Source organism: Christiangramia sp. 3-2217-3z (assembly GCF_051195275.1).
Taxonomy (GTDB): domain Bacteria; phylum Bacteroidota; class Bacteroidia; order Flavobacteriales; family Flavobacteriaceae; genus Christiangramia; species Christiangramia marina.
Map to the genome: position 1 here is coordinate 115,343 of NZ_JBNJLI010000003.1, position 230,686 is coordinate 346,028.

At 39.7% G+C, this 230,686-nt stretch carries 213 protein-coding genes, 2 tRNA genes and 1 pseudogene (2 of these 216 cut by a window edge); 85 read left to right on the forward strand and 131 right to left on the reverse strand.

Features of this window, described 5'->3' with window-relative positions; translation table 11 throughout:
* Nucleotides 1–9, forward strand: the end of a protein-coding gene (locus tag ACSHZO_RS06395) for a zinc-dependent alcohol dehydrogenase (protein WP_298246721.1). The gene continues 1,143 nt to the left of window position 1, outside the view; only the last 9 of its 1,152 coding nucleotides appear in the window; its start codon lies beyond the left edge, outside the window; the stop codon is at nt 7–9.
* 37 nt (nt 10–46) lie between these two features.
* Nucleotides 47–565 (forward strand): hypothetical protein, encoded by a 519-nt coding sequence (locus ACSHZO_RS06400; RefSeq protein ID WP_298246722.1) that lies wholly within the window; start codon nt 47–49, stop codon nt 563–565.
* 814 nt (nt 566–1,379) lie between these two features.
* On the opposite strand, the gene ACSHZO_RS06405 is transcribed toward ACSHZO_RS06400, so the two are convergent.
* From ACSHZO_RS06405 to ACSHZO_RS06435, 7 genes and pseudogenes are all read right to left on the reverse strand, one after another.
* Entirely contained in the window at nt 1,380–2,285 is a 906-nt protein-coding gene (locus ACSHZO_RS06405; protein ID WP_298331885.1) for a site-specific integrase, read from the reverse strand.
* A gap of 99 nt (nt 2,286–2,384) precedes the next feature.
* Nucleotides 2,385–2,549 (reverse strand): annotated as a pseudogene (locus ACSHZO_RS06410) (Arm DNA-binding domain-containing protein); the annotation flags it as partial.
* Nucleotides 2,550–2,861: 312 nt separating this feature from the next.
* Nucleotides 2,862–2,935, reverse strand: a tRNA-Asp gene (locus tag ACSHZO_RS06415).
* A gap of 86 nt (nt 2,936–3,021) precedes the next feature.
* Nucleotides 3,022–3,951, reverse strand: coding sequence for a DUF58 domain-containing protein (locus ACSHZO_RS06420; protein WP_298246724.1), 930 nt, complete (start codon nt 3,949–3,951; stop codon nt 3,022–3,024).
* 79 nt (nt 3,952–4,030) lie between these two features.
* Nucleotides 4,031–4,348, reverse strand: coding sequence for a thioredoxin (trxA, locus tag ACSHZO_RS06425; RefSeq protein ID WP_026914648.1), 318 nt, complete (start codon nt 4,346–4,348; stop codon nt 4,031–4,033).
* Nucleotides 4,349–4,554: 206 nt separating this feature from the next.
* A complete protein-coding gene (gene dnaE, locus ACSHZO_RS06430) occupies nt 4,555–8,940 on the reverse strand; it encodes a DNA polymerase III subunit alpha (RefSeq protein WP_298246725.1) in 4,386 nt (1,461 codons plus the stop codon).
* A 268-nt stretch (nt 8,941–9,208) separates the two neighbouring features.
* Complete coding sequence (locus ACSHZO_RS06435; protein WP_295178735.1) at nt 9,209–9,655, reverse strand: ferritin-like domain-containing protein; 447 nt, start codon at nt 9,653–9,655, stop codon at nt 9,209–9,211.
* Nucleotides 9,656–9,916: 261 nt separating this feature from the next.
* Here ACSHZO_RS06435 and ACSHZO_RS06440 point away from each other — a divergent pair, with 261 nt between their 5' ends.
* Both ACSHZO_RS06440 and rimM read left to right on the forward strand, forming a co-directional pair.
* Nucleotides 9,917–10,513 carry a 30S ribosomal protein S16 gene (locus tag ACSHZO_RS06440; RefSeq protein WP_295178626.1) on the forward strand — a complete coding sequence of 199 codons (597 nt, stop codon included), beginning with the start codon at nt 9,917–9,919 and terminating at the stop codon, nt 10,511–10,513.
* Nucleotides 10,514–10,524: 11 nt separating this feature from the next.
* Nucleotides 10,525–11,052 carry a ribosome maturation factor RimM gene (gene rimM, locus ACSHZO_RS06445; RefSeq protein WP_295178628.1) on the forward strand — a complete coding sequence of 176 codons (528 nt, stop codon included), beginning with the start codon at nt 10,525–10,527 and terminating at the stop codon, nt 11,050–11,052.
* Here rimM and ald read toward each other — a convergent pair.
* The 3 genes from ald to ACSHZO_RS06460 form a co-directional block, all read right to left on the reverse strand.
* Nucleotides 11,049–12,149, reverse strand: a complete 1,101-nt coding sequence (gene ald / locus ACSHZO_RS06450) for an alanine dehydrogenase (RefSeq protein ID WP_298246726.1) — start codon at nt 12,147–12,149, stop codon at nt 11,049–11,051. The genes rimM and ald overlap by 4 nt on opposite strands.
* Before the next feature lie 102 nt (nt 12,150–12,251).
* Nucleotides 12,252–15,065: a leucine--tRNA ligase gene (gene leuS, locus ACSHZO_RS06455; RefSeq protein WP_298246727.1), complete on the reverse strand. Its 2,814-nt coding sequence runs from the start codon at nt 15,063–15,065 to the stop codon at nt 12,252–12,254.
* A gap of 143 nt (nt 15,066–15,208) precedes the next feature.
* Complete coding sequence (locus ACSHZO_RS06460) at nt 15,209–16,138, reverse strand: ketopantoate reductase family protein (RefSeq protein WP_298246728.1); 930 nt, start codon at nt 16,136–16,138, stop codon at nt 15,209–15,211.
* Nucleotides 16,139–16,305: 167 nt separating this feature from the next.
* Between ACSHZO_RS06460 and ACSHZO_RS06465 the strand changes: the two genes are divergently transcribed.
* Genes ACSHZO_RS06465 through ACSHZO_RS06490 form a run of 6 tightly spaced genes read left to right on the forward strand, consistent with a single transcriptional unit; the run spans nt 16,306 to nt 20,290 of the window.
* On the forward strand, nt 16,306–17,184 hold the full coding sequence (locus tag ACSHZO_RS06465; protein WP_298246729.1) for a cell division protein FtsX: 879 nt from the start codon (nt 16,306–16,308) through the stop codon (nt 17,182–17,184).
* A gap of 3 nt (nt 17,185–17,187) precedes the next feature.
* Nucleotides 17,188–17,451, forward strand: a complete 264-nt coding sequence (locus tag ACSHZO_RS06470) for a DUF3098 domain-containing protein (protein ID WP_026914657.1) — start codon at nt 17,188–17,190, stop codon at nt 17,449–17,451.
* A gap of 6 nt (nt 17,452–17,457) precedes the next feature.
* Nucleotides 17,458–18,252, forward strand: coding sequence for an undecaprenyl-diphosphate phosphatase (locus ACSHZO_RS06475; RefSeq protein ID WP_295178639.1), 795 nt, complete (start codon nt 17,458–17,460; stop codon nt 18,250–18,252).
* On the forward strand, nt 18,242–18,958 hold the full coding sequence (gene truB, locus ACSHZO_RS06480) for a tRNA pseudouridine(55) synthase TruB (protein WP_298246730.1): 717 nt from the start codon (nt 18,242–18,244) through the stop codon (nt 18,956–18,958). The genes ACSHZO_RS06475 and truB overlap by 11 nt, the downstream gene beginning before the upstream one ends.
* Nucleotides 18,959–18,979: 21 nt before the next feature.
* Nucleotides 18,980–19,693, forward strand: a complete 714-nt coding sequence (locus ACSHZO_RS06485; RefSeq protein ID WP_298246731.1) for a hypothetical protein — start codon at nt 18,980–18,982, stop codon at nt 19,691–19,693.
* A 3-nt stretch (nt 19,694–19,696) separates the two neighbouring features.
* Nucleotides 19,697–20,290, forward strand: a complete 594-nt coding sequence (locus ACSHZO_RS06490; RefSeq protein WP_298246732.1) for a DNA-3-methyladenine glycosylase I — start codon at nt 19,697–19,699, stop codon at nt 20,288–20,290.
* 13 nt (nt 20,291–20,303) lie between these two features.
* On the opposite strand, the gene aat is transcribed toward ACSHZO_RS06490, so the two are convergent.
* The 3 genes from aat to ACSHZO_RS06505 all read right to left on the reverse strand — a co-directional run bounded on the left by aat (nt 20,304) and on the right by ACSHZO_RS06505 (nt 22,272).
* Nucleotides 20,304–20,942: a leucyl/phenylalanyl-tRNA--protein transferase gene (gene aat, locus ACSHZO_RS06495; protein WP_298246733.1), complete on the reverse strand. Its 639-nt coding sequence runs from the start codon at nt 20,940–20,942 to the stop codon at nt 20,304–20,306.
* Between the two features lie 78 nt (nt 20,943–21,020).
* Nucleotides 21,021–21,392: a DUF3127 domain-containing protein gene (locus tag ACSHZO_RS06500; protein ID WP_295178663.1), complete on the reverse strand. Its 372-nt coding sequence runs from the start codon at nt 21,390–21,392 to the stop codon at nt 21,021–21,023.
* Nucleotides 21,393–21,399: 7 nt separating this feature from the next.
* Complete coding sequence (locus ACSHZO_RS06505; RefSeq protein ID WP_298246734.1) at nt 21,400–22,272, reverse strand: flavin reductase family protein; 873 nt, start codon at nt 22,270–22,272, stop codon at nt 21,400–21,402.
* A 112-nt stretch (nt 22,273–22,384) separates the two neighbouring features.
* On the opposite strand from ACSHZO_RS06505, the gene ACSHZO_RS06510 reads away from it, so the two are divergent.
* On the forward strand, nt 22,385–23,533 hold the full coding sequence (locus ACSHZO_RS06510; RefSeq protein ID WP_298246735.1) for a sensor histidine kinase: 1,149 nt from the start codon (nt 22,385–22,387) through the stop codon (nt 23,531–23,533).
* On the opposite strand, the gene ACSHZO_RS06515 is transcribed toward ACSHZO_RS06510, so the two are convergent.
* The 3 genes from ACSHZO_RS06515 to greA form a co-directional block, all read right to left on the reverse strand.
* Nucleotides 23,530–23,943: an acyl-CoA thioesterase gene (locus tag ACSHZO_RS06515; RefSeq protein WP_298246736.1), complete on the reverse strand. Its 414-nt coding sequence runs from the start codon at nt 23,941–23,943 to the stop codon at nt 23,530–23,532. The genes ACSHZO_RS06510 and ACSHZO_RS06515 overlap by 4 nt on opposite strands.
* On the reverse strand, nt 23,940–24,335 hold the full coding sequence (locus ACSHZO_RS06520) for an HIT family protein (protein WP_295178679.1): 396 nt from the start codon (nt 24,333–24,335) through the stop codon (nt 23,940–23,942). The genes ACSHZO_RS06515 and ACSHZO_RS06520 overlap by 4 nt, the downstream gene beginning before the upstream one ends.
* Before the next feature lie 101 nt (nt 24,336–24,436).
* Entirely contained in the window at nt 24,437–24,913 is a 477-nt protein-coding gene (gene greA / locus ACSHZO_RS06525; protein ID WP_298246737.1) for a transcription elongation factor GreA, read from the reverse strand.
* 249 nt (nt 24,914–25,162) lie between these two features.
* On the opposite strand from greA, the gene ACSHZO_RS06530 reads away from it, so the two are divergent.
* The gene (locus ACSHZO_RS06530) at nt 25,163–25,591 is read left to right on the forward strand and encodes a hypothetical protein (RefSeq protein ID WP_298246738.1); all 429 of its coding nucleotides are present in this window, start codon (nt 25,163–25,165) and stop codon (nt 25,589–25,591) included.
* 66 nt (nt 25,592–25,657) lie between these two features.
* Here ACSHZO_RS06530 and ACSHZO_RS06535 read toward each other — a convergent pair whose 3' ends face one another.
* Nucleotides 25,658–28,039, reverse strand: a complete 2,382-nt coding sequence (locus tag ACSHZO_RS06535) for a TonB-dependent receptor (RefSeq protein WP_298246739.1) — start codon at nt 28,037–28,039, stop codon at nt 25,658–25,660.
* 279 nt (nt 28,040–28,318) lie between these two features.
* Between ACSHZO_RS06535 and ACSHZO_RS06540 the strand changes: the two genes are divergently transcribed.
* Entirely contained in the window at nt 28,319–30,754 is a 2,436-nt protein-coding gene (locus ACSHZO_RS06540; protein WP_298246740.1) for an ATP-binding response regulator, read from the forward strand.
* Here the strand turns inward: ACSHZO_RS06540 and ACSHZO_RS06545 are convergent.
* The 9 genes from ACSHZO_RS06545 to ACSHZO_RS06585 form a co-directional block, all read right to left on the reverse strand.
* Entirely contained in the window at nt 30,744–32,102 is a 1,359-nt protein-coding gene (locus ACSHZO_RS06545; protein ID WP_298246741.1) for a sigma-54-dependent transcriptional regulator, read from the reverse strand. The two genes, ACSHZO_RS06540 and ACSHZO_RS06545, sit on opposite strands and share 11 nt — an antisense overlap.
* A 303-nt stretch (nt 32,103–32,405) precedes the next feature.
* Nucleotides 32,406–32,744 carry a hypothetical protein gene (locus tag ACSHZO_RS06550; protein ID WP_298246742.1) on the reverse strand — a complete coding sequence of 113 codons (339 nt, stop codon included), beginning with the start codon at nt 32,742–32,744 and terminating at the stop codon, nt 32,406–32,408.
* 456 nt (nt 32,745–33,200) lie between these two features.
* Entirely contained in the window at nt 33,201–33,602 is a 402-nt protein-coding gene (gene arfB / locus ACSHZO_RS06555; RefSeq protein ID WP_298246743.1) for an alternative ribosome rescue aminoacyl-tRNA hydrolase ArfB, read from the reverse strand.
* Nucleotides 33,602–35,140, reverse strand: a complete 1,539-nt coding sequence (locus ACSHZO_RS06560; RefSeq protein WP_298246744.1) for a DUF4301 family protein — start codon at nt 35,138–35,140, stop codon at nt 33,602–33,604. The genes arfB and ACSHZO_RS06560 overlap by 1 nt, the downstream gene beginning before the upstream one ends.
* Nucleotides 35,137–35,709 (reverse strand): ATP-binding protein, encoded by a 573-nt coding sequence (locus tag ACSHZO_RS06565; RefSeq protein WP_295178704.1) that lies wholly within the window; start codon nt 35,707–35,709, stop codon nt 35,137–35,139. Before ACSHZO_RS06565 ends, ACSHZO_RS06560 begins: the two co-directional genes overlap by 4 nt.
* Nucleotides 35,670–36,302, reverse strand: coding sequence for a nicotinamide riboside transporter PnuC (pnuC, locus tag ACSHZO_RS06570; protein WP_295178707.1), 633 nt, complete (start codon nt 36,300–36,302; stop codon nt 35,670–35,672). Before pnuC ends, ACSHZO_RS06565 begins: the two co-directional genes overlap by 40 nt.
* On the reverse strand, nt 36,286–36,546 hold the full coding sequence (locus ACSHZO_RS06575; RefSeq protein ID WP_298246745.1) for a YkoF family thiamine/hydroxymethylpyrimidine-binding protein: 261 nt from the start codon (nt 36,544–36,546) through the stop codon (nt 36,286–36,288). Before ACSHZO_RS06575 ends, pnuC begins: the two co-directional genes overlap by 17 nt.
* Nucleotides 36,547–36,872: 326 nt before the next feature.
* A complete protein-coding gene (locus tag ACSHZO_RS06580) occupies nt 36,873–37,574 on the reverse strand; it encodes a geranylgeranylglyceryl/heptaprenylglyceryl phosphate synthase (protein WP_298246746.1) in 702 nt (233 codons plus the stop codon).
* On the reverse strand, nt 37,571–38,221 hold the full coding sequence (locus tag ACSHZO_RS06585) for a 4'-phosphopantetheinyl transferase family protein (protein ID WP_298246747.1): 651 nt from the start codon (nt 38,219–38,221) through the stop codon (nt 37,571–37,573). The genes ACSHZO_RS06580 and ACSHZO_RS06585 overlap by 4 nt, the downstream gene beginning before the upstream one ends.
* A 63-nt stretch (nt 38,222–38,284) precedes the next feature.
* On the opposite strand from ACSHZO_RS06585, the gene ahcY reads away from it, so the two are divergent.
* Both ahcY and ACSHZO_RS06595 read left to right on the forward strand, forming a co-directional pair.
* A complete protein-coding gene (ahcY, locus tag ACSHZO_RS06590; RefSeq protein WP_298246748.1) occupies nt 38,285–39,601 on the forward strand; it encodes an adenosylhomocysteinase in 1,317 nt (438 codons plus the stop codon).
* 197 nt (nt 39,602–39,798) lie between these two features.
* Nucleotides 39,799–40,818 (forward strand): hypothetical protein, encoded by a 1,020-nt coding sequence (locus tag ACSHZO_RS06595; protein WP_298246749.1) that lies wholly within the window; start codon nt 39,799–39,801, stop codon nt 40,816–40,818.
* A 69-nt stretch (nt 40,819–40,887) separates the two neighbouring features.
* On the opposite strand, the gene ACSHZO_RS06600 is transcribed toward ACSHZO_RS06595, so the two are convergent.
* Both ACSHZO_RS06600 and ACSHZO_RS06605 read right to left on the reverse strand, forming a co-directional pair.
* The gene (locus tag ACSHZO_RS06600) at nt 40,888–41,295 is read right to left on the reverse strand and encodes a hypothetical protein (protein ID WP_298246750.1); all 408 of its coding nucleotides are present in this window, start codon (nt 41,293–41,295) and stop codon (nt 40,888–40,890) included.
* Between the two features lie 114 nt (nt 41,296–41,409).
* The gene (locus ACSHZO_RS06605; protein WP_298246751.1) at nt 41,410–41,643 is read right to left on the reverse strand and encodes a hypothetical protein; all 234 of its coding nucleotides are present in this window, start codon (nt 41,641–41,643) and stop codon (nt 41,410–41,412) included.
* A gap of 366 nt (nt 41,644–42,009) precedes the next feature.
* Between ACSHZO_RS06605 and dinB the strand changes: the two genes are divergently transcribed.
* Together dinB and ACSHZO_RS06615 are read left to right on the forward strand one after the other, a co-directional pair.
* The gene (gene dinB / locus ACSHZO_RS06610) at nt 42,010–43,230 is read left to right on the forward strand and encodes a DNA polymerase IV (protein WP_298246978.1); all 1,221 of its coding nucleotides are present in this window, start codon (nt 42,010–42,012) and stop codon (nt 43,228–43,230) included.
* A 34-nt stretch (nt 43,231–43,264) separates the two neighbouring features.
* Nucleotides 43,265–46,246 carry a DNA polymerase III subunit alpha gene (locus tag ACSHZO_RS06615; RefSeq protein WP_298246752.1) on the forward strand — a complete coding sequence of 994 codons (2,982 nt, stop codon included), beginning with the start codon at nt 43,265–43,267 and terminating at the stop codon, nt 46,244–46,246.
* A 101-nt stretch (nt 46,247–46,347) separates the two neighbouring features.
* Here the strand turns inward: ACSHZO_RS06615 and ACSHZO_RS06620 are convergent, their stop codons facing one another.
* Nucleotides 46,348–47,934: an NAD(P)/FAD-dependent oxidoreductase gene (locus ACSHZO_RS06620; protein ID WP_298246753.1), complete on the reverse strand. Its 1,587-nt coding sequence runs from the start codon at nt 47,932–47,934 to the stop codon at nt 46,348–46,350.
* A 107-nt stretch (nt 47,935–48,041) separates the two neighbouring features.
* Between ACSHZO_RS06620 and ACSHZO_RS06625 the strand changes: the two genes are divergently transcribed.
* Nucleotides 48,042–48,476 (forward strand): retropepsin-like aspartic protease, encoded by a 435-nt coding sequence (locus ACSHZO_RS06625; RefSeq protein WP_295181692.1) that lies wholly within the window; start codon nt 48,042–48,044, stop codon nt 48,474–48,476.
* A gap of 239 nt (nt 48,477–48,715) precedes the next feature.
* On the opposite strand, the gene odhB is transcribed toward ACSHZO_RS06625, so the two are convergent.
* The 3 genes from odhB to ACSHZO_RS06640 all read right to left on the reverse strand — a co-directional run bounded on the left by odhB (nt 48,716) and on the right by ACSHZO_RS06640 (nt 53,990).
* On the reverse strand, nt 48,716–50,008 hold the full coding sequence (odhB, locus tag ACSHZO_RS06630) for a 2-oxoglutarate dehydrogenase complex dihydrolipoyllysine-residue succinyltransferase (protein WP_298246754.1): 1,293 nt from the start codon (nt 50,006–50,008) through the stop codon (nt 48,716–48,718).
* 48 nt (nt 50,009–50,056) lie between these two features.
* A complete protein-coding gene (locus tag ACSHZO_RS06635) occupies nt 50,057–52,828 on the reverse strand; it encodes a 2-oxoglutarate dehydrogenase E1 component (protein WP_298246755.1) in 2,772 nt (923 codons plus the stop codon).
* A 187-nt stretch (nt 52,829–53,015) separates the two neighbouring features.
* A complete protein-coding gene (locus tag ACSHZO_RS06640) occupies nt 53,016–53,990 on the reverse strand; it encodes a polyprenyl synthetase family protein (RefSeq protein ID WP_298246756.1) in 975 nt (324 codons plus the stop codon).
* 57 nt (nt 53,991–54,047) lie between these two features.
* On the opposite strand from ACSHZO_RS06640, the gene ACSHZO_RS06645 reads away from it, so the two are divergent.
* The 4 genes from ACSHZO_RS06645 to ACSHZO_RS06660 are packed head-to-tail and all read left to right on the forward strand — an operon-like array spanning nt 54,048 to nt 60,871.
* Complete coding sequence (locus ACSHZO_RS06645) at nt 54,048–54,734, forward strand: TetR/AcrR family transcriptional regulator (RefSeq protein ID WP_366877921.1); 687 nt, start codon at nt 54,048–54,050, stop codon at nt 54,732–54,734.
* On the forward strand, nt 54,724–56,157 hold the full coding sequence (locus ACSHZO_RS06650; RefSeq protein WP_298246757.1) for a TolC family protein: 1,434 nt from the start codon (nt 54,724–54,726) through the stop codon (nt 56,155–56,157). The genes ACSHZO_RS06645 and ACSHZO_RS06650 overlap by 11 nt, the downstream gene beginning before the upstream one ends.
* 31 nt (nt 56,158–56,188) lie before the next feature.
* The gene (locus ACSHZO_RS06655) at nt 56,189–57,355 is read left to right on the forward strand and encodes an efflux RND transporter periplasmic adaptor subunit (RefSeq protein ID WP_298246758.1); all 1,167 of its coding nucleotides are present in this window, start codon (nt 56,189–56,191) and stop codon (nt 57,353–57,355) included.
* A 6-nt stretch (nt 57,356–57,361) separates the two neighbouring features.
* On the forward strand, nt 57,362–60,871 hold the full coding sequence (locus ACSHZO_RS06660; protein ID WP_298246759.1) for an efflux RND transporter permease subunit: 3,510 nt from the start codon (nt 57,362–57,364) through the stop codon (nt 60,869–60,871).
* A 69-nt stretch (nt 60,872–60,940) separates the two neighbouring features.
* Here the strand turns inward: ACSHZO_RS06660 and ACSHZO_RS06665 are convergent, their stop codons facing one another.
* Nucleotides 60,941–61,306, reverse strand: a complete 366-nt coding sequence (locus tag ACSHZO_RS06665; RefSeq protein WP_295178986.1) for a toxin-antitoxin system YwqK family antitoxin — start codon at nt 61,304–61,306, stop codon at nt 60,941–60,943.
* A 229-nt stretch (nt 61,307–61,535) separates the two neighbouring features.
* Here ACSHZO_RS06665 and aspS point away from each other — a divergent pair, with 229 nt between their 5' ends.
* The 4 genes from aspS (at nt 61,536) to ACSHZO_RS06685 (ending at nt 65,660) form a co-directional block, all read left to right on the forward strand.
* Nucleotides 61,536–63,284 carry an aspartate--tRNA ligase gene (aspS, locus tag ACSHZO_RS06670; RefSeq protein ID WP_298246760.1) on the forward strand — a complete coding sequence of 583 codons (1,749 nt, stop codon included), beginning with the start codon at nt 61,536–61,538 and terminating at the stop codon, nt 63,282–63,284.
* Between the two features lie 56 nt (nt 63,285–63,340).
* Nucleotides 63,341–65,131 (forward strand): chloride channel protein, encoded by a 1,791-nt coding sequence (locus ACSHZO_RS06675; protein WP_295178984.1) that lies wholly within the window; start codon nt 63,341–63,343, stop codon nt 65,129–65,131.
* 1 nt (nt 65,132) lies between these two features.
* Entirely contained in the window at nt 65,133–65,378 is a 246-nt protein-coding gene (locus tag ACSHZO_RS06680) for a hypothetical protein (RefSeq protein WP_298246761.1), read from the forward strand.
* Nucleotides 65,379–65,465: 87 nt separating this feature from the next.
* Nucleotides 65,466–65,660 (forward strand): cold-shock protein, encoded by a 195-nt coding sequence (locus tag ACSHZO_RS06685; RefSeq protein WP_141876598.1) that lies wholly within the window; start codon nt 65,466–65,468, stop codon nt 65,658–65,660.
* 48 nt (nt 65,661–65,708) lie between these two features.
* Here ACSHZO_RS06685 and ACSHZO_RS06690 read toward each other — a convergent pair whose 3' ends face one another.
* Nucleotides 65,709–66,668 carry an NAD-dependent epimerase/dehydratase family protein gene (locus ACSHZO_RS06690; protein ID WP_298246762.1) on the reverse strand — a complete coding sequence of 320 codons (960 nt, stop codon included), beginning with the start codon at nt 66,666–66,668 and terminating at the stop codon, nt 65,709–65,711.
* Nucleotides 66,669–66,818: 150 nt separating this feature from the next.
* Here ACSHZO_RS06690 and ACSHZO_RS06695 point away from each other — a divergent pair, with 150 nt between their 5' ends.
* The 3 genes from ACSHZO_RS06695 to ACSHZO_RS06705 all read left to right on the forward strand — a co-directional run bounded on the left by ACSHZO_RS06695 (nt 66,819) and on the right by ACSHZO_RS06705 (nt 70,162).
* On the forward strand, nt 66,819–67,397 hold the full coding sequence (locus ACSHZO_RS06695) for a hypothetical protein (protein ID WP_298246763.1): 579 nt from the start codon (nt 66,819–66,821) through the stop codon (nt 67,395–67,397).
* A gap of 16 nt (nt 67,398–67,413) precedes the next feature.
* Entirely contained in the window at nt 67,414–67,944 is a 531-nt protein-coding gene (locus ACSHZO_RS06700) for a nuclear transport factor 2 family protein (protein WP_298246764.1), read from the forward strand.
* A gap of 145 nt (nt 67,945–68,089) precedes the next feature.
* A complete protein-coding gene (locus ACSHZO_RS06705) occupies nt 68,090–70,162 on the forward strand; it encodes a M13 family metallopeptidase (protein ID WP_298246765.1) in 2,073 nt (690 codons plus the stop codon).
* Nucleotides 70,163–70,242: 80 nt separating this feature from the next.
* Here ACSHZO_RS06705 and ACSHZO_RS06710 read toward each other — a convergent pair whose 3' ends face one another.
* Nucleotides 70,243–70,602: a YraN family protein gene (locus ACSHZO_RS06710; protein ID WP_298246766.1), complete on the reverse strand. Its 360-nt coding sequence runs from the start codon at nt 70,600–70,602 to the stop codon at nt 70,243–70,245.
* An 8-nt stretch (nt 70,603–70,610) separates the two neighbouring features.
* Nucleotides 70,611–71,192, reverse strand: a complete 582-nt coding sequence (locus ACSHZO_RS06715) for a hypothetical protein (protein ID WP_298246767.1) — start codon at nt 71,190–71,192, stop codon at nt 70,611–70,613.
* A 122-nt stretch (nt 71,193–71,314) separates the two neighbouring features.
* Here ACSHZO_RS06715 and metG point away from each other — a divergent pair, with 122 nt between their 5' ends.
* Together metG and ACSHZO_RS06725 are read left to right on the forward strand one after the other, a co-directional pair.
* Nucleotides 71,315–73,390 (forward strand): methionine--tRNA ligase, encoded by a 2,076-nt coding sequence (metG, locus tag ACSHZO_RS06720; protein ID WP_298246768.1) that lies wholly within the window; start codon nt 71,315–71,317, stop codon nt 73,388–73,390.
* A gap of 39 nt (nt 73,391–73,429) precedes the next feature.
* Entirely contained in the window at nt 73,430–74,332 is a 903-nt protein-coding gene (locus tag ACSHZO_RS06725) for a histone deacetylase family protein (protein WP_298246769.1), read from the forward strand.
* Between the two features lie 10 nt (nt 74,333–74,342).
* Here ACSHZO_RS06725 and ACSHZO_RS06730 read toward each other — a convergent pair whose 3' ends face one another.
* Nucleotides 74,343–74,675, reverse strand: coding sequence for a single-stranded DNA-binding protein (locus ACSHZO_RS06730; RefSeq protein ID WP_141876589.1), 333 nt, complete (start codon nt 74,673–74,675; stop codon nt 74,343–74,345).
* Nucleotides 74,676–74,824: 149 nt separating this feature from the next.
* On the opposite strand from ACSHZO_RS06730, the gene ACSHZO_RS06735 reads away from it, so the two are divergent.
* Both ACSHZO_RS06735 and ACSHZO_RS06740 read left to right on the forward strand, forming a co-directional pair.
* Nucleotides 74,825–75,103, forward strand: coding sequence for a hypothetical protein (locus tag ACSHZO_RS06735; RefSeq protein WP_298246770.1), 279 nt, complete (start codon nt 74,825–74,827; stop codon nt 75,101–75,103).
* Nucleotides 75,084–75,431, forward strand: a complete 348-nt coding sequence (locus ACSHZO_RS06740) for a hypothetical protein (protein WP_298246771.1) — start codon at nt 75,084–75,086, stop codon at nt 75,429–75,431. The genes ACSHZO_RS06735 and ACSHZO_RS06740 overlap by 20 nt, the downstream gene beginning before the upstream one ends.
* An 82-nt stretch (nt 75,432–75,513) precedes the next feature.
* On the opposite strand, the gene ACSHZO_RS06745 is transcribed toward ACSHZO_RS06740, so the two are convergent.
* A complete protein-coding gene (locus ACSHZO_RS06745; RefSeq protein WP_298246772.1) occupies nt 75,514–75,867 on the reverse strand; it encodes a bleomycin resistance protein in 354 nt (117 codons plus the stop codon).
* A gap of 260 nt (nt 75,868–76,127) precedes the next feature.
* Between ACSHZO_RS06745 and ACSHZO_RS06750 the strand changes: the two genes are divergently transcribed.
* The 3 genes from ACSHZO_RS06750 to ACSHZO_RS06760 are packed head-to-tail and all read left to right on the forward strand — an operon-like array spanning nt 76,128 to nt 77,942.
* A complete protein-coding gene (locus tag ACSHZO_RS06750) occupies nt 76,128–77,066 on the forward strand; it encodes a hypothetical protein (protein WP_298246773.1) in 939 nt (312 codons plus the stop codon).
* A gap of 49 nt (nt 77,067–77,115) precedes the next feature.
* Nucleotides 77,116–77,463: a hypothetical protein gene (locus ACSHZO_RS06755; protein ID WP_298246774.1), complete on the forward strand. Its 348-nt coding sequence runs from the start codon at nt 77,116–77,118 to the stop codon at nt 77,461–77,463.
* Between the two features lie 47 nt (nt 77,464–77,510).
* Nucleotides 77,511–77,942 (forward strand): DUF4174 domain-containing protein, encoded by a 432-nt coding sequence (locus ACSHZO_RS06760; protein WP_298246775.1) that lies wholly within the window; start codon nt 77,511–77,513, stop codon nt 77,940–77,942.
* Here the strand turns inward: ACSHZO_RS06760 and ACSHZO_RS06765 are convergent.
* Nucleotides 77,936–78,403, reverse strand: a complete 468-nt coding sequence (locus ACSHZO_RS06765) for a CBS domain-containing protein (RefSeq protein WP_298246776.1) — start codon at nt 78,401–78,403, stop codon at nt 77,936–77,938. The genes ACSHZO_RS06760 and ACSHZO_RS06765 overlap by 7 nt on opposite strands.
* A 155-nt stretch (nt 78,404–78,558) precedes the next feature.
* On the opposite strand from ACSHZO_RS06765, the gene ACSHZO_RS06770 reads away from it, so the two are divergent.
* A complete protein-coding gene (locus tag ACSHZO_RS06770) occupies nt 78,559–80,847 on the forward strand; it encodes a M20/M25/M40 family metallo-hydrolase (RefSeq protein WP_298246777.1) in 2,289 nt (762 codons plus the stop codon).
* Nucleotides 80,848–81,654, forward strand: a complete 807-nt coding sequence (locus ACSHZO_RS06775) for an NAD(P)H-binding protein (RefSeq protein ID WP_298246778.1) — start codon at nt 80,848–80,850, stop codon at nt 81,652–81,654. It abuts the gene before it with no gap.
* Here ACSHZO_RS06775 and ACSHZO_RS06780 read toward each other — a convergent pair.
* Nucleotides 81,651–82,376 (reverse strand): hypothetical protein, encoded by a 726-nt coding sequence (locus ACSHZO_RS06780; protein WP_298246779.1) that lies wholly within the window; start codon nt 82,374–82,376, stop codon nt 81,651–81,653. The two genes, ACSHZO_RS06775 and ACSHZO_RS06780, sit on opposite strands and share 4 nt — an antisense overlap.
* A 75-nt stretch (nt 82,377–82,451) precedes the next feature.
* Here ACSHZO_RS06780 and ACSHZO_RS06785 point away from each other — a divergent pair, with 75 nt between their 5' ends.
* Complete coding sequence (locus tag ACSHZO_RS06785; protein WP_298246780.1) at nt 82,452–83,366, forward strand: oxidoreductase; 915 nt, start codon at nt 82,452–82,454, stop codon at nt 83,364–83,366.
* Here ACSHZO_RS06785 and hflX read toward each other — a convergent pair whose 3' ends face one another.
* The 13 genes from hflX to ACSHZO_RS06850 all read right to left on the reverse strand — a co-directional run bounded on the left by hflX (nt 83,367) and on the right by ACSHZO_RS06850 (nt 93,292).
* Nucleotides 83,367–84,590: a GTPase HflX gene (gene hflX / locus ACSHZO_RS06790; protein WP_141879154.1), complete on the reverse strand. Its 1,224-nt coding sequence runs from the start codon at nt 84,588–84,590 to the stop codon at nt 83,367–83,369. It abuts the gene before it with no gap.
* A gap of 116 nt (nt 84,591–84,706) precedes the next feature.
* On the reverse strand, nt 84,707–85,603 hold the full coding sequence (locus ACSHZO_RS06795; RefSeq protein ID WP_295178944.1) for a DUF3078 domain-containing protein: 897 nt from the start codon (nt 85,601–85,603) through the stop codon (nt 84,707–84,709).
* Nucleotides 85,603–86,118, reverse strand: a complete 516-nt coding sequence (locus tag ACSHZO_RS06800; RefSeq protein ID WP_298246781.1) for a DUF2480 family protein — start codon at nt 86,116–86,118, stop codon at nt 85,603–85,605. Before ACSHZO_RS06800 ends, ACSHZO_RS06795 begins: the two co-directional genes overlap by 1 nt.
* A gap of 9 nt (nt 86,119–86,127) precedes the next feature.
* The gene (locus tag ACSHZO_RS06805) at nt 86,128–86,451 is read right to left on the reverse strand and encodes an iron-sulfur cluster assembly protein (protein ID WP_026914726.1); all 324 of its coding nucleotides are present in this window, start codon (nt 86,449–86,451) and stop codon (nt 86,128–86,130) included.
* Between the two features lies 1 nt (nt 86,452).
* Nucleotides 86,453–86,875 carry a SufE family protein gene (locus ACSHZO_RS06810; RefSeq protein WP_141876576.1) on the reverse strand — a complete coding sequence of 141 codons (423 nt, stop codon included), beginning with the start codon at nt 86,873–86,875 and terminating at the stop codon, nt 86,453–86,455.
* 37 nt (nt 86,876–86,912) lie between these two features.
* Nucleotides 86,913–87,344 (reverse strand): hypothetical protein, encoded by a 432-nt coding sequence (locus tag ACSHZO_RS06815; RefSeq protein ID WP_298246782.1) that lies wholly within the window; start codon nt 87,342–87,344, stop codon nt 86,913–86,915.
* Between the two features lie 78 nt (nt 87,345–87,422).
* Entirely contained in the window at nt 87,423–87,563 is a 141-nt protein-coding gene (locus ACSHZO_RS06820; protein WP_366877933.1) for a PLDc N-terminal domain-containing protein, read from the reverse strand.
* A 76-nt stretch (nt 87,564–87,639) separates the two neighbouring features.
* Nucleotides 87,640–88,878, reverse strand: a complete 1,239-nt coding sequence (locus tag ACSHZO_RS06825) for an aminotransferase class V-fold PLP-dependent enzyme (protein ID WP_298246783.1) — start codon at nt 88,876–88,878, stop codon at nt 87,640–87,642.
* Nucleotides 88,879–88,898: 20 nt separating this feature from the next.
* The gene (gene sufD, locus ACSHZO_RS06830) at nt 88,899–90,212 is read right to left on the reverse strand and encodes a Fe-S cluster assembly protein SufD (RefSeq protein ID WP_298246784.1); all 1,314 of its coding nucleotides are present in this window, start codon (nt 90,210–90,212) and stop codon (nt 88,899–88,901) included.
* A gap of 46 nt (nt 90,213–90,258) precedes the next feature.
* Nucleotides 90,259–91,008, reverse strand: a complete 750-nt coding sequence (gene sufC, locus ACSHZO_RS06835; protein WP_295178934.1) for a Fe-S cluster assembly ATPase SufC — start codon at nt 91,006–91,008, stop codon at nt 90,259–90,261.
* Between the two features lie 52 nt (nt 91,009–91,060).
* Nucleotides 91,061–91,441: a hypothetical protein gene (locus ACSHZO_RS06840; protein ID WP_295178932.1), complete on the reverse strand. Its 381-nt coding sequence runs from the start codon at nt 91,439–91,441 to the stop codon at nt 91,061–91,063.
* 24 nt (nt 91,442–91,465) lie between these two features.
* Nucleotides 91,466–92,911: a Fe-S cluster assembly protein SufB gene (gene sufB / locus ACSHZO_RS06845; protein WP_141876570.1), complete on the reverse strand. Its 1,446-nt coding sequence runs from the start codon at nt 92,909–92,911 to the stop codon at nt 91,466–91,468.
* Between the two features lie 51 nt (nt 92,912–92,962).
* Nucleotides 92,963–93,292: a HesB/IscA family protein gene (locus tag ACSHZO_RS06850; protein ID WP_295178928.1), complete on the reverse strand. Its 330-nt coding sequence runs from the start codon at nt 93,290–93,292 to the stop codon at nt 92,963–92,965.
* 216 nt (nt 93,293–93,508) lie between these two features.
* Between ACSHZO_RS06850 and thiL the strand changes: the two genes are divergently transcribed.
* On the forward strand, nt 93,509–94,564 hold the full coding sequence (thiL, locus tag ACSHZO_RS06855) for a thiamine-phosphate kinase (RefSeq protein ID WP_298246785.1): 1,056 nt from the start codon (nt 93,509–93,511) through the stop codon (nt 94,562–94,564).
* 163 nt (nt 94,565–94,727) lie between these two features.
* Here thiL and ACSHZO_RS06860 read toward each other — a convergent pair whose 3' ends face one another.
* The 3 genes from ACSHZO_RS06860 to ACSHZO_RS06870 form a co-directional block, all read right to left on the reverse strand.
* Complete coding sequence (locus ACSHZO_RS06860; RefSeq protein WP_298246786.1) at nt 94,728–94,979, reverse strand: DUF1660 family phage protein; 252 nt, start codon at nt 94,977–94,979, stop codon at nt 94,728–94,730.
* 72 nt (nt 94,980–95,051) lie between these two features.
* Nucleotides 95,052–95,834 (reverse strand): alpha/beta fold hydrolase, encoded by a 783-nt coding sequence (locus ACSHZO_RS06865; RefSeq protein WP_298246787.1) that lies wholly within the window; start codon nt 95,832–95,834, stop codon nt 95,052–95,054.
* An 82-nt stretch (nt 95,835–95,916) separates the two neighbouring features.
* Entirely contained in the window at nt 95,917–97,209 is a 1,293-nt protein-coding gene (locus ACSHZO_RS06870) for an aminopeptidase P family protein (protein ID WP_298246788.1), read from the reverse strand.
* A gap of 117 nt (nt 97,210–97,326) precedes the next feature.
* Between ACSHZO_RS06870 and ACSHZO_RS06875 the strand changes: the two genes are divergently transcribed.
* Both ACSHZO_RS06875 and ACSHZO_RS06880 read left to right on the forward strand, forming a co-directional pair.
* Nucleotides 97,327–100,185 (forward strand): VPS10 domain-containing protein, encoded by a 2,859-nt coding sequence (locus ACSHZO_RS06875; RefSeq protein WP_298246789.1) that lies wholly within the window; start codon nt 97,327–97,329, stop codon nt 100,183–100,185.
* A 12-nt stretch (nt 100,186–100,197) separates the two neighbouring features.
* Complete coding sequence (locus tag ACSHZO_RS06880; RefSeq protein ID WP_298246790.1) at nt 100,198–100,716, forward strand: GNAT family N-acetyltransferase; 519 nt, start codon at nt 100,198–100,200, stop codon at nt 100,714–100,716.
* Nucleotide 100,717: 1 nt separating this feature from the next.
* Here the strand turns inward: ACSHZO_RS06880 and ACSHZO_RS06885 are convergent, their stop codons facing one another.
* From ACSHZO_RS06885 to ACSHZO_RS06895, 3 genes are read right to left on the reverse strand one after another with little or no spacing between them, the layout of a single operon-like run.
* Nucleotides 100,718–101,008: a chaperone modulator CbpM gene (locus ACSHZO_RS06885; protein WP_298246791.1), complete on the reverse strand. Its 291-nt coding sequence runs from the start codon at nt 101,006–101,008 to the stop codon at nt 100,718–100,720.
* Entirely contained in the window at nt 101,005–101,922 is a 918-nt protein-coding gene (locus ACSHZO_RS06890; protein WP_298246792.1) for a J domain-containing protein, read from the reverse strand. Before ACSHZO_RS06890 ends, ACSHZO_RS06885 begins: the two co-directional genes overlap by 4 nt.
* 3 nt (nt 101,923–101,925) lie before the next feature.
* Nucleotides 101,926–102,435, reverse strand: a complete 510-nt coding sequence (locus ACSHZO_RS06895; protein ID WP_298246793.1) for a DinB family protein — start codon at nt 102,433–102,435, stop codon at nt 101,926–101,928.
* A 266-nt stretch (nt 102,436–102,701) separates the two neighbouring features.
* Here ACSHZO_RS06895 and ACSHZO_RS06900 point away from each other — a divergent pair, with 266 nt between their 5' ends.
* The 6 genes from ACSHZO_RS06900 (at nt 102,702) to ACSHZO_RS06925 (ending at nt 108,904) form a co-directional block, all read left to right on the forward strand.
* Entirely contained in the window at nt 102,702–103,418 is a 717-nt protein-coding gene (locus tag ACSHZO_RS06900) for a succinate dehydrogenase cytochrome b subunit (RefSeq protein ID WP_295182637.1), read from the forward strand.
* Between the two features lie 3 nt (nt 103,419–103,421).
* Nucleotides 103,422–105,425: a fumarate reductase/succinate dehydrogenase flavoprotein subunit gene (locus tag ACSHZO_RS06905; RefSeq protein WP_298246794.1), complete on the forward strand. Its 2,004-nt coding sequence runs from the start codon at nt 103,422–103,424 to the stop codon at nt 105,423–105,425.
* Nucleotides 105,426–105,484: 59 nt separating this feature from the next.
* Nucleotides 105,485–106,228 (forward strand): succinate dehydrogenase/fumarate reductase iron-sulfur subunit, encoded by a 744-nt coding sequence (locus ACSHZO_RS06910; protein ID WP_141876557.1) that lies wholly within the window; start codon nt 105,485–105,487, stop codon nt 106,226–106,228.
* A gap of 86 nt (nt 106,229–106,314) precedes the next feature.
* Nucleotides 106,315–107,457 (forward strand): methionine aminotransferase, encoded by a 1,143-nt coding sequence (locus tag ACSHZO_RS06915; RefSeq protein ID WP_298246795.1) that lies wholly within the window; start codon nt 106,315–106,317, stop codon nt 107,455–107,457.
* A 1-nt stretch (nt 107,458) separates the two neighbouring features.
* Nucleotides 107,459–108,094, forward strand: a complete 636-nt coding sequence (gene pdeM, locus ACSHZO_RS06920) for a ligase-associated DNA damage response endonuclease PdeM (RefSeq protein ID WP_298246796.1) — start codon at nt 107,459–107,461, stop codon at nt 108,092–108,094.
* Nucleotides 108,095–108,106: 12 nt separating this feature from the next.
* Nucleotides 108,107–108,904, forward strand: coding sequence for a tryptophan-rich sensory protein (locus tag ACSHZO_RS06925; RefSeq protein ID WP_298246797.1), 798 nt, complete (start codon nt 108,107–108,109; stop codon nt 108,902–108,904).
* Here ACSHZO_RS06925 and ACSHZO_RS06930 read toward each other — a convergent pair.
* Together ACSHZO_RS06930 and ACSHZO_RS06935 are read right to left on the reverse strand one after the other, a co-directional pair.
* A complete protein-coding gene (locus ACSHZO_RS06930; protein ID WP_298246798.1) occupies nt 108,901–110,256 on the reverse strand; it encodes a dihydrolipoyl dehydrogenase family protein in 1,356 nt (451 codons plus the stop codon). The two genes, ACSHZO_RS06925 and ACSHZO_RS06930, sit on opposite strands and share 4 nt — an antisense overlap.
* Nucleotides 110,257–110,286: 30 nt before the next feature.
* A complete protein-coding gene (locus tag ACSHZO_RS06935; protein WP_298246799.1) occupies nt 110,287–110,685 on the reverse strand; it encodes a DoxX family membrane protein in 399 nt (132 codons plus the stop codon).
* 139 nt (nt 110,686–110,824) lie between these two features.
* Between ACSHZO_RS06935 and mfd the strand changes: the two genes are divergently transcribed.
* Together mfd and ACSHZO_RS06945 are read left to right on the forward strand one after the other, a co-directional pair.
* The gene (gene mfd, locus ACSHZO_RS06940) at nt 110,825–114,202 is read left to right on the forward strand and encodes a transcription-repair coupling factor (RefSeq protein WP_298246800.1); all 3,378 of its coding nucleotides are present in this window, start codon (nt 110,825–110,827) and stop codon (nt 114,200–114,202) included.
* A 156-nt stretch (nt 114,203–114,358) separates the two neighbouring features.
* Nucleotides 114,359–116,251 carry a hypothetical protein gene (locus ACSHZO_RS06945; protein ID WP_298246801.1) on the forward strand — a complete coding sequence of 631 codons (1,893 nt, stop codon included), beginning with the start codon at nt 114,359–114,361 and terminating at the stop codon, nt 116,249–116,251.
* 63 nt (nt 116,252–116,314) lie between these two features.
* Here the strand turns inward: ACSHZO_RS06945 and ACSHZO_RS06950 are convergent, their stop codons facing one another.
* Together ACSHZO_RS06950 and ACSHZO_RS06955 are read right to left on the reverse strand one after the other, a co-directional pair.
* Nucleotides 116,315–117,694, reverse strand: coding sequence for a DUF5689 domain-containing protein (locus ACSHZO_RS06950; protein ID WP_298246802.1), 1,380 nt, complete (start codon nt 117,692–117,694; stop codon nt 116,315–116,317).
* Between the two features lie 3 nt (nt 117,695–117,697).
* Entirely contained in the window at nt 117,698–120,481 is a 2,784-nt protein-coding gene (locus tag ACSHZO_RS06955) for a TonB-dependent receptor plug domain-containing protein (protein WP_298246803.1), read from the reverse strand.
* A 97-nt stretch (nt 120,482–120,578) separates the two neighbouring features.
* Between ACSHZO_RS06955 and ACSHZO_RS06960 the strand changes: the two genes are divergently transcribed.
* On the forward strand, nt 120,579–121,634 hold the full coding sequence (locus ACSHZO_RS06960) for an endonuclease/exonuclease/phosphatase family protein (protein ID WP_435066808.1): 1,056 nt from the start codon (nt 120,579–120,581) through the stop codon (nt 121,632–121,634).
* Nucleotides 121,635–121,680: 46 nt separating this feature from the next.
* On the opposite strand, the gene ACSHZO_RS06965 is transcribed toward ACSHZO_RS06960, so the two are convergent.
* The 12 genes from ACSHZO_RS06965 to uvrC all read right to left on the reverse strand — a co-directional run bounded on the left by ACSHZO_RS06965 (nt 121,681) and on the right by uvrC (nt 140,113).
* Nucleotides 121,681–122,115, reverse strand: coding sequence for a hypothetical protein (locus tag ACSHZO_RS06965; RefSeq protein WP_295181366.1), 435 nt, complete (start codon nt 122,113–122,115; stop codon nt 121,681–121,683).
* A gap of 33 nt (nt 122,116–122,148) precedes the next feature.
* Complete coding sequence (locus ACSHZO_RS06970) at nt 122,149–123,786, reverse strand: Ig-like domain-containing protein (RefSeq protein WP_298246805.1); 1,638 nt, start codon at nt 123,784–123,786, stop codon at nt 122,149–122,151.
* Nucleotides 123,787–123,882: 96 nt separating this feature from the next.
* Entirely contained in the window at nt 123,883–125,601 is a 1,719-nt protein-coding gene (locus tag ACSHZO_RS06975) for a hypothetical protein (RefSeq protein WP_298246806.1), read from the reverse strand.
* 10 nt (nt 125,602–125,611) lie between these two features.
* A complete protein-coding gene (locus tag ACSHZO_RS06980; protein WP_298246807.1) occupies nt 125,612–128,146 on the reverse strand; it encodes a TonB-dependent receptor in 2,535 nt (844 codons plus the stop codon).
* A gap of 447 nt (nt 128,147–128,593) precedes the next feature.
* Nucleotides 128,594–130,225 (reverse strand): glucose-6-phosphate isomerase, encoded by a 1,632-nt coding sequence (gene pgi, locus ACSHZO_RS06985; RefSeq protein WP_298246808.1) that lies wholly within the window; start codon nt 130,223–130,225, stop codon nt 128,594–128,596.
* Complete coding sequence (locus ACSHZO_RS06990) at nt 130,226–131,461, reverse strand: peptidoglycan DD-metalloendopeptidase family protein (protein WP_298246809.1); 1,236 nt, start codon at nt 131,459–131,461, stop codon at nt 130,226–130,228.
* A 4-nt stretch (nt 131,462–131,465) separates the two neighbouring features.
* Nucleotides 131,466–132,434 carry a tryptophan 2,3-dioxygenase family protein gene (locus tag ACSHZO_RS06995; RefSeq protein ID WP_298246810.1) on the reverse strand — a complete coding sequence of 323 codons (969 nt, stop codon included), beginning with the start codon at nt 132,432–132,434 and terminating at the stop codon, nt 131,466–131,468.
* Between the two features lie 2 nt (nt 132,435–132,436).
* Complete coding sequence (locus ACSHZO_RS07000) at nt 132,437–133,213, reverse strand: DUF3108 domain-containing protein (protein ID WP_298246811.1); 777 nt, start codon at nt 133,211–133,213, stop codon at nt 132,437–132,439.
* A 295-nt stretch (nt 133,214–133,508) separates the two neighbouring features.
* Entirely contained in the window at nt 133,509–134,651 is a 1,143-nt protein-coding gene (gene hppD / locus ACSHZO_RS07005; protein ID WP_298246812.1) for a 4-hydroxyphenylpyruvate dioxygenase, read from the reverse strand.
* A 102-nt stretch (nt 134,652–134,753) separates the two neighbouring features.
* Entirely contained in the window at nt 134,754–135,920 is a 1,167-nt protein-coding gene (locus ACSHZO_RS07010; RefSeq protein ID WP_298246813.1) for a homogentisate 1,2-dioxygenase, read from the reverse strand.
* Between the two features lie 172 nt (nt 135,921–136,092).
* The gene (locus ACSHZO_RS07015; RefSeq protein WP_298246814.1) at nt 136,093–138,321 is read right to left on the reverse strand and encodes a patatin-like phospholipase family protein; all 2,229 of its coding nucleotides are present in this window, start codon (nt 138,319–138,321) and stop codon (nt 136,093–136,095) included.
* Nucleotides 138,314–140,113, reverse strand: a complete 1,800-nt coding sequence (gene uvrC / locus ACSHZO_RS07020; RefSeq protein ID WP_298246815.1) for an excinuclease ABC subunit UvrC — start codon at nt 140,111–140,113, stop codon at nt 138,314–138,316. The genes ACSHZO_RS07015 and uvrC overlap by 8 nt, the downstream gene beginning before the upstream one ends.
* 153 nt (nt 140,114–140,266) lie before the next feature.
* Between uvrC and ACSHZO_RS07025 the strand changes: the two genes are divergently transcribed.
* From ACSHZO_RS07025 to ACSHZO_RS07050, 6 genes are read left to right on the forward strand one after another with little or no spacing between them, the layout of a single operon-like run.
* Complete coding sequence (locus ACSHZO_RS07025) at nt 140,267–140,686, forward strand: ATP-dependent zinc protease family protein (RefSeq protein WP_298246816.1); 420 nt, start codon at nt 140,267–140,269, stop codon at nt 140,684–140,686.
* 1 nt (nt 140,687) lies between these two features.
* On the forward strand, nt 140,688–141,560 hold the full coding sequence (gene rimK, locus ACSHZO_RS07030) for a 30S ribosomal protein S6--L-glutamate ligase (RefSeq protein ID WP_295178420.1): 873 nt from the start codon (nt 140,688–140,690) through the stop codon (nt 141,558–141,560).
* 3 nt (nt 141,561–141,563) lie between these two features.
* A complete protein-coding gene (locus tag ACSHZO_RS07035) occupies nt 141,564–142,559 on the forward strand; it encodes a succinylglutamate desuccinylase/aspartoacylase family protein (RefSeq protein ID WP_298246817.1) in 996 nt (331 codons plus the stop codon).
* A complete protein-coding gene (locus ACSHZO_RS07040; RefSeq protein ID WP_298246818.1) occupies nt 142,546–143,118 on the forward strand; it encodes a 5-formyltetrahydrofolate cyclo-ligase in 573 nt (190 codons plus the stop codon). Before ACSHZO_RS07035 ends, ACSHZO_RS07040 begins: the two co-directional genes overlap by 14 nt.
* A gap of 53 nt (nt 143,119–143,171) precedes the next feature.
* Entirely contained in the window at nt 143,172–144,626 is a 1,455-nt protein-coding gene (locus tag ACSHZO_RS07045; RefSeq protein WP_298246819.1) for a PAS domain-containing sensor histidine kinase, read from the forward strand.
* A gap of 9 nt (nt 144,627–144,635) precedes the next feature.
* The gene (locus ACSHZO_RS07050) at nt 144,636–145,052 is read left to right on the forward strand and encodes a response regulator (protein ID WP_141876531.1); all 417 of its coding nucleotides are present in this window, start codon (nt 144,636–144,638) and stop codon (nt 145,050–145,052) included.
* Nucleotides 145,053–145,054: 2 nt separating this feature from the next.
* Here the strand turns inward: ACSHZO_RS07050 and ACSHZO_RS07055 are convergent, their stop codons facing one another.
* From ACSHZO_RS07055 to gdhA, 7 genes are all read right to left on the reverse strand, one after another.
* Nucleotides 145,055–145,660, reverse strand: coding sequence for a lipoprotein signal peptidase (locus ACSHZO_RS07055; RefSeq protein WP_295178431.1), 606 nt, complete (start codon nt 145,658–145,660; stop codon nt 145,055–145,057).
* 38 nt (nt 145,661–145,698) lie between these two features.
* Nucleotides 145,699–146,280, reverse strand: a complete 582-nt coding sequence (locus ACSHZO_RS07060) for a hypothetical protein (RefSeq protein ID WP_298593592.1) — start codon at nt 146,278–146,280, stop codon at nt 145,699–145,701.
* Nucleotides 146,281–146,379: 99 nt separating this feature from the next.
* A complete protein-coding gene (locus ACSHZO_RS07065) occupies nt 146,380–146,763 on the reverse strand; it encodes a TraR/DksA family transcriptional regulator (protein ID WP_026914778.1) in 384 nt (127 codons plus the stop codon).
* Between the two features lie 3 nt (nt 146,764–146,766).
* Complete coding sequence (ileS, locus tag ACSHZO_RS07070) at nt 146,767–150,168, reverse strand: isoleucine--tRNA ligase (RefSeq protein ID WP_298246821.1); 3,402 nt, start codon at nt 150,166–150,168, stop codon at nt 146,767–146,769.
* A gap of 123 nt (nt 150,169–150,291) precedes the next feature.
* Nucleotides 150,292–152,694: a TonB-dependent receptor plug domain-containing protein gene (locus tag ACSHZO_RS07075; RefSeq protein WP_298246822.1), complete on the reverse strand. Its 2,403-nt coding sequence runs from the start codon at nt 152,692–152,694 to the stop codon at nt 150,292–150,294.
* A complete protein-coding gene (recO, locus tag ACSHZO_RS07080; RefSeq protein WP_298246823.1) occupies nt 152,695–153,414 on the reverse strand; it encodes a DNA repair protein RecO in 720 nt (239 codons plus the stop codon).
* A gap of 75 nt (nt 153,415–153,489) precedes the next feature.
* Nucleotides 153,490–154,833 (reverse strand): NADP-specific glutamate dehydrogenase, encoded by a 1,344-nt coding sequence (gene gdhA / locus ACSHZO_RS07085; RefSeq protein ID WP_298246824.1) that lies wholly within the window; start codon nt 154,831–154,833, stop codon nt 153,490–153,492.
* A gap of 201 nt (nt 154,834–155,034) precedes the next feature.
* Between gdhA and ACSHZO_RS07090 the strand changes: the two genes are divergently transcribed.
* A complete protein-coding gene (locus tag ACSHZO_RS07090; RefSeq protein WP_298246825.1) occupies nt 155,035–155,811 on the forward strand; it encodes a THC0290_0291 family protein in 777 nt (258 codons plus the stop codon).
* On the opposite strand, the gene pncA is transcribed toward ACSHZO_RS07090, so the two are convergent.
* From pncA to rseP, 7 genes are all read right to left on the reverse strand, one after another.
* Complete coding sequence (pncA, locus tag ACSHZO_RS07095) at nt 155,808–156,419, reverse strand: bifunctional nicotinamidase/pyrazinamidase (protein ID WP_298246826.1); 612 nt, start codon at nt 156,417–156,419, stop codon at nt 155,808–155,810. The genes ACSHZO_RS07090 and pncA overlap by 4 nt on opposite strands.
* The gene (locus ACSHZO_RS07100) at nt 156,419–157,828 is read right to left on the reverse strand and encodes a nicotinate phosphoribosyltransferase (RefSeq protein WP_298246827.1); all 1,410 of its coding nucleotides are present in this window, start codon (nt 157,826–157,828) and stop codon (nt 156,419–156,421) included. Before ACSHZO_RS07100 ends, pncA begins: the two co-directional genes overlap by 1 nt.
* A 130-nt stretch (nt 157,829–157,958) precedes the next feature.
* Entirely contained in the window at nt 157,959–158,453 is a 495-nt protein-coding gene (locus tag ACSHZO_RS07105) for a hypothetical protein (protein WP_298246828.1), read from the reverse strand.
* A 356-nt stretch (nt 158,454–158,809) separates the two neighbouring features.
* Complete coding sequence (locus tag ACSHZO_RS07110; protein ID WP_298246829.1) at nt 158,810–161,053, reverse strand: inorganic phosphate transporter; 2,244 nt, start codon at nt 161,051–161,053, stop codon at nt 158,810–158,812.
* A 70-nt stretch (nt 161,054–161,123) separates the two neighbouring features.
* Nucleotides 161,124–162,329 carry a porin gene (locus ACSHZO_RS07115; protein WP_298246830.1) on the reverse strand — a complete coding sequence of 402 codons (1,206 nt, stop codon included), beginning with the start codon at nt 162,327–162,329 and terminating at the stop codon, nt 161,124–161,126.
* 312 nt (nt 162,330–162,641) lie between these two features.
* Nucleotides 162,642–162,715: transfer RNA gene (locus tag ACSHZO_RS07120), tRNA-Asn, on the reverse strand.
* Between the two features lie 231 nt (nt 162,716–162,946).
* Complete coding sequence (gene rseP, locus ACSHZO_RS07125) at nt 162,947–164,263, reverse strand: RIP metalloprotease RseP (RefSeq protein WP_298246831.1); 1,317 nt, start codon at nt 164,261–164,263, stop codon at nt 162,947–162,949.
* A 151-nt stretch (nt 164,264–164,414) separates the two neighbouring features.
* Between rseP and ACSHZO_RS07130 the strand changes: the two genes are divergently transcribed.
* From ACSHZO_RS07130 to ACSHZO_RS07145, 4 genes are all read left to right on the forward strand, one after another.
* Nucleotides 164,415–165,086, forward strand: a complete 672-nt coding sequence (locus ACSHZO_RS07130; protein ID WP_298246832.1) for an SCO family protein — start codon at nt 164,415–164,417, stop codon at nt 165,084–165,086.
* A 74-nt stretch (nt 165,087–165,160) separates the two neighbouring features.
* Nucleotides 165,161–165,391: a FeoA family protein gene (locus ACSHZO_RS07135; RefSeq protein ID WP_026914792.1), complete on the forward strand. Its 231-nt coding sequence runs from the start codon at nt 165,161–165,163 to the stop codon at nt 165,389–165,391.
* 1 nt (nt 165,392) lies between these two features.
* Nucleotides 165,393–167,495: a ferrous iron transport protein B gene (gene feoB / locus ACSHZO_RS07140; protein ID WP_298246833.1), complete on the forward strand. Its 2,103-nt coding sequence runs from the start codon at nt 165,393–165,395 to the stop codon at nt 167,493–167,495.
* A gap of 35 nt (nt 167,496–167,530) precedes the next feature.
* On the forward strand, nt 167,531–167,689 hold the full coding sequence (locus tag ACSHZO_RS07145) for a hypothetical protein (RefSeq protein ID WP_298246834.1): 159 nt from the start codon (nt 167,531–167,533) through the stop codon (nt 167,687–167,689).
* On the opposite strand, the gene ACSHZO_RS07150 is transcribed toward ACSHZO_RS07145, so the two are convergent.
* The 3 genes from ACSHZO_RS07150 to ACSHZO_RS07160 are packed head-to-tail and all read right to left on the reverse strand — an operon-like array spanning nt 167,690 to nt 169,658.
* Nucleotides 167,690–168,130, reverse strand: a complete 441-nt coding sequence (locus ACSHZO_RS07150; RefSeq protein WP_298246835.1) for a hypothetical protein — start codon at nt 168,128–168,130, stop codon at nt 167,690–167,692.
* A gap of 48 nt (nt 168,131–168,178) precedes the next feature.
* Nucleotides 168,179–169,000, reverse strand: a complete 822-nt coding sequence (locus ACSHZO_RS07155; protein ID WP_295180601.1) for a ZIP family metal transporter — start codon at nt 168,998–169,000, stop codon at nt 168,179–168,181.
* Between the two features lies 1 nt (nt 169,001).
* Complete coding sequence (locus tag ACSHZO_RS07160; protein ID WP_298246836.1) at nt 169,002–169,658, reverse strand: metal-dependent transcriptional regulator; 657 nt, start codon at nt 169,656–169,658, stop codon at nt 169,002–169,004.
* Between the two features lie 97 nt (nt 169,659–169,755).
* Between ACSHZO_RS07160 and ACSHZO_RS07165 the strand changes: the two genes are divergently transcribed.
* Nucleotides 169,756–172,056 (forward strand): TonB-dependent receptor, encoded by a 2,301-nt coding sequence (locus ACSHZO_RS07165; RefSeq protein ID WP_298246837.1) that lies wholly within the window; start codon nt 169,756–169,758, stop codon nt 172,054–172,056.
* A 1-nt stretch (nt 172,057) separates the two neighbouring features.
* A complete protein-coding gene (locus ACSHZO_RS07170) occupies nt 172,058–172,531 on the forward strand; it encodes a thioredoxin family protein (protein WP_298246838.1) in 474 nt (157 codons plus the stop codon).
* On the opposite strand, the gene ACSHZO_RS07175 is transcribed toward ACSHZO_RS07170, so the two are convergent.
* Nucleotides 172,528–173,262: a TerB family tellurite resistance protein gene (locus ACSHZO_RS07175; RefSeq protein WP_298246839.1), complete on the reverse strand. Its 735-nt coding sequence runs from the start codon at nt 173,260–173,262 to the stop codon at nt 172,528–172,530. The genes ACSHZO_RS07170 and ACSHZO_RS07175 overlap by 4 nt on opposite strands.
* Nucleotides 173,263–173,444: 182 nt before the next feature.
* Between ACSHZO_RS07175 and ACSHZO_RS07180 the strand changes: the two genes are divergently transcribed.
* The 3 genes from ACSHZO_RS07180 to ACSHZO_RS07190 all read left to right on the forward strand — a co-directional run bounded on the left by ACSHZO_RS07180 (nt 173,445) and on the right by ACSHZO_RS07190 (nt 175,338).
* The gene (locus tag ACSHZO_RS07180) at nt 173,445–173,855 is read left to right on the forward strand and encodes a BrxA/BrxB family bacilliredoxin (RefSeq protein ID WP_141876506.1); all 411 of its coding nucleotides are present in this window, start codon (nt 173,445–173,447) and stop codon (nt 173,853–173,855) included.
* Between the two features lie 95 nt (nt 173,856–173,950).
* A complete protein-coding gene (locus ACSHZO_RS07185; protein ID WP_295180612.1) occupies nt 173,951–174,682 on the forward strand; it encodes a lysophospholipid acyltransferase family protein in 732 nt (243 codons plus the stop codon).
* 2 nt (nt 174,683–174,684) lie between these two features.
* A complete protein-coding gene (locus tag ACSHZO_RS07190; RefSeq protein ID WP_298246840.1) occupies nt 174,685–175,338 on the forward strand; it encodes an HD domain-containing protein in 654 nt (217 codons plus the stop codon).
* 50 nt (nt 175,339–175,388) lie between these two features.
* Here the strand turns inward: ACSHZO_RS07190 and ACSHZO_RS07195 are convergent, their stop codons facing one another.
* From ACSHZO_RS07195 to ACSHZO_RS07240, 10 genes are all read right to left on the reverse strand, one after another.
* Nucleotides 175,389–177,425 (reverse strand): alpha/beta hydrolase family protein, encoded by a 2,037-nt coding sequence (locus ACSHZO_RS07195; RefSeq protein WP_435066889.1) that lies wholly within the window; start codon nt 177,423–177,425, stop codon nt 175,389–175,391.
* Nucleotides 177,426–177,566: 141 nt separating this feature from the next.
* On the reverse strand, nt 177,567–178,349 hold the full coding sequence (locus tag ACSHZO_RS07200) for an Fpg/Nei family DNA glycosylase (protein ID WP_298246842.1): 783 nt from the start codon (nt 178,347–178,349) through the stop codon (nt 177,567–177,569).
* Between the two features lie 44 nt (nt 178,350–178,393).
* On the reverse strand, nt 178,394–179,467 hold the full coding sequence (locus ACSHZO_RS07205; protein ID WP_298246843.1) for a PA0069 family radical SAM protein: 1,074 nt from the start codon (nt 179,465–179,467) through the stop codon (nt 178,394–178,396).
* A gap of 105 nt (nt 179,468–179,572) precedes the next feature.
* On the reverse strand, nt 179,573–180,355 hold the full coding sequence (locus tag ACSHZO_RS07210) for an enoyl-CoA hydratase/isomerase family protein (RefSeq protein WP_298246844.1): 783 nt from the start codon (nt 180,353–180,355) through the stop codon (nt 179,573–179,575).
* Between the two features lie 5 nt (nt 180,356–180,360).
* Complete coding sequence (locus ACSHZO_RS07215; protein ID WP_295180624.1) at nt 180,361–181,815, reverse strand: sensor histidine kinase; 1,455 nt, start codon at nt 181,813–181,815, stop codon at nt 180,361–180,363.
* Between the two features lie 40 nt (nt 181,816–181,855).
* Nucleotides 181,856–182,404, reverse strand: a complete 549-nt coding sequence (locus tag ACSHZO_RS07220; protein ID WP_141876497.1) for a CopD family protein — start codon at nt 182,402–182,404, stop codon at nt 181,856–181,858.
* Entirely contained in the window at nt 182,405–185,503 is a 3,099-nt protein-coding gene (locus ACSHZO_RS07225; RefSeq protein ID WP_298246845.1) for a VPS10 domain-containing protein, read from the reverse strand.
* Between the two features lie 61 nt (nt 185,504–185,564).
* Entirely contained in the window at nt 185,565–186,905 is a 1,341-nt protein-coding gene (locus ACSHZO_RS07230) for an MATE family efflux transporter (RefSeq protein ID WP_298246980.1), read from the reverse strand.
* Nucleotides 186,905–187,942, reverse strand: coding sequence for a ferrochelatase (hemH, locus tag ACSHZO_RS07235; protein ID WP_295181573.1), 1,038 nt, complete (start codon nt 187,940–187,942; stop codon nt 186,905–186,907). The genes ACSHZO_RS07230 and hemH overlap by 1 nt, the downstream gene beginning before the upstream one ends.
* Before the next feature lie 87 nt (nt 187,943–188,029).
* Entirely contained in the window at nt 188,030–188,920 is an 891-nt protein-coding gene (locus tag ACSHZO_RS07240; protein ID WP_141876493.1) for an AraC family transcriptional regulator, read from the reverse strand.
* 198 nt (nt 188,921–189,118) lie between these two features.
* On the opposite strand from ACSHZO_RS07240, the gene hemA reads away from it, so the two are divergent.
* From hemA to ACSHZO_RS07295, 11 genes are all read left to right on the forward strand, one after another.
* Complete coding sequence (hemA, locus tag ACSHZO_RS07245) at nt 189,119–190,375, forward strand: glutamyl-tRNA reductase (RefSeq protein ID WP_298246846.1); 1,257 nt, start codon at nt 189,119–189,121, stop codon at nt 190,373–190,375.
* Entirely contained in the window at nt 190,372–191,289 is a 918-nt protein-coding gene (gene hemC / locus ACSHZO_RS07250; RefSeq protein WP_298246847.1) for a hydroxymethylbilane synthase, read from the forward strand. The genes hemA and hemC overlap by 4 nt, the downstream gene beginning before the upstream one ends.
* A 3-nt stretch (nt 191,290–191,292) precedes the next feature.
* Entirely contained in the window at nt 191,293–191,958 is a 666-nt protein-coding gene (locus tag ACSHZO_RS07255) for a uroporphyrinogen-III synthase (RefSeq protein ID WP_298246848.1), read from the forward strand.
* Nucleotides 191,955–192,980: a uroporphyrinogen decarboxylase gene (hemE, locus tag ACSHZO_RS07260; protein WP_141876489.1), complete on the forward strand. Its 1,026-nt coding sequence runs from the start codon at nt 191,955–191,957 to the stop codon at nt 192,978–192,980. Before ACSHZO_RS07255 ends, hemE begins: the two co-directional genes overlap by 4 nt.
* Nucleotides 192,981–193,034: 54 nt before the next feature.
* Nucleotides 193,035–193,937 (forward strand): oxygen-dependent coproporphyrinogen oxidase, encoded by a 903-nt coding sequence (gene hemF, locus ACSHZO_RS07265; RefSeq protein ID WP_298246981.1) that lies wholly within the window; start codon nt 193,035–193,037, stop codon nt 193,935–193,937.
* Nucleotides 193,938–193,975: 38 nt separating this feature from the next.
* Nucleotides 193,976–194,944 carry a porphobilinogen synthase gene (hemB, locus tag ACSHZO_RS07270; protein WP_295181584.1) on the forward strand — a complete coding sequence of 323 codons (969 nt, stop codon included), beginning with the start codon at nt 193,976–193,978 and terminating at the stop codon, nt 194,942–194,944.
* Nucleotides 194,945–195,006: 62 nt separating this feature from the next.
* The gene (locus ACSHZO_RS07275) at nt 195,007–195,351 is read left to right on the forward strand and encodes a hypothetical protein (RefSeq protein WP_298246849.1); all 345 of its coding nucleotides are present in this window, start codon (nt 195,007–195,009) and stop codon (nt 195,349–195,351) included.
* Between the two features lie 80 nt (nt 195,352–195,431).
* Complete coding sequence (locus ACSHZO_RS07280; protein WP_298246850.1) at nt 195,432–195,902, forward strand: hypothetical protein; 471 nt, start codon at nt 195,432–195,434, stop codon at nt 195,900–195,902.
* A gap of 120 nt (nt 195,903–196,022) precedes the next feature.
* Nucleotides 196,023–197,153: a CNNM domain-containing protein gene (locus ACSHZO_RS07285; RefSeq protein WP_295181589.1), complete on the forward strand. Its 1,131-nt coding sequence runs from the start codon at nt 196,023–196,025 to the stop codon at nt 197,151–197,153.
* Nucleotides 197,134–197,604 carry a methylated-DNA--[protein]-cysteine S-methyltransferase gene (locus ACSHZO_RS07290; protein ID WP_298246851.1) on the forward strand — a complete coding sequence of 157 codons (471 nt, stop codon included), beginning with the start codon at nt 197,134–197,136 and terminating at the stop codon, nt 197,602–197,604. The genes ACSHZO_RS07285 and ACSHZO_RS07290 overlap by 20 nt, the downstream gene beginning before the upstream one ends.
* Before the next feature lie 18 nt (nt 197,605–197,622).
* Entirely contained in the window at nt 197,623–198,771 is a 1,149-nt protein-coding gene (locus tag ACSHZO_RS07295; RefSeq protein ID WP_298246852.1) for a serine hydrolase domain-containing protein, read from the forward strand.
* 51 nt (nt 198,772–198,822) lie between these two features.
* Here the strand turns inward: ACSHZO_RS07295 and ACSHZO_RS07300 are convergent, their stop codons facing one another.
* From ACSHZO_RS07300 to ACSHZO_RS07330, 7 genes are all read right to left on the reverse strand, one after another.
* Nucleotides 198,823–199,479: a CoA transferase subunit B gene (locus tag ACSHZO_RS07300; protein ID WP_295180284.1), complete on the reverse strand. Its 657-nt coding sequence runs from the start codon at nt 199,477–199,479 to the stop codon at nt 198,823–198,825.
* 3 nt (nt 199,480–199,482) lie between these two features.
* Nucleotides 199,483–200,184, reverse strand: a complete 702-nt coding sequence (locus ACSHZO_RS07305) for a CoA transferase subunit A (RefSeq protein ID WP_298246853.1) — start codon at nt 200,182–200,184, stop codon at nt 199,483–199,485.
* 108 nt (nt 200,185–200,292) lie between these two features.
* The gene (locus ACSHZO_RS07310; RefSeq protein ID WP_298246854.1) at nt 200,293–202,602 is read right to left on the reverse strand and encodes a penicillin-binding protein 1A; all 2,310 of its coding nucleotides are present in this window, start codon (nt 202,600–202,602) and stop codon (nt 200,293–200,295) included.
* A 14-nt stretch (nt 202,603–202,616) separates the two neighbouring features.
* On the reverse strand, nt 202,617–203,099 hold the full coding sequence (locus ACSHZO_RS07315; RefSeq protein WP_298246855.1) for a gliding motility lipoprotein GldH: 483 nt from the start codon (nt 203,097–203,099) through the stop codon (nt 202,617–202,619).
* On the reverse strand, nt 203,092–204,267 hold the full coding sequence (locus ACSHZO_RS07320) for a PSP1 domain-containing protein (RefSeq protein ID WP_298246856.1): 1,176 nt from the start codon (nt 204,265–204,267) through the stop codon (nt 203,092–203,094). The genes ACSHZO_RS07315 and ACSHZO_RS07320 overlap by 8 nt, the downstream gene beginning before the upstream one ends.
* Nucleotides 204,268–204,321: 54 nt before the next feature.
* Nucleotides 204,322–204,462 carry a hypothetical protein gene (locus ACSHZO_RS07325; protein ID WP_298246857.1) on the reverse strand — a complete coding sequence of 47 codons (141 nt, stop codon included), beginning with the start codon at nt 204,460–204,462 and terminating at the stop codon, nt 204,322–204,324.
* A 10-nt stretch (nt 204,463–204,472) separates the two neighbouring features.
* A complete protein-coding gene (locus ACSHZO_RS07330; RefSeq protein ID WP_298246858.1) occupies nt 204,473–205,504 on the reverse strand; it encodes a rhodanese-related sulfurtransferase in 1,032 nt (343 codons plus the stop codon).
* A gap of 199 nt (nt 205,505–205,703) precedes the next feature.
* Here ACSHZO_RS07330 and recA point away from each other — a divergent pair, with 199 nt between their 5' ends.
* The 4 genes from recA to ACSHZO_RS07350 all read left to right on the forward strand — a co-directional run bounded on the left by recA (nt 205,704) and on the right by ACSHZO_RS07350 (nt 209,359).
* Nucleotides 205,704–206,720 (forward strand): recombinase RecA, encoded by a 1,017-nt coding sequence (recA, locus tag ACSHZO_RS07335; RefSeq protein ID WP_298246859.1) that lies wholly within the window; start codon nt 205,704–205,706, stop codon nt 206,718–206,720.
* A gap of 84 nt (nt 206,721–206,804) precedes the next feature.
* Nucleotides 206,805–207,239 carry a hypothetical protein gene (locus tag ACSHZO_RS07340; protein ID WP_298246860.1) on the forward strand — a complete coding sequence of 145 codons (435 nt, stop codon included), beginning with the start codon at nt 206,805–206,807 and terminating at the stop codon, nt 207,237–207,239.
* 21 nt (nt 207,240–207,260) lie between these two features.
* Entirely contained in the window at nt 207,261–207,803 is a 543-nt protein-coding gene (locus tag ACSHZO_RS07345) for an RNA polymerase sigma factor (protein ID WP_298246861.1), read from the forward strand.
* Nucleotides 207,800–209,359, forward strand: coding sequence for an outer membrane protein (locus ACSHZO_RS07350; RefSeq protein WP_298246862.1), 1,560 nt, complete (start codon nt 207,800–207,802; stop codon nt 209,357–209,359). Before ACSHZO_RS07345 ends, ACSHZO_RS07350 begins: the two co-directional genes overlap by 4 nt.
* Here the strand turns inward: ACSHZO_RS07350 and ACSHZO_RS07355 are convergent.
* Nucleotides 209,356–210,099, reverse strand: coding sequence for a lysophospholipid acyltransferase family protein (locus tag ACSHZO_RS07355; protein WP_295180295.1), 744 nt, complete (start codon nt 210,097–210,099; stop codon nt 209,356–209,358). The genes ACSHZO_RS07350 and ACSHZO_RS07355 overlap by 4 nt on opposite strands.
* A gap of 73 nt (nt 210,100–210,172) precedes the next feature.
* On the opposite strand from ACSHZO_RS07355, the gene trpS reads away from it, so the two are divergent.
* Nucleotides 210,173–211,141 carry a tryptophan--tRNA ligase gene (gene trpS / locus ACSHZO_RS07360; RefSeq protein WP_298246863.1) on the forward strand — a complete coding sequence of 323 codons (969 nt, stop codon included), beginning with the start codon at nt 210,173–210,175 and terminating at the stop codon, nt 211,139–211,141.
* Nucleotides 211,142–211,143: 2 nt separating this feature from the next.
* Here trpS and dprA read toward each other — a convergent pair whose 3' ends face one another.
* The gene (gene dprA / locus ACSHZO_RS07365; RefSeq protein ID WP_298246864.1) at nt 211,144–212,247 is read right to left on the reverse strand and encodes a DNA-processing protein DprA; all 1,104 of its coding nucleotides are present in this window, start codon (nt 212,245–212,247) and stop codon (nt 211,144–211,146) included.
* A gap of 99 nt (nt 212,248–212,346) precedes the next feature.
* Between dprA and ACSHZO_RS07370 the strand changes: the two genes are divergently transcribed.
* Both ACSHZO_RS07370 and ACSHZO_RS07375 read left to right on the forward strand, forming a co-directional pair.
* Nucleotides 212,347–213,276: an SPOR domain-containing protein gene (locus tag ACSHZO_RS07370; protein ID WP_298246865.1), complete on the forward strand. Its 930-nt coding sequence runs from the start codon at nt 212,347–212,349 to the stop codon at nt 213,274–213,276.
* Nucleotides 213,277–213,338: 62 nt separating this feature from the next.
* Nucleotides 213,339–213,854 (forward strand): acyl-CoA thioesterase, encoded by a 516-nt coding sequence (locus ACSHZO_RS07375; RefSeq protein WP_298246866.1) that lies wholly within the window; start codon nt 213,339–213,341, stop codon nt 213,852–213,854.
* Here ACSHZO_RS07375 and ACSHZO_RS07380 read toward each other — a convergent pair.
* From ACSHZO_RS07380 to ACSHZO_RS07470, 19 genes are all read right to left on the reverse strand, one after another.
* Complete coding sequence (locus ACSHZO_RS07380) at nt 213,851–214,471, reverse strand: hypothetical protein (RefSeq protein WP_298246867.1); 621 nt, start codon at nt 214,469–214,471, stop codon at nt 213,851–213,853. The genes ACSHZO_RS07375 and ACSHZO_RS07380 overlap by 4 nt on opposite strands.
* The gene (locus tag ACSHZO_RS07385; protein ID WP_298246868.1) at nt 214,455–215,156 is read right to left on the reverse strand and encodes a hypothetical protein; all 702 of its coding nucleotides are present in this window, start codon (nt 215,154–215,156) and stop codon (nt 214,455–214,457) included. Before ACSHZO_RS07385 ends, ACSHZO_RS07380 begins: the two co-directional genes overlap by 17 nt.
* A gap of 52 nt (nt 215,157–215,208) precedes the next feature.
* Entirely contained in the window at nt 215,209–216,432 is a 1,224-nt protein-coding gene (locus ACSHZO_RS07390) for a murein hydrolase activator EnvC family protein (RefSeq protein WP_298246869.1), read from the reverse strand.
* Nucleotides 216,429–217,202 (reverse strand): DUF4292 domain-containing protein, encoded by a 774-nt coding sequence (locus tag ACSHZO_RS07395; RefSeq protein WP_298246870.1) that lies wholly within the window; start codon nt 217,200–217,202, stop codon nt 216,429–216,431. Before ACSHZO_RS07395 ends, ACSHZO_RS07390 begins: the two co-directional genes overlap by 4 nt.
* The gene (locus ACSHZO_RS07400) at nt 217,202–218,566 is read right to left on the reverse strand and encodes a tetratricopeptide repeat protein (RefSeq protein WP_298246871.1); all 1,365 of its coding nucleotides are present in this window, start codon (nt 218,564–218,566) and stop codon (nt 217,202–217,204) included. The genes ACSHZO_RS07395 and ACSHZO_RS07400 overlap by 1 nt, the downstream gene beginning before the upstream one ends.
* Nucleotides 218,567–218,571: 5 nt before the next feature.
* Entirely contained in the window at nt 218,572–219,582 is a 1,011-nt protein-coding gene (locus ACSHZO_RS07405) for a sugar nucleotidyltransferase (protein WP_298246872.1), read from the reverse strand.
* A 33-nt stretch (nt 219,583–219,615) separates the two neighbouring features.
* Entirely contained in the window at nt 219,616–220,050 is a 435-nt protein-coding gene (dut, locus tag ACSHZO_RS07410) for a dUTP diphosphatase (protein ID WP_298246873.1), read from the reverse strand.
* Nucleotides 220,051–220,053: 3 nt separating this feature from the next.
* Nucleotides 220,054–221,505, reverse strand: coding sequence for an oligosaccharide flippase family protein (locus tag ACSHZO_RS07415; protein ID WP_298246874.1), 1,452 nt, complete (start codon nt 221,503–221,505; stop codon nt 220,054–220,056).
* A 55-nt stretch (nt 221,506–221,560) separates the two neighbouring features.
* Complete coding sequence (locus ACSHZO_RS07420; protein ID WP_298246875.1) at nt 221,561–222,007, reverse strand: hypothetical protein; 447 nt, start codon at nt 222,005–222,007, stop codon at nt 221,561–221,563.
* 97 nt (nt 222,008–222,104) lie between these two features.
* Nucleotides 222,105–222,965 (reverse strand): ATP synthase F1 subunit gamma, encoded by an 861-nt coding sequence (gene atpG, locus ACSHZO_RS07425; protein ID WP_295180369.1) that lies wholly within the window; start codon nt 222,963–222,965, stop codon nt 222,105–222,107.
* A 118-nt stretch (nt 222,966–223,083) separates the two neighbouring features.
* Nucleotides 223,084–224,664: a F0F1 ATP synthase subunit alpha gene (atpA, locus tag ACSHZO_RS07430; protein ID WP_141876457.1), complete on the reverse strand. Its 1,581-nt coding sequence runs from the start codon at nt 224,662–224,664 to the stop codon at nt 223,084–223,086.
* 45 nt (nt 224,665–224,709) lie between these two features.
* Nucleotides 224,710–225,264: an ATP synthase F1 subunit delta gene (atpH, locus tag ACSHZO_RS07435; protein WP_295180370.1), complete on the reverse strand. Its 555-nt coding sequence runs from the start codon at nt 225,262–225,264 to the stop codon at nt 224,710–224,712.
* Between the two features lie 3 nt (nt 225,265–225,267).
* Nucleotides 225,268–225,762, reverse strand: coding sequence for a F0F1 ATP synthase subunit B (locus ACSHZO_RS07440; RefSeq protein WP_026913618.1), 495 nt, complete (start codon nt 225,760–225,762; stop codon nt 225,268–225,270).
* 88 nt (nt 225,763–225,850) lie between these two features.
* Entirely contained in the window at nt 225,851–226,081 is a 231-nt protein-coding gene (gene atpE, locus ACSHZO_RS07445; RefSeq protein ID WP_026913619.1) for an ATP synthase F0 subunit C, read from the reverse strand.
* Nucleotides 226,082–226,105: 24 nt separating this feature from the next.
* Complete coding sequence (gene atpB / locus ACSHZO_RS07450; protein WP_295180372.1) at nt 226,106–227,206, reverse strand: F0F1 ATP synthase subunit A; 1,101 nt, start codon at nt 227,204–227,206, stop codon at nt 226,106–226,108.
* 133 nt (nt 227,207–227,339) lie between these two features.
* On the reverse strand, nt 227,340–227,723 hold the full coding sequence (locus ACSHZO_RS07455) for a hypothetical protein (RefSeq protein WP_295180374.1): 384 nt from the start codon (nt 227,721–227,723) through the stop codon (nt 227,340–227,342).
* Nucleotides 227,723–227,938, reverse strand: a complete 216-nt coding sequence (locus ACSHZO_RS07460) for an AtpZ/AtpI family protein (RefSeq protein WP_141876453.1) — start codon at nt 227,936–227,938, stop codon at nt 227,723–227,725. The genes ACSHZO_RS07455 and ACSHZO_RS07460 overlap by 1 nt, the downstream gene beginning before the upstream one ends.
* Nucleotides 227,919–228,317 (reverse strand): bactofilin family protein, encoded by a 399-nt coding sequence (locus tag ACSHZO_RS07465; RefSeq protein WP_298246876.1) that lies wholly within the window; start codon nt 228,315–228,317, stop codon nt 227,919–227,921. Before ACSHZO_RS07465 ends, ACSHZO_RS07460 begins: the two co-directional genes overlap by 20 nt.
* 12 nt (nt 228,318–228,329) lie before the next feature.
* Nucleotides 228,330–230,686: the 3' portion of a tetratricopeptide repeat protein gene (locus tag ACSHZO_RS07470; protein WP_298246877.1), read on the reverse strand. Its footprint extends 211 nt past the window's final position; the window shows 2,357 of its 2,568 coding nt (coding positions 212–2,568); its start codon lies beyond the right edge, outside the window; the stop codon is at nt 228,330–228,332.

Consider the following 230,686-nt stretch of genomic DNA (forward strand, 5'->3'; position numbering starts at 1 on the left):
TCGGTATAAATTGATGGATATTTTTTTAATTATAAAATTAATGATTATGAATGAAGAAAATAATAAAGAAGAATTTGTGAATAAAAGAGGTGGAGATCACAGCCATATCAAAGGTTGGGGAGTTGATGCAAATCCTAAGAATGATCCTACCTATCCCATGAAACATAGAACAGACGAAGAAATAGAAGGATATTCCTGGGAGAGACCGGAGCAACAGGAAACCGATATTGAAGTATTACATTCTATAGAAAGACCAAATACTACCGCAGTTTTTGGTACAGCCGCACCTCCCTCCGGTCTTAGTGGGATGATTAGAAGGTACGCTTTCAAAAAAAGTGAGTCGAGTTATGGCAGATGGTTACCACTGGTTATGGCAGATCGTATTGGAATTGCTGAAGGAATTCTGGATGATCTTAAACATGGTCATATTCCGAATATATTTAAAGAAAGAGGATGGAAATCTGAATGGAAATATAACCGGAAAAATTTTGTTTTTAAAATTGCCACAGGTGTTGCTATTACATCGGCTGCAGTATTGTTGTTGTCAAGAAATAAGAAGGATTGAGAACTTAATGTTTTATAAAATTCGGGATAAAGATTTCCCGGATTTTTTTCTTTTAAGTTGACCTTTTATTCTATTATTCGTTGGTGTGGAAAGAAGAACGAAATATTACCCCCAAAGTACTAACTCGCATATTTATCTCATATTGAATAAAGGATTTGGTTCGGACTGAAATGCCATCTTGATTCGATTTCCTAATAAATAATTTGAACGATCTCTACCAATGTCTGGCAGTACACCATTGGAAATCATTCTTGGCAAGAGCTATTAAATATTGCAATTCCAAGACGTAGAAAGAGCCAACCATTGAAAGAGAAAATATCAAATGTGCTAGAAGGAGTTGAACATAAAATGATTTTAAATTAATTTGTGGAGGATTATCATTATAGCACCCCGTGCCATCCTAAAATCCCCAAAAGACCAACCAAGAATCCAATATTACTGCTGAGCCCAAGCTTTTATCGAAAATATTTTCCCTGTACAAATAAAGATAAACTAGGCTGAAGACTGTTCCAATAGTGTAATGGATCATCTGTAAGCTTCCCTTAAAACAGCCCAAAGGTTTCCAGATATTGATTACAGTATTTAGTCCAGGCATATTAATCCCTATAGTAAAGGAGTATGTTGAATTAAGTAAAAGCAAGACAACTTGTTTTCAACTCTTTCATGAATTTTTTTGAAGCACATACCTTAATAAATGCGACAACTAATAATAAAAATACCTAAAGGAAAAAACCGCGAAATTTTACAAACTATTGATTTGTCATATTACCTTTAAAAAATAGTCATTTGTGATCGAATTTATACCGGGCAATTTTTAAACTTGATTTACTTTCCTAAGTTGTTTTTCTAAAACCTCCATATCCCTCCCAACTTTCTCATCAAGAACCTTTGCGTAGATCTGTGTAGTCTTTAAAGATTTATGTCCAAGCATCTTTCCTACCGATTCAATTGGGACACCCTTAGAAAGGGTTACCGTAGTCGCAAAAGTGTGGCGGACTAAATGAGTGGTCAAATTCTTTTTAATGCCGCAAACGTCAGCTATTTCCTTTAAATAAGCATTGGACTTTTGGTTGGTAAGAACAGGAAGAATTGTATTCTTAATTTTCAACTGAGGATGATCCTTATATTTATCAATTATAGTAGCCGGAACATCCAGCAGAGGAATACTACTCAAAGATTTTGTTTTCTGGCGTATGGTTTTAATCCATTTCTTACCGTTCATTCCTAAAACTACATCATTTCCTGAAAGCTTTTTTACATCAGCAAAGGCTAAACCTGTATAACAACAAAATAAAAAGATATCTCTTACCAGATCCAAGCGCGGTAAATCAAATTCAGCTTCCACCATTTTCTGAAGTTCTAAATCAGTTAAATATTCCCGTTCTGCAGATTTCCAGGTTCCTTTCCAGTGAAAGAATGGATCCCGGTCTATCCATTGATTAGCATAAGCAATGCGGATAATTTTTTTAAAATTCACAATGTATTTCAATGCTGTATTATGTGCACAATCTTTTTGTGATTTTAAATAATGGTCAAACCCGGTGATAAATTTATGATCGACATCTTGAACAGGAATATCTTTCTTCTTATAAGAAAATAAAAGATAGTCCTCAATATGTTTCTTACACGCATTATAGCGTTGCATAGTGCCTTTAGTATAGCCTTTACCAATTAGTTTTTCCATACTATCGTTATGCTCCTGAAAAATTTCTAAGAGCATTCTTTCCTGTTCATCCCCTTTGCCAAAATAAATATCCCTGATAATCTTGGCGGAAACAGGTTGGTTGTCTCTTATTAACCTATCGTGGATATCATAAAGCTTGGAACGGATGGAATCAAGATATCTATTAATAGCCCTGGATTCATCGGAATTACCTTTAGCAGTACTCCCCTGTCTATTCCACTTTTTTACTTCAATTTGTCTGCCAATGCTAAATTCAGACCGCTTTCCATTAATTGTAATCCGGGTGTAAATTACCGAAATGCCATCTGCTGTTGATCTTCCACGTTTAAGATAAAAAGAATGTTTAGTAAAGTTGCCATAGGTGCGTCTTTTAAATTGCTCACCTAGAAGGTACGAAAAGAAGCTATTTAAAAGTGTTAAAGAAAACTCGCAAAGCTTTTATTAACAGTATGTTAGGAGACTCGAGGTGCGTCTTTTTTTTCTTCAAAAAGACGCACCGAATTGGGATCCAATTACTTACACTTATTTGCTATTAAATGACATTAAACAAAAAGAAAAAGCCTCTAAATCATTGATTTAAAGGCTTTTAGTATTGTTTTGATTTGTTAAAAGCGGTCTGGACGAGACTCGAACTCGCGACCCCCTGCGTGACAGGCAGGTATTCTAACCAACTGAACTACCAGACCGTTGCGTTATTGCGAGGGCAAATATACGTCCCTTTTTAGATTGAGCAAACGTTTTTCTAAGTTTTTTAAAAATAATATTTCGAGTCCTATCCAAAATTTTGTTTCTCAAGCAAATAGGTCGTCAAAATATTTTCAAAATTTTTATTGATATCTGCAGCCACATAGGTAATCCGGTACTTGGCACATTGTAATTTTAAATTTTCGAGGTACTTTTTAACCTCTTCGCGGTAGGTATTTCTAATATTTTCAGAATACAGATCTATTTCAGCGCCCGTTTCTACATCGGTAAATCTACGCGGACTGTTCTCAAAATCGAATTCGAGTTCCTTTTTTTGATCCATCACATGGAAAAGAACGATCTCATGCCTGTTGTATTTTAAATGCCTTAATGCTTCGAACAGCTTCTCCTCATTTGTATCTTCCTGAAACATATCTGTAAATAGAAAAATAAGACTTCTACGCTTCAGCTTCTCCGCAATTTGATGTAAATAAGTATAGGTATCAGTTGAACTTCGAACCTTATCAGATCTTAGAACCTCATCAAACTTGTTTAACAACATATGATGATGTCGCTCCCCAGATCTTTCCGGAGCATAGAATTCAAATTCATCGCTGTAAATACTCACTCCAACAGCATCTCGCTGTCTTTTTAGAATCTCCATAAGACAGGCAGAAGCAAGTACAGAGAATCCAATTTTATTTAAGTGTTCCCTATCCTGCTTTTCGATCTTAGGATAATGCATGGAGGCACTATTGTCAATAATAAGATGACAACGCAGGTTTGTCTCCTCTTCATATCGCCGCGTATACAGTTTTTCAGACTTAGCAAACAACTTCCAGTCTATATGCCGGGTACTCTCCCCGTTATTATAGATCTTATGTTCAGCAAACTCGGCAGAAAAACCATGAAACGGACTTTTATGCATCCCTGAGATATAACCTTCAACCACTTGTTTGGCCAAAAGGTCCAGATTCTTAAAACCTCCACTATTATGCAACTCCTGCTCTATTTTCATTGTAGATTGAAATTAGGTAGTTTTATTCAATAAAAAAAGCCCCGCTATTGCGAGGCTTGAATATATTAATCATTGTCTATTACAACAACTGGTCGATAGCATCAGCGTAAGTTTGCTTTGGAGCAACACCTACCTGGCGACCTACAACTTCTCCGTTTTGAAATACAAGGACAGTTGGGATGTTACGAACACCATATTTTGCAGCAAATTCCTGGTTTGCATCTACATCAAGCTTACCAACAACTGCTTTTCCATCATATTCAGAGCTTATCTCGTCAATGATTGGCCCAACCATTCTACAAGGTCCACACCATGCAGCCCAGAAGTCCACCATTACCGGTTTATCACTCTTTAGAACTTGTTCTTCGAAATTCGCGTCGGTTATTTCAATAGCCATAATATCTCTAATTTTATTTGTTTAACATTCGATTCGTAAAAGTAGTCAATAATATAAAGAATCCTTACAGCCTCTATATTGCATTTGACTATAAGTATATTGTCTGGTTTTATAAGGGAGCCTCACGCTTGTCGCGTGACCGCGCTTTCGGCGCTACATGGTAGCTTGCCTCTATCGCTGGCTCAAATAATTCATAAATTACGAATCTAATTCAACTTATACATGAACTGTCCCTTTTCCAGTTCCTCGATAAGTTCCTGCGAAATTTGCACTTTACGTTTACGGCTTGGCATTTTTAGTTTCACCTGCTCTGCCATGTCATAAACTATGAATTGTAGTTGACATTCGCCTTTATGCGTATTAAATGTGTCGTTTAACCAATCGATCTTTTCAGTTTTCAGATCCTGAACATTCAGCTGAATAGTTAGTCTCTTTGCATTCTTATCCATGATATCATGTAACAAACTAATATCCCTGAACTGTATTCTTGGTTCTCCTTTTTTCCCGGTATCTTTATTAGTCCAGCCTTCTTTCACAAAGATCTTTAGATGAATAAAGTTATTAGGAACAAAGAAATGTTTCATACGCAGGTATTCTTCTCCAAATATTTTGAACTCGTAAGACTCCTCGTAATCTTCTACCGTAAAGATCGCCCAGCCTTTCCCATTCTTCGATACCCTGTGCTGCACATCAACCACCACACATCCAATAGTGAGTTCCCTATTTACTATGCTTTCCAGTTCCCTGCAATCTGACAATTTTCCATTACAGAAATAACTCATTTCTATTCTAAAGTCATCCAATGGATGTCCGGAAATATAAATTCCTACCACTTCCTTTTCTCTTCGTAGCTTCTCCATAGTTCCCCATTCGCTACAAGGTGGAACTTCCGGCTCGGGAATCTGAACATCACTTGCTTCCCCAAACAGACTTACCTGAGAGGAATTCTGACTTTCCTGGAATTTCTGCGCATACTTCACCACCTTTTCCAGGAAGCTCATTCCGTTACCATCGTCATGAAAATACTGCGCACGGTGCGTGCCACCAAACCCATCAAATCCTCCTGCAAGGGCAAGATTCTCAAAAGCTTTTTTATTTGCAGATCGTAGATCTATCCTTTTAGCCATGTCGAAAATAGATCTGTAAGGACCTTCTTTAGATTTCCTGTTTTCAACAATGGTTGCTACCGCACCGGAACCAACTCCTTTGATCGCACCCATTCCAAATCTCACTGCATTTTCCTTATTTACAGAGAATTTATAATAGGATTCATTTACATCTGGTCCAAGAACATTCAGTTTCATTCTTTTACACTCTTCCATAAAGAATGTTACCTGTTTGATATCATTCATATTATTGGAGAGTACCGCTGCCATATATTCCGCAGGATAATGCGCTTTTAAATATGCGGTTTGATAGGCGATCCAGGCATAACAGGTGGAGTGAGATTTGTTAAAAGCATAAGAAGCGAAGGCTTCCCAGTCTTTCCATATCTTTTCCAACACCTCTGCAGGATGACCTTTTGCATTCCCGCCATCTATGAATTTTGGCTTTAGTTGCGCCAGTAAAGCAACGAGTTTTTTACCCATCGCTTTACGCAGCATATCGGCTTCACCTTTACTAAATCCTGCCAGCTTTTGCGAAAGCAACATCACCTGCTCCTGGTACACTGTGATACCGTAAGTTTCCTCGAGGTATTCTTCCATTTCCGGAAGGTCATAGGAGATCTCTTCATCGCCATGCTTCCTTGCAATGAAACTTGGGATATACTCCATAGGTCCCGGTCGGTACAAAGCGTTCATGGCGATAAGGTCATCAAAAACCGTTGGCTTTAAGGCTTGCATGTGTTTTTGCATACCCGGTGATTCATACTGGAAAATTCCGACTGTTTCTCCTCGCTGGAATAATTTATAGGTTTCTTCATCATCAAGCGGAAAACTATCTGGGTCGAGGTCTATATCATGCCTTCCCTTTACGATCTTCACCGTATCCTTGATCAAAGTAAGGGTCTTCAGACCCAAAAAGTCCATTTTTAGCAGTCCGGCACTTTCAACGACCGAGTTATCAAACTGGGTAACATAAAGTTCTGAATCTTTAGCCACCGAAACTGGCACATAATTGGTAATATCCCCGGGAGTAATGATCACCCCGCAGGCGTGTATTCCTGTATTCCTAACTGAGCCTTCCAGGATTCTAGCCTGGTTTACCGTTTCTGCCTCCAGATCATCCCCTTCGGCAATATTTAAAAGCTCGTTAATTTTTTCAATTTCATCTCCACGAAATTTAGACCGGATGGTCTTCTCATCCATGGCAAACAGTTTCCCCAGCTTGGTATTTGGAATAAGTTTCGCAATCCTGTCTGAATCCATAAGGGGAAGATCCAGCACCCTCGCGGTATCCCGTATGGAGGATTTTGCCGCCATAGTTCCGTAGGTAATGATCTGCGCCACCTGGTTCGCACCATATTTTTCGATCACATAATCCATCACACGGCTTCGACCTTCATCATCAAAATCGATATCAATATCCGGCATACTCACACGATCCGGGTTCAGGAATCTCTCAAAAAGCAGGTCATACTTGATAGGATCGATGTTGGTGATCCATAAACAATATGCTACTACAGATCCCGCGGCAGATCCACGTCCAGGTCCAACCGAAACTCCCATAGCCCTTGCAGCCCTGATAAAATCTTCTACAATAAGGAAGTAACCTGGATAACCGGTATTTTCAATTACCGACAGCTCAAAGTTAAGTCGTTCTTCAATCTCAGGGGTGATCTCTGGATATCTCTTTCGAGCTCCTTCAAAAGTAATATGCTTTAGAAAAGCGTTTTCACCTCTTTTCCCTCCATCTACAAGATCCTCTTCGCTTTTAAATTCTTCAGGAATTTCAAATGCCGGAAGTAAGACGTCTCTGGCCAGCTCAAAAGGCTCAATTTTATCTACAATTTCCTGGATATTACTAATGGCATTTGGAAGATCTTTGAAAAGCCGCTTCATTTCATTTCCAGACTTGAAATAATATTCAGTATTAGGTAAGCCATAACGATAACCCCTTCCGCGGCCAATTGGCGTAGCCTGCTTTTCACCATCCTTTACACACAACAAGATATCGTGCGCATTGGCATCTTCCTGTTTCCAGTAATAGGTATTGTTAGTAGCAATTAGTTTAACCTCATGTTTTTTGGAAAATTCCACGAGTACAGGATTCACCCTGTTCTCATCTTCCTGGTCATGACGCATCAATTCGATATAAAGATCCTCACCGAATTCTTCCTTCCACCATAACAAAGCTTCTTCAGCCTGTTTTTCCCCAACATTCAGGATCTTACTGGGAACTTCACCGTATAGATTGCCAGTAAGCACGATCAGATCCTCTTTGTATTCCTTAATTACTTCCTTGTCTATACGAGGTACATAATAAAAGCCATCGGTATAGGCCTTGGAAGACATTTTTGCCAGGTTATGATATCCCTTCTTGTTCTTTGCAAGGATTACCACCTGATACCCGTTATCCTTTCTACTCTTATCTAAATGATTTTCACAAACGAAGAATTCACATCCTAATATAGCTTTTAATGGCTTTCTCAGTTCCTCGCCATTCTCTTCTGCCGTGGCATTATGTTCTGCTACACCTTTATTATAAGATCCAACTTCCTTTACGAAGTGAAAGGCGCCCATCATGTTTGCATGATCTGTTAGTGCAACTGCACTCATATCTTCTTCAGCAGCCGCAGCAACGAGGTCAGGTATACTTATAGTCGATTGTAAAACCGAAAACTGTGAATGATTATGAAGATGTGCAAAGCGTATCTCATCCAGCTTCTCTAGGTTCTCCTGAATTTCTTGATTGGAAATATCATCTGTAGGCTGCTGTTTTTCCAGCCTTTTTCTTATCCTATCTGAAGCTTTCTTTAAGTTGATATGCTTTAGACCTATAAGCTCTATACTCGCCGGATTCTCTTCGGAAAAGTTTTCGAAATAGCCTGCAGGTACATCGAGCTCATCCAGCGTATAGATCCTTTTCCTGATAAGTTCTAGAAAACACCGGGTAGTAGCTTCAACATCTGCAGTAGCATTATGCGCTTCAGCAAAAGGTTCGTTGAAAAGAAATTCGTGAAGCTCGGTAAGAGTTGGTAGTTTGAATTTACCACCACGACCTCCAGGAATCTCACAAAGCGATGCGGTTTTCTCTGTACAGGTATCCAGAACTGGCATTTCCTGAAGAGAATTATCAAAGTTTCTTCTGATGAATTCCGCTCCCATGATATTCAGGTCGAAACCAACATTCTGACCAACAATAAACTTTGATTTCTGAATGGCGATATTGAACTTCTCCAGCACCTTATCCAAAGAAATTCCCTGTTCTCTAGCCAGATCTGTAGATATACCATGAATTCTTTCAGAATCATACGGAATATCAAATCCTTCCGGCTGAATGAGATAATCCTGATTTTCGATAAGATTACCCATCTCATCATGCAACTGCCAGGCGATCTGTATACAGCGTGGCCAGTTATCAGAATCGGTTAAAGGGGCATCCCATCGCTTAGGTAAACCGGTGGTTTCAGTGTCAAAAATCAGGTACATTCCTTGGTATTTAAAGCCTTAAAAGAAGATATTCAAGCGGTTAGTTTTCGCCAACCTTCCGCGCTAAATTAATGAACTTTAGGCCTGATAAAAAACTTTGTTTTAAGGAATTATTAACCATTAAAAAAGCCTCACAAAATCCTGAAAATTCAGAAATTCTGTGAGGCCTGATACGAACACAAAAAACTACTACTACTTCAATCAAACATGGTTCGCATCATTGATTATATAAAAGATCAAATTGGTTAATTTCTGATCTAATTTTTAATTAGGCGATATCTTCTAAAGCTTTCACCTCATTAAGAGATGCTACAATAGCATTCTTTTGCTTCATTAAAACATTCCCAGTACTTGCAGGAATTTCAGAATCCTTAAGGATCTCTTCATATTCCTCTACAGCTGCTTTTTCTCCACGGATAGCTTCTTCAAGAACTGCTTCATCTTTATCTCCAGATAAGCTAGCTTTTAAATTCATCCATCCACGGTGAAGATCACCTGCGATACTTGTTCCTTTATCCGGAGCTTCTCCGAAGTTGCTGATCTCAGATTTTAATTCATGTCCAAAATCGTAACGTTCCTGTGCACGAGCAGAGAAAAAACTTTTTAATCGTTGGTTATTTACTTTTTCAGCTGCCAGTTTATATCCTTTCTCAGCGTCATAATTCTTTTCTAGTAACTCATTAAGTTTCTTAGATACATTTTCTGAATAACTCATTGCTTTATTTTTTTTCATATTAGTTACCCAAAGATATGTTGAGCAAACCGCGATAACAACCTATTTAACAGGGTTTAGCACTAATTAACCTCTTTTAACAGCAAACCCATTTTTTAACGAAAATTACTCCCAAATCGAAACTTTTATCACACCGAATCAGCAATTTTAAATTCTAAAGCTAAAGTATTCAGAATTAGAAAAATGTAGTATCTTTGCAGCCTTATTAATAATCGGGGTCGAGAACCCCAAAATTTAATTTTTATGCCAGTAAAAATAAGATTACAAAGACACGGTAAAAAAGGAAAACCTTTTTTCTGGATCGTAGCAGCGGATACCCGCGCTAAAAGAGATGGTAAATTCCTTGACAAATTAGGGATCTACAATCCAAACACAAATCCTGCAACTATCGAATTAGATGTTGATGGAGCTGTAAAATGGTTACAGAACGGTGCTCAGCCAACTGACACTGCTCGTGCAATTCTTTCTTACAAAGGAGCTTTACTTAAAAAACACCTTGCAGGTGGAGTTAAGAAAGGTGCTTTAACTGAAGAACAGGCTGAAGAGAAATTCAACGCCTGGCTGGAAGAGAAAGAAGGAAAAGTTGACGCAAAGAAAGAATCTTTGACGAAAGCTCAGGAAGCTGAAAAAGCGAAAGCTTTAGAAGCTGAAAAAGAAGTAAACGCTAAACGTGACGCTGAAGCCAGAGAAGCTGCTGAAGCTGAAACGAAAGCGGCTGCTGAGGCTGAAGCTGCTGCAACTGCAGAAGCTACAGATGACGCAACTGTCGAAGCTGCTGAAGAAGAAGTGGGCGCTGCAACTGCAGAAGAAGCTAATACTGAGGATAAGAAAGACGCTTAAAACAGTAGACGATGACTAAGGAAGATTGTTTCTACCTGGGGCGCATCGTCGCAAAATTTAGTTTTAAGGGCGAAGTGCTTATTAAATTAGACACCGACGAACCTGAACTTTACACAGAAATGGAATCGGTTTTCGTTGAATACAACGAAAACCTGGTTCCATTTTTTATTGAAAGATCTTACCTCCACAAAAGTACTCTTCTAAGAGCCAAGATCGAGGATATCGATACCGAGCAGGATGCAGAAGACATGATTGGTGCAGAACTCTACCTGCCTCTTGAGCAATTACCTCAGCTTCCCGACGATAAATTCTATTTCCATGAGATCATTGGCTTTGATGTTATCGATCAACAACACGGGAATATTGGAAAGATTGTTTCCATCAACGATACTACAGCCCAGGCGCTGTTCGAAATTGACAAGGATGGCAAACAAATCCTGATTCCAATGAACGATGAGTTTATTGAAAAGGTAGACAAAAAGAACAAGCAGATCAAAGTTATCACTCCTGAAGGTCTGGTTGACCTTTACCTTAACTAAGCATAGGTTTCATCCCATCCGAACGCCTCCAGTATTGGATCATAGACGATAGTTCCCTTTACAATATTAAGTCCCTTAGCAAGCAATGAATCATGATCACATGCTTTTTCCCAACCTGCATCTGCCAGTTTGAGAATATAAGGTAGTGTGACATTCGTTAAAGCAAGCGTAGAAGTATATGGCACCGCTCCAGGCATGTTTGTCACACAATAATGTACGATATCATTAATGATATAAGCAGGATCTTCATGCGTAGTAGGCCTCGTGGTTTCGATACAACCTCCCTGGTCCACCGCTACATCCACGATCACCGCACCTGGTTGCATCGTTTTTAGCATATCTCTGGTAACAAGTTTTGGAGCTTTTGCGCCTGTGATTAGCACACCACCAACTACAAGATCTGTGGTTTTCAAGTGTTTCCTAATATTATATTCGTTCGAGAATTCGGTTACCACGTGACTAGGCATGATATCGTTCACATACCTTAATTTATTCATGTTCACATCAAGAACGGTGACCTGTGCGCCTAATCCAGCTGCCATTTTCGCCGCTTGAATTCCAACCACACCTGCACCCAAGACAAGCACTTTACCTGGCGGAACACCCGGCACACCACCAAGTAACAAACCTTTACCCTGCACAGGTTTTTCAAGATATTTCGCTCCCTGCTGAATAGCCATCCTTCCTGCTACCTCACTCATAGGAGTTAATAATGGCAATGTACCATCCTTATCCTCTACCGTTTCATAAGCTATACACACAGATTTACTAAGCATCATGGCCTCCGTAAGATTCTGGTTGGAAGCAAAATGAAAATATGTAAATACTATCTGATCTTCTTTAATTAAACCATATTCCTGTTCGATCGGTTCTTTGACCTTTACGATCATATCGCTAACCTCGTAAACCCGGTCTATAGAAGGAAGCAGAGTAGCGCCTGCAGCATGGTAGTCTTTATCATCAAAACCACTGGAATCACCAGCAGTTGATTGTACATAAACCTCATGACCTTTTCTCGAAAGTTCGAGTACTCCGGCAGGTGTCATGCCCACCCTGTTTTCATTGTTTTTGATCTCCTTCGGAATTCCAATTTTCATGGTAGATAATTTTATTTCCGAAAAATAAAAAAGAAAATAAAAATAGGGGTATAAAAATTTATAAATAACATTTTACACCCCTATCTATTAATTTAAAGGGGCTTACATTACGATATTTACAATTTTACCCGGAACGACTATCACTTTCTTAGGGGTAGATCCGTCTAATTGATTTTTAGTCCGGTCATCGTTGAGAACATTCTTTTCAATTTCCTCTCTGGACATATCCATAGGTAATTCCATCGTAAATCTCATCTTTCCATTAAAGGAAACCGGGTAGTTCTTCGTACTCTCCACAAGAAACTTCTCTTCATACTCCGGGTACTCCGCGGTAGTAATAGATTCAGCATTCCCAAGTTTTTCCCAAAGCTCTTCGGCAATGTGAGGTGCGTATGGCGCAATGAGCACAGTTAAAGGCTCAAGCACCTCCCTTTGGTTACAGTTTTGAGCAGTAAGCTCATTTACACAGATCATAAATGTAGAAACCGAAGTATTGAAACTGAAGTCTTCAATATCCTCTGTTACTTTTTTAATGGTTTTATGTAGTGTTTTTAAAGAGTCGGCTGAAGCTTTATCGTTAGTAATAACGAACTGCTCTTCATTATGAAAAAGCTTCCAGAATTTCTTCAGAAAATTATGTACGCCGGTAATTCCCGCTGTATTCCATGGTTTTGCCTGTTCGAGCGGCCCCAGGAACATTTCATACATTCTCAGAGTATCTGCGCCATATCGCTCACAGATCTCATCTGGATTCACCACATTATATTTAGACTTGGACATTTTCTCCACTTCCCTTCCAACAATGTATCGTCCATCTTCCAGCACGAATTTAGCATCTGCAAATTCTGGCCTCCACTTTTTGAAACCTTCTACATCAAGTTCATCTGAGGAATTCACCAACGAAACATCTACATGAATTGGCTGCACGTTGTTTCCCTTGATCTGGGTGCTTGAAATGAATACATTCTCACCTTCCAGCCTGTAAACAAACGCACTGGTTCCCAGGATCATTCCCTGGTTGATCAATTTCTTGAATGGCTCCTCTACCGTAAGTCTCCCACGATCGCTTAGAAATTTGGTCCAGAATCTGGAATATAATAAATGACCCGTAGCATGTTCGCTACCACCAATATAAAGATCCACATTCTCCCAGTACTGCTGTGCCTCTTCGGAAACAAAAGTATCAGGATTGCCGGCATCCATATATCTGAAAAGATACCAGCTACTTCCAGCCCATCCCGGCATGGTATTCAATTCCAACTGAAATACTGTGGAGTTATTAATCTTATCATTAGAAACTACCTCGTTTTTTTCAGTATCCCATGCCCAGTTGGTAGCATTTCCCAGAGGTGGTTCACCGGTTTCAGTAGGAAGATACTTCTCTACTTCTGGTAACCTTAATGGAAGGTGCTCCAGATCTATCATTTTTGGCAGGCCATTCACGTAGTAAACAGGAAATGGTTCTCCCCAGTATCTCTGTCGGCTAAAGACGGCATCTCTAAGCCTGTAATTTGTCTTACCATAACCCTGACCTGTTTTTTCAAGCTCAAGAATTACACGGTTCAGCGCTTCTTTATATTCCAGCCCGCTAAGAAAATCTGAGTTTGTGATTACTGTTCCTTCTTTCCCCGCATAAGCTTCCTGGGAAACATCTACATCTTCGAAAATATTAGTGATAGGGAGATCAAAATGTCTCGCAAAATCATGATCTCTTTGGTCTCCACAAGGAACGGCCATTACCGCCCCGGTTCCATATCCTGCCAACACATAATCCCCGATCCAGATTGGAACAGGCTCTTTGGTAAAAGGATGTTCTGCATACGCACCAGTGAAAGCACCGCTAATGGTCTTTACATCTGCCATTCGCTCACGCTCACTCCTTTTTGCCGTCGCTTCAATATAAGCTTCAACTTCTTCCTTATGATCTTCAGTAGTGATCCTGGAAACGAGTTCATGCTCTGGAGCAAGTGTCATAAAATTGACTCCAAAAATGGTATCGGGTCTTGTGGTGAAAACTTCAAATTCTGCATCGCTGTTCATTACTTTAAAAGCAACCTGAGCACCTACAGATTTCCCGATCCAATTACGCTGACTCTCCTTCAGACTTTCGGTCCAGTCAAGTTTATTGAGGTCCTGCAGCAATCTTTCAGCAAAAGCTGAAATTCTCATGCTCCATTGAGTCATTTTTTTACGAACTACCGGGTAGCCTCCTCTTTCAGAAACACCATTTACGATTTCATCATTAGCAAGAACAGTTCCCAGTTGCGGACACCAGTTCACTTCAGTTTCAGCGAGGTAGGTAAGCCTGTATTTTAATAAAATTCGTTCTTTTTCATCTTCAGAATAACGATTCCATTCTTCCGCAGAGAATTCAGCAATATCAGCATCACAGGCAGAATTAACCCGTGTATTTCCTTCCGAAGAAAAAATATCCACCAGTTCAGAAACCGGTCTTGACTTTTCAGCTTCCAGATCATACCAGCTCTCGAATAACTGGATAAAGATCCACTGTGTCCATTTATAATAATCTGGTTCACTGGTACGCACTTCGCGACTCCAGTCGAATGAAAAGCCGATCTTATCAAGTTGCTCCCGGTAACGGGCAATGTTATTTTGAGTTGTCAACGCAGGATGCTGACCCGTCTGGATCGCGTACTGCTCTGCCGGAAGCCCAAAACTATCATATCCCTGGGGATGCAATACGTTAAATCCCTTATGGCGCTTGTATCGGGCATAGATATCACTGGCAATATACCCTAACGGATGCCCTACATGTAAACCGGCTCCAGAAGGATAAGGAAACATATCCAGCACATAATATTTTGGTTTATCTGTATTGTTAGTAGCCTTGAAAGTCTGGTTTTGCGCCCAGTATTTCTGCCATTTTTCCTCAATCTTATTAAAGTGGTAACTCATGTGATATCTGCTTAACTAAATTCTTATGAACAGCCCGGGAAGTTCAAAACCCCAAAGCACAGGTGGCGGGATCTCTCCTGCCATTTTTATACGGATGCAAAAATACAATTTTAAAGGACTTTTTTGAGGCTAACAAGGAACACTTAAAGGGTTTTTCTCGCCTGCTCTTCCATGGGCTTCAGGCATTCATAGATCATTTTATTCACCGGCGTTTTAATTCCCAGTCGCTCACCTTCCCGAACGATATAGCCATTAAAGTTCTCGATTTCTGAAGGTTTTCCCTCCATAATATCTCTTTGAGTGGAAGCGGTAGTTCCTTCCGGCTGATTTTCGATGATCTGAAAGGCCTTTTCAATATGCTCATTATTCAAAGGAATATCTTTGGCATTAGCAACTGATCTAATTTCTGCGGAAGTTTGTTTCATAAGATCAAACAGGTATGCACTATTTCTAATCTTATCGATACTTACGCGGGTAAGTCCGCCAATTCCACTGATGGTGCAGATAAAAAGAAACTTTTTCCAGATCTCCAGCTGAATATTTTCCGGATGAAGAAAATCAATTTTAGCTTCCGAAAATAAAGTACTAATCTTTGAAATCCGTTTAGATCTATTATTGTCTGCTTCCCCAAAAACGATCCTTGGCTCAAAGGAGGCGTGCTTGATCTTCCCGGGTTTTTCAATATAGCTCACGATAAAACATAAACCCGCAAGTACGTTTTCCTTCGGAATTATTTTGGTGAGTTTTTCATAATTATCTGCTCCATTCTGTAATGGTAGCACGATAGTATCTTTGGAAATATTTTTTTTTAATTCTGAAGCAACCTCTGGAAGTTGCCAGCTTTTAACTCCTAATAGTATAAGATCTGGAGTCTCAACTTCATCAATATCACTGGTTACCAACTCTGGATGCACAGTAATATCTCCATTGATACTTTCCAGCTGCAAGCCTGATTCATTGATCGCCCTCAAATGTTCTCCACGAGCGATAAAACTCACTTTGTTACCAGATTCTGCAAGTCTCGCTCCAAAGTAACCGCCAACTCCACCTGCTCCGTAAACTAAGATTTTCATAAACGTCTTTTGCCCAAATGTACTTATTTCGGTTTAACCTGAAGATCAGCAGGTTCAATCATTAAAACTTCACAACTTAATGCATCCAATATTTTCAAAAGTTTAAACGTTTTAAATATTGAGAATGCTGAACTTTCTTATTTTTACAAAAAATCTGAAGTCACTATATGACCACATCTTTTGAAAGGTATCAAAAACGCCGACTCATATCCTCCTATTTCTCTGTTGTGATTAGTATTGCACTGGTTTTATTTCTCTTGGGAATGCTGGGACTTTTGGTTTTGAACACCAAGAAAGTGGCAGATCATTTTAAAGAACAGATAGCGCTTACCGTGTACCTTAAAGATACAGCCAAGGAAGTGGAGATCGAACAATTGAAGAAGAGCCTGGCGATGGCAGATTATACTAAGACTACTACCTATGTAAGCAAGGAAGATGCTGCTGCTGCACATAGCGAAGAAATTGGGGAGGACTTCATGGAATTCCTGGGTTACAATCCACTGCAAAATTCTATTGATGTTTATATGAATGCCGATTTCGTTTCTTCGGAACAGGTTGATGAAATCGCAGCAGATCTCACTTCCAAGAATTTTGTAGATGAGGTCGTATATGATAAACCGCTAATCGCCTTATTGAATGATAATGTCAAGAAAATAAGTCTTTGGGTATTGATTGCCAGTACGGTTTTCACATTTATCGCAGTCCTGCTCATAAACTCTAGTATCAGGCTCGCTGTGTATTCAAAAAGATTTATCATCAAGACCATGCAAATGGTAGGCGCTACCAAAGGTTTTATACGCAGACCTTTTATCTGGCAAAGTGTAAAACTAGGTCTTATTGGCGCAATTCTCGCCCTTATTGGAATGGCCGCAGTGCTATTCTATCTCAACAACAGTTTTCAGGAATTGAATCTTCTGGGAGATGTAAAAATGCTTGTGATGCTATTCTCTGGAATTTTCCTGATGGGTATAGTAATTACCTGGATAAGTACATATTTCGCGACATCTCGTTTTCTGAATCTTAAAACAGATGAACTTTACTATTAGACCATGAAAAAAGAGAAAGAAATTCATCAAGGAGGAAGTTTTAATACCGGATTCGTTTTCGGGAAAAGAAACTATATGTTCATGTTCATTGGTCTTGCCGTGATCGCACTTGGCTTTATACTCATGTCTGGTGGTGGTAGCGAAGATCCGAACGAATTCAATGATGCTATTTACAACTTTCAACGCATAAGGCTTGCACCTACCCTCGTTCTAATTGGCTTTGCGATCGAAGTCTATGCCATCCTGTTGAACCCACATAAAAAATAATCGAATTTGGATCTATTAGATGCGGTGATCCTAGGGATCATCCAGGGACTTACTGAATTTTTACCAGTTTCCTCAAGCGGACATTTAGAATTAGGAAAAGCAATTCTCGGGGATACTAGCGTACCTGAAGAATCACTATTATTTACGGTGGTACTCCATTTTGCTACCGCATTAAGCACCCTGGTAATTTTCAGAAAAGATGTTCTTGAAATATTAAGCGGTCTATTCAGTTTTAAATGGAACGAAGAAACCCAGTTTTCATTAAAGATCATTATTTCTATGCTTCCTGCTGTAATTGTAGGACTACTTTTTGAAGAACAGCTTGAAGCGCTTTTTGGAGGAAATATATTGTTCGTTGGGTTTATGCTTCTTGTGACCGCATTGCTTTTATGGCTTGCAGATAAAGCTAAAGATACCGGAAAAAAAGTAAGTTATTCTAATGCGTTCGTAATTGGAGTAGCCCAGGCGATCGCTATGCTCCCAGGAATTTCAAGAAGTGGTGCAACCATTTCCACTTCTGTTTTGCTTGGAAACGACAAAACGAAAGCTGCAAGATTTTCATTCCTAATGGTAGTACCTCTTATCTTCGGAAAGATCGCAAAGGATCTTTTAGGAGGAGAATTAACTTCCAGTTCCACAGACCTGACAGCCCTTGCAGTAGGTTTCATAGCGGCCTTTATCGCCGGTTTGGTTGCCTGCACCTGGATGATCACGCTCGTTAGAAAAAGCAAGCTCTCCTGGTTTGCCATCTATTGTTTTGTAGTGGGAATCGCAGCGATTATTTTTGCCTATGCTCAATAAACAATTTACTGCGGAAGAATTCAAAGCCGGACAGGTACTGCTTTTTGACAAACCTTTGAACTGGACTTCTTTTCAGCTGGTGAACAAAGTAAGATGGCTCATTAGAAGAAGTTGTAATATCAAGAAAATCAAAGTTGGTCATGCTGGAACTTTAGATCCGCTGGCTACTGGACTTTTGATTATTTGTACAGGAAAGTTTACCAAAACCATTCCCGATCTACAGGGACAGATCAAAGAATATACTGGAACCATTAGTCTCGGTGCCACGACACCATCTTTTGATCTCGAAACCGAATTTGATGCTACTTTTGAAACTTCCCATATTACTGAAGCAAAGTTACTGGAAACCTGTAAAAAATTTATTGGAAAGATCGAACAGACACCACCGGTTTTTTCAGCTTTGAAAAAGGAAGGAAAGCGACTTTACGAATACGCCCGGGAAGGGGAAAGGGTTGAAGTCAAAAAACGAGAGATCGAAATAAACGCTTTTGATATCGACTCTGGTAAATTTCCAGATATAGATTTCAGAGTAGTTTGTAGTAAAGGAACATACATTCGCAGCCTGGCTCACGAATTCGGGATGGCTTTAGACAGTGGAGCACATCTTTCAGCTTTAAGAAGAACCGGTATTGGGGAGTATTCCGTAGAAAATGCGATGGATATTGAATCTTTCGAAAAATTCTTACCTTCACGGGAGAACATTTAAGATAGAGGAAACTCTAATCCCATGGATTTTTTCGACAAACACAAAGCTCTCATTATTACTTCCCTGCTATTTGCTGTGCTATTTCTGGCGCTGTACAATCTCAACATGGCGAACAAGAAAAAAGCAGCCGGAGAAATGCTCGTGGATCTTGAGCAATTTCAGAAGGAAAAGGCTCCGGAAGAAGAACTTGAAGAACAGGAAGCGCAACCTCAGCAACAACGAAGAAACGTCCAGACCAACAAGGCTTACAATGAAGATAAGGAAGCCCGGGACGCAGACATGAAGAACAAGCTGGACGAAATTTTCCAGAAGAATAGTGCCAGCCAGGAAGCCGAGGAAAGCGAAGACACCCAGGGCGACGGAAACTACCAGGTTAATAAGAAAACTGCTGAGAGGAAGAAAGATGCTTCGAACGGTGATAATTCATTGGAAGAGAGCTCACAAAAATCGGCAGTGTATGATTATAGCAGTATATCATTCTCCTTAAAGGGCCGCCGTGCAGTTAAGATTCCGAATCCAGTTTATACCTGCGACGTTGCAGGCAAGATCGTGATCAACATTAGTGTGGATGCGAACGGATATGTTATTGACACCAGCCTGAATAAGGGTAGTTCTACATCAGGCAATGAGTGTCTTGTTGAAAGAGCGATGGAATATGCGGCAGGAGCAAGGTTTAGTAAGCTTGCCGGCAAGAACGAGCAGCCAGGGACCATCACCTATTATTTTAGATCTTAGAAAATGGCAGAACCAAAACGATGTGGCTGGTGCGAAGGAGATGCGCTCTATGAAGCTTATCATGACCAGGAATGGGGAGTTCCGGTTCTTGATGACCAAAATTTATTTGAATTTCTTAGCCTTGAAACCTTTCAGGCAGGATTGAGCTGGATCACAGTATTAAGAAAAAGGCAGAATTTCAGGGAAGCGTTTGATGATTTCGATTATAGAAAGATCGCTTTGTATGAAGAACCTAAGATCATGGAACTAATGGAAAATGCCGGAATCATTAGGAACCAATTAAAAATTAGAGCCACCGTGAGTAATGCACAGCAATTCATCAAAATCCAGGATGATTTTGGCAGTTTTAGTAGGTATATCTGGAACTTCGTGGATGGTACTCCAATACAGAGTAAAGTGATTAATTATAGGGAAGCACCTGCAACCACGACTATCAGCGACAAGTTATCAAAAGACCTGAAGAAGCGCGGTTTTAAGTTTACCGGCTCCACGGTAATTTATGCACATATGCAAGCAACCGGAATGGTGAATGATCATGAAATCGATTGTTTTCGTTATGATGAGATCAGGAAACTTGGTGAAAAGATGAAAACTTGAAAACTACTGGTTGCTACTTTAGATAACTAAGAAACTCTTCTCTCGGGATTTCCTGCGCTCCCAAGCTGGCAAGATGATCTGTATACACCTGGCAGTCTATTAGACGTACGTCTTCCTCCTGAAGTTTTTGAACCATTTTTATAAATCCAAACTTGGAAGCGTTGCTCACATTGGCAAACATACTTTCACCGCAGAATAGTTTTTTCTCTCGAAGGTAAATTCCGTATAAACCTCCAACAAGATTATCATTATCCCATACTTCAGCTGAAATGGCTATTCCCATTCGGTGTAACTCCAGGTAAGATTTCTTAATCTCCGGAGTGATCCAGGTACCATCCTGACCTTTTCTGAAAACTTTTCCGCAGTGATCAATGACCGCCTCAAAATCCTGATTGAATGTAACCTGAAACTTATCTTGATTCAGGTAAGGACGCATACTTTTCGAAATCTTCAGCTCTTCAGGAAACAGCACCATTCTGGGATCTGGCGACCACCATAAAACAGGCTGGCCTTCACTATACCAAGGAAAGATCCCTAAGTGATAGGCCTCCAGTATGCGATCAATACTGAGTTCCCGCGTGACTGCAAGAAAACCATCTTCATCTGCCAGCTCTACTGGAGGAAATTTTTGTCCCGGACCTATAAAATACACCTACTCAAAATTGTTTGATGAAATTAAAAAAGTCCGATGAAATAATCACCGGACTTTTAATTTTTATAAGACTTCTACCTAGAAAGGCAGATCGTCGTAATCCTCTTCGTTCAAATCACTTGCTGGCTCGAACTGGTCTGGTGGCGGCACATTACCTCCAGATGGCTGTTGCGCGGCAAGGTTCTCAATTCTCCAACCCTGTACAGAATTGAAGTATTTAGTTTCCCCTTGTGGACTCACCCATTCTCTACCTCTAAGGTTGATACCAACCTTTACTGGCTGACCTACTTTAAAAGCATCCAGAAGACTACATTTATCCTGAACGAATTCGATCATGATATGCTGAGGATATTGCTCCTCTGTCGTCACAACCATTTCTCTCTTCTGAAATCCATTATTTCCGAAGGTCTTTGTATCTCCTATTAATTTGATTTTTCCCTGTACTTCCATTTTATCTCTATTTTGCTAATAATATTTTCCAGGCTTTCATTGGCTCATCCTGTTCAAGATAGCGCTGCGCCTGTTTATGAATTTTTTCCTGATCCTTGTTTTCAACTAATTCAGCTACTTCAGCTTCCTGCTTCTTAAAATCCTGAATTTCGGCTTTATCTGGCAAGGATTCTACATTTCCAAGTTTCCCAAGATCATTACCAGTAAGAACATTACTGTTCTTGATCTCTTCTGGCATTGCATCTACACCAATTCCTAACGTTGAAAGCGGCTTTGGAACTTCGAACATTCCCGTTCTGGCTCTTGAATACCAATTGCCACCCATACGGGCTACCTGGTCTATCTTATATTGATCAATATAACCGTTTTCATCCAGAACTTCTTCCTTCACATGGATCTTGACTACGTGACAGATGACAAGATTTCCCGCTCCACCTTCAGTTCCGGTTTCAATGATATCAACGATCTTGCATTCCATTTGGACCGGAGATTCTGCGACACGAAATGGCTTCACCAGATCAGATTTCAACATTGTAAGCCCGGCTTTCTCGAACTCATTTACACCTTCCCCATACTCCGTACTGGAAAGTGACATTTGCTGAACAATGTCGTAATTTACAACATTGATCACCACCTCATCTACTTTTTTTGCATTCTCAAAAGTATGCTTGGTCGTATTGTCCCGTCCCCGTCTTGCAGGAGAAAAAATAAGAACCGGAGGATTTGCGCCAAAAACATTGAAAAAACTAAAAGGAGATAAATTAGGTTTCCCCTCCTCGTCTATGGTACTTGCAAAAGCAATAGGTCTTGGTCCAATAGACCCAAGTAAATACTGATGTAATTTACCTGTTCCTATATCTTTTGGCTCTATACTGAACATATACTTTATTTTCGCCAAAGATAAAGAAATGTAGAGGGAATGAAAAGCCAAAGCATTACAATAAAAATCATTTTAAAACGCTTATATTTATTCTATAAAGCCGTAGTAATACATGAATCTACCCGACGAACGCAGCTTTAATCGCTGGTTTATCATTCTTTCCTGTCTTGTGGTTACCGCGTTGGTCCTTTGGAACACCAGCATCTTTTTTCAACGGCTTAAGGAAGACGAAAGAGCTAAAATGAATATCTGGGCCCAGGCGCAGGAAGAACTAAGTGCCGCTCCTGAAGATGCTGATCTGAGCCTGATCCTTGAGATCCTGAATAATAATACCACAATACCCATTATACACACCAATGAGGATGGAGCGATCGCATATACCACGAATATTGACCCGGTGATCCTGGAAGATCGCGAAAGATTAGAGGAATATCTTATTGAGCTAAAACAAGAAAATGAACCAATCGCCGTAGATCTTGGAGAAGGTCAGGTCCAGAATTTATACTACGGAAATTCTCCCGCACTTAATAAACTCAAATACTACCCAATTGGGCTTACGCTTATAGGCTTTCTTTTTATTGGGGTCGTTTATTTTTTCTATACAACTACAAAGAATAGTGAACAGAACAAGTTATGGGCGGGTATGGCCAAGGAGACTGCCCATCAAATCGGGACTCCGCTGAGCTCCTTAATCGGGTGGACTGAAATTTTAAAATCTGAAGATGTGGATCCTTCTTATATCAAGGAGATGGAAAAGGATATCGACCGCTTACAAACCATTACTGAAAGATTTTCGAAAATTGGATCGGCACCAAATCTGAAGGAGATAGACATTGTAGAAGCTACCCGGGAAAGTTTTGACTATTTAAAATTAAGAAGTTCCAATCTTATTGATTTCAGCATTCAGACTCCAAGGCAACCAATCTGGGTTATGCTTAATGATCAACTCTATAGCTGGACCATAGAAAACCTGGTTAAGAATGCAATAGATGCCATGCGTGGAAAAGGAGAGCTCTTGATCGAGATCAAGCAAGACATGAAGCAGGCACATATCTATATTACAGATACCGGAAAAGGAATAGACAAGAACAAATTTAAAGTGATCTTCGAGCCTGGACAAACCACCAAAAAACGTGGTTGGGGACTCGGTTTATCCTTAGCCAGAAGAATTATAGAGGAATATCACCAGGGTAAGATCAAGGTTGCTAAAAGTGAGCTTGGAAAAGGCACGACTTTCCAGATAAGTCTCAAAAAGATCTAATACTGGCTTATATTTTCCCTTAACCAAACTGGAACCGGGAAAGTACAGTTCTTATCGAAATCATAACAGACTACTGTGTCCAGACCTTCAGCACAGATCTGATCCTCATTGTTCATTATCAAGTGCCTTATAGAGAAACTGCTATTCCCTACCTTATCAAGTTTGGTTAAAACTCGGGCAACTCCCGGATAATGTAAAGGTCGCTTGAAATCGCAATTCGTAGACACCAGCATAGTTCCCTTATTTGTTTTCTGATAGAACTCGTGGATACCGGTAGACTCCCAGAAATTGACTCTTCCGCTTTGCAGAAAGCGCATGAACGTGATATTATTCACATGCCGATACATATCCAGATCGCTCCAGTCAATCCTAAGTTCAAGACTCAGTTTATATTCTGCGATTTCTTTCAAAGCTCTACGTTCGCATGAATTTTATCTGCAAGTTCCTGGAATTCCTCTTCAGTCATTTTCACTTTGTTGGAAAAGTTCATTTCATCCATGGTATTTAAAGGAATAAGATGAACATGGGTGTGTGGTACCTCAAGTCCAATAACGGCCATTCCCACTCTTTTGCACGGAACGGTTTTTTCAAGTGCAAGAGCAACACTTCTGGAGAAACGCATTAATTCCTGGTAGATCTCTTCCTCAAGATCCCAGATCTTATCCACTTCCTTCTTCGGAATGCAGAGGGTATGCCCCTTTCCATTAGGATTCACATCGAGAAATGCAAGAAACTGACTGTTCTCTGCTACTTTATAAGCTGGCACTTCTCCTCTAACGATCTTTGTAAATAAGGTTGACATAATATTAGTATGGTTGGTTTGCCTTAAAATTAAAAAATCCTTTTCTCAAATCTTAAAAATAAGATGAAAGAAAAGGATCATATTTTAACTGTAATGAACTGTTACTCTCTCCAGATCTCGATCACATCAAAGGTAACTGTACCGTTAGGTACCTGAATTTCAGCAGTATCACCTACTTTTTTACCAAGTAAACCTTTACCAATTGGAGAGTCGACAGAGATCTTTCCAGATTTAAGATCGGCTTCGCTTTGTGCGACCAGCTTATAAGTCATTTCTGCTTCGTTGGTCTGGTTCTTAATTTTAACATGTGAGTGTACAAGTACTTTGGAAGTATCCAGTTGAGATTCATCGATCACGCGTGCGTTAGCCATAACTTCTTCCAGTTTGGAAATTTTCAATTCCAATAATCCCTGGGCTTCCTTAGCAGCATCATATTCAGCGTTTTCACTAAGGTCTCCCTTATCTCTCGCTTCACCAATTGCATTTGATGCCTTTGGTCTTTCTACATCTTTCAAGTGGTTAAGCTCATCTCTGAGTTTTTTCAAGCCTTCAGGGGTGTAATAAGATACTTTACTCATAACTTTATCGTTTTAAAATTCCGCGGAAATAACCATGGTTAGATTGCGGAATTATTAGCTTAATGATCTGGTAATTTTTATGGTTCCACGACGTGGAAAAGCCCGGATCTACAAATTTTTAGTGCTCCGGGTTCAAATTATTACATTGTTAATTAAAAAAATCCCATGAATAACGGGATTTCTTTGAACAAATGTAAGAAATTTAATCTTTTGGAGCAATTATATTATTTTCGCCTCAATTCAATTTACATGAAGAAACTACTGAGTCTATTGACTGTTTATGTACTACTTACAGCCTGTTCCGGGTCTGATGATTCCTTTAATAACAACCCAAATCTTGCCGATCTAAATTTCAGGTTTCAGGTGAATTTATCTTTACCTGAATACAACAATCTGCAGTTTCCAGGAAACGCTTACGCGACCTACAATTATGGAGTGAAAGGTGTGGTTATATACAATATCAACAACGATCAATTTGTCGCTTTTGAACTAAGTGATCCAAATCACCCGCCAAGATCCTGTTCTGCCATGACCCTGAATGGTGTGATCGCAAATTGTAACTGTGATGATAATTCTTATAATGTGATCACAGGACAACTTTCAGAAGGAGAAGGTGAATATGGTATGAAACCATATAGAGTTGAGCGGTCTGGCAACATACTGCAGATCTTCAACTAAAAAAAAGCCTTCTCTTCAAACCCCTACAATTTGAAAAGAAGGCTGCAAAAATGCATTGGAGTTGATTTAGAACTTCAATGTAAGTCCAAGTAAGAAGTTTGTTGTTGCCTGTGGATAATATCCGGCTCCGTCAAAGGTTTGCACTCCAGATGGATTAGTATCGCTGGAAATATCATAGGTGTAATAATACCCGTTAGACACATATTCTTCTCCAAATATATTATTTACCAGTCCTGTAAGCACGATCTCACGGAACATCCAGGCCTTATCCCAGGTGAATTGAACATTAAAATCGTTCACAAAATAGCTGTCTAGTTTAGAATTTTCTGCTTCCACGTTACTCATAAACTGCTCCCCAACATATTTAGAGAGAAATTTGAGTTCCAGCCCGTCAACTGGTGAATATTCCAGCATGTTCGCAGCGACAATCTCTGGAGAATATGAAATATCTGTATCCCCATAGGCTACCAGTTCTCCATCGAATGGAGAAACAAAGTCCACATTCTTATTTCGGCTTAAGGAGATATTTGGGCGTATATTAAAGTCGTCTGTCACTCTAACTGTTGCATCTACCTCTAGTCCCAGTCGGTAAGAATTTCCGCTATTCTGGCGAATAAACGCCCCAACATCATCAAGACCACCGGTAAGCACCAGCTGATTTTGATAATCCATATAATACAGGTTCGTGTTCAAAACGAAATTGGTGCTTTGATGTCTCCATCCAAGTTCAAAATCATTCAATTCTTCAGGTTCCGGATCTCCATTTTCATAATCGCCACGACTTGGCTCACGATGAGCACGTGCGTATGATAGGTAGAACTGGTCACCTTCGCTCAATTGATAGGTTAACCCAGCCTTCGGATTAAAGAAACTAAAGTTATCATCGTTCAAAAATCGGGTCTGGTCATCCAGAAGTCCATCGGTTTCATAGTTCACGGTTCTTAACTGAAGATCTAAATAACCTCCAAGTTTTTCAGTAATGGCAAAGTTTGCTTTTCCGTAGATATTGAAGTCGGTTTTATCTGCCTGGTTGAAATAGTATGGTGCGTAAAGATCATTATTTCTCGCAAATCTGGTATAGATCACCTCGCCATAATGATCACCTCCATATTTGTTCCATCCTCCACCAAGAGTAAGATCCCAGTTCGTAGTCTCATAGTTCACGCTAAAAACAGTTCCGTAGAAATGATTATCCAGCCATTTGGTCCCTACAAGATCTGATGATGCAATTTCCTCGTCATTAGACATGAATAGAGGAAGTCCGAATTCCTGAAGATCTGCATCTTCTTCATATTCCTCGTAATATCCACGACCATAAGTATAGTGAAGGGCAAGGTTTGTAGACCAGTTAGACCCAAAATCCTGGTTCCATAGTAACTGGTAATGATCCTGTTTATAATTATCTGTCTGCCCATCATAGAACTTCGTATTCCCATCCTCATCGGTATAGATTCCTGCCGGATTGAAAGTCCGGTCATTTTCTAGTGTTTCAGCATCGATACCATACCAGGCCTGATATGTTCTTTCGCTACCACCAAAAGTAAGAGCTTTAATAAGTGTATTATCATCTACAAAAGATCCCTGAAGAAAGTATGATTTCAAATCGCTACTTGCCCGGTCTATATAACCATCACTCCTAATTTTTGAAGCACGTCCCGTAAAACTGAAATGATCATTAATAAGACCAGTGCTAAATTTGACGGTATGCTTAAAGGTGTTGTAAGAGCCGATACTGTTCGCGATCTCACCCTGAGCTTCTTCTTTGTAAGCATCTGTAAGGATGTTAAGACTCGCACCAAAGGCTCCGGCTCCATTGGTGGATGTTCCCACACCACGCTGTAGCTGTAAATTTTCTACGGAAGAAGCAAAATCTCCCAGGTTCACCCAGAAAGTTCCCTGACTTTCAGAATCGTTATATGGCACACCGTTGATGGTTACATTCACCCTTGTGGCATCACTACCACGAACACGAATTCCCGTATACCCTACACCGTTCCCCGCATCGGTTGTTGTAACCACATTGGGCATATAGCTCATAAGTACCGGGATATCCTGTCCAAGATTCCTATCGGCAATTTCTTCGTTGCTTAAATTGCTATATGTGATTGGAGATTCGTCGGTTACCCTCACAGAAGATAGAAATACTTCATCCAGAGATTCCTGTGCTCCGGCAAGATCAATATTTAAAGTTGTGTCTCCGGTTAGATTTACAGTTCTACTTCTTTGATTTCCGAAGGAGAAGATAAGCGTATAATTTCCTTCTGAAAGTTGAAGCTCATAATAACCATTTTCGTTGGTCAAAGTTCCGGAGCCTGTGCTTTGCAGATAAACTGAAGCTCCATCGATAGGATTTCCATTTTCAGTTACAATACCACTGAGTTTGTAATCCTGTGCATAGGCCTGAAGAGAAATTGTCAGCAGCGCCACAAAAGATAATAAATGTTTCATTCGCAAAATTTTCTACGAATAAAAGGGGCAATTATTCTTTCCTGATTTAGTTATAAAATAAAAAATCCTGAGATCACCAAAATGGCAATAACAGGAGTACATACACCGCAGTTTCGTGCGTATCCCTTGGCAGCATTACCTGCCCAGGTTCATTGGGTATGATCTCAGCCCGTGAAGGCACCCCTTATGAGATTATGGCGCAAATGTAATATGCTTTTTTAGAAATGCAATACATTTGAGGAAAATTGGGAATAAAGTTTTAAAGGACACGGGAAGTTTATGCTAAATACAAAACGCTCTTTAACAGTAAAGGTTGTTGCAGGATATGTAATTGTTTCCATTCTCGCCGGGCTTGCCGTCTGGTATATTTATAACCAGGTACTTACCTATTCTGAAATTGCGCAGACGAATACTGAAAATACACAGCAGCTCATCCTGGTATCTGAGATTTCCACCAACCTCAACGAATCTGAGAATACAAGCCGACGTTTGATACAAACCGGTAACGAGGAAGAACTACAGCTTTACAATTCTCAAATTGACAGTATTAAATCCAAGATCAATGAATTGGAGAAAAGTTATACGCAACTTGATTTTGAAGACGAAGCCGATAGTATTTACCAACTTCTCGAACAAAAGACAGAAAACCTGAAGGAGCTGGTTGCCTTGCGAGATACCGACAGGAATACCAATTATTACCGGAAAGCTCTTGGGGAGCTTCGGAATATCGACCAGTCTTTCAAGGATTACAATTACGAGAACAGATTCAGGAATTTAAAATCTTATCAAAAGGATGTGCTGGTAAAGTGGCTGGAATATTCAAGAGAAGATAATGCCGAAAATATTACTACTCAGCGTTTGGATTCGCTGGTCAAATCTGTAAAAAGAGTACTAACGGACCTTGAATTTGCTAACCGACAGTTTCAAAACGAGGTGGTTCAGAAGGAAAATGAGTTGCTCAATAATGATATGATTCTGAATCAGCAATTACAAGGTTTGCTATCTAATCTAGAGAAAAGCGAACGTAAAAATTCTTTGGAACGTGCAGAGACTTTTCAGAATATGCTGGACAAAACTTCCACGATTATCCTAATTGGGAGTTGTATCATTATCCTGATTATCCTTTATTTTATCATCAATATTATTGGAGATATTACCAGAAGTCAGCGTTACAGGGTGCAATTGGAAGAGGCCAAGAATTTTGCAGAATCACTACTGGCCAGTAGAGAGCAGTTCATGGCGGCGATCACTCATGATCTACGTAGCCCATTGACGACGGTTATGGGATATACAGATCTTATACAGAAAACCGATCTTGATGAAAAGCAGGCTTATTATTTAAAGCAGATCAAGAAATCTTCAGAATTTATTTTGAGACTGGTCAATGATCTGCTCGATCTTTCCAAGCTGGAAGCGGGAAAAATGTTGATAGAAAAACTAGCTTTTCACCCCGGTAAATTGATCGAGGATACTGTAAATAATATCATTCCTGCGGAAAGGACTAAGAATGTTACTATTGAAATTGTAGTTGCTCCTGAAGCACAAATGCAGCTGGTTAGTGATCCTTTCAGAATAAAACAGCTCCTGGCGAACCTGATCTCAAATGCCTGGAAATTTACTGAAGAAGGAAGTATTGTCATCTCTGCAAATCTCCTAAAACCGAAGAAGAACAAAGAAATTCTTGAATTGAGAGTCAAGGATTCCGGGATCGGGATCTCAAAAGAGAAACAGGATAGTATTTTCGAGGAATTCTCCCAGGAAGACAACAGTATTGAGAAGAAATTTGGCGGTACTGGCCTTGGACTTGCCATCACGAAAAGACTGGCGCATCTATTAGAAGGTGACACCAGGGTGGAAAGTGAACCCGGGATGGGAAGTGAATTTATCATTGAAATTCCTGTGGAAAAATATCAGCCTTCAGATGAGAAATCGAAGAAACGTTCAGAAAAGAAAATCGAGAATAATTATGCTGCTTCAGGACTAAAAGCGCTGGTTGTGGATGACGAACCTGGACAATTATCCCTTACCGTAGAACTATCCAGATCTATGGGTTTCGAAATTGATACTGCGGCAAATGGTAAGATCGCGCTGGAAAAGATAAATGGGAAAGAATATGATCTTATTCTTACCGATATTCAAATGCCAGTGCTGGATGGTTTTGAACTAATTAAAACTATTCGCGGTACCGATGAGATCATGCATCTGCCTGTTATCGCTCTATCGGGTCGTACAGATCTTGAAAAACAAGTCTATATGGATGCTGGTTTTGATGAAAAATTACTTAAACCCTATAAATCTTCAACTTTAAAAGATACCATTGCTGAAGTGCTGGACTTGGAACACAAAGAAACAGTTTCCAGTAATGTACAGGAAGGATCTAAAGAGCTGCAAACAGTTCTTTACGATCTTTCTGAGATTTATGAATTTGCTGGTAAAGATGATCATGCCTTTAAAGAAATACTTCGGGCCTTTATTGAGGGAACTAGAGAAAGTATGGTTCAGTTAAAATCGGCATGGGAGACTCAGAACGAGGGTGAATTGGGCAAAACTGCTCATAGAATGCTACCAATGCTTAGACAAATGCAGGCACATACCATCACGCCAGATCTATTAAAGCTTGAGGAAAGGAAAAAAATAAATGAAACTGAATTCATAAGCCTTCAGGCACAGCTTGAACGGCTAGTAAAAGAGATCGAATCAAAAATTATAGCTTGATCCCGTACTGCTTCAGCTTATTATAAAGCGTCTTTCTATCTATAGAAAGCATTCTGGCGGCTTTACTTTTATTACCGTCGGTTTTCTCAAGAGCATCAAGAATTAGCTGTTCCTCATTCTTATTCTTAAATAAGCCGTAATCGTTTTCCGTAGAACGACTGGAAGTTGCGATCTCATGAGGTAAAACTTTTAGCGGAATTAGATCTTCCTGAGTGAGCAATACTGCTCTTTTCACCATGTTCCGAAGTTCACGAAGATTACCAGGCCAGTTATAATTCTTAAATGCATCTATCGCTTTATCTGTAAAGCCAAGCACATTTTTCTCCAGGTCTTTGTTCGCTTCATCAAGAAAATGATTCGCAAACAGCATCAAATCTTCTTTACGCTCGCGAAGTGCCGGGATTTTTATAGAAAATTCATTAAGTCTATGGTAAAGATCTTCACGAAAATCACCTTCTTTTACTGCATTCGAGAGATCTTCATTGGTTGCTGTTACCACACGGATGTCTACTTCTATCTCATTATTACTACCAACAGGCTTTACACGTCTTTCCTGAAGCGCACGTAATAATTGTACCTGAAGTTCATAACTAAGATTTCCGATTTCATCAAGAAACAAAGTTCCACCGTTAGCGGCTTCAAAGTGACCTGTTTTATCGTTTATAGCGCCGGTAAAGGAACCTTTGATATGACCAAAGAATTCACTGGAGGCTATTTCTTTTGGGATCGCTCCACAATCTACAGCGATAAAAGGCGCATCACGTCTTTTACTTTCCAGATGGATGCTTTTTGCCACCTGCTCCTTTCCAGTACCACTTTCACCGGTGATCAAAACCGACATGTTTGTTGGGGATACCAGCTCCACATAGTCGGCAAGTCTTCGGGAAGGTTCACTAACGCCCTCTACAAGATCAAGTCTTTGTGTCGTTGAACTGGATTTACTGGCTTTTTTTGCGGGTTTAACGGCAACTGCTTTTGGTGCTACCACCTTGGTACGCAAGGCGTTTTCAATCGTTTGCAATATTGATTCAGGTCGAAATGGCTTGGATACATAATCAAATGCACCTTCTTTCATTGCATTTACAGCCATACTGATTTCAGCATAACTCGTCATTACGATCACCTGAGTAGCAGTATCCTTAGCTTTAACCTTTTTCAGGATCTCAAGGCCATCATGATCTGGCAAGCGAACATCTGTAAGTACAAGTTCAAAGTTGCTTTTTTCAATCTTATTGAATGCTTCTGCTGCAGAAAATACCAGCTCGACTTTATACTCCCTTTTCTCTAAAAAGGTTTTGAGCATAGTACCGAAGGCAACATCGTCTTCAACGACCAGAACTTTAGACATAGAATAGCTTTAGTGAGCTGCAAAGGTAAGAATCTTTAACTCATATGGTTTTAAAAGAAAGCATAAAAAAAGAGGCTTCGAAAAAGCCTCCTTAGGTAGCCTGCAAAATTTAAATTTTGCAAGTAACTGGTTTCCATTTGATCAGATCTACGTCATGAACTTTAAAATTTATAGAAATGGATCTGGTGTCAGTTGTTGTGGTTGTTGCAGCCAGGCTGCTACCATTTCTATAAATTTCAAGTTTTCAAACTTCATATAAGATCCAATATGCCTTGAGTTGGGTTCTCATTGATCAGACAAGTTCTATTCTTCAGTTTCATCTTCTTTAAGCCAGTTTCCATCAGAATCTATAAAAACTTGCTCTTGCTCGCCTTTTACATCCAGGTTCAGTTTATAAACCTTAGTTTCATCTTCTTTGGTCATTACCCAGGCTTCACTAGCTACTGCACCATTATAGTCGGTCAAAACTGCATCCTTAATATTCTGTGGTAACGAGATCACATCAACGGATTCGAATACCTTTGTTTCCTGTTCCATTTCTACTTCGGTCTCCACTTCTATCTCTTCATCCTGTGCGTGTAGATTTCCTGTAGTAAAAAATAAAGCTGCAATGGTCGCTGTACTTAAAATAAACTTTTTCATATTGATTGTTTTGTGGTTATTTAAAGAATAGAGTTAAAATCATACCAAATTCAATCAATTCTACGGAAGCGCCAGATAACCAATAGATTCGATGCATTGCTGAAATTTATTTCACACTTTATTATGTAGATATTCTGTGATTTTTAGGAAATGAGTGTAGAAAATCAGCGTCATTTTTCCAGAGGCACATAAATACAGAAAGGGCTCCCGAGGGAGCCCTTTCAATCCGAAAATCTAAATTATAAAACAAAATAAATTAAGTGTAACCCATTTTGTTCCCAATACTAACCTATTTACTTAATAGTAATAATTATACCAAAACTAAAAAACTCTATTTACATCTCTTAAAACTCAGTATTCCAGCGATATAAAAGAATAATACATACACATAAGGTCAATGCCAATTCAAGAAATTACGTGGAATCTACAGAATAACTGAGGATTTAATACCCACATTTACTTCAAGGGATTTTTTCTGTTTGCCTTGATCTCCGATCTTTTCTTTTTAGAGTGTAATCTTTTCAGTTTTGAAGCCCGGGATGGTTTTGTTTTCTTTCGAGGTTTCTGTTTTTTTAGTGCAGATTTTATTACTTCCAGAAAATTACGAATGACGATCTCTCGATTGGAATGCTGACTCCGGGAATCTTCACTCGACATCTTCAAAAATCCCTCGCGGTTGATCCTGTTCTCAAGCTTCCTTTGGATTCTGCCTTTTTCGGCTTCTGAAAGTCCGTTAGAAGTCTCCACATGAAAACTAAGTTCCACTTTTGTGGAGGTTTTATTGGCATGTTGCCCACCGGGACCAGAACTTCTTACAGCTTTAAATTCAAGCTCTGTTTCAATTTGATGTTGATCCATTAAGCTGGTTGATGAGAATCCTTCAGCAGATCTGAAACAGTTTTTACAGGATTAAAGGTTTCCACGGGAACTTCTACAAAGATCGTATTCCAGCGTGCCATTCCTCCATTCCATAAACCAGGTCTCTCTAAAGCCTTCAACTCCTTACCGTCTTTTGTTTTATCTGCAATAAAACTCATGTCTTCATCTACATACTCATTAAGATCGTAAGCTTCTCCCTTGTGGTCTTTGAGTCCGCAAACGATATCCACCGGATTAAAATGGGTAGCTTCACGCGCTGTTTTAGCCTGTTCCGGATTATTATTATCGATCTGTGCTCCTTCAATTATTTGCAGGGAAGTATTGCCGTCGCTGTCTTTCACAAGAAAAGGACCTCCGCCTGGTTCACCTTCGTTCTTTACCATCCCGCAAACACGCAATGGTCTACGAAGTTTGTGCTTCAGGTTTTCCACGAACATATCGCCGTCACTACCAGATTTTACGAATAATTCATCGTTCAGAAATGTCTGGATCTCATCCAGTTTTTCATGCGATACATTTCCTTTGTCCAGGGTTTCAAGGTACTCATATACTTTAGTCTGAACCTTCAGCAGTTTTCCTCCCAGTAATTTCTTATGATCGGCTACCTGCTGAACTTTATCTTCAGTAACCACATTATCGATATTCTTTACAAATACGATATCGGCATCTAACTGATTCATGTTTTCGATAAGCGCGCCATGACCTCCGGGTCTAAAGAACAAGGTATCCTCCTCTGTTCTAAATGGTTCAAATTCGCCAGTGACCGCAATGGTATCTGTTTTTGGATCCTGGTAAGAATAGTGGATCTCGAATTTTACCCCTGTAGATTTCTCTACACGTTCCCCAACATCATTCCACTCAGCTTCAAACTTCTCGCGATCTCCTTCAGCTACCGTAAAATGAACTCTGGCAACTCCATCTACAGTAATGTACTTCGCGGCTTCGAATAAATGTTCCTCGAAAGCTGTGGAAATATGAGTGTCATATTTATGAAATGGAACGAGGCCTTTTGGGAGATTGCTAAGATAGAGACCATCTTGATCCAGGATCGTGTGTACCAGAATGGAATGCTGATGATCGTGTGAAAGATCCTCATAGTCTGGATGGCTCTTTTTAGCTTTGTTCACCGCATGTTTATAGAAAGGCAATTTATCTACGTGATCAAAAAATCTTTGAAGATCTGCATCAGCTTTTTTATCAAGATAGTCTCTTAGCTCATCATTTTCCGGATCGAATTCTTCGGAAAAATTATGCAAAGCCTTGAACATTCTGGAAGCTGCACCAGATGCCGGTACGAACTTGAGAATTCTGTAATTAGATTTTTCAGAATTGTAAAAATCTATCAATTCGTGTTTTTCAGTCGCTTCTATCCTGCTAATTCCTTTTCCTACCGTAGCAGCTTCGGTAATATTTACCTTGAGGTTACCACGTTTAAAAATGGCTATCTGGTCTTCTACTTCATCGTTACTAATTCCTTTTTCCTTGATCTGAAGATTATCTTTTTCGCTAAAATTCACTGGTTATGAGTTTTTAATAGTTGGTCAATTTTTTTCACTGCGGAATTTAATCGGGTTTGCCGATCACCTTTCAGAATCATATAAGGTTTTTGATATTCATCGAGCGTTTGCTGAAATCTCTGAAACATTCCCTCACGGTCGTGAGGTTTATCCCTTAGATCATCTGGCGTCCACGGAACATCAATATACGTTAAAAAGTAGAGAGCGTATTCGTTGTTTAACGCATGTTTAAGAAGTTGAGGATCTACGAAATTATCATAGTAAGCTTCAGAATAGACCTTTATCTCCAGTAGATCGGTATCACATATTAATAGCTTGTCTGCCTGTCCTGACTTCTCATTTTCCAGTTGCATCTGTCCACGGGCGATAGGTAATATATCCTGAGGCTCGCAAATTCTACGTTCGAGATCCCATACCTTCTGAAGATATTTCCGCATAAATTCTGGCACCAGCGGTTCAGAATAGTATTTAGACAGATCTTCTGAAAGCGTAGTTTTCCCAGTAGATTCTGGGCCGAACAGGACTATTTTCAGGCAGGACGAAGGTCGTTGCGCAAGTTTTTCTTCCATGCTAGATAACCGTAAATGGCAATTATGGTAAATAAAAGATATTGTAAGCTGGTTAAAGTTAGCCCTTTATAAAAGTACAGCGGTACAGAAATAATATCTCCAATGATCCAGTAGATCCAGTTTTCGATTTTCTTTCTCGCCATAAGCCACATTCCCACGAAGAATATCGCGGTTGTGATCGTATCTACGTAAGCCGTCCAGTTATTCCATTTATCGAACCATTCATAGATCCCGAAAACAAAGAGCAGTGTTCCTGTAAAAATTACCACCGAAAGTATTTTTTCTTTTCTGGTGGTAGAAGTGATTGGCGTAAAGTGATCATCATCTACTTTCCTCGTCCATACATACCAGCCATAAATGCTCATGGAAAAATAATAGGCATTGATCATCATATCCCCAAGCAATTCCCATTGCCAGAGTAGGTATACGAAGATCATCGTGCTTACGATACCGGTTGGATAAACCAGGATATTATTTTGCTTGGAATACCAGACAGATAGAAAACCAAAGATCACGGCAATGATCTCCAGAATTATAAAAAGCGTAGGATAATCTGAATACTGACTAAACAGGTAATCAAAAATCGGCTGCATACTCGGAGCGATCAGATTTTACAATTTTCATGTACATGAGTCCACGGTCTATCGCTTCAAAGGCATTTTTGATCTCTTTATTGAGCAGACCCATAACCTCATCATAATCACCATATACCTGAGTACTTAGAGGGTTTTCTTTTACGGTGAGTCCGGATTCACGCATTTTTTTGATAAAATTGATGATCGCCGGTTCGTAATCATCCTGAATTGGGGTTAGCGTAAGTTCTACTGAAATGTTCATAATAGCGGTTTGTATTCCAAAGTTAGCTATTATCTGAAGTTTACTGAATGGTTGGCAGCTTAAATTTGATCAACACAGGGCTTTAGTCAATCGGCTAGAATAATCATGTTCAATTAAAAGGTGTCATCTGTAGTTGCACTGAGCCTGTCGAAGTGCTGTCTTCTGAAGAAATGAAAAATTATAACCGGTGCACCAATACAAATTTAGATAGCATAAAATCTGAAACAAATTGTTGCACTGAGCCTGTCGAAGTGCGATCTTCAGAAGAATTAAAAAACTGAAACAATCAATATTTTCCGAAGTTTCATTAATTCAAGAACGAAAGACTATTTTTCAAAAGCAGTTCCCATGACCACCATTGTCGCACCAGATTTATAAGCATTGTGCATTTGCTGCTGCGTTCGAATACCTCCTCCAACAATTACGGGAATTTCGAGACTGGAAGACACCGCCTTAATTATTTCCGAAGAAACCGGGTATTCTGCACCACTTCCTGCTTCCAGATAAATCAATTGTTTTCCCGAATATTGCCCTGCCAGCGCGGTATTTACAACAAGCTTTAGATCCTTCTGATTGATAGGAATAGTTTTACTTACTTTTTGAACTGAAGTTTGCCTTCCACCATCAATAAGAATATAACCAGTAGGAATCACTTCAAGATCTGAACTTTTGATCTTCTCCACAGAGCGCACCTGTTGTTCGATTAGAAATTCAGGATTTCTCCCCGAGATCAGGCTTAGAAAAAGCAACGCATCTGCTTCCGAAGAGATCTGAGAAAAATCACCAGGAAAAAGTATCACTGGTAAACTACAATAGTTCTTAAGAGCTTTTACCACAGCACAGGTTTCACCCTCTTTCACGGTACTTCCACCCACAAAAATATGCGTGGTCTCTTTTGGTATCTTTTGAAAAAATTCTGAAGCTCTGGCAACATCAAATTTATCTGGATCTACCAGAATAGACAGTAATTTACGCTCTTCAAAAGCTGCCTGCCTGATCTCCTCCAGGTAAGATTGAACCTGAATCATTCAGCTACAGATTCAGAAATTGAAGGCACAGCATACACACAGGTGAAATTCTCAAATTCGAGGAAATCGATATCATACCAGGAATCCAGTTCTTGATATCCCACACGAGCGGTTGTTTTCGAATCTTCAAAATCAAAGTCGGTCACATTGATATGCTGTAAAAAGCCAACTCCAGGGCGAGCGATCAATTTGTAAACAGATTCCTTAGCGCCCCAGACAATGGTAAGTTTCCGTATTAACGCCTCTTCATTCGCCAACGTATGATATTCGTTAAGCGGAGTGAATTTATTAGCGATCTTTAGAATCTTTTCCCGTTGCTTCTCAATATCGATCCCTACATCGCGATTGCTAATAATGATTGCGGTGAAATTGAATGAATGAGTAATGGAAATATACCTGTCATCACGAAGATGGGGTTTCCCTATTTCGTCATAGTAGAGATCATGATCTGTATACCCTGCCTCGGCCATCAAATGTCTAATGCTCATGAATCCACGACGGTGAATTTCAGATTTCATACCGTCTACTCTTTTTTGACAATGTGCGGTAAGATCGATCCCGTTTGCGAGCCAATCAAAAGACTCTTCCACCTTCCAAATGAAGACTTTAGTACGTTCATCAACTGTTATTGTTTTATAAAGAGGCATATATTTTCTAAGCTTTTCCTTATTTTTGCGACATTAAAATTGCTAATATTCAAATATAATAATATGTCAACTAAAACAGTACCGTATACCGCCTATAAAGTCAAAGATATTGAGCTTGCCGAATACGGCCGCCTTGAAATTGAACTTGCTGAAGCTGAAATGCCGGGACTTATGGCATTGCGTAAAGAGTTTGGGGAATCCAAGCCTTTAAAAGGTGCCAGAATTGCGGGTTGTTTACATATGACGATCCAGACTGCAGTTCTTATCGAAACTTTGGTAGAACTAGGAGCAGATGTAACCTGGAGCTCATGTAATATATTTTCTACTCAGGATCATGCTGCCGCTGCCATTGCTGCTGCCGGTATTCCTGTTTATGCGTGGAAAGGAATGACAGAAGAGGAATTTAACTGGTGTATCGAACAAACACTTTTCTTCGGTGAAGATCGTAAGCCACTTAATATGATCCTTGATGATGGTGGAGATCTTACCAATATGGTACTTGACGAATACCCTGAACTTGCTGAGGGAATCAAAGGACTTTCAGAAGAAACAACTACAGGAGTTCATAGACTTTACGAAAGAATGAAGAACGGAACATTGCCAATGCCAGCAATCAACGTAAACGATTCAGTAACCAAGTCAAAATTCGATAATAAATACGGTTGTCGTGAGAGTGCAGTAGATGCGATTCGTCGTGCTACAGATGTGATGCTAGCTGGTAAACGAGTTGTTGTTTGTGGGTATGGTGATGTTGGAAAAGGAACAGCGCAATCTTTTAAAGGTGCTGGTTCTATTGTAACTGTTACTGAAATTGATCCAATTTGTGCATTACAGGCAGCAATGGATGGTTTTGAAGTGAAACAACTGGAAACTGTTCTTCCGAAAGCAGATATCGTCATTACTACCACAGGAAATAAAGACATCGTACGTGGAGAGCATTTCGAGGCGATGAAAGACAAAACTATCGTAGCGAACATTGGTCACTTTGATAACGAGATCGCTGTTGCATGGTTGAATGAAAACCACGGAAGTTCCAAAGTAGAGATCAAACCACAGGTTGATAAATATACTATTGATGGGAAAGATATCATTCTTCTTGCTGAAGGTCGTTTGGTGAATTTAGGTTGTGCAACTGGACATCCTAGTTTTGTGATGAGTAATTCATTCACAAACCAGACCCTGGCACAGATGGAACTTTGGAATAATACAGATAAGTATAATAACGAAGTTTATATGTTACCTAAGCATCTTGATGAAAAAGTTGCCAGGCTTCACCTTGAAAGAATTGGGGTTGAATTAACTGAACTTAAACAGGATCAGGCAGAATATATTGGTGTAACGGTTGAAGGACCATACAAGCCAGAATACTACAGGTACTAGAAATTAACCACTTGTTGATTACAAAAGCCTCTGCTCTCGCAGAGGCTTTTTTTGTTAATTCAGTTCATATTTTAATTTCAGTTTAACAAGCCTGAGTTAAAAAGCTTAATCCTGAGTTAAAAGCTTCTATTCCGAAAACCGGAGTTGGTATGTTTCGTAAGTATTAACGTAATTAATAATCAATTAAAAAGTTACTTATGAAAATTTTGAAAAAACCTTTATTATTTATAGCGATGTCCGCTATGTTGGGATTCACCTCATGTTCAGATGATGATGATGACATGACCGATGATATCGTGGAGATGGATTCTGCAATGTTATATGCTACCACACATTCTGGATCTGTAGTACAGTACAATCTTGATGATGGTACTTCTTATACAGTAAATACTTCTTCAACAGATGCTGAAGGAATTTTTTATGACGAAGATGACAGTTCTTTAATCGTAGCTTCCAGAGACCCTAAACAACTTCAGTATTATGGAGATGTTGATATGTGGGATGGATCTATGTCTACAGTATCTGCAGAGTTCATGAGCTCTAGTGATCTTATGAGCCCAAGAGATGTTGCTGTTAATGGTGACCTTATCGTAGTTGCAGATAATGCCGATGTTGATGGTGATGACACCACTGCAGATGGTAGATTTTATATCTATAGTAAAGAAGACAATGGTTTCACACTAAGAAACACAGTTACCGTAGATTTTAAAGTTTGGGGTATCGAGTTTGTTGGAAATACTTTGTATGCAATTGTAGATACTACCAACATGCTTGCTAGTTTTGACAACTTCCTGTCTAATAACACAGACGGAATGGTGAGTGCTACAAAAACTGTTATGGTAGAAGGAATCGTGAGAACTCATGGTTTAGACTATGATGGTGGGACGATGGTACTTACAGATATTGGAGATGCAGGATCTGATGCTGATGGTGGACTTCATGTAATTACTGACTTTGACAGTAAATTTAATAATACAATGGATGCTGGAACTTTAGCTCTTTCAGATCAAATGAGAATTTCTGGAGCAGCTACTTTATTGGGTAACCCGGTAAATGTCGCTTATGATGCAGATTCTGATATGATCTACGTTGCTGAACTTGCTAATGGTGGCGGTAGAGTACTGGCTTTTGATGATGCATCAAATGCAAGCGGAAATGCAACTCCAGCTGTGAATAATATGCTTTCTGGAGTATCTGCAGTATATTTTGAAGACTAATTTAGTTTTTTAGTTTCAAAAGAAAAGCCCGGTCGTATGACCGGGCTTTTTGTTTTCAATTCCGAATGATCATTCAGGAATCACTACCGCAGTTTCTTCAGAAAGTACATTCTGGCCTTTTAACCAGTCCTGGAAACCTGCTTCTCCCATACGGGCTTTCATTGCTTTAGTGCTTACAGCAGTACCTTCTACAGTCACTCCCGAAACGAAAGGATAGCTGGTGTATCTCACCACACCATCAATTAGCATGTCGTACTCCGGGCCTGCTTCTTCCAATGCTTCATCCATAGCATCTTTAATGTTCCACCCAATTCCAAGGAAATAAGATTTCTTACCCTCGGTTTTTACACCCTGAGCTCTGTCGATGTCAAGGTTTACATTTTTAGAACTAATTACGGTAAAGTCAACCAGTCTAAAAGAGCAACTGGACAATGTCATTGCAGCGATGGCAATGATTAGTAAAGATTTAAACTTCATTTGGTTAGATTAAGTGTTTCCCCTACTCTCAGGATTTTCGGGTTCCTCCATACAAACGAAGATAGTATTTTTTATTTTATGTCTAAGAGTTAATTTTCTATTTTCTAAAAGCGCTTAATTTAAGGATAGATTAAATTTTCTCATCATTTTATAGATACAACGAAAGACGGGTTTGGTCGCTTTATCTGCACCTGAATTATCAAATCTGAATTTTATAATTTTTGATCCCGGCTCTTCTGAAGGATTGCGAAATCCGGTGCCATCCAGGACAAACTTAGTTTTTTCCGAAAAGATAAAATCTGTAGCAATTTTTTTTATGAGTCCGCGTTTTCCTGAAGATCCTTTCATAATCCTGAGTATTAATGAATTATTAAGTTACGAAAAATTCATAATTGAGACTCTAAAAGCGCTATATATCATTAGGATTGGCATAAAAGATCGAAAAATGAAAAATTTTTAACCATAAACACAATTAAAAATTTAAATAATGACAAATTTATATTACACAAATTAACATATTACTGAGGCAATTTCAATATTAAAAACTGAGAAATCAATTTTAGATAATTTTTTTTTCTTTTGAGATTAACTGCCAGCTCTACATTCCCATTCAATTTCAAAATTTCCATTTCTTTTTAACGCTCCTTCAACATCATAAACCAGATTAAATTTATAATTTTGGAATTATTCCTATTTAATGGATTTATTCCTATTATGAAATTAGAGAAATCAATTATACACCTGGATCTTGATACCTTTTTTGTTTCCGCAGAGAGGCGTCTGGATTCCAAATTGAATGATAAACCCCTTATCGTAGGCGGCCTGGGAGATCGCGGTGTGGTAGCAGCCTGCAGTTATGAGACTCGCAAGTTTGGAGTACATTCCGGGATGTCTATGAAAGTTGCCAGGCAACTCTGCCCTCAGTCTATCGTGATTAAAGGGAATGCTTCCACATACACCAAATTCTCCCATGAGGTAACCGAAGTTATTCGTAGCAAAGTTCCTTCTTTTGAAAAGGCCAGCGTAGATGAGTTCTATGCAGATCTCACAGGAATGGATCGGTTTTTCGGGATCACCCAGTTTGCCAAAGAACTTCAGGAAACTATCAAAAAGGAAACTTATTTACCTATTTCCTTCGGACTTTCCACCAACAAAGTGGTTTCCAAGATCGCTACCGGCGAAGGCAAACCTTATGCCCAGAAAGTCATCGAAGCAGGTTCAGAAAAAACATTTCTTGCTCCGCTTACAGTGAACAAGATACCGATGATCGGGAATAAAACATTTCAGAAACTTTTAAATCTCGGCGTTCGTAGGATTGAGACAATTCAGAAGATGCCTGTAGAGGTTTTAGAGAGCGTTTTGGGTAAGAATGGCCGTACTATATGGAAACGTGCTCACGGGATCGACAATCCTCCTATCATTCCGTTTCACGAGCGCAAGTCTATTTCAACTGAAAGAACCTTTAACCGGGATACTATCGATATGATCCGTTTGCACGGTACGCTGGTTGCCATGGCAGAAAGTCTCGCCTATCAGCTTCGGCGGGGAAATAAACTTGTTTCCACAGTGAGTGTAAAAATCAGGTATTCAGATTTTCAAACTTACAGCAAACAGGTAAGGATCCCGTATACCAGTGCAGATCATATTCTAATTCCTAAGGTCGAGGAACTTTTTAAACAACTATACAGCAGGCGCCTGCTCATCAGGTTGATTGGGGTCAAGTTTAGCGGACTCGTGGGTGGTCACTACCAGATCAATCTTTTTGATGATTCTGAAGATATGCTGAATCTCTACAATTCCCTGGATAAGATCAAAAATCGTTTTGGTGAACATGCGGTCATGCGTGCTGCTGCTATGGATGCGAAAACCATCGGCAGAATGAAGAATCCTTTTAACGGGGAGCCACCAATCGTTCTTGCTCATAGAAAACAATAATGATGGTCTATTCTGAAGTATAAAAAGATTATTGATGTATTTAAACTGCCACACATATTATTCACTACGATATGGGACTTTTCCCATCAGGGAGTTGTGTGAGCTCGCCTACTCCAACGATATCTGGCAGTTCGCTATTACAGACATCAACAATACTTCTGCCTGCCTCGAATTTCTAAGGCTTACCAATGGAACTAAAATTAAACCGGTTCTGGGAATTGACTTTAGAAATGCTGCCGAGCAACAATATATTGGACTGGCGAAAAACAATGCTGGCTTCCTTCAGTTAAACGACCATCTTTCAAATCACCTGCATAAAAAGAAAGATTTTGAAACGGTAGCGCCACAACTACCCGATTGTTTTATTATTTATCCCTTCGGAAAAGTGGTGGAACAAGAACGTAAAAATTTCAGAAGCAATGAATATATAGGAGTTTCCAAAGAAGAGATCGGGAAACTAAGGTTTTCAGAATACAGAAATCTGAAGGATAAACTGGTTATTCTACAAACGGTGAGCTTTCGGAATAAAAAGGACTTTAATGCGCACCGCTTACTCAGGGCGATCGACAATAGTTTGCTGCTTAGCAAGCTTCCAGAAACAGAACAGGGAAAAGCTTCACATAAAATGTATCCCAAAAATGAAATGGAAGCCGCTTTTGAAGATTTCCCTCATATTCTGGAGAAAACACAACAAATTATGGACGCTTGCAAGGTGCATTATGACTTCGGAAAAGGACAGAACCGGAATTTAAAGGTCTATCGAAACACTATTGAAGAGGATGCAGATATGATCCGGCGACTCACCTACGAAAAACTTCCTAAAAAATACCCAAATGCAAATCGGGCAGTTTACACGCGGGTTGAAAAAGAACTGGAATCTATCATCAGGCTTGAGTTTGTTTCTTATTTTCTTATCAACCTGGGAATTGTAGACTATGCGCGTTCCCAAAATTATCCATTTGTAGGACGCGGTAGTGGTGCGAATTCTATCGTTGCCTATATTCTTGGCATCACCAATGTGGATCCTATAGAACTTGATCTTTATTTTGAACGTTTTATAAATCCTAACCGGAAATCTCCCCCAGATTTTGACCTTGATTTTTCATGGAAAGACCGTAATGATATTACAGATTATATTTTTGGCACGTATAAGAATACAGCGCTTATGGGTACTTATGTTACTTTCAAACAGCGCGCGGTTGCCCGTGAACTTGGGAAGGTTTTTGGTTTGCCTAAAGAAAATATCGATAAGCTCGCTTCTGGTTTCTACACTTATAACAACCTGGATCATCTGGAGAAACTGGTGATCCGGTACAGCAAACTCATAGAAGGCTTTCCTAACTATTTGAGTGTTCATTCCGGCGGAATTTTGATCCTGGACGATTCGGTTCATAATTATGCTGCTACGTTTTTACCTCCCAAAGGCTTCCGGACGATGCAGATCGATATGAACATTGCTGAAGAAGTAGGCATTCATAAATTTGATATTCTTGCCCAACGCGGACTATCAAAAATCACCGATACCATCGAGATCGTAAAACAGAATCAGCCAGACGCCAAATTAGAGGATATCGAAAATATCAAAGCTTTTAAAGAAGATCCTGCTATTAACGAATTGCTGACAACCGGCGATTGTATGGGAGTTTTTTACGTGGAATCCCCTGCCATGCGAGGTTTACTTACAAAACTACAAACCCGGGATTACCTAAACCTGGTTGCAGCGAGTTCTGTAATTAGACCAGGAATTTCCAGCGCTGGAATGAAGGATGAATTTATTCTAAGACATCGCTTTCCTGAAAAAAGAAAGGAAGCGCACCCGGTAATGTACGAGATCATGCCCGACACTTATGGCGTGATGGTTTATCAGGAAGATGTAATGAAAGTCGCTTACCATTTTGCCGGTTTGAGCCTGGATGATGCAGATGTATTACGAAGAGGGATGAGTGGAAAAAAAACTTCCCGGGGGCAAATGGAAAAGATCGAGAATACCTTTCGTGAAAATTGTAATATTAAAGGTTACGAACCAAAACTGATCGATGAAGTCTGGGAACAGATCTCTTCTTTTGCCGGCTATGCATTTCCGAAGGGACACTCTGCTTCCTACGCTGTGGAAAGCTACCAGAGTTTGTACCTGAAGAAATATTTTCCATTGGAGTTTATGGTCGCAGCAATCAACAATGGAGGTGGTTTCTATGATCTGCAAACCTATATTCAGGAAATAAGACGCTGGGGCGGCACGATTCACGCTCCCTGTATCAATAAAAGTGACCACCCTAATGTCATCTACGGAAAAAACGTCTATTTAGGTTTTGGATATATTAAAGAGCTGGAAGCAAAAACTATTCAGCAAATTCTGGAAAACAGACAATTCTTTGGAGAATTTAGTTCGCTGGATGATTTTATAGACCGTATCCATATTTCTATTGAGCAACTTAGCTTATTACTGAAGATCAACGCCTTCAGGTTTACCGGCATGGACAAACACGAACTTTTATGGAAAGCTTATTTCAAACTGGATAAGAATAAACCAAAAACGAATCAGCCGCTACTTTTTAAACCAAAGCATAAAGATTTTGAATTGCCTGAATTTGAAGCTTCCAGAATGATCGAAGCTTACGACCAAATGGAACTTCTGGGATTTCCCCTATGCAGTCATTTTGAATTACTGAAAGATCCTCTAAAGCAAAATGCGGTGACAGCTTCGCAACTAAAAGATCATATCGGGAAAAATATAGAGATCTATGGCAACCTGGTAAACTCTAAAAAAACCGGAACTTCAAATGGCAAATACATGTATTTCGGTACTTTCTATGATCCTGAAGGAGTCATTTTTGATGTGGTTCTTTTCCCTTCAGTAGCCGAAAAGTATCCTATAAGATCTAAAGGAATTTACCTGTGTTATGGTGAGGTTGTTTCCAATCTTGGATATATCTCCATTAGCATCAAAACGCTCTCCAGACAGGTTACGCAAACCGATCCAAGACTCGTGGGAACTAATTTTAAGTTTGCAGTTTAGAAATGTAGTAGAAACTATTATATTCCTAATGAGCCGCAATCTAATATACTTCCGAAAATAGTATGAAATTGAAATTTCAGAAAGGCAAAATCTAGTTCAAACTACGACAATTTTTTGCTGTCGCCTGCCTGCGTTGCTTCATACTTCTTAGCAATAGCATCCACACAGTTGATTCCGTCAATGGCTGCGGAAATGATTCCTCCGGCATACCCAGCTCCTTCTCCACAGGGATACAATCCTTTTACTTCTACATGTTCCAGTGTTGCCGGATCACGCGGAATTAGAATTGGGGAAGAAGTCCTGCTTTCCGGAGCATGTAAAACGGCTTCGTTCGTATAATAACCTTTCAGCTTTTTTCCGAATTTCAGAAAAGCTTTCCGAAGTCTTTTAGTAATTAGATCGGGTAACACTTTATTAAGATCAACGCTTACTATTCCAGGCTGGTAAGAAGTTTTCGGAAAATCTGAAGACACTCTTCCTTCTACAAAATCCTTCATGCGCTGCGCTGGAACCTGCTGAGTTCTGCCAGCCGCTTCCCAGCAGTTTCTTTCCACCATTTTCTGAAAGTCAAGACAAACAAATGGATCATTTTCTTTATAACCCGGTAGATCTGCAGGTTCTATACTTACCACTATTCCTGAATTGGAATATGGATTATTTCGCTTGCTTGGACTCCAGCCATTGGTAACCACTTCTTCCTGTTCTGTAGCACACGGAGCAATAATACCTCCCGGACACATACAGAAAGAATACACCCCAAGTCCGTCTACCTGTTCTACCAGGCTATACGAAGCTGGTGGTAGATAAGGGTTTTCATCATCCCCGTGATACTGAATATGATCAATCAGTTTTTGCTGATGCTCAATTCGAACTCCCAGCGCGAAAGGCTTGGCTTCGATCTTTATATTTCGTTCATGCAACAGGTGAAAAATATCCCTGGCTGAATGTCCCGTTGCCAGAATTACCTCATCAAAATGTAACCACTTCTCTTTATTGATCTCAATGGCCGTGATCTTATCACTCTCTAACTTTAGATCGGTTAGTTTAGAGTTAAAATGTACTTCTCCTCCAGCATCCACGATCGCTTCCCGCATAGCGGTGATAATCTTAGGTAATTTATTCGTTCCAATATGCGGATGCGCATCCACAAGAATATCAGGATCTGCTCCAAATTCCACGAACCACTCCAGAGCTTTCAATACGTTACCTCGTTTTTTTGAGCGTGTATATAATTTCCCGTCTGAGTACGTACCAGCACCACCTTCTCCAAAACAGTAATTAGATTCCGGGTTTACGGTTTGTTCCTTATTAATCTTCGCAAGGTCATGTCTTCTGGCTCTTACATCTTTCCCGCGTTCAAAAACCACAGGTTTCAATCCCGCTTCCACTGCTCTTAGTGCTGCATACAATCCGGCAGGACCAGCACCAATAATTGCTATTTCCTTTGCTTTGGAAACATCCTGAAGGGATAAAGCTGATCTTGTACCTCTTTCTTCACCGTGTTTCCATATCTCAATCTGCAGATTAAGTTTCACCGGTTTTTTCCGGGCATCTATAGAACGCTTTCTAATTCTCCAGTCTCCGATATCATCTTTCCTGATATTTGATTTCTTAATTGCCCTGTTAAGAAGCAGATGATGATCTTCAAGTTCCCGGGGTAAGGCTGTTATTTGAACGAGTGTGCTCATAGACCCCAAAGATAGTATGTATTTTTTCTAAAACTGAATTTAAGTAGGGATTGAAAGTCCCTGAGTTTCCCGCTATATTCAGGAATCATATATTTGTAGAAAAAAGAATGTCTTTAAAAGAGTTGCTTCAGGAAAAAGGATACCATCGTATCAAATTAAAATACACCAAAACCAATCATTTCGAACTAAAAGCGAAGATCAATGATATTGAAGGCAATTTTATACTGGACACCGGCGCTTCCAGCACTTGTGTGGGTATAGATGCGATCGAACATTTTGATCTACTTTCAGAAGATAGCGATATTAAAGCGGCTGGTGCAGGAGCTACCAACATGTTAACCCAGGTTTCAGCAAAAAACATTGTACAGATTGGAGACTGGAAAAAGAAAAAGATCGACCTGGTACTTTTCGACCTTAAACACGTAAATGAGGCGCTCGAAAATCATAAAGCTGAGAAGGTACAGGGAATTATAGGAGCTGATATTCTGAAAAAAGGTAAAGCAGTTATTGATTACAAAGGCAAGGCCTTATTTCTCAAATAAGGGGAAAAACACCCTTTTTCTGAAAGCGATATCGCTCTATATTTGAAGTAATCTAACCAATAATTTTTACGTTATTAAACTTCGAATATCTTCACAACTGGTCTTTTACATTATGACAATTTTAGTTGTTGCTGTGCTGGCCTTGAATATATTCAGGTTGTTAGTTTTGTTCTAATTTCGTTAAAGTAAAAAGGGTACGCTATCGCGTACCCTTTTTTTATTTCTACCGGAGATTGTTACTACAATTCCAATGATCTCTTAATATCTCCATCCATTAATAGTTCTTCAGGATTTTCCAGTGCTTCTTTAACGGCTACAAGGAATCCAACAGATTCTTTACCATCAATGATTCTGTGGTCATAAGACAATGCTACATACATAATTGGTCTGATTTCGACATGACCATCTATTGCAACAGGCCTTTCCACAATATTATGCATACCAAGAATAGCCGATTGTGGAGGATTGATAATTGGAGTTGATAACATAGATCCAAATACTCCACCATTAGTAATGGTAAAAGTACCTCCGGTCATTTCATCCACAGTGATCTTTCCATCTCTGGCTTTGATCGCAAGTCTTTTCACTTCAGATTCGACCCCTCTAAAACTAAGATTTTCAGCATTTCTAATTACAGGTACTGTAAGTCCTTTAGGACCAGAAACTGCAATACTAATATCTTTAAAATCGTAGCTTACCTGGTAATCTCCATCTATCATAGAGTTTACTGCAGGATATTCATCCAGCGCACGGATCACTGCTAGTGTAAAGAATGACATAAAGCCAAGACTCACCCCATGCTTCTCCTTAAATTCCTCTTTATATTTCTTTCTTAGCGCAAAAATTGGAGACATATCTACCTCGTTAAAAGTAGTCAGCATCGCCGTATCGTTCTTCGCACTTACCAGACGTTCCGCAAGTTTTCTACGGAACATTGACATTTTCTTACGCTCTTCTCCTCTGGCTCCTGTTCCAGGAGTTCCCATAGAAGCTTTTGCCTCAACCGCATCTTCCTTAGTTACACGACCATCTCTTCCAGAACCCTTTACATCTTTGCTATCAATTCCCTTTTCATCCAGAATTTTTCTAGCTGCTGGTGAAGGAGTTCCAGTTGCATAAGTATCATCCTGCTTCTGGCTTGGAGTACTTGATTTTGAAGGTTCTTCAGTTTTAGCAGCTGCCTTATCACTGTCTTTCTTATCTTCTGTACTTTCCTGACGCTCCTTTTCTTCAGCTTCAGCAGACTTTTCGTCTTTACTTTCACTATCCCCTTTGTCATCACTACCAGGCTTTGCAGCCTCGGTATCGATTAGACAAACTACCTCTCCAACTCCTACGACATCTCCTTCTTCAGCTTTCAAAGTAATAATTCCACTAGCTTCTGCAGGAAGTTCCAGCGTTGCTTTGTCACTATCCACTTCGGCTACTGCCTGATCTTTTTCAACGTAATCACCATCTTCGACTAACCACTGAGCTATTTCAACTTCAGTAATCGATTCGCCGGGTGAAGGAACTTTCATTTCTAAGGCCATGATTGTAATTTATTTTGGTTCCTGAAATCAGGAAATTGGTTCTTATTATTAATCTTCTTTTAAATCTTTGTCGAATACGCTGGCGATCACTTTTTCATGACGCTTCTTAAATCTTACCGAGCTACCTGCAGCAGGTGCACCGTAGAATTTACGACTACATACTCTAAACTGTCTTGCTTCTTCGAAATGCAGCAACATATGTCCATATGCTCCCATGTTTCTAGGCTCTTCCTGTGCCCAGACCACATCTTCAGCATTCTTATACTTGCTCATCATTTCTTTCATGATACTTACCGGTAGTGGGAATAACTGTTCGATTCTCACAAGGGCAACATCATCACGATCATTCTCTTCCTTGAAGTTCAGCAGGTCATAGTAAAACTTACCAGTACAGAATACCAGGCTTTTTACTGAATCTGCTTTTGCGTCTGGATCATCAAGAACTGGCTGGAATGAACCATTCGCAAATTCTTCTTTTGTAGAAATTACTTTAGAATGACGCAGTAAGCTTTTTGGTGTAAAAATGATCAGCGGTTTTCTGAATTTCGCTTTCATTTGCTTCCGAAGCATATGGAACATGTTCGCAGGAGTCGTAATATCTGCCACGTACATGTTATCCTTTGCACAAAGCTGAAGGAATCTTTCCATTCTACCTGAAGAGTGCTCTGCTCCTTGCCCTTCGTAACCGTGAGGTAGTAACATTACCAAACCATTCTGAAGTTTCCATTTGTCTTCCGCAGCAGAAATATACTGATCGATCATGATCTGTGCACCATTCACAAAATCTCCAAATTGTGCTTCCCAGATCGTCAGTGTTGTTGGGCTTGCCATGGCGTAACCATAATCAAAACCAACTACTCCGTATTCTGATAACAGGGAATTATAGATAAAGAAATCTCCATCACTGTCCTCTATATTGTTATGAAGAATAACCTCTTCCTCACTATCTTCAACTTTAACTACCGCGTGACGGTGTGAAAACGTACCACGCTCCACATCCTGCCCGGTAATTCTAATATTATAACCTTCGGTCATTAGAGATCCATAAGCCAAATGCTCGGCCATGGACCAGTCCAGCTTATTATCTTCGAAGTACATTTGCTTTCGCCCATCGATGATCTTCTGGATCTTTCTCATGAACTCCTTACCTTCCGGTAATTCTGAAACTGCCGTGGCAACCTTATCAAGTTTTTCAAGATCGAAAGTTGTATCAACTTCTTTCATCATCTCGTCTTCCTGAACATTCTCGAAACCTTCCCATTCATCCTGCATAAATGGAGTAATGCGGGTGGTTTCTTCTTTTCTTGAATCCTCAAGTTTCTCTTCGAGAGAAGCTTTGTAGTCTTCTTCTAACTTTTTAAGATAGTTATCGTCGATTACACCACTCTCCTTTAGCTTTTCAGCATAAATATCTCTGGCATTCTCGTGTTTAGATATTGCTTTATATAGTTTTGGCTGAGTAAAACGTGGTTCATCACCTTCGTTATGACCATACTTTCTATAACCCAGTAAATCTATGAATACATCCCTTTTAAACTTCATTCTGAAGTCTAAAGCGAATAATATCGAGTGTACTACTGCCTCTGCATCATCGGCATTTACATGTAAAATTGGTGAAAGAGTTACTTTCCCAACATCTGTACAATAGGTTGAACTTCTCGCATCGAGGTAATTTGTAGTAAAACCAATCTGGTTATTTACTACGATATGTATGGTTCCACCTGTCTGGTAACCTTCGAGATTAGCCATCTGTACAAGTTCGTACACAAGTCCCTGACCTGCAATTGCAGCATCACCATGAACCAGGATCGGTAAAATTTTGGAGTTATCTCCGTTGTATCTACGATCCATTTTTGCTCTCGAAATTCCTTCTACCACCGCGCCAACGGTTTCTAAGTGAGAAGGATTTGGAGCTATATTAATATTGATATCCTTTCCACTATTTGTAGTGCGACAGGATGTCCAGCCTAGGTGATATTTTACATCACCATCGAATATATCCTGTTCGTAATCTTTTCCATCAAACTCACTAAAGATATCCTTTGCGTTCTTTCCGAAGATATTGGTAAGGGTATTCAAACGACCACGATGAGCCATTCCCATTACAAAATCTTCCACACCAAATTCCGCAGCTTTTTCGATAAGCGCGTCCAATGCCGGAATCAAACTTTCTCCACCTTCCAGTGAAAATCGTTTCTGTCCAACATATTTAGTATGTAAAAAGGATTCAAAAGAGACTGCTTCGTTAAGCTTCCTCAGGATCTGCTTCTTGCGGGTGGCATCAAAATCGGGATGATTGTCGTTTACATTTAAACGATTCTGGATCCATTCAATCTCTTCAGGTTTTCGAATATACATATACTCGATCCCAATAGAGTCACAATACACCAGTTCAAGATGTTTAATGATCTCTTCAAGGCTTGAAGGTCCAATCCCGAGAATATCACCTGCATTAAAAGTAGTATGCAGATCTTTTTTCTCAAGTCCGAAATTCTCTATATCAAGAGTTGGAACATATTTTCTACGTTCTCTTACAGGGTTTGTTTTGGTGAATAAATGTCCTCTGGTACGATAGCCGTCAATTAATCGAATTACCTGAAATTCTTTAACTACGTGTGTCGGTATCTCACCTTCTGAAAAATCTACAGGAGCTTCGTCCAATACATCTTCAGAAACGCCATCTTGTTGCATTCCGAAGTCAAATCCTTGAAAAAAAGCCCTCCAACTGGGCTCTACACTATCAGGATATTTTAAATATTGATCGTAAAGTTCTGCAAAGTATGCAGTATGAGCGGCATTTAGAAATGAAAATTTTTCCATAAAATTGAAACAACAGTTTCTTTTGTTCTTAAAAACATTAGCAAAAATACAATATTTAAAAAAAACAGCTTGCAGGCATTATGATAATTCTCTATGAGATTATAAGAATTTTAACACCCTCTGATATTCAATAATTTGGGAAGTAGATCTCTGAGTAAATTGCAGGAAATATATCTTATAACCTGACTTATACCTGTCTCTCCATAAGCATTTTACCAAAACTCCTCAAGGGTTTTTTCTTCTCTACAGGCATATCTATCCTGTCCAGAACCTCGAAAGCCATGTCTGTGTACTTCTCGATTTCCTTTCTGGTAAGTTCTGCTGCACCACTGCTTTCAAATAGATTTTTGACTGCTTCGATCTTTCCTGTATTTTCCATAGGACTAATGGAATATAGGTGCTCCAGTTGCCTGGCTTCACCGGGACTTGCCAGTTCAAGACTTTTTAAATAGAGAAATGTCTTTTTGTTTTCGATGATGTCACCACCAGGTTGCTTTCCAAAAGTAGCAGGATCCCCAAAAGCATCCAGGTAATCATCCTGAAGCTGAAAAGCAATACCAAGTAATCTTCCGTATTGATAGATCGCCGACTTACAAGCAGCCGAAGTTTCAGCTACAATAGCACCCATTTGCAATGAAGCTCCAACCAGAACTGCAGTTTTGTATTCGATCATCAAAAGGTAATCCTCGATACTCACGTTATCACGGGTTTCAAAATCTATATCATACTGCTGACCTTCACAAACTTCAATAGCTGTTTTGGTAAATAGTTTTGATAGCTCTTTGAACACATCTCCTTCATAGTTTTCAAATAATTGGTATGCATTGATAAGCATCGCATCTCCGGAAAGGATTCCCGTGTTGATATCCCACTTTTCATGCACCGTTTTCTTACCTCTTCGAATGGGTGCATCGTCCATAATATCATCATGAACAAGAGAAAAATTATGAAAAACCTCTATGGCCAGGGCGGCGTCGAGTGCTTTTTTATGATTGCAGTCGAAAATTTCAGCTGCCATTAGAACAAGGACAGGTCTTAAACGTTTACCTCCCTGCTCTAAAATATAAACCATTGGTTCGTAAAGATTTACCGGCTCCTTGACCTGTATCTTTTGATGAAGATAATCGACGATGGCCTCTCGGCATTCCGCAATGGTAAGCATGTGTTAAAATTTTTGCGCTAAAATACCATAATTGAACCTATTTCAAATTTTAAGCGAATGTTAAATAAACGTAAACCGAAGAAACCTTTTTTGTTTCTAAAGTTTCCTAAGCTTACTTTTGCACAAAATTTAAATGAAGTGAGGGAGAAAATTTTAAATAGTGCTGCAGAGATGTTTCTATCCTATGGTTTCAAAAGCGTGACCATGGATGACATTGCGGAAAGTATCGGTATCTCTAAGAAAACCATTTATGCCCATTTTTCCACCAAGAATAAGCTGGTAGCAGCTGCAGGTTTACAGGTGATCCAGACGATGGGTTGCGGGATTGGCGCCATTCAGGATAAAAATCAGAATCCGATTAAGGAAAATTACGAGATCAAACATTATGTCGCGCAGAATTTAAAAGGAGAAAAGACCTCTCCTCATTTTCAGCTTCAGAAATATTACCCGAAAGTCTATGAGAGTCTTAAAGACAAGCAGTATGAACTTTTAGAAACCTGCATGCAGGATAATCTTAACCGCGGAATTGAAAGTGGTTATTATCGTAAAGATATTGATGTAGATTTTATTAGCCGTATACATTTTGTGGGTTTTATGGGGATCAAGGATACAGATCTCTTCGCTCCTGAAAAGTATTCGCAGCCGGCATTGATGGATCATTTTCTGGAATATCACCTGCGGGCAATCTGTACCACAAAAGGATTAAAAACTTTAGAAGATTTAATTGAGTTAAATGAAAAGTAGAATATCAATTTTAATTATGCTGGTCTTGAGCCTGCAAAGTTTCTCGCAGCAGGATACGATCCAGACCTATCAGTTTTCTCTTATGGAAGCTATAGAATTTGGACTGGAAAATAATTACCAGTCACAAATAGCTCAAAAGGATGTGGAAATGGCTCTTCAGCAAAAATGGGAGATTATCGCCCAGGGTTTGCCGCAAATCAGTGCTGGAATAGATTACCAGAACTTCCTGAAACAACCGGTTACCTTGCTTCCGGCAAGTGCTTTTGATAATACGCAAAGCACAGTGAACATCGTCGAGCAATATTTCGATAATGTGAACAGGAATGATGTTCCTGTAAATTCTCCGGAAGGATTTATCCCGGTGCAGTTTGGAACTCAGCAAAGCGTAAACGCTACAGCAACCTGGAACCAGTTAATTTTCGATGGCTCCTATATAGTAGGAATTCAATCTGTAAAAACGCTGCTTCAAATTTCCAAAAATGCCAAGACCAAAACAGATCTTGAGATCAAGAAAGGTATTATCAATGCCTACGGAAATGTTTTACTGGCGGAAGAAAGTGTTGAGATCTTTGAGAAAAATCTCGAAAATGTTGAGAAGAATTTTAATGATACCCAAAAGATATTCGAAAACGGTCTAACAGAACAGGAGGATGTGGAGCAATTGGAAATCACCAAGCTGAACCTTGAAAATGATCTCGCCAGAAGCCGTAGAATGCTGGATATCGCCTACGATATGCTAAACATAAGCCTTGGAATTCCGGTAGAGAAAAATGTAGTAGCGACCGATGATCTAAATGAACTGGCGCTTAAATATTTTGATCTTTCATTATTATCTGAGACAATTCCGGTGGAAGAAAATATCGATTATCGTATCGCTAAAAATACAGCAGAAGCCGCAGAGATCCAGGTAAAACTTCAGCAGGCGAAAGCGCTTCCTACTTTAAGTGCCTTTGTGAATTACGGCTACCAGGGCTTTAGTGATGAGTTTACTTTCCTTAATGGCAACCAGGAGTATTTTGGACAGTCCATTTTAGGAGTGAGTTTAAACATACCAATTTTCAGCAGCGGAATGCGAAGTGCGAAAACTCAGCAGCGAAAACTTGAGTATGAGCAGGCAATGCTTGATCTGGAACAAACCGAAAGCCAGGTAAAAAGTGATATCAATAGTGCTAAAAGTGAATATCAATTTAGCCTAGATAATTATAAGAACGCTACTAAAAATCTCGAACTATCTGAAAGAATCGAAAACAAGAACCAGATCAAGTTCTTCGAAGGGATCGCCAGTAGTTTCGAGCTTAGTGAAGCGCAACGACAGTTATATACTGCACAGCAAAATTATTTACAAGCGATGTTACAGGTGATCACTGCTAAAGTGGAACTGGAAAACCTGTTAGACACCCGTACTTATACATCAGACAATTAGAAACAACTTCAGATAGAAACAACTTCAGAAAATGAGAAAACTAGTATATATTTTATCGTTCAGTACTTTGCTAGCTGCCTGTGGTGGTGGTTCAGAAAAATCTACGGAAGAAATCCTGGAAAGCAATGATATAGAAACTATTCAGAAGAAAAGAGATGAGCTTACCGCTCAACAATCTGAGCTGGAAACTGAAATTAAAAAACTTAATTCCAGACTGAAGGAGATCAACCCAGAGAGAAATATTCCTCTGGTAACTTCCTTTGCTGTGGAAGCTGAACATTTCGATCATTTCCTTGAATTACAGGGAAGCGTGGAGACAAGAAAAAATGTGGTTTTGAACGCTGAAATGGGCGGAATTCTACAGAAAATCTATGTAGAAGAAGGGCAGAAAGTTTCAAAAGGACAGACTCTGGCGAAGATAGATGATGGTGGATTGAGTCAGCAACTCGCACAAATGGAAATTCAGCTAGACCTTGCCAAGACTACTTTTGAAAGACAGAAGCGTCTCTGGGAGCAGCAAATTGGTAGCGAAATTGAATATTTACAGGCAAAATCCAATTATGAAGGACAGGTAAACGCTGTTAAGCAAATGAAGAGTCAGCTTTCAAAATCTGTTGTAAGCGCACCTTTTTCAGGAACTATCGATGAGATTATTACCGAGCAGGGAAATGTGGTTTCACCCGGCCAGACGCAAATTCTAAGGATCGTAAATCTTGACGATATGTATATCAAGACAGATGTGCCAGAGAACTATATTACCAACGTAACCCAGGGAAAGCCGGTAGAAGTGACCTTCCCGGTACTTGGAAAAACTGTGGATACCAAGGTAAAGCAAGTAGGTAGTTATATTAATCCTAATAACCGAACTTTTACTGCCGAGATCGATGTGCCAAACAAGGAGAAAGAGATCAAACCAAACCTTACGGCAAGAGTAAAGATCAACGATTACACCAGTGAAAATGCCATTCTGGTCCCACAAAACATTCTTTCTGAAAATGCTGATGGAGAACAATATTTATATGTTTTAGATGAGGTGGAAGGTGAAAAAGCAGTCGCTAAAAGAGTAATCGTTAAAACCGGAAAATCTCAGGGAGATTCTATTGAAGTATTGGAAGGCCTGAAAAATGGTGACCTGATCATCGAAGATGGTGCACGTAGTGTGAAAGAGGGACAAACCGTCAAAATCATGAATTACTAAGCAGTTATGGCGAAAGAAAAAAACAATCTGGACAAGGAGTTTGCGCTCTCGTCCTGGGCAATAAAGAACAAAACCACCATCTACGTGGCGATGGCTCTTATTCTGTTCTTCGGGATATCGGCTTATTTTAGTATGCCGCGGGAAAGTTTTCCTGAAGTAAAAGAAACGAAGATCTACGTTAGCTCGATATATCCCGGTAATACTGCGGAAGATATAGAGAAGTTGCTTACAAATCCTCTGGAAGATAAGTTAAAGACGGTGAGTAATGTCGTGGAAATCACCTCAACTTCACAGGAAGATTATTCTATGATCGTTATAGAATTCGACGAGGGAATTGCTGTGGAGCTTGCAAAGCAAAAGGTAAAAGATGAAATAGATTCTGAAACTTCAGGCGAAGACTGGCCAACCTTTAATGGCGCCAAGGTAGAACCCAATGTCTTCGAATTGAGTCTTTCAGAAGAAATTCCAATCCTGAATATTAATATTTCCGGAGATTACCCTGTAATGAAGCTGAAGGAGTTTGGAGAATACTTACAGGATGAGATCGAAAATCTACCTGAAATTAAGAAAGTAGATATTCGTGGAGCTCAGGATAAAGAAATTGAAGTAGCTGTAGATATCTATAAAATGATGGCTTCTTCCGTTAGTTTCAACGATATTACCAGTGCTATTTCGAACGGAAATATGACCATGAGTGCGGGTAATTACGTAACCAGCGGACAGCGAAGAACCATCAGAATCCTTGGTGAAATCGAAGAACCTACAGAATTGAACAATTTCGTTGTTAAGTCTGAAGATGGTGATGATGTCTACCTGAAGGATATTGCTGATATTACTTTTCAGGAAAAGGAAAAGACCACCTATGCTCGTGAGTTTGGTGAGCAGGTGGTAATGCTGGATGTAAAAAAGCGTTCAGGAAAGAATATGGTTGCAGCTGCAGAGCAGATCGAGCTTATTGTTGAAAAAGCAAAAGCTGAAGTATTTCCAACGAACCTGAATGTAAGTATTACTAATGATCAATCTTCAAAGACTATTGGTCAGGTTGATGACCTTGTAAACAATATCATTTTCGGGATCATCCTGGTTGTGACGGTGCTAATGTTCTTCTTAGGATTTAAAAATGCACTCTTCGTTGGTTTTGCGATTCCTATGTCTATGTTCATGTCTTTAATGATTCTGAACCAGTTGGGATACACCATGAATACCATGATCCTTTTTGGATTGATCATGGGACTTGGAATGCTTGTGGATAACGGGATTGTGGTAGTCGAGAATGTCTACCGACTCATGGACGAGGAAGGAATGAGCCGGGTGGATGCAGCGAAAGAAGGTATTGGTGAAATTGCATTTCCTATTATTATCTCTACAGCAACTACGGTTGCCGCCTTTATTCCGCTGGGATTATGGCCGGGACTAATGGGACAGTTCATGATCTATTTCCCCATAACACTATCGGTCGTACTAGGATCTTCACTGGTAGTAGCAATATTTTTCAATTCGGTTCTGGTTTCCCAATTCATGAAAACAGAGGATAAAAATATGCCTTTGAAAACCATCATCAGGGTTTCTCTAATCATTGCGGGAATTGGTCTGCTCATATTTTTATTTGGTGGAGAATATGCTGCGCTTGGTTCATTGATGATCTTTACCGCGATCATGGTATGGATCTACAGGTTGTTTCTTCGGAAGATGGCTAATAAATTTCAAAAAAGTTCTTTGGTGAAACTGGAGAACTGGTACGAAAGACGCCTTACAGCTTCGTTTAAAAACAAACGTCCTTACTGGATCGTTGGAGCTACCTTTTTGATGTTGATCATCGCTTTTGTAGGTTTTGGTGCTTCACTGGGATCACAAAGAACCAAGGTTGAATTCTTTCCTGATAACAAGCCTAACCAGATCATCGTATATATCGAATATCCTGAAGGTACCGATATTAAAAAAACCAACGCGATCACGAAAGAGATCGAGGAAAGGGTTTACAAAGTACTCAACAGTGATGAGTATATGGACGACGGCTATAATTATATGGTAGAAAGTGCCGTATCCCAGGTGGGTGAAGGTGCCGGGAATCCACAAACCGATGGAGGATCAGCGGCAGAAATGCCACATAAAGGTAAGATCACAGCCTCCATGATGGAATACAAATACCGTCGTGGAAAAGACAGTGAGGTTTTAAGGCAAAAGGTTCAGGAATCTCTGGACGGAGTTTACCCGGGAGTTTTGATTTCCGTAGAAAAAGATCAGAATGGTCCTCCGGCCGGTCCTCCTATTAATATTGAACTGGAAGGTGAAGATTATGATCAATTGATCGCGACTGCAGAGCAAATGCGTGAATACATTAACACAAAGAACATTCCTGCAATAGACGAGTTGAAGATTGATGTAAACAAAGATAAACCATCGATGGTCGTTGAAGTTGACCGGGAAAAAGCTGGTGAACTAGGGGTAAGTGCCGGACAGGTTGGACAACAACTTAGAAATTCCATTTTTGGAACAAAAGCTGGCGTTTACAAAGAAGGTGGTGAAGATTACGATATTTATGTAAGATTCGACGAGGATTCCAGATATGATAATAGCGCCTTGTTCAACCAAACGATCACTTTCAGAAATAATAAGGGTCAATTAAGAGAAATACCCGTTTCTGCAGTAACAACGAAAAGTAATAAATCTGGGTTTAGTGCGATTAAGCACAGGGATACCAGAAGAGTTGTTACGATCTATTCTGTTCTATCTCCAGGATATACAGATGCTGGTGCAGCCGTTGCGCAAATCCAGAATGAAATGCGCAATTTTGATGGCGTCCCAGATGAGATCAAGGTAGATTATACCGGACAGATAGAAGAGCAAAACAAACAACAGGCGTTTCTTGTGGGTGCATTCTTCAGCGGACTAGGACTTATATTCCTGATCCTGATCTTCCAGTTTAACTCTATCTCGAAACCATTGATCATTATGATCGCTATTTTCCTGAGTTTTATTGGAGTATTTGGAGGAATTGTAATTAGCGGTTCAGCATTTGTAATCATGATGACGATGATGGGAATTATTTCTCTCGCTGGTATCGTGGTGAACAACGGGGTGGTACTGCTCGATTACGCGCAGCTCCTCATAGACAGGAAGAAACTGCGTCTTGGAATACCAGAATCTGAATACCTCCCTCAGGACGAACTTTTGAAAACGATCATTAGATCTGGAAAAGCACGTTTAAGACCAGTATTGCTTACGGCGATCACCACCATTCTTGGTTTGATTCCGCTGGCAATCGGGCTTAACCTTGACTTTTTCAGTTTATTCAGTGAGTTTGATGCGAATATCTACTTTGGTGGAGATAACGTGATATTCTGGGGACCTCTGGCCTGGACAGTGATCTACGGTTTGATCGTAGCGACCTTCCTTACTCTTATTATTGTTCCATTGTTATTCTATATCGCGATAAGGATCAAAATGTGGGTTCATTCGAAAAGAAGCTCTTCGGAAAAAGTTGAAACTTCAAACAGGATCGAAACTACGAACTAGGTAAGTTCATACCAATGCAAAAAAACCCGAAGCTTTCGCTTCGGGTTTTTTTATTCGTACTGAATATTATTAGTCATTACTAACAAGGGAGCTTTCGCTTTTCCAGCTATTAACACTAGCAATTACGCTATCTTTATAGTCCACTTCAGTAAGTTTATCTTCAGTCCAGAAGAACCATTTTCCATCTTTCTGGCCATTTTCGTAATTGGCGATGGCTGTCTTCTCACCGTCTTTGTTGTAAGAAATCCATTCTCCGTGGAGTCTGCCGTCCTTGTACGTACCTTCCTGTTTAATATTTCCATCTTCATAATAAAATGTTCCTTTAATTAATTCACCCTGCTTCTCAAAAGCGGGTTTTGGATCATTATCCTGCGCCATTGCAACGGTTCCTGTTGCCAGAACTGCTGCTACTAAAATATTCTTCAAAGTCTTCATTTCTCTTTCGGTATTAACGTTTACATCACAAATATAGCGAAAATTTACCTTATAGTTGCATTTACGTAACATTAAGTTAACATTGGAGTTTTATTTATCTGTTATACAATGTTTTATATAAATCACCAAAGTTAATAATAGGCAACTTTAAATGAATTTAGATGCAGAAAAGATTCAGTAAAACTGTTTAACTTCTTACTTTTGTGCCCATTCAAAATTTAAAGAATTCATGTACAGAAGTCATACCTGCGGCGAACTTAATGCCGAACATATAGGAAATACAGCAACCCTTTCTGGATGGGTACAAAAAATAAGAAACAAAGGTTTTATGATTTGGGTGGATCTTCGTGATCGCTATGGTCTTACGCAATTGATTTTTGATGAAGAGCGCTCTTCCGAAGAATTGATGAAACAAGCAGGAAACCTGGCTCGTGAATTCGTGATCCAGGTAACCGGGGAAGTGATCGAGCGAGAAGCGAAAAACCCTAACATACCTACTGGTGAAATTGAATTACTGGTACAGGATTTCAAAATTTTGAATACTTCTAAAACACCACCTTTTACTATTGAAGATGAGACCGATGGTGGTGAAGATCTTAGAATGAAATATCGCTATCTGGATATTCGTAGAAAACCAGTTCAGAATAAATTAATGTTTCGCCACCAGGTGGGAATGAAAGTAAGAAACTATCTTTCTAATGCTGGCTTTATTGAAGTGGAAACTCCATACCTTATTAAATCCACTCCTGAAGGTGCCCGTGATTTTGTGGTACCTAGCCGAATGAATGAAGGTCAGTTTTACGCACTTCCACAATCACCTCAAACTTTTAAGCAGTTGCTTATGGTAGGCGGGATGGATAAGTATTTCCAGATCGTAAAATGTTTTCGTGATGAAGATCTAAGAGCAGATCGTCAACCCGAATTCACACAGATTGATTGCGAAATGGCATTTGTGGAACAGGAAGATATCCTGAATATTTTTGAAGGTTTAACCAGGCATTTGCTGAAGGAAATTCGCAACGTAGAAGTGAACGAATTCCCAAGAATGACCTATGCAGACGCTATGCGCAAATATGGGAATGATAAACCAGACATTCGTTTTGGGATGGAATTTGCCGAGCTTGATGATGTCGCTAAGAATAAAGGTTTCAATGTTTTTGATCAACAGGAGTTAGTTGTTGGTATCGCAGTTCCGGGCGCGGCTTCTTTTACCCGTAAAGAGATCGATAAGCTCATATCATGGGTGAAAAGACCTCAAATTGGTGCCACTGGATTGGTTTGGGCAAAATATAATGAAGATGGAAGTTTAAAATCTTCAGTAGATAAATTTTACTCTCAGGAAGACTTGAAAGCCTGGGCGGAAGCTTCTTCAGCTAAACCCGGGGATCTTATTCTTGTGATGGCAGGTGATGCTGATAAAACAAGAAGCCAGTTAAGCGCATTAAGAATGCATCTTGGTAATGAAATGGGACTTAGAAAATCTGAGGAATTTGCTCCTTTATGGGTAGTAGATTTCCCTCTTCTTGAGTGGGATGAGGAGACTGAAAGGTTCCATGCCATGCACCATCCATTTACAAGTCCGAAGAAAGAAGATTTCGCACTACTTGAAACAGACCCTGGGAAGGTTCGTGCCAACGCGTATGATCTTGTACTTAATGGAAATGAGATTGGTGGTGGTTCCATCAGGATCCACGATAAGGAAACACAATCGCAGATGTTCAAGTATCTTGGATTCACTCCGGAGGAAGCTGAAGAGCAATTTGGTTTTCTTATGGATGCCTTCCAGTATGGAGCGCCTCCACACGGCGGGATCGCTTTTGGTTTCGACCGACTGGTAGCCATACTGGGCGGACAGGAAAGCATCAGAGATTATATTGCATTTCCAAAGAATAACTCTGGAAGAGATGTAATGATCGACGCTCCGGCGAAACTCGACGAACAGCAACTTACAGATTTACACTTGCAGTTGAAATCATAAAAATTTAATCCCGCTTATTGCGGGATTTTTTATCTTCATCCGGTAATTCACTAGCGGTGGCAAATATTAGCAAAACCTTATTGCACAGGTTCCTAACCTGGAAATCCAAGAATCTTTCTCATCGACAGTTCCTCATGTTCCTGAGCGCGGTCATTGGATTTGTCGCCGGGCTCTTTGCGGTGATGATCAAAAACCTCACGCACCTTATCCAGAGTTTGCTGGAAGGAGAATTTGTAGCCAATTACCACGATGCATTCTACTTTATTTTTCCGGTGCTTGGTCTTTTGATCGTGTACCTCATCATTAAATTTGTACTGCGACAAAAGGTTGGACATGGAATTCCAACTACTTTATATGCCATATCCCGTAAGAAGGGAATTATGAAAAGATTCCAGATGTACGCGTCACTAATTACCGCACCTATTACGGTTGGTTTTGGAGGATCGGTTGGACTGGAAGGACCTACCGTGGCGACCGGTGCTTCTCTGGGCTCTAACATTTCGCGTATATTTTTGATGAACCAGGCATCCCGGACCTTACTTATTGGATGCGCCGCTGCAGGTGCAATGTCCAGTATCTTTAAGGCTCCAATTGCTGCGATCATTTTCGCTGTGGAAGTTTTCAGCCTCGATTTAACGCTGGCCTCCCTCCTGCCGTTGCTTATTGCTTCGGTATCTGCCATACTTACCTCCTATTTTTTCTTCGGAAGTCAGATTATTTTACCATTTACTCTAGAAGATCAATTTACAATTTCTGAAGTACCTTACTATTTGGTTCTGGGAGTCGTGGCTGCAGCATTTTCAGTTTACTTTTCACGTATCTATTTTGGCACTACCAAACTTCTGGCAAAGATAACCTCGCCGTTTGTACGGCTTATATTTGCCGGATTGGGACTGGGAGTTCTTATTTATTTTATACCTCCATTATATGGTGAAGGCTATAATGTCATCAACAACCTTTTACAGGAAAATTATCTGGAAGCCCTGGGAACAAATCTATTCAACGCTTACCTTGAGAATATCTGGGTGGTCATCATTTTGCTTGCAGGTCTGGTGATCTTTAAGATCATCGCATCAGCATTGACCTTTAGTGCCGGCGGTGTTGGAGGGATCTTTGCACCAGTAATGTTCATGGGAAGTGCAATGGGACACTGTTTCGCATTAGTCGTGAACAATCTTGGCATCTTCAGGAATGAGATCTCAGTAAGTAATTTTACATTGGTAGGAATGGCCGGACTTATGGCCGGAGTCCTGCACGCACCACTTACCGCTATTTTTCTTATTGCTGAACTTACCCATGGGTACGAACTTTTTATTCCGCTTATGATCACTGCGGCTATTTCCTATCTAATCACTACTAAGTTTGAACCTCACTCTGTGTATACCATGGAGCTGGCAAGGCGTGGTGACCTGTTAACGCATGACAAGGATCAGACGGTTTTGACCCTAATGAATATTAGTCGGGTAGTAGAAAAGAATTTTATCGCCCTGGAAATTGATATGAACCTGGGAGATGTGATCCATGACGGAGTGATGAAATCCTCACGCAATATTTTTCCTGTTATTGATGAAAATCAGAATTTTATGGGTATTATATTATTAGACGATATTAGATCTATCATGTTCAATGAAAAATTATATGATGAAGTCAAGGTGCAGGAGATCATGCAACAGGCTCCGGAAATTATAGACATTGAACATGACCGAATGAAGGAGATCATGCGAAAGTTTCAGGAAAGTAATGCCTGGAACTTACCTGTTGTTCGCGAAGGAAAATATATCGGATTTATATCCAAATCAAAATTGCTAACTGCCTACAGGCAGAAATTAATTGAAGTTACTGTATAGTATGAAGATATTTATGAGATTACTGGTGATAGCTATTCTAATAGCCGTAGGTGTAGGATTCTATTTCAGGTTAAATGATGATACACTTACCGGCGACAGGATCATAGGAATTGCTGTGCTGGCCAGTGCCTTCATTCTAATGCCAATTTTCCTTGTGGTGAGATGGAGAGGAAAGAAATTAGAGGACTACACACTTTCTGAAAAGAACATGAAAAAAATGCGGGATAAGGGAATTGACCGACTATAAAAGTTACAAAAATCCCAAAAAATTCTGATTTCCAGTAGATTCTAAAAATTTTACTGTTATGTTTGTTCTTTATTAATTATCATTATTATGCAAGGCACAGTAAAATTTTTCAATGAATCTAAAGGTTATGGGTTCATTACAAACGACGACACCAAAAGAGACATTTTCGTACACATTACTGGTTTGAATGGTGAAACTATTCAGGAAGGTGATCGAGTAGAATACGAAGAAACTGAAGGGAAAAAAGGAGTTAACGCAACAGATGTTCGCATCGTTGAGTAATTTTCCAATCAAAAAAGTAAAAAGCCGCTGTAAAGCGGCTTTTGTTATTTAATGTGTTTGCTCTGTAGTTTGTCCTACCCCTTTTAGCATGGTTTCAGTCATCTTATCAAGATCGAATTCGTGATCCCATCCCCAATCCTGTCTCGCCGATGAATCATCAATACTTGAAGGCCATGACGCGGCAATAGCCTGTCTGAAATCTGGATCGTAAGAAATTTTAAAATCCGGTAAATGTTTACTAATGTTTGCTGCTAATATTTCAGGCGTAAAACTTATCGCAGCAAGATTATAAGATGATCTTACTTTAATAGCTTCCGAAGGAGCCTGCATAATTTCCACCGTTGCTTTGATCGCATCATCCATATACATCATTGGTAATGCTGCATCCTTATCCAGAAAACTAGTATAGGCATTCTGCTTTAAGGCTTCATGGAAGATCTCAATCGCATAATCTGTAGTTCCACCACCTGGAAGGGTTTTATAACTAATGATACCAGGATACCTGATACTTCTAACGTCTACGCCAAATTTTTTGTTGTAATACTCACACCAGCGTTCCCCGGTTTGCTTACTAATTCCATAAACCGTGGTAGGTTCCATCGCAGTAATTTGCGGAGTATTGTCCTTTGGGGTAGTTGGTCCAAAAACAGCAATACTGGACGGCCAAAAGATCTTATCGATCAAACCTTCCTTGGCCATATCAAGAATATGGAAAAGTGAATTCATATTAAGATCCCAGGCCTTCTTAGGAGCTTTTTCTGCAGTGGCGCTAAGCATTGCAGCCATCAGGTAAACTTCCTTGATGTTATAGGTCTCTATGATCTGTCTTATATGAACCTCATCTGTGGCATTCAGGATCTCAAATGGACCTGATTGCATCAACTCATCTACTCCTTCACGAATATCACTGGCAACCACCTGGTCATTCCCGTGAATCTCTCTCAATTTCAGCGTAAGTTCGGTTCCAATCTGTCCGCAAGCACCGATAATCAATATCTTTTCGGCCATACATTAAATTTTGTGCAAATATATTTAATTATACAGAGGATTTCGCAATCTTAGCTTTTTCTTGACGCTATTCGCTATGGATTCTGTAATTCAAAATCGGTTGCTTCATTCATAGAATTATGGATAACTTTGTTCATTCAATTATCACTTATGAAATTCCCTCTATTCGTTATCATATTGCTTTGTTTATTATCCTGCAAATCTGAAGCAGAAGATACCCAGAATGGCAACGATTCGAAAGACAGTGTATCCTATGATAAGAAGATAGAAATAGATACCCGAGGTTTTGATCTTGAACCGGAAGCAAAGAAATATGCTTCCAACTGGCTGGAATTTATCACTGCTCAAAATGAAGTGAAGAAACTGGAAAATACTACGACTCGTAAGGTCATGAATAATGCAACCGCGATTTCCCAGATCATGAATTCACTTAGCATTTCCCTGCCTGATAGTCTTAGAGCAGTGCCTGTGGAAGCTAGACTGAATGTCCTCAAGACCAAAGCGCACCTGTTGGAGCAATACTCAAAGAAACAGCAGCCAGATGTAAAGGATATTGATCGTACAGCTAAAGAGATCTATTTGGAATTCAATAATCTTAAACTTCAGATGAATGAATTATTTCTGAAAACTCTCGAGGATTTTGAGAAGGAGCTGGATGAATTTGAAAGAATGGAAAGAGAAATGGATTCAACAGCAATTGAAGATACCGTTGAAAATGTAGTATCTTAAAACAAATATTCGACCAATGAAAAATTCAGCTTTAAAATTTCTATTCGTTTTCGCATTTCTCACCGTGTTGCCATTGCATGCACAGGTAAAGGATTCAGAAAAAAATAAGACAGCGATCAGGGAAAGAGTAAGTGAAACGCTGGACAGCTGGCATCTTGCGGCCGCTAATACTGAATTTGAAACATACTTTGGTCTAATGACTAATGACGCGGTATTCATTGGGACCGATGCTACAGAAAACTGGACGGCGGAAGAATTCAAAAAGTTCGCTAAACCATATTTTGATTCAGGGAAAGCATGGAATTTCACTTCGATCGAAAGAAATATCTATATACACCAGAACTCAAAAATCGCCTGGTTTGATGAACTTCTGGATACCCAAATGGGAATTTGCAGGGGTTCTGGAGTGCTTGCTAAAGAAGATGGCAAATGGAAGATTCATCATTACGTACTTTCCATCGCAGTGCCTAACGAAAATGTAGATGAACTTACCAGTTTAAAATCCCAATTCGATAAGAATCTAATTTCAGAATTGAAAAACAAATAGTTCCATTCAGTTTAAATATAAATCCACATCACCCTTAATTATTAATATTCAGCCGGTTGTTCTCAATTCGGCGAGGCTGAATTATGGATTATTTTGACCGTTTTGCTACATTAGCCGTATTATTTTATAATTCTTAACTAGAACAATGAAAAGAATAAACAGAATTTTGTTTTTATCTGTTCTCAGCGCAGGGATGTTTACCGCCTGTAATGATGACGAAAAAAGAACTGAGCAAAAAGATGATGAGATCCATGGTATCAACCTTGCTTACATGGATACAACTACAACTGCTAAAGAAGATTTCTTTCGCTATGTAAATGGTCGCTGGCTGGATAGCACAGAGATTCCTGGAGACAGAACCCGCTGGGGAAGTTTCGACGAATTAAGACAAAGAACCGATGAGGATGCACTTGGACTTCTGGAAAAAACAGCTTCAAGTGATAGTCTTGATGCTTCAACAGATCAGGCAAAAGCTGTATATCTTTACAAGAGTATCATGGACACTGTGGCTAGAAATGAGCAGGGAATAGAGCCGGTAAAACCTTACCTGGCCAAGATCGATTCTATCCAGAACAAAGAAGATCTTCAGGATTTCTTAGTTGAAATGAGTGAATACGGAAGTGCCGGATTCTTCAGCTTTGGTGTTGGTGCAGACAGCAAAAATTCTGATATGAACGCTGCTTACCTGAACCCATCTGGTCTGGGATTACCTGAAAGAGATTATTACCTTCAGAATGATTCAGATTCTAAGGAAACCCGAACAAAATACAAAGCTTACGTGGCAGATATGCTACAGTATCTTGACTATTCAGAAGAAGAAGCGAAAAATGCTGCTGAAACGATCCTGAAGTTTGAAACCAGACTTGCCGAGCCAAAGCTGGATAAAGTAGAACGTCGTGATGCCAGAAATACCTATAACCCAATGACCGTCGCTGAGTTGCAAAAGATGACTCCGGCCATGAACTGGAAGGCTTATTTTGATGGTATTGGCGCAAAAGAACTTGATACGATCATCGTTTCCCAGCCAAAATACATGAAAGCACTACAGCAGATCCTTGCTGAAAATTCTGTAGAAGACTGGAAAACCTATTTAAAGTGGGACCTTTTCAACGGAGCTGCAAGTGCTCTTACTACAGATCTTGAAACCGAATCGTGGGAATTTTACAGCAAAACACTTCAGGGAGCAAAAGAACAACGCCCTAGAAATGAAAGAGCTCTTAGTTCTATCAATGGAAATTTAGGTGAAGCTCTTGGAAAATTATATGTTGAGGAACATTTCCCGGCAGAAGCAAAGAAAAAAGCTCAGGAAATGGTGGACAACATCCTGAAGGCGTATGAAAATAGAATCAATAATCTTAGCTGGATGAGCGAGGATACCAAGAAGAAAGCGCTTGAAAAACTTAGTACTTTCAACGTGAAGATTGGATATCCTGATGAGTGGAAAGATTACGCAGATCTAGAAATCACCTCACCTGAAGAAGGAGGATCTTATTTCCAGAATATGCTGAACGCTCAAAAATGGAGAGTTGCAGAGAATATGGCAGATCTTGGACAGCCTGTTGATAAGGGTGAATGGTTCATGTCTCCGCAAACGGTGAATGCTTATTACAATCCGCGTTATAACGAGATCGTATTCCCGGCGGCAATTCTTCAGCCTCCATTCTACGATTACAAGGCAGATGCTGCGGTGAATTACGGCGGAATTGGCGCTGTAATTGGTCATGAAATCTCACACGGTTTTGATGATAGCGGTGCTAGATTTGATGCTGAAGGGAACCTTAATAACTGGTGGACAGAGAAAGATCTTGAAGAATTCGAAACCTTAGGAAATGACCTGGCGGAGCAGTACAGCGCTATTGAAGTATTGGACAGTGTCTACATTAATGGAAAATTCACCTTAGGAGAAAATATTGGTGATCTTGGAGGAGTGAACGCTGCTTATGATGGATTACAAATTCATCTGGAAAACAATGAAAACCCAGGTAAAATCGATGGATTTACTCCGGAACAAAGATTCTTCCTTTCCTGGGCTACCGTTTGGAGAACTAAAATGAGAGATGAAGCGATGAGAAACAGGATCAAAACCGACTCTCATTCTCCTGGAATGTACAGAGCTTATGTGCCACTACAGAATATCGATGCATGGTATGATGCATTTAGTATTGAAGAAGGTGATAAGATGTACGTAAAACCTGAAGATAGAGTAAGAATCTGGTAACAGCTTCTAAGATTTATTTCACTAAAAAAGCCGGTCTTTCGACCGGCTTTTTTTTTGTTTTCCTGACTAATAAGAAGCCTCTAGAAATGTAGAAAGGCATCAGTAATATGTTCAATGTCGTAGTTAGATCCAGATTTTGTAATCGCAATGATATCGAACCTAATCTCCAGATCTGTATTTTGCTTTTCGGAATAGTGGTTGATTGCTTCCACAAGTAATTTGATCTGTGCAGGTTTTACAAAGTCTTCAGGATTTCCAAAATAGACAGAGCTTCGGGATTTTACTTCCACTGCTATTAAAGTATCAGCTTCTCTGGCAATGATATCTACTTCGGCTTTACGGTATCTGAAATTACGTTCCAGGATCTCGTAATTATTTTTCAGAAGAAACTGTACTGCCAACTCCTCCCCTTTCTTGCCCAGATCATTATGAGTAGCCATTCGTAAACCTAGTTCACCTCATTCATCAACATCACAGATCCTACCTGAAGTTCAAGAGCATCGATCTCTTCTTCACTTGCTTTTACGATCTTATCACCATAGAATTTATTGGGAATATCCTTATCGGTATTCAGAAAAACACCAATTCCGGACTTCGCAAGTTTACCACCATTCCAGTCTACAGCACCACTATAATCCCATCCAAAACCGTAAAAAGACACTGGTTTGCCATTTAACTTATTCAGTTCATCCAGGCTCATTCCAACCTTAATTCCATCAGCCGTGGTCCATCTACCTTCTCCAGAATAATTGATAGAAGTCACCTTTTTCTTCTCTTCAGTTTGCCAGGTGATCAAAACCTCGTCTTCAGTTTCAGGAAATAGAATACTATAAGGTTTAGTCTCGGTTCCTTCCTCAAATTCATCCACTCCTTCTTCCATATTGGATTGTGGGTAATTTCGCGAAATATCTTCCGAAGACATTCGGCTTAAATTTTCAAGACTGTAAATATCTTTAGAGCCAGTTACAGCTTTATTACTATTACAGGAAACTATGGCCAGCAGACCAACAACGGCTAAAATTTTACGCATTTGATGTTTTTTGTAGTAAAAGTATACAGATAAGCTCCACACGGTTCCGCTTTTACAAGAATTTAACGCGTATTCGAACGTCTTTGCTTAACTTTACCGCTCTTAAAAATTTACTTATTCTAATGAGCAAAAATCCTCAGAGATTTACGATCACAGCGGCTTTACCTTATACGAACGGGCCTATTCATATTGGACACCTTGCAGGCGTTTATGTACCTGCAGAAATTTATTCCAGGTTTTTACGAATGCAGGGACATGATGTAGCATTTGTTTGTGGAAGTGATGAGCACGGTGTGCCAATTACGATCAAGGCCAAGAAAGAAGGTGTGAGTCCGCAGGATGTAGTAGACAAGTACAATGCGATCATCAAAACCTCTTTTGAAGACTTCGGAATTACTTTCGATAACTATTCCAGGACGTCAGGTGATGTTCATCATAAAACAGCTTCAGACTTTTTTAAGAAGATGTATGAGGATGGTAAATTTATTGAAGAATCTACCGAGCAATTATATGATGTCGAGGCTAACCAGTTTCTAGCCGATAGATTTGTTACTGGAACCTGCCCAAAATGTGGGAATGAAGATGCGTATGGAGACCAGTGTGAAAACTGCGGAACTTCATTAAATGCTACAGATCTTATTAATCCGAAATCTGCCATTACCGGCGCCGTTCCAACTTTAAAAGAAACTAAACACTGGTTTTTACCTTTGGACCAATATGAAGATTTTCTAAAGGAATGGATCCTGAAAGGACACAAAGCCGATTGGAAAAGCAACGTTTACGGTCAGGTAAAATCCTGGATCGACGATGGTCTTAGAGCCCGTGCGGTAACCAGAGATCTTGACTGGGGAATCCCGGTTCCTGTGGAAGGTGGCGAAGGCAAAGTTCTGTATGTATGGTTCGATGCTCCTATTGGTTATATTTCCTCCACCAAAGAATGGGCAGAGCGAGAAGGAAAAGACTGGGAACCATACTGGAAAGACGAAAACACCAAACTGGTTCATTTCATCGGGAAGGATAATATAGTTTTTCACTGTATCATTTTCCCAACGATGTTGAAAGCTCATGGTGATTATATTTTACCAGAAAATGTACCGGCAAATGAATTTCTGAATCTTGAGGGTAAAAAACTATCAACTTCAAAGAACTGGGCGGTATGGTTACATGAATACCTGCAGGATTTTCCAGATCAACAGGATGTTCTGCGTTATGTGTTGACTGCAAATGCCCCGGAAACAAAAGACAACGATTTTACCTGGAAAGATTTTCAGGCAAGAAACAATAATGAGCTGGTGGCTATCTTCGGAAACTTTATTAACCGCGTGGTGGTTTTAACCAACAAATACTACGATGGAATAATTCCGCAGCCGGGAGATTATACTGAAGTGGATGAACAGACCATTGCTGAATTGAAAGCATATCCATCAGTAATCGCAAGTTCGATTGAAAAATACCGTTTTCGTGAAGCTCAGGGCGAATTGATGAATCTGGCCAGGCTTGGAAATAAATACCTGGCTGATGAAGAACCATGGAAACAAATTAAAACTGATGAAGATCGAGTAAAAACGATCATGTACGTGGCACTTCAAATTGCCAGCGCACTCAGTATTATCAGTGAACCTTTCCTCCCTTTCACTTCCGCAAAACTAAAGCGAATGCTGAATCAAACTGGAGAGAATACTTCCACTACCCCAGACTGGGATATTATTGGTACCCGGGAAGCACTAATTCCTGCAGGTCATCAAATTGGAAAAGCGGAACTACTTTTCAGTAAAATCGAAGATGAACAAATGGAGCAACAATTGGAAAAATTAAAAGCTACCAAAGCAGCGAACGAAATGGAAAATCAGAAAGCTGAACCGCAAAAAGAGATTGCTACTTTTGAGGATTTCACTAAAATGGATCTGCGTGTTGGAACTATTATAGAAGCTGAAAAGATGGCCAAAACCAAGAAGCTGATGATTCTTAAAGTTGATACTGGAATTGACCAGAGAACGGTGGTTTCCGGTATTGCTGAACATTTTAAAGCAGAAGATATTATCGGTAAAAAAGTAACTGTGCTGATAAATCTTGCTCCCAGAAAATTACGCGGAGTAGAAAGCGAAGGAATGATCCTGATGACCGAAAACAAAGAAGGAAAACTTGTTTTTGTAAATCCCGATGAGGATAATGTTTCTAACGGAATCACGATAAATTAAAAACTCAAATCGCCTGGAATTAACTTTTCAGGCTTTTTTATGCTCAAAATTGCCTTTCATCCCATTTATAAACATCCACTTCCGGAAGGTCACAGGTTTCCTATGGAAAAATATGATCTGCTTCCAAAGCAATTATTGCATGAAGGCACCTGCGAGGATGAGAATTTTTTTCAGCCAGACCTCATAGATGAGAGTTTGATCTTAAGAGCCCATACTGCAGCCTATGTTGATAAATTGAAGAACCTGGATCTTAGTAAAAAAGAAATTAGAGTTTCAGGCTTCCCACTTTCACAGGAACTTGTGGATAGAGAACAGATTATTGCCCAGGGAACAATCGATGCCTGCAAATATGCACTTGAATATGGCGTTTCCGTGAATATAGCCGGTGGAACTCACCATGCTTTTTCAGATAGAGCTGAAGCATTCTGTTTATTGAACGATCAGGCTATCGCCGCCCGATATCTACAAGATCAAAACCTGGCTCAAAAAATTCTGATCGTAGACCTGGACGTACATCAGGGAAATGGTACGGCTGAGATCTTTCAAAATGATGATTCTGTATTTACATTTTCGATGCATGGAAAGGGAAACTATCCATTTAGAAAAGAAACCTCTGACCTGGACATCGAAATCGAGGATGGCATGGGTGATAAGGCTTACCTCAGGCAGCTAAAAGAAGTTCTTCCAGAACTTATAGAAAGAACACAACCCGATTTTATTTTCTACCTCTGTGGCGTTGATATTTTGGCAACCGACAAGCTTGGCCGACTCTCCTGTACTATAAAAGGATGTAAAGAACGCGACAGGTTCGTATTACAAACCTGCCACGATCTTCAGATTCCTGTAGAGTGCAGCATGGGAGGTGGTTATTCAAAAGAGATCAAATATATCATCGAAGCTCACGCCAACACTTATAGAGCTGCCCAGCAGATCTATTTTTAAAAACTACTGATTACTTACCGAGTAGTAAGAGCTCCTGGCAAACGACTTCAGTTACATATCTTTTAATACCATCTTTGTCCTCATAACTTCTACTGGTTAGTTTTCCTTCGATTCCAATCTCTTTCCCTTTCGGAACGTAATTTTCTACCAGTTCAGCAGTTTTGCCCCATGCAACGATATTGTGCCATTGTGTATCAGTTATTTTCTCGCCTTTTGAATTCTTATAACTTTCATTGGTGGCTACCGAAAATTTGGCTAATTTCTTTCCAGATTCAAGGTTTACGATTTCAGGCTCATTCCCTACATGTCCGATCAATTGTACTGTGTTTCTTAAAGTGCTCATAACTAAAGATTTTATTGCAGTTGAAAATCATTCGTTCATTTCAACAGGACAAAGATGTTGTCAAAGGCAAATACTAATCGGTCGTAAAGCACTTGTAGTTGTTTACTTTCGTTTGTAAGCATTTGAAAACGTATAAAATCTTTATTTTCATGAGAAGATTCTTCATATTATTCTTTTTATTTCAACTCTCTCCAAGTGGATTTTCTCAGGCAGCAATAAATGATACTATTTTCTACCCTAATAAAAGTTGGTATAATTCTAATAGATTAAAGAAAATAAGTCTCACGGATACTGAGTTAAAATTCAAAGAGATTAAAAGACTAGTTGATGAAATTCATCAAGAAGATTCACTTCCTTATTTCGAGATAAGAGATAAAAAATTAATAAGAAAAGTTATTCCATTAAGGTATGACTGGGGGGCTTTTTAAGGAACGTAATTTTTTAAATATTACTGAAGATTCTATTATAATCGGTAAGAATTATTCAATTGCTAAACTATATGATCAGCTACATGAACACTATTTTAATAATGGCAAAATTCCAAATCATTCTCAAAGTACACGGAAAGCTACAATAAAGATTTTAATAGATAGTAGCCGAACCGCTAGCTATTTAGAGAAACATATAATTAGGATAAGTGGGGAATTTGATAAATTAAATCATAAACATTCAGATTCATTACAGTTAAAATTAATATTAGATTATCCCAATAGATTTCCTCCTCCACCTCCACCGCCAAAAGAAATTCAGCATTAAACATAGATAATACACAAAAGATATAAATATTAAGGATTTAGCGGCAATTAACAGCCATTGGCAGCTGTCAATAACTAAATATTCAAATACTCTGTCCGAGTGTCAATAAATTGTTATCAGGATCTAAAAGGGCAAATTCTTTTTGTCCCCAGTTTTTAGTTTCTAATTTTCCGGCTGGATGTATAGGTATTTTTTTGTCTATTAATGATTTATACAATTTTTCAATATTATCAGTTCTAATATATACCTGTCCGTAATTCTTATTTGGATTAAGTGCTTTAAATTCAAAAAAATGAATTTGTATCTTATCCATTTGAAGCATTAAGTAACCATCATAGTCATTTTCGCCAAATTCTTTGAATCCCAATTTGAGATAATATTCTCTTGTTGAATTTTTATCACGCATTGGTAATTTAGGATTAATCTCGTTTAGCATATATTTAATTTTATTAAAGATAATTTCTTTTTCGGTAGAGTCAGATCATAGATTTCTTAGCTAGATTTTTTTTCAGGCTGCTGCTAGCAATGCCGATAAAACAGGTTCCATGAAATGGAATATAAGCTTCGATGTAGCCGCAGATATTACAATAAATGAAAGGGAAGAAGAATTTTCTGGAATTATAAAATTTGAGGATTCAGGAATATTTCAGCTGAAATAAATTTTACTAACTAACCAACTAAGAATAAAACTCCCTTATGAGATCTCTAGCAACATATTTTCTACTATTTAGTTTAGCTTTTTTACAATCCTGCGGTACAGATGATGATGATGACTGTTCAGCAACAATCTGTGACGCCGGCTATGCCGATTTAAACTTTCAAATCATAGATAGCAATACCGGCGAAAACATTTTTGACAACATAGCCTCTTCTGAAGGGATCACGGTAGTTGAAACTTCTAATGATCTTGAAGCCGATTTTCAGGTTATTGAAAAGAATGAACAGAAAACTCTTGTAATTTATACTTTCAATGATGCTCAATTTTCGGTGATGTACGCAGATGAAGAAATATTTACAGTTTCGGTGGAAGGAGAAGCTATTACTGAAGGTTGCTGTCCTACTATAGCGATAACAGATTTAAGTATTGAAGGCGCAGAATATATGTATGACGAAACGACTGATATTCATGTTATTGAACGATCTGTCCGTTCACATTTCACAAATGATGAAAGTCTTGAAAATTACCATGCATTCTTCGAAAATTCAAGACTTCAGATTGATGTTATATCAGATTCTAACGATCTCAAGATGGACGTAAAGCCTGGTAATAAACTGGTTTTCAAATTACTTCAGTATGAAGATCCTATTCCCGAAGCCGTAGACGACGAAATTACTCGCATCGTATATTTTGAAGTAGATCCAAATGCTAACAATTTTTTGATTAATTCAGATAACTTTTCAGAATATAATGTCGTAACAGGTATTTCAGGGAGCATTTCTAATATTACGTATGTAGAACAGGGAGAGATTGTTGGTGAAAAACTGAATGACAATGAATGGAAAATAGGTCTGAATACCTCTGCAGTAACCGAGACCGATATAAATATTAATGTTGATCAAACTGAAACCATCTTTACGAAAAGTACCTATGAGGATGTATGGATGCCTATCTATTATACGCATCTTTTCTACTAGAAAACAAAGGTGTTAAACCCTATATAAAAGCTTTTTAGTATATTTCCCTATGCAAAAGACTTGCGAGGAGTGCAACGAAAAGATCGTTGGAAGAACAGATAAAAAATTCTGTAGTGATTATTGCCGTAATGCATATCACAACAGGATGAATAAAGATGCAAGTAACCTCATCAGGAATACGAATAACTCGCTGCGGAAAAATTACCGGATACTTCAGGAATTAAATCCCGGTGATAAAACTTCGGTTGCAAAATCTAAATTACTCTCCAGAGGTTTTAACTTTGAATTCTTTACCAGCATTTATACTACGAAAACAGGAAAGCAATACTTCTTTGTGTATGACATGGGGTATCTGCCGCTTGAAAATGACTTTTACGCATTGGTGAGAAGAAATTGAAATTTTATTATACCTAAGATCAAATAGAAAAGCCTAACTTTTGATGTATGCGGAATCTCACATTACTCATTATTTTAATTTTCTACGGAATGACTTCAAAAGCTCAGGATCTGCAACAATACCAATGGCAAAACCGAATTATTGTTTTGTATGCTAATGAAACTGAATTAGATCTTTTAACAATGCAATTGGAATTACTTACCGAAGAACCTAACGAGCTTTTAGAAAGAAAACTTTTGGTGATACAGGCTCATAAAGATCGGTACAAAATAATTTTTCCAGAAAATTCAGAATGGGTAAGTTCAACCTTAAAAGACGAACTAAATATTATCAAGAAAACTGAATTTGAAGTTTTCCTACTTGGACTGGATGGAGGCATTAAACTAAGGCAACAGGAAATTGTTCAAACCGAAAAATTATTCAGCCTGATAGATGGGATGCCCATGAGAAAGGCAGAAGTAAGAAGAAAAGATCAATAACTCCAGGTGTGTGATTTTAATCTTAGAGCAGCTTTGAGAACATCTCTCTGTGAAATCTGACCTATCAACTGATTATTTTCCACAATAGGAAATCTTCGGAATCTCTTTTCAATAAAGATCTTCGCGGCATCCAGGACATTCATATTCCCATCTATAGTTTCTACATTAGAGATCATACGTTTTCCAACCGTGAGATCTGTCATTGGCATATTATAATACCTACTGTCAGAAATTTGTTTCATACAATCTCCTTCAGATATAATTCCCAGCAATTCATTCCTGTCATTCACCACACAGCCACCAGAGATGCCATGTTTAATTAATTTCTCTACGACATCCATGATATTTTCATTTTCCCTGAAGGTGATAAGCTTCTCTGTCATATAATCTCTTACCAGCATAGGGACTTCCGCAGGCTTCTCCGGCTCTGCTCGTTTACCCATAAAACTTTTAATACCCATAATTTATTTATTTGATTACCAATAACTTAAATATAAGGTTTTTCGATTTGTTACGCATGACAGTTATTCTGTTATTCATATTTCAAAAACTTAATTAACTTTAAAACTTTGATCCTCATTGCATGAACTCTAAATTTTCCGGCTTAATAGCTTTCTTGCTGATTTTTGTAGCAGTTTGGCTAAGTTTTAATTTCGATGCTCCCCAGGCCAGGCTTTCCGAAGAAATTCCTTTAGACCAGTTTTCAACATCAAGGGCTTTCCAGCATGTAGAAGCTATTGCACAGCAACCACATTATGTTGGGAGCAGTGAGCATCCAAAAGTTCGCAACTATATCGTACAGGAATTGCAGAAAATGGATCTGGAAGTACAAACTCAGGAAGATTATTTTCTCAATTCCAGTGCTATTTTAAGCAAACCACAAAATATCCTTGCCAGAATTAAAGGTTCAGGTGATGGTGATGCGTTGATACTTATGACTCATTACGACAGCGCCACACATTCTTCGCCGGGTGCGAGTGATGCAGGAAGTGGCGTGGCTACCATACTGGAAGGCATCAGGGCTTTCCGCGAAAAGAAAACTCAACCTAAGAATGATATTATTTTGCTCTTTACAGATGCAGAGGAAATTGGTTTAATAGGCGCAGAGATCTTTGTTAAGGATCATCCATGGGCGAAAGATGTACTGCTAGCACTTAATTTTGAAGCAAGGGGAAGCGGTGGAAATCCATTTATGCTACTGGAAACCAATGGTAAGAATGCGAAGTTGATCGAAGCTTTTGCAGATGCGAACGTCGAATACCCAGTAAGCAATTCTCTTGCCTACAGTATCTATAAAATGCTTCCAAACGACACAGATCTTACCGTCCTGCGTGAAAAGGGCAATATCAACGGTTATAATTTTGCTTTTATAGATGATCATTTTGACTATCATACGGCGAATGATACTCCTAAAAATCTGGATGCAGAAACCCTTGCTCATCAAGGTAGCTATCTTATGCCGCTGCTCGCCCACTTTAGTGAAGCAGATCTCAAAAATTTATCCAGTGACAGGGATCTTATATATTTTAATCTGCCTTTTGGAGAATTCGTAAAATATCCTTTTGACTGGATCTCACCTATGTTGATTGTCGCCATGGGAATTTTCCTGATCCTGATCCTCTACGGAATTAGAAGAGACCGCGTGGATATTACTGAAATTTTTAAAGGTTTCTTACCCATGTTAATCAGCATTAGTTTATCAGGTTTGCTAAGCTGGGCGTTCTGGCAGTTCTGTCTATTTATTTACCCGGAATACTCAGAAATGGAACATGGGTTTACCTACAATGGCTACTGGTACATCGCGTTGATCATCTTTCTTTCCCTGTCCATTAGTTTTATAACCTACCATTGGTTTCGCAAACGTTCACATAAAGCTTCCATATTTATAGCGCCACTTGCTTTATGGCTGGTGATCTGTACACTAGTTGCTGTATATCTTAAAGGAGCTGCATATTTCATAATTCCTGTATTCTTCGGACTATTGCAACTCTTTGTAATGGTAAGACAAAAGAGACCAAACCGCATTTTAATGGTCTTACTGAGCTTTCCCGCTATTATTTTACTTCTACCTTTTATCTGGAGTTTACCGGTCGCATTGGGTCTGAAAACCCTTTTTATCACCGCAATTCTCGGAAGTCTGGTGTTTATGTTCCTGTTACCGCTTTTTGGATACTTCAGAAAGCTTAAATCCTTTGCAGTTTTATGTTTCCTGGTTTTTAATATTTTGCTTTTTACAGCGCATTATTACTCAGATTTTTCTTCGGAAAGGCCTAAACCTAACAGTTTGGTTTATCTGAAGGATCTCGACCAGCAAACTAATTTCTGGTATAGTTATGATGAAATGGAAGATTCCTGGACGAGCTCTTATTTTCCTGAAGGCACAGAAAATTCAGGAACAGAGTCCAATTTCAGCAGTAAATACGGCAGTAATTTCCGAAGAAAATCCAGCGCTCCGGAAGTTGATATTCCAGAACCTGCAATTCTACTTGAAGAACTCGAGACCGACACATTAACGAACTTGAAGTCCTATTCTTTGAAGATCGCTCCAAATCGGGATATTAACCGCCTGGAATTATATGAAACCCGGGATGTAGATTTCAAAGAGTTCAGAGTAAATGATCTTATAGCTGAAGATGAACAATTAGGAGAACAATATTTTAACATGCATACGCAGCGCTGGAAAGAACGAATTCTTACATATTACGCATCAAACCGGGATACTTTGCGAATTGAATTCGCAATAGCACCAGAAGATGAGCCAGAATTTGTACTTTACGAATCGGCTTACGATCTCTTCGAAAACGAAGAATTAAAGCTTGAAAAAAGACCAAAGGATATGATCCCGCGGCCATTCGTTTTGAATGATGCTACTATTTTAAAGAAAACCATAAGAATAAAGGAATAAATGAAGATTGCGATTTTAGGATGTGGATGGCTTGGTTTTGAGCTGGGAAAAGAATTAAGAGCCTTGAACCATGAGGTAAAAGCTTCAGTTACCAGAAATGAGAAATTTGTTGATCTTCACGCAGCCGGACTCGTTCCCTACACGATCAAATTATATGAAAAAGGAATACAGGGAGACATCAGGTCTTTTCTTTCCAAGTCTGACTGTATTGTGGTGAACATCCCTCCCGGACTTAGAAAAAATCCTGAAGCCGACTTCGTTTCAAAAGTTAGAACCATTGTTCCTTACCTGGAGAAAAGTTATTGTCCAAGGATCATTTTCGTAAGTTCAACTTCGGTCTATAAAAATGAACCTGGTTTTCCAGAGGTCAATGAAAATACTGAAACCGATAACTCTTCCAATATAGCAGTCCAGCTACGCAATGCCGAGTTATTGTTGCTGAATAACGAAAACTTTAAAACTGAAATACTAAGATTTGGTGGTTTGATAGGAGATGATCGCCATCCAGTGAATCAGCTTTCTGGAAAAAGGGATCTAAGCTCTCCAAAAGCGCCGGTAAATCTCGTACATCGTCGTGATTGCATCAAAGCAATTATTACCTTGATAGAGAAACCTGCTACCAATAATATATTTAATCTGGTACATCCAGAGCATCCTTCACGTGAAAATTATTATACTAAAATAGCGCAGGACAGAGAACTTGAAGCCCCTCACTTCAGTCATGAAATGTCTTCAGAAGGTAAAGTGGTAAGTTCAGATAGATTTCAAAAAGAGCTCAATTTCAAATTCGAGCATTCTATTTATTAGTTTCTGGAATAAGCTTTAGCATAAGGTGACCAGATCTCTTTAATAGGATGACCCTTGGAACTTTTTCCTGAGTGGATCCAATTCCCGTTTTCGACTTTATAAGTAAAATCGAGACTCGCTCCCACTCTACTGGCATCCCGGGAGAAAAATTCTATGTTCTCTACATATTTCCCATCCTTCGCGATGTAAGTTCCACCGCCGGTACCAAAAAATTCTCCGGTTGCCGAGTTAAATGCCACCCATTGGAAACGATCGCCACCAAGCATTTTAATAGTTCTTCGATCCCCCGGTTTCATCTGGTTCATTTCACCATTTCTCTCTCTACCCGTAATCACCCAATTTCCCGATAATTCATTTTTATTTCCTGAAACTCTTGTCCATTTCTGAATAGTTTCGTCCTGTTCAATACTGAAACTGTTCTCCTCTTCGAATTCGATCTTATGTGCAATTAATTCTGCTGAAGGTTTTTCCTGCCTCGTGTCAAAATCAATTCGAACCTGATCTTCTTTCTTATGATATTCCCCGCCACGTGCCCAGAGAAATTCATTGGAATCTGGAACTTTAGCACCTTCAGTAAAGTACGAATCAGCATAAATGCGAATTACCTCTTTACCTGTTACGGCCTTTCCATTTTCCGCAGTAAGTTCCCAGGAACCCTGAAGCGATTGAGCCTGTATATTTAAATTAAATACTAAAACCAAGAGGAGTAGAATGCTTTTCATGATATAGATTGTATCTTTTAAAAATAAGAAATAATCGATCTAAAAGATCTTTCTGAAGTATCAAAAAAACTATCCATGAACGAATTTCAGCATTCAGAAGCCACAAGAAACGAACAACCTGTTGCAATTGTAACTGGTGCGAATGCCGGCCTGGGTTTCGAAACTACAAAGGCGCTTGCGGCAAAGGACTTCAGGGTGATCATGGCCTGCAGAGACCTGGAGAAAGCCAGAATAGCCCGGAAACAAATTCTGAACTGCCATGGAAACGCCAAACTGGAGATACGGGAACTAGACCTTTCGAGTCTGAAATCGGTAAGATCTTTTGCTTCAGATTTTAAATCTGAACAAGAAAAACTTGACCTTCTTATAAATAACGCTGGTGTGATGATGCCACCTTATCATAGAACCGAAGATGGCTTTGAGCTTCAATTAGGAGTGAATTATCTAGGTCATTTTCTGCTAACCGGTCTATTAAAAGAAGAATTGACTACTTCGAAAAGTTCCAGGATCGTGACCTTAAGTTCCATCGCTCACAAAAATGCCGAAATTGATTTTAATGATCTGCAAAGTGAAAACTCTTATTCAAAATTTAAAGCTTATGGGCAGAGCAAGCTTGCCTGTCTTATCTTTAGTCTGGAACTGGAACGTAGATTGAAAGCTAATTCTTTAAGCCATGTGAGTTCACTAGCCTCCCATCCAGGAGTTTCTTCTACTGAACTGATGCGACATTTGCCAGGATGGCTTATGCTTATGGCCAAACCCGTGGAACCATTCATCTCTCATTCTGCGGAAAAAGGCGCAAAACCTACGCTCAAGGCTGCTTTGGATAAAGAACTGGCAGGTGGCTGCTATATTGGACCTGATGGCTTTAGAGAAATGAAAGGCAAGCCTGCAGAAGCTGAAATTGCCAGGCAGGCTGAAAATAAAGAAACAGCCGCAAAATTATGGGCTGTTTCTGAAGATCTTACCGGGATAAAATTTTTAAGCTAACTATTCTTTAGTCTCGCCGTATTTATCATATTCCGGATACAGGAAGTTGTTATAAGGAAATCGAGTTATGTGAATTTCACGAACGGCTTCGTATACTCTTTTTCTGAAATGTTCAAAATTCTCTTTTTCAGTGGCAGAAATAAAGACCACATTATTACCCATTTTATTCATCCAGGTTTTCTTCCATTCCTTGAGCGTATAATGCGCTGAAGTTCTCTCGGTTACAAGATCATCCTCCTCGATCTCTTCAGGCTCGTAAGCATCGATCTTATTAAAGACCATAATGGTTGGTTTACCTAAAGCTTCGATCTCTGTTAGAATCTGGTTAACGGAAGCGATATGGTCTTCAAAATTGGCATGAGAGATATCTACAACGTGCAAGAGAAGATCTGCTTCCCGAACCTCATCCAATGTAGATTTAAAAGATTCTACCAGCTGAGTTGGCAATTTTCTAATAAAACCTACGGTATCACTTAGCAGAAATGGAAGGTTACGAATCACTACTTTTCTTACTGTGGTGTCCAGCGTGGCAAATAATTTATTTTCAGCAAAAACCTCGCTTTTACTAATCGCATTCATCAAGGTAGACTTCCCTACGTTGGTATAACCTACAAGTGCTACACGAACCAGTTGTCCTCTGTTCCCTCTCTGTACTTCCATTTGCTTATCGATGGTTTCCAGTTTTTTCTTCAGTAAAGATATTTTATCTCTAACGATACGACGGTCGGTTTCGATCTCTGTTTCCCCTGGACCACGCATTCCAATACCACCACGTTGTCTTTCAAGGTGAGTCCACATACCGGCAAGTCTTGGTAATAAGTACTCATATTGCGCCAGTTCTACCTGCGTACGGGCGTAACTGGTCTTTGCTCTCTGGGCGAAAATATCCAGAATCAGGTTAGTCCTGTCCAGAATTTTAGCCTTTAGAATTTTTTCAATGTTCTTCTGCTGAGCAGGTGTAAGTTCGTCATCAAAGATCACGGCACCAATTTCATGTTCTGCCACGAATTCACGCACCTCTTCCATCTTACCGGTTCCAATAAAAGTCTTAGGATTCGGCATGTCCATCTTCTGCGTAAAACGTTTCTGCACTTCACCACCAGCGGTGAAAGTTAGAAACTCCAGCTCGTCCAGGTATTCTTCAAGTTTATCCTCATTCTGATCTTTGGTAACAATACCTACAAGAACAGCTTTTTCAAAGGACAGGTCGGTTTTTTCAATCATAAATACAAAGATAATCATTAGATGGCTTCTGCATTCGAAGCCGCCATACTTCAACAAAAATTTAACTGAAAAAGCCCGTGAAGTTCACGGGCTTTTCATAAATCTATAGGTTTTCTCTAGAATCCGAAGTTGATCCCGACTCCAAATACTTCACGAATCTGGAATGCTCCAACAGCGTTATCATCGTAGATCGCCTGGAATATCAGATTTGCAGAAAGGTAATCATTGATTCCCATGTTCAGATTCAGCAAATAATCAATATCTACATTCTCCGGGTTCTCGAGGTAGTTTGAATATAAAGCTAGTGAATGCTCCATTTCTACATTTTCAAGGATCTCATAGCTTAGGAAAGCGGTAAGTGCAGCGCCTAGTTCGAACCTGGTACTTTTTCCTTCATCCACTCCAAAGTAATCACCATCTACATAACCTGCACGGCTTGTAAAATCACTGTCCACAAAGATCAATCTTGCCGTGGCCGGTGCGAGGTTCACCATGAAATTATCACCCTTCTTATACATCATCCCCGGACCGGTTTGTAAATAACCTGGTGAAAGAAAATGAGTAGTTTCGGTTCGAATGGTTTCTCCGGTTTCAGCATCTTCGGAAAATTCATAACCTTTAGCAAACTGAGTTCTGAAGTTTAAAAACCATGAATAATAAAAATTCGTGTCTTCAATTTGCTTCCCGGCGATACTGTTCAATTCAAGACGGTCACTCGTTTTACGTTCAAATTCATCATCTTTTACTTTTGTAAGTCCGTAATTCCCAAGAATCCGGTTATCCCAGGTGAAATCATCTTTTCTATAATTGAACTGGTAATCTACAGTTAGATTTCCAGCGATACTGGAAGTTCCACCACCTGTCCATTCTTTGTTGAAAGCAGACTGGTTAAATAATAACTGAACATTTCCTTCTTTTTGCCATCCATTGGGTGGGATAGAATCGTTTTCTTCCTGTGCAAAGGAAGATCCAAATAAAAACAGCGCGACGGCTGTAAATAAAACTTTCTTCATTACTTTTTTCTAGGTTTTTTATAGAGCGGAACTGAAGAACAAGCCTCTCCATACATTAAGCTTTTAACTACAGGTTGTAGTTTCTGCATGATCATTATATAAGCATTTTTTGGGACTGGTTTGTTGGAACACCCCTTGATAATTACAGGCTTATCCTCCAGATCACTAACATCCAGACGATCGATCACTTCCTGGTAAAGATGACTTTCCAGGTTTTCCAGGTCTCCAATAATGGTCTTTTTAGCAATACCCTGTAAGTATGAGCTAACGAGCATAAAGGCCCATGACGGTACGATCGCATCTGTAGAACATACAAGGGCAACATAAGCACCCTTATACTGTTGCCAGTCATGATTTTTCGCCTGTTCTCTAAAATCTTTCTCTCTCAGCACAAAGCCTTCGAGTAACCAGTCACTAATATCAAAAACGACACGCTGCCCTTTGGGATAAAAGTCTTCAAGATTAAAGGTAACCAGCTTACTTTCGGCAATTCTATTTACGATTTCTTCAGCCATAAAGTATTTTTAGAGCAATCCAAGCTCAAGTTTTGCTCCTTCGCTCATAAGATCCTGACTCCATGGCGGATCAAAAGTGATCTCCACTTCAGCATCTTTTACCATATCCAGAGACTTCACTTTCTCTTCCACTTCCAACGGAAGGGTTTCTGCCACCGGACAGTTAGGGGTAGTTAGCGTCATTAATATCTTTACGTCATAATCTGTAGATACCATCACGTCATAGATCAAACCTAGTTCGTAGATATCCACCGGAATTTCCGGATCATAGATCGTCTTTAAGACTGTTACGATCTTCTCTCCCAATTCCTGTGTATTTATTTCCTGCTCCATCTTAATTCAATTGTGTTTGATATGCCAAAGCATACATTTTTAATTGTTTGATCATACTTACAAGTCCGTTTGCTCTGGTTGGAGACAAATGTTCTTTTAGACCAATTTCATCAATAAACTGAGTATTTGCTTCAATGATCTGCGAAGGATGTTGATCTGAAAACACTCTTATCAGGATTGCAACAATTCCCTTGGTAATGATTGCATCACTATCTGCCGTGAACAACAAACGCTCACCATCCAGTTCGGCATGAACCCAGACTTTACTTTGACATCCTTTGATAAGATTTTCTTCGATCTTATATTTTTCGTCTATTAGCGGAAGTGACTTCCCAAGTTCAATCATATATTCATAACGCTGCATCCAGTCGTCGAACATTGCAAACTCATCAATTACTTCATTCTGTTTTTCCTGAATCGTCATAACTCAATTTTGCACAAAAGTACGACATGCTAACCTGCTATTCAACATTTTCTGCCAATCTTAAAATAGCCTGCACCAATGGTTTTAAAGCCTCAGGGGGATTCCCATGATCAAAAGTGGAAGAATTAAATTCAGAATTTCCAATGATCAGACTTAGTTCAGCATGCGCAGCTGCATCACTGGCCCTGGACTCTGTTGGCGCCTCCAGATCTTCCAGTTTAGAGGTATTAATTTTTTTGATTTCTGAAGTGATCATCTCCCACTGTTCCTTTGTGATTACTTCTGAATTTTCCTTTGCTTCGACTCCAGTGCTTATTACTTTGATCTCTTCCGAAGTGATCGTATAAGTTGAGGAAGATCCCCGGGTATAAGTTTTATAGCTTACGGATTTGATTTCTTCCTGACCTTCATTAGAACAGTCATTAATAGCGAAAAATATTAGAATAAAAGATAGTACTGAAAGTTTCATAACTGGAATTTTAGATAAAGCATATTACGAAAAAAAGCGCCACGAGGGGGCTTATTTGATGTATTTCAATGGAAGATATTAGCCTGCTGATAAAGATTTTTTCCCGATACTTAAATATGCAATAGATCTTATGAACGGTACAATTAGGATTGCTAAAACCCAGGCCAATTTGAACCAAAAGGGAGAGTTTACTCTAAAAATAATATACAAAACCAGCAATAAAGATGTGAGTTTGCCAGATTAATAAGAGAATTGAAGGATCCATAGTAATTATTTGTTCACTAAGATAATTAAATTACTGTAACATCATCAAAGCCTTTTTTAACGCTTCGATAAATGTATCGATCTCTTCTTTGGTATTGTAAAATGCGAAGGATGCTCTTACTGTTCCGGGAATCTTAAAGAAATCCATTACCGGTTGTGCACAATGATGCCCTGTTCTAACTGCAATTCCCATTTTATCTAATAGTGTTCCAATATCGTATGGATGCAATCCCTCTACGTTAAAACTAATCACGGCCGTCTTTTGTGCAGCTTCCCCATAGATCTTCATTCCGTCAATCACCTTCAGCCTGCTTGTTGCATATTGAAGCAATTCATCTTCGTAAGAAGCGATCTCTTCAAAGCCAATTGAGTTCATATAGTCGAGAGCTGCTCCAAAAGCTATTCCGCCACAAATGTTCGGTGTTCCCGCTTCAAATTTGTGGGGCAAACCGGCATAGGTTGTTTTTTCAAAACTTACTGTAGCGATCATTTCACCACCCCCCTGGTAAGGAGGTAATTTTTCCAGCCATTCCTGTTTACCATATACCATTCCAACACCTGTAGGTCCACACATCTTATGCGCTGAAACTACATAAAAATCAACATCAAGCTCCTGAACATCAGCTTTAATGTGCGGCGAAGCCTGAGCTCCGTCTATTAAGACTGCAGCACCAGCTTTGTGCGCGATATCGATAATCTCTTTAATTGGATTCACGGTTCCAAGGGCGTTGGAAACATGGTTTACAAAGACAAGCTTTGTACGATCACTGATCAGATTACTATATTCATCAAGAATCAGTTCCCCTTTTTCGTTCATTGGGATGACCTTCAGCTTAGCACCGGTCTTTTCAGCCAGCATTTGCCAGGGCACGATATTCGAATGATGTTCCATTGCTGAAACCAGGATCTCATCTCCAGACTTCAGTAAAGAAGTAAAACCATTCGCCACAAGGTTGATCCCATGTGTTGTACCCGAGGTCATAATGATCTCGTGAGCATGTTCAGCATTGAAATGTTGCTGAATTTTTATCCTGGCCTGCTCATACTTATCTGTTGCTTCCTGAGAAAGCGAATGAACTCCACGATGAATATTGGCATTATAATTCGAATAATAATCCACGATCGCGTCCATCACCTGCTTAGGTGTTTGCGCAGTCGCGGCATTATCGAAATAAACCAACGGATATCCATTCACCTCACGTCCAAGAATTGGAAAATCCTGACGGATCGTTTCAACATCTATTTTTCTGACCTGAGTTGACTGACTCATCCTCTTATTATTTTAATGATTTATAGATTGAAACCTAGATCGACTTCAAGTTTGCTCGCAATGAGCTTATTGATACGCTTCTTAACTTCCGGAATTTTTACGCTTTCCAGTACGTTATTAGCGAAGGCGTACATAAGCAATCCTCTGGCTTCCTTACGTGGTATACCTCTGGACTGCAAATAGAACAATGCCTCTTGATCAAGCTGCCCGATCGTACAGCCGTGGCTGCAACGTACATCATCTGCAAAGATCTCTAACTGTGGCTTTGAGTTGATCGTCGCCTTATCACTTGCAAGGATATTGTTGTTAGACTGGTAAGCATTCGTTTTCTGTGCTTCTTTCTCTACAACAACTTTTCCATTGAAAACTCCAACAGAGTTGTCATCAAAAATTCCTTTGTAATCCTGATGACTTTCACAATTAGGCTCGATATGATGAACCAGCGTGTTGTGATCTACGTGCTGCTTGTCTTCAATGATGGTAACTCCTTTCATGGTTGAATCTGTACGTTCTCCATTCTGGTAGAAGTTTAAATTATTCCTGGTCAGCTTCCCTCCAAAAGAAAATGTATGCACAGAAACGTGGCTTTCAGATTTTTGATTGATAAATGTATTATCAATTAAAGAAGCTGAAGCTTTATCATTCTGGATCTTATAATAATCTACGATCGCCCTTTTATCAGCAAAGATTTCAGTAACAGAGTTGGTAAGCACCGGGTGATCTGTAAGACTTTGGTGTCTTTCAATGATCTGCACATGCGAATTCTCATCCACGACAACCAGATTTCTAGGCTGTAACATTAGCGCAGACTCATTTCCAGTAGCAAAATTAATGATCTGTATAGGCTTATCTGCCTGCGTATTCTTGTGTATATGTATAAAAGCTCCTTCCCTCGCAAATGCCGTATTCAACGAATTCAGACTCGTTTTTGGAGCAACTTTATTGTAATAATTTTCAATGACCGCACTGTACTTATCCTTATTCAGGGCAGCAGACATTAAACATACATCGATCTTATCATGAGTGGTTTGCGATAAATGAGAGGAATAGATCCCATCGATAAAAACCAGGTCATAAGTATCTATATCATGTATAAGGTACTTCTTGATATCACGATACTCGATCGCGTCTTCTTTCTTCGGAAAAACACTATAATCATGTTTTAAAACCGAATTTAGTGAGGTATACTTCCAGTCTTCGTCTTTTCTACCAGGAAAACCAAGCGTTTCAAAATTTCTGATGGCTTCGTTTCTCAAAGTATCCAGATTGTCGTTCGGGTCCAGATTCTCCTCAAAGGCTAAAAATGACGAGACCAATTTATCTTTCAATTCCATTACATTCAAATTTCTAGTTCAACAATTCAATTTCTCAATTCGAGTATTAAACTGTTTCCTGCTTTACCCAATCGTAACCTCTTTCTTCCAGTTCGTAAGCAAGTTCTTTTCCTCCAGACTTAACGATCTTTCCGTCTACCAATACATGTACGTAATCTGGTACAATATAATCAAGCAATCTCTGGTAGTGCGTAATTAGCAATACCGCATTATCCTTCGAGCGAAGTTTGTTCACTCCATTTGCAACGATCTTCAATGCATCGATATCAAGTCCGCTATCTGTTTCATCAAGAATAGATAATTTTGGTTCAAGCATCGCCATTTGGAAGATCTCGTTACGTTTCTTCTCTCCTCCTGAGAAACCTTGGTTCAATGATCTGGAAAGGAATTTTCTATCGATTTCCAGCATTTCAGATTTCTCACGAATCATTTTCAGCATATCATTCGCAGGCATATCCGGTTGTCCTTTTGCCTTTCTATGAGAGTTGATTGCTGTTTTAATAAAATTGGTTACAGAAACACCAGGAATTTCCACAGGGTATTGGAATGATAAGAACACTCCTTTGTGAGCTCTTTCCTCAGGATCAAGTTCGTTCAGGTCTTCCCCTTCGAACATCATTTCACCTTCAGTCATTTCATACTCTTCTCTTCCTGCGATTACTGAAGAAAGGGTACTTTTCCCAGAACCGTTTGGCCCCATGATCGCATGAACTTCTCCTGGTTTGATTTCCAGGTTAATTCCTTTCAGGATCTCTTTATCTTCAATACTGGCGTGTAAATTCTTTACTTTAAGCATGTCTGTTATTTCTGAATCTGCTTATGCAGATTGTTTGATATTCTATTTTTATTTATTCTATTGAATCTGAAATACTGGCTCCTGAAATTTCCAGGATCTCCTTAATTTCGATGATCTCATCCCAGCCTTCCAGTCTTGGATTTGCCAGAATTTTGGCTTTAACACGAACCGGGATCATTTCAAAATCATCAGATTTCAGATCGCTTACTTTGTCTGAAAGTAGCATTGCAACGGAATCCTGTTTAACACCGTACACGAAATTCTCTCCTCGTAGTACAGCAGCATCAGCTACATAAACATAGTCTCCCTGAAGCACTTCCAGACTATCCTGAACTTTAGCAGTAACAGGTTCGGTATTCAGTTCCTTTTGCTCATCATCCTGACAGGATACGAACAAAATAGCCACGATCATTATTTCAAAAAACCTTCTCATCGATCAAGTTGTCTTCAGAATCAATTATCCTACTGAACCTTCCAGCGAGATCTCTAATAATTTCTGAGCTTCTACTGCAAATTCCATAGGAAGTTTGTTCAATACTTCTTTACTGAAACCATTTACGATCAATGCGATCGCTTTTTCAGTATCGATACCACGCTGGTTACAGTAAAATATTTGGTCTTCACCGATCTTACTGGTTGTAGCCTCATGCTCTACCTGTGCAGATTTATTTTTAACTTCGATATAAGGAAAGGTATGAGCTCCACACTCATTCCCCATCAAAAGGGAATCACATTGTGAGAAGTTTCGGGCATTTTCAGCTCTACCATTGATTTGTACCAGACCACGATAAGAGTTCTGAGATTTTCCTGCGGAAATACCTTTTGAGATGATCGTGCTCTTAGTATTCTTACCTAAGTGAATCATCTTAGTTCCGGTATCTGCCTGCTGAAAGTTGTTCGTCACTGCGATTGAGTAAAATTCCCCTACCGAGTTATCACCTTTCAGAATACAGCTTGGATATTTCCAGGTAACTGCAGATCCTGTCTCTACCTGAGTCCAGGAAATTTTCGCTCCTTTTTCACAAAGCCCACGTTTAGTTACAAAATTGAAAACTCCACCTTTTCCTTCTTTATTTCCAGGGAACCAGTTTTGTACCGTACTGTATTTGATCTCCGCATCATCCAAAGCAATAAGCTCCACGACTGCTGCATGCAGCTGGTTCTCATCACGGGATGGTGCGGTACAACCTTCCAGATAACTTACATAACTGCTCTCATCTGCAACAACCAGTGTTCTCTCAAACTGCCCGGTTCCTGCCTGGTTAATTCTAAAGTATGTAGAAAGTTCCATTGGGCATCGAACGCCTTTTGGAATATAACAGAAAGAACCATCACTAAAAACTGCCGAGTTAAGGGCAGCGTAGAAATTATCCTTCTGCGGAACCACGGTTCCAAGATACTTCTTCACTAGTTCTGGATGTTCTTTGATCGCTTCAGAAATAGAACAGAAAATAATGCCTTTTTCAGCAAGCGTCTTTTTAAAAGTTGTAGTCACAGAAACTGAATCCATTACCACATCTACTGCAACACCGGCTAATTTCTTTTGCTCGTCAAGTGAAATACCCAGTCTTTTAAAAGTATCCAGTAATTCCGGATCCACATCATCGATACTATCGTACTTCGGTTTCTTATTTGGAGCAGAGTAATAAGAGATCGCCTGGAAATCTGGTTTTGGATAATTTACATTAGCCCAATCCGGCTCTTCCATTTTCTCCCATTCCCGGTAAGCTTCCAAACGCCATTGCGTCATCCACTCCGGCTCTTCCTTTTTCTTGGATATTGCTCTTACGATATCTTCGTTCAAGCCCACAGGAAAAGTATCAGATTCTATATCTGTATAAAATCCATATTCGTATTCCTTGGTTTCGAGCTCTTTCTTTAAATCGTCTTCAGTATATGCCATTATTCGTAATTCTAATTAAATTAAAGATCGGTAGTGACCGATACATAATTTTTACAGTGAAAAACTTTCACCGCATCCACAGGTTCTTTGTGCGTTCGGGTTATTAAAAACAAATCCCTTTCCATTTAATCCTCCGGAATATTCTAAAATAGTTCCAGCCAGATAAAGCACACTGCGTTTGTCAACAACGATCTTTACATCGTTGTCTTCGAAGACCTTATCGCCTTCAGCCTGGTTATTATCGAACGTAAGTTCATAAGATAAACCAGAGCATCCTCCGCTCTTCACTCCTACCCGAACATAGTCTGCCGTAGCATTGAAACCCTCTTCGGTCATGAGGACGGAAATTTTCTTTTTAGCCTCTTCGCTAACTTTAATCATAAGCTATAAAGATTAATTCTAAATTGAGTGCAAATATACTATAAAACAAGCGGTTTACCATAGACTAGGAATATGTTTTAAGAATTGAATCATAGAAGTCTTCGATCGAAATTCCAGTAGTCACCAGGGCAATATTTCTGCGGCTTCAGAAGCTTTTCATGCTTTCTTCTGAATTGCATTTTATTCTTGTATTTTTGCAGTCTAAATTTTCATCGCATGTTTGATAATAGTCAGGAAAGTAAGACGAACCTTTCAGAATTAGGTGAATTCGGTTTGATCGAACACTTAACAAAGCATTTTAGCCCAAAACTTGATTCTACGATCAAAGCTATTGGAGATGATGCTGCTGTTCTGAAATTTAATGATGAAGAAACCGTAATAAGTACAGACCTTTTGATCGAAGGTGTTCATTTCGATCTTGCTTACATGCCTTTAAAGCACTTAGGTTACAAAGCACTTATGGTCAATCTTTCAGACATCTACGCAATGAACGCCACCGCGAGCCAGGTAACAGTTTCTATCGCTGTATCGAACAGGTTTCCGGTGGAAGCCCTGGAAGAGTTCTACGCTGGGGTACAATTAGCCTCGAAAGTTTATAATGTTGATGTTATTGGTGGGGACACCACTTCTTCTACTTCTGGTTTTATGATTAGCGTAACGGCAATTGGTCATGCTAAAAAGGAGAATATTACTTACAGGGATGGAGCTAAACCTAATGATCTTCTCGTGGTTACCGGTGATCTTGGAGCAGCCTATATGGGTCTTCAGGTACTGGAGCGTGAGAAAGAAGTTTTTAAAGCGAATCCAAACTCCCAGCCAGATCTTGAGCAGTATACCTATCTTATTGAAAGACAATTAAAACCTGAAGCCCGAAAGGATATCGCTAAACTTTTAAGCGATCTTGGTGTTAAACCAAGCTCCATGATCGATATCAGCGATGGTTTATCTTCTGAGATCATTCATATTTGCAAAAGCTCTAAAGTAGGCGCAAATTTATACGAAGAGAAAATTCCGCTGGATCCTGCTGTGATATCAGTTTGTGAAGAATTCAATATCGATAGTACTACGATCGCGTTGAGTGGTGGTGAAGATTATGAATTGTTGTTTACGATTGCTCAGCATGATTATGATAAGATCAAAGGAAACCCGAATTTAACTGTGATTGGTCATATGACTGAAAAAAATGAGGGTATGCACCTGGTTACCCGTGCAAATCAAAAATTACCACTAATCGCCAGAGGTTGGAATTCAATGGATAAGGAAGAGGATTAATTTCCGAAACCCCATTTTGGCCAGTACTCTAACATTAGATTAGAGATAGTCCTTAAATTGATGAAATCAAAAATGCAATTTTTTCCTTCATTTAACTTGAAAGGAATAATTTGGAAGATTCTAAGATCGAAGATCAGAAGTAATAACGAATTAAAATAATAGCCTAAGAAGCTTCAGCGTAAAATGCCTGCTGTCTCTTCTGATGGATTTTTGCGAGGTAGGCATTGGTTTCTTTAAATTTTGGAGTAAGTCTTGCGAGTAATCCGTCAGCAGTATCGGTCATTTCCATGCCGCATCTGCAGCACTGGTATTCATGAACATGGTTCGTGATGTTTTTAGAAACTTTTAATTTATGACCAAACAAATTGCATTGAACCTTTGTAATAGAGAACGAGCTAAAGTGTTTATTATTCATAGGTGTATAAATTTTTGATTTCTAAGATTCTAAAGTATAAAAAAAAGTTAATGTTTCGGTGAAAAGGTTAAATTAACCGATCAAAAGCATGTTTTTGTATAATTTTTCTGACATTTCCATCCAGGAATTATGACCTTTTTCAAGAATGATCAAATCTGAATTCGTTGTCCTTGCCAGCTTCTGAATATCAGATATTTCGATTAGCGTATCATCTTTACCCGCAACGATCGTTTTACCTCCTTTAAATTTTTTCAAAGTCGCTGTATGATCTTTTCGATCTCGCATAGCTTTCAGTGTTTGCTGTATATTTTCAATATTCAGACTGAAAGCAGCTTGTTTTAAGCGATCAATTTCAGCCTTAAAAACTTCCCGACTTTCCGCGGAAAATAAATTGGAAATTGCCATACTTATAAAAGCATCCTTGTTAGTCTCCACAATATCTATAGATCTGTCCCGAATCTTTTTTCGTTCTACAGTATCTTCAGCAGGTGTAGAATTAATCAACATGATATCCTTCAACATCATAGGAAAATTATCGAGGAATTCCAAACCAACATATCCACCCATACTATGACCTGCCAGGCTAATTTGCTGTATTCCAACATCATTAAGAACAGCAGCTACAATATTTGCCATTTCCTGCATGCTATGAGAACCTGAAAAATTCTTCGATATGCCATGACCGGGTGAGTCTATGCAAATTATTTGCCGTTCTTTTCCCAGGCCTTCTTTAAAGTCATCCCAGATCGTCATATCTTCTAAGAAACCATGCAGCAAGACCAAAGGAATTTTCGTGCGGCCACTTCCCGAGATTCTATAAAAGATCTCATTGTTTTTGTATTGTAATTTCATCATAGTGTAAAATTAAAATACCGTGAATCCCAGGATTTGCAGTCTGGTATTCACGGTATTTCTTTACTTTAATTTCTAAATCCTTTTAAGAATTCATAAGGTCTTCGATCTCTTCAATCTCGATCGGGATATTCCCCATTAGATTGAAAGGTTCTCCTTTTTCCTGAATGACCACATCATCTTCCAGACGAATTCCGAAGCCTTCATCTGGAAGGTAGATTCCCGGTTCTACGGTGAATACCTGGTTTGCTTTCATAGGTTCCGTTAGGATTCCGTAGTCATGAGTATCCAGACCTATATGATGCGAAGTACCGTGCATAAAGTATTTCTTGTATGCCGGCCAGTCTGGATCTTCATTCTGAACATCTGCTTTATCAAGAAGTCCCAACGCAAGTAATTCAGAAGTCATCATCTTACCAACCTCAACATGATATTCTTTCCACATGGTTCCCGGAACCAGCATTTTGGTCGCTTCCTTTTTTACCTTATTTACAGCATTGTAAACCTCTTTCTGGCGGTCTGAATATCGGCCTGAAACCGGAATTGTTCTACTTAGATCACTGGAATAATTTGCATACTCTGCTCCCGTATCAAGAAGGATCAGGTCACCTGCTTTACACTGTCTATTATTTTCAACGTAATGCAGAACATTTGCACTGTTACCGCTTGCGATAATTGGCGTATAGGCAAATCCTTTCGATCTGTTCCGAATCATTTCATGATAATATTCGGCCTCGATCTCGTATTCCCAAACTCCTGGCTTTACAAAACCTAAAGTTCTACGGAAAGCTTTTTCAGTAATATCACATGCTTTCTGCATTAGATCAAGTTCGATAGGATCTTTTACAGACCTTAGTCTTTGCAGGATCGGGTTGGCTTTTGCCACCTGATGAGCAGGATATTTATCCTTGCACCATTTGATAAAACGATCATCCCTGGTTTGGGTATCATGATTGGCACGATAGTGCTCATTTGTATTTAAGTATACCGTATCGCACTGGGTCATTACTTCAAAAAATACTTTTTCAAAGTCCTTCATCCAGTAAACTGTACGAATACCACTAACATCAAATGCATCTTCTTTAGTAAGTTTAGCTCCTTCCCAAACCGCAATATGTTCATTGGTTTCAGTTAGAAAAAGTATTTCCCTATGCTTCTCTTCCGGAGCATCTGGAAACAAGACCAGAATACTCTCATCCTGGTCTACTCCACTCAGGTAAAAGATGTCTCTGTTTTGCTGGAAAGGCATCGTGCTATCTGCCCCAATTGGATAAATATCATTTGAATTAAAAACCGCCAGACTTTTAGACTTCATCTTGTCCATAAAGTTCTTACGGTTCTTTATAAAGAGTTTTGAATCTATTCGATCATATTTCATAAACAGTATTTTTCAATTTCTTCAAAATTAAGGGATTTGACTCCAAAAGCCATTAAAGGCGTTTAAAATTTTAGGTATGCGCGGGTTTTGCTATTTTTAAGCACTACAATATAAATTATGAAAAAAACTTACCATTTTCTTGGTGCTTTTTTGATAGGGATCTCTCCTATTATTGCACAACAAACTGCTACTAGCGGAGAAGCTTTACAAGAAGGCTTCGAACAAAAACAGGAACTACACCAGCAATCCATCGTAAAGAACATTCCGCTCCAGAATATTGGGCCTAGCGTTATGAGTGGACGAATCACCGATTTCGCGGTGAATCCTGAAGATCCAACCGAATTCTATGCAGCTTATGCAACCGGCGGTCTATGGTACACTAATAATAACGGGATCTCGTTTACGCCGGTAATGGACAACAGTCCTTCGCAGAATATTGGCGATATCGCTGTAGACTGGAATTCTGGAACGATCTGGGTTGGAACCGGTGAAGTGAATGCTTCACGTTCTTCCTATGCCGGGATAGGCTTATTAAAGTCGGAAGACCAGGGAGAAACCTGGGAATTCATGGGTCTTCCAGATTCACATCATATCAGTAGAATTCTAATTAATCCTGAAAATCCTGATGAAGTGGTAGTGGGCGTAACTGGTCACCTCTACTCCTCAAACAATGAACGTGGGATCTATAAAACTACCGATGGTGGAAAAACCTGGAACAAAAATCTCTTTATTAATAAGCAGACCGGGATCATTGATGTTGCGGTGAACCCTGAAAACTTCAACGAAATGTATGCGGCTGCCTGGGACAAGGATCGTAAAGCATGGGATTTTAGAGAAAGTGGTAAAAACAGTGGAATTTATAAAAGTACCGATGCCGGAGAAAGCTGGACAAAGATCTCTACGGAAGCATCCGGGTTTCCGACAGGCGACGGAGTAGGAAGGATTGGACTTTCTGTCTACGATTCCAATACGATCTACGCCATAGTAGATAATCAGGATCGAAGAAAGTCTGAGGACAAGAAATCTTCAGATAAAAGCGGACTTAAAAAAGATGATTTCAGAAATATGAAAAAATCTGCTTTTCTGAAGCTTGATGATAAAGAACTGGAAACTTACCTGCGGTCTAATGATTTTCAGAAGAAATATTCCGCAGAAAAAGTAAAGGAAATGATCCGGAAAGACGAGGCAATACCACAGGATCTGGCCACGTACCTGGAAGATGCCAATACTCAACTTTTTGATACGCCAGTAATTGGAGCCCAGGTCTATAAAAGTACAGATGCCGGTAAAACATGGAAAATCACCCATGAGGATTACCTTGATGATCTTTATTATAGTTATGGTTATTATTTTGGGATGGTGCATGTGGATCCGCAGGATGAAAATGCGATCTATATATATGGAGTGCCTATCCTAAAATCCAAAGATGGAGGTAAAACCTTTACTTCTATCGATGCTCAAAATGTACATGCAGATCACCATGCTTTATGGATCAACCCAGAAAAAAGCGGACATCTAATTGACGGGAATGACGGCGGAATCAATATTTCTTATGATGATGGCGAAAACTGGGTAAAGAACAATTCACCTTCAGTCGGGCAATTTTATACGGTTAATGTAGACAATGAAAAACCGTATAATGTATATGGCGGACTTCAGGATAACGGCGTATGGGTTGGACCACACACGAACACTGAAAGCAATGGCTGGGCCGCTTCAGGAGACTATAATTACAAAAGTATTATGGGTGGTGATGGAATGCAGGTGGAGATCGATTCCAGAAATTCTGATATCGTTTATACCGGTTTTCAGTTTGGAAATTATTTTAGAATAAACAGAGAAACTGGCGAGCGTCTTTATATACATCCAAAACACGAGTTGGGCGAAAGTCCTTATCGCTACAACTGGCAAACGCCCATTCTTCTATCTTCTCATAACCAGGACATCCTTTATATGGGTGGAAATAAGTTGATGCGTAGTATGGATCAAGGGGAAAACTGGACCAGTATTTCCAAAGATCTTACCGGTGGTGGCAAGGATGGAAATGTACCTTATGGAACTCTGGCTACAATTTCTGAATCTCCATTTCAATTCGGAAAATTTTATACTGGAAGTGATGATGGTTATATCTACGGAAGTGACAATGCTGGTGCAGACTGGAAATTATTAAGTGCAGATCTTCCACAGGACCTTTGGGTTTCGCGTGTGATCGCTTCTGAACATTCTAAGGATCGTGTTTATGCCAGTTTAAATGGTTACAGATCTGATGATTTTAAGCCTTATGTATATGTATCTGAAGATTCGGGAAATAACTGGAAAGATATCAGCGCGAACTTACCAACATCATCTGTAAATGTGATTCGGGAGGACCCGTCCAATGAGAATGTGCTTTATTTAGGAACAGATAATGGACTATATGTGAGCCTGGATCGAGGAGATAGCTGGCAGGCATTTAGCACCAATTTTCCTAATGTAGCAGTTCACGATCTTCGAGTTCAGGAAGAAGAACAGGATCTGGTTGTGGGAACTCATGGTCGCTCACTTTATATCACAGATATTTCTGCAATTGCAGCGATGAATATAGACGATATCAAATCTGCGCTAACGATTTCTTCGGAAAAAGAGATCAGGTTCAGTAACAGATGGGGGAATTCTTATAGCAAATGGATGGATCCTTATACTCCTGAACTTGGATTTACCTATTATACTTCAAAGAAAGGAAATGGAAAATTAATGATTAAGACTGAAGACGGAACTACTCTGCAAACGATGAATATCGAGGCGGACAGAGGCTTCAATACCGGATCTTATGATCTTAGCATTACAGAAGCTTCAGCTAAAAAACTTGAAAAGCAGGATGCAAAAACCAGTATTTCTAAAGCTGAGGACGAGAAATTTTATATTCCGAAAGGCAATTATAAAATGATCCTTGAACTGAACGGTTCAACTACAGAATCTTCTTTTGAAGTAAAATAAAAACCTGGCTAATTGGGAGAATTTCGAAGCTTTGAAACTGAGCGATTATTATTGAGACCTATGTCTCTGGATGATGCTGCTTTTATTTTCCAGCTATACAATTCTCCCAAATGGCTTCAGTTTATTGGAGATCGCAATCTGCGAAATACTGAAGATGCCAGAGTTTATATTAAAGACAGAATGCTGCCGCAATTATATGAACTGGGATTTTCCAATTATTGTGTGATTCGAAAAGTGGACAATGTCAAGATTGGTGCTTGTGGTCTGTATGATCGGGAAGGACTTAAGGAAATTGACCTGGGTTTCGCTTTTCTTCCAGAATTTGAGGGAAAAGGTTACGCTTCTGAAGCTACTATAAAACTGGTGGAGGCAGCTGAAAAGGTGTTCAGCTTAAAAACGCTTCAGGCAATTACCAGACTTGATAATACGGGTTCACAAAGGTTATTAGAGAAACTAGGTTTTGAGCACGTAGAGAATATCAAAATTCCGAAGGATCCTGCAGAACTTATGCTTTATCAAATTGAGCTATAAACTATTCGTAGAGACCCAACCTGTTCTTAAGCTTTATATTCTCAGATTGTAATTGCTCTACCTTTCCCAACAAGTGACTTATCGCCTCAAGTCCCTGCACATTGATTTCAAGCTCCTCATGTAACCTGCGCATTTTTTCAAATTGAGCCAGATGATCACAATGTATGTATTCAGTTTCCTGCACCGTCACGATCTCAATGATTCCGCTTTCCTTAAGTGACGTAACAAATTGCCGTTCCACCTGGTAACGAACACAAATTTCCTCTGCTGGGATTAAATCTTCCTCTTTCATAAGCCCGTGTTTTTAAGTTTCTGAAACAGCTCCTTTTGCTCTTCGGTCAGATCCTTCGGAATATCAACCTGGTAAGTGATAAAAAGATCTCCAAACTGATCCTTCTTCTTATACTTCGGAAAACCTTTTCCTTTCAATTTCACTTTGCTTCCATTTTCGGTTCCAGGTTTTACTTTCAATTTCACCTCACCATCAAATGTTTTCACTTTTAGCTCTCCTCCAAGGATTGCAGTAGTTAGTGAGATACTTTCTACAGCATATAGATGTTCTTTTTCTCTACGGAAGTCAGTATCATTTAAAACCTGGAATGTGATGAACAGATCTCCTTTTGGACCACCCTGAACTCCCGGGCCACCGTGTCCTTTTATCTTTATCGTTTGGCCGTTTTCAACACCTGCGGGAATTGTAAGCCTTATAGATTTTCCATTGACGGTAAGCGTTTGTTTTTGATCCTTATAGAGCTCACTTAAGCGCAATTGTAACTCCGCATTAAAATCCTGACCTTTAAAATGTGCGCCTCTATTAGCCCCCTGGGCTCTGGCTCTCCCGCCAAACATTTGCTCAAAAAAATCTGAAAAGGTATCATCTTCAAAATTTCCAGAATAAGATCGCTGGCCACCTCCCTTAAAACCTCCACCAAATCCACCGGAGGCTTGTTGTTGTCGTTTAGCTTCCTCAAATTGATCTGCATGCTTCCAGTCTTTCCCGTATTCGTCGTACTTCTTACGTTTTTCGGGATCACTCAAAACTTCATGCGCCTCATTGATCTGCTGAAATTTTATCTGGGCATCCTTATTATCTGGATTGAGATCTGGATGGTATTTCCTGGCCAGCTTGCGATAAGCCTTTTTTATATCAGCCTGAGAAGCTGATCTCTCCAGTTCCAGTAATTTATAATAATCTATAAAATCCATGTACTATGCTTTAAATACACCGCTATCAGCTTCGGTTTTATTTAACTGACTTTCTATCAAACCTATTTGTCCAAGATGATAAATATCATGCTGAAGGATTCCGAGAATAAGGTATTCCATATCATAATCACGACCACTTACCTTAGTAGAGAGATAAGAATCATCAGGTTTTTCGTGTAATGCTTCATAAATGCGACATTGTGCTGCAACCAGATTCCTTTTTAGTTCTTCCCATTCTTCCTTGCTATGGATCTTGATCTCTGGCCAGTCCATTTCAGAATCTATGGAAATATCAAAATCTTCATTGTTCTTTAGTTTTTCGTACACAAATTTCTTCCAGCAAATTAGATGCGCGACAATCTCAGCGACGCTATGTGATTTAGGAATACAGGTTTTATAACCGATGATGTAGGGTACATTCTCCAGTTTTCGCATCAGGGATTGCCCAAACCACGGGTCTCCCTCGAATGTTTCGGATAATTTCTGAATTAATTTCTCGGTTCTTTCTTTCATAAACTTTTCAGTGAAAAGTGAAATTACAAAATTTTGATATGGAGCCTAAGTTAAGCTTTTGCTAAAACCCTCAGACTCATACTAAAATTGAATTTAACAAACGTTGAAAATGGATTTCGGGAAGCCGCTGTATTTCAAAGATTCAACAAATTATAAAGTACTTTAAATTAAGTCTAAATAGACAGGAAAAAGACTTGGAAAGCTTGTTAAAAATTAGAATGAAGCGTATTTTTGTTGCACTTATTTAAAAATAATTCTAAACATTTATGGCGAAATCTGCGCTTTTAAAGTCATCACTGGCAAAAAAATACTGGATGGCTTTCACCGGCCTTTTTCTGTGCCTGTTTTTAGTAGGTCACTTATTTGGAAATCTGCAACTTCTACTACCTGTTAGTGATATGGCAAAAGACCAGTTTAATGAATACGCGTTATTCATGACAACCAATCCTGCGGTTAAAGTGTTATCCTACGTAACGTACATTAGTATCATTTTTCATGCAATCGATGGATTGTTACTTACGATCCACAATCGTAAAGCACGACCACAGGGGTATGTAAACTTCAAACCATCTACCAACAGTAAATGGTCTTCGAGAAACATGGGAATCCTTGGAACGGTTATTCTTGCGTTCATTGTAATTCACATGACCATGTTCTGGGCAGAAATGAAGTTTGGAGGTCTTGATGATACTTATTACACCACGGCAAATGGCGAGGAAGTTAAAGATCTTTATACCCTGACGATCAAAACCTTTCAGGATGCACAATATGGTTTACTCTGGGCGATCGCCTATGCAGTAGCGATGCTGGCAATAGGTTTTCACCTGTCACACGGGTTCTCGAGTGGATTTCAATCACTTGGTGTTAATCATCCTAAGTACAATGGATTTATTAGAAAAACAGGTTATGCTTTTGCAGTTTTAGTACCGCTCGCATTCGCTGTTATTCCTTTTTACATTCACTTTGTACTAGAAAAAATTTAAGCTATGGGAATATTTGAATCAAATGCACCTAAAGGCCCATTGGCAGAAAAGTGGGTTAATCATAAAAACGATATCAATCTTGTAAACCCTGCGAACAAACGTAATATAGACGTGATCGTAGTAGGTACAGGACTGGCCGGGGGAAGTGCAGCGGCAACGCTTGCAGAACTTGGATATAACGTAAAAACATTCTGCTATCAGGATTCTCCACGTAGAGCTCACTCGATCGCAGCTCAGGGAGGTATCAATGCAGCAAAGAACTATCAGGGTGATGGTGACTCTGTTTACCGTCTTTTCTACGATACTATTAAAGGTGGAGATTACCGTTCGAGAGAATCCAATGTTTATCGTCTGGCAGAAGTATCTGGAAATATTATTGACCAGTGTGTGGCGCAGGGAGTTCCTTTCGCTCGTGAGTACGGTGGACTTTTGGATAACCGTTCTTTTGGTGGAGTTCTTGTTTCAAGAACCTTTTATGCTAAAGGACAAACCGGGCAACAATTATTGCTTGGAGCCTATTCAGCAATGAACCGCCAGATCAACCGTGGAAAGATACAGACTTTCAACAGGCATGAAATGCTTGATGTGGTGAAAGTAGATGGAAAAGCTCGCGGAATCATTGCAAGGGATCTGGTTACCGGAAAACTTGAAAGACATTCAGCACACGCTGTGGTGATCGCTTCCGGAGGATATGGAAACGTATTCTTCCTTTCTACCAATGCGATGGGAAGTAATGTTACAGCTAGCTGGAAAATACATAAGAAAGGAGCGTATTTCGCAAATCCTTGCTTTACCCAAATTCATCCAACCTGTATTCCGGTTTCAGGAGATCACCAGTCAAAATTGACTTTGATGTCTGAATCACTTCGGAATGATGGTAGAATCTGGGTTCCGAAGAAAAAAGAAGATGCTGAAGCAATTCGTGCCGGAAAGAAAAAACCGACGGAGCTATCAGAAGAAGAAAGGGATTATTACCTGGAAAGAAGATATCCAGCCTTTGGTAACCTGGTGCCGCGTGATGTTGCATCAAGAGCTGCCAAGGAACGTTGTGATGCTGGTTTCGGGGTAAATAAAACTGGAGAAGCAGTTTATCTGGATTTTAGCTCTGCTATCATGAGATATGGTAAAGAGGAAGCTACAACCAGAAAACTGGATAATCCTTCAGATAATGATATTAAGAAATTAGGTAAGGAAGTTGTGGAAGCCAAATATGGTAACCTTTTCCAGATGTACGAGAAAATCGTAGATCAGAATCCTTACGAAACCCCAATGATGATCTATCCAGCGGTACATTATACCATGGGTGGTGTTTGGGTTGATTATAACCTACAAACTACGATTCCAGGATGTTTCGCGATCGGGGAAGCTAACTTCTCAGATCACGGGGCCAATAGACTGGGGGCTTCTGCATTGATGCAAGGTCTTGCAGATGGATATTTTGTTCTTCCTTATACTATTGGAAATACGCTTTCAGAAGATATTAGAACCGGAGCGATCCCAACTGATACTCCTGAATTTGAAGCTGCTGAAAATGAAGTGAGAGCTCAGCTGGAAAAGCTAGTAAACACTAACGGAACCAAATCTGTAGACCACTTTCATAAGATCTTAGGAAAGATCATGTGGAATAAAGTGGGAATGGCAAGAAATGCTACCGGATTGAAGGAAGCAATTTCTGAAATTCAGGCATTGAGAGAAGAATTCTGGAAGGATGTTCGAGTACCAGGTACTGCGAACGAAATGAATGCAGAACTTGAAAAAGCAGGTCGTGTAGCAGATTTCCTTGAACTTGGAGAATTGTTCGCCAAGGATGCACTACACAGGGAAGAAAGCTGTGGAGGTCACTTTAGAGAAGAGCATCAAACTGAAGAAGGGGAAGCACTAAGAGATGACGAGAACTTTATGTATGTAGCCGCATGGGAATATACCGGGAAACCGGCCGATGCGATACTTCATAAGGAAGAACTTGATTACGAGGATATCGAAGTAAAAACAAGGAGTTATAAATAGATTTGAGATCTGGGATTCGTTTCGAACAATCTCATTTCTAATTATTCAATACTAAAAGTATGAACCTTACATTAAAAATATGGCGCCAGAAAAACGCCGAAACTAAAGGAAAAATGACCACATACCAGGTTACCGATATATCTGATGATATGTCTTTCCTGGAAATGATGGACGTCCTGAACGAGCAGTTGATCGCTAAAGGTGACGAGCCTGTAGCATTTGATCATGACTGTAGAGAAGGTATTTGTGGCTCATGTAACCTGCAGATCAATGGAGAACCTCACGGTCCAGATCGTGGAGTGACCACCTGCCAGTTGCACATGAGAAAATTCAAGGATGGTGATACTATTGTGATCGAACCATTTAGAGCGAAAGCATTTCCTGTAATCAAGGATTTGGTGGTAGACCGTACCTCTTTTGACAGAATTCAGCAGGCTGGTGGGTATATTTCTGTAAATACTTCAGGAAACACCCAGGATGCTAACTCTATTCCAGTAGATAAAGAAAGTGCAGATATGTCTTTTTATGCTGCTACCTGTATTGGTTGTGGAGCCTGTGTTGCCGCTTGTAAAAACGCGAGTGCCATGTTGTTTACTTCTGCAAAAGTAAGTCAGTTCTCACTATTACCTCAAGGTGAAGTTGAGGCGGACCGTAGAGTGCTGGCCATGGTAGAGCAAATGGACAAAGAAGGATTTGGTAACTGTACAAATACAGGTGCCTGTGAGATCGAATGTCCTAAGGGAATCTCCCTGGAGAACATCGCGAGAATGAATAGAGATTACCTGAAAGCATCGGTTAAGTAAACCTTTGTATCAACATAAATAGAGATCCCGGACTGTTTTAGTTCGGGATTTTTTATACCTTAAAATCAGTAATTGAAATAAAGTCTATGAAGTTGGAATCGAAATTACCCGGAAGCAAAACCAGTATTTTTTCTGTGATGAGTAAAATGGCGCATGAATACGATGCAATCAATCTATCTCAGGGCTTTCCTAATTTTGAAACTGATCGTAAACTTAAAGAACTGGTGACCAAAGCTATGAGGGATGGTCATAATCAGTATCCGCCAGATGCCGGAATTTTAGAATTGCGAGAAATGATCTCCCAGAAATTTAATGATCTCTACGGAAGATATTACAAACCTGAAACTGAAATCACGATCACTTCAGGGGCAACAGAAGCGCTTTACAATAGCATTACGGCTTTTGTACAGAAAGATGATGAGGTGATTGTACTGAAGCCGGCTTACGATTCGTATGAACCTACGATTCAGTTGGCAGGAGGTATCCCTGTACAAATCCAGTTGAAAGGCAGTGACTATAAGGTCGATTGGGAAGAAGTTGCCAGTGCCATTACCAATCGCACCAGAATGATCATTATTAATACTCCGCATAATCCAACGGGCACTATACTTTCTGAAGAAGACATGCTTAAATTGCAAGACCTTTTGAAGGATACTAATATCATACTACTGAGTGACGAGGTATACCAGCACTTGATTTTTGATGGGACGATTCATCAAAGTGCTTCCAGATTTCCGGAACTTTCTACAAGAAGTATCATTTGTGGCTCCTTTGGTAAGACCTTTCATAATACCGGCTGGAAAACAGGTTATTGTGTAGCTCCTGAAGAACTGATGAAAGAGATCAGGAAGATTCACGAACTCACCACTTTTTCTGTAAATCATCCAATGCAACGCGCCTATGCAGAATACCTCAAGCAACCGGATCATTATCTTGATCTTGCAGGTTTTTACCAGGAAAAAAGAGATACTTTTTTAGAGCTTATTTCAGGTTCTAAATTTAGAAGTACACCATCTAAAGGCACCTATTTTCAATTACTGGATTTTTCAGAAATTACTACGGAAAAAGATACCGATTTTGCTGAAAGGCTGGTGAAGGAGCACCAACTTGCAGCTATCCCGGTTTCAGTATTTAATATAGACGAAAAGGATCATTCTCAGCTTCGCTTTTGCTTTGCCAAAACAAATGATACCTTAGAAAAGGCAGCTGCAATTTTATGCTCACTATAATATGAATATCAATATACGTATCCTTGAACAGGACTTCGTACTGCACCCGCTGGGCGTCGCGTACTGGCCGGAGCAGGAGATCCTATTGGTGGCAGATGTTCATCTTGGAAAGGTATCACACTTCAGAAAATATGGCAGTGCCGTGCCTTACCAGGCGATCGTAGAAAATTTCGACAGGCTCGATAGAATACGAAAAGACTTTGATCCTGAGCATATCATTTTCCTCGGTGACCTATTCCATTCTTCTCTCAATATGGAATGGCAAATCTTCGAAGAATGGGTTACTTCTATCGATAATCAGGTTCATCTGGTTGCTGGAAACCATGATATCATTTCTCCGTTACGCTACCAGGAATTGGGCATACAGATCTATCAGGAATTAAAAATTGAAAAATTTATACTGACCCATCATCCTGAAGAGCACGAAGGTTTGTTCAATTTATGCGGACACGTTCACCCGGGTTATAAATTATTTGGTTTCGGCAGACAAATGCTGAAATTACCGTGTTTTTACAAAAGCACTAATCAAATGATCTTCCCCGCTTTTGGAGAATTTACCGGAAACTATTTTATGGAACCTGAAGATGGAGATCGTATATTCGCTATAACCGGTAAAGAAGTGATTCCTATTCAATAATTCCCGACTCCTATGATCAAGAAACTAGCTGTAGCCAATTTTATTTCTGTTATCATCACCATCGCTTTCACCTATTATACCCAGACAGGTGAGATCAATGGAAAGACAATTGGGGAAATGAGTGATAAATACAGTAATCTTTTTACTCCGGCCGGGTATGCCTTTTCAATCTGGGGTGTGATCTTCCTTTCTTTAATAGCCTTTTCGGTGTATATGCTTATTCAGGCTTTTAGCAATGGAGAACACACGAAGTTTATTAAAAGGACTAAATTCTGGTTTATTGTTGCCAATATCGGTACCTGTTTGTGGAGCCTTGCCTGGTTGTATGACTTCCCGGGCCTCTCTGTTGTTATTATGTTCCTGATCCTGGCGAAATTATGCAAGATCATTATCAACACAGAAATGGAGTTAACAGATCCACCATTCAAGATCATCGCGTTTTACTGGTGGCCTATCTGCTTATATTCAGGGTGGATCGCAGTAGCAGCAATTGCTAATACCGCGGCATGGTTGAAAGAAACCGGCTGGGATGGAGCTTTCCTTTCAGAAGTTCAATGGACGCTCTTAATGATCCTGATTACGGTAATTCTTAATATCACTATGATCTACAACCGGAATATGCGCGAATTTGCCGCTGTAGGAGTCTGGGCACTTATCGGCATTTATGTCAAGCAGATAGGGCAGTACGATGTGATCGCCTACTCCGCCGCAGCAGGAGCTCTCCTTATCTTTTTAAACATTTCCTACCATGGTTTCAGGAATAGAAAACAGCAGCCCTTATACCGAATGATGAAGGGTGAAAAATTTTAAATCATCGATTTAATGTCGCTGGACCAACTTGGGTATGTAAAAATCATACCTTTTAAAGTCGCACAGTCCAGTTTTCCACACATAGCCATCACGAACATATTGATGGTTTCGCTGGCTTCATTACTAACCAGGTGGGCACCCAGAACCAGGTTGGTTTCATTATCTACCAGCGTTTTGTATGCATAGACTTTGTCGTTAATTCGCTTTGAATTAAACCAGTCACTGGCATCGTTCATCTTCACCCGAAAATCATAACCTTTTTCTTTCGCCTGTTTTTCATTTAGGCCTACGGAAGCTACATTGGGAAGTGTAAATACAACTGATGGTTGTGGTGGATAATCATACTCATGCGGTCTGTCGAGATCCATTATATTCGCAGTTACTACCCGTGCTTCCTGGGAGGCAAGCGGTGTTAGTGGTAAGCCTTCGCTGGCAGAAACATCTCCACAGGCATAAACGTTTGGATTTGATATACTCTGAAGATTTTTATTGACCAGCACCCCTCTTTTCGAGAAGTCTACGTTGCCTTGTTTTAATTTCAATTCATCTATGGAAGGTACACGGCCGGCTGCGTTTACAACACATCTGGCTTTGAACTCCACCTTTTTACCATTCTGATCTGCTATGACTCTCAAATTCTTCTGAAGCTTCTCTATCTCCTCTACTCTGGCATTCATAACAAATTTAATCCCCAGCTCTTCTGAAGACTGCTTCAGGTAATTCACCATATCCTCATCAAAATTACTCAAAGGGGATTCTTCGCTATCCACGATCGTCACATCTACTCCACATCTGGCTGCAATATGAGCGAACTCCATTCCTATATAACCCGCGCCAATAAAGATCATGCTTTCAGGTAATTCTTTCAATTCCAGAAAGTCATCACTGTTCATTGCCAGTTCCCTTCCTGGAATAGGTAATTCTAAAGGCTTCATCCCGGTTGCAATGACCAGTTTTTCAAAATTCACCGTTTTACCTTCTACAGAAATGGTGTTTTCATCCAGAAATTTGGGAGACTGATGGTACATTTTAATTCCGAGAGCTTCCAATTCCTGCTCTGTAGCGGCAGGCACAGCCTCCACAAACTTTTTCTTGAATTGCTGTAAATCTTTCCAGCTGATTTCCGGCATTTCTACAATTCCTTTTCCTACCATTTTTTGGGCGCGATTGAGAATTTCTGTAAGCCCAACAAGAACTTTTTTGGGATCGCAACCACGATTTGCGCAGGTTCCTCCAAATTCACGATTGTCTGCTATTGCAACTTTTAACCCAGCCTCTACACATTCTTTCGCCACACTTTTCCCGGCAGTCCCGGTTCCAACAACAAAAACATCAAATTTTTCGATTCCCATAATTATATTTCTCTACTTGTAATTCTCTAGTTATTTTTTCCTGTTAGCTATAAGACTCCACGAATTATTCTCCTGAAAAAAGATCAGGAAAAATATAAATAGAGCATACAACATCTGGGTGCTAACAGCTCCCCAATCCTCCTTAAAAGCACTACCGGCAATTAGAACGATCATTAATATTGCTGAAGCTGCCAGCGCTCTATTCGTATAAATTCCCACCAATAACATTAAACCCAAAATAAGCTCAAGTATAGGAATTGCGTAAGCGAAAGGGATCACCATAAATTCTGGAAGCATAGTCCCTTCGAAACCTTTCATTTTACCTTCAGCAAACCTTTTTAGTTTTGGCATTCGAACCAATCCATGGATACTGAAATTTACTCCCAGCGTGATCCTGGCAAAGAAGCAAGCTAGCTTTTTATGGTCCATGCATAATTTTCAGGGGAAGTTATAGAATGCATGACGGTTCTTGTGTTATCAATTTGGTAAAATCCCGGGTATGCTATTTAATCGTTAAAAATGTGCCATCTGGTTGTAAGGCAGTCTACTTGAATTTATATTTGCAGCAATGAGTACAAAACTTATCGCCCAGAATTTTGCACAATCCCCACAGCAACGGGAATTGCAAAATGCCCTTGCTTATTCTGAAAATAAAACCGCTAACATTCATCTAAAAGGACTCGTTGGCTCTGCGTTATCTTTCGTGACTGCCGGCGCTTTTAGAGATGTGCAACGACCGTTTTTGTTGATCTTCAATGACAAGGAAGAAGCAGCCTATTATTTAAACGATCTTGAGCAGCTGTTGGGCGAAAAGAATGTTCTTTTTTATCCCGGTTCTTATAGAAGACCTTACCAGATCGAGGAGACTGATAATGCAAATGTTTTATTACGTGCTGAAGTGCTTAACCGTATAAATTCCCGTAAAAAACCAGCAATCATTGTCACCTATCCAGATGCTCTTTTTGAAAAAGTAGTTACACGAAAGGAACTGGATCGAAGTACGCTGAAAATATCTGTAGGCGATGAACTTTCTATCGATTTTGTAAATGAAGTCCTTTTTGAATATCAATTTAAAAGAGTGGATTTCGTCACAGAACCTGGGGAGTTTTCAGTGAGGGGTGGAATTATTGATGTTTTTAGCTTTAGTCATGATGAGCCCTATAGAATAGAATTTTTCGGGGATGAAGTAGACAGCATCCGGACCTTTGATGTGGAAACCCAGCTTTCTACAGATAAGAAAAAGAAGATTTCGGTAATGCCCAATGTTGAGAATAAACAGCTCAATGAGATCAGGGAAAGTTTTCTAAAATATATTTCAGCAGATACCGCTGTATTCATAAAAAATCTGGATCTGCTTTCTGCGCAGGCAGACAAGCTCTTCAGTAAAGCTAAAGAAGCTTTTGAAAAACTTTCCGAAGAAGTAAAACATAGTGAACCTTCAGAATTATTTGCAGATGGTGAACTTATAAAAAAGGAACTACTCAATTTTACCGCGGTAGAACTTAGTAATACGGCATTTCTTAAGCCTAAGACTGAAATACAATATCATACCAAGCCACAACCTTCCTTTAATAAACAGTTCGATCTACTTATTGAAAACCTGGTAGAAAATCAGGAAGCAGGTTATAAGAATTTTATTTGTTGTGTGAGCGATCAGCAGGCACGCCGATTTAATGATATTCTGGAAGATCAGGAACAGAAAGTTGAGTATCAGACCCCGGTTTTTAGCATGTTCCAGGGTTTTATAGATGATGATTCTAAAATGGTTTGCTATACAGATCACCAGATCTTTGAGCGCTACCATAAATTTAATCTGAAAAATGGCTATGCCAAGAAACAGGCGATCACACTTAAGGAACTTACAAATCTCGAGGTGGGTGATTATGTTACACATATTGACCATGGAATTGGGAAATTTGGCGGACTCCAGAAGATCGATGTGGAAGGGAAAAAGCAGGAAGCGATCAAATTAATATACGGGGAGCGCGATATTCTCTATTTGAGTATTCATTCTTTGCATAAGATCTCCAAATTTAACGGTAAAGACGGGAAGCCGCCCAAGATCTACAAACTGGGAAGCAACGCCTGGAAAAATCTGAAGAAAAAGACCAAAGCCCGGGTCAAGCACATTGCTTACGATCTTATAAAATTATACGCCAAGAGAAGACTCGAAAAAGGATTCAAATATGATCCTGACTCCTATCTTCAGCATGAACTGGAAGCTTCTTTTATGTATGAGGATACACCAGATCAAAGTTCGGCTACGGCAGCGGTAAAGGAAGATATGGAGAGTGAAAGACCTATGGACAGGCTTGTGTGCGGGGACGTTGGCTTCGGAAAGACGGAAATCGCGATTCGTGCGGCTTTTAAGGCTGTAGATAATAATAAGCAGGTTGCAGTCCTGGTGCCAACAACCATTCTGGCGTTTCAACATCACCAGACCTTTTCAGAAAGACTGAAAGATTTCCCGGTGAGAATAGATTATTTAAATCGCTTTAGAACTGCTAAAGAACGCCGCGAAACCCTGGCAGATCTGGCCGATGGAAAAGTGGATATTATTATTGGTACGCACCAATTGGTTAGCAAAGCTGTGAAATTCAAAGATCTTGGTTTATTGATCGTTGATGAAGAACAGAAATTTGGAGTAGCGGTAAAAGATAAACTGAAGACTATTCGTGAAAACGTAGATACTCTTACTCTAACCGCGACGCCAATCCCAAGAACTTTACAATTTAGCTTGATGGCGGCAAGGGACCTTTCTACGATCACCACTCCGCCTCCTAACCGTTATCCTATTGAAACAAATATTATTCGTTTTTCAGAAGAAACCATTCGTGATGCTGTTTCCTATGAAATTCAGCGTGGCGGACAGGTTTTCTTTATTCACAACAGGGTGGAGAATATCCAAGAAGTTGCGGGAATGATCCAGAGACTGGTCCCAGATGCTAAAATTGGGGTTGGACATGGGCAAATGGAAGGGAAGAAACTGGAAAAACTGATGCTTAGCTTTATCAATGGGGAATTTGATGTGCTCGTCTCTACTACGATCGTTGAAAGCGGACTTGATGTTTCTGAAGCCAATACGATCTTTATCAACAACGCAAATAACTTTGGATTATCAGATCTCCACCAGATGCGTGGCCGGGTTGGACGTAGTAATAAAAAGGCATTCTGTTACTTCATTACTCCGCCATATTCAGTAATGACCGAAGATGCCCGAAAGAGAATTACTGCTTTAGAGCAATTTTCAGAATTGGGTAGCGGGTTCAATATTGCCATGAAAGATCTAGAGATTCGTGGTGCCGGTGATCTTCTTGGTGGCGATCAAAGTGGATTCATCAATGATATTGGGTTTGATACTTATCAAAAGATCCTGAATGAAGCGATCGAGGAATTAAAAGAAAACGAATTCCGTGATCTTTATGCTGAAACCGAAGATGTGGAATTGAAGGATTTTGTCAAGGATACCCAGATAGACACCGATTTCGAATTGTTATTCCCAGATGATTATATCAATAATATCGCAGAGAGACTGAATCTATATACTAAACTTAACGAGCTTTCTACGGAAGAAGAACTGCTCAAATTTGAAGCAGAACTGGAAGACAGGTTTGGCGAGTTACCTACACAGGCCGTTGACCTTCTAAACTCTGTAAGAATTAAATGGATTGCCGCCAAAATAGGACTTGAAAGAGTGGTATTGAAAAAGAATAAAATGGTTGGTTATTTTATAGCAGATCAAAATTCAAGATTCTATCAAACTGCTAACTTCACGAAGGTTCTGCAATATGTGCAAACACACAAGCAAAACTGCACCATGAAGGAGAAACAAACCAGGAATGGACTACGTTTACTACTTACTTTTGACAGGATAAATTCTATTGATAAAGCTCTGAAAGTACTTGAGCCTTTGGATTTTAGAGAGAAGAAAGAAGAATTGGCGTAAAGCTTGCACAGAACAAATTAGATTTCATAATATTGAGGCAGCATGAACTTGACCTTGATCGATTTCGTGACACTCTAAATTCAGTAGAAATTTCCTTAAGAGGTTTGATTTAATTTGTTGAAAAGCCCCCAACATTCTATCCTTTCCCAGAAGACTATGATGAAAATTTTATGGTCCTTTTGTACTATTTTATGTTTTAGTTTTCAGCTTCAGGCGCAGGTAATTCAAAAAAATGAAAAGAGCGAGAATACTGAAAAGACCGAAAAAAAGGATACTACGAATATATACGATCGATTAGAACGTTTTTCAGAAAAGCGTAAGATTACCAAAAGAGTTCATCAGTTACTATTCAAGTCGACTACTAAAAAACCGAAAAAGCAATTAAAAAAGCAGTACAGGAACTATTCAGAACTTGAAGGAAGGCCCATTAGACATGTTATTATTGAAACTAAAGATCCATTTGGTTTCTCCTTCACAGATTCTACAGAAAATGCTAATAGCTGGGTAGAAAGAACCGGGAATCAAATCCATATAAAGTCTAAGGAGTTCGCTATTCGAAATTTTCTGTTACTGGAGGAGAACGATGACCTGGATACTTTGCTGTTAGATGAATCGGAGAGATTACTGCGTTCACAGCAATATATAAGAGAAGTAAAAATTACTGCTCATGCCATAAAAAATTCTGACTCGGTAGATGTAAAGATCCTGGCTCTGGACTCGTGGAGTCTTACACCCCAGGGCGTGTTTTCAACCAATGATAACAAAGTGACTCTTAAAGAATATAATATTGTTGGGATTGGACACCAGCTTAATTTCAGTTTTGCGAACAGGCTAAGTGATGGCAAAAATGCCTATTCCGGTATTTACCGGGTTCCGAACATTAAAAACACCTTTATAACCGGAGAAATTCGATATCAAAGCGACTTCAATGAATTCTATCGTAAAAGTGTTTTTATAGAAAGAGAATTTTATTCTCCGTTTACGAGATGGGCAGCAGGATTTTATGTAGATGAACAATACAGACAGGTAGAATTACCAAATGCGGCTTTGGAATTAGAAGATCAAAACTTCAAATATATATCTCAGGATTACTGGGTTGGACATTCCTATCGTCTTTTCGAAGGAAATTCTGAAAAGGAACGAAGTACAAATCTTATTACCAGTGTTGGTTTTCTGGATGTAAATTTTAAAGAGTCCCCTTCGGCTGCATATGATAGTATTAACTATTTTGGAGATGAGACAAGGTATCTGGCGAGTGTTGGAATATCTTCGAGGCAATTCGTTCAGGATCAATATATTTTTAATGATGGTATTACTGAAGATGTCCCGGTAGGCAAAGTATATGCTTTAACCAGCGGATTCCAGAATAAGAATCAGCAGACCAGGATGTACCTTGGCGCCAGAGCTTCCTATGGAAATTACTTCGACTGGGGATATATTAGCACCAACTTTGAAGCTGGCAGTTATTTCAACGGTTCAAAAACCGAACAAACCGCTTATTCTTTTCAGGCTAATTATTTTACAAATCTTATAGGTCTAGGCCAAAAATGGAAACTGAGACAGTTTGTAAAACCTCAGTTCATCATTGGGGTGGATAGAATGAATTCTGTAGGTGACCGTTTGAGCATAGACGGGCACAATAGATTTAATAGTAGTTATGGAAGTGATTACCGGAGAACGACCGGGGCGCGTATCGCAGGTTTTGACAGTGATCTTATAGGAACTGAAAAGTATGTACTGGAACTACAAACTCAATTCTACTCACCCTGGGATCTTTTTGGATTTAGATTAAACCCTTTTTTGAATTATACTGCCGGTATCCTGAAGAACTCGAATATCGGTACGAATGATCTCTATTCTTCCATTGGCGTTGGTTTTATTATTCGAAACGACTATCTGGTGTTCAACAACTTTCAGCTTTCTTTTTCTTTCTATCCTAAAATTCCTGGTCAGGGACTTAATATCTTTAAAACGAATTCTATTGAGACCAATGATTTCGGTTTTCAGAATTTTAATCTAGGTAAGCCCAGAACAGTACTTTTTAATTAGTTGTTGTAAATTTCTAAGCGCTACAAAGAATTAGATAAACTAATTGCTTTCCTATAGTCAATTTCAATTCCCTAAAACTCTGAAATTATCGAGATCATACGTAGTGGTCTTATCTGGAGCAGCCCCTAAATATCTAAATCCTATCCAAACCTTTCCTTGCAGACAGGAAATATCTACTTCTGAAGTTTTGAAAATATTGCCAGAACCTCCCGATGGCCCGTATGGAATTGCAGCATCCAGCAACTTCCATTCTGTAGTTCTTGGATCACCAGTGAAATCCTGAGTAAAAAACACCTTTAAGAACATGCCGTTATCGTAGGAAGCAAGCAAATCAAAGGTTACAAGAATCGCTCTGGTACTGGAGATATCGATTACCGGGGATACCAGCCATGCTTCCAGCGGATTCTCTAGCGTATTATAAGCAGAGATTCGCAATAATCGATTGCCGTTTACCATCGTAGGTGTAAAACGTTTTTCCCCTCCACTCACATTGATATTTGTCCATTTTCTGGAGGCAAGCGTTGTATTAGAAGTTACACCATCAAAATTCTCTTCCGTGATCACGTTTCTACTAAAAACGCCTTCAGAATCACATTTGAAAAACTGGTCATCACATCTCTCTTCATTAAAATCGAGAGCGGTTGGATCATTTACAATGAGCACGAAATGTTCGTCATAATAATTGCGGCTCAGAACTCCTTTGATATTCCCGGAACCTGAGGGTAGCATCAAAGATCTGAAATTCGCATAAGTGCTCGTACTTAAAAACGCAGTCTCTCCGGTTGTACAACTTTCCAATTGTCTTTCACCATCATATTCATCGTATCTGTGAGAAGCGAACGAGAAATTCTCTGCTTCGCGCACCAGGTTGATATCAAACTGAATGTCATCCACTTCTACATAGAGGTTTTTCGTCTCTTCTGAAAACTCAGAAATTGAAAGTTTCTTCGGAATGATTTCAGAAGTGATTTCAGATCTAACAATAAAATCATCTATTAATGAAGAAGGAATTGCCACCACATCTCCCCTATTCTGAATACCTAGTTGCAGAACACCATTATTAAATCCAAGACTAAGACCGTCAAGCTTCACATAAACTTTTCTTCCGAAGTTATAAGTTTGATGCAGGGAATTGTCATCAACCAGAATTTGTATTCCAGACTGAGGATTTTGAGCCTTATCCTGTAAAACGAGCTTTTTATAAAAGTTCCCTCCGGAATCATCACTAATAACATAGGCTTCAAACCATGTATAGGTATCCCTGAAATTATGAATCTCACCAGTTTCTACTTTATAATTACCCTTCACTGCAGCGATACTGGTGAAACTTCCATCTATGGATATACTGTCCTCTACAAGTTCCGGGACTTCAAAATCATCTGTTGGTACACAAGCGTGAAAAGTTATAGCCAGTAAAAAAATGATGAAAAATGTTCTGTTCATATTTTAAAATCTAAGATTTAAATTCACAAAGTAACTGGTACCGTTTCCATACCAATATTTATTTCCGAAGATTGGAATCTCGCGATCTCTATCTACTTTTAACGTTCTGTAATTTGCATTCCGCGCCTGCTCGAAACCACCGGTTTTAAAATTGGTGTTGAGTGCATTATTTATACTAGCGAATAAACCGAGATATTTATCCTTAATTCTCCAGCTTTTGCCGCCAATGATGTTCGTGAGAAAATAGGGATCAAACTGCTCTTGCCGTAATAACTCTCTCGCTACTTCCGCATTATACTCCACGATCTCCAAACCATCATAATCTTTTCGAAAATTTGAGGTCCTATTCAACGGACTCACATCTATAAATGCGCCAGTAAAGTAATTTTGTGAGATGCCGAACCACCAGTATGCAGGATCTCTATATTCGAATGCTAGTTGAAACGCAGATTGCGAGCCACCCGGTAACCGGTAGCCTTTGAGGTATGATTGTTCATAATTCAAATCTTCAAAAGAACTGGAGTATAAATTAAGAGTAGGGTTATTGCTATATACAAACTGCCCGCTTCCTCCGGCGAGCTTCAGCTTTATCGTTGAAGTTACCTGGTATTCTGAACTTAGTTCAACTCCAAGATAATGTTTATCCATATTGGTTAGCACCTCCTGAACGAAAGCGGTAGAATTCTCTCTACCAAGGCCTGATAACCCATCTGTATAATAAAAAGAAACTTCGGTACTATTCGCTATCTGCTGGACGTAGCCGGTAAATCTAAAGTTGAAAAGATTGGTACGATAGCGATAACTGAGATCAGAAGCAGTAATTTTTTCTTCGGAAACCCGGGGAGCCATGACGTTATTCTGGCGTGGATTTATAAATATATTCTTCAGTAATGGTGCTTTTGAGAAGGCTGCCAAATTTAACTCCAGACTTTGACGTCCCGAAAATTTATAAAGTAAGTTCGTTTTTATACCTGAAGTAAGAAAATCGATATCCTTAGACCTACCATAAGAATTCGCCATGAACTCTTCATTCTGATAATTCCCAAATCGGTTGAAGCTTGAGCTCGAAACCTGCCCGGACACACTAATTTCCATGCTTCTCCATTGCTTTTGAAGCTGACCAAAAACTTCAGCCGTCTGAGCTTCTAGATTATAATCGTATTTATAACTCTCCCCTTCCAGTGCTTTTCGATCAGGATTTCGTAAGTCATTTTGAGAGAAGTCTGAAAAAACCTCTACATCCAGAAAACTGGATGATCCAAAAAGATCCTCGATCCTGCCAAAGTTGTGACTTTTAAGAGATGAAGCTTTGAAGCTAGTAATTACATGCAGACTGGAAGATAATTGCCAGCTCAATATACTATTAGCAATCAAACTTTGATCCTGATTGACATCTGCCGCCAGAGCGTACAAAGCATCAGGATTGGCATTGGCTTCATAAATATTGTCCCAGTTGATTTGCCCATTATTTCTCAATTCATTTGCAGAGAGATAAGCTTTCTGAAAATCCTCAAAACCTTCAAATCTCAGGAAATATCCTGGTAACTTCTGGTAGTAAACGGGGTCTGGATTTGAAGCTCCGCCCAGGTAAGTGCGCTGAGAATTAAAATCAACGAAGCTAGTGCCTCCATAATCTATACGGGTGTTAGAAACTTCACCAAACTGGTAAGAAAAATTAGTGTTGAGTTGTACGTTATCAGAAGGATTCCAGAAATGATTGAGCATAAAAACTGGTTCGCTGATCTCTTTCATCCTGCTATTGCGAATTACACCCTCTTGTAAACCCCAGTATGGATTGTAGCGTTTTCCTTTAATTTCAACAACCTCTTCTGTAAGTGGCGCAGATTTCCCTCGAAGTGTTGGCGTATAGATCGCAGTGAAATTTAGTGCATGCTCCTTATTAATGAATTTTTCCAGACCAAGGTAAATAGAGTTTGCGTCGAACGGAGTTCCTTCCATATAACCTTCACTTGCATAACGGCGTCCCATAGAAAATGCATAAAACCAGCCATTATTTTTCTCGCCACTTGCGTACGTTGCCATAAGCCTTCCGGTATAACTGCGATTAGACCCAGACGCAGTAATTCTACCACCGCTTGCGAAACGTGATGCACGCATGATTATATTCGTAGTACCATCAAGACCACCAAAAGCATATTCTGAAGGAGAAACACCAGGACTGAAAACCTGGTTTCTCTGTACGTCATTGAGTCCTCCCCAATTACTCCATTGAGGCCTGCCATCGAAAGCTTTGTTCATCTCAACTCCATTAATCATCAAGCTGCCATATTCCGATCCAAGACCCCGAACCCGGTAAAAAGTCTGACTAAAATCAAACGCAGCTGCGCTTAGATAAGCATCCCGGGTGGATTGAAGAATACCTGAAATATTATCAAAGTCCGCTTCATCGTCCATTACCTCCGCATCTGAAAGACTAATGGTATTTTGAAAGGTGAGGTCATGACTGGAGTCTGGACTAAGTGAAATGGTAGAAAGATCCAGCTCCAGAAATCCTTTCTGACTTACAGGTATTCTTTTACTCAGATAACCTGATTTGGTAACCAGGAGAATAAATTCATTTTCTGAAATACTTTCCATTCCCAAAGAAAATTTTCCATCAGGGTCTGAGAACGTCTCATTAAAAGAATTCTCTCTTGCAATTTTAACCTGGGGTAAGGGCACCTGGGTGATTGCATCTATAATCCGACCATTGATGATCGGAGTTTGGGCGTATAAACTTTGATAAACCAAAGAAAACAGACACACCCAAAAAAAGGTTTTATTCATTCAGTGCCTCGTAGTCGAAATATGGGATAATTTTAAATCATTTTTCTGTAATAATCAAAAAACCAGTACTTTAATTGCGTACTAAAATGATAAAAAATTGAAGAAATATATTACAGCGATTTATTTGGTAATTGGGCTATACCTGACAAATTCAGAGAACCTATATTGTCAGAATATGAGAGATTACCATATTGAAACTATTGCCTTTTATAATGTCGAGAATTTGTTCGACACCGTAGACGACACCCTCACGTTTGATGATGACAGGACTGCTCTGGGTAAAGACAACTGGACCAAAGAACGCTACGACGTTAAAATAGCGAATATCTCCAGGGTGCTTGCTGAAATAGGAACTCAGGAATCTAAAAAGCCACCGTTGGTGATTGGTCTTTGTGAAATTGAAAATAAGAAGGTTTTAGAAGATCTTATTGCACATCCCAACCTTGCACAGTTTAATTACAAGATCGTGCATTACGACTCTCCAGATGAGCGAGGCATCGATGTAGCACTGCTGTATCGTTCGCAGTCATTTGTGGTGACGAATTCCCAGGCCAGGAAATTAATGATTTATGATGAGGACAAAAGAGATTATACCAGAGATCAACTGGTAGTGAGTGGAATTGCCTTGGGACAGGAAACTCATTTTATAGTAAATCACTGGCCATCCCGGTCTGGTGGTGAAGCAAAAAGCAGTTACAAACGTGAAAAAGCTGCTATGCTTAATAAACGAATCATAGATTCCATTTACCAGGAAGACCCAAAGGCAAGAATTATTGGAATGGGAGATTTTAACGATGATCCTACCAATAAAAGCTTTAAAAAGTTCCTACAAACTAAAGCCGAAATTAAGGATTTGAAAGAAGGTGACCTATATAATCCTATGGAAAACATGCTCAAAAGAGGTCGCGGGACACTGGCATATCGTGATTCCTGGAACTTATTCGATCAATTTTATCTTTCAGAAAGCTTATTGAACAGAACTTCTGAAGGATTTCAGTATTATAAAGCCGGAATTTTTAACGCTCCTTATTTAATTACGCAGGGTGGCCAGTACCGCGGGTATCCTATGCGTACTTATGGTAGCTCAGGTTATCAGCCAGGGTATAGTGATCATTTTCCCGTATACCTGTATTTGATAAAAGCAGTAGAATAAAAAAGCCCGGTCTAATACCAGGCTTTTTCAATATGAAATACTTCATCTAGAACCATGCACTCCATGGAATTCTGGAAAGTACTACGAGAAAAGCAATTCCGTAGAAAATAGCCAGCATCTTGAACTTTGGCCTCGAAGTAAGTTTCTTTTTATGTTTGGAATAACCAATAGTGATCAAAGCAATCGCGATGATCATCATTAATGGATGCTCAACCAGGTAAAGTCTGGTAGTATCGTTACCCATGACTTCTCCCATTCCACCTTCCCATCGCGCCATGTTGCCAGAAGTGAAGTAAAGTACGATCCCTATTAGCAACTGTATATGAGAAACGATCAAAGTGAATAATGCGATTCTAAAATTTGTTGCACTGTATTCCTTATTCGTCGCAAATCCAATTATAAAATTAAAGGTCGCGATCAAAAGCATTATCAGCACCAGGTAGGCCCAGTAAGAGTGTATAAATTGAACAGTTTGATACATAAATTTTTATATAAAAGTTTCTAATTCTGAAGTCTATTCCCAACGATTTTCCGCAGCATCACCACCCCAGATAAGAGTAGCAAGGAATGGATTATCTATAAAAGGATTACGGTTACCCTGAGCCGCTTCAATCACGTCGTTACGCTGTAATTCGAAAGCTGAAACCGGATCTTCACGATTCCACTTCAGGAATAGGTCAAGATTTCCAACTTCATCAAAGGAGTCTCCGTAGCTAAGGTTCACATACATTACCATTCTGGCAACATCACCCTTCCATTCATCTCCAGGGTACCAGCTATCACCACCTACAAGCTTATATTCTCCACTACCTTCAGTAAATGGGTAATTAAGCCTTTCAGAATTAATATTTACATCAGCAACTCTTAGCAAATGTAAGTCACTTACAGATTCCTCAGTATTTAAAAGGGATTGGGGATAAATGTGTTCTGTATTAAAACTTTCGTCACCGTCAAGATCTCCTAACTGGAATTCATCATCTGGTCTGAGTTCACCTGAGTAAATTAGCACTACCATAGATGCATCATTGAGTGCAGCATCGGCATCATATAAATAATCGTGACGATCTGTATAAGTAAGGCGGTTTGTATGTTGCGCGTTCGTGAAATCTGAAAGCTCTGAATACAACAGGTCTGGATCGATGGTAAAACTGGCGTCTGTATAATATGCCTTTAAATTATCAGGAACATTGAATTTTACCGCTTCCACAATATTTACCGTTACAGTAGCTGTAGAACAGCTAGCGTCAGCATCATCATCACAAATAGTATATGTAAATGTATCCTCTCCCATAAAACCTGCTTGTGGAGTATAGGTTACTGTTCCATCGTTATTCAATACAATGGTCGCGTTACTTGCTGAGTCATCTACGGAAGAAATTGTTGCATCATCGGTCAGATCATCATTATCCAGAAGTTTTGTGATCACTTCTTCGGAAGTACCAGCTTCAATTACAACAGTATCATCTGAAGCAACCGGTGAACCTTCGTCTTCGACGGTCATTGTAATTGTGGCAGTAGAACAACCTGGTGTCTCATCATCGTCACACAAAGTATAAGTAAAAGTATCCTGACCAGAAAAATCTGAATTAGGTTCATACAAAATACTTCCATCATCCTGTAGTGTTACGGTAGCGTTACCACTTGTACTTTCTACTGAAGTAACTTCAGCATTATCCACCACCTGGTCATTATCAAGGTGATTGCTAATTGTATAGGTCTTACCTTCTTGGGCAGTATAACTATCATCGGCAGCTATTGGTTCCCCGGCGTCACCTACGATAATGGTAACTACAGCACTAGAACATCTCTCGGAATCTCCGGGAACGCAGATAGTATAGGAAAATGTATCGTTCCCCGTGAAATCACTAGCAGGCTCATAAGTATAGGTTTGATCACGATTATCTGTGATCGTTCCTCCTGCTTCAGTTTCAACATCTATACTGGTAATGATCGCGTTATCCACGATTTCATCATTTTCCAAAAGCATGGCTCTGTTGAACGTGTAAGAATCATTTTGCACAGCAGAAAGTTCATCTGCCGTTGCTACTGGATTTTCTTCTTCAACTGGTGGCGTAGGGGTTGGTGTTGAATCATCATCACCTGAGCAACCCAACATGAGCGCCAACAAAAAGAGTCCGGTATATTTTTTCATAGTTTGTGTATTGTGGCTGCAAATATCTGACATTTTAAGACAAAAAAAAACCTCTTACCGTGAAGATAAGAGGTTTATATAAATTGAGTTTAGAACCTACTGGTTAACTACCCACATTCCACCTTCTTTAATAAGGCTTAGGCTTTCTGTAGTGTTCGATCCATTATAGATATCGAAAGTAAGTAAGTACTTCTGTCCTTCTTCAGCATTTGGAGCGATCTCATTAAGAAGCGCTTGCATAGCTAATAGTAGATTATCATCATTCCACTCAGCACTAGCTCCCGGACGACGGTCAAAATTACCATATCGTTCGATACTAGCAAGTTGTGTAGCAAGGTCAGTATTACCTGAAAGTGCATCAGCAATGATAGAGTAATCAGCAGAACTCAACATGTAGTTGATCGTGTTGTCTGGTACCCACATTCCATCTTCAAATCCAAACTGAAGTGCATCTGAAATTACGCTAGGAATAGCCATCCATTTACCATTTTCAAAAGTAAAGTTAGCATACTCAGTCACAGTTGCTTCTCCGTTGTAGAAACGATATGCAACAGCTTTATATTCACCTTCTTCAGCGTAAGGAAATTCTCTTCCTAAGAAGATCGCGATTTTAGCAAGAGCTTCATCCTCGTCTCCGAAGTTGCTGAAACGCTGACCGAATTCTTCAGTATAAGAATTTTCAGGGAGCATGTAAGGTTCATCCCAATCTCCGTTGGTGTAAGCAAATACTTTAGTTTCTTCAATAGTTGAAACTGAAGCATCTTCATCGATCTCTACAGTATCACCGTTAAGTGCAAGGTTTACCACGATAGTAGCAACAGATCCATTGTAAACTTTGTAAGTCAATACAAACTGATCACCATCCTGAGCTGCAGGAAATTCACTAGTAATTACGAAAGCAAAAGCTTCTAAAAGCATGTCTTCGTTCCAGTAATTATCGCTAGTCTCTCTTACATCAAAACTTCCAAACTGAGCAGCATTTCCAGCTGGTCCAGGGTATGCAGTTGCGAATTCTTCACCAATAGCGTCATAGTCTTCACTAGTGATCTCGTAAGAAGTTCCACCAACGGCTACATACGTGTTTCCATCAAACTGAACAGTCATGCTCTCAGTTCCTGAACTACCATCATAGATAGCGTAAGAAACATTGTATTGCTGACCCGCGATATCTCCAAATGCTTCTGAAATAGCTGCACCAAGAGCTTCCACGATCATATCGTTACTCCAGTAAGCATCTCTATCAGATCTTCTATCGAAGTTGCTGTATTGAGCAGCACTAGATGCTGGATCTGGGTAAACATCTCCAAGTTCATCACCAATTACATCAAAATCATCTGCAGAAAGCTCGTAAGCGATCTCTTCAGCAAGGATATTATAAGTAAGTCTAACATACTCACCTTCTTCTGCCTGTGGATACTTCGCGTCAAGGAAATCTACAACCTCTCCCATTCCAGAGAAATAGTCTGTAGAAAGATCGATCATACCATAGTCTGAGCTAGATACTGAATAGTCCTGAACTCTAAGTGGATCGAATAGATCGAATCCTACATTGATAATAGAACCTGCACCATAAGTTGGATATAGGTCTGAAAGTAAAGTAGGAATTAAAGTTCTTGCATCTTCTACTGAACCAAAATTTGGAAAGTTTTGTCCAAGTTCTTCATAATCATCTTCAGTAAGCACATAATCTCTCTCTGCAACGGCAAGCTGGCTATCCAGGTCGTTGTCGATCTCATCATGAATGTCTTCCATTGGCTCACAGCTAGTTAAAGCCAGACCTACGAAAGCCATTAGTACATAAAATGTCTTTTTCATCGTGTTGTGTTTAGAAGTTAAGTTTAGCTCCTACAGTGTAAGTTCTTCCGAAACCGTACCATACAAGTGCAGTACGTGCGTTGTTCTGAAGACCATTCTGTGCATTAGCAATATATTCTGTATCTGTAATGTTATAAACGTTCGCATTCAAAGCAGCATCAAATCCAGCTACAGAGAAATCGTAAGAAAGACCTACATCAAGCGTTCCGAAATCTGGAAGTTTCCATGTCTCACCAGCATCAGGATTCGTACGGCTTACCGGATCAAAATCTGACCAGAAGTCACCAAAGAAGTTATAGTTCGCTCTTAATCTCATATCTGTCAAGAATTCATAGTCAACTCCAAGACCAGCAGTAGTTTGTGGTGTACCACCTACTTTAGTATCCTCGATGAAAAGGTTGATCTCGTCAATAAGATTCTGCTCTTCGTCAAAGATCTGTACTCCTGTTACGTCACTTTCCCATCTGTAGTCACCAAAAGAAGCGAAACCTGTGATAGACAGTTCCTCGAAAGGACGGTACTCAAAATCAAGTTCAAGACCCTGGTGAACTGCATTTACACCCAAGATGTTTGCAACACCAAGAGAACCATCAGGATTGTTGTAAGAGTAGATTAAAGATCTGTCTCTCCAGTTAGTTCTGTAAACGTTTACGTTTGCTCTTAATACAGAGCTTCTGTAAGTATATCCAAGTTCAGTACTAAAGATCTTTTGATTTTCAGCGTCTGGGTTAAGGTCATTTACAAAGTTTAAGAATACCGCATCAAAGAAAGGTGCTCTTTCAAAGTACCCGATGTTTGCGAATACACCACTAGTTCTGGTGAAGTTGTAGTTCGCTCCACCTTTGATCTGGTATCCAAAGAAGTGTGCATAATCAGATTCCTGGTTAGGATCTGAATCAAGGTTATTGAAATAATCAACACGCTTGTAAGATGTGTTCGAAGCTGCAAGAGAAACGAAGATATCTAGATCATCTTTTGAATATTCTCCCTGAAGGAATCCACCTTCCCAAAGAACGATACCATCATTGTTGTAGCTAATCTTATCTCCAACCTTAGCAAGGTTTACAGGATTGTTCACGTTAGAATCATCAAAGTAGTACTGTCCACCTAGAAGATCTGTAACTTCCTGGAAGTGCTCTCCTTTGTAGTATCTTAAATCGATCCCTGCAAGAAGTTCGATATCATCTGTAAGATCTGTAGATAAAGTAGAAAGTGCACCATACCAGTTGTGGTCGTTTCTGGAAGCTCTTAAAATAGTTTCAGAACCATCAGCACCTCTTTCAATGTTCTCATCTACTATTAGATCTAGGTTTACCGGTTGCAGGTAACCATCTCTGTATTTAGAATCAAGACCAAACTTGTTAGTTCCGGCCCATCCACCACCTCCACCTGTTCCAAAGGAAGCGTAAAGTGCAGTAGATAATTCAGTATTCTCATTAATATCCCAGTAGTGGTTTAATGACATTTGTGGTTTATGGTAGAAGTTATCCTCGATATGAGTAACCTGACCATTTAAATAACCCCAATCTCCGTTAAATTTGATACCTCTTTCGCTTTCTCTGTAAGTTTCGATAGTGTATCTGTTTTGACGCTGACCATGTCTTTGTGGCGCACCAAAAGCAGTAAAAGAAAGTTCGTGATCTTCACCAAATTCTTTTGCGATGTTTACGAAGTAGTTATACCCAATAAATTCAGTACCATCTACATAACCATCTCCAACTGTTCTCGAAGCAGATACTGTTGCAGCAAGTCCATTTTCAGACTTCCCTGTAGATACAGTAGCACCAAACTTAGTGTAGCCATCATTACCAGTTGCAGCGTAGATGCTACCACCTTTTTCAGCATCTGTAGTTTTAGTTACAACGTTTACCGTACCAGCGATAGATGGAACAGCAACTTTAGCAGCACCTAAACCTCTTTGAGTTTGCATAGTTCTTGTTACATCAGAAAGACCTGCCCAGTTACTCCAGTATACACGACCATTTTCCATATCGTTTACAGGAACACCATTAATCATTACTGCGATGTTTTCACCTTCAAAACCTCTCATACGAAGCTCTGCATCACCAAAACCACCACCGGCTTTGTTAGCATATACTCCAGGAGTAGATTTTAGCACTTCAGGAAATTCCTGGTTACCAATCTTGGTTTCGATCTCTGCAGCACTAATAGTTGAAACAGCTACTGGTGTTTTTCTGTCGATAGCAAGTGAGAAACTTGTTACAACGATCTCATCCAATGCGTTATCATCTGCACCCAGAACGATTTGTCCTAGATCCTGAGTGTCGCCAGTAACATTGAATTTCACTTCCTTAGAAGTGTAACCTACGAAGGTAATTTTAATAGTACCTTCAGATTCCGCAACATTCAAAGTGAAGTTACCGTCGAAATCTGTCATAGTACCATTGTTAGTTCCAACTACCATTACATTAGCTCCTGGAAGTGGACCTGATGTTTGGGAATCCATTACCACACCGGTAACAGTTCCTTGAGCAAAAATCGTAGCAGATGTTAAGAACATCGCTAAGAGTAATAATTTCCTCATTTTTTTTGTGTGTTTGAGTTTGTTTAAAATTCGATGCAAAAGAAAACTAAATGTTCTTCTCTTACATTATCTCAATGTTAAAATATTTAACGTACAGAAGTTTAACATTTCAACAAATTTCGCCGCAATATACTGCTAATTAGAGGAAAACAAAATATTATGTTAAATGGAATGATTCAAAATAAGCTCTAGGAGTGTTAAAGACGTTAAACAGGGCAATATTATGGACACGATATTTTGTAAAAATCAATTTTGCTACTCAAAGACTTTAAAATTTATTGAATTTGTAATGGAGAAATTTTGATCTCTACTCTATTAATGAGCGAATTGCATCATGCCTGCATTTTCAAGTCAATTTCTTCGGAAGGGATTTTAGCTTTTATAAATAAAAGAAGCCTGAAGTTCCAGACTTCAGGCTTTCATATTATACGTAATAATTCGAACTATTTAGTTCATATAAAACTTCAACAGATTCTGTGTAGAGGAATCGTGACCTTCAGAATTATTAGATTCAAAACCTGAAAGAATTTTATTCGCCAGTTGTTTTCCTAATTCAACTCCCCATTGGTCATAACTAAAAATATTCCAGATGACGCCCTGTACAAATATCTTATGTTCATACATGGCAATAAGTTTCCCCAGACTTTCCGGAGTTAGTTTTTGAACCAATAAGGTATTCGTTGGATTATTACCTTTAAATACTTTAAATGATTTGATCCTATCTATTTCTTCCTGGCTAAACATCATGGAGCGCAACTCCTCTTCCACTACTTCTTCCGTTTTACCATTAAGAAGAGCTTCAGTTTGAGCAAAATAGTTCGCCATCAATTTATCGTGATGCCCCTGATCTCCAAACAAACTTTCTTTGAAGCCAATAAAATCTGCAGGAATAAGCTTGGTTCCCTGGTGAATCAACTGGAAAAAAGCATGTTGTGAATTCGTTCCTGGTTCTCCCCAGATGATTGTTCCGGTCTGGTAATTTACTTTCTCACCATTACGGTCCACACTTTTCCCATTACTTTCCATGATCGCCTGTTGCAAGTACGATGGAAATTTATCCAGGTATTGAGAATAAGGTATCACCGCTTCACTTTCAGCGCCGAAGAAATTATTATACCATATACTAATTAGTGCCAGCTGAACCGGAATATTCTTCTCAAAATCGGTATTTCTGAAGTGATCATCCATTTTACGGGCACCTTCCAAAAGAGATTCAAAATTATTGTATCCAATTCCAAGTGCTACTGAAAGACCTACAGCACTCCATAAAGAAAATCTACCTCCAACCCAATCCCACATCGGGAAAATATTGTCAGGATCAATTCCGAAGCTTTCTACTTTATTTAGATTGGTAGAAACTGCTACAAAATGCTTGGAAACTTCCTTTTCAGGAGCCTTTTTTAGAAACCATTCTCGAACCGTAGTAGCATTGCTTATTGTTTCCATGGTCGTGAAAGTTTTTGAAACTATCACGAAAAGGGTGGTTTCAGGATTTAGATCCTGAATGGTATCATGTACATGATCTCCATCTACATTAGATATAAAATGTAAATTCAGATGATTCTGGTAGAATTTCAGGCTATCAGCAACCATTACCGGTCCAAGATCAGATCCTCCAATTCCTATATTTACGATATCGGTAAATTTCTTCCCGGTAAAACCTTTGCGTTTTCCTTCGATCACCTCATCAGTAAAAGTTCTGATTTTTTCTTTGACTTCCTGCACTTCAGGAATTACATTTTCACCATGCACCTGGACATTTGCGGTTTTTGAAGCTCTTAAAGCAGTATGTAAAACCGGTCTTCCTTCTGTCTGGTTGATGGCATCACCCTGAAAATATGCATCCATTGCTTCCTTCAAACCACATTCAGCAGCAAGCTTATTCAGTAATTTCCCGGTAGTTTCATTCATTCGGTTCTTACTGTAATCAAGATAAAAATCCTCCCATTTAATGGTGAATTTATCAGCTCTTTCTTCATCGTTGTTAAACATATTCTTCATATGTTCAACCTGGATCTCTTTATAATGATCTTCTAATTCCTTCCAGGCTTTGGTAGTGGTTGGATTAATATTTTTCATTTAGATACTTTTATACGGAATTTGATCCAGCTCTGCCCGAATCGATTCAATATGATTTAAATAATCGTCTTTTAGATTGTCTGTGATATGCTCGGCTGAAGGCAGGTTCTGGCGGAATGGATCCACCTGTTTGCCATTCACCCAGAATCGATAACATACATGTGGCCCTGTGGCAAGTCCTGTACTTCCCACGTAACCTATCACATCGCCTTGCTTAACACTTTGCCCGTTTCTAACTGCACGCTTACTCATGTGAAGATATTGAGTAGTATATTTTCCATTATGTCTCACTTTAACATAATTCCCGTTTCCGGAGGTATAGCCTGAAGCGATCACCGTTCCATTAGCCGTACTTACGATCGGCGTGCCATGTGGTGCAGCATAATCTGTTCCCAGGTGGGCTTTCCATCTTTTCTGAACCGGATGAAAACGTCTTTTTGTAAACCTTGAAGAGATCCTGGAATAATTTAGCGGAGCTTTCAGGAAAAAACTTTGTAATGCTTTAGCTTCCTCGTCATAAAAACTAGCCTGACCAGAAACGCTATCGGTCGTCATATAACTAAAAGCATAATATGGCCTGTCTGAATGTTTAAAAACCGCGGCATCTACCTTTTCAATCCCGGCGAAAATAGTATCGTCAATATATTTCTCCTGGTAAATCATTTTGAACTGGTCTCCCTTTTGAAGTTTAAAGAAATCAATACTCCACTGATAAATATTTGAAAGTTCGTAAACCAGAAGATTACTCAAGCCCTGAGCCTGCATTGCTTCTGAAAGGGAAGAAGTGATCACTCCGCTTACTTCTCTTTGCTTTATAGTTACCGGTCTTTTTTTCTTTTCAGCATAGATACTATCCCCAATAGAGACTACCGTATAGTTGATCTTATCATTTTCATAAATGAAATATTGCGGTGTTTTAGCCGAATCTTTTGCTCTTAGGATCATGTATTTCTTACCGGCAGTAATTCTCGCAGGGTTAAAGGTATCCTTTACTTTTTCTGAAACTTCAAAGACCTTTCCATGATCCACGCCATTTTGATCCATGATGTAACCAAAACTATCGCCAGACCGTATGGTATCCCTAATGACCTCAAAATCATTCAGGATAATACCATACTGTTTCTCGATCTTAGGAATTTTTTTGGTCTCGACCTCATTTACGGCCTGTTCTTTCTCATCTTCATTGCAGGCAGTCATTGCCAGCATTAGCATTACTAATAAGCCTAATTTCTTCAAGTTTTTATGCTTTTTGTTTTTCAGTATTAAATGTGTGGTTCACCCATTGCTTCCCCCAGTCGTTCAGTTCTCCCTGACTCCATAATTCTGGAAAGAAAGAAACTCTTTGAAAACTTGGCGGTAGAAATTTCTTCCAGTTTGTTCCGCCGGTCGCTTTTATGGTTTCATCTTTCTTGCTCAAATATCGGTAAGCAGCACCCATATGCATAAGCAACCAGTTAATATTTACATTAACATCAAAGTTTCGAAGAGCCAGTTGTAGATCTTCATTTTGACGATCTTCTTCATGCATGGCCTGGTAACGCTGATATATGGTGTTTCCGTATACATCTTTTGCAATTCTTAGAAATCGAGGAGTATATCTTTTTTCAAATTGCTTAAGCGTAAGAGTTTTCTCGCCGGTTTCCAGATCTATACCTCCTTTTTTCCAGTATATATTTTCAAAAAGTTCTTCGGAAGAGTTTTCTACTGTAAATTCATCTCTCAAATTAAAATCGACAAGATTTTCCAAAGGAGTTGAATATAGTTCGATCATCCTGAACTGAGCCGATTGGAATCCACTGGCAGGTAGTAAAGCCATTCTGAATTTCAGAAACTGTTCCCTTTCCATTCCCTTGATCATTACATCGAAGGAGTCGATAAGTATTCTGAAATACCTATTCATCCTATTTAGCTTTTCAACGAAATAGGCAGATGTTAGCGTTGTGGTTTCTATGATCTGTTTTTGCTCGTGAATGATGAGCTTAAAGTATAATTCAGTGATCTGGTGATAAGTGATAAAGATCATCTCATCTGGAAAATGCGTATTGGTCTTTTGTAAACTTAATAGCGTATCTACACTAATATAATCCCAATAAGAAAGATAGCGGTCATAAAGCAGACCATCCAGATAAGACCCCATATCCTGTCCCGAATTTTTGAACTTTTCTTCAAGCTTTCCAATTCGTTCCGCGATTTCGGGTTTTATCTCCATATCTAATCCATTAGTATACTAAATTGATGCTTTAGACCTTTGTAAGCTTCAAGATCGGCATCCAAAGACCCTACGGCCAGGTTTGCTTCAATTTTCACCGGAATTTTGTTTTTATCATCACTAATCCAGAAAGTAAGACTTTCTTTCTCCTTAAATACTCTTCCGGCAAGTACATAAGGTCTGAATTTCAGGGTTGCAACTTTACCAAACTTAGTTTTAATCGTATCACGCCCCAGGAAAACAAGCTTAAAATCGAGGTTTTCGTCATCGATGAACATGTTCAGACGCATCTCATCACCTGGCTCTAACTCGTCGTTTTTAATTTGGTTGCGAATATAGTAAAATGATGATAACATATCGTGCACATTATGAGGCACAGAATATGATTTTTTCTGATTATTCTTTCGATTGAGAACATGGGCTTTCTTATCATTATGATCAAAGTCGATCACCAGATCCTTGGTATAACCGCCTTCGTCAATATTACGTACAAAACGATAAGGTTTGCCAGTTTGCTTATCGATATAAGTCTGGTAATCATCATCCACTTTAAAGAACAAGCCTAATAATCCGGTAGATCTACCGCGTCCTTTAATATGATAAACCGGCTTATTCTGGAATTTGGTTTCATCTACCTCCAGTGTAGCATAACTGGCATTAAATAATCCATAATGAATTCTAAATTTAAACCACTCACCTTCGTCAAATGCATCTTGTGAAAACATATTTCCCGTGGTAAACACTAAAAAAAGAAAGGTAATTGTAATATAATTTCTCATAGGTTTAATTGTCTAAGTAATAGAATTTTCAGGCGTATGGATGGATTACAATTACTATTCCAAAAGTATAGAAACAAAAAAACCCCATCAAATTAATAATGGGGAATTTTGTCTTATTAACCAACTAAAACTTAAATTATGAAAAAAAATTCAATTCTGGTAACCACTCCAGAAATGCGGTGCAAAAGTCTCATATTTCTCCCTTACCCGCAACTCTTAGATAAACTTTAACTAAACGTTTACCAGATTGTCATTTATTTCATTTTTCCACTTAAATTTCAGCAGATATTTAATCTTAATTTAATGTACCTCGTAAATCCTGTTCTCTTTCAATAGCCTCGAATAGAGCTTTAAAGTTTCCTTTTCCGAAGGATTGAGCACCTTTTCTCTGGATGATCTCGAAGAACATGGTTGGCCTGTCCAGAACTGGTTTTGTAAAGATCTGTAACAGGTATCCCTCATCATCGCGATCTACCAGCACTCCCAGCTCTTTTAATGGCGCCAGGTCCTCATCGATATCACCAACACGATCCAGTAGATCATCATAATAAGTTTCCGGAACATATAAAAATTCCACGCCTCTATCTCTTAATGCTGTAACTGTTTCAATAATGTTATCTGTAGCTAAAGCGATATGCTGAACTCCGGCTCCATTATAAAAATCGATATATTCTTCGATCTGTGATTTCTTTTTTCCTTCCGCAGGCTCATTTATTGGAAATTTGATTCTACCATTCCCATTGCTCATCACCTTGCTCATAAGCGCAGTATAGTCGGTCGAAATATCCTTATCATCAAATGATACCAACTGGGCGAAGCCCATTACTTTTCCGTAGAATTCCACCCATTTGTCCATTTCATTCCAGCCTACATTTCCAACCATATGGTCGATAAACTGTAAACCTGTATCTGGCACCTGCGTTTTGGTATTGTAAACTCTGTAACCTGGTAAAAATGGTCCGGTATAGTCTTTTCTTTCTACAAAAAGGTGAATGGTTTCTCCATAAGTATGTATTCCAGAGATCACAGCCTTACCGTTTTCATCTTCCATTACATATGGCTCTACATAAGACTTCGCTCCTCTTTTTGTAGTTTCCTCGTAACTCTTTCTGGCATCGTCCACCCAAAGTGCTACGAACTTTACTCCGTCACCATGCTTATCTATATGCGCATTGATATCTCCTTCCGGCTGCAGTGGCGAAGTAAGAACAACTCTAATTTTACCCTGTTGCATTACATAGGAAACGCTGTCTTTACGACCAGTTTCCAAACCTGAATAAGCGATTGGCTGGAAACCCCATGCGTGTTGGTAATAATAGGCCGCCTGCTTGGTATTTCCTACGTATAGTTCTACAAAGTCTGTTCCCAGGATTGGCAGAAAGTCTTCTGCTTCAGGAACTACTTTTTCTAAATTTAATGATGTGCTATCTTTTGACATTGTTGTTATTTTAAAGGATGTAAATATGATATAAACTTGAAATCAAATTTCAAAATATTACCACATCGCTCTATCCTGTGCTGATAAATCTTCTTTCATCTCTTAATGCTCTCCATCTAACCAGGACCTGTAATAAGTTTCATCGGCAATTTTCATCGCTTCTTCGGTAAGTTTTAACGGCTTGAAGGTATCTACCATTACGGCCAACTCTTCAGTTTCTACCTGCTCAATACTTCTTTCTACTGCTCCAGGGTGCGGCCCGTGAGGGATTCCCGCTGGGTGCAAGGATATATGACCTGCTTCAATATCGTTTCTGCTCATAAAATCACCATCAACATAATAGAGCACCTCATCACTATCAATATTACTATGACTGTAAGGCGCCGGAATGCTTTCCGGGTGATAATCGTATTTACGCGGACAAAAACTACAAACCACAAAAGCATCAGTTTCAAAAGTTTGATGCACCGGTGGCGGCTGGTGAATTCTTCCGGTTATTGGCTCAAAATCGTGAATGGAGAACGCGTACGGATAATTGTAGCCGTCGTACCCAACCACATCAAAAGGATGCGTCGCGTAGACCATATCGAAAATTTCTCCCTGCTTCTTGATCTTGATAAGAAAGTCCCCTTCTTCATCATTGGTTTCCAGTTCATGTGGCTGGCGTAAGTCTCTTTCACAAAATGGAGAATGTTCCAGCAGTTGCCCGAACCAGTTCCTGTATCGTTTTGGAGTATAGATCGGTCTACGGGATTCAACGATAAAAAGCCTGTTGTTCTCATCATCAAAATCCATTTTGTAGATAGTCCCTCTTGGGATCAATAGATAATCCCCATATTTAAAATCAATGTTTCCAAGATGAGTTCTTAGCTTACCAGATCCTTTATGCACGAATATCAATTCGTCTGCATCAGAGTTCTTATAGAAATAATCTTCCGTAGAACCTTGAGGAGAAGCGAGAATAATATCACAATCTGCATTGGTCAAAACCGCCTTTCTACTTTGAAGATAATCTGGATGCGGAGTGATCTGGAAACCTTTTAAACGGTATGATTTCAGGTTATTTTCGATCGCAACCTTCGGTCGTACATCGTAACTTCCTTTAATTTCTTTTACCTGGGTTGGGCGATGTTCGTGATACAGATTGGACGACATCCCGTCGAAACCAATCGTTCCAAAAAGCTGCTCATAATAAAGACTTCCATCAGGTTTTCTGAAAATCGTATGGCGCTTGTGTGGGATTTTGCCGAGTTTATGATAAAAAGGCATGTGATTATATTTTAAAATCGATCAAAAATGAATTCATTTCTTGAAAGATTGTTATTATTTCCAGTATTTATTTCGATTTACACAAATATCAAGAAAATTTACCGAAACAATCTTAAATCTAGTGTAAAAACCGGTTACGAAAACGATAAAGTAATTATAGAAAATTCGTCGCTTAAAACCAGAATCCCAGGCTAAAAAACCAGTAACTTTCTTTATTTTCAGGTGAATAGGAATATTTTGCTTCCAGTGGTCCCATAAATGTTTCAATTCCGTAACCAATTCCGTAGCCATTATAATCGGGCATGCTCAACCAGTTTCCGGTGGTATACAGGTCATCTTCCACATTGGCAATATTGGCGCTGGCGATAATATGGTTTTTTCTGAAAAGCTCATAGTCGAACTCCAGTTGCGCCTTTATATAACTATCTGCGGAAAGGCTTAAGAAATCATAACCCAGGAAAGGTTTGAAATTATTGATAAAATCATTCCCGTAACCACCCAAAAAGAAATCGAGCACCTGGCTCTCATCGTTCCCTATCTTAAAACCGGTACCTGTACTTATTCGCGTCGTGAATTTGGGAAAAGGCTGGATAGCATAACCTAAACTTCCCTTTGCGATCGAGAACTCCGAAAAATCATTATTATAATCTGAAGAATACAGGTAAATATGAAAGTCTCCATCAAAACGAACTCCTTTTGTGGGGAAATATTTATTGTCGTATGAATCGAATTTCACGTATCCAAAGCCGCCGGCATAATGGTCATTTGCCAGAACCAGTTCCTGACTTTGGTTAATCGCATCGTTAAACGTATTACTGCTATACTTCATATATTTGTGTTCCACTCCTACACCTATTGAAAATACCTGCTGAAATAGTGATTCCACATAGATCTGATTGGTGAAATCTCTCACCGTAACTTCCAGCTCTCTTATATCCTGAAATTCGCTCAGACCTTCAGTATCTCTGATGCCATTCAATAGCAAGCCTTTATCAAAGGTGTTGTAACGAGAATTTATTCCGAAGCTCCAGTAAAAACCTTTATCCAGGTAATAGTTAAAATTGTAACGCAGGTTATCCCCCACGATAAGGTCCAGAGAAGCCACATCATTGGTAAATAGTAAACTCTTACGGGTAAGATTCACCAGTGCCCCACTTTTATAAAGTTCATCATAATGCAATCCCAGTCGCAATAGCATTTTGTTTTCACTTTCCTCGATCTGCATGGCAAGTACATAATTGCCATTTTCATCTTCGGGTATTAGCTGGTAATTAATTCTCTCAAAGTTACCGGTCGCAGAAAGGTTGTTAATTCCAATATTCAGATCCTCGAAGTTGTAAGTTTCTTCGTAATCAAGTTTTAATTTACCCTGCACATAAGCTCTGGGATAGGTGTTATTTCCTTCTACTGAAAGTGCACTAATATTAAAACTATCGATCTTTGGAACCGGTTTCCGAATTAATAAGCTATCATCTGGATCACTTAGCAATTTGAGTTTTTCCAGCATATTGTTTGCGGCCACAGCTCCTGAATCTATGATCGCCTGTCCTTTGTCAAAAGCCATGACCGAGAAAGAATTTACATTCGGTTTAATGTAAATATCGGTTTTTGGAGCTTTCTCCTTCATATCATTGATCGTGCGAAAATTTGAGATCTGACTCATAATTTCGAACACACTTCGTAATTTATCTCTTTTGACAAGACTATCCTGCACATCCACACCAATGATCACCTCAGCACCACGACGCCTTAATTCTTCGATCGGGTAATTATTAGCAACCCCGCCGTCTGTGAGCAATTGTCCGTCAATTTTTATGGGACTTAGAAGTGTTGGTATCGCGCCACTGGCTGAAATTGCTTTAGCCAGTGATCCACTATCCAGAATTACTTCGTCCCCGGTTTCTACATTGGCCGCAATACAGAAAAACGGGATGGGTAATTCACTAAAATCTTCCACGTCGCTTACATGAATGGTAAGTCTGGAAAGTAAATTGTAAATATTCTGACCTTTAAAAAGTCCGCTAGGAAATGAAATATCAAAATTGTCAAAAGGTAGCGTGATCGCGTATTTTTCTGAATCTTCCTTTTCATAGAAAGTTTTAGCCCGCCTTGGCAGGTTATCCTGAATTAGAATATCAAACTGTGTGGTTCTAAAAATAGAATCAAGTTCGCTGGCAGAATAGCCGGAAGCGTAGAGTCCGCCAATAATTGCTCCCATACTGGTACCTCCAATATAATCGATCTTGATCCCTTGCTCTTCAAGGGTTTTTAGCACACCTATATGGGCAAGACCTTTGGCACCACCTCCGCTTAATACAAGTCCAACCTTTGGCCTATCCTCTTCCTGGCAAATTGCTCCAAAGGAAATGAGTAGACTAAGGATGAAAAGATATTTACGCATTCTCTTTATGATAAAATTGATAAACGATGGTCGCCCGGGAAGCCCCGATCACGTCTGCAAGTTCCTTTTCGCTTGCCTCCCTAACTCTTTTAAGAGATCTGAAATTCTTCAGGAGTTCAATGACTGTTTTTTCGCCAATTCCAGCAATAGACTCAAGTTCGGTATTTAATGCGGTTTTACTTCTTTTATTCCGGTGAAAAGTAATTCCGAAGCGATGCGCCTCATTTCGTAACTGCTGAATGATCTTTAAAGATTCAGATTTTTTGTCCAGATATAAAGGTATGGAATCGCCGGGATAGTAGATCTCTTCCAGTCGTTTCGCGATTCCTATGATAGCGATCTTTCCGCGTAGACCTAAGGTATCCAGTGCCTTCACACCGCTGGAAAGCTGTCCTTTTCCTCCGTCTACGATTATTAATTGTGGAAGTGGTTCATCTTCATTAAGTAATCTTCGATAACGTCTAAAAACCACTTCTTCCATAGAAGCAAAATCGTCTGGTCCTTCTACGGTTTTGATATTGAATTTTCGATAATCCTTTTTGCTAGGTTTTCCATCCTTGAATACCACGCAGGCGGCAACCGGATTGGTTCCCTGTATATTAGAGTTATCGAAACATTCTATATGTCGAGGTTCCTCGCTAAGTCTAAGATCTTCTTTCATTTGCGCCATAATTCGGTTTACATGACGGTCTGGATCTATGATCTTCATTTGCTTAAATCGTTCCTGCCTGAAATATTTCGCATTTCGCTGGGACAACTCTACGATCTTCTTTTTATCGCCCAGTTTTGGAACCGTGATCTTCAGGTCTTCACCAACATCGACCTTAAAAGGCACATAGATCTCTGTAGATTTCGAGCTGAAGCGCTGCCTGATCTCCACAATGGCCAGTTCCAGCAATTCCCGGTCGCTTTCATCCAGCTTCTTTTTCATCTCGATGGTATGGGAGCGTATGATCGCACCGTGAGATAACTGCAGAAAATTCACATAGCCATAACCCTCATCACTTACTACGGAAAAAACATCTACATTATTAATTCGTGGATTTACCACGGTAGACTTGGATTGATAGTTCTCCAGAACATCGATCTTGATCTTGATACGCTGAGCATCTTCAAATTCCATATTCTCAGCATGCTCTTTCATTTGATTTCGAAAACGCTGAAGGGAATCCTTGAAATTACCTTTTACGATCTGGCGAATCGCTTCAATATTTCGATTATATTCTTCTTCAGGCTGCAAAGCTTCACAGGGTCCTTCACAATTACCAAGATGATATTCCAGGCAGACCTTATATTTCTCATTCCGAATCTTTTCTTCGGAAAGATCATAATTACAGGTTCTTAACTTGTATAATCCTTTGATTAGATCGAGTAGTGTGTTTACTGTTTTAAAGCTGGTAAAAGGCCCATAATATTCGCTGCCATCGCGAACCAGTTTTCTGGTGGGAAAAACTCGTGGAAACCGCTCATTTTTAATACAGATCCAGGGATAGGTTTTGTCATCCTTCAGCATCACATTGAATCTGGGCTGATGTTTCTTGATCAAGTTATTTTCCAGAAGCAGTGCATCGGTTTCTGAAGCAACCACGATATGTTTTATTTCATGGATCTTCTTGACCATGACTCCAATTCGATGGCTGTCATGTCGCTTGGTGAAATAAGAAGTCACCCTTTTCTTCAAATTCTTGGCTTTCCCTACGTATAGGATCTTTCCATTCTTATCGAAATATTGATAAACACCCGGGCTATTGGGCAAGGTTTTTAATTGTACGTCCAGAGCTGGCTTTTCCATTACCTCAAAAATAAACATTAAAATAAGCTCACTAAACCTTTTTTGGCTTCCGAAGTAAATTTTAAGAATATCGCTCTACGTATCAAAATATTGCATAATCTTTCGTTTACTTTGCACAGCTCCCAGACTTAGGGCATTTTAGTATATTGCATTATGGAGAAGATTGTGATCGGAAGATTTGACAAGGCAGATTTTCCTGCTTTACACCTCAACGACATCGCCATTAAAATTGATACAGGAGCTTACAGTTCCTCGATACATTGCGAGAATATCAAAGAAGTTGATGATGAACTGCATTGTACCTTTCTGGATGCTGAACATCCTTTATATAATGGCAGAGCTTTTATTTTTAAAGATTACGACATTGTATTTGTAAGAAGTAGTAACGGGATCATCCAGAAACGATATCTGGTGCGTACCAATATTAAACTCTTCGGAAAAGTATTTAAAATATCCTTATCGCTTTCAGACAGACAGGAAATGCGTTATCCGGTATTGATTGGAAGAAAGTTTTTAACCAAAAAATTTATAGTGGACACCGAGCTTGTCGATGTCTCGTTTAACCTGAAGTAATATGAAGATTAGAATATTATCCAGAAATCCCCGACTCTATTCTACAAGCCGACTGGTAGAAGCCGCTAAAAAGCGCAACCACGAGGTAGAAGTGATCGATCCTACAAAGTGTGACCTGGTTATAGAAAAGAAGAAACCAAGTATCTACTACAAAAACCATTTTCTGGATGATACTGATGCGGTAATTCCAAGAATTGGAGCTTCCGTTACTTTTTACGGTACTGCCGTAGTAAGACAATTTGAAATGATGGGCACATTTACCACGACTGAATCTCAGGCACTGGTAAGAAGCAGGGACAAATTAAGAAGTTTACAGATATTATCGAGAGCAAGACTTGGTTTACCTAAAACTGTGTTTACCAACTATTCGAAAGATGTGACTGAAATTCTGGATCATGTTGGTGGTGCCCCGGTAATCATCAAATTACTGGAAGGTACTCAGGGATTAGGAGTCGTACTGGCAGAAACTCAAAATGCTGCAGAATCTGTAATTGAAGCCTTTAACGGGCTACAGGCAAGAGTGATCGTACAGGAATTCATCAAAGAAGCTGGTGGAGCAGATATCCGGGCTTTTGTGGTAGATGGACAGGTTGTAGGTGCAATGAAAAGACAGGGGAAAGAAGGTGAGTTTAGATCGAATCTTCACCGTGGAGGATCAGCATCCATCATTCAATTAACAGATGAAGAGGAAAACGCAGCCATCAAAGCAGCGAAAGCAATGGCTCTTGGTGTAGCAGGTGTGGATATGCTGCAAAGTAGTCGTGGTCCTCTTATACTTGAAGTGAACAGCTCTCCTGGTCTGGAAGGAATTGAAGCAGCTACCGGAAAGGATATTGCCAAAACGATCATTAGATATATTGAACGAAACGTCTAACATATGCCGCGAATAGACAAGAACAATGTTCTTGAGATCCTGGGAGAAAAAGTACTGCCGGGTAAAAGAGCGACCATAAATTTTAATATGGCCAAGCTATACACTACCACTTCTGTGGAGGTGCCGGTCATTATTGAACGTTCCAAAAAACCGGGTCCAGTTGTGCTTCTAACTGCTGGAATTCATGGTGACGAGATCAATGGTGTGGAGATCGTAAGGCAGATCATTTCAAAAGGTATTAACAAACCTAAAGTGGGTACCGTCATTTGCATCCCGATCGTCAACATCTTCGGATTTTTGAATATGGCTCGTGAATTTCCTGATGGACGTGATCTTAATCGAGTATTCCCCGGAACAAAAAATGGGTCGCTGGCGAGTAGATTTGCCTATCAATTCGTAAAAAAAATACTACCAATAGCAGATTTTTGCCTGGACTTCCATACCGGAGGTGCTGCCAGGTTCAATGCACCACAAATACGGGTTAAAAAAGGCGACGAACAAAGTATTAAATATGCCAAGATCTTCAACGCTCCTTTTACCATACATTCCAAAACCATCACAAAATCTTACCGGGAAACCTGTTCTAAATTAGGCATTCCCGTTTTGTTATTTGAAGGTGGAAAATCCCTGGATTCCAATAAAGATGTAGCGAAAGTAGGTGTAGACGGCGCCATACGTATTCTTAGTCATCTGGAAATGCTGAATGATAAATTTGAATATCCAGAGGTAAAAAGAGATACTGTTCTTATCGAGAATAGTTCCTGGTTACGGGCTAAATATAGTGGTCTTCTACATGTCAAGATCCCATGTGGGAAACATGTTGAAAAAGGTGAGTATATCGCTACTATTACAGATCCCTACGGTAAGTTTAGCCATAAGATCAAAAGCAATAGCGAAGGTTACGTGATTAATATTAATGAATCCCCGATCGTTTATCAGGGTGATGCCATCTTTCACATATCCATGCAATCAAAGGTGCTTTTTGATGAAGAAGTCTGAAATCAGAAAGAAATTTAAGCTTTTACGCAGTCAGCTTGCTCAGGCAGATATCGAGAGCATGAGCATTGATATTGCGAATAGATGTCTTGAACTGCGCATCTGGGATGCACGATATTTTCATATTTTCCTGAGTATTGCTGAACAAAAGGAAGTAAATACAGAGTATTTGCTACATGTACTGCAGGGCAAAGACAAAGAGATCATTGTTCCCAAGTCTGATTTCGAAACTGGTGAGATGATTAATTACTTACTAACCGATCAAACAAGGATTGTTAAGAATCCATGGAATATTCCAGAACCGGTAGATGGAATCCAGATTGCTGCACAACAACTGGACGCTGTATTTATTCCTGTTCTGGCACTGGACAAAAGCGGACACAGAGTTGGCTACGGAAAAGGTTTTTACGATCGGTTTTTAAGTCGCTGCAAGAAAGACATCATTAAAATTGGAGTTTCCTTCTATGGCCCCGTAGATGAGATCAGTGATGTGTACACCAGTGACATCCCACTGGACTATTGCGTTACCCCAAACAGGATCTACGATTTCAGGAAAAAATAATTTTTGCTACAACTAGCTTAAAAATGTACATTTAACATTGCCAAAAGACCCTAATGCTTAGCGACCTTCAGTTAAACAGCATACTTCAGGATTTCGATATCGCCTATTGGAATATCAATCTCTTTTCCAAGGAGATTAGCTGGTCAGACCATTTCGGTAATCTTGTGGGTGATCCTAAGATAGAAGAAGATCGTTTTGAATTTTTTATCAATCATATTCTACATCCCGATTATCGTTACGATTTCAGAATCCATTTTGAAAAACTTATCGCTGATGATGAAACCTTCAAATTTGAGATCAAGCTGAAACTTGGGAATGGAAAGTATCGCTGGTTTGAATGCAAGAATCTAAAAAGCAAGGATAATTCCTTCAGGGAAACAGCGGTACTCCTTTTTGTAAATATCCACCAGACCAAGCGGGACCAGTACACGATCGAAGAAAACTTCTTCTACTATCGCGAGACTGCAGAAATGACTTCTACCGGAGGCTGGTATGTAGACACGATCAATAAGAATATTTACTGGGATGATGTAACTAAGAAAATTCTCGATTGCCCCCGGGATTTTCAACCTGCCTATGAAAAGCGGGAAACCTTCTATGCTGAAGAACATCATAACAGAATGAAATCTGCCTTTGATAAATGTGAGAACTTCGGGATTCCTTTTAAACTGGAATTAAAAATGATCTCCTTTCAGAATAGAGAATATTGGGTGCGATTAACAGGAAAACCAGTATATGATGACGATCAGCAGGTGATTGGAATAAGAGGAGTTTTACAGAACATCGATGAAAACAAAAACAATGAACTGAATCTTCAGAACTCGTTGGATATCATTGCTTCGCAAAACTCCCGACTTTTCAACTTTGCCCACATCGTTTCCCATCATTTAAGATCTCATAGTAGCAATTTGAGTCTTATCGTGGAATTGCTACGAGAGGCTAAAACCGATAGAGATAAACTGGATCTACTGGCCAATGTTGATGATGTTGCTGGCAACCTGGATTCTGCGATTTCAAGACTTAATAATATCGTTAGTGTTCAATGTTCGCTAAAGAAAGAGAGGGTTAAAATCAAATTTGAAGAGGCTCTGGAGATCGTTCTGGCATCGATATCATCACTCATTAATCGGGAAAATGCAAAAATCGTCGCTGAGTTTCAGGATTTGAAAGAAATTAGCTATATACCTGAGTATCTTGAAAGTATTTTATTAAATTTAATCACGAATGCGATTAGATATAAACAACCTGGTCGTAAACCGGTCATCTTTATCCAGACATATATTGAGAACGAAAAAGAATTTCTCGAGATAAGTGACAATGGAATGGGGATCGATCTTGACGAATATGGTGATAAAATGTTTGGAATGTACCGAACCTTTCATCATACCAGTCAGGAAGCAAAAGGTATTGGTTTATTCATTACCAAAAACCAGGTGGAAGCTCTAGGGGGAGCCATATCTGTTAGTAGTACTCTAGACATAGGGACTACGTTTAAAATAAAATTCTAGATCTATACAATGGGGCAGAAAGTAGAACTAGCGTGTATCATCGATGATGATAAGATATACGTGAACTTGGTTAAAAAGATCATAGAGATCAAAAAATTGTCAGAGAATCTTCTTATTTATAAGAATGGTAAGGAAGCATTGGATTATTTCAAAAATTCCATGTCTTCTGTGACCCATGAGGATTTGCTTCCAGATATCATATTCCTGGATCTTAACATGCCCGTAATGGATGGCTGGGAGTTCTTAAATGAATTTCTGAAGATCAAGAACAACCTGAATAAAAAGATCACTCTTTACGTGGTTAGCTCTTCAATAGACCCTCGGGATCTGGAGAGAGTGAAATCATTTAATATGGTTACAGATTATCTAATAAAACCTATCGAACTTAAAAAGTTCGAAAAGATCTTCGATAAAACTGCTGCCTGATCTTATTCTTCTTCCTTCGGAAATGCTTTTTTATTAAATATCAAAAGTAAAGCTACACCAACGCTAATTGCAGAATCTGCTATATTGAATACGGGTTCAAAGAATGTGAAGTACTCTCCACCCCAGAATGGGATCCAACCTGGCAAATAACCTTTCCACAGAGGGAAATAAAGCATGTCTACCACCTTCCCGTAGAATATCGAACTATAGCCACCGGCTTCAGGTAAAAAACTTGCTACATGACCGTAGCTATCGTCAAAGATGATTCCGTAGAAAACAGAATCAATGATATTTCCAAAGGCGCCGGCAAAGATAAGCGCGATAGAAACGATCAATACTCTAGATCCATTCTTTCTAACTGCATCCCATAACCAGTATCCAATTCCAACTATAGCAGCCAATCTGAAAAGCGTTAGGGCTAACTTACCATACTCCCCTGGAATCTTGGTTCCCCAGGCCATTCCTTCGTTCTCAACGAATAGAATACTAAACCAGTCGAAAACCTCGATCTCTTCACCCAGTGCAAAATGTGTTTTGATATAAATTTTGGAGATCTGATCTATTAATAAGATCAGGAAAATGATGATTCCAGCTTTTTTAAGCGACATGGTTGATTTTTAATTGAAACGCACCAAAAATACTAATATTATTTAGTTTTTAGCACCAATATATTGCCGTCTATGGACTTAAGTTTTATAGGATTTCTACCACTGAAATGTTCCGGGATCTCCACCTTACCATTCCTGCTTACCGCCTCTACAAGACCAGAGGCTGTTTCAACCCGAATATTACCATCATAAGTATTAATGGTGGCATTTCCAGCAAATTCTCTCAGGTTGCAATAGCCATCTTTTAGATTCGCTGTTAGCTGGCTGAAGGAACCAAATGTAATTAAGGAAGCAATATTGGAGTCTACAGAAATTTCAAGATCCTTTGGAATCTCCAGTTCCAGCTCTAAAGAAAAGACCTTATGTGCACTTAATTTATCAAAGCCTCCGGTAAGTTCCTGGGGATAGCTCGTTTTTATGCTCAAATTGCCATCATCGACTTTCGTCTGAACAAGTATCTGATTAAAGTATTCACCTTCAGAGTGAGTAATGAGCCTGATCCTGTCTGTATTGGTAGCGGTAATAGTAATTTTGAAAACCTCGTTGGTAAGTATATCGATGGATTCAATCCCGGCGGCATTGAAGATCTCACGGGTGTCTCGCTGGACATGCAAAGACATGTTCGTACAGAAAAGAATCAGCAGACAAAATTTCTTCAACATCTTCCTTCAGTAAAAATAAAACGTCCGGAAATTGTTCCGGACGTTTGTTTGTATTGCTTAGCGCTGCATATTTTTTGCTTCAATGCTTAAAGTTGCATGCGGCACCAATAACAGTCTTTCTTTGGCAATAAGCTTCCCGGTAACTCTGCAAATACCGTACGTCTTGTTTTCGATCCTGTTCAGGGCGTTCTTAAGATCCCGAATGAACTTCTCCTGCCTGATGGCTAGTTGAGAGTTAGCCTCCTTGCTCATAGTTTCACTTCCTTCTTCGAAAGCTTTGAATGTTGGAGAGGTATCATCTGTTCCGTTATTCCCGTCATTCTTATAAGCAGACTGGTAGTTGGACAACTGCTCCTGTGCTTTTTCGATCTTGGATTTGATCAAAGCCTTGAACTCGGCTAGATCTGCATCGCTGTAGCGTTCTTTTACGTCTGTAGACATGGCTTAATGTTTTTTAATGAACATTTTAGTGGCGACATTATCAAATTCAACATCTGCACCTTCTTCCACCACCTCTGCAAAATCGAGGTTTGCAGTTAATGTTTCGGTTTTAATATAGGTTATATTATCGTTCACGGCATCCTCGATCATGCCGTCCTTTTGTAGGGTAACATCTATTATATCAGTTACTTCAAAGCCTGAATCTTTTCGGAGGTTCTGGATCCTGTTTACCAGTTCCCTGGCAACACCTTCCCTTTTCAACTCCTCACTGATACTAACATCCAGTGCCACAGTTAGATTACCACTGCTGGCTACTAACCATCCTTCTATATCCTGAGAGCTTATTTCTACCTCAGCGAGTGACAAATTAACCATTTTTTCGTTAATGTTTAATTCAATCTCTCCTTCTCTCTCGATCTTTGCGATGTCTTCTGCGGAAAAATTATTAACTGCATTGACAATCAGCTTTATATCCTTACCAAATCTTGGGCCAAGAACTCGGAAGTTAGGTTTTACCTGCTTTACCAGAAGTCCTGAAGCATCATCTATAAGCTCGATCTCCTTCACATTTACTTCAGACTTTATGAGGTCTGCAACCGCTTCAATTTCATGCTTCTGAGTATCGTCAAGTACTGGAATCATTACTCTTTGAAGAGGTTGACGTACTTTGATCATTTCCTTCTTCCGCAGCGAAAGTACAAGGGAAGAGATCGTCTGCGCTTTCTTCATCTTGTGCTCCAAGGATTTATCAACAAATTCTGGTTGATAAACCGGGAATTCTGCAATATGAATTGATTCTGAAGTATCCTTTCCTGTCGCGTTATTTAAATCTCTGAAAAGCCTGTCCATAAAGAATGGTGCTACCGGTGCTCCCAGCTTGGCTACAGTCTCCATACAGGTGTACAAAGTCTGGTAAGCTGAAATCTTATCCTGCTCGTAATCACCTTTCCAGAAGCGTCTTCTGCTCAAACGCACAAACCAGTTGCTCAGATTCTCCTGAACGAATTCTGAAATGGCCCGCGTTGCTTTTGTTGGCTCATATTCAGCATAGAACTTATCTACCTTCTGAATAAGTGTGTGCAGTTCTGATAAAATCCAGCGATCTATTTCAGGTCTCGTATCAAGATCTACGTCTGCTTCAGCATACGTAAAACCGTCTATGTTTGCGTACAGTGTAAAGAACGAATAGGTGTTGTATAAGGTTCCGAAGAATTTACGCTGAACCTCTCCAATACCTTCAATATCAAATTTTAAATTATCCCATGGATTTGCATTAGAGATCATATACCATCTCGTAGCATCTGGTCCGTAAACAGCCAGAGTCTCAAATGGGTCTGCTGCATTTCCAAGACGTTTGGACATTTTTTGCCCGTTCTTATCAAGTACAAGTCCGTTAGAAACAACGTTCTTATAGGCAACATCATCAAAGATCATGGTTGCGATCGCATGCAGCGTATAGAACCATCCACGGGTCTGGTCTACACCTTCAGCAATAAAATCTGCCTTACGCCATTCATCTTCGACTTTCTCCTTATTCTCGAATGGATAATGCCACTGTGAGTAAGGCATGGAACCGGAATCAAACCAAACATCGATAAGGTCTGCTTCACGTTTCATAGGTTTTCCTGAATCTGAAACCAGGGTAATCGTGTCTACCACATTCTTATGAAGATCTACTTTTTCGTAGTTCTCTTCACTCATGTCACCAGCTACAAAATCTGAAAATATATCTTTTTCCAGCACTCCGGCCTCAACGGCTTTCGCCATCTCCTCCTTTAATTGCGCTACAGATCCAATCACCTTCACATCCTTGCCATCATCGGTTCGCCAGATAGGTAATGGAATACCCCAATACCGGCTACGGCTAAGGTTCCAGTCATTTGCATTGGCCAGCCAGTTTCCAAATCTTCCTTCACCAGTAGACTTTGGCTTCCAGTTGATGCTCTGGTTAAGCTCATGCATTCTGTCCTTGAACTCGGTTACTTTGATAAACCATGAGTCCAGTGGGTAATATAAAATTGGCTTATCTGTTCTCCAGCAATTTGGGTAGCTGTGAACATATTTTTCAACTTTAAAAGCCCTGTTCTCTTCTTTTAATTTAATGGCCAGCTCAACATCTACAGACTTCTCAGGTGCCTGCCCGTCCTCATAATATTCATTTTTTACATACTTCCCGGCAAACTCTCCCAACTCTGGTCTGAATTTACCCTGAAGATCCACCAATGGTACCAAATTGCCATTATCATCCTTTACAAGAAGTGGCGGCACCTCCGGAGAAGCCTGTTTTGCTACCAGCGCATCGTCTGCCCCAAAAGTTGGAGAGGTATGCACGATTCCCGTACCATCTTCAGTGGTCACGAAATCTCCCGCGATCACACGGAAAGCATTCTCTGGATTGTCGTTAGGTTGCGCATAATCCAAAAGCTGCTCGTATTTGATTTCAACAAGGTCTTTTCCTGTAAAACCTTCGCCTATTAAATATGGGATCTTTTTGTCGCCTTCAGAATAAGTTTTAAGCTCTTCTTCCGAATAAACCTTGGTGAATTTTTTATCAAATTGTTTTTCAGCCAGATCTTTCGCCACGATGATCGTGATTGGCTCAAATGTATATTGATTATATGTTTTTACGCTTACATACTGGATCTTAGGTCCAACAGTAAGTGCAGTGTTCGATGGTAAAGTCCAGGGTGTGGTAGTCCATGCGATCAGGAAAGCTCCTTCCAGGCCAGCGCCAACCGGTGCAGCAGAGGAGTCTGTGATCTTAAACATCGCCGTTACCGTAGTATCAGTAACATCCTGGTAAGTTCCCGGCTGATTAAGCTCATGAGAACTTAAACCTGTTCCAGCTTTTGGAGAATACGGCTGAATGGTATAGCCCTTGTAAATAAGATCTTTCTTATATATTTCTGAAAGCAACCACCATACAGTTTCCATATATTTGGACTTGTATGTGATATATGGATCTGTCATATCGACCCAGTAACCCATTTTTTTGGTAAGATCGTTCCAGACATCGGTGTAACGCATGACGGCATTTTTACATGCCACGTTATATTTCTCAACACTAATTTTTGTTCCAATATCCTCTTTGGTGATTCCAAGCTCTTTTTCCACGCCAAGTTCGATAGGAAGACCATGAGTATCCCAACCTGCTTTACGTTTAACCTGAAACCCTTTTTGAGTTTTGTAACGACAAAAAATATCTTTAATAGAACGGGCCATCACATGGTGAATACCAGGTAAGCCGTTTGCAGATGGAGGTCCTTCGAAAAAGATGTAAGATTCCTTACCTTCGCGAGAACTTATACTCTTTTCGAAAATATCATTCTCTTCCCAGTAATTAAGAATTTCTTCGGCCACTTTAGGCAGGTCAAGACCTTTATATTCAGGGAATTTTGCACTCATTTTCTCCTATTTTCAAATGATATGCGAAAATAAGGATTTTTAACAAAAGATGATATTATTCTAAGATTAAATACATGTACACTCAGGATCAATTAATTCTGAAATATGAAAGCAGATAAGCTCTTAAAAATTATAGCTCAGGGCTATGATCAAATTTCTACCTGCTGCAGCAATTCCTGAAGAATAGGTGCGGTATCGCTGGTTGGTTATATTTTCGAGAGAAACCGTAGCCAGCCAATTAGGGTTGAGACGGTATTGACCTGTTAAATTAAGTGTATACCAGGCTGGTGAATATGGATTTCCATTCGAATCTGTAGCATATAAATAAGCTTTATCCTGCTCTCCCGGAGCAAGATCTTCAAAGTCAAATTCACCATTGTACTCTGCAAATAGGTCAAGTTTTAGTTTTCGCTTGTTCCAGACCAGATGCGTACTACCAAACATTGGTGCTGCATGTCTCAAGGGCACATATTCCCCACCATCATTTTCTTCTCCATAGGTATAGCTAAACTGAGAGTTCATACGCAAGGCAACCGAAAAATCTATTTCCAGTCCAGCTTCCAGTCCATAAACATAAGCGTTGGCAGCATTTTGTATGGCCTGTACACGACTAGGTTCGCCCTGGTAATCGATCTCGGTTACACCACCCAGATCATAATCTCTTCGAACCATCGCATCATCGAGGTACGTATAATAAGCGGTTAGCCCAAGACGAAGATTATCGCTGAAATTGAAGTCGGCTCCAAGTTCTGCATTATAGGCATATTCCGACTTCAGGTTTGGATTTGGAACTACGACAGATCCTGGTTCAGAATCAAATATTTTACCAATATCATCAATATTAGGAGCACGAAAAGCGGTAGAAAGTCCCAGTCGCCAGCCTACAAAGTGATTTTGACGCCAGTTAAGTCCAAGACTTCCGGTAAGTGCCCCAGTACTGATATTTGCTTCCTCAAAAGGAAAATCATAGAAACGATCCTCAAATTTTGCGTCCACCAGGATATGATTGTAGCGTAGACCCGACTGCAAAGAAAGATCTTCACTTATTTTCCACTGATAGCTCGAATATACCGCCATGGACTGCCATTTTGAGTCATCTGGATACCTGCTCGCTGTATCTCCGGTTTCTCCAATCTGAATATTTCTGAAGGCTCCTTCGGAAGCAACCGAATTAAGTACATATTCGAAACCATAGAACAACTTGCTCTCAGACAAAGACTTTTCGAAATCCAGATTTGCTGAATAAGCATCTACATTTTCTTCCGTAGAGTAAAGGAAAGGCTCTCCAAAATCCCGATCATTTCTACTCTCACCAAAATACTGATAAGCACCTGTAAACTGAACTTTATCATAAAATTCTGAACGGCTGCGATGATTGATCTTCAAGTTTCCAAGAAACCAGGTTTGCGGACCATAATACCATTCTGAAGCACGCAAAACACCATCTTTCTTGCGGTAAAGTCGGTCAAATCTTGGAAAATCGGAAGTCTGGGAATAAACAAGTCCGATATTAAAATCCCAGTCTTTGGATGGCATATATTTCACCTTTTGCAAGAGGTTGATCTGGTCATATCCTGTTGGCTTTTGAACCAGCGGATCTGGATTCTCCACCATCACATCGATGCCGTTCTGCCTTTCAGCATAATCAGGTTGCAGATAGTCGTCTGGACCATGTTCTCCCATCTTAAGATCTCCAAAATCTGAATAAGTGATCCCGGTTCTAAAAGCCCAGTTTTCACGTCCTACATTCACATCTGCATGTACGGTATTTTCGTTATTTGCCGTGGCAAAACGAGTATATATAGAGCCTGAAACAGAAGAGTCACCGGTAAAACTAAAATCTGGCTGCAGTGTATAAAAATTCATCACCCCGCCAATAGCATCACTACCGTAAACAACAGAACCGGGACCAAGAATAACTTCGGCATTCTCTACCATTAATGGATCTACGGAGATCACATTCTGAAGATTCCCACTTCGGAAAATAGCAGAATTCATACGAACTCCATCCACGGTAAGCAATAATCTGTTGGTTGAAAAACCTCTTATCATGGGACTTCCACCGCCTAACTGACTCTTTTGTACAAAAACCTGCCCTGTACTTTCCAGTAGATCTGCTGAGGTTTGAGGATTTGCCATTAAAATTTCAGAAGGAACGATGCTTACGATCTTCTGCGGAATTTCATCTTTCTTCAGCTTAAATCGCGCTGCCGATAGTGTGATCTGTTCGAGCTGATTTTCACCCGGTTCGAGAACAACGATACTGTTATTCTGAAGGATCTCTCTTTTCCTGCGATACACTTCTTTATAGGAAACCGACTTAAAAATAATCACTTCGGTATCTGAAAAATTAGTGATAATCGCCACTCCTTCAATATCTGAAATAGTATATTTTGACTGATCCTGATTGTAAATGGCCACCCCGGAAACAGGTTCACCGGTATCACTATCCAGGATTCTGATCTCCTGTGCTGACAGATGGAAATAAGAAAGAAAGAAAAATAGAACTAAGAGTCCTGACCGCATTTATCCAAAAATTTCATTTAACACTCCAAGAGACTTCGGTTTACGAAAACCTTCTATATGCAGCTCAAAATAAAGAAGAAGCATTTTCAGGAAATCTGTTCGTGAAGCCTGGTTCAATTTTATACTCGATAAGGCATCAAATTCGGTGCCTAATAAATTTTTCAGCAAATCTACAGTATTACCTTCTATACAATAGTCATTCGTTGGAATTTCCTGGAAAACTCCATCGAGCATATTAAAGTATTCAGCTTCTGAAGTAGAATTTTGAGGCTGGAACCCAAGATACCTTGTAAGTTGAAGTAGGAATAATAAATGGAAATTGGCAACTTTTTCAGCAGCATCAAGATATTGCAGACTATACTCAAGGAAATGGAACAGCGCTTCGTTGTTTTCTTCTTCTCTGATACTATTTTTAAGAACTTCAGCCAGGAACATGACCAGCGCCTGTTTGACTGGATGTGTGTGCAAGCTTTGGTAATTCGCATTCACTTTTGCTTCTTTCAAATACTCCAGTTTCCCTGTATTTTTATGATTGGCTACGATATCCAGCTGAGTAAGACTCTGGAACATGGAAGCTTTAAACTTACCCCGGCGACTCTTAAGCACTCCTTTCAACATATAGGTTCTAAGACCGTCAGACAGCGTATAAAGCTTTACGATAAGATCTGCCTCCCCATATTTTAATGCACTGATCACGATCGCTTTGGTATGCACCAGCATGCTAAAAGAATTTGGGGGCAATGTATAAAAAAAGCCGCTTTTCAGCGGCTTTAGTATTATTTTTTGTATGCTTAACTATACAACACCCTGTGCTAGCATAGCGTCTGCTACCTTTACAAATCCTGCAATGTTCGCTCCTTTTACGTAGTCTACGTAACCATCCTCAGTAGTACCATATTCTACACATTTTTCATGAATATCGTTCATAATCTCGTGAAGTTTTTTATCTACTTCTTCTGAAGTCCAGTTATAACGCATGGAATTTTGAGACATTTCCAGTCCTGAAGTTGCAACACCACCGGCGTTAGAAGCCTTTCCTGGTGAGAACAATATCTTTTCTTTATGGAAAACCTCGATTGCTTCAGGAGTACATGGCATATTAGCCCCTTCTCCTACGCACATACAGCCATTACTGACCAATGCCTGAGCATCTTCTTTATCTAATTCATTCTGAGTTGCACATGGCAATGCGATATCACATTTAATATCCCATGGAGTTTTACCTTCGTGATATTCAGCTCCAGAATATTGATCTACATATTCACTAATTCTACCACGTCTCTCATTTTTAAGTTCCATGATAAACTGAAGTTTATCTGCATCAATACCATCTTTATCGTAGATGAATCCTCCAGAATCTGACATGGTAACTACTTTAGCTCCAAGCTGAGTAGCTTTTTCCGCAGCATACTGTGCAACGTTTCCAGCACCTGAGATTACTATGGTTTTACCCTCTAGCTTCTCTCCTTTTGTTTTCAGCATATTTTGAGCGAAGTATACGTTCCCGTATCCTGTAGCTTCAGGTCTAATCAAAGAACCACCGTAGCTAAGGCCTTTACCGGTCAAAATTCCTGTAAACTCATTCTGAATTCTTTTGTACTGGCCAAACATGAAACCTATCTCACGAGCACCAACGCCAATATCACCAGCTGGTACATCAGCATTAGCACCAATGTGCCTTTGTAATTCAGTCATAAAGCTCTGGCAGAAACGCATCACTTCATTATTAGATTTTCCTTTCGGGTCAAAGTCTGAACCACCTTTACCACCACCCATAGGAAGTGTTGTAAGGCTATTTTTAAAAGTCTGCTCAAACGCAAGAAACTTAAGAATACTAAGGTTTACCGATGGATGAAAACGCAAACCTCCCTTGTATGGTCCAATTGCTGAGTTCATCTGGATTCTGAATCCACGATTCACCTGTATATCCCCGTTATCATCAAGCCAAGGCACTCTAAACATCACAACCCTTTCTGGCTCCACCATACGCTCCAGAAGCATTTTGTTCTGGTATTTTTTATTATTTTCAATAAAAGGAATTACGGTTTCAGCCACCTCGTGAACAGCCTGCATAAATTCTGGCTCGTTCTGGTTTCTGGTTGACACCTTTTCCAGGAAATTTTTGACATTTTTTTCCATAATGACTGGCGCTATTATTAAATTATAAATTTTTTGTCCAAATTATGCAGCAAATATAAATATTCTATAAGGATTACTGGATTCATTCTGTCATTTCATATAAAATTAACTTTTACTTTCCACCCCTTTGTTCGCAGGCAGTTTATAAATATTGTGTTAGCGTAGTTTTGCTATATTTGCTAACGTTGCAAGCTGCATTCAATGAATATCAATAAGGTTTTTCTTCTTTTCTTCATTATTATCCTGGGCTATTCTGAAAATGCTTCGGGACAGCTTAGTTTTTCAAATGAAGTTGGCGTGATCGCCGGGCCTGCCGGATTTTTCACCGATTACGGGGAACGCTGGAATGTGAAAAATAATCTGGACAATGGTGGTTTTGGTGTTGGCCTGGTTCATTATATGAATTTTGCCTTTAAACCTGAATGCAGTTGCCGGCCTACCAGCTTATGGTTTACTAAGTATTTCAGAATTAGAAATGAGATCGATTATTTAAGATCTAACCTGGACCATTATGGTCCGGTGGCAGAAAAAAATAGTTTGGGAGGACAACAACTCCGCGCAATGCATGGAGAAACTCAAGTTATTGAAGCAGGAACCTCTCTAGAATACCATTTTTTAGGAATAAAAAATGCAAGAGATTTTGGTTACCTTTTCGCTCCCTATATCTCCCTGGGAGTTCATTTTGTACATTATAGACCTACAGCGTATTCAGATCTTGGCCCACTGGATAGTCCTAAAGTACTTTTTAATACTTTTGAAGACGGACTCTTCCTGGAACCAGGAAATACCTTTGCCATTCTTGGAAGTGCAGGGCTACGGTATAGACTGAGTAGATTCAGCGATCTGCAACTGGAAGCCAGAGCTACTTATTATGATACCGACAAGCTGGAAGGCCTGGATGTACAGGGACCGCAGAATAAGTTTAATGACTTTGTACTCTGGTTCAATGTAGGTTATATTTACTACCTGGACTTCTAGAATTCCAGTTCAGCGGAGTTCAAAATAGTTCCACCTTTTCTAAGAATTTCCAGTTTCATTTGATCAAAACCTTCCTTATCAATTGCCCTGGTGGCATCTTCGATGAGTGTCGTATTGAAACCTTCCGCTATACTATCCAGAACCGAGTAGGCTACGCAATAATCTCCTGCCAAACCGGCGAAATATACATTCTGTACACCTTTCTCCTTCAGGTATCCTGAAAGTCCAGTAGACTTTAAATGTGCATTATCATAAAATCCACTATAGCTATCGATCGACAGGTCTGTACCTTTTCTGAAAATCGTTTCAATGCGATTGGTATCCAGCTCTGGATGAAATTCCGCGCCAGGTGTATTTTGAACGCAGTGATCTGGCCATAGCACCTGGTCGAGTCCGTTTAGTTTAATAAGATCAAAAACCTTTGCATCCCGGTGAGCTGAGGCAAAACTGGAATGTCCATTAGCATGCCAGTCCTGTGTAGCAATAACGAGATCGAATTTTTTCTGAAGTTCATTAACCAAAGGAACTATTTCATTACCCTTCTCTACAGCGAGTGCACCGCCCGGCATAAAATCATTTTGAATATCTATAAGAACAAGCGTCTTCATTATATCTTATTTTTCTGCATTTTGATCAACTGATTCCGTTCATCTTTCAGCGTTTCGCTAATCCCGATCTTATAGATATGCGGATTATTAAAACGTTTATATTCTATTGGTAGTTCTGAAAGTCTTGAGATACTATATTCCGAAATTTCACTAAGACTTCTTTTTTTCTGCAGCACCTTACCATCATCCATCACCAGCTCCAGCAAAGCTTCTTGCTTATATTGCTTAAGATTCATAGATTTGTAAGGTTCGAATGGATGATGCATTTCCTCGATTTTATCTTCATGGTACAGGCCAATTGCATCTGCTCCAATACACTTCCCGTTCTCATCCTTTATTCTGAAAACCTGTTTTTTATGTGGCAGAGTGATCTTAATAATACTTTCTGAAATTTTTATCCTTGGTTTACCTGCGGAAAATGCCAGTTTGTAAACCCCATCCAATGCACCATCAGGATCGCCAGTCACCAGGTTTGTTCCCACTCCAAAAATATCAATGGGAGCCTGCTGTTCCAGTAAACTTTTTATCACATGCTCATCTAACTGATTCGAAGCTGCTATCTTCACATAATCAAGATCAGCAGCATCGAGCATTTTCCTGCTTTCCTTGGCGAAATAACTAAGATCTCCACTGTCAAGCCTGACCGCCATTAATTTTTGTCCACGACCTTCCATCTCCTTTGCGACTTTAATCGCATTAGGAATACCGCTTTCCAGTGTATTATAGGTATCTACAAGAAGTACACAATTTTCAGGACGACCTTCAGCGAAGTCCCTGAAAGCCGTCAATTCATCATCATAGCTTTGCACAAAAGAATGCGCCATTGTTCCAGAAACAGGAATATCAAAATCTTTTCCAGCGACTACATTACTTGTCCCGTTAAAACCTCCAATGATTGCGGCGCGGGTAGCAAAATATCCTCCGCTAGCCTGGGCACGCCTTAATCCAAAATCCAGCAAAGTCGCATCTCCAGCCACTAAACGCATACGGCTTGCCTTGGTAGCTATAAGTGTTTGAAAATTCAGTAAATTCAGAAGAATGGTTTCGATAATCTGAGCCTCGATGATACTTGCCTCTACCTGTAAGATCGGGCGGGTTGGAAATACGATATCACCTTCTTTTACTGAATAGATTTTTCCTTTGAATTGGAAGTTCTTTAGATATTCAAGAAAATCCTTTTCAAAACCCTGTTCTTTTAAAAACTGAAGATCATTTTCAGAAAATCGAAGCTTCGACAAAATTTCCAAAAGATCCTCTAGTCCTGAAAAGATCGCGTAACCACATTTAAATGGTAGTTTTCTAAAATAATAGTCAAAAACTGCCTGCTGGTCTTTCTGTCCATTTTTAAAATAGACCTGAGCCATGGACAACTGGTACTGGTCTGTATAAGTAGCGGTAAATTGATTCATAGTAAATTCTTGAGTACGATCTAACTTCTAGTTGAATGATCGTTGATCACAAATTTACCAAATTTACGAGTTCATGCCCGGAACTTAGAGAATTTATCTTGATCGCGGGAATGCAATATATTAGTTAAGCTTAATCTTTCAGATCATCTGAGAGGGAAATACGATACCTGCCATTTTCAGAAGGTAGTAGTTTTTCGCTTATCAGCTCTAAAGTATTTCCTTCCTGTATCCACGGAATTTCTTCGGAATTATTCTCAGCATCATATCCATCGAACCAGGCAAAATCAATATCCTGGTAATACGAAGTGATCCTTAGCTCATAGACCTCCCCTTTTTTACTCCATTCTATTAGATAGTCGGAATCGTTTGGAACAGGTAAAGCAGTTTCAGGATCTCCATTTCCGGAGACGTAAATAGTACTAAGATCTGAAGGTGAGAACCACACATAGGTATTTTCCCATTTCTCACTATAACTATCAGGATTTACAAGTGCAACGGGATTACAGCTTGACAATAAAGTCAACACAAACGCGATTACTGGGAGTAAAATAGCTCGGGAATCCTTAAACTTTAAAAAAGTTGGGGTCCTGACGTACTCAGAGAATACATCCTTTAAAATTTTCATATTGGTGGTTCGATTACAGCAAGCTGAAGCCGAAGTAGTTTGGGGTTTGGTGAAATTAGAAAATTATAACAGCTCTTCCGAAGGAAAGTAAAACGCTAACTTAAGTTTGTGAATTAAAGCTCTGAGAAACCGGCTAAATACTAAAATTGACCGATGAAAAACCAGCGTTTGTACGGATTTCCATAAGTATCGTTCATATGCTGATTCCCGAAGTTTAACGTACTATAAACCAGTAAAAATAGATAGTAAACTAGAAATCAGGTTTTTATAACGTTTAAGCCTGTAAATAGGTTTTTACTATAAAAAAAAAGCCACATTTAGAAAATGTGGCTTTTTGAGTGAGTAAAACGTTATGATTATACCTTTTTGTAACTGGAATTGTATTCTTCCATAAGACTCATGATCGCTTTCATCAGGTCTTTGGTCTCTAACAATAAGTTGAAGTACAAGGTCGTGTTCTTTGGACTGGATTCTTCAGTTCTTGTTCTTGACACCTGTTTTTCGATCTTTTCAGAAATCCTCTGCAGCACTACATCTTTTTTAGCAACGACTCCACTTATATCCTGGAACTCCCTGTTATTAAAGATTACTTCAATCTCTGTTAGCAACTCGCTTAAAATATCATCAATCTCTTTAAGATCTAAAAGCTGATTATATCGAAGTGGTTTGTGGTTATTATTCACATGCTTGTAACTTTTCTTGGAAATATACTCTAGTGATTGAGCGATATCTGTAAGGTGTCCAAGGATAGAAATATAAAAACTACTTCCACGTACGCTGGTTTCATCAAGACTTTTGATAAAGAAGAATATCTGGTCTCTTAAATCTTCGATCTCAGATTCAAGTTTTTCCACTCCCTTCTTACTCTTCTTCAGCTTCTTCTTATCCTGTTTGGATAAGCCAGCAAAGGTATCAGAGAAGATCTTATTGGATCTGCTTACAACATTTGAAATATTATCAGCGCTTTCGAGGATAATCCCCTGAACGGTCTTACTTTCAGATTTCTTCAGGCCAGATTTATCGGCTTTGGCAGTTTCCTTATTCTTGTGTGAGATATAGTTTCTGGCAAGTAGTCCTATAGCTGCGATTAATAGAATGGCAATTGCAGGTCCTTTTCCGAGGAAAATAATATAGGTTAAAATTCCTGCAGCCGAGAAGGCACTAAATGCAGTGAAGAACCAACCTCCAATTACTTTTAAAACTCCGGCAACACGATAAACAGCACTTTCTCTACCCCAGGCTTTATCTGCCAATGAAGTTCCCATAGCCACCATAAAAGTCACATAGGTAGTAGATAATGGTAATTTATAGGAAGTAGCGATAGAGATCAATACACCGGCTACAGTAAGGTTGATCGCTGCACGGATCATATCAAAAGCAGGTTGTTCTTCAGCTTTATCCCCTATAAGTATATCATCGGGTTTGTTGAAACTGCGACCAATCTTTCTACGCATTCCACCAGGAATAATTACTCTAAAAGTATCAGCTAGCTTGGTAGTTCCTGTTACTAGAGCACGGGAAAGCATATTTGGATCGAACTTTTCGGTTCCATGTCCCTGTCTGGAAAGTCCGATTTCAGTCTCAGCTACAGTCTTTGCTTTCTTCGAAAACCAAAGGGTAAGCACCATAATAGCACCTGAGATAAATAATAAGATTGGTTCTGCCGGTACTTTATCACGTAATACCTCCATTGAGAATTCCGTAGAGATCTGGCCAGACGCTGCCCAGGCTTCATAAGAGTGGTAAGCCGCCATTGGAACCCCAATAAAGTTCACCAGGTCATTTCCAGAGAATGCAAGCGCAAGACCAAATGTTCCTACTGCAATCACGAAGATCAGGATACTTTTCTTAAAGATCTTCATAAATAAATAGCTGAAAAGTGTCCAGAACAGGAAACTAACTGCAATCACAGCATAAACCTGTGTAGAAAGTATATCTTTAAAACTATCGTAATAAGGAGTTCCTTTCATCCCTTTGAAAATGATGAAATAACTGATGGCTGCAAGACAGATTCCGCCGAAAATAGAACCAAAATTCTTGATTTTCTTTTCGTATTCAAACGTGAACACTAGGCGGGACAACCACTGCACCAATGCTCCTATAGTAAATGCGATGACTACAGATAGAAATATTCCGGATATGATCTCGGTTGCTTTATCTGTATTGATGTAAGAGGAAAGATCTGCCAGCGTTTGAGTATCTGAAGCTCCAATTTTGATAAGCGCCATTACTACCGCTGCTCCAAGTAATTCGAAGACAATGGATACTGTTGTTGAAGTTGGCATTCCCAGTGTGTTGAAAAAATCCAGCAGGAGAATGTCTGTGATCATAACAGCCATAAATATGATCATGATCTCATCAAAATAGAACTGACCGGGCATAAAAATACCTTTTCTGGCTACCTCCATCATTCCGCTGGAAAAAACAGCACCAATAAAGATACCTACACTGGCCACGATCATGATCGTTTTGAATGTGATCGCTTTGGAACCAATCGCAGAGTTCAGGAAGTTTACGGCGTCATTACTAACTCCAACCACCAAATCGGCAATGGCAAGAACCACTAATGCAACCAGCATCAACAAGTAAATATTTTCCATTTTATTGAGTTTAAAAAGCGGTGCAAGTATCCAACCAAATCGTGGATTTACTGTTACCTAATTGTTAATTTTAAAAGTGAAATTCGAAGCCTGTTCTAAATGATATAAAATCCTCTATTCCAGCTTGTTTCGAATAATTGATATCTGCCTGTATCTTTAGCTTATGTCCTACAATATATTTGGATCCTCCCAGAGTGTATTGTTCGACATCATCCACTTCGATAATATCGGAATAGTCGTTTCTTGAGTATCTAGCTGCAATTTCATAATTACTTCTGAAAAGGTACGCAGTTTGAAAGTTTATTCCCTGCCCTTCCAGCACCCTGTACTCAGCTGCCTGATTTTCTCCCTGAATCCTGGCAATGGGATCTTCTGCATCGCGATAGGCATATTCTGCCATTACTGAAAGTCCGCGGTATTTAAAAACTGCATCCAGGAAAAACGTTTGGATGTTAGTTTCGTAAAGTGTCCCATCCTCCAGCAACATAAAACTTCCCAGGTTACTTCTCGTTCTTACGGCATCATTATTAATATCGTAAACTGCTCCCAGCATTAGTTTAGGAGAGGGCTCTCGTTCAAGATCTGCCTGGAAATAATCTCCTTTTTCAAGAAATTCTCCAAAAGGCAGAAGCTCAATTCTTCCTGTGTATTCCATTCCTCCCTGGCTACCACTGGTTATATTTCGTCCTTCGCCCTGCGAAAACGCCAGCTTCTCTTTGATCACGAATTTTTCTCCCAGTTTGAATTTATGATGTAGCTGAAGTCCAATATCTCTATCTAGATTGAACCTGCTGTTTACAATAGATCGGTCTATAAGCTGTAAACTCGCTGAAGAAATAACCCTTTCCACATTTCCAGGAAGTTTGGTCTGCCCCGCCCATAGTTCGAAGTTCTTATGGAAATGCCATTTAAGAACTGCGTCGAGAATATACCGTGGTGAATTAGATGTAAACTGATTGGCTCCGGAAATATCATTATTCGAAAGACCAAGTTCAATCTTATAAACCAGTTTTGGCGTAAGAGCAAATCCATCAAATTTTAGTCTTGCTCTTCTAATCAGGAAATTTTGCTCTGGATCCATGTACTCTTCTCCATCGTGATTCCAGGTAGTATGAGATCTGAACTGAAACCTTGGCGCAAATTTCACGCTAAAGGAACTATCCTTTGCGGTAAAATTAAGCAGGCCTTTTCCAAATTTTGTGTCACTTATTTCCTGAGCTTCAAGTCCCAATGCGACGAACAGGCACAAAACGAGTGTGCTGAATCTAGTCTTCATTAAATCGTATTATAAGTTTTTGTCGGCGACAAAGAAACAGACTTTATGTTAACTGAATGTTTCCCAAGAGTTAAACCTGAGGTTGGTCCAAGTTAATAAAAAAAGGCTGCCCTGTTTTTACAGGACAGCCTCGCACACTATTATGTAGAGTCGACAAAAACTTATACGATTTTCGTGTGCTTTTGTACGCACAAAGAAAGTACAGCGATGTCTCTTTAAGGTCACGCTTATATTAAATTAAGTTTAAAAATGGGATTAGAGAGGAAAGTACTAAAAACAAGAAAGCCACTCGAAAAACGAATGGCTTTGTTGCTCCTCCTCTTGGGCTCGAACCAAGGACCCTCTGATTAACAGTCAGATGCTCTAACCAACTGAGCTAAGGAGGAATGTTTTGCTTTGAAAGCGGTTGCAAATATAAATCAATTTTTAAATGCTGTCAAAACAAATTTCAGATTTTTTTCGAAGAATTTTTCTTTAATTACGAATCCTTCAGAAAGTCAATTAATTACAGATCGATAAAATTTTCAGTAATGATGGATTTTATATTTCTACAGATACTACTAAACAAAAAAACAGCCCAAAAGGACTGTTTTATACTATAAATTCTTCCGCAGAGATTATTCAAATAACCAGCGGTAGATATCATTTCCATTTGCATAAAGCACCAGCGCTATCAACAAGAAGAAACCAGCCATCTGGGCGATCTCCATAAACTTATCATTTGGCTTTCTACCTGTAACCATTTCATACAACAGAAACATCACATGTCCACCATCCAGTGCAGGAATTGGCAGGATATTCATAAATGCAAGGATAATTGAAAGTAAGGCCGTGGTATTCCAGAACCCGAACCAGTTCCAGGAATCTGGGAACAAACCTCCAATGGCTCCGAATCCTCCAAGTTGCGTAGCTCCCTTTTTTGTAAATACATATTTGAACTGGTACACATAATCTCTTAATGTCCAGTAACCGTAATCAAATCCTTTGCTTATGCTTTCGCTAAGACCGTACTTATTGCGTTTGATCTCAATCTCTGAGGCTGGTCCAACACCCAGGTACCCATCCTCATCTGGAGTGACCTCTGTGCTCATAATTTCCCCATTTCGTTCAAAAACAACTTCTATAGTCTTTTCCTTGTTTTCAAAGGAAGCAGGAGCGATTTCGTGCCAGTAACCAATTTCAACATCATTCAGACTAATAATACTATCGCCTTTTTTAAGACCTGCCTTTGATGCTGCATGCTCTGCAATTACCGTATCAAGGACTGCAGACTGAATTGGAACAAATGGCTGCATTACTCCTTTTTCGAACATCTGTGTCCCTATTTCTTCCGGAACCTCAATAGTTTCTTCTGAACCATCCTGATGTAATACAGTAATATTCTGAACATCTCTCATAAAAAGATGCTTATTGATATCCAGGCTATTCTGGAACTCATTTCCATTTACCTCAAGAATCCTGTCTCCATCTTCGAAACCATATTCCTTGAAATCATCGATCACTGCAAATCCATCTGGCATTTCATCTGGCCCTACGTAAGCAGATCCCCAAACGAACATGATCATCATGTAAATAAGAAAACCAAGAACAAGATTTACAGTTACACCACCCAGCATAATAATCAATCGCTGCCATGCCGGTTTGCTTCTAAATTCCCAGGGTTGTGGAGGTTTAGACATTTGTTCCTTGTCCATACTCTCATCGATCATCCCCGCGATCTTTACATATCCACCAAGCGGTAACCAACCAATTCCATAGGTCGTTTCCCCGAATTTCTTTTTAAACAAAGAAAATTTCACATCAAAGAAGAGATAGAATTTTTCAACTCTGGTTTTAAATAATTTGGCCGGAATAAAATGACCTAATTCGTGGAGAACAATAAGTAAGGAAAGGCTTAATATTAATTGTATGGCTTTTACTAAAAATGGATCCATCAGCTAACTTCAAATTTTAAATCGCACAAAAGTAAGTTTTTAAAAGCATCTAGGAAAGTTTAGTTTGATCTAGTAATCCACCTTGAAAAATTCCGCAGAAGAAATTGGACTAATTGAAGCTCAGGCCATAACTTTGTAAAAAATTGCGCCAATGCTTAAGTTCTTTGCCCGCTATAAACCGTTTGCCATTGTACTGGCTGTTCTCTCGGTCATCATCATGTATTTTATTTATACTTTACTAAAACCTGAGGAGCGATTACCCGTTTTTCAACCAGATATGGTGAATGCTGAACTGGTGGATACCACCGTTCAATTTGTTAGAAAATATCATAAGATCGCAGATTTTAAACTCGTAAACCAAAATGGGGATACTATTACTGAAGATTTTTATGACGATAAGATCTATGTAGCCGACTTCTTTTTTACCACCTGCCTTACCATTTGCCCGATCATGACAGATCATATGATCGAGATCCAGGAAAAAATTAAAGATGATGAGGACATTTTACTACTTTCCCATACTGTATTTCCTGTAACCGACAGCGTTCCTGTCCTAAAAGAATATGCCGTAGAAAAAGGTGTGCTCGATGAAAAATGGAACCTGGTGACGGGTGATAAAAAGCAGATCTATGATCTGGCTCGTAAATCTTACCTGGCTACTAAATCCACCGGCGATGGTGGAAAATACGATATGATTCATACTGAAAATTTCGTGCTGGTAGATAAAAAGAAACAAATTAGAGGTTTTTACGACGGTACGCAGCCGGAAGCTATAGAAGATCTCATGCACGATATTGAAATATTGAAGAAAGAGGATCGCTAATTATTTAAGGCTAATCTTTTGTATTGGGCCAAATTCCATTACTTTTGCCTTGTTTAAAATCAATCTAAATAAAAATGAAGGTGACGGTTGCAAATCTTAGGCGAGGCCAACGTGGAATCATTAAAGAATTCTCTGCAGATATGGTCCCCCTGAAATTGCTCGAAATGGGTTGCCTTCCTGGAAATGAAGTAGAACTTGTTCAAACTGCGCCTTTTCATGACCCTATGTATTTAAACATAAATGGAAGTCATCTGGCCATTAGAAAAGAAACTGCTTTGCTTATAGAAATCGAATTAATAGGCTAATATGGGAAAGCAAATTAATGTTGCTTTAATAGGAAATCCCAATACTGGAAAGACCTCTGTTTTCAATCAGCTTACCGGACTCAACCAGAAGGTTGGGAATTATCCCGGGATCACCGTTGAGAAAAAGGAAGGGATCTGTAAACTTCCACGTGGATTAAAAGCTCATATTCTTGACCTTCCAGGCACTTATAGTTTAAACGCCAGTTCTGTAGATGAAAATGTCGTCATAGAACTGCTTCTCAATAAAAACGATAAAGATTATCCAGATGTTGCCGTTGTAGTGAGTGACGTCGAAAATCTTAAGCGGAATTTACTGTTGTTCACCCAGATCAAAGACCTTGGAATTCCTACCATTCTTGCGATTAACATGGCAGACAGGATGGATCGAAAGGGGATTAGCCTGGACATTAAATTACTGGAAGAACGCTTAAAGACCAGGATCGCGCTTGTAAGTGCCCGTAAAAACATGGGTATTGAAGAGCTAAAGGAATTAATCATCAACTTTCGTCATATGACGGTAGATCCCTGTGTAAATGCATCTGTGATCGATCCTGAATATTTCGGAAACTTACGCAAGACCTTTCCTAATCAATCTTTATACAAACTCTGGCTGGTAATCACTCAGGATGTTAACTTCGGAAATATAAACCGTGGTGAGATCAACCGAAGTTCAGATTTTAATACAAAATCTGTTAGTGACCTGAAGAGACTTCAGCAAAAAGAAACAATTTTAAGATATCAGTTCATCAACGGTGTGCTGAAGGAGACGATGACCGTAGACAAGAATGCAGCTACAGATCTTCGTTCCCGTTTTGACCGTATTTTAACTCATAAGGTCTGGGGATATGTTATTTTCTTCGGAATCTTACTTCTAATTTTCCAGGCGATCTATAGCTGGTCGAGCTACCCAATGGATATGATCGATGCTGCATTTGCTTCGCTAAGCGAATGGACGAAAAACACGCTGCCGCCGGGATCTTTTACCAGTTTAATTTCAGAAGGGATCGTTCCCGGGCTTGGAGGGATCGTGATATTTATTCCGCAAATCGCATTTTTATTCCTATTCATTTCCATTCTGGAAGAATCGGGCTATATGAGCCGCGTGGTCTTTTTAATGGATCGCATCATGAGACGTTTTGGTCTTAGTGGAAAAAGTGTAGTGCCTTTGGTTTCGGGAACGGCCTGTGCAATTCCGGCAGTAATGGCTACCAGGAATATTGAGAACTGGAAAGAAAGACTGATCACTATTTTAGTTGTTCCCTTTACCACCTGTTCTGCTCGATTACCGGTTTATCTTATCATTATCGCATTGGTAATTCCAAACGAGAGTTTCTTTGGTTTCAATTACCAGGGATTAACCTTGATGATCCTTTATTTGCTCGGCTTCGGAATGGCTATTTTTTCCTCGTGGTTACTGAATAAAATATTAAAGACCAGTACAAAATCTTACTTCGTCATAGAAATGCCTAATTATAAGCTTCCTATGGCCAAGAATGTTGCGATCAATGTGGTTGAAAAGACGAAATCTTTTGTTTTTGGCGCCGGAAAGATCATTCTAGCTATTTCTGTAATTCTGTGGGTGCTGGCCAGTTATGGTCCCGGAGATGATTTCAACAATGCTGAAGAGATTGTCACCGCTCAGTATGAGAACAACGAGAATGTAGAAGATGAAAGTGTAGAGGAGGCAATTGCTTCTTATAAGCTGAAGAACTCCTATATAGGTATTATGGGACGCGGAATAGAGCCTGCCGTTGCTCCATTAGGTTACGACTGGAAAATTGGGATCGCGATCATAAGTTCTTTTGCTGCAAGAGAGGTCTTCGTTGGAACCCTTGCAACTATCTATAGTGTGGGAAGTGACGAAGAGGAAACCATCAAAAACCGAATGGCAGCAGAAACCAACCCTGTGTTGGGTGGACCATTATTTACATTTGCTAGTGGTATAAGCTTATTGCTTTTTTATGCCTTTGCGATGCAATGTATGAGTACGCTGGCCATCGTGAAACGAGAAACAAATACCTGGAAATGGCCTGTTTTACAATTGGTGATCATGACTGCTTTTGCTTATGTGGTCGCACTTATCGCGTTCCAGGTACTGAAATAAAAGTAAGTTTAGAATTATAAAACGACTGAATTGATATGGAAATACTTCAGGAAATATTGGTTTTAATTACCTTTTTGATAGCTCTGGGTTATGTGGTCACGCGCTTTATCTGGAAGCCTTCCTTTGTTGGCGGTTCCAAAAAGAAGGATAGCGCTGCTGCTTGCGGAGTTTCCGGTTGTGGCTGTAGTGATTAATCACATTACTTCGGTAAGCCGAAAACTTACCATATAATTTTCCGCAGGAATCTTACCAGGATTCACTGGATAAGGTTTGACATTTACCAGGCTTATCTTTAATTCTTTCGAGTTAGCAAAAAGATGGTCTATTGATTGAGTACCTGAAAATTCCACACTCCCAACAAACTTTCGCTTTTCATAGACATCTACTTTTACTCGCACCTGTCCTGCCCAGATACACATCACGATAGGATTGCTGGGACACCTGGAATCTGAAATGATTTCCCTGAATTTTATCCGGCGGTCTCCAAAATTAAGCTCATCCCCTAGGCACAACGATGCCGAAAAGACATTCAATTCTACTTCCGGTTTCTGTTCTTTAGTTTCTGAAGTTGTAATATCTTTTTCAGTAGATTGAAAAGAAATATATAATGCCATAAAAATAATGAGAAATCGCATATCGCCTTTTTAAAAAAGACGATCGCAAACTACTCCTGTTGCAAAATACTAACCGAGACCTACGTCCAGCGTCATCATGACCATGAAACCTCCAATAAATCCAAGGGTTGAAATATCGGTAAAGTCACCCTGCTGTGCTTCCGGGACCACTTCCTCAACCACAACAAATATCATCGCACCTGCAGCAAAACATAGGGCGTATGGTAATATTGGTTCAAAGGTCATTACTGCCCAGGCACCGAGTACCGCCGCAAAAGGTTCTACAATCGCAGAAAGCTGACCGTAATTAAAACTTTTCCATCGGCTCAATCCCTGTCTTCTTAATGGCATGGCTACCGCAAATCCTTCCGGGAAGTTTTGCAGTCCAATACCAATGGCCAGAGCTACCGCACCACCAATACTGGCACCTTCAAAACCAGCCGCAACACCACCAAACAGGACACCTACGGCAAGACCTTCGGGAATATTGTGCAGGGTGATCGCCAGCGTTAATAATACAGATTTATGCCACGGAGTTTTAACCCCTTCAGCCTCACTCATTTTAAAATTTACGTGCAAATGCGGTAAAACCTTGTCAAGTCCAAAGATGAACAGTGCTCCCAGCCCAAATCCAACCAAGGCCGGTATGGTCTTTTCAAATCCTTCGCCAGGACTCATCTCTATTCCGGGAGCCAGCAAACTCCAGAAACTTGCCGCTACCATAACGCCACCGGTAAAACCCAGCATTCCATCAAAGAAAGCACGGTTCATTCCTTTAAACAGGAAAACCAGCGATGCTCCCAATGCCGTAAGTCCCCAGGTAAAAAGGGTTGCATATAATGCTGCAAGTACCGGATCCAATTGTTCGAAATAGCTAATTAATGCTTCCATTCTAAGTTGTTTTTATATATAAGTTGGCTGAGATCTGGTTTGAGATCATCAATTCATTATCATCCATTTCGATCAACATTGATTGATCAAAATCCTCCTTTTGCTTCACCTTTACGGTCGCTCCCAGGGAAATATTATTCTTGTCCAGGTATTGTAGAAATTCTGTAGAGGAATCTTTCACTCCCACACAAATCCCGGTTTCATCAGTTTTAAGTTCAGATAGTAAGACACGGTTAGCTACAGAAAAATTGCCGTCTGAATCTGGAATTGGGTCTCCATGTGGATCTCGCTGTGGGAATCCCAGAAACCTGTCAAGTTCTGCAGTTAGCTTTTCAGACTTAATATGCTCCAGCTGCTCGGCCACTTCATGCACCTCATCCCAGTTAAAATTGAGTTTTTCCACGAGAAATACTTCCCATAATCGATGTTTTCGAATCACTTCTATCGCGGCAGCCCTACCCGCTTCACTAAGTTTTACCCCCTGATATTTCTTGTAATTCACCAGGCTCTTTTCTGAAAGTCTCTTGATCATATCGGTCACCGAGGAGGCTTTGGTTTGCATTTCCTCGGCGAGCGCGTTCGTACTCACCCCATTTTTATAGGAATTCTGTAGATGAAATATGGCTTTGAGATAATTCTCTTCAGATAAGCTAAACATAAAATACATTTTAATAGCACCAAAAATACATTTTTTATTCAATAAATCCATTTTTTAGTCCCGTCTAAATATGTTTTATATCTTCGTAAAAAAAATAATGCGGTTTATATCTTTTTTCCTCTTCGGAATTATATCAATTTCCAGTTTTGCCCAGGGTTCTGAAATCACCGGAACTATTAATTCCTCTGAAGGTACCGTAGCATTTGCCAGTATCTATACTGAAGATGAAAATTATGGTACAAGTGCTGATGAAAATGGTGCTTATAGCCTGAAGCTTCCTGCTGGTGAGTATAAGATCATCGTAAAGTCCCAGGGCTTCAGGACAGTTTACAGGAATATCAAGCTCGAACAGGAGAAAAAGACTCTGAACATTGAGATGGAGATGGATCCAAACGGACTGGACGAAATTGTGGTTACCGGGACCAGAACTGCCAAAAGAAGAACAGATTCTCCGGTGATCGTAAATCTTATCAACAGTGAAACCCTGGAACAGGTAGTGGCAACAGATCTTTCAGACGGCTTGCGCTTTCGGCCGGGATTAAGAATCGAAAAAGATTGCCAGACTTGTAATTACACCCAGCTAAGAATGAATGGATTGCAAGGCGGATACTCACAGATCCTGGTGAACGGTCGTCCAATCTTTAGTCCGTTAACCGGTTTATATGGTCTGGAACAAATTCCGGTGAACATGATCGAACGTATAGAGGTTGTTCGCGGCGGAGTTTCGGCATTATATGGTTCCAGCGCTATTGGAGGGACAGTTAACGTGATCACCAAAATTCCGAAGCAAAACTCCTATAGCCTCAGCTACACCCTGGAGAATATTGATGGTGAAGCCAACCAGGATGTTCTAAATGGAAACGCTACGGTAGTCTCTAAGGATTATAAAGCGGGAGCAAATTTTTTCGTTAATCGCAGAACGCGGGAACTATACGATGCGAATGGCGATAACTACTCTGAATTGCCCGAACTTAAAGACAATGCTTTCGCGGTCAATTCTTTTTATCTCCCAACCGAAGATTCCAAGATCAATTTAAGCCTGAGCAGTTTATATGAATACCGTTATGGCGGTGAAATGGTGGAAGGCTCCGCATATCTTGCTCAACAGAGTGAAGAGAGAACTCATAACGTGCTTATGGGAAGCCTGGATTACCAGGTTAATTTTAATGATGACAAGAGTTCAATTATTCTTTATTACGGTGGTCAATCTACAAAGCGTGATCATTATACCGGGATCATTCCCGATGACGAAATTGAAAAACAGCAATTTTTTGCCAACCCTCCTTACGGAACTTCAGAAGTGGAAACGCATCAGGGAGGCGGTCAATTTAATCAGCGAATCGATAATTTTTTGGGTGGAACCACGACATTTACCACGGGAGCAGAATTCGTATATGATGATGTGTACGATATCATCCCTTCTTACAATTACCTCATCGATCAAACGACCCGGAATTTTGGAGCGTTCTTTCAAAATGACTGGGATGTCACTGAGAACCTAAATTTCCTATCAGGTTTTAGAGTCGATAAACACAATCTGGTAGATGATGCGATTGTGAGTCCGCGTCTATCTCTTCTATATAAACTAAAAGAAACCACGCAGTTTAGAGTAGGTTGGGGAACAGGTTTCCGAGCTCCTCAGGCTTTCGACACAGATCTGCACATCGCATTTGCCGGGGGCGGAATTTCCCGGATTTCTTTAGCCGAAGATCTTTTTGAAGAGCGAAGTAACAGTTTTACGGCCTCTATCAATTACGATCGAGCTACCGAGCATTTTATCTGGGGTTATACCCTGGAAGGCTTCTACACGAAATTGAATGATGCATTCTATCTTTTTCCATTAGGAGAAGATCAGTTTGGTGAGCGTTTTGAAAAACGTAATGGTGCGGGCGCAACTGTGAAAGGATTTACCTTGGAAACCAGAGCTAATTTTGATTACCTGTTTGAACTGGAAGCAGGATTAACTTTGCAATCCAGCAAGTTTGAAGAACCTGTTAAAAATATAGAAGGACTGGAAGCGAAAAGAGACTTTCTTCGTACACCGAATGATTATGGCTACGCAACCTTAACCTTTACTCCCGGAAAGTGCTTTAATGCAAGTGCTAACCTTGTCTATACAGGAGAGATGGATATCGTGCACTTTGCCGGGCAAGGAACCGGACAGGATATAGACGAATATGACATTACTCCAAGTTTTGCAGAGCTAAGTTTGCGTTTGGGGTATAACATTCCGCTGTCGAGAGTCAATTCTAATATGGAGATCTCTGGTGGCGTAAAGAACGTCACCAATGCTTACCAGGACGATTTTGATATCGACAAGAACCGTGACAGTAACTATATTTATAGTCCCGGGAATCCGCGTTCTATTTTTGTAGGTCTCAAAATAGAATCTTTATAATATGAAGTTTTCGGTAATCTTTGCTGCTCTCCTCTTTGTTCTTTCTACGGAAACTTCCGCACAAAAAAGGTCTGAAGTAGAATGGCTCACTTTTGAACAATTATACGATTCCCTTCAGCTAAAACCGAAAAAGGTTTTCATTGACTTCTATGCCGACTGGTGTGCGCCATGCAAAAGAATGGATGAAGAAGTTTTTTCATCCGAAGTGGTTCAGAAGCGATTAAAGAAAGATTATTACGCAGTAAAATTTGATGTGGAAAGTGAGGATACTGTCCGCTTTGGGAATCAGGTGTTTATCAATGAACGGCTAAACCGAAGAAATCCGGTTCACCAGATCGCTTTGCTTATGGCCAGACGAAAAAACAGGCCATTTTCGCTACCAGCAACGGTCTTTCTGGATCAGGATTTTAAAGCCAAAGCAAGGTATTTTCAATATCTCAATAAGGAGCAGTTTCTGGAAATACTGGAGAATTAAAGTCCGCGTTCCTTCTGGATCTGTTCATAGGCGTCCTGCACTTTTCTAAATTTCTCTTCAGCTCCTTTTTTATAGGCTTCATCCATATCTCCTAATTTATCTGGATGGTATTTTTTCGCCATGGTGCGGTAAGCCTTTTTAACTTCAGCATCTGTTGCAGATTTCTCGATCTCCAGGATCGTGTAAGCGCTGGTGGTGCTCTTAAAGAACATCGCCTTGATACTTTCGAAATCCCGGGCTCCAATTTGAAGATGACCGGCAATTTCCCTGATGACGTTTGCTTCAGCTTCACTCACATGACCATCGGCCTGGGCTATTCCGAAGAGAAAATGGATGATTTGAAGCCTGGTAGGATATTTTGTTCGTGCAGCTAGATACCTGGAAATATTATAAGCCGAAACCTGACGGTTCTTAACTACTTCGTTAAAAGTTCGAAAAGTGGCATTCGCACGCTCTTTTCCGTAGGCCTGAATAAAATACGCGCGAACATAATCAAGTTCCTGCTGGGAGACATTCCCATCTGCCTTGATCACAATGGAACTTAATGATAGTAAATTAAGTTCAAAATCTCCGGGTGAAACTGTTTGCTTCTGTCCCCCAGCCATGGATTTAAACAGACCACCAGAGGTGCGTATGTAATTATCCAGCAGGGAACCTACTATAAATCCAAGAATAGCACCGGGAAACCTGAAGTACATGTATCCCAGAACTGCGGCAAGCCATTTAATCATTGGGCAATTTTCTTTAGCCGCTAAGATAACATTTTAGTGTTGTAATCTATAATTGGCTTCATGAGTTCGCTTTGAATAGGTCATAAACTGAACCTATTAGGACATAGTAATTTGAGATATGTAAGCTGAACTAAATTTGGTACCTTTGTGCCTCAATAAAGTTTAATAAAAAGAATTGATATATGTATCCAGCAGATTTAGTAAAACCAATGAGAGAGGATCTTACTAGTATTGGTTTTGAAGAATTACACACAGTAGAAGATGTTGAGCAGGCTATGGAAAAGAAGGGAACTACTTTGGTAGTAGTGAATTCTGTTTGTGGTTGTGCAGCAGCGAACGCAAGACCGGGAGCTAGAATGTCTTTACAGAATAGCAAAAAACCAGATAATCTGGTAACTGTTTTTGCAGGTGTCGATAAGGAAGCAACAGACAAAGCGAGAGATCTTATGGTACCATTCCCTCCTTCTTCGCCATCTATGGCCTTGTTTAAGGACGGTGAATTAGTACACATGCTAGAGCGTCACCATATTGAAGGTCGCCCTGCAGATATGATCGCTGAAAATCTTATTGGAGCTTATAATGAGTTCTGCTAAGAATCACCTAATATAATTTAAGACCACGCAGTTTCCTGCGTGGTTTTTTTATACCTCAGTTCTAGATTTCGCTATTTTTGGTATTTTTATAGCCTATGGAAAAAATTCTTGCTTACCCGCTTACGGTAATTTTCTATTTCTTCTTTTTTCTGAATTTACTCCTTTTTCATCCTATCCAGTGGGTATGCCTGAAACTTGGAGGATATGAAGCACATAAAAAAAGTGTTGATATCTTCAATCTCTTCCTCTTACGTTGCCTGAATCTTCTGGGAACTACTTTTGATATTCAGAAACCTGCAAATATACCTACAGATCGTACGGTGATCTTTGTTTCCAACCACCAGGGAATGTATGATATTCCGCCACTCATCTGGTATTTCAGGAAACATCATCCCAAATTTGTTAGTAAAAAAGAATTAGGTCACGGTATTCCAAGTATTTCCTTCAATTTAAGACATGGTGGTTCAGTATTGATAGATCGCAAGAACAGAAGAGAGTCGCTTCAAAAAATGTCGGCTTTTGGAGATTATCTAAAAACCACCAAACGTTCTGCTGTTATATTTCCTGAAGGAACGCGCAGTAGAACTGGCGAACCCAAGGAATTTCGAAGAAACGGGATGTTGATGCTTTTCAAAAAGAATCCGGAAGCACTCGTAGTTCCAATTACCATCAATAACTCCTGGAAACTATTCAAATACGGAAATTTCCCGATGGGAATTGGCGTAAATATGACCTTAAAAGCACATGACCCAATAGAAATATCCTCTATGGATGCTGAAAGTCTTATTGCTAAAATTGAAAGAACCATTATCGCAGATATCAAGTAACTATGACCGAAGAATTGCTGATAGACCAAACGATCGCTTATGTAAAGGAAACATTGCATAATGCTGAAGGAGGTCACGACTGGTTTCATATAGAAAGAGTTTATAAGAATAGTCTGAATATTGCAGCTTCTGAAGAAGCAGATCTTCTGGTCGTAAAATTAGGCGCTTTGCTACATGATATTGCCGACTCTAAATTTCATGGCGGAGATGATACGGTAGGACCGGCGAAGGCCAAAGAATTCTTAGAAACTCAGAAGGTTTCAGAAGAGATCATAGATCACGTGGTAATGATCATTGAGAATATTTCGTTTAAAGGCGGAAATGTACAGCAGCAATTTCGATCTATGGAACTTGATATTGTTCAGGATGCCGACAGGCTGGATGCGCTTGGTGCCATTGGAATCGCCAGAACTTTTAATTATGGCGGCTTTAAAAACAGACCACTTTACGATCCTGAGATCAAACCAAACCTTAATATGAGCAAAGAAGAATATAAAGCTTCTCTGGCTCCTACCATCAATCATTTTTATGAGAAACTGCTGTTGCTGAAAGAGCGCATGAATACAACTACTGCTAAAAAGATCGCAGAACAGCGTCATGCTTTTATGGAAAATTTCCTTGACCAGTTTTATGCTGAATGGGAAGGTAAAAAATAAAGGCCGACACATTTTTGTATCGACCTTTAATTAATTAATTTCCTTCAGTATTATCCTTTTAGCGGACTAGCTTCTTTATCTTTTAAATGTTCAGCAAAGAAGCCCATCATAGCTTTATACAGATCGAGTCGGTTTTCCTCTTTCCCAAATCCGTGGCCTTCATCATACTTTACCATATAAGGGACTTCAACTCCGCGTGCTATCAAGCTTTCCACGATCTGGTCTGCTTCATCGATATTCACTCGGGGATCATTGGCTCCCTGCACTACGAATAGTGGCTTTTGAATCTTATCTACATGCAAAGCCGGTGAAATTTCGTTCATGATTGCCTGTTCTTCAGCATTGTCTGGATTATACCAGATCTTGTACATGATCTCCCTGTATTTTTCCCAGTATGGAGGAATGGTTTGCATAAATGTGTTGAGATTGCTTACTCCAACATAATCCACACCACAGGCATATTTTTCCGGAGTTTTAGTCATTCCGCGAAGCACCGCATAACCACCATGACTTCCGCCGTATATAGCAACTTTATCTTTATCTACCCAACCCTGATCGATCACGAAGTCTATTCCGTCTTCGACATCATCCATGGCTTTACGGCCTATTTCGCCAAAACCAGCTTTTAAAAATTCTTTTCCGTATCCACCCGAAATTCTAAAATTCACATGAAGGGTGGCATAACCACGACTGGCGAAAAGCTGAGCTTCAGGATTAAAACCCCAGGAATCTCTAATTCCCTGCGGCCCGCCATGAGGATTCACGATAAGTGGTAATTGCTGTCCCGCTTCGTAATCTTGCGGAAGCGTGATGTATCCATAAATGGTTTTGCCGTCCCGGCTTTTAAAGGTGATTGGCTTCATAGAGGCCATATCTTCCGCCTTTAATTGTGGTAACAACTTGTATAGCAGCCTTACCTCATCTTTCTGCACATCGTACAGGTAATACTCGCCAACGATCTTATCACTGGTCACAGCGATCATATATTTGCTTTCATCATCTGTTCTGCCAGCAGTGTAGAATTGTTTGTCTCCAAACTCCATTTTTAGTCTTGCGTAGATCTTTTTATAGGTGTCGCTTACAGGAACCACTACGGTTTTTTCACCTGTGTAGCTGAAGTAGTCAATTTCGTAATTGCGCTTTCTCGACAGCGTCAACCCGGAAACATCAAATGTTTCATTACTGAAGATCGTTTCTATCTTCTTATTCTGCTTTAGATCATATATCTGAATTTCGGTTTTATCACCATCCAGATTCGAAACTACGTACGCATGATCTGGATTTTCAGAAGTTACACTCAGTGAAGCTATACTGAAGGAATCGCTAAAATCTGTATATTTTATCTGTCTGAATTCCCCATCGATCTTATATAGAAGTTCGGTATTCACTCCGTCGACGATTCTTGTGATTGCGCGCAGATTGCCTTCCCGATCAAAATCATAACCCGCTACCGGATCATCCCTTTCGTTTACAGTATAAAGCTTCGTGATCTCTCCGCTGTTTACGTTCAAGCGATAGGGTTCTTCCTGTTGCAGATTGTCCTTGTTCATCTGTACGATCACATGGTCTTTATCTTCTTTGAGTGAGGCGATAATATTTGCTCTAACACCTTCGAATGGCGTAAGGTCAAGGTTATTTTCTCCGGAAATATCTACTCCGTAAACATGGTAATTTTCATCGCCACCCTTGTCCTGCATATAGACAATACGATCTTTACTCGCCCAGGCAAATCCACGAATAAGGTCTTCTTCCTGTTTTTTAAGCAATATTTCTTTTTCTGAAGCAACTTCCTTCAGGTAAAGGTCCCGTTCTCCTGAAGCTCTTCGTTTCATATATCCAATGTATTTTCCATCTGGAGATAATTTAAATGAGAATGCTTCCGGAGTTTTGAAATAGTCATCGACTGAATATTTGTAGTTCCCGGATTCCAGACCGGCCAGTCTGGCCAGCTCTTCCTTACTTGATGGTAATGTAGTATTTCCTGGTTTTTCTTTCACGATCTTATATAATTTTAGCGGGTAGTCATGTCCCGCTTGTTGATAGGTCCCTTCTATATTTTTACCATTTACAGTTCCGGTATAGGTCATTTGTAGTTTACCGGAATTAATGGTTAGGGTTTCGTTCTGCAAAACTACCAAATCGAGTTCGGAAGCCCTTTAGTACTAATAAAACATTAGGATTTTGATCTACTGGCAGCTGATTAGACCAATGTTCGATAATAGTTTAAGCTATCTTATTTCCTGACAGTCGGGACAGAAGTAAGTGCTTCTGCCTCCTATTTTAATCATTTCGATCTTTCCCTTCCCGTTAGGACAGTCTCCACCCGCATCACGGTGACTTCTAAGGTAAGAATCAGGAATCTGCTCACCTTCGGTTTTGCTTTTGGTCACCGTTTCCAGGATGATGTTCATTTTTTTGAACATTGCCTTTAGATCCTTGTCACTGAGATTCTCGCATTTCGATTTTGGATGAATTCCTGTTTGAAATAGCATCTCGTCAACATAAAGGTTCCCTAACCCGGCGATAAAAGCCTGGTCCATTAATGCAGTTTTCACATTGCCTTTTTTATTGCTAAAAAGCTCTATGAATTCTTCTTCTGAAACTTCAGTGGCATGCGGTCCAAGTTTCTTCTCTTTTCTGAAGTTTTCAATGTCATCAGTTAGAAATAGTTTGCCAAATTTCCGCGGACAGATAAAAGACAGTTTGCCGCCATTGTCGAAAGTAAGCGTTAGCTGAGCATGTTTATGGAAATCATCGTGCTGGAAGAAGTCCATCCTACCCGTCATTCCGAAGTGAATTACCAGAAATCCATCCTTCACCAGTTCCAGAAAAAGATATTTACCAATTTGAGAAACCGCTTTGATTTCATTCCCTTGAAGTCTATCCTTAAAATCTTTTTTAGGTGACTGGAAGATCTTGTCTGCACCCGTATCCACCTTTACAATCTTTTGATGAAGGCTGGTGGAATCAATATATAATTTTTGATAGGCGACTTCTGGTAATTCTGGCATAGCTTTTTGTTTTCAAGTTAGTATAAATAGAAATTTCATAAAAATTAAAAAAGCTTTGTCTGCCCATCTTTATATTCCTCATGCAACTTACAGTTTAGACTGGGTTTTTTACGATCTTGCAGATACATTTTGCGAGCGATTTGAAACTGCTGCTTTACCTGTTCAGCAAACTGTCCTTCTCCCTTCATACGGGTGCCAAACCTACTATCGTTAAGGCTGCCTCCATGAATATCTGCAATCTGATTTAAAACTTTATCGGCTCTATCTGGCATTGATTTTTTGATCCAGTCTGTAAAGATCTCTCCAATACTGCCATTCAATCGCACGATCGTATAGCCCACACCCAGCGCACCTCTATTAGCCACTTCCCGAACCAACGGCATTATTTCATGATTATTGATCGAGGGAATGATAGGTGCCATCATCACACTCACCGGAATATTAGCCGCAGAAAGTTTCTCTACAGTTTCCAGTCTTTTTTTAATACTGGCAGTTCTTGGTTCAAGGATTCTTCGAGTATGTTCCTGCAGTGTGGTGATACTTATATTTACGTGTACGAGCCTGTCCTGAGCCAGTTCTCTTAGAATATCCATATCGCGTAAAATGAGGGAGTTCTTGGTGATCATTCCAACAGGATGCCGGTATTTAAAAAAGGTTTGAAGTAAACTTCTGGTGATCTTCAGTTCCTTTTCTATAGGTTGGTAACAATCGGTATTTCCAGATAGCACAATGGGTCTTGCCTGCCAGGATTTGCTTTTTAGCTTTTTCTCTAAAAGTTCAACAGAATTTCTTTTTACCAGGATCTTTTGTTCGAAATCCAGACCGGCGCTATATCCCCAGAATTCATGACTGTTACGGGCATAGCAGTAAATACAGCCATGTTCACAGCCCTGGTAGGGATTCAAGGAAAAATCCATTCCCACATCGGGACTGGTCACTTTATTTACAATCGTCTTCGGAAAAGTTTCAATAGTTGTGGTTTTAAAATTTACCGCTTCTTCCCCTTCAGCATTGCAATAGTTTAAAAAGTCGTCCCTGGTTTCATGACTATGCGCATCAAACTTATTACTGCTGTTTTTCTGGGCTCCCCGGCCCTTGATAAAATCCTCATAACTCATGTTTCAAAATTATGGAATTATTCCTTTTTAATGGATTTTATCCTAGTTAAAATTTAAAAAAAGGCTCCTTCATCAAATCATGATTTTCAAAAAGGAGCCAGTATTTTATTTATTAGGGAATTCGGCTTTACGCTTGTTTAGAAATGCTGAAGTTCCTTCTTTAAAATCTTCAGTGCCAAAACTATCTCCGAAACCTTTTACTTCCATTTCAAAACCATCAACACCATCTTCATAGTTAGCATTGATCGCTTTGATTGCCGTAGAAATAGCAACCATGGAGTTTTTCATGATCTTTTGAGCCAGGCTCACAGCCAGTTCCATCAATTCTTCCTGAGATGTTACGTGGTTCACCAGGTTGTATTGCAAAGCCTGGTTTGCATCGATCATTCCCGCGGTCATGATCATCTCCATTGCACGACCTTTTCCTACCAGTTGTGGTAATCTTTGAGTTCCACCATATCCCGGTATCACTCCAAGAGATACTTCCGGAAGACCCATTTTCGCATTATCACTGGCAATTCTAAAATGTGCTGCCATGGCAAGTTCCAGTCCGCCACCAAGAGCAAATCCATTTACAGCTGCAATAACAGGTTTAGGGAAATTAGCTACATAATCAAAAAGCTTTTCCTGCCCATCTGCTGAAAGTTTCTTTCCCTCTTTTGGTGAGTAGTCGGCAAATTCACTAATATCTGCTCCAGCTACAAAAGCCTTCTCTCCGCTACCCGTAATTATTACGACTTTCACTTCGTCATTATCTTTCGCGGCTTTGAAAGCCTGGTGAAGCTCAAGAATCGTCTCTCTATTAAGAGCATTTAGCTTCTTTGGTCGATCTATAGTAATCGTTAATATTTCGTTTTCAATCTCTTCTAAAATGTTCTGATAACTCATAATCTTTATTTTGGAAATCGTACGTTAAAGATAGTGCCTTTATTTTGTTTGGAAACAAAGCTAATCGTCCCGTTATAAGTTTCCACGATATTTTTTACCATAGCAAGGCCTAATCCCATTCCGCTTGATTTCGTGGTGAATTTAGGTTCAAAAACCTTCGTTTTATTTTCTTCGGAAATACCCATTCCATTATCGGAAACCGAAATTAGAACGGTATTCTCCTCTTCTTCGACCGCCACCATAATTCGAGGATCTTCTACATCCTGAAGCGCCTGAGTAGCATTCTTAACCAGGTTGGTCACCACCCTGATTAATTGCGTACGATCAAATTTCGCCAGGATCTCTTCCTGATCACATTGAAATTCAATGTATTTCTCATTGAAAATATCTAGTGCCAGCTTTACGATCTTAGGCACATTCAAAGTTTCATTTTGTTGTGCGGGCATCTTTGCAAAGTTCGAGAATGCCGAAGCAATAGAACTCATTGTATCAATTTGGTTGATGAGCGTTTCACTGTATTCATCAACCTTATGATGAATTTCGGGATCTTCCGGATCAAAATTACGTTGAAAACTTTGTACGCTCAATCGCATAGGTGTTAACGGATTCTTGATCTCATGTGCTACCTGCTTGGCCATTTCCCGCCAGGCTTGTTCACGCTCATTGGTGGCCAATTTTACGGCACTTTCCTCCAGCTCATCGATCATACTGTTATATGCCGAAACCAGTGCATAAATTTCTTCTGTTGCATTAGAGAGTTCGATCTTCTGGTTTCGTTTGTCCAGTCTCGTCTGGTTGATCTTTTCAGAAATGATCTTCAGCGATTTGGTGATATATTTTGAAAGAAAGAATGAGAGAATAATGGCTATCAACAGCATAAAAAGATAGACTTCAGCCATGCGCACCAGGAAATTGTTCAAATCCCTGTTCAGCAGACTATCATCCTGTACATATGGTAAATACAGGATTGCCAGTGGCTTAAATTTTCCATCGGTAATATAACTGTATGAAGACTGGTATTTCTGCCCGTTGACTTCAGTTTTCTTCAAATAATGCTTGGTAGTGGTCGCGTCCAGCTTACTGAGTACACTTTCTGGAATACTTACAGTAGTGGAATCTTTAAAGAAGGATTCGTTGGACTTGATAATAAGGCTTCCGTCGAGATCATAAATATGGATCTGCATCTCGTGAACTTCAGCCATTTCATCGATCTTATCCCTTTCAGTAAAAATGGGTCCAAGATTCTCTGTGTCTACAACATAAGTTGTACTGGCAAGTACAAATTTAATATTCTCAAGGATCGCTCTTTGCTTACGCTCCAGCCGTTCTTCGTGATAACTTTCAGCTTCCTGCTTATATTGATATACTGTCACCCCAAAAATTAGAATAGATGCCCCCAGAACCAGTAGGATCATAGAGATAAAAATTCTGGTTCGTAAGGATAGTTTAAGCATCTTCATAAGGCAGGCTTCGCTTCAAGGCAACAATTATCGAACCATTTCAGGCATTGGGATTTCTGGATCGAATTCTTTTATATAATTTGATCCCCAGCATTAACATAATCCCCAGTAGAAAAATTCCCAGAACTCCGTAGATCCAGTTAATGGCATCCCGCACGATAACCAGGAAAATTACTGAAAACAGGATAAGCGTGCTTCCCTCATTCCAGATTCGCATTCCGTTTGAAGTCCAGTTAATAATCCCTTTCTGCAATTCTTTAAAAATTAGGTGGGTCTTAAAATGATAGGCAAATAATAGCACAACAAAACCAAGTTTCACGTGCATCCAGGGTTGCTCAAGCCAGCCCGGAACCATCGCCAGTAACGTAAAAGCGAAAGCGCTCGCCAGAATCGCAGAAGGCCAGGTAATAATGAACCAGAGCCTTTTCGCCATCAGTTTTAGCTGATCTCCAAGAATCGTTTTATCGGGTTCCGGCTTTTCAGCAGCTTCGATCTGGTAAACAAATAAGCGCGGAATATAAAAAAGCCCGGCAAACCACGTGATTACGAAAATAAGGTGCAGGGCTTTGATATAATTATAGTACTCCATTTAGTCTTCAGTCTCTACGAATAGATAATTAAGATCCATCGCATTAAATTCCTTATTAAAAGCTTTTACTTCTTCTTTTAAAAGCTGGTCAAATTTATTCAATTCTTCGTTGATACTGGCAGTAAGTTGGTCTTTAACTGCAATATCCTGCTGAGTTGGTGGAAAATCGTCCATTCCCACAAGACTATTTAAATGTGCCAGTTTATTCGTGAGTTTTATCGGGAAATTAAGCGGATCCTGGTTACTGCGATTCCTGGTCTGGTAAAGCGCATTTTCTATTTGTGAAAGTTCCTCACTTAGGGTTTTTGCTTTTTCCAGCAGTGGTTTTACCTGCTCATTGTTTTTATACTGCTTCTGAAAATCCTGCAATTGCGCATCGACCTTTCTCATTTTTTTGATGGATTGATGAGCCTTGTCTACGGTCTTATTCACGCTGGAAATAAAATCGTATTGTTTTTGCATTCCAGCCAGATCGGTTTCGGCATTCGCATCTGCTAAAATCTCGAAATCCTGTTTCATCACCTCATCATCCACTTCCAGAACTACCTTGTAATTTCCGGGAACCGCTTGCGGAGCGTCTGTACTTGCCCACCAAAGGATCATTCCGTCCAGTCGTTCAGCGCCTTCGCCACGCATATCCCAAACATGCTGATTCGCTCCTTTACTTACTTCCAGTTTATTCTTTTCTGCTTCAGAAGAGAAGCTCTGAATCGTATCATTTTCAGCATTTAAATAGCTTAACTTCACTTTTTTACCTTCAGGATCCTTCAGAAAAAAATAGGTCATGACTCCGGCGGGATGGTTCGTCCCGGCTGTTGCACTTTCTCGGGATCTGCCATCCATTCGATAAGAAGCTTTCGGTTTAAACAGATGATCCTGATTCTTTTCAACTGAATTCAACTGGTGTAACAGGCTAAGATCATCAATGATCCAGAGACTTCTTCCCTGCGTAGCCACGATCAAATTATTTTCTTTAATGGCAAGATCGGTAATTGGAACGATTGGCAGGTTTAACTGAAAAGTTTTCCAGTTTTCTCCATTATCAAAAGATATATACATCCCGGTTTCAGTACCTGCATAAAGCAAGCCTTGTTTTGCAGGATCTTCACGAACCACCCTGGTAAAATGTTCCGAAGAAATTCCAGAAGTGATCTTTTTCCAGGACTTCCCGTAGTTGGTCGTTTTATATAAATAAGGAGCAAAATCTCCCAGTTTGTACCTGGTTCCAGCGATATATGCCGTGCCTTCATCAAAAACAGAAGGTTCAATACTATTGATCATCATCCACTCCGGCATTCCTTTAGGTGTTACATTTTCCCAGTTTTTTCCACCATCTCTGGAAACATGTACCAGGCCATCATCACTTCCAGTCCAGAGCAGACCTTCCTTTAAAGGCGACTCTGCTGCAGCGAAAATAGTACTGTAATATTCTACGGAAGTATTGTCCTGGGTAATAGGTCCTCCTGAAGACTTTTGTTTCGACTTGTCATTTCTCGTAAGATCAGGACTAATTTCTTCCCAGCTTTCCCCTTCATTCGTGGTCATATGTAAATGGTTGGATGCGGTATACAATTTATCAGGATCATGCGGAGAGAAGAAAATAGGGAAATTCCACTGGAAACGATATTTGAGGTCCTCGGCTCCGTGACCCATTGGGTTATCTGGCCAGACACTAATACTCCGTACAGTCCCGGTTTCATGATTGTACCTGGTTAGGAATCCATCATAACTTCCACCATACACGATCTCAGGATTTTCAGGATCTACGGCAATATGTGCGCTCTCACCTCCCGCTGTAGATTCCCAGTCACCTTCTCCAATACTTCCTCCTTCTGTTCTATGTCTGATTCTAACCGTAGAATTATCTTGTTGTGCCGCATATATTCTATACGGAAATGAATTATCTGTGGTAACCCTGTAAAACTGAGAAGTCGGCTGATTGTGGTATGTACTCCAGGTTTCACCGCCGTCGTAAGTAATTTGTGCTCCTCCATCGTCACCCATGATCATCCTTTGAGAATCTTCTGGAGCGATCCATAGATCATGGTGATCTCCGTGCGGAGCATTTGCAGAACTGTAAGTCTTACCGCCATCGGTACTTGTATGATAATTCACATTGAGCACATATACCTTGTCTTCATCTTCGGAGTCGGCATAGATTCGTGTATAATACCAGGCACGTTGTCTCAGGCTACGATCGTCATTGATCAAATTCCAGGTTTCACCGGCATCGTCACTGCGATAAACACCTCCTTTATCTTTATTTTCAACAATAGCCCAGACTCTTTCGCTATTTGCAGGAGAAACGGTCACGCCAATGATCCCTAGAGTATCCTTCGGAAAACCTTTGTTTTCTGAAATTTTCTTCCAGGTTTCCCCGCTATCTGTACTTTTCCATAAAGCTGATCCTTCTCCTCCACTACTCAGACTATAAGGTGTGCGCTGAACATTCCAGGTACTCGCATATAAAATTCGCGGATTGTTGGGATCCATAATAAGATCTACTGCACCGGCATCTGCATTAGAAAAAAGTACTTTTTCCCAGTTTTTACCACCATCGGTAGATTTATAAACTCCCCGCTCTTCAGTAGGTTTGTAAATATTTCCGAGAACAGCTGCATATACAGTATTGTAATCCTTCGGATGAATAACGATTCTGGGAACATGCCGACTGTTTTTTAATCCAGCGGAGCTCCAGGTTTTCCCGGCATCTTCGGTTTTCCAGATTCCGTAGCCAGAAGAAACATTTCCACGAACCGTTTTTTCGCCACCACCCACATACATCACATTTGGATCGCTCTTAGCAACCTCAATGGCGCCAATGGATCCTCCAAAATAACCATCAGATATATTGCTCCAGCTGCGACCTCCATTCGTCGTTTTCCATACACCGCCACCTGCAGCTCCAAAATAGAAAAGATTTGGCTTACCGGGAACACCGGTTACTGCAGCACTTCGTCCACCTCGAAACGGACCAATTAGACGATATTCCAGAGCGCCGTAAAGTTCTTCGGAAATTTCCTGTGCAAAATGTTTTTGTGAATTGAAAAGAGTGGCGATCAGTAAAAGAACTGACAGCCTGAGTAGAGATTGATTCATAGAAAATCGTTTAGTCTGCTTTAAAGATAAGGATTTACTATAATTTTCAAGCTTCTGAAGTTTACCTGAGCGTATGCCGAATCTCACGATTCAGAAAATAGGCAGTAATGATCGTAGAAAGTACATCGGCAATTGGAAAAGAGATCCAGACGCCAAGCTCTCCATAGTACTTCGGAAGAATTAGCACCAGCGGAATAAAGAGAAATCCCTGTCGCGATAGAGTAAGCAAAAATGCTGGCACAGCTTTCCCGATGGCCTGGAAATAAGCGGCGCCAATTAGCTGAATAGTTACAATTGGAATCGCTGCAAAAACCCAGCGCATTGCTGAAGGTGTTTGCTCCAGAATACTTGGTTCCGTAGTAAATATTGCGACAATATCTGGCGCGAAAATCATGATTCCGGCAAAGATTAGCAGCCCCATCAGGAAAGAATATAAAATAGCAGTATTGATACTTTTTCGAACCCTGCTGAAGTTCTCTGCCCCATAATTAAAACCGGCAATAGGCAAAAATCCCTGGGTGACTCCAAGTACCGGGAAGAGTGCGAACATAAGCATACGCGCAATGATCGCATATACGGTGATCGATTCTTCTCCACCTAGATCAAAAAGAATATTATTCATTAAAAGATAGGTAACGCTTACTACAGCCTGCCTGGCCAGAGTGACCACTCCCAATGCTGAAATTTCCTTCAGAATAGGAAAATCCATATTGAAATGAGAAAAACTGATCTTTAATTCTGAGTTCTTCGAGAGAAAAAACCAGATAATATAAGCCATGCAGAAGAAATAGGATGCGGTTGTTGCCAGGGCGGCACCTTCCATTCCCATATTCAGCTTATTAATAAAGATATAATCCAGAATTAGATTGACCACGGAAGGAATGATCATCGCGATCATGGCAAAACGAGGTTTTCCCTCAGCACGAATTACGTTGTTCCCCATCATAGCCAGCGCCAGCATTGGGACACCGCAGAGTACGATGATATAATAAATTTTTGCAGGATCGAAGATCTCGCCCATTCCTCCAAATGCAGGGATGAGATCATCAACAAATATCAATCCCGGAATGACCAGACCTATAGATAAAACTAAGGTAAGGGTGATCTGGTTTCCAAAGGTTCGTAAGGCTTTGGAATCTTCGTTGGCGCCAAGTGCCCGGGAGATGATCGAACTTCCACCAATGCCTATAGCCATTCCTAAAGCCGCTATAAAAAAAGAGACAGGCAATACAACATTGATGGCCGCAATTGCGATCGGGCCTATCCAGTTTCCAACAAATATAGTATCTACCAGGATGTTCAAGGACATCACCAATATTCCTACAGATGCCGGTAAAGCTTGTTGAATAAGAAGTTTACCAATGGGTTTATCACCCAGTTCTTTAGAATTACGAACGGCCATTAAGCCTCCACCGGAGTTTGCTGGGTTGCCCACTCATCGATCCATCTGGATAATACTTTTACCCAATCTTCACGATCGTTCAAACATGGAACTACAGAGAAATCTTTTCCGCCAACTTCATGGAAGATCTCTTCGCCTTCCATGGCAATTTCTTCCAGTGTTTCCAGACAATCTGACACGAAAGCCGGAGTTACAATGGCTAATTTCTTCATTCCCTGTTTTCCAAATCTTTCGATGGTTCTATCTGTATATGGCTTTAGCCATGGGTCGAATCCTAATCTTGACTGGAAGGAAACGCTATAAGTATTTGGCTTCATTCCCAAATGTTCCGCAACCAACCTGGTGGTTTCAAAGCACTGGTGGCGATAACAGAACTGGTGAGCAGTTGATGCCGTCTGGCAACAGGAGCCGTCTATCTTACAATGTGAACTGGTCACATCGCTTTTACGAATATGTCTCTCGGGAACGCCATGATAAGAAAATAACAAGTGCTCGTATTCTTTTCCTTCAAGATTTTCTGCGATACTGTTTGCCAGTGTTCGCACGTAATCTGGATGATTATAAAATGGTGGCACTGTTGTAAAGCTCATCTCAGGAAAAAATTCCTTGCGTAGCTCTTCAGCCAAAACAAGAATAGTTTCAGTAGTAGCCATGGCGAATTGTGGATACAATGGAAAAAGCAGCACTTCGTCCACTCCTTTATCCTTCAATTCCTGTAAGCCTTGTTTTATATTTGGAGTTCCATACCTCATTGCCAAAGCAATTGGTACAGATGTCTTTTCATCAATTTTATTCTGAAGTCTTTCAGAGAGTACAATTAGCGGAGAACCTTCATCCCACCAGATCTTCTGGTAAGCTTCAGCAGATTTTTTAGGACGGGTGTTTAATACAATTCCCTTTACCAGTAGTGTTCTGGCCCAGTATGGCACATCGATCACTCGCTCATCCATAAGGAATTCACCTAAATATTTCTTGACATCTTTGGGGTCGGTACTGTCTGGAGAACCCAGATTTACCAGCAATACGCCTTTACTCATAATTTTTCTTTTTCAACTCAAAAATAATACTAACTGGTCTATTGAAATACAATTCATAATTAGTGTTCTCTATGATTCAATAATCAGTTAGCTAACCGACAATGTATATTTCTTCGGCGTGGTTCCAAATTTCTTTTTAAAACCGGCAATAAAGTGACTCGCCGTACTGTAACCAACCTTCAGTCCTACTTCATTTACGTTATATTCACCTGTCTCCAGAAGCTTGCGTGCATATTCCATTTTATAATCGAATAGAAAGCTATAAACCGAATCGCCATAAATTTGCTTAAAACCTTCTTTTAGCTTTTTAAGACTAAGTCCAATTTCATCTGAAAGTTCCTGCAGGGATGGTGGCTCTGCCATTCTTGCGATCACGATATCTTTTGCTCTTCTTATCTTCTTGATATTCTCTTCATCACTCAAAAACGGACATTGTTCCAGATCTGGATTCTCCGCTTTATTAAAGTACAGACTTAATAATTCGAAAGCTTTCGCTTTAAAATAAAGATTTTTGATACTGGGAGTCAGATTAAAATTCATGATCTGGTTTAAAACTACCGCGGTTGAAGGTGAGACCTGAGCATCCTTATAATATTTCTTATCCTTATTGTCACCACTTAAAAAAGTGATATAATCTGCTTCCTGCGAAAACAGAGCGTGAAATTTCTTAATGGAAATAACCAGAGAAATTAACCAACTCTCTTTTTCCATGGATAAATGCAGTGGCAGATCGCGCTGGGGATTGTATAATAAAAGTGAATTCTCTTCAGGAAGTGGTAATTCATAACTCCCGCTATTGAAAAGAAACTTGCTGTTCCCCTTCACATTGAAGTGAAATTGAATAAAACTATTATCAATTTCGCGGGACATGATCTTATTCTCATCTGTATCATTCTGAAACTTCAGAATATAGAAACCATCTTCGATCTTGATTTCTTCTGAAATACTTACAGCGTTATTTTTTTTGCTTTCATCCATCCTCGGAAATTTTATTTATTTAGAATCAGTCTAAACAAATCTATTCACAACAGCTTTGTTTACTACAAAAATAGCGCATTTTGAAGTTTAGGACTTTAAAAAGCTGATAAATATCATCTATCGACACATTTAGTGCCTCTAGCGTTATTTTTTGAAATACTCTTCTGCTATTTTTGCAAGCGTATTCCAAATCGATACATGGAAGATTATCACATTTCAAGAGGTAAGCATTTTTATACGATAGGTTTAAGCTACAAAAAGGCTGATGCCGAGATCCGTGGACACTTCAGTCTTACGGAACAAGCGAAAGAAAATTTGTTGCAACAGGCCGGCCGCGAAGGTATCGATGGTATTCTTTTAACTTCCACCTGTAATCGTACTGAAATTTACGGTTTCGCAGAACATCCTTTCCAGTTGATCAAATTGCTTTGTGAACATACTCATGGAACAGTAGAGGAATTTGAGAAAGTAGCTTACGTTTATAAGAACAAACAGGCCATTGCTCATATGTTCAGGGTTGGAACAGGACTGGACAGCCAGATCCTGGGTGATTTTGAAATTATAAGTCAGTTAAAAGTAGCCTTTGTACGTTCCAAAAAACTTGGATTGGTAAATGCATTCCTGGAAAGATTGGTAAATGCTGTTATCCAGGCCAGTAAAAGAATTAAGAACGAGACAGAGATTTCGAGTGGAGCGACTTCAGTTTCATTTGCCTCTGTACAGTATATATTAAAGAATATAGAGAATGTTTCAGATAAGAACATTCTTCTCTTCGGAACAGGAAAAATAGGACGTAATACCTGCGAAAATCTGGTAAAGCATACCCGGAATAACCATATCACCTTAATCAACAGAACAAAGGATAAAGCTGAAAAAGTTGCCGGTAAATTTGATCTTATCGTGAAGGATTATGCAGATCTACAGGCAGAGATCAGGAATAGTGATATTTTGATCGTTGCTACCGGAGCTCAGAATCCTACAGTTTCGAAAGAACTTATTTATTCTAAAAAAGATCTTTTGATCCTTGATCTTTCTATTCCGAAGAACGTTTCAGAAGATGTTGAAGAATTGCCCAACGTGCAATTAATTCATCTAGATCATTTATCGCAAATGACCGATGAAACGCTGGAAAGAAGAAAACAATTCATTCCGCAGGCAAAAGAGATCATTGCTGAAGTTGAAAACGATTTCAATCAATGGCTGGAAACGAGAAAGTTTGCACCAACGATTAAAGCTTTAAAGAAAAAGCTAAGATCTATGAAAGATGATGAACTGGACTTCCAGCGTAAAAAAATGTCGGATTTTAATGATGAACATGCTGAAATTGTAAGCAATCGTATCATCCAGAAGATCATGAAACATTTTGCAAATCACCTCAAAGGAGATACTGAAACCACGGACGAAAGCCTGGAATTGATCCATAAGGTCTTTCAACTCGAAGAAGTTACCAAATGAGCAAAGTAATTCGAATTGGCACTCGCGATAGTGAATTAGCGATGTGGCAAGCCCGCACCGTACAGAATGCACTGGAGCGAACTGGTCATAAAAGTGAACTGGTTCCTGTAAAATCTACTGGCGACCTCAATCTAGATCAACCTTTATATGAAATGGGAATCACCGGGATTTTTACAAAAACCCTGGATGTTGCCATGATCAAAGGCGAAGTAGATATTGCTGTTCATTCCATGAAAGATGTCCCTACGGCTCTACCAAAGGGAATTGTGGAAGCAGCAGTGATGAAACGAGCGAGCAATAAGGATATTCTGGTTCACAAAGGAACTGACTTTCTGGATAACAAAAAAGGAAAGATCGCTACAGGTAGCCTACGCCGTAAAGCGCAATGGTTGCACAAATATCCAGATCACGAGGTCGTGGATCTTCGCGGGAATGTAAATACCCGCATGCAAAAACTTGAAGATAATGACTGGAATGGCGCCATATTCGCAGCTGCCGGACTGGAGCGTATCGAGATCAAACCAGAGAACTTTATTGATCTAAACTGGATGATCCCGGCACCGGCTCAGGGTGCGATGTTAATCGTAGCCATGGAGAAAGACGAAGAAAGCCGTAAAGCACTAGCTCTTTTGAACCACCAGGAATCTCAAATTTGTGTACACGTTGAACGTGAATTCCTTAAAGTTCTTGAAGGTGGTTGTACCGCTCCAATTGGAGGCTTAGCCAGAATTCATGCTGGTCATATACATTTTCTTGGAGCACTTTTCAGTCTTGATGGTTCTAAGAAAATAGAAGTAGAAAAAAGCGTTCCGGTTTCACAAGTGAATGGATTAGGAACGATCTGCGCTCAGGAAGTTTTAAATAATGGAGGTCGTGAATTAATGCAGCATATTAAAACTGCTTTAAATAATTGATGAATGCCTACCGTAATTTCCACGAAAAAACTAGCACTCAACCAGAAGGAACTACTTTTAAATAGTGGGATTGGATTCGCGGAGTATGATGCTATCGAAATAGAATTTCTGAATTTTGATCTGCCTGAACAAACTATCCAGAATGCCATTTTTACCAGCAAGAATTCATTAAAAGCAATCACATCAAAGCAAATTGATATCACTAATTGCTTTTGTGTAGGAGAGAAAACTGCAATAATGGCTAAGGAGATGGGTTACAATGTTCTGGAAACTACAGCCTATGCTCATGATTTGGCAAATATCATCATCCAGAATTATCCTGATCGGGAATTTCAGTTTTTCTGTGGTTATTCGAGACTTGATAAACTTCCGGAGATGCTTCAGCAGCAAAATATAGCGCTTAAGGAAATTAAGGTTTATAAAACTGCGTTGAACATTCAGCAATTTCGTTCAGATTACGACGGAATTCTATTTTACAGCCCAAGTGGAGTGAAAAGCTATACCAGCAAAAATACGATTAACTCCATTGCATTTTGCATTGGAGATACAACTGCTTCCGAAGCAAAAAGACATACTACCAGCATCGTAACTCCGGGAACGCCCGGCATTGAAAACCTGATCGCCATGGTAGCAAAAACATTTAGAAAAGACTTAAAACATCAGCAATGATCAAGAATGACCTTTTTTTAAAAGCACTTAGAGGTGAAAGCGTAGAACGTCCACCAGTTTGGATGATGAGACAGGCAGGAAGATATCTTCCTGATTTTATGAAGCTTAAAGAAAAATATGACTTTTTCACCCGTTGTCGTACTCCTGAACTTGCTACTGAAATTACGGTAATGCCAATTCGCCAGGTAGGTCCAGATGCTGCGATTCTTTTTAGCGATATTCTCGTGGTGCCACAGGCAATGAACATCGAGGTGGAGATGAAGCCTGGTGTTGGCCCGTGGTTGCCAAATCCTGTAGATACTCCCGCAAAAGTAGAACAGGTGATCGTACCAGATGTGCACGAAACTCTTGGCTATGTTTTTGACGCGATCAAGCTTACAAAACAGGAATTAAATGATGAAGTACCGCTCATAGGATTCGCCGGTTCACCATGGACCATTCTATGTTACTGTGTACAGGGACAGGGATCTAAAACTTTTGATAAGGCGAAAAGATTCTGTTTCATGGAACCTATCGCTGCGCATAAATTACTTCAAAAAATTACTGATACTACCATCGCATACCTGAAAGAAAAAGTAAAAGCCGGTGTAGATGCCGTACAGCTTTTCGATTCTTGGGGAGGATTGCTGGAGCCTAATGATTACAAAGAATTCTCATGGCAGTATATGCAACAGATCATCGATGCTTTAAAAGATGAAGTTCCTGTAATTGCTTACGGAAAAGGATGTTGGTTTGCCTTAAAAGATATGTCACAATCTGGAGCAGCTGCTCTTGGAGTAGACTGGACCTGTGATGCTCGAAATGCTCGTTATTTAAGTGGCGGACAGATCACTTTGCAAGGGAATTTTGATCCTGCCAGGCTTTATTCCAAACCAATCGAAATTAAATATATGGTGAACGATATGATCAAAGCCTTCGGAAAAGATCGTTATATCGCCAACCTTGGTCATGGTATTTTACCAAATATTCCTGTAGATAATGCGAAAGCTTTCGTAGACGCTGTCAAGGAATACAGAGAGTAAGCCAACACTAAAAAATTACAAGAACCGAACCCAAGCTGAAAAGTTTTCATGAGCATGAAAGAACAATTTTACAGATATATTGAGCAGTTGCAGGATTCAATCACTTCAAAACTGGAGGAGATCGATGGCGGCGCCAAATTCAAAGAAGATATCTGGAAAAGAAATGAAGGCGGGGGCGGTAGAACCCGTGTGATCGAAAATGGAAATGTTTTCGAAAAGGGAGGTGTGAACATCTCTGCGGTTCACGGCCCACTGGCTCCTGCCATGCAAAGCTATTTTAAAGTTGGGGATGTGGACTTTTTTGCCTGCGGACTCAGCCTTGTGCTTCATCCCAAAAACCCAATGGTTCCAACGGTTCATGCCAACTGGCGCTATTTTGAAATGTACGAGAAAGACGGTACTGTGATCGACCAGTGGTTTGGTGGAGGTCAGGATCTTACTCCTTATTATCTTTTCGAGGAAGATGCGAAACACTTTCACTATACCTGTAAGAAAGCATGTAATCCTCATGGATTTTCTTTCTATTCAGATTTTAAGAAGAAGTGCGATGAATATTTCTGGAATGGACATAGAAATGAAGCCAGAGGAATAGGCGGACTTTTCTTTGATTATCTAAAGGAGAATGATCGTATGAAGATTGCCGACTGGTATGATTTTGTGACCGATGTTGGTGATTCATTTTTACAGGCTTATGTCCCGATCGTGGAGAAACGCAAGAATTTGCCTTATTCTGAAGAGAATAGAAAATGGCAGGAAATTCGACGTGGACGCTACGTAGAGTTCAATCTTGTACATGATAAAGGAACTTTATTTGGACTAAAGACCAACGGAAGAATAGAAAGTATCCTGATGAGCCTTCCACCACACGTACAATGGGTTTATGATCATCATCCTGAACCTGGAAGTGAAGAAGAAAAACTCATACAGGTGCTTGAAAGACCTGTGAACTGGGTTTAAAATATACTGCGCCGCAGCAATACTAAAAAATTGAAACAATGCTTAGAAGAAACCGAAGACTACGTACGAACGAATCTGTAAGATCACTGGTAAGAGAAACTTTTATTTCTCCAAACGATTTCCTGGTTCCAATTTTTGTGGTAGAAGGAAAACAGGTTAAGGAGGAAATCGCTTCCATGCCCGGTTATTATAGATATAGTCTTGATCTTCTAAAGCAGGAAATAAAAGAATTATGGAGCCTCGGCTTAAAGTCGGTTTTGCTTTTTGTAAAGGTTCCAGATGAATTAAAAGACAATGCGGGTACTGAAGCTATAAATCCAGATGGATTGATGCAAAGAGCCGTGAAAACCGTGAAAGATGTCGCGCCAGAAATGGTTATCATGACAGATGTTGCCCTGGATCCATATTCCTCTTATGGTCACGATGGGATAGTAAATGACGGGAAGATCCTGAACGATGATACCACCGCGATCCTGGCAGAGATGGCTTTATCTCATGCGAAAGCAGGCGCAGATTTTGTAGCGCCCAGTGATATGATGGATGGCAGAATCTTTGAGATGAGAACTTTACTCGAGGACGAAGGTTTTCATGATACAGGCATTATGAGCTATTCTGCAAAATACGCTTCTGCGTTTTATGGTCCGTTTAGAGATGCTCTGGATTCTGCTCCAGGCTTTGGTGATAAAAAAACCTACCAGATGGATCCTGCCAATCGGGATGAAGCTATCAAGGAAACTTTGATGGATATCGAGGAAGGTGCAGATATCGTGATGGTGAAGCCAGGTCTTTGTTATCTGGACATTGTTCGCGACATTAAGAATGCTGTAAACGTACCTGTTGCGGTCTACCAGGTAAGTGGTGAATATGCGATGATCAAAGCTGCAGCAGAGAAGGGATGGCTGGACCACGACGCTGTGATCCTGGAACAGTTAACTGCTATAAAGCGTGCCGGGGCTAATATGATCGCCTCGTATTTTGCAAAAGATGCCGTGAAATTAATTTCCTGATTTTTAGAAAAATATAAGACTACTTCTGTTTTTACAATCAGTTTTTGGCTTAACATTGTTGTATGAAATCCAGTAAATTTTTATGGATAAACTTGCTACTGCTTCAGGTATTCCTACTTGGTGGTACGAATGTTTATGCTACTGAAGTTTCTACGGAAATAAAGCCTACTGATGAATTTCACTTTACTCAGGCACATAGTAACAAGAACGCATATCTGCCGGATGAAGCTTTTTCTTTTTCTGAAAAAGTAAATGCTGAAGAGTCCGATTTCTCAAAATTCTTCGGAAGCCTTGATAGTTTTGAAGCGGTAATTTCAGAAGAAAGAGAAGTTCTACAGATTTTTACAAGTTTCAGGTATCATTTTCACCTGAAGAAAATCCTCTTTCCATTCCATAGTTTCTGGTAAATAGAATGAATTACGTCAAGCTGATTAAGGTATAAATACCTGAAAAGCACCATTTATTTCATTTTAAATACTAAGTCAATATGGATACTATATCTCTTATTTTAGGGCTGGGACTTCTGGCTCTCTTCGCAATACCTATTATTTATCTTATTTTAAAAAGCAATGCTCAAACTTCAAAAGTGAAGCAACGAGCTTATGATTTTGCTACCCAGAATAAACTCAAAATTGACGAGTTCGAACAGGTTGGCACCACGATCATAGCACTGGACGTGAGCAATAAAAAGATCATCTTCAGCAATGCTGAAATTGAGGATCAATTTGAGATCATTGATCTTACTCAATATGCCACAATACAGTTGCAACAGGATCTACAGGCCAGAAATTCAGAAAAAATTCAGTTTCTGGCCTTAAATTTCGCCGCTAAGCAAAAGCAAAGTTCTAAGTCTATTTGCTTCTACGATGAAGCCGGTAGTGACATTATTGCTCCTGAAATAAGATTGCAGCAGGCACGAAAATGGGAAACTAAAATAACTCCTTTAATCGCTGCTTAACCTTCAGCAAAAAATCCAGAAAGGTCTTTCGAACATGAAAGACCTTTTTTGTTTTATAATTTCTTTTTAAATATTTGAATTGAGAATACATAAATTAGCCAGTCTAACTTATTTAAGTGCATGGGATTACTGATCATTTTTGCCGTATTATCAATATTTTTTTCTTTTATGTGCTCCATTCTGGAAGCTACATTACTGAGTATAACACCATCCTATATCAAGATCAGGAAAAAGGAAGGAAAGAGCTACGCTAAAGATCTGGCAAATCTAAAGAAGGATATAGACAAGCCGCTTATCGCAATTCTTACCATAAATACCATTGCTCATACCGTAGGAGCTATTCTTGTGGGTGTTCAGGCTGAAAAGACCTTCGGTGATGGTGGAAATTCTGTGATGATCGTGTCAGCAATCATGACTTTAGCGATCCTCGTGCTTTCAGAAATTATTCCGAAGACCATTGGAGCTACCTACTGGCAATCTTTAGGTAATTTTACCGCAAAAACTCTTAATATTATGATCTTCCCGCTTAAGTACACGGGAATTCTATGGCTAATGATGCTTACTACAAAGCTGATCGGGAAATCTGCACATGTAAGCACGATGAGCCGTGAAGAATTTGCTGCGATCACTGATGCTGCGGAAGAAGAGGGTGTTTTCGAAGAAAGCGAAACTACGGTTATCAAGAACTTACTCGTTTTCAAATCTATCGAAGCTAAAGACGTGATGACCCCATTTTCAGTAGCGATCGTAGAAGACGAAAGTATGAGTCTGAGCGATTTCTATTCCAACCATAAAAACCTGAAATTCTCGAGAATTCCTGTTTATAAGGAGAAGTCTAATAATGTCTCTGGATTTATTCTGAAAGATGATGTGTTGGAAGCTATGATCGATGAACATGGTGAGCAACCTCTAAGTAACATTAAAAGAGATATCCTGGTGACGAACGACAATACACCTATTCCTGAATTGTTCGAGATCTTCGTTGAAAAGCGCGCTCATATTTCCATGATCGTGGATCAATTTGGTAATACCACCGGGATCGTAACCATGGAAGACATTATCGAAACATTATTGGGGCTGGAGATCATGGATGAAAGCGATAGTGTGGAAGACATGCAGGTACTTGCCAGAAAGAACTGGGAACGCCGTGCAAAACGCCTCGGACTCATCCAGAGAAAACAGGACCAGGAAACTACTTCTACTTCAGATAATAGTGATGAACCTGCTGTAGATGAAACAGGCAAGCATTAAAACCCCACTTGGGATCGCGACAATCCTTGGGGACGAAAACGGAATTCACGAGATAAAAGTTGATGATTCTACCGAGGAATCTTCAGAAATACCGGAAGTTTTAAAGTCAGTAATCCTTCAGCTTCAGCAATACTTTTCAGGAAAGAGACAGAGTTTTGATCTACAATTGAATCCGAAGGGAACCGACTTTCAGAAGAAAGTCTGGGAAGAACTTAAAAATATCCCTTATGGAGCTACAGTTTCATATCTTGATCTATCGCGTAAACTTGGCGATGAGAAGGCAATTAGAGCCGTAGCCTCTGCCAATGGAAAGAATCCGCTATGGATCGTTGTTCCCTGTCATCGTGTAATTGGAAGTGATGGTTCTCTTTCTGGTTATGCTGGCGGTTTGCATCGCAAAAAATGGTTGCTGGATCTGGAAAACCCACCTTTACAGCAAAGTCTGTTCTAAATTTGCTAATTTCAGAGCATGAAAAAGATTTTCAAGCTCCTCCTATATATTGCATTATTTATCGTTGTTCTATCCATAGGTCTTTATTTAACAGGTTATGAATATATTTTGCGTGCAGTACAAACCACCTATTTAAATGGACACAAAACTGCTTTTATCGATGATCATCCCTACTTTGATAACGCCATTATTGAGAATGGAGAAAACATTCAGGAATGGCCGCTGGCAAAAGATTATAATAGTATCAAAGCAACCAGAAGTCTCGATAGTCTGCATAACGAACTGGAGACCGCTGCTTTTTTAATCATTCAGAACGACAGCCTGGTCTATGAAAATTATTATCAAGAATATGGTGCTGCGAGCCAGACGAATTCCTTTTCCATGGCTAAAAGTGTGGTTAGCTTACTTATGTACAAGGCAATCCAGGATGGATACCTTGAAAATATTGAGCAGCCTGTAGAAAACTTTTTCCCTCAGTTTGACAAGAAACTTAAAATCGGAGATCTTTCCTCGATGGCTTCAGGGCTTAACTGGAATGAAAATTATTACAATCCATTTGCATCGACTGCCCGTGCCTACTTTGGAAAAGATATTCGGGAGCAGGTACTGGATTTGAAAGTGATCAAAACTCCAGGAGAGGAATTTGAATATCTAAGCGGAAATACACAATTGCTCGCTATGGTCATTGAAAAGGCTACCGGTAGAAGCCTGAGTGAATACCTGAGCGAAAGCTTCTGGAAACCAATGGGAATGAACGATAGTGCGCTCTGGCAACTGGATAGTAAAGAATCTGGCATGGAGAAAGCGTACTGTTGTATCGCTACCAATGCGAGAAACTTTGGAAAATTTGGAAAATTATTACTGAATAACGGCCAGTGGAACGGCGATCAACTATTGGATGCTGCCTATATCGAACAGCTTTCAAAACCCAGATTCGAAGATTCACCATACTATGGCTACGGCTTCTGGCTAAGCGATTATAAAGATAAAGAGATCTATTATATGAGGGGCATTTTAGGTCAATACGTGATCATAATTCCTGAAGATGAGCTCGTGATCGTAAGGCTGGGTGAAAAACTCATTCGGAAAGATGATGATAAACATTACGAAGATTTCTATCGTTATGTTGACGAAACCTACAAAATGATTGGGAATCGTAATCAGTGATATCTCTCTGATTAGAACACAAAAAAAGCCGGAATAAATCCGGCTTAGAATTTATAATTGCATTTCAGGAATATCGCCTTCAACAATGAGTTTTCCTTCCGTAGCATTTTGAACGTCTTCTACACTTACACCCGGTGCCGTTTCAAGCAATTTAAAGCCATTATCGGTTACTTCTATCACCGCAAGGTTAGTTACGATCTTAGTAACACAGCCAACGCCAGTAAGCGGCAGAGAACATCTTTTCAGCAATTTGGACTCTCCGGCCTTGTTGGTATGCATCATGGCCACGATGATATTTTCTGCTGAAGCCACCAGGTCCATGGCGCCTCCCATTCCTTTTACCATTTTGCCCGGGATCTTCCAGTTGGCGATATCTCCGTTTTCAGCAACTTCCATAGCTCCAAGAATCGTAAGATCGACATGTTTCCCTCGTATCATCCCAAAACTTGTGGCAGAATCGAAAAAACTTGCTCCGGGTCTGGCAGTGATCGTTTGTTTCCCGGCATTTATAAGATCTGCATCCTCCTCTCCATCCAGGGGAAAACGACCCATTCCCAGAATTCCATTTTCACTCTGGAACTCTACCTGAATATCATCCCGAACAAAGTTTGCCACTAATGTAGGAATCCCTATTCCAAGATTTACATAATATCCGTCTTTTACTTCTTTAGCAATTCGTTGTGCTATTCCGTTTTTATCTAGTGCCATCGCTTAATCTTTTTGTCTAACCGTACGTTGTTCAATTCTCTTCTCGTAATCCTTTCCCTGGAAAATTCTTTGTACGAAAATTCCCGGTACGTGGATATGGTTTGGATCCAGTTCTCCAGGCTCGACAAGTTCTTCCACCTCAGCTACGGTGATCTTCGCTGCACCACACATGACCGGATTAAAGTTTCTGGCTGTTCCTTTAAAAATAAGGTTCCCAGCTCTATCCCCTTTCCAGGCTTTTACAAAAGCGAAATCTGCCTTGAAAGCTTCTTCAAGTACGTACATTTTTCCGTCAAACTCTCTTGTTTCCTTGCCTTCTGCAACTTCAGTTCCATAACCTGCTGGTGTATAGATCGCAGGAAAACCTTGTTGTGCTGCCTGGCATCTTGCTGCTAGCGTTCCCTGCGGAATCAATTCCACCTCAAGTTCACCGCTAAGCATTTGTTTCTCGAAAATGGCATTTTCACCTACATATGAGGAAATCATTTTATCGATCTGTTTCTTGTGAAGTAATTGCCCAAGTCCAAAATCATCTACACCTGCATTATTAGAAATACAGGTAAGATTTTTAATATTAAGGCGTACCAGTTCAGAAATGGCGTTCTCCGGAATTCCGCAGAGTCCAAAACCACCTAGCATAAAAGTCATTCCGTCTTTTACACCTTGTGTAGCCTTCTGTACGCTATCAACCGTTTTTATGATCATTTTTTCAGAATTTAATCCGAAAATACAAAATTTAAAAGGTCAATACAATGACTGAAGTTGGCTTAATTAAATAATTCAGAATTATAATACTGAATTACTGAAGATTATTTAAAAATCAAGCTCGTCTGGAACCGAATCGTCATTTGAACTATTCGAGTTATAGCTTGCACAATCTATTGCAATGCTCAAATTCTCCGGTCTTTCAAAAGCTTCTTTGGACACATTGAGATCTGGATTTGCATACACATCTTTCATATACATCCCCCAGATTGGCAGTGCCATGGTAGCTCCCTGACCATACTGTATTCCTGGAAAATGCACTGCACGATCTTCAGCTCCTACCCATACTCCGGTTACAAGATCTGGCACCATTCCCATAAACCAACCATCACTTTGATTTTGCGTGGTCCCTGTTTTACCTGCGATCGGGTTTTTAAAATCGTACGGATAACCGGTCATCACATCCTTGTAAAACGCATTGGTGGTTCCCCAGGTATTACGAAGTCTGGTTCCTGAACCTCCCTGTGTTACGCCCTCCAATAGGTTTACAGTCACGTACGCTGCTTCTTTGCTAAGAACATCCCTGGTTTCAGGAACGTTTTGATAAAGTACAGTCCCATTCTTGTCTTCAATACGATTGACCATCACCGGTTTGATATAAACTCCCTGGTTCGCAAATGTGCTGTATGCAGAAACCATCTCAAAAAGACTGATATCTGCCGTTCCCAGTGCGATCGAAGGTACTGCGGGCACGTTTCTAGTATCGATACCAAGTTTTCCAAGTAGATCGATTACGGGTCCTGGACCTGTTTTATCGATCAATCGCGCGGTAATGGTATTTACAGAGTTTGCCAGCGCCTGTTTAAGCGAAAGCATTCCTGAATATTTATTATCACTGTTTCTAGGCGCCCAATCTTTCATGTTTCCATGTTTACCGGCCTCGATCGTAAATTTAGATCTTGGCAAGGTATCACAAGGTGAAAATTTTAGCTGGTCTATTGCAGTTGCGTACACAAAGGGTTTAAAGGTTGAACCTACCTGTCTTTTCCCCTGCTTAACGTGCTCGTATTTGAAATGCTTAAAGTCAATTCCTCCAACCCAGGCTTTCACTTCGCCGGTTTGAGGAACCATAGACATCATTCCTGCTTGCAAAAATGCTTTATAGTAAAGAATGGAATCTCGCGGAGTCATTACCGTATCAATGTTTCCTTTCCAGCTAAAAACTCTCATTTCTGCTTTCTCTTTAAAGGACTTCTTTATCTCAGCATCAGATTTTCCCTGTGCTTTCATTTGCTTCCAGCGGGCAGAAACTCTCATCGCATTCTGTATACTGGACTCTACCTCATCTTCCGTAATATCGCGGAAAGGGGCCGTTGGATTTTTCTCGTTCTGGCGATCAAATGATTTCTGAAGATTGGCGATATGACTGGTGACTGCATTCTCTGCGTATTCCTGCATTTTTGAATCAATGCTGGTGTAAATCTTGAGTCCGTCACGATATAAACTATACTCAGATCCATCTGGCTTCGGATTTTCTTCGATCCATTCTTTCATGAAGCCCTGAAGGTAAGCTCTAAAATAAGTTGCCATTCCCTCATCATGCCCTTCCGGAGTAAATTCAATTTTCATTGGTAACTTCTGAAGAGAATCGGTTTCCTGTTCAGAAATAAAACCATTACGATTCATTTGCTCGAAAACCTGATTTCTTCTGGATTCAACCAGTTCTGGTCTTCGCATTGGATTGTATAGCGCCGAGTTCTTCAGCATTCCTACCAGAACTGCCGACTCTTCTATTTTCAATTCTGAAGGTTCCTTATCGAAATAGATCTTGGAAGCAGAACGAATTCCCACCGCCTGGTAGATAAAATCGTATTTATTGAAGTACATGGTAATGATCTCTTCCTTGGTGTACTGGCGTTCCAGTCTTGTTGAAATCACCCATTCCTTCACTTTCTGAAATACACGTTCCACATCGTTCTGTGCAACATCTTCAGTAAATAATTGTTTTGCTAACTGTTGCGTAATGGTACTCGCGCCACCTCTTGTTCCCAAATAGACTGCAGCTCTGGCGGTTCCTTTCGCATCGATTCCTGCATGCTGATAAAAACGTTCATCTTCAGTAGCAATCAGGGCCTGTACCAAATGATCTGGCAGATCTTCATACTTGATTGGGGTTCTGTTCTCGCTGTAATATTTCCCAAGGGTTTCTCCATCTGCGGAAAAGATCTCGGTAGCAAGGTTGTTTTCAGGGTTTTCGAGTTCACCGAAAGAAGGCATCTTTCCGAAGAATCCCCAACCTGCAAAAAGAAAAATTAGAATTCCAGCTAGAATCCCAATTCCGAATAATGTCCAGAAACCTACGATATACTTGCGATTGCTATGCGCTGGTTTCTTTGTTTTCTTGGTAGTAGCGGCCATTTATATGCTAAAAATTAATTGTCGTTCTTTTCAATTCTGAATCCTATATCGGTAATTCCTTCCAGTTCTTCGATACCGTCCACATCACCATTCTTGCGCATCGCCTGTTGTATGCTCACTTTGTAATTGCCTGATTCTTCAAATTTCACGTCTTCCTTATACCAGAGTTTGCTTTCCTTGATATCTCCAAAACCTTCCCCAAGCCATTTTCCATCTGGTCGAGCCATTTCATACTCGAGAGTATCGCTAATCACCTTTCCCTGCGGGAACCTGATTTCGGTGATTAAAAACAAATTACTGTAAGCGTACTGGTTATTGTTTCGCACATTAATAAACAGGTCATATACCTTTGTAGAGTCCAGTTCGTCCAGTTCAAAAGTGACCACTGAATCTTTATGCCAACGCTGTACCGCCTGGTATTCATCAAAAACCCGTTTTTCATCACAGCCAACTGTAAGCGCTGAAACAAAAATTAATAGGCAAAAAACTTTACGCATTCTTGGACTTTGTAGGGTTTGGTTTGCGTTTCTTTCTTTTCTTATTACGTTTCTTACTTTGTTGCTGTTTTGGTTTATCAAAACGCGTAAGACTATCTTCACCGCCAGAATTATTAAATCCTTTTGTTTTTTCTTCGCTTAGGATCACTTCTGTTTCATATTCTTCCAGGCTAGTAGCCGCTTCACCTTTTTTGTTCAGGGCTACGATCTTATTGGCCTGTTCCGGACTCAACTGGTGCCAGTTCATCCATTCTCCTTCATAAGCATACCAGAGCGCACCTTTAAAAATGTCAATTTTTTGACATACGGCAGTTCCTTTCTTGGTCTTTAACTTAACGTCGGTTTTTGGAAAAGATTTTAATGCTTCCAGATAAGTATCCAATTCATAGTTCAGGCAGCATTTTAATTTCCCGCATTGTCCTGCAAGTTTCTGAGGATTAAGGGATAATTGCTGATATCTCGCTGCTGAAGTGCTAACAGATCTAAAGTCTGTAAGCCAGGTCGAACAGCAAAGTTCTCGACCACAGGAACCAATTCCTCCAAGCCTGGCCGCTTCCTGTCGAAGTCCGATCTGTTTCATTTCAATACGGGTATTGAATTCCCGTGCGAACTCCTTAATTAATTGTCGAAAATCCACACGATCTTCCGCAGTGTAGTAAAAAGTAGCTTTAGAACCATCTCCCTGAAACTCGATATCGCTTATTTTCATGCTTAGATTAAGCCTGATCGCGATCTGTCTTGATCGTTGTTTGATCTTCTCCTCGCGCTCTCTTCCTTCCTGCCAGATATCGATATCTCTCTGAGAAGCTTTACGGTAGATCTTCAGAACTTCTTCGGAATCCTGCGCAACTTTTTTCTTCTTCATCTGTACGCGAACGAGCTCACCGGTAAGACTAACCTGTCCTACATCGTGACCTGGGCTGGCTTCCGTAGCAACTACATCGCCAATACTAAGACTTAGATTTTCAGTATTTCTATAGAAGTGTTTACGGCCGTTTTTAAAACGTACTTCTACGATATTAAAAGGTTCCACGTCTCCCGGAAGAGACATGTTGGAAAGCCAGTCGAAAACGCTTAGTTTATTACAACTGTCTGTTCCACAGGTTCCGTTGTTCTTACATCCTTTCGGCTGACCGTCTTTGCCGGTCGAGCAACTTGTGCAAGCCATATGTTATATATATTGAGGGCGTAGCTTTAGATAGCCTGTAAAACATCATCCTGTCTAAGCGCTTTGCTTTTCTGGTGCAGGATCTCCTTCATCTTCACAGCCCAATACCGGGCATTCGGCATTCCCTAAAGTACCTCCTTGAGGTTCATAAAAATTTTCAACAGTAAATATACCAATATTAATTGGCTCCACCATTTAGAAGAAACTATTGCTTATAACGCAAAACTTCAGATCTTCCTTTTTTAAAGATCTTATTGCTGGCTCCTTTTCCTTTTCTCAATGCTTTCTGTTCTTCATAAGGTAAGGCATGGATCTCTTTACAATCTGTAGAACAACAATTATCCATTTTTTCAGCACATTCCTCACACTGAATGAATAACAGATGACAAGCTTCGTTCGCACAATTTACATGCGTATCACAAGCTTTTCCGCATTGATGACACTGTGCGATCACATCTTCTGAAATTCGCTCGGCGCGTCGATGATCAAAAACAAAGTTCTTTCCTATAAATTTATTTTCCAGTTGCTGATTTTCAACCTGACGGGTATATTCAATAATTCCGCCTTCAAGTTGATAAACATTCTGAAATCCTTTGTGTTTGTAATATGCACTAGCTTTTTCGCATCGAATCCCGCCAGTACAGTACATCACCAGGTTCTTATCTTCTTTATGATCTTTCAGATCCTCTTCGATAATATCAAGTGAATCCCGGAAGGTATCCACATCTGGTGTGATCGCGCCCTGAAAATGACCAATTTCGCTCTCATAGTGGTTTCTCATATCCACCAGAATTGTGTTTGGATCATTTATTAGTTCATTGAACCGGTTGGCATCCACGTGAATTCCCTTATTGGTTACATCAAAAGTATCATCATTAAGACCATCTGCTACGATCTTCTTACGCACTTTCACCTTCAGCTTCAGAAAGGACTTGATATCATGCTCTATGGCGATATTCAATCGAACATTTTCCAGGAAATAGATTTCATCCAGAAATTTCTTGAATTCATTGAATCGCCTGGCAGGAACTGAAAGCTGGGCATTAATACCTTCGTGCGCTACATAGATCCTCCCGAGAACATCCATCTGGTCCCAGGCGATAAAAAGATGATTTCTGAAAAGTTCGGGATTTCCGATTTTTGCGTAAGCATAGAAAGAGAGCGTAAGCCTGTCTTCACTGGCTTCTTCTAATAGTGCTTCCCTTTCCCTAGCGCTCAATTTATTGTACAGTTGCATGCTATACTAATATTTTAAGGGTTAAGAAAAATTTCGGCAAAGATACATTTTTAACTGAGGTGAGAAAATTTGAGAGTATTTCCAAAGCTTATCCAAATATTTGGAATAATTCCATAATTGTAGCTACATTTTTATTGTATTGCAACAAAACTTATATTATTTTAGCACACCTTAATTGGATATATTTTAAAACATATACATGAGCAACGAGAAAGAGAAAGAAGCGAAATTAAAAGCCTTAAAGCTTACCCTTGACAAAATGGATAAAACCTACGGAAAGGGTACCGTGATGAAAATGAGCGACCAGGTGGTCGTGGATGTAGACGCAATTTCTACAGGTTCACTTGGATTGGACCTTGCTTTGGGAGTTGGTGGATACCCAAGAGGAAGAGTGATCGAGATCTATGGTCCTGAATCTTCTGGTAAAACCACACTTACTTTACATGCGATTGCTGAAGCTCAGAAAAAAGGCGGTATTGCTGCTTTTATTGATGCAGAACATGCTTTTGATCGTTTTTATGCTGAAAAACTTGATGTTGATATTGATAACCTGATCATCTCTCAACCAGATAACGGTGAACAGGCGCTTGAAATAACAGATAATCTTATACGCTCTGGTGCGATCGATATTATTGTGATTGACTCCGTTGCGGCACTTACACCAAAGAGCGAGATAGAAGGTGAAATGGGTGATTCTAAAATGGGACTTCATGCGAGATTAATGTCGCAGGCACTTAGAAAACTTACTTCTTCAATTAGCAAAACAAATTGTACGGTGATCTTTATCAACCAGCTAAGAGAGAAAATCGGGGTAATGTTCGGGAATCCGGAAACTACTACCGGTGGTAATGCATTAAAATTCTACGCTTCCGTTCGTTTGGATATTAGAAGATCTACCCAAATCAAGGATAGTGCAAATAACGTAATGGGTAATAAGACCAGGGTTAAAGTAGTGAAGAACAAAGTTGCTCCACCATTTAAAACTGCCGAATTCGATATCATGTACGGTGAGGGTGTTTCCAAGATCGGTGAGATCATTGATATTGGTGTGGACTACGAGATTGTTAAGAAAAGTGGATCATGGTTTAGCTATGAAGACACCAAACTTGGACAGGGTCGTGATGCAGTCAAAACCTTATTAAAGGATAATCCAGATCTTATGGAAGAACTGGAAGTAAAAATTAAAGAAGCGATCAAGGTCGCCAAAGAAGCTTAATTAAAAATCCCCTGCCGGGGATTTTTTTTGATACCTACGCAACCATTTCTCAATTATTGCATCTACTATAAAAGCAATAAGAATATGAGAAAATTGGTTGTAATAGCCCTGACATTACTGCTTATAAGTTGTTCAGTAGACAATGATTCCCAAATCACCTCCTACGAATTAGCAAGTATTACCAGTCATGATCTGCCAGACGAATTTGTATTAGGTAAAACTTACGATGTAAGAGTAGATTTCGTCTTTCCATCAGATTGTAATAGCTTTCAGGCGCTAGACGCTCGAAGAGCAGGCACAACTTCAGAAGAAAGAAGCCAGATCTACATTTCGGTTGTTACCGCTGTTGTCGAAAATAGTTCCTGTACCAGAGATGTTATTGGAGCATCTTCAAGCACAAAGTTTGTAGTGACCATCGATGAAGAAAGAGATTACACTTTTAGATTCTGGAAAGGACAGGAAGGAGATGAAGCGATCTATGAAGAAGTTACCGTCCCTGTTGTAATGGAGCAGTTATAAGCACTAACCTAAAATGAATACGTGGGTTCCAAAGACCTCATCTACCGTTGTAAACAACATGAAAGGAAAGCTCAGGAAGAGCTTTACAAACTCTATTCTCCCAAGTTGTTTGGGGTATGCCTGAAGTATTCTGACAACTATCAACAGGCAGAGGATAATTTACAGGATGGGTTCGTGACCATTTTCGAAAAGATTGGTCAGTTTCAGGATAAGGGATCTTTTGAAGGATGGATGAAACGCATTCTAATTAATACATCACTTCAAAAACACAGGCAACAGAAAGTTTACGGCATTACCAACGAAGAGGATCTGCCGGAAGATGAAGTAGAAGTTGAAACAGATAATATTTCCGTAGACTTCCTCCTACAATGCGTACAGGAATTACCAGATAGATATAGACAGGTATTCAACCTTTATGTGCTGGATGGGTATTCTCATAAAGAAATTTCAGATTTATTAAGTATCACTGAGGGAACTTCAAAATCAAACCTGGCCAGAGCCAGAACTTCTCTAAAGGAGAAAATTGAATTGGCACAGAACTCAAAAGCGGTGAAATCATCATGAAAGAGAAAAAGAACATAGACAGGATCTTTCAGGAGAAGTTCAAGGACTTCGAGAAAGAACCTTCTCCTAGAAACTGGGAGCAAATATCGGCGCTACTGGATGCCGGAACACCACCAGTTGCTAAAAAGCCAGTCATTCCACTCTGGTTTAAATTTACTGCTGCGGCTGCAATTCTAGCCTTAGTTGCTACGGGAATCTGGAAAATGAATGTTTCTTCTACGGAAGTTTCAGAACCGGGATTTGTGAATGAGTCTGTAGAAAAAGGAGCTAAAAGCCATGATAATGTGAATCAGGATTCTGCTTCAGAAGAAAAAATTGCAAACCAGGATGTGATTATTGAAAAGGAACAATCTGGAGCCGCGGCGAATAATAGTCAAGGAGATAAAAACAATTCTGAAGAAGCAGGCAGCTCTAATGCTGCTATTACTGATCGAATTAATAATACTGAAAATGAAAAAGATTTAAATGATTCGGGAAGAAATGGATCCCAGACCAATCAACAATCAAAAGAAGACTCCCGTTATGCCCATCAGGAAAAGAATGGTGATAAAAATTCAGAAGAAAACATTTTAAATAATCAGTATCGTACCTCAGCAACTACATCTGCCAGCAAAAAAGCTATAGCCTCGAAAGATGAAGCAGAGAAAAGAAATGCCATTCAAAGTATATTCGAAAACTACTGGAAGGACCGAAATCCTGAACTTTCAGATGAACTGTTAAGTACTGCTCTTTTAGAGGATACTTCCTTAAATCAACTGGACGAATTGTTAGCCGCAAAAGCTTCCGCAGAAAATAAAGAAAACAATGAGGATGACAACCTCAACCAGAAAAATCTTCGTCTGTCAACTTTTGCCGCACCGGTTTTCTATGCGAACCTTGGTGATGGTAATGAATTGTCCAACCAATTTTCGAACAATTCCACCAATGCCGAAGTAACTTTCTCATACGGTGTGAAACTAGCTTATGATATCGCTAAAAATATCAAGATTAGAACTGGAATCAGCAAAGTGAACATGAGTCAGAACATAGCCAATGTATCTTATAGCCCAACGGCAATGAATCCAGGCTTTGGAAATATAAATTCTACAGAAGATAATATTGAAATTAGGGTTGAATCTCCTAATGATAGTGGTCTACCTAGTTTTGGCGGCAATAGTGATGGTAGCAACGGGAGTATTATTTCCCCAACCATCTTTACTCCTGGAGAGATCAATCAGCAATTTGGATTTATCGAAGTTCCTCTGGAAGTGGAATACGCTTTGGTCGATGAGCGCTTTGGACTAAATTTAATTGGTGGTGCAAGTGGACTTTTCCTTGATCAGAACAGTGTGGATCTAGTAACGGCTGACTCCAGGACTAAACTTGGAACAGCTTCCAATATCAATAAAACAAGTTTTAGTACTAATGTTGGGATTGGGGTGGATTACGAAATTAGCGATAAGATAAGCCTGAGCGTAGAACCAATGATGAAATACCAGGTCAACACCTTTAATAACGTTGATAATGTACGTCCAGTTAATTTCGGGCTTTACTCAGGGATTAGCTATACTTTCTAGTGAACCGAAGGATCTACCAGCTCATCATGAATAATATTGAAAGTAGAGTTCTTAATCTCTTTTCTATCGGCCATTTCCAGGCCACGCGTAGGAATAAAATGATGGATCTTAACTCGTAACTTTCCGGGACTGCCCGAAAGGAATCTATATGAAAATCTTCTTTTCGAATCGTGAAATGTGATGGGTACAATTGGAATCTGATGTTCAATGGCCAGTCTAAAAGCTCCTTCTTTAAATTGATCCAGCACGACCGAATGATCATCTGGCACTCCGCCTTCAGGAAATATACATATTGAATTTCCTTGTTTTAATCTTCTTTGTGCTTCCAGAAATGCAGCTTTCCTGCTTTGCTGATTCTTGCGATCCACCAGTATACAGGTTCGTTTGTAGAAGAAACCGAAAACAGGGATTTTACTGAGTTCCTTTTTTCCAATAAAAACGAAGGGTTGCTTCATAATGACCAGCATCTGCATAATATCAAGCATACTGGTATGATTTGCCACCAGCATATAACTTTTATGCTTTTCAGGAATTTCTTCAGCTTTAACTTTAACCCAAAAACCCATTCCGTAGAGGATACATTTCGCCCATATACGGGAGCAAACGAAATACTGCGGATAAAACTTTTCAGAAGTGGTAAAAACGATCAAAACGGGAAGCATTATAACGATAGGTACGATCAGGAGAATATAGAACCAGATTCTCCATAGAAGGATGCCTGCCATTTTGATGTATCGCATGCCTCAAAAGTAGTAAAATGAAAGGAAGGAGTTCTATAAAAAATTTACCTTTGCAGGAAAATTCGAAAATTCGATGTCAAGAATACTTACAGGAGTACAGAGTACAGGAACCCCTCATTTGGGGAATTTACTAGGAGCAATTATACCTGCCATTAATATGGCGAACGATCCTAAGAATGATTCCTTTATTTTTATTGCAGATCTGCATTCCCTTACCCAGATCAAAGATGCTGAGACGCTACGTCAAAACACTTATTCTGTAGCGGCGACCTGGCTCGCTTGTGGACTTGATATTGAAAGAAGTGTATTTTATCGCCAGTCTGATATCCCTCAGGTTGCTGAACTTTCGTGGTATCTAAGTTGTTTCTTTCCATTCCAGAGGCTAACCCTTGCGCATTCTTTTAAGGATAAGGCAGATCGTCTTGAAGACGTAAATAGCGGATTGTTTACCTATCCTATGCTTATGGCGGCCGATATTCTTCTCTATGATGCTGAAATTGTTCCGGTTGGGAAAGATCAATTACAGCATATCGAGATGACCCGGGATGTTGCTTCCCGTTTCCACGCAAAAATGGGGGATGTATTTGTAATTCCTGAAGGGAATGTGCAGGAAGAAACCATGTACATACCAGGAACTGATGGTGCGAAAATGAGCAAATCGAAAGAAAATACCATCAATATTTTCCAGACTGATAAGAAGCTAAGAAAGCAGATCATGGGAATTGCTACCGACAGTACTCCGCTGGAAGAGCCAAAAGATTCTGATACCTGTAATGTGTTTGCGCTTTATAAGATCATGGCTTCTGAAGAGCAAATTGCTGAAATGAGGAAGAACTATGAAGCAGGTGGCTATGGTTACGGTCATGCCAAACAGGCATTGTTCGAACTGGTTCGGGATAAATTCGCTGAACCACGAGAGAAATACGAATATTATATCAATAATCTGGAAGAAGTAGACAAGGCGCTATCGATTGGAGCAGAAAAAGCTAAAAATGTGGCGAATCAAGTTCTGGCTAAAGTTAGAACCAAATTAGGTTACTAAGCCTACGCGATCTCAAATAACTTACCGGGGAGTGGTCTCACCGCTCCCTTCAATTCCATACTCAATAATAACGAAGCCGTTTTAAAAGTCGGTATTTTACACTGAAGTGCCAGTAGGTCTAATTCAGTTTTTCCCTGAAGTTGTAACTGGTCATACAAGAGCTGCTCTTCTACTCCAAGATCAATAAATAATTTCTTCTGAACTGGTTTGAGATCATGTTCATTAGTGCGCCAGTTGAGCATATATGCGATATCTGCTGCGGAAGTTAGCACTCTTGCATTCTGGCTTTTAATTAATTCATTACAGCCAATACTTGACTTGTCTCCCGGTCTACCCGGAACAGCAAAAACCTCCCTGTCATAGGAATTAGCAATATCGGCCGTGACCAATGCTCCTCCCTTTTCTGCACTTTCGATGACTACAGTAGCTTCACTCAAACCGGCAATGATCCGGTTTCTTTTCAGGAAGTTGTTGCGATCAAAAGTATCGGTACTCCAGAAGTCGGTAAAAAACCCTCCATTCTCCTCCATTTCGGTCATATACTTTTTATGAGCTTTTGGATAGATCTGGTTTAGTCCGTGAGCAAGGCAGGCTACAGTTTGTAATTTATTCCTGATGGCTGCTTTATGAGCCGTAATATCGGTTCCGTATGCAAATCCTGAGATAATGACCGGCTCTAAAGGTGCGAGATCTTCTATAAGCTGTTCGCAAAAGGAGATTCCATGTGAACTGACCTGGCGAGTCCCAACGATACTAAGGATTCTCTTCCTGCTAAGATCTATAGCACCCCGGCTAAATAACAGCAGGGGTGAATCCTGGCAATGTTTGAGTTTTTGAGGATAGCTTTCTTCCTTGAAATAGCATACACTAATCTTATTCTTCTGAATAAAACCAAGTTCCTTTTCAGCTTCCTTCAGATGAATTGGATTCTCTATTTCACTGATCCTGGTCTTCCCGATACCATCAATTTTAAGTAGACTTGACTTTTTTTCTTTGAAAACATTTTCCGCAGAACCAAAATGTCTTATTAGTTTTTTAGCTGTGCTATCTCCTAGATTTGGAACATGTTGCAGCGCCAGGGTGTACAAAAGTTGATCAGGTTCCATTCAGGATAATTTGACGAAATTTACAGAAAAAAACATTTGTTAATAAAAATTGTTTAGGTAACTTTAACTAACTGTCTTTAACCTATATTTTTGCACTCGATGAATATTTCCAATTACATACAGGACCTGCTATACCGTTACGAATGTGTAGTTCTTCCCGGTTTTGGTGCCTTTCTGGCCCAGAAGCAATCAGCTTTTATCGATGAAAATTCCAATGAGTTCTTTCCTCCAAAAAAGGTGATCTCATTTAACAGGCAGCTTATCAAAAATGATGGGCTTCTTGCGAATTATATTGCTGAGGTTGAGAATGTGAAATATCAGACTGCAAATAACATGATCCAGGAGTATGTATACGACCTGGAATCTTCGTTACAAAATGCTTCCAAAGCCAGGCTTGAGAATATTGGCGAGCTTTATCTGGATAGTGAAGATAAACTGCAATTTGAACCTGTCACGAATGTAAACTTTCTCACACAGTCCTTTGGTCTGGACACGTACAAAGCCTTGCCGGTTAATAGAGAGGTTTACAAAAAGCAGGTATCAGAACTTGAGGAAAAAGCTCCAATTACTTTCACTCCTGAAAGCAAAAGATCATCTATCTGGAAATATGCCGCAATTGGTCTTATCGCTCTTGGAATTTCAAGTTTTGCCGGGCTTAATATCTACAGCAGCCAGGTCACAAAGCATAATATTGCTGAACAGCAGGAAGCAGAAAATCAGCTTCAGGAACAAATACAACAGGCCACCTTTGTCATTGATAACCCGCTACCAGCGGTTACCTTCGAAGTTGAAAAACAATCCGGCAACTATCATGTAGTTGCAGGTGCATTTAGAGTTGAAGAAAACGCACAAACCAAAGTTGATGAACTTAAAGCTGAAGGTTTCAAAGCCCGACTACTAGGAGCTAACAAATATGGACTTCACCAGGTGGTTTATTCCAGTCATCAAACCAGAAGAGAGGCGATCAACAAACTTTATGCGGTCAAGAAAACAAATGATGCAGCCTGGTTATTGGTTCAGGAACTGTAATTTAATAGTTCGTTAACTGCAAAATTACCGCTAACCTCCCTATTTTTGCAAAAAATTCTTACATGGAGGCTAAATCACCTAATGAATCCCGTACTACACTTACAGATCTTGTTTTACCCAGTGAAACGAATCCGCTGAACAATCTTTTTGGCGGTGAACTACTGGCAAGAATGGATCGTGCGGCCAGTATCGCTGCAAGACGTCATAGTCGCAGGATCGTAGTAACTGCTTCAGTCAATCACGTAGCTTTTAACAAAGCGATCCCTTTAGGGAGTGTTGTAACTGTTGAAGCAGCCGTTTCAAGAGCTTTTAAGAGCTCTATGGAGATCTTTATAGATGTTTGGGTGGAAGACCGTGAAAGTGGTCGTAGAACAAAAGCAAATGAAGCAATTTATACGTTTGTGGCAGTAGACGAAACCGGAACTCCAATTCAAATCCCACAGCTGGAGCCGGAAAGCGACCTTGAAAAAGAAAGATTTGCCGCTGCTTTGCGTAGAAAGCAACTTAGTCTTGTACTTGCGGGTAAAATGAAACCTAGTGATGCTACTGAACTTAAAGCTCTTTTCGACAAAGATTAGTGCGTGATAAACCTCACCCCTGCTCTTATACTTAGTAAGTTCGCATTATCAAAGTAGTCGTCCAGCTGTTCGCTGACTTCAATATTCATAAAATCTCTTCTAAATTCACTTCCCAGGAATATTCCGAAGAAATTATTGATACGATAACTGATTTTTGGCCCGCCCCAAATACTGGTAGCCGAATCTCTAAAGTTTGTACCAAATTTTGAATCATGGTAATAGCCGGTCGAACCAATCCCGGCAATTAGGTCCAGGTATAGACGCTCGGTAAATTCATAAACATATGCACCATGAACACCGAATGTAAAGATATTTGTCTTCTTGATGTCGCCAAGATTTTCCGGCCTGGTTATCTGTGTATTTATATTTAAAAATCGAGTTCCTATGTACCAGTTCTTATGTAGATAAAAGCTCGCAGTAATGCCCGTGCCGATTTTGAGATCATAAGCATCCTTTAAAAAGTTATCTCCTATTGCAGTAAATAAGCTTAGTTCCGGATCCAGCTGTATACGATTAAAATGATGCGGAGAAAATTTAGTGCTGTCCTGCTCCTGTGCTTTCACTGAAACAGTAGAACAAATAATTAGCACTATCATGAGCCTAAAGATCGATCTCATAGCTTGCATCAATTTCGTTTACCTCGAATTCATAAGTATATTCTTCCAGGCCACTTTGTAATTTTAAATAAACAGTAGAATTATTAGTGGTAGTAACTCTTAAGGTATCAACCTGATTTTCAGAATTCAGAAAGGATTCCCGGGTTGTATATTTTGAAGCCAGGTCTAAATCATCGTAAGAGCTTAGTTCATTCCAGTCTTCAATACCAATTCGCACTGAAGGTGCTTCAGATCTCAACGTATAATAAACATCTGAATTATGCCGAATTATTATGCTCGTTCCTATGATTTCTTTCAGAACAAATTCACCAAGATCCAGCAAAGTTTCCTTCCTGCTGAATGACGAATCACATACTGTAAAATTCTGCAGTCTGCGATCATTGGACGTATTTTTAATATCCAGACATAGAATGCCAGGATCAACATCCAGAGAGACCATGGAAACGTCACCATTTTCATCGCTTAGAGCTTCAGAAAGTGTGCCCTGTCCCCGGCTCAAAAAACCTTTGATATCTGTTGTTGTACTTACCCGGATTCCTTGTATAGCAGCCCCTTCAGGAGTCACAAATTTTCCCTGTACCAGAATGCGTTTGTTATTTTCGATGGAAACAGGTGTACATGCCTGCAGCAGTAGTAGCATAGCCACTATCAACGCACACGTATAGCCAGATTTTATTGAATTCATAGGTTAGATTCTATTCACTAGATGCTTTCAAACCCATAAGGTTGCGTTCAAATTACATTCTATAAATCCATCCTGCAGGATCCATTTTCTGATCATTCTTATACAATAGGAAATGCAGAGTAGTTTTACCAGTAGTTTTGCTTGTTGCGATCTCTCCTATTTCCTGTTCTGTGCTAACCGCGTCTCCCTTTTTCACGAACACATTCTCAAGGTTGTTATAGATTGTAATAAAATCACCGTGTCTTACCATCACCGCTTTGTTCGCACCTTTGACAGCCTGCACTTCGCTTACAGTTCCATTAAATACCGCACGTGCCTTTCCACCTTTATCAGTATCTATTCGTACGCCGTTATTATTTACCATTACCGAGCTTACTACGGGATGCGGCTGTTTTCCAAACTTCATTGTCACTACACCAGATTTCACCGGCCATGGCAATTTCCCTTTGTTATTATTAAAGTCAGTCGCCAGTGCTTTCGCTTCTGGAGTAAGTTCATATGTACTTCTCGAGCTGGAACCGCTCTCTTTATTCGCCTTGGCAATAGATTCGCGAATCATTCGATCGATCGATCTGTCGATTTCGTCGATCTCGCTCTGTTTGCTTTTTAACTGACTCGCAAATTCACCTTCCCGTTTTTTGATCGTGGAAACAAGTTCTTGCTGAGATTTTCTATTTTGTTCTAACTGAGCCCTGGTTTTTCTATTTTCAGCAATTAGTTTTTGTTTTTCTTCTTTTTGATGAACCAGTCTGGAATTCAACTGCTGCAATTCTATCGTATTGGCCTTGATCTCTTCCCCTTGCTGTTTACGATAATTAGTATACTGCTTCATATACTGAATTCGTTTATAAGCCTGCAGGAAATTCTGAGAAGACAGCAAGAACATCACTCTGCTTTGCTGAGACTTGCTCTTATAGCTTTTCTCGATCATTCGGGCATAATCTTCCTTAAGCTGTTCCAGCTCTTTTCTAAGCGCTCCAATTTTATTCGTATTGGTCGTAATTTCCCTAGTGAGCAAATTTGCCTGCTGGTTGGTGAGTTTTATAAGATCTTCGGTACTTTTTATTTGCTGTCCAAGATCTTCCACCTGCACAAGCACCGAGCGTTGTTTCTTCTGGTTGGAAATTCTAAGCTCATTGATCCTGGTGATCTCATTTCTAAGCTGAATTCGCCTTTTTTCCAGTTCTTCACGATCTGTTTGAGCATAACTAACCTGCATACCGCCTATGCAAAGCAGTAACATAATCAATACATTTGAAGCCTTCATTCTAATCATTTCAAGCTTATTTCTTCGTAACCGGAAGGGATATCGAAAGGAAAACTAACTTCCTCATTGAAACTGATGCTTCTGTAGGTAATTTCAATGTTGGTGCTGCTTCCTCCTTCATTCGCGATAATACGAATCTCTTCAGGAAAAACAATACCATCTACCACCTGGTAATCTGAATAGGTGACCGTAAGACTTCTGTTTTCTGAAACCTGTGCCAGTTGCTGCGCTGCTGCTTTCAAAGTACGACTATCCAGCAGGAACATTTTTTTCATATCAGCAGCTTCTTCTTCCTGAACGAATTGAAAGCCTCTTGGAGATTGTGTAAAATCATACTCTTCAGTACGAAGGTCATAGATCGCCTGTCCAATCAATAAATTCTGAAGTTTTTGGAAATCCAGCGGAGTTCCAAGGAAGTCACTCACTAACCAGAAGTCTCCGTCAAAGTAACTCTGAGTCACTTTTTCATAATAGCTCACACTAGTGGGAGTGATGTAGACTTTGGCCACAGGAAAACCGAGAATACTCGCGCTCATCCAGATCGCCTTGTCCTTTTCCATTCTAAAACTAAGGTTTACAGATTGCGTTTTTTCATCATCCTGGTATACTGCTCTTAATTTCCCGGAAGCGGTCTTATAATCGGCTTCTTCAGCATAATGCTTTTTAATAATAGAAACAGCTTCTGTGTTCTTTGTAACGATCTTTCCGGCACGACGGGAACTTCCGCAGGAAGCTATAAAAACCGCCATAAATACCAGTGCTACTATTCTTCTAATCATCAATTTATTTCTTTAAGTAATTGCTCCGCTTTAGCGCGGTATTCATTCGCCAATCCTGTATTATTCATACCATTATAGCTAAAGGAAAGCTGGGCATAGAAATCGGCTTCCATTCTAATATCATCGACCAGGTAATCCAAACCATCTTTCAAACTGCTTTCTGCCTGCTCGAATTTTTCAAGCTTATTAAGTGCAACCCCCTCAAACAGGTATAAAACAGGTTGCGAAGGGAAGTTTTCCAACGCCTGTGCACTCAATTCTCTAACGTCTTCATATTTCTGAAGATCGATTTGCAACAATAGTGTATTCCTGGTAAGTTCAAAATTGGAAGAATTCTTCTTTATTCCCAATTCAAAATATCGAAGTGCATTTTCCCGATCAGCTTTTTGGAGATAAAATTGTCCCAGTTTTTCATACAAACCCGGTGCATTCTCGGTTTGGGTAAGTTTTTGAGCAACTTCTACCAGCCGGTCTTCATATTCAGGATTCTGCTGGACAAATATCAGGAAATCATTAAGTACCTTAAATTTAGATTCTGCATCAATTTCTTCACTTTCAAATACTATTTCCATGGAAGCAATAGCAGCTTCAGGCTCCTGTTTTTCTAGCTGAAATTTATATAGTGCGAGATGAGCCAGAGAAGAACCGGGATTGCTTTCCAGAAGTTCATTGGCAACATTATAGGCTTCTTCATCCTCACCCTGCTCGCTATACATGTAAATAAGATTGAGGTAGTTTCTTTCCTGCTCAGGGTTAGCAGCGATACTCTGCCTTAAATTCTGAATTTGAGCATCGGTATTATTTGTCCGGGCATAGATCTGCCGGCGTAACGAATTTCGATAGGAATTTGCTCCAAGGTTTTGATCTAATTGATCGATAAGTTGTAATGCATTTTCATAATCTTCATTGAGCAAGTACAAATTAGCCAAGTCCTCTTGATAATCAGAATCAAAACTAATAAGCTTTTGCACTGTGGAAATTGCACTATCAAAATCACGAGTAGCGGCATAAGTTTCAAAAAGCGAGACAAGAATAGCTTCCCTTTTGGGTTCTAATGCTGTAGCCTTCTGAAAATTTTCGATAGCTGCCGGAAATTGCTGAAGTTCCCGATAATTCTTCCCAAGTTCAAAATAAAGCACCGCGTTGTCTTCAGAAATTTCTGAAGCTTTACGCAGTGCTATGATGGCTTTTTCATAATTCTCGATACCTTTTTGCTTGAGGGCTTCAAAGAAAAGTTCCTGAAACTCATCATTTACAAGACCGAGATCATCCTGGTTCACATCTTCAAATGGACGTTTATCATCCTGTGCCTGCACAGAAATCATCAAACATAGCATTAAAAATAGGCTCCAGGATGAACGCATAAATATTATTCTAAAACAGAGTAATCACCGATGCTAATCTGGGTAAAATTTCCATCAAATCTGGCAAAATTCCCGATCATGGCATTATCAAGTTTTGCATTTTTCACTTCAGCAAAGGTCTGGATAAGACTGTTCTTTACCGTACTGTTTTCAATTTTAGTTCCATCACCAATGGATACATTAGGTCCAATTTTAGCATTGATCAATTCCACATTTTCACCAATATAACAAGGTTCGGTAATTTCAGAATCTTTGATCTTAACAGAGTCTGCCATTAATTTCTCTCCATCCTGATGAAGGAAATTCAGCATTCTACCATTGGTTTCCACGGTGACATTTTTGTTTCCACAGTCCATCCATTCATCTACTTTTCCTGGAACAAAACGAAGTCCGTTTTTACGCATTGCTTCAATCCCATCGTTGATCTGATACTCTCCACCGCGGGTTAGCTTTGCATCCAGTACATTCTGAAGTTCATCTTTCAAAACTGCCACATCCTTGAAATAGTATATTCCAATAACCGCAAGATCTGAAACAAATTCTTCAGGCTTTTCAACAAGATCTGTGATCTCGTTATTGTTATTCAACTTCACAACACCGTAAGCTGATGGATTCTCAACTTTCTTTACCCACATCACTGCATCTGCAGACTTGTCAAGGTTAAAGTCGGCTTTAAAGAGTGTATCGGCATAAGCAACTACTGCAGGACCACTAAGAGATTCTTTAGCACACATGATCGCGTGACCGGTTCCCAATGGTTTATCCTGGTAATAGATCGTTCCTTTGGCGCCAAGACTTTCGGCGATCTTTTTAAGATCTTCTTCCACTTTTTCTCCAAAATCCTCTCCTATGATGAATGCAACCTCGTCGATCTTTTCATCAAGAACCTTCGCAATATCTTCTACCAGTCGATGAACGATAGGTTTTCCTGCGATAGGAATTAAAGGTTTTGGTACAGTCAAAGTATGTGGACGAAGTCGTGAACCACGACCTGCCATTGGTACAATAATTTTCATTTTATAGCTTTTTAATTAATCTTTAAATATGGGCTAGTTATTTCCAGTGCTTCCAAAACCTCCTGCGCCCCGGGAAGTTTCTCCAAGAATGTCTACTTCCTCCCAGGAGATCTGTTCGTGTTTAGCGATGACCATTTGAGCAATACGCTCTCCATTCTGGATCTCAAATGCTTCATTGGACAAATTTACAAGGATGACACCAATTTCACCTCTATAATCGGCATCGATTGTTCCTGGTGCATTGAGTACCGTAATTCCTTTCTTGGACGCAAGACCGCTTCTTGGTCTCACCTGGGCTTCAAAACCCAAAGGAAGTTCAATAAAAAGTCCTGTTTTTACAATGGTTCTTTCTAAAGGTTTCAGCATAATTGGATCATCAATATTAGCTCGAAGATCCATTCCTGCAGAAAAATCGGTTTCATAATGCGGCAACTTGTGTGCCGACTTATTGATCACTTTTACTTCCATGTCTTAGGATTGTATGATTCTTAAAATCTGGTCTTTTTCAAAATAGTAAATGACACCCATAAATATCAATAATAACGGGATTCCCACGAAATAATTTCCCCGGAAAAAGTAAAATGAGATTATTGAGAAAGTAATGGATACCAGAATGTAAGCTCCTATTCGAGTCATATCGTAAGGAACCTTATAATATTTTCTTCCGTAGTAATAAGAGAGTATCATCATCAAACCATAAGCGGCAAGTGTTGCGATGGCAGAACCGGTATAACCTATCTTCGGAATAAGGTATATGTTGAGAGCAATGGTCACGGCAGCTCCAGCCAGAGAAATATAGCCTCCAAATTTTGTGCGGTCCGTTACTTTATACCAAACTGAAAGATTGTGGTAGATACCAAGAAAAAGGTTCGCCAGTAAAATTAATGGCACGATCTCCATTGCTTCCCAGTAAGCGGAATCTTTAATGATCAATATCTTTAAAAGATCGGCAAAAACGATCACGCCCAGCAGGATCAAACTTCCCAGAATGACAAAATAGTTAGTGATACGAGCATACGTTGTAGTAGCATTTTCTTCGCTGGAATGGCTGAAAAAGAAAGGTTCTATTCCCAATCTAAATGCGGTTGCAAATAAGGTCATGAACATGGCGAGCTTATAACAGGCCGAGTATGCTCCAATTTGTTCACGTGCTATATCCTGAGGTAATAGCCGGTCAAGCAGAATTCTATCAAAAACTTCATTTACTGAAAAGGCAATTCCCGCAATCAGGATAGGGAATCCATAAGACAGCATCTTACGCCAGAGTACCGAATCAAAAGTGAAAGAGATTCTGAAGTAAAAAGGCAGCATAAGCAAAAGCGTAAGTCCGCTTGCTATAAGGTTGGATATAAATACATAACTGATCTTAAAATCCTCTACATAGATACTTCGGAAAAAGCTATATTCCTCTGCCAGATCTTTCAGGTAAACCAGGAAAAAAACATTCAGACCAAGGTTTACTGCAACATTGAAGATCTTGATAATCGCGTATCTCATTGGTTTTTCCGCAGCACGCAACCAGGCAAAAGGAATGATTACCAGGGCGTCGAGCAGCAGGATCCAGATCGCAAGTTCTATGTATTTCAAAGGAATATTGGTGACCTCTACAATAAGATCACGGGTAACATAAGCTACTACCGTAAATAGAAGTGAAGTGATCACCAGTGACCATCCCGAGGTACTTAGAACACTATTGGGATTTTCGCTTTTATTATAAAATCTGAAAAATGCCGTTTCCATACCATAGGCAAGGATAACATTGATCAAAACGAAATAAGCAAAAATAACCGAAATTTCACCGTACTCTTCTTTCGGTAAAATATCGGTATATAGGGGAACTAAAAGGAAACTAACCATCCTTGGCAAGACAGTAGCCAGGCCGTAAACGAAAGTTTGCTTAAAGAGATTTTTAATAGTACTCAAAGGAGCCGGTTGGTTTGCTACAAATATCTGAATTTAAATAACAAAACCGCTCTGGCTACTCGTCCTTTTCCACAATTCCAGTAAGCTTATAGAATTTGGTTTTCTCATTCTGTCCAAATACCAGAATGGCTTCGTCCTGATCTATTTTAAACGGACTCTCTTCAGGCATTTGTGGCATTTTGTTACCGTATTCCTTTTTAGGGTCCACATCCATCACCATATCCTGGGCACCAACTCTAAAGTTGGCTATGTAGATATTGGAATTCTCTTCGCTCTTAACAAGAGGGGACTTCATACCGTGGAAATAAACGGCCTGAAGATCTACACGCTCCTCCTGAATTACTGAAACTGGAATATTGAGCCGAATACCTTCTGAAGTGTATGTGTAATAAACATCAGCGAATTGGGCAGGTGCTCTTTCCTGAAGATCTTTATTACTGCCGCAGGAAGCAAAAATGCTCAATACCAGAATACCGATTATCATTAGTAGTGATTTTTTCATAATGTTAATTTTTAAAGTTGAAGATATAAAAACAAAAGCTGTACCAAACAAAAAATGCCCTCCATTTGGAGGGCATTTCAAAGTATATTTAATAAGCTTATCCGTTCAAAGCTTCAGCTCCACCAACGATCTCAAGGATCTCATTAGTAATAGAAGCCTGTCTTGCTTTGTTATAAGATAATTTAAGGTCATCTCTAAGTTCCTTAGCATTATCTGTCGCTTTGTGCATTGCAGTCATACGTGCGCCATGCTCAGAAGCGAAAGAGTCTCTAAGAGCCTTGAAAAGTTGCATTTTTAATGACTTTGGAATAAGATCTTTAACGATCTCTATTTTCGATGGTTCAAAAATATAGTCAAGTTGCTTTTCAGATTCGGTTTCAAAGCGCTCGATAGGCAGGAACTGCTCATCCATCACGATTTGTGTTCCGGCATTCTTGAACTGGTTATAAACAAGCTCGATCCTGTCGAATTTACCGTCTACAAATACCTGCATTAGCTCTTCAGCAATCGCAGAAACGTTCTCGAAGGATAGATCATCAAAGATCGTATTATCGTTCTTGTATACTTCAAAGGTTTTCTTCAGAATATCATTACCCTTTTTTCCAAGAGTTAAAAGTTCTACTTCTGTATTTTGATAGTCTGCAGCGACCTTAGTTTTTACCTTTTTGATGATATTGGTATTAAAAGCACCGGCCAAACCTTTATTGGAAGATATAGCTACGATAAGCACTCTTTTTACCTCACGCTCTTCAGCAAATTTGCTGTTCGCATCATCATCCAGAGTAGCACTTAAATCCTGTAGCAATTGTGTTAACTTTTCAGCATAAGGCCTCATGGATGTGATCGCATCCTGTGCCTTGCTCAACTTTGCAGCCGACACCATTTTCATGGCGCTGGTAATCTGCATCGTTGAGGAAACCGAAGTAATCCTGCTACGTAATTCTTTTAAGTTTGCCATTTTGTTTTAGTATTGAGTATTGAGTAGTTGCTTAATAGTAACTACTCAATACCTATATAATTTTGAATTGTAAATACTTCAATTAAAGATCTAAAATCTTCAATCTAAGTAATCAATACTATTTCTTGTATTTCCCTGAAAGTTCCTTAGCAGCCTTAGTCAAAGTATCTGTTACTTCATCTGTAAGTTTTCCTGCTTTAAGAGTATCCAGAGTATCTCTATGCTTAGAATTCAGGTAATCCAGATATTCTAATTCAAATTCTTTCACCTTCTCTACCGGTACGTCTCTAAGTAAGTTCTTAGAACCAGCGTAGATGATCGCGATCTGGTTTTCTACCGGGTAAGGATCGTTTTGTCCCTGCTTAAGGATCTCCACGTTACGTTTACCTTTAGAAATCACACTCATGGTTGATGCATCAAGGTCTGATCCAAACTTAGCAAATGCTTCAAGTTCACGATACTGAGCCTGGTCAAGTTTTAATGTACCTGCAACCTTTTTCATCGACTTGATCTGAGCGTTACCACCCACACGAGATACTGAAATACCCACGTCAATCGCAGGACGTACACCCGAGTTAAATAGATCTGATGTTAAGAAGATCTGACCATCTGTAATCGAAATTACGTTGGTTGGAATATATGCTGAAACGTCACCCGCCTGAGTTTCGATAATTGGAAGTGCAGTTAAAGATCCGCCTCCTTTTACCTTATCTTTCAAGCTATCTGGAAGATCATTCATTTGCTTCGCAATATCATCATCGGCGATCACCTTCGCTGCACGCTCAAGAAGTCTTGAGTGAAGGAAGAATACATCCCCTGGATATGCTTCACGTCCTGGTGGACGACGAAGTAAAAGAGAAACCTCACGGTAAGCAACCGCCTGCTTGGAAAGATCATCATAAACGATCAATGCAGGACGACCTGTATCTCTAAAGTACTCACCAATCGCTGCACCGGCAAATGGAGCATAAACCTGCATTGGAGCAGGATCTGATGCATTTGCAGCAACAATAGTGGTATAAGCAAGCGCACCTTTATCTTCAAGTGTCTTGGCAATTGCAGCAACGGTAGAAGCTTTCTGCCCAATTGCTACATATATACAGAATACCGGCTCACCGGCATCGTAAAATTCTTTCTGGTTAAGAATGGTATCAATAGCAACAACAGTCTTACCTGTTTGACGGTCACCAATCACAAGCTCACGCTGTCCTCTTCCTACCGGTACCATAGCATCGATAGATTTAATACCAGTTTGCAATGGTTCAGTTACAGGTTGACGATAAATTACTCCAGGAGCTTTACGCTCAAGAGGCATTTCGAAAGTCTCACCTTCAATTGGACCTTTACCATCAATAGGAGCTCCAAGAGTATCAACCACACGGCCAACAATACCTTCACCTACATTGATAGAAGCAATTCTCTGAGTTCTTTTTACTGTAGAACCTTCTTTGATCTCTTTTGCAGGACCTAAAAGCACTACCCCAACATTATCTTCCTCAAGGTTTAGAACGATCCCTTCCAAACCACTCTCGAACTGAACAAGTTCGCCGTATTGAGCGTTTGCAAGTCCGTAGATATTCGCAATACCGTCACCAACGGTTAGAACGGTACCTACTTCATCAAGTGAGGCCTTGGATTCAAAACCTGATAATTGTCGTTTTAATATTGCTGATACTTCAGCAGGATTTACTTCTGCCATAATTATTCAAGATAAAATGGTACGCACCAGGCGCACCTGTTTTAATTAAATTTTAGAAACGTATGTGTTGTCTTTTAATTGTCTCTTTAGTCTGTCCAGGTTTCTGGCTACACTCGCATCATATTGCAGGTCGCCTACTCTTAGTACAAAACCACCAATAATGCTCTCATCGATCAAATTTTCCAGGATCGCGTCATTACCGGTTAGTTCCTTCACCTTAGCCATAATGATCATTTCCAGCTCAGCATCCAACGGAATAGCCGTGGTTACTTTTGCATGCTGAATATTATTCATGGCGTTGAACATCATCGTATACTGCTTTGCAACGATGTGCAAAATATTAATACGATCATTGTCAAGTAGGATATCCATCGCACCAACAGTTACACCGTTAAGACCCTTAAAGATCTCCAGCAGCGCGCTCTTCTTAATGCTTTTTCTTACTACCGGACTTGTGAGCATGTTTTCCAGATCACCACTGTTCTTTACAGTAGCAGAAATGGTTTGCATATCACTGTTTACAGCTTCCGCCGAATTCTTATCCTTTGCCAGTGAAAGGATCGCTTTTGCGTAACGTTGTGCGGCTCTGTTCCCTTTCATATCTTAGTTTAACTTAGCATCGCTCAGCATCTTCTCGATCATCTGGCGTTGTTCGTTCTTACTTGATAATTCTTTACGCACAACTTTCTCAGCAATTTCTACTGAAAGCTCTGCAACCTGATTTTTAAGTTCAGCAAGAGCAGATTGTTTTTCAAGTTCGATACTCTTTTGAGCATCTGCAACAATTCTGTCTGCCTTCAACTTCGCTTCTTCAGCTGCTGAAGCGATCGTTTTTTCTTTCAACTCACGCGCTTCTTTAAGGATAGCATCTCTTTCTGCACGAGCTTCTTTCATCAATTGCTCATTATCAGATTTAAGATTCTGCATTTCCTTACGAGCATTTTCAGCTGAAGCCAACGCGTCGTTGATAGACTGTTCCCTGTCTCTTACAGAATTTAGGATAGGTCTCCAGGCGAATTTTGCCATAAGAAACAAAAGCACCAAAAAGACGATCGTTTGCCAGAAAAACAAGCCAAAATCGGGAGTGATTAAATCCATATATAACTAAATAAAGTGTTCTTAAGTAATCATTAATTAAGATCTGTTCGTAACCAACCGTTACGAACAGATCTTTTTAAATTCAGGACTATGCCGGTACAGTAAGTACCCCTAGCAAAGCAGCTACCACTCCAAAAAGTGCAACACCTTCTACAAGCGCTGCAGCAATAATCATAGCAGTCTGGATTTTTCCAGCAGCCTCTGGCTGACGTGCGATAGCATCCATGGCAGAACCACCAATTTTACCAACACCGATAGCGGCTCCAACAACTGCAAGACCAGCTCCTAAAGCTGCAAGTCCAATGTGTAAATACTCCATAATAATAGAATTAAATAATTAAAATTAATGATGTTCATGTTCCTCAACTGCCATCCCGATAAACAGGGCAGACAGCATTGTAAAAATAAACGCTTGTAGGAATGCTACTAACAATTCCAATACTGTTATAAATAAGGCAAATGGAACCGAAACTCCGGCGATGCCTGCATTTTCCAGGATAAAGATCAACCCAATCAAACTCAGGATGATAATGTGCCCCGCAGTGATGTTTGCAAACAAACGAATCATAAGTGCGATAGGCTTAATAAACACCCCTGCAAGTTCTACAACTGCAAGAATAGGTTTCACGAAAGTAGGAACTCCAGGCATCCATAAGGTATGCTTCCAGAAATCCTTATTACCGTTAATCAAAATTAGGGCAAGTGTAAATAAACCAAGTGAAACAGTTACAGCGATGTTACCAGTAACGTTTGCAGCTCCAGGTAACAAACCAAGTAAGTTAGTGATCCAGATAAAAAAGAATACTGATAATAAGAAAGGCATGAACTTCATGTATCTCTTCTCTCCCAGTTGTGGAATCGCTATATCATCTCTAACAAAGATTACAAGTGTTTCAAGAATATTATTAAAACCGCTAGGTGCATGAGAATTCTTTTTGTGATGTCTGGCCAGGCTAGTAAAGAAAATTAGCATCAGAATGACCGTTAAAAACATCGCTGCCACATTCTTGGTGATAGATAGATCCCAGGGCTTTGAAGCGTTTACCGGATGATCCTCGGCATCCAGCTCCACAGCGGTTGCGCCATCATTAAGCCTGTAAATATCTTCATGAAGATTTACAAAACGCATTCCATCCTTTTCCACTACATGATGACCTTCAGTATCGTGGTGAAATTCACTGGACATAAAAGTTACCAGACCGTTTTCAGTATAAAGAATTACCGGTAATGGTAATGTATACGAGTTGTCTCCGGAACCAAAGAAATGCCAACCATGAGAATCACCGATATGATGCAGAATCATCTCTGTTGCGTTAAACTCTTCTTCAGCTTCCCGAAGATCGGAATGCTCCTCTCCGTGCTCCTGAGCAAAGATAAAGGCTGGGAAAATGGCTAAGGCCAATGTAAAGTACAAGCTAATCACTAAAGATTTCTGTGCTATCATACTACCTGATCTACTTAAAATTGTGGGCTCTAAATTTCCGTGCAAAGGTATACTTTTAATTTTTATCTGAAAGAAGCAGTTATATTTTTTTTCCCTATCCTCCCATTTTATGATTTTGCTGAAAGTCAGCAGTTTATTTCAGGTTTATAAGCTTTACCGCGTAAATAGTTTCAAAAACAAGAAAGATGAAATAAGGTATAAAAAATGCGATTAAGCTCTGAAATGGATTAACTGTCCCATTCAGCATCATAGGAAGCAGAAACAAAACTGCAGCTAGCATCTTAAAAAGTCCGCAACCCATAAAGGCAAAACCGGTTTTATCGCTAAAGTTTTGCTGTACAAGTACCAGTAAAATGTAAACGATAAGGGTTGCTATGAATTGAAAAGCGTAGATCGCAAATGTGGAATAATAAAGTTCGGGCTGGAACAGGTAGTTTACCAGCACGAACTGTAGTAGTAGACAAATGATAAAAAAAGGAATAAATACTTTGAGAAAACTTAGAATCTTTTGTTGCATTACTCGTCTTCGTTCAGATTTTTGACTTCTCTGTAAACAAGGTAAAGTGAGATAAACACCCCGGCGAGAGATAGAGAAATTGTATATACAGAAAATTTGTTCGGAAACTTACCATCAAGCCAGATGCCCGCAAAAACTCCGGCAGCTATGAGAAGTCCCATTTGAAAGGCTATATTTATAAAACCCAGATACTTATTACGCTGATCGTTTTTCATTTTTCGTTTTAAGAGGTTTTATACCCCCATTCATTTCACAGGTAGCATTAAATAGTGCTCCTGTCTCTACCGCGAGTTTACCGGCGATCACTTCTCCTTCAATATGAGCCGTCCCCCGAAGACTAAGTACGTCTTTTACCAGCAACTTGCCATTAAAGTTTCCTTCTATATCTGCACTTTCACATTCCAGCGTACCATTTATCACTCCGCCTTTACTAATTACAACCTTTCCGGGAGTTTTAAGACTACCTTCTAGCGTACCTTCTATTCTGAAGCATCCCTTTCCAGAGATTTCACCGGTGATAAATGTTCCTGATGCAATACTATTTTGCTCTCGCTGATCTGCAGAGCTTCTGGACTTTTTGGAATCTGAAAACATGATAGTAGGGCTTTAATTAAGGTTTGATAAATTTCTTAAATTTTTCTTAATTTGTACAATTCTATAATTTTCTGCCGACATGACAAAAGCTTCCCCTTCAATTTTGATGTTCTTATCCTTCTGAAGTAGTTCCAGAAATCCTTGTGCTGCAGATCTTGAGCTTAATCCATGAATAACTACAAACGTCTGCTCAGCGTTGTAAACATCCCGTGAAGTTTTTATTTTCCTGTAGTCTAATTCTTCTAATTTTTTTACAATCTGAATTTCTAAAGAATCTGCAATAACATTTTCACTTTCAGAAAAAGCAAGTACCAGTTTAAAATTAGTTTGAGTACTATCGGCTACAAACTCTAGATTTTTTAGGGATGGAATAGCCGTATTCAGTAATTGCTGTGCCTTTTGACCTTCCGGAGATTGCGGATAGTTTGCAGCCACATATTGCAGGGAATTTTCATAAGAATCGATACCATACAATCTTGCGATCGCCTGAGTTTTCAGCAATTCTATCTTAGGCAATATACTATTACCGTTGTACTGAGATCTATAAGCGTTTGATTGCTCTATAACCTCAACAAAATTCTGTGCCTCAAATTTTCTATACAATTGCTCATAGACCTTTTCAGGACTGTTCTCATCCATTTGAACACTTTGGGGATTTTTTATAAAGGCGGCATATCGCGAATCTGGATAATTCTGCAGAATATCCTGTTCAAGTCTTCGTAAATCATCTATACGATTTTGAGCTTTATAAACCGAATACAAATTATATTTCGCCGGAAGGATCAGGCTCTGTTGTGGATTACTATTCAGCATAAACTCCAGTCTGCTTGCTGCCAGTGCATACTCACGGTATTTTTCGTTATAAATCACTCCCAGTTGATAATTTGCACGATTTCGCTGAGCAGACAAACTGTCCAGGACCAAAGCCTCTGTAGGGATCTGTGCAAGATAGGTTTGGGGATCGTAGATTGGATCATTATCCAGGTTAATATCCATCAAACGTTCTTCAGCATTCACCGTACTTTGATTCATAGCACGACTGCCGTAGCGCCAGTTATCTGCCAGTTCCCGGCTTCCCCACGTGCGGAGGAAATCCTGCGCGCCCCGGGAAACCCGAATTGGGTTGTAAAAGTAAAAGATGTTACCAGCATTTCCACTATTAAAATCACCTGCCGGCGGCACAGAAGCTGAAGCTGGAATATTTGTTTGCGGAAAATTAGTTCTTGGGCCTATCCCTGCAGTGTAAGCAGGTAATTCCCCAGACTCCATGGTTTTGACAGCACGTGATCTTAAAGTATCTGTATATGCTGTAAAATACTGTAATCTATCGTCCTCGGTCATGTTCGCGAGCCTCAAGATACTATCTGTTTCCTCAGCGATCTCTTCGTAAAGAATCACATCGGCAAGATTTTCTCGTTTCTTACTAATGGTCCTGAACTCCAGCAGATCTGGAGACATATAGGTCAAGGTGCTATCAAAGTATTTCCCTGCTTGCTGGTAGTTTGCTTCATCAAAATTGATATTGGCCAGGATCTCATAGTTAATCGATTTCAGGAAAATATCGCTTGAAGGTGATCTCAAAGACCTATTATAATAATCTACAGCGGATTCTACGGAATCTAAACGATTATAATATTCTCCAATCTGAAAATAGATCTTGTCGAGAAATGGTCTGTTTTCGCGATCTTCCTCCAGATCTCTTAACAACGCCAGTAGTTGGGTACGGTCACCATTTTGAAAATCAAAATTCCTTGCCTTTTGAATATGTGCATTCACCAGGTAAATTCGGGGAGACTTGCGTTTCAGATCTATTACTTTATCAAAAGAAGCATTCGCCGCTGCCAATTGATCCATTCTACCGTAGAGCTGACCAAGAATATAGTAATAACGACCTTTTTCAGCATTATTACTGGTGAATTCACTAGCGTTCTGTAATGGAACAACAGCACTATCTATATATTGTAAATTAATATAAGCCTGCGCAAGACTGGAACTGGCATCGGCTATATCTTCATCGTTTAGTTTCTCTGAATCGAGAATCTTTTTCAGGTTCTTGATCGCCAGTTTTTCATTTCCTAATCTGATATTTGTTTTCTCTCTCCAGATCCTTGCGTGAGTGATATTGTCACTGGCAGGATAGCGGTAAAGAATGTAGTTAAAAGCATCAAGCGCAGGTACAAAACGCTGATCGAAATACCTGGATTTCCCAAGGAGCAAATAAGCTTCATCCATTTGAGGATTTCGCTCCTTGCCTCCTATTTGCATGGAATGCTTCTGAATTGCTTTTACAGCTTTCTCTTCAGCAATCCCAAAATTTTGATTTCTAACGCTATCTGGTAAGATGATATTTTCATCAAGAGCGAGTCTTT

Coding starts and splice junctions, on each gene's coding strand:
- ACSHZO_RS06400 (WP_298246722.1), top strand. CDS start 47: ATGAATGAAGAAAATAATAAAGAAGAATTTGTGAATAAAAGAGGTGGA.
- ACSHZO_RS06405 (WP_298331885.1), bottom strand. CDS start 2,285: ATGCTCTTAGAAATTTTTCAGGAGCATAACGATAGTATGGAAAAACTA.
- ACSHZO_RS06420 (WP_298246724.1), bottom strand. CDS start 3,951: ATGAAAATAGAGCAGGAGTTGCATAATAGTGGAGGTTTTAAGAATCTG.
- trxA (WP_026914648.1), bottom strand. CDS start 4,348: ATGGCTATTGAAATAACCGACGCGAATTTCGAAGAACAAGTTCTAAAG.
- dnaE (WP_298246725.1), bottom strand. CDS start 8,940: ATGTACCTGATTTTTGACACTGAAACCACCGGTTTACCTAAGCGATGG.
- ACSHZO_RS06435 (WP_295178735.1), bottom strand. CDS start 9,655: ATGAGTTATTCAGAAAATGTATCTAAGAAACTTAATGAGTTACTAGAA.
- ACSHZO_RS06440 (WP_295178626.1), top strand. CDS start 9,917: ATGCCAGTAAAAATAAGATTACAAAGACACGGTAAAAAAGGAAAACCT.
- rimM (WP_295178628.1), top strand. CDS start 10,525: ATGACTAAGGAAGATTGTTTCTACCTGGGGCGCATCGTCGCAAAATTT.
- ald (WP_298246726.1), bottom strand. CDS start 12,149: ATGAAAATTGGAATTCCGAAGGAGATCAAAAACAATGAAAACAGGGTG.
- leuS (WP_298246727.1), bottom strand. CDS start 15,065: ATGAGTTACCACTTTAATAAGATTGAGGAAAAATGGCAGAAATACTGG.
- ACSHZO_RS06460 (WP_298246728.1), bottom strand. CDS start 16,138: ATGAAAATCTTAGTTTACGGAGCAGGTGGAGTTGGCGGTTACTTTGGA.
- ACSHZO_RS06465 (WP_298246729.1), top strand. CDS start 16,306: ATGACCACATCTTTTGAAAGGTATCAAAAACGCCGACTCATATCCTCC.
- ACSHZO_RS06470 (WP_026914657.1), top strand. CDS start 17,188: ATGAAAAAAGAGAAAGAAATTCATCAAGGAGGAAGTTTTAATACCGGA.
- truB (WP_298246730.1), top strand. CDS start 18,242: ATGCTCAATAAACAATTTACTGCGGAAGAATTCAAAGCCGGACAGGTA.
- ACSHZO_RS06485 (WP_298246731.1), top strand. CDS start 18,980: ATGGATTTTTTCGACAAACACAAAGCTCTCATTATTACTTCCCTGCTA.
- ACSHZO_RS06490 (WP_298246732.1), top strand. CDS start 19,697: ATGGCAGAACCAAAACGATGTGGCTGGTGCGAAGGAGATGCGCTCTAT.
- ACSHZO_RS06500 (WP_295178663.1), bottom strand. CDS start 21,392: ATGGAAGTACAGGGAAAAATCAAATTAATAGGAGATACAAAGACCTTC.
- ACSHZO_RS06505 (WP_298246734.1), bottom strand. CDS start 22,272: ATGTTCAGTATAGAGCCAAAAGATATAGGAACAGGTAAATTACATCAG.
- ACSHZO_RS06510 (WP_298246735.1), top strand. CDS start 22,385: ATGAATCTACCCGACGAACGCAGCTTTAATCGCTGGTTTATCATTCTT.
- ACSHZO_RS06520 (WP_295178679.1), bottom strand. CDS start 24,335: ATGTCAACCTTATTTACAAAGATCGTTAGAGGAGAAGTGCCAGCTTAT.
- greA (WP_298246737.1), bottom strand. CDS start 24,913: ATGAGTAAAGTATCTTATTACACCCCTGAAGGCTTGAAAAAACTCAGA.
- ACSHZO_RS06530 (WP_298246738.1), top strand. CDS start 25,163: ATGAAGAAACTACTGAGTCTATTGACTGTTTATGTACTACTTACAGCC.
- ACSHZO_RS06535 (WP_298246739.1), bottom strand. CDS start 28,039: ATGAAACATTTATTATCTTTTGTGGCGCTGCTGACAATTTCTCTTCAG.
- ACSHZO_RS06540 (WP_298246740.1), top strand. CDS start 28,319: ATGCTAAATACAAAACGCTCTTTAACAGTAAAGGTTGTTGCAGGATAT.
- ACSHZO_RS06545 (WP_298246741.1), bottom strand. CDS start 32,102: ATGTCTAAAGTTCTGGTCGTTGAAGACGATGTTGCCTTCGGTACTATG.
- ACSHZO_RS06550 (WP_298246742.1), bottom strand. CDS start 32,744: ATGAAAAAGTTTATTTTAAGTACAGCGACCATTGCAGCTTTATTTTTT.
- arfB (WP_298246743.1), bottom strand. CDS start 33,602: ATGGATCAACATCAAATTGAAACAGAGCTTGAATTTAAAGCTGTAAGA.
- ACSHZO_RS06565 (WP_295178704.1), bottom strand. CDS start 35,709: ATGGAAGAAAAACTTGCGCAACGACCTTCGTCCTGCCTGAAAATAGTC.
- pnuC (WP_295178707.1), bottom strand. CDS start 36,302: ATGCAGCCGATTTTTGATTACCTGTTTAGTCAGTATTCAGATTATCCT.
- ACSHZO_RS06575 (WP_298246745.1), bottom strand. CDS start 36,546: ATGAACATTTCAGTAGAACTTACGCTAACCCCAATTCAGGATGATTAC.
- ACSHZO_RS06580 (WP_298246746.1), bottom strand. CDS start 37,574: ATGATTCAGGTTCAATCTTACCTGGAGGAGATCAGGCAGGCAGCTTTT.
- ACSHZO_RS06585 (WP_298246747.1), bottom strand. CDS start 38,221: ATGCCTCTTTATAAAACAATAACAGTTGATGAACGTACTAAAGTCTTC.
- ahcY (WP_298246748.1), top strand. CDS start 38,285: ATGTCAACTAAAACAGTACCGTATACCGCCTATAAAGTCAAAGATATT.
- ACSHZO_RS06595 (WP_298246749.1), top strand. CDS start 39,799: ATGAAAATTTTGAAAAAACCTTTATTATTTATAGCGATGTCCGCTATG.
- ACSHZO_RS06600 (WP_298246750.1), bottom strand. CDS start 41,295: ATGAAGTTTAAATCTTTACTAATCATTGCCATCGCTGCAATGACATTG.
- ACSHZO_RS06605 (WP_298246751.1), bottom strand. CDS start 41,643: ATGAAAGGATCTTCAGGAAAACGCGGACTCATAAAAAAAATTGCTACA.
- dinB (WP_298246978.1), top strand. CDS start 42,010: ATGAAATTAGAGAAATCAATTATACACCTGGATCTTGATACCTTTTTT.
- ACSHZO_RS06615 (WP_298246752.1), top strand. CDS start 43,265: ATGTATTTAAACTGCCACACATATTATTCACTACGATATGGGACTTTT.
- ACSHZO_RS06620 (WP_298246753.1), bottom strand. CDS start 47,934: ATGAGCACACTCGTTCAAATAACAGCCTTACCCCGGGAACTTGAAGAT.
- ACSHZO_RS06625 (WP_295181692.1), top strand. CDS start 48,042: ATGTCTTTAAAAGAGTTGCTTCAGGAAAAAGGATACCATCGTATCAAA.
- odhB (WP_298246754.1), bottom strand. CDS start 50,008: ATGGCCTTAGAAATGAAAGTTCCTTCACCCGGCGAATCGATTACTGAA.
- ACSHZO_RS06635 (WP_298246755.1), bottom strand. CDS start 52,828: ATGGAAAAATTTTCATTTCTAAATGCCGCTCATACTGCATACTTTGCA.
- ACSHZO_RS06640 (WP_298246756.1), bottom strand. CDS start 53,990: ATGCTTACCATTGCGGAATGCCGAGAGGCCATCGTCGATTATCTTCAT.
- ACSHZO_RS06645 (WP_366877921.1), top strand. CDS start 54,048: ATGTTAAATAAACGTAAACCGAAGAAACCTTTTTTGTTTCTAAAGTTT.
- ACSHZO_RS06650 (WP_298246757.1), top strand. CDS start 54,724: ATGAAAAGTAGAATATCAATTTTAATTATGCTGGTCTTGAGCCTGCAA.
- ACSHZO_RS06655 (WP_298246758.1), top strand. CDS start 56,189: ATGAGAAAACTAGTATATATTTTATCGTTCAGTACTTTGCTAGCTGCC.
- ACSHZO_RS06660 (WP_298246759.1), top strand. CDS start 57,362: ATGGCGAAAGAAAAAAACAATCTGGACAAGGAGTTTGCGCTCTCGTCC.
- ACSHZO_RS06665 (WP_295178986.1), bottom strand. CDS start 61,306: ATGAAGACTTTGAAGAATATTTTAGTAGCAGCAGTTCTGGCAACAGGA.
- aspS (WP_298246760.1), top strand. CDS start 61,536: ATGTACAGAAGTCATACCTGCGGCGAACTTAATGCCGAACATATAGGA.
- ACSHZO_RS06680 (WP_298246761.1), top strand. CDS start 65,133: ATGAAGATATTTATGAGATTACTGGTGATAGCTATTCTAATAGCCGTA.
- ACSHZO_RS06685 (WP_141876598.1), top strand. CDS start 65,466: ATGCAAGGCACAGTAAAATTTTTCAATGAATCTAAAGGTTATGGGTTC.
- ACSHZO_RS06690 (WP_298246762.1), bottom strand. CDS start 66,668: ATGGCCGAAAAGATATTGATTATCGGTGCTTGCGGACAGATTGGAACC.
- ACSHZO_RS06695 (WP_298246763.1), top strand. CDS start 66,819: ATGAAATTCCCTCTATTCGTTATCATATTGCTTTGTTTATTATCCTGC.
- ACSHZO_RS06700 (WP_298246764.1), top strand. CDS start 67,414: ATGAAAAATTCAGCTTTAAAATTTCTATTCGTTTTCGCATTTCTCACC.
- ACSHZO_RS06705 (WP_298246765.1), top strand. CDS start 68,090: ATGAAAAGAATAAACAGAATTTTGTTTTTATCTGTTCTCAGCGCAGGG.
- ACSHZO_RS06710 (WP_298246766.1), bottom strand. CDS start 70,602: ATGGCTACTCATAATGATCTGGGCAAGAAAGGGGAGGAGTTGGCAGTA.
- ACSHZO_RS06715 (WP_298246767.1), bottom strand. CDS start 71,192: ATGCGTAAAATTTTAGCCGTTGTTGGTCTGCTGGCCATAGTTTCCTGT.
- metG (WP_298246768.1), top strand. CDS start 71,315: ATGAGCAAAAATCCTCAGAGATTTACGATCACAGCGGCTTTACCTTAT.
- ACSHZO_RS06725 (WP_298246769.1), top strand. CDS start 73,430: ATGCTCAAAATTGCCTTTCATCCCATTTATAAACATCCACTTCCGGAA.
- ACSHZO_RS06730 (WP_141876589.1), bottom strand. CDS start 74,675: ATGAGCACTTTAAGAAACACAGTACAATTGATCGGACATGTAGGGAAT.
- ACSHZO_RS06735 (WP_298246770.1), top strand. CDS start 74,825: ATGAGAAGATTCTTCATATTATTCTTTTTATTTCAACTCTCTCCAAGT.
- ACSHZO_RS06740 (WP_298246771.1), top strand. CDS start 75,084: ATGACTGGGGGGCTTTTTAAGGAACGTAATTTTTTAAATATTACTGAA.
- ACSHZO_RS06745 (WP_298246772.1), bottom strand. CDS start 75,867: ATGCTAAACGAGATTAATCCTAAATTACCAATGCGTGATAAAAATTCA.
- ACSHZO_RS06750 (WP_298246773.1), top strand. CDS start 76,128: ATGAGATCTCTAGCAACATATTTTCTACTATTTAGTTTAGCTTTTTTA.
- ACSHZO_RS06755 (WP_298246774.1), top strand. CDS start 77,116: ATGCAAAAGACTTGCGAGGAGTGCAACGAAAAGATCGTTGGAAGAACA.
- ACSHZO_RS06760 (WP_298246775.1), top strand. CDS start 77,511: ATGCGGAATCTCACATTACTCATTATTTTAATTTTCTACGGAATGACT.
- ACSHZO_RS06765 (WP_298246776.1), bottom strand. CDS start 78,403: ATGGGTATTAAAAGTTTTATGGGTAAACGAGCAGAGCCGGAGAAGCCT.
- ACSHZO_RS06775 (WP_298246778.1), top strand. CDS start 80,848: ATGAAGATTGCGATTTTAGGATGTGGATGGCTTGGTTTTGAGCTGGGA.
- ACSHZO_RS06780 (WP_298246779.1), bottom strand. CDS start 82,376: ATGAAAAGCATTCTACTCCTCTTGGTTTTAGTATTTAATTTAAATATA.
- ACSHZO_RS06785 (WP_298246780.1), top strand. CDS start 82,452: ATGAACGAATTTCAGCATTCAGAAGCCACAAGAAACGAACAACCTGTT.
- hflX (WP_141879154.1), bottom strand. CDS start 84,590: ATGATTGAAAAAACCGACCTGTCCTTTGAAAAAGCTGTTCTTGTAGGT.
- ACSHZO_RS06795 (WP_295178944.1), bottom strand. CDS start 85,603: ATGAAGAAAGTTTTATTTACAGCCGTCGCGCTGTTTTTATTTGGATCT.
- ACSHZO_RS06800 (WP_298246781.1), bottom strand. CDS start 86,118: ATGGCTGAAGAAATCGTAAATAGAATTGCCGAAAGTAAGCTGGTTACC.
- ACSHZO_RS06805 (WP_026914726.1), bottom strand. CDS start 86,451: ATGGAGCAGGAAATAAATACACAGGAATTGGGAGAGAAGATCGTAACA.
- ACSHZO_RS06810 (WP_141876576.1), bottom strand. CDS start 86,875: ATGACGATTCAGGAAAAACAGAATGAAGTAATTGATGAGTTTGCAATG.
- ACSHZO_RS06815 (WP_298246782.1), bottom strand. CDS start 87,344: ATGAAACTTTCAGTACTATCTTTTATTCTAATATTTTTCGCTATTAAT.
- ACSHZO_RS06825 (WP_298246783.1), bottom strand. CDS start 88,878: ATGAGTCAGTCAACTCAGGTCAGAAAAATAGATGTTGAAACGATCCGT.
- sufD (WP_298246784.1), bottom strand. CDS start 90,212: ATGGAATTGAAAGATAAATTGGTCTCGTCATTTTTAGCCTTTGAGGAG.
- sufC (WP_295178934.1), bottom strand. CDS start 91,008: ATGCTTAAAGTAAAGAATTTACACGCCAGTATTGAAGATAAAGAGATC.
- ACSHZO_RS06840 (WP_295178932.1), bottom strand. CDS start 91,441: ATGAGAAGGTTTTTTGAAATAATGATCGTGGCTATTTTGTTCGTATCC.
- sufB (WP_141876570.1), bottom strand. CDS start 92,911: ATGGCATATACTGAAGACGATTTAAAGAAAGAGCTCGAAACCAAGGAA.
- ACSHZO_RS06850 (WP_295178928.1), bottom strand. CDS start 93,292: ATGATTAAAGTTAGCGAAGAGGCTAAAAAGAAAATTTCCGTCCTCATG.
- thiL (WP_298246785.1), top strand. CDS start 93,509: ATGTTTGATAATAGTCAGGAAAGTAAGACGAACCTTTCAGAATTAGGT.
- ACSHZO_RS06860 (WP_298246786.1), bottom strand. CDS start 94,979: ATGAATAATAAACACTTTAGCTCGTTCTCTATTACAAAGGTTCAATGC.
- ACSHZO_RS06865 (WP_298246787.1), bottom strand. CDS start 95,834: ATGATGAAATTACAATACAAAAACAATGAGATCTTTTATAGAATCTCG.
- ACSHZO_RS06870 (WP_298246788.1), bottom strand. CDS start 97,209: ATGAAATATGATCGAATAGATTCAAAACTCTTTATAAAGAACCGTAAG.
- ACSHZO_RS06875 (WP_298246789.1), top strand. CDS start 97,327: ATGAAAAAAACTTACCATTTTCTTGGTGCTTTTTTGATAGGGATCTCT.
- ACSHZO_RS06885 (WP_298246791.1), bottom strand. CDS start 101,008: ATGAAAGAGGAAGATTTAATCCCAGCAGAGGAAATTTGTGTTCGTTAC.
- ACSHZO_RS06890 (WP_298246792.1), bottom strand. CDS start 101,922: ATGGATTTTATAGATTATTATAAATTACTGGAACTGGAGAGATCAGCT.
- ACSHZO_RS06895 (WP_298246793.1), bottom strand. CDS start 102,435: ATGAAAGAAAGAACCGAGAAATTAATTCAGAAATTATCCGAAACATTC.
- ACSHZO_RS06900 (WP_295182637.1), top strand. CDS start 102,702: ATGGCGAAATCTGCGCTTTTAAAGTCATCACTGGCAAAAAAATACTGG.
- ACSHZO_RS06905 (WP_298246794.1), top strand. CDS start 103,422: ATGGGAATATTTGAATCAAATGCACCTAAAGGCCCATTGGCAGAAAAG.
- ACSHZO_RS06910 (WP_141876557.1), top strand. CDS start 105,485: ATGAACCTTACATTAAAAATATGGCGCCAGAAAAACGCCGAAACTAAA.
- ACSHZO_RS06915 (WP_298246795.1), top strand. CDS start 106,315: ATGAAGTTGGAATCGAAATTACCCGGAAGCAAAACCAGTATTTTTTCT.
- pdeM (WP_298246796.1), top strand. CDS start 107,459: ATGAATATCAATATACGTATCCTTGAACAGGACTTCGTACTGCACCCG.
- ACSHZO_RS06925 (WP_298246797.1), top strand. CDS start 108,107: ATGATCAAGAAACTAGCTGTAGCCAATTTTATTTCTGTTATCATCACC.
- ACSHZO_RS06930 (WP_298246798.1), bottom strand. CDS start 110,256: ATGGGAATCGAAAAATTTGATGTTTTTGTTGTTGGAACCGGGACTGCC.
- ACSHZO_RS06935 (WP_298246799.1), bottom strand. CDS start 110,685: ATGGACCATAAAAAGCTAGCTTGCTTCTTTGCCAGGATCACGCTGGGA.
- mfd (WP_298246800.1), top strand. CDS start 110,825: ATGAGTACAAAACTTATCGCCCAGAATTTTGCACAATCCCCACAGCAA.
- ACSHZO_RS06945 (WP_298246801.1), top strand. CDS start 114,359: ATGATGAAAATTTTATGGTCCTTTTGTACTATTTTATGTTTTAGTTTT.
- ACSHZO_RS06950 (WP_298246802.1), bottom strand. CDS start 117,694: ATGAACAGAACATTTTTCATCATTTTTTTACTGGCTATAACTTTTCAC.
- ACSHZO_RS06955 (WP_298246803.1), bottom strand. CDS start 120,481: ATGAATAAAACCTTTTTTTGGGTGTGTCTGTTTTCTTTGGTTTATCAA.
- ACSHZO_RS06965 (WP_295181366.1), bottom strand. CDS start 122,115: ATGTATCAAACTGTTCAATTTATACACTCTTACTGGGCCTACCTGGTG.
- ACSHZO_RS06970 (WP_298246805.1), bottom strand. CDS start 123,786: ATGAAAAAATATACCGGACTCTTTTTGTTGGCGCTCATGTTGGGTTGC.
- ACSHZO_RS06975 (WP_298246806.1), bottom strand. CDS start 125,601: ATGAAAAAGACATTTTATGTACTAATGGCTTTCGTAGGTCTGGCTTTA.
- ACSHZO_RS06980 (WP_298246807.1), bottom strand. CDS start 128,146: ATGAGGAAATTATTACTCTTAGCGATGTTCTTAACATCTGCTACGATT.
- pgi (WP_298246808.1), bottom strand. CDS start 130,225: ATGAAAAATATTAATCCAACCACTACCAAAGCCTGGAAGGAATTAGAA.
- ACSHZO_RS06995 (WP_298246810.1), bottom strand. CDS start 132,434: ATGGAGATAAAACCCGAAATCGCGGAACGAATTGGAAAGCTTGAAGAA.
- ACSHZO_RS07000 (WP_298246811.1), bottom strand. CDS start 133,213: ATGAGAAATTATATTACAATTACCTTTCTTTTTTTAGTGTTTACCACG.
- hppD (WP_298246812.1), bottom strand. CDS start 134,651: ATGTCAAAAGATAGCACATCATTAAATTTAGAAAAAGTAGTTCCTGAA.
- ACSHZO_RS07010 (WP_298246813.1), bottom strand. CDS start 135,920: ATGCCTTTTTATCATAAACTCGGCAAAATCCCACACAAGCGCCATACG.
- ACSHZO_RS07015 (WP_298246814.1), bottom strand. CDS start 138,321: ATGCGTAAATATCTTTTCATCCTTAGTCTACTCATTTCCTTTGGAGCA.
- uvrC (WP_298246815.1), bottom strand. CDS start 140,113: ATGGAAAAGCCAGCTCTGGACGTACAATTAAAAACCTTGCCCAATAGC.
- ACSHZO_RS07025 (WP_298246816.1), top strand. CDS start 140,267: ATGGAGAAGATTGTGATCGGAAGATTTGACAAGGCAGATTTTCCTGCT.
- rimK (WP_295178420.1), top strand. CDS start 140,688: ATGAAGATTAGAATATTATCCAGAAATCCCCGACTCTATTCTACAAGC.
- ACSHZO_RS07035 (WP_298246817.1), top strand. CDS start 141,564: ATGCCGCGAATAGACAAGAACAATGTTCTTGAGATCCTGGGAGAAAAA.
- ACSHZO_RS07040 (WP_298246818.1), top strand. CDS start 142,546: ATGAAGAAGTCTGAAATCAGAAAGAAATTTAAGCTTTTACGCAGTCAG.
- ACSHZO_RS07045 (WP_298246819.1), top strand. CDS start 143,172: ATGCTTAGCGACCTTCAGTTAAACAGCATACTTCAGGATTTCGATATC.
- ACSHZO_RS07050 (WP_141876531.1), top strand. CDS start 144,636: ATGGGGCAGAAAGTAGAACTAGCGTGTATCATCGATGATGATAAGATA.
- ACSHZO_RS07055 (WP_295178431.1), bottom strand. CDS start 145,660: ATGTCGCTTAAAAAAGCTGGAATCATCATTTTCCTGATCTTATTAATA.
- ACSHZO_RS07060 (WP_298593592.1), bottom strand. CDS start 146,280: ATGTCTTTGCATGTCCAGCGAGACACCCGTGAGATCTTCAATGCCGCC.
- ACSHZO_RS07065 (WP_026914778.1), bottom strand. CDS start 146,763: ATGTCTACAGACGTAAAAGAACGCTACAGCGATGCAGATCTAGCCGAG.
- ileS (WP_298246821.1), bottom strand. CDS start 150,168: ATGAGTGCAAAATTCCCTGAATATAAAGGTCTTGACCTGCCTAAAGTG.
- ACSHZO_RS07075 (WP_298246822.1), bottom strand. CDS start 152,694: ATGCGGTCAGGACTCTTAGTTCTATTTTTCTTTCTTTCTTATTTCCAT.
- recO (WP_298246823.1), bottom strand. CDS start 153,414: ATGCTGGTGCATACCAAAGCGATCGTGATCAGTGCATTAAAATATGGG.
- gdhA (WP_298246824.1), bottom strand. CDS start 154,833: ATGGAAAAAAATGTCAAAAATTTCCTGGAAAAGGTGTCAACCAGAAAC.
- ACSHZO_RS07090 (WP_298246825.1), top strand. CDS start 155,035: ATGAATATCAATAAGGTTTTTCTTCTTTTCTTCATTATTATCCTGGGC.
- pncA (WP_298246826.1), bottom strand. CDS start 156,419: ATGAAGACGCTTGTTCTTATAGATATTCAAAATGATTTTATGCCGGGC.
- ACSHZO_RS07100 (WP_298246827.1), bottom strand. CDS start 157,828: ATGAATCAATTTACCGCTACTTATACAGACCAGTACCAGTTGTCCATG.
- ACSHZO_RS07105 (WP_298246828.1), bottom strand. CDS start 158,453: ATGAAAATTTTAAAGGATGTATTCTCTGAGTACGTCAGGACCCCAACT.
- ACSHZO_RS07110 (WP_298246829.1), bottom strand. CDS start 161,053: ATGGAAAATATTTACTTGTTGATGCTGGTTGCATTAGTGGTTCTTGCC.
- ACSHZO_RS07115 (WP_298246830.1), bottom strand. CDS start 162,329: ATGAAGACTAGATTCAGCACACTCGTTTTGTGCCTGTTCGTCGCATTG.
- rseP (WP_298246831.1), bottom strand. CDS start 164,263: ATGGATCCATTTTTAGTAAAAGCCATACAATTAATATTAAGCCTTTCC.
- ACSHZO_RS07130 (WP_298246832.1), top strand. CDS start 164,415: ATGCTTAAGTTCTTTGCCCGCTATAAACCGTTTGCCATTGTACTGGCT.
- ACSHZO_RS07135 (WP_026914792.1), top strand. CDS start 165,161: ATGAAGGTGACGGTTGCAAATCTTAGGCGAGGCCAACGTGGAATCATT.
- feoB (WP_298246833.1), top strand. CDS start 165,393: ATGGGAAAGCAAATTAATGTTGCTTTAATAGGAAATCCCAATACTGGA.
- ACSHZO_RS07145 (WP_298246834.1), top strand. CDS start 167,531: ATGGAAATACTTCAGGAAATATTGGTTTTAATTACCTTTTTGATAGCT.
- ACSHZO_RS07150 (WP_298246835.1), bottom strand. CDS start 168,130: ATGCGATTTCTCATTATTTTTATGGCATTATATATTTCTTTTCAATCT.
- ACSHZO_RS07155 (WP_295180601.1), bottom strand. CDS start 169,000: ATGGAAGCATTAATTAGCTATTTCGAACAATTGGATCCGGTACTTGCA.
- ACSHZO_RS07160 (WP_298246836.1), bottom strand. CDS start 169,658: ATGTTTAGCTTATCTGAAGAGAATTATCTCAAAGCCATATTTCATCTA.
- ACSHZO_RS07165 (WP_298246837.1), top strand. CDS start 169,756: ATGCGGTTTATATCTTTTTTCCTCTTCGGAATTATATCAATTTCCAGT.
- ACSHZO_RS07170 (WP_298246838.1), top strand. CDS start 172,058: ATGAAGTTTTCGGTAATCTTTGCTGCTCTCCTCTTTGTTCTTTCTACG.
- ACSHZO_RS07175 (WP_298246839.1), bottom strand. CDS start 173,262: ATGATTAAATGGCTTGCCGCAGTTCTGGGATACATGTACTTCAGGTTT.
- ACSHZO_RS07180 (WP_141876506.1), top strand. CDS start 173,445: ATGTATCCAGCAGATTTAGTAAAACCAATGAGAGAGGATCTTACTAGT.
- ACSHZO_RS07185 (WP_295180612.1), top strand. CDS start 173,951: ATGGAAAAAATTCTTGCTTACCCGCTTACGGTAATTTTCTATTTCTTC.
- ACSHZO_RS07190 (WP_298246840.1), top strand. CDS start 174,685: ATGACCGAAGAATTGCTGATAGACCAAACGATCGCTTATGTAAAGGAA.
- ACSHZO_RS07195 (WP_435066889.1), bottom strand. CDS start 177,425: ATGACCTATACCGGAACTGTAAATGGTAAAAATATAGAAGGGACCTAT.
- ACSHZO_RS07200 (WP_298246842.1), bottom strand. CDS start 178,349: ATGCCAGAATTACCAGAAGTCGCCTATCAAAAATTATATATTGATTCC.
- ACSHZO_RS07205 (WP_298246843.1), bottom strand. CDS start 179,467: ATGAGTTATGAGGATTTTATCAAGGGCCGGGGAGCCCAGAAAAACAGC.
- ACSHZO_RS07210 (WP_298246844.1), bottom strand. CDS start 180,355: ATGAGTTATCAGAACATTTTAGAAGAGATTGAAAACGAAATATTAACG.
- ACSHZO_RS07215 (WP_295180624.1), bottom strand. CDS start 181,815: ATGAAGATGCTTAAACTATCCTTACGAACCAGAATTTTTATCTCTATG.
- ACSHZO_RS07220 (WP_141876497.1), bottom strand. CDS start 182,404: ATGGAGTACTATAATTATATCAAAGCCCTGCACCTTATTTTCGTAATC.
- ACSHZO_RS07225 (WP_298246845.1), bottom strand. CDS start 185,503: ATGAATCAATCTCTACTCAGGCTGTCAGTTCTTTTACTGATCGCCACT.
- ACSHZO_RS07230 (WP_298246980.1), bottom strand. CDS start 186,905: ATGGCCGTTCGTAATTCTAAAGAACTGGGTGATAAACCCATTGGTAAA.
- hemH (WP_295181573.1), bottom strand. CDS start 187,942: ATGAGTAAAGGCGTATTGCTGGTAAATCTGGGTTCTCCAGACAGTACC.
- ACSHZO_RS07240 (WP_141876493.1), bottom strand. CDS start 188,920: ATGGATGAAAGCAAAAAAAATAACGCTGTAAGTATTTCAGAAGAAATC.
- hemA (WP_298246846.1), top strand. CDS start 189,119: ATGGAAGATTATCACATTTCAAGAGGTAAGCATTTTTATACGATAGGT.
- hemC (WP_298246847.1), top strand. CDS start 190,372: ATGAGCAAAGTAATTCGAATTGGCACTCGCGATAGTGAATTAGCGATG.
- ACSHZO_RS07255 (WP_298246848.1), top strand. CDS start 191,293: ATGCCTACCGTAATTTCCACGAAAAAACTAGCACTCAACCAGAAGGAA.
- hemE (WP_141876489.1), top strand. CDS start 191,955: ATGATCAAGAATGACCTTTTTTTAAAAGCACTTAGAGGTGAAAGCGTA.
- hemF (WP_298246981.1), top strand. CDS start 193,035: ATGAAAGAACAATTTTACAGATATATTGAGCAGTTGCAGGATTCAATC.
- hemB (WP_295181584.1), top strand. CDS start 193,976: ATGCTTAGAAGAAACCGAAGACTACGTACGAACGAATCTGTAAGATCA.
- ACSHZO_RS07275 (WP_298246849.1), top strand. CDS start 195,007: ATGAAATCCAGTAAATTTTTATGGATAAACTTGCTACTGCTTCAGGTA.
- ACSHZO_RS07280 (WP_298246850.1), top strand. CDS start 195,432: ATGGATACTATATCTCTTATTTTAGGGCTGGGACTTCTGGCTCTCTTC.
- ACSHZO_RS07285 (WP_295181589.1), top strand. CDS start 196,023: ATGGGATTACTGATCATTTTTGCCGTATTATCAATATTTTTTTCTTTT.
- ACSHZO_RS07290 (WP_298246851.1), top strand. CDS start 197,134: ATGAAACAGGCAAGCATTAAAACCCCACTTGGGATCGCGACAATCCTT.
- ACSHZO_RS07295 (WP_298246852.1), top strand. CDS start 197,623: ATGAAAAAGATTTTCAAGCTCCTCCTATATATTGCATTATTTATCGTT.
- ACSHZO_RS07300 (WP_295180284.1), bottom strand. CDS start 199,479: ATGGCACTAGATAAAAACGGAATAGCACAACGAATTGCTAAAGAAGTA.
- ACSHZO_RS07305 (WP_298246853.1), bottom strand. CDS start 200,184: ATGATCATAAAAACGGTTGATAGCGTACAGAAGGCTACACAAGGTGTA.
- ACSHZO_RS07310 (WP_298246854.1), bottom strand. CDS start 202,602: ATGGCCGCTACTACCAAGAAAACAAAGAAACCAGCGCATAGCAATCGC.
- ACSHZO_RS07315 (WP_298246855.1), bottom strand. CDS start 203,099: ATGCGTAAAGTTTTTTGCCTATTAATTTTTGTTTCAGCGCTTACAGTT.
- ACSHZO_RS07320 (WP_298246856.1), bottom strand. CDS start 204,267: ATGGCTTGCACAAGTTGCTCGACCGGCAAAGACGGTCAGCCGAAAGGA.
- ACSHZO_RS07325 (WP_298246857.1), bottom strand. CDS start 204,462: ATGGTGGAGCCAATTAATATTGGTATATTTACTGTTGAAAATTTTTAT.
- ACSHZO_RS07330 (WP_298246858.1), bottom strand. CDS start 205,504: ATGCAACTGTACAATAAATTGAGCGCTAGGGAAAGGGAAGCACTATTA.
- recA (WP_298246859.1), top strand. CDS start 205,704: ATGAGCAACGAGAAAGAGAAAGAAGCGAAATTAAAAGCCTTAAAGCTT.
- ACSHZO_RS07340 (WP_298246860.1), top strand. CDS start 206,805: ATGAGAAAATTGGTTGTAATAGCCCTGACATTACTGCTTATAAGTTGT.
- ACSHZO_RS07350 (WP_298246862.1), top strand. CDS start 207,800: ATGAAAGAGAAAAAGAACATAGACAGGATCTTTCAGGAGAAGTTCAAG.
- ACSHZO_RS07355 (WP_295180295.1), bottom strand. CDS start 210,099: ATGCGATACATCAAAATGGCAGGCATCCTTCTATGGAGAATCTGGTTC.
- trpS (WP_298246863.1), top strand. CDS start 210,173: ATGTCAAGAATACTTACAGGAGTACAGAGTACAGGAACCCCTCATTTG.
- dprA (WP_298246864.1), bottom strand. CDS start 212,247: ATGGAACCTGATCAACTTTTGTACACCCTGGCGCTGCAACATGTTCCA.
- ACSHZO_RS07370 (WP_298246865.1), top strand. CDS start 212,347: ATGAATATTTCCAATTACATACAGGACCTGCTATACCGTTACGAATGT.
- ACSHZO_RS07375 (WP_298246866.1), top strand. CDS start 213,339: ATGGAGGCTAAATCACCTAATGAATCCCGTACTACACTTACAGATCTT.
- ACSHZO_RS07380 (WP_298246867.1), bottom strand. CDS start 214,471: ATGAGATCGATCTTTAGGCTCATGATAGTGCTAATTATTTGTTCTACT.
- ACSHZO_RS07385 (WP_298246868.1), bottom strand. CDS start 215,156: ATGAATTCAATAAAATCTGGCTATACGTGTGCGTTGATAGTGGCTATG.
- ACSHZO_RS07390 (WP_298246869.1), bottom strand. CDS start 216,432: ATGATTAGAATGAAGGCTTCAAATGTATTGATTATGTTACTGCTTTGC.
- ACSHZO_RS07395 (WP_298246870.1), bottom strand. CDS start 217,202: ATGATTAGAAGAATAGTAGCACTGGTATTTATGGCGGTTTTTATAGCT.
- ACSHZO_RS07400 (WP_298246871.1), bottom strand. CDS start 218,566: ATGCGTTCATCCTGGAGCCTATTTTTAATGCTATGTTTGATGATTTCT.
- ACSHZO_RS07405 (WP_298246872.1), bottom strand. CDS start 219,582: ATGAAAATTATTGTACCAATGGCAGGTCGTGGTTCACGACTTCGTCCA.
- dut (WP_298246873.1), bottom strand. CDS start 220,050: ATGGAAGTAAAAGTGATCAATAAGTCGGCACACAAGTTGCCGCATTAT.
- ACSHZO_RS07420 (WP_298246875.1), bottom strand. CDS start 222,007: ATGAAAAAATCACTACTAATGATAATCGGTATTCTGGTATTGAGCATT.
- atpG (WP_295180369.1), bottom strand. CDS start 222,965: ATGGCAAACTTAAAAGAATTACGTAGCAGGATTACTTCGGTTTCCTCA.
- atpA (WP_141876457.1), bottom strand. CDS start 224,664: ATGGCAGAAGTAAATCCTGCTGAAGTATCAGCAATATTAAAACGACAA.
- atpH (WP_295180370.1), bottom strand. CDS start 225,264: ATGAAAGGGAACAGAGCCGCACAACGTTACGCAAAAGCGATCCTTTCA.
- ACSHZO_RS07440 (WP_026913618.1), bottom strand. CDS start 225,762: ATGGATTTAATCACTCCCGATTTTGGCTTGTTTTTCTGGCAAACGATC.
- atpE (WP_026913619.1), bottom strand. CDS start 226,081: ATGGAGTATTTACACATTGGACTTGCAGCTTTAGGAGCTGGTCTTGCA.
- atpB (WP_295180372.1), bottom strand. CDS start 227,206: ATGATAGCACAGAAATCTTTAGTGATTAGCTTGTACTTTACATTGGCC.
- ACSHZO_RS07455 (WP_295180374.1), bottom strand. CDS start 227,723: ATGCAACAAAAGATTCTAAGTTTTCTCAAAGTATTTATTCCTTTTTTT.
- ACSHZO_RS07460 (WP_141876453.1), bottom strand. CDS start 227,938: ATGAAAAACGATCAGCGTAATAAGTATCTGGGTTTTATAAATATAGCC.
- ACSHZO_RS07465 (WP_298246876.1), bottom strand. CDS start 228,317: ATGTTTTCAGATTCCAAAAAGTCCAGAAGCTCTGCAGATCAGCGAGAG.